The sequence below is a fragment of the Butyricicoccus sp. Marseille-Q5471 genome (assembly GCF_951230135.1).
In the GTDB taxonomy this organism is placed as follows: domain Bacteria; phylum Bacillota; class Clostridia; order Oscillospirales; family Butyricicoccaceae; genus Agathobaculum.
Genome location: NZ_CATNVC010000001.1, coordinates 227,793 through 455,608 on the forward strand (window position 1 = coordinate 227,793; position 227,816 = coordinate 455,608).

Sequence of the window (227,816 nt, forward strand, 5' to 3'; positions counted from 1 at the left end):
GCGTGAGTTGAAATGTGCAACGGATACAAGTACCGCGAATGCGGGAAATAGTCGCACCCTTCACGGGTGCGTGAGTTGAAATAATAGTTACTGCCTGTGATTCCTCACACGCTACTGTCGCACCCTTCACGGGTGCGTGAGTTGAAATCGCGACGAGACGATGAAAACCGGGAACGTCAATGCGTCGCACCCTTCACGGGTGCGTGAGTTGAAATACCTCGTACACTGCCACATGTACGCCGGTCACGCGTCGCACCCTCCATAGGTGCGTGAATTGACACAGATGAGATGCTTCATTTGTTATGCTTTCCTTTGCAAACCCGTTAAATATGCTGCAGCGCGCTTTTTAAAACTTGTCTCTCAACGTATCTGCCTCTTGCATCTCTTTCAGCCCTGCGTAGAACTGTATTTCCAGCTTTTTCTCTGCTCTGCGGTATTGCATTTCATCCAGTGTCCCCTTTTCCTTTATCGCAAGTAATATAGACTTTTGATACGCAAACCAGAACTGCGCATGCGTCTTGCAGGTTATCTTCTGCTTGTCGGTAACTGCAATCAAAATTGGCCTATCATCCATCTTATCCGCCTCCTATGATGCAAACTATGCGATTACTTCCTTTGTCTTGATAGCTTTTATCGTCTTTGAATCATTTTATCTGCGATTCAGGTACAGAAGAACCCGCACACGCAAGTTATATATAGTAAAAAGCCGCGAAAAATCGCGGCTTTTTGTCTTATTCGCTTCTTTTATACCACAAATCATCTGCAGTGTCAACCGTTTTACTTCCCAATCGTTCCCTTTCGCTGCTCCATAACTGCATAATCCTCCCGTGACAAAGGTGCACGCGGCTTGCTTCCGTCCGTAATCCCCGCATCGGCCAGCGCCTTCCACGCCTTTCTCGCGTAATCGCTCGTAGGCAATCCCTCACGCTCTTTTTCATAGCGATCCATGAACGCCTTAAACTGTTCATATGTAAACACGTCGTTTTCCTCCTTTTTTAGTCCGAATCCCGATGCTATTCCACTTGCAACAGCAGCCGCGGCAGACTTTTTATTTGCAAGATAAATCTGCATATCATCGCGATCGTCAATGAAGCACACTTCTAGAAGGGCATGCGACACGCCCAGACGTTTTACCGTGTTCATGACCAATAGCCCATCGTTTCGTTTCACACCACGATTTTTCAGCCCCAGCGCGGCAAGGTTGCTCACGATCGCCTGCTCAACATTGATACTCTGTTCATTTGACTTAACAAGAATCTCGGTTCCCGTTGTGCGGCCGTCGCCGCGCTCATCATCTACGCAGGCATTAAAATGGATTTCGAGCACGTAATTCACTCTGTCCAGCGGAAGCACACCTCCGCTCTTGATATGCTTGTACGCGTCTATGCTCTGGTCAAACAGCACAGCTTCCACAGTTTCATATTTTCGCAGCTCTGTCTGCACCAACTTCGCAAGTTCACGTGTTAAAACAGCTTCCCTGCATCCGCATCCACTTGCACCGGGGTCATATGGCTTCCCGCCATGCCCCGCAATTATAAGTATTTTCACGCTTATTCCTCCTTTGCCGTTACTGCGTCTGGAACGTTCACTTTTGCACTTGTTTTAACCAATTCGGCAATTTTCATCAGGAATTCAGGCATAGGCACACCTACGTCATGCAGATTTTCCAAAATAGAAATTAGTTCATTTGCAATGATCCATACTGCAACGATTACCGCAACAGGCGAGGAAACAGGCAAATCCATTCCCATGAATACAATCACCCAATCAATCACCGCGCCCACAACCACCAGCAGCCACATGCAAACTTTCTTTACAATGCCTTTGATACCTACATTGCTATCAATTTTCATGCCCCGGAACTTCGCGGCAATTAGCCCGGTTCCGTAGTCAAACAGGGAGCAGCCGATCATAATAATGATCGGCCAAAACGCAGCCCCCAGTTTTAAAGCAATCAACCCGGCGAATCCGGTAAACCACAATTTAGCTTCCATCAGCTTATCCATGTTGTCTTTCTCCTTTAATATCCATAAAGTTCTGTTAACGGGTCAATAGATTGTCCATTCTTCCACATTTTGAAGTCAAGGTGCGGTCCCGAACTATTCCCGGTACTTCCAACCAATCCAACTTCCTGCCCGCCCTTCACAATATCACCGACGTTCAGCCCGTCAGCAGAGCCTTCCGACATGTGGTTGTATTGCGTCACGTATCCGTCACCGTGATCGACCTGCACCCATGTGCCGTATCCTCCACCATATCCGCGCTTATTTATTGCTGTCACGATGCCGCTCTTCGCCGCAAATACCGGTTCCCCGGCACTCGCCGCAATGTCAACCGCTTCATGGTTCGTGGATGCTCCCGCCGTGGGTGCGCTTCTGGAACCGTATGGGGAAGAAACCCACACATTTTGACCCGGCGTAACCGGCAATTTCCAATCTCCGCTGGAAGTTGCGGTTTTTTCTGTGTATAACTTAACAAAGAACTCTGCATCCGCTTCCGGATAACCCAGTGCAACGACCGCCGAAAGACGATCCTTTGTTTTTTTGTACTTGCCCAATGTGCGCCAAACGTCGCCGAATTCCCTTTCTGTGAAGCCGGCCTGCTTTGCCTTCTGCCACTTGTTCTGTGCAGCTTCTGGCAAATCTTCAACCGAAAAATTTCTAAATGATGTTGGTATGCGGCCAGATACCAACAAATCGTTTAGAACATCCTTCTGCGGTTTGGTTAAGTCCAAACTTGAAATTACACTTCGCTTGGCATCCGCTTCCTGACGGTTCCCCAATTCGCCGTTTTTACTTTTGCGTTTCACTTCCGCTACATCTTCATAAGCCTTTGTGAAAACTTCATACGGAATATGAGCCTCTTTAAATGCCGCCTGTGCCTTTGGATATACTTTTTCATCCAACACATTAAATGCCTTCACTTCCCCCTTGGATACATAAGTCGGAATACTGCTTTCGTATCCCCCTCCATCCTCCTTTTGCTTTGTACCGGCTACTAAGTAACGGTCAAGTTCCTGCTTTTGACGTGTCGTGAGATCAAGTGACATAATAAATTCACGTGCCTGAGCCGGTTTAGTTTCAACTGTTTTCCCGTTTTCCTTTTTCGGCTCCAATGAATCAATCACGCGCATAGCGTTCATGGTGTCCTTTGGCGCATGCCCAAGCCCCACCAATTCATTGAAATTCATTGTGCTTGTCTCGGAAAGCATCTTGTTTCCGCCTGCCAGGTACGCCTGACCTTCCTTTGTCGCCGTAGAGCCAAAAGCCAGCGCCTTTCCCACGTTCACTGGGTCCATGGAATCAATCAGATATTTCAGCCGCGAATTATCAGCCGTGTATGCTCCCGCTGTTGGCTGTGTCCTTGCCGTGAATCCATTCTCAATATTTGCGCGTAGTTTTGGAATTATATTTAGGTCTTCCGCTGCTTTTCGCGTGCGGGTTGCCTGCGCACCGCCGAACGGCATCAGCACATTTGCCAACGGTTCAAGATAGTCAACATCTTTTCCCGTTGCCAGATTTGCAATAGGCGCGGTCAGTGCCGAAATACCTATATTACCAGTACCAAATCGCGTTGGATCACCTTCCCCAAACAGATTTTTTGCCGTTGTTTCGTCAAGACCAAGTACGGTTCGTGCAATCTGGTCACCCGCAGGCATGTTTGAAAGAGTTTCACCGGCCAATCGTCCGGCGTACTTTGCCGCCTGTTTGCTGATGCTCATTTTCTCGCCGTCATCGGCTTCCTGCTCTGTAATATCGGAATGAACTTCCTGTATCGCATGTACTGGGTCGAATCCAGTTTCGCGGCCGTCTATGAAATTCTTCCGAATTTCATTCATGACCCAAGTCGTTCCGAAGATTTCCATCAGTGCCAAAGCATCTTTTTGCTTTACTTTCTCTTTCAATACTTGATAGGCGTTGTTTACTTCCACTTGAAATGGTGCGAATAACTTTGTAATCTCTGATTTTTGATTTAGCGGAATTTCTCCGATACCACGTCCGGCAATTGCACGCCGTGTCAAATCGTCCGCAAAGTCAACCGCATTATCCAATCCATTTCTCTGTGCCTGACGATATGCCGCAAACCACGACATTTCAGCTACCTTTCTATCACCTATTTCCATCATCCACGAAAGAAACTTTTCAGGTGTTTTCAAAACACTTTCATCAAACTGCCGCACCGCGTGATCCAGATAACGTTCTGTTAAAAATCCGCTCTGTGAAAGAATGTTTTGCATCTTTTTGTCACCTAGTCCAACGCGTGCAGCATCGGCAGCACCTGCCACAAGATCAGCCGGATTTTTAACATATCCCGCAACGTTCGGCAAATTGTATACCTGTGAAACCATAGAAGAGAAATTCCCCATTATCGCGTTTCCCTTAACGCGATTGTTCAGCCAGCGCAGACCCTTCATAGCCTGTCTGCCGATCAAAGTTTTTTGCACGCCGCGATCGAGTGGATTTGTTTTCCCGGCAAGATCATTGGTGTAGTCAGTTAACCATTCAATGAATTTGTTTGCATTTCTGGTATCTGCTGTTCCGTTTTGAATATCCCGTACCGTCACACGCAGGCGTGCAATTTCCGGATCAATATTGATCTTGTACTCTGCTGCCTGAATGTATTTGACCATACCGCCCACTGAATCTTCGGTACTGTCAATGCCCTTTCGCGCCTGCATAAATCCAGCCCACTTACTCTTCGGCTTTGTCCAGTCAGATACACCTACTAGACGCGGGTCAATGTCGGCAGACGTTTGAAAAATGTTTTTGATGGCGGATAGTCCATCGTCCATTTCCTGCCAATGGTGATAATAATCCTTTCTGGCGAAAACTCGCTTGTTACGGAATATCTCGCCTGATTCAATCGCCTTTTGCAGTTGATTGATCTCCTTGTCGTTCGCCTGCACATCCTGCATTAGCCGTTTTAAATCACTGGAATACTCTGCATCCGGTGACGCGAATAACCCGTCTTGTATCGCGCGAACCTTGTTTTGCAGCCCGTCACGCTTTGCTTTCAGCACATTCAGGTCGTGCTTTGCATTTTCCTCTACATTTGGATAGATTTTTGAAAGCGAAGCATTGATCTGCTCTAAGTAACCATCATATACACGCCTGTTGATTTGGTCCATCCGCTGAATATTTTGCCACGAATCCGGAAACTCTCGTTTGAGATCATCCAGCGTATACGCGACCTCCTCAATATGTCCATTCGTCTTGACGCGACGGTATCCCTCGCCATACCACTGCACCGCAGCACTTTCCCGGCTTCCCTGCCGGATTCCAAGCTCCTTTGCAGCTTCATGATACTGGTCAAGCTTATTCTTTACGTTGTGAGCATACCGGCTTTTCGCGTTCATGATTGGTTTCTCGATGTGATTTCGTAACACCTCACGCAATTTTGTGTCCTTACCAGCCACAGAATCAAGCACCCGCGAAAGGTCCTTATTGTATGCGCCGCTGGGGTTGTTTAGTTTCCAGAATTCGCTTTCCGGTAACTTTTCAAATCCGCTTTTGATTCCGGTATCCGGGTCAATTTCATCTACAAGTTCTTTCGCATCCTTCAATTCGCGCGGGTCTGTTTCATCCACATGCCTTGCTGCAACCCTCGCTTTTTCGGCTTCCTCTTCAACATTTAACTTCGGTGCATCGTCTGCGCTCCAAACGCGCTTCCACCGTCCCACTTCCTCTGCATCCGCAGTGTTTTTAATCGGTAAATCCATCGAATTAACCAGATTTTCCGCATTTTTTCCGACAGTTTCCGTATTGTTTTTGACTGCCAAGTCTGATAAAATATCAGTAGCAGAGGATGTTCCGGCGGACGGGTTAGGGGCAGCAGGCGCAAGCTGAGTTGTCACCCGGTTACCGGCTCCTCTGTTTTTCTTGTATTGTTTCAAATACTTTTCCGTATCTACTCCCCACATGTTTTTCATGCGGATAGAGCCACGTTCGTTGGATACGATTTCCGTAATAATGGAATGCCCGTTGATCTGCTTTCCGACTTGAAATGAAACCGCGTTTTTTCCAACCTTGATTTGAAGAATATCGTCAAAATCATTTAGGTATTCGGGAATGCTGTAATAGTCCTGCTTGGAGAGCGGAATATCCCCGGCTTGCTTCGCACTGGTATGCCCTGCAAACGAATGCTTTACATCATCCGCGCCCAACTCCATATACCTTCCGCGAATATCTATTTTCCCGTCTGATGCTTCATAAACCGCATTCGCCAAGCGATCATTGACGCGGCCAAACGCTTTAATAGTTCCTTGATTATCTCCCTTCACCGAAGCGTCAATGAAGTCCTTCATTTCCTCCGTTGTTTTGATAATCGGAAAATCTACACTTTCCACCATGGCCGCTTTTGTGGCTCTGGTGGATTGTTTTTTGCCTGTTTGCAGATATTCTGGCAAATCCGCTTCACCCAAGAACCTGTATTTTCGGGCATCGTCTACCCGCTGAATGGTGTCTCCGTCCAGCTCAACCACTTTACTTTTCCCGGTTGCTGTGTCGATGAACTGCACATCATACGTTCCAGAAGCGTTCTTTCCCTGAATCACGCCGTAATTGTTGCGATCCGCCGCCCAAACGCGATCCCCCGCGCCGAATCCATCCTGCGCAGACGAAGCAACGTCCAAAGTCCTTCCAACATCCTGCGCGTTTTTCGGCTCAAGGTTCAAAGAATCCACTACGCTAGATTTTTGATCTGTAACATTCGGCGGCTGTGTCCAATGCTCCCCGGCCTTTGTGCCCTCTGCAAAGCGCTTCTGCGCACTGGAAAGGGTCTCGCTCGTACTTTCCAGTTTCTTTTCCAGTGCCTTAATTTGTTCATCAATTTTCAAAGCTTCATCAAGCGAATCTGTTTCATTCAGCCTTTTGTAAAGTCCAAACAACTCCGCTTGCTGCGCTTCCCCTTGCCTGAAATTTCTTCGCATTGCCGTAATCATGGGGTTATTCTCCCCGATTTCTGTCAAGGCGTCCAAATCCGCACGGTGCACGCTCTTCGGGTCCATGCTGTTCGCTACCTGCTTCACTTGTGAAAGGCGCTCTGCCGTTTGTTGAGCTTCACGTGCTGCCGCCTGCTGCATCAAGTCTTTTTCGCGCATTCTTGCGAGAGTTGCCGTTCGTTCTGCTGATAAATCGTTTGCCGCTTTTGCAATGCGGTCAACCTCGCTTTGTGCCGCTTCCACCTGTTTTTTCGCGGCTGTCGCATCTTCTAGCAATCCGGCGCGGCGAGTTTCCGGGGTTGTGCTGCGGTACTCGGCATAATACTGACGAAATCCTGCCCTTGCTTCCTCTAATTTCTGCTCAGCGGCAGCACGGGCGGCAGCAATTTGCTTTTCTGCCTGTTCAAACGGGTCTACCGTCTGTGTCTTTTGGGTTGGCACTGTCGTTTTCGCCGCGTCAGATGCCGCAGGCTGGCTTTTAATCGAAAGCGAATCCGTTATCGCGTCAGCCTGTTTTGACGCATCCTGTACGCTCTCTGCCGCCTGTACGGCGGCTTTCGGCGCTTGCGGAAGCGTTCCCTTTTGCAAGGCCGTTCCATATGCTGCAGTTCCGACTTTCCCGGAACCGATTTTTTTAGCCAAATCGTTGAAACTGCCGCCCACAATAAATTCTGTCGGATCTGACAAGGCTTCATTTGCCAAGGAATACACAAGCCCCGCCGCCGCATTTTTGTCAGAAATCGTCTCGCCAATGCTTTTTTCACGGCCGTGCCGCTTCGCAACATTTTTATCATAGGTCGCCTTATCAAGATTGTAAGTAAACTTTGGTTTATTCCCCGTTGCTGCCGCGTCTGCTGCATCCCACGCATTCAGGTACAGGGATTGCAGCGCCTGCAACCCTGTGCCGACAAAGTTCGCCGCCGCGCCCGCAACATCCCCCTTCTTTGCAAGATCGACGTATGTTTCATCCTGTGAAAACATGTCCTGATAAAATGGTTTATTCTCAGCTTGGAATTTTTCCTGTGCGGCCTTGCTCGTTTCTGCAATCGCCTTTTTCTGTGTCATGTCGGTTACACCAGAAATAGCCGCATATGCAGAAGCTGAACTAAGTTTCTTTTTTTCGTTCTCAAGTTGTCGGCCGCGATCCTGTGCGCGGGTGCGCGTGCGCCTGGTCCTATATGTATCATATGCCGCCGCATATGAGGAAGTCGGGCTGGATACCGTTCGAACTGTGCTTGTTGTTTGTCTCGGTGTTCTCTGCTTTTTCGCGGTTCCTGCCCGCCATGCGCTGCCGCCGTAGGCGTTTGCGCCGTATTGTTCATCAATACGCTTCGCGGCGGCGGCGGCTCTTTGTTTCACATAATCGCTTGCCATTTGAAAACCTCCTAGTTAACCTTCTTATAACTGCGTCTACCGGTTATAGGATCAACTATTTCCTTTACATAGCCCTTGTCAATTAACGATTCCACCTCTGGAAATGTCATTCGCCCATAACCCGGTACGATCACCAAATTCTGTTTTTTTACTGCTATACTAGCGGAATTATCTGCAGACTGGAGCGCATCACTTTGCCGTGAATAAGCATCTGTGTTTACGCTGCCCTGATACGTTCTTGACCCACCGGAGGACTTGCCGGCCGCGCTAGCCTGCAGCGCGGCCAATTCAGCCGCCGCCCGTGCATCATCGTATTTATCTCCGATCTGATTACCCCGTTTCAAGGCTTTCAGTTCCTCTTCATACTGCGCACGCGTGATCTTATTTGTTGCCAATTGATCTTCCAATTCCCTGACCTTTAGGTCATAATCGCGCTTATCCGCAGAAATCTGGTAATCTTGATACTGATTTTGCATCGTCTTATTGCCGTTATAGTATCCGGTCAAACCAGCTTCGGAAAGGTTAAAGTTTTTCGAATTCCAGTAATCTTCCCGCTTTGCGTCCTGCTGCCGGTAAAGGTCGTTCAAAAGCGCCTGTGCCGATGAAGCATCCGCATTTGCTTCCGCTGTAGCAATACCGCTATCACGCGCCAACTGTGCATTTTTCAGGGCAAGGCGCAGATCATTCAGTGCGCCTTGTTCCGCTGTATTTATGCTTGTCAGCCTTGTAGATGCCGCATTCTCAGCGTCAAGCGTAGCCTGCCGACCCTGCCCGCTGTATGTGGTTCCGCTGTCTGCCATTTGCTGTTTCAGCGCCTTTTGCGCCTTGTAGCGTTCTAACTCGCTTTGATCGCGCGTTGTCTGGTATTGCTTTGGAACTGCTGACATATCCGCTTCATTTTGTGCACGAAACTGCTCATATTGCTTATTAAATCCCGCAATTTGCGCTTGTTTCTGCGCATTATACATCTGATTGATGTAGTCCGCGCCGGATTGAATATTCTGTCCCGGAATGTACCCGCTTTCGCTTTTCGGAAGATACTGCGAAAAGCGGTCGGTGGTGGAATAATTTAAACCTTCACTCTGAATTTTATTGTTCCGGAATTGCTCATACTGCGCGGCCGAATTGTAATCGCCCTTGCTCACCGCTTCATTGATCTTAGCTTCATAGTCGGTATTTTTGTCATAATACCCACCAAAATTCGACCCGCCGCCAGAACTTCCCGAACTGCTCGCCCCGGACCCCTTGGACGAAGAATTTGTTTTCTGTGCCGCATTGGAAGTTGCTTTTACAACCGATCCAATAATACTAGAAAGAAGCCCCATTTTCGTACCTCCTTAACCGTTCATTTTGTCATATCGCATCAATGCCACCGCAAATTCTGCTCGCGTAATTGGTTCGTTTGGCCGAAATTTGCCGTCCAAATCGCCGCGCATATATCCTTTCGCACGGCAGTATTCAACACCTTCCCGCGCAAAATCCGGAATTGCGCTATCATCCTTAAACGGCGCTGCATCCTGATACTTTGCAATATCCACCTTGTCAGGCGGCGGCAGAATCGGCGCACCAATGCCGGTCTTGCTATCCCTGCCCGCGTCGCCAATGTCTACGGCGCAGTCCTGCAAAAACCGATGCATGCCCGCCTGTGACAACGGACGGCCGGTTTTGGCGATTGCCATATCGTTAACCAGCGCCGCCATGCCTGCAAGAACCGGCGTGCTGCACGATGTGCCAGAAAAGCCGTTAATTAACGTCGGTGCGCAAAACTCTACACCATCCGATACACTAGAAAACGGCGCCGGACGCATTTCTTTTGTGTTTGCCATAAGGTAATACGCGCCTACGCCCCACACATACTTGCACTGGATAATGCGGCTTGCAGTCTTTCCAGAATCATTACCCGCCGCGAAAAACAGGCAGCACTTATCGGCAATTTGCGCAAGCCCTGCATCCAGATCAGGAACATTGCACACCGTATCATTCAGGCTTGCAAACAGCGTGTCTACGCCCTTCGCAATTATCTGTGGCAAAGCGTCGGTCAGCAGCTTATGCTGGCACTTGCCGCCTACATAGTTGGTTGTAACCGTCAGGTGCACGACTTTGCGATCTGGTGCAATCAAGCGATGCACATCATATACCTTACGACCGTGATCGCTATCGTCGTATCCTTCAAACGGTTCTCCCGTGGCGCTTAAACCGCGACTGCCTGTCCACCCTGCGGCGTGCCAAGCAGTCACACCAATGTGATCCAAAAACCTTTTATCATCACTCATTGGTGGTTTCCTCCTTTACTGGAGCTGTCAGTTGGTCATATTCTGCCTGCGTTAGCTTTCCAGCTGCAAGCAGCGCATCCAGTCGCGCTTTTGACCATAGTCTCGGGTAATACAGCTTCGCCATTTCAAACGCTGTCATAGCGTCACCCCCGTCATCAGCGCAATAAAATCAACATCGGCGCGAAGCTTCTCTGTCTCAGATGGTTCCGGTTCTACCGGAGTGACCGGCTCCGGCAGCGGCGTATTGGATAGCGTCACCACGTTACCGACCACCGTGCAGCGTAGATAATCCGCTACGGTGTAAGTGCGCAGCTGTGTCCCTTCGTCCGTCTGAATTTCCATTGTATCGCCGACCCTTACCGGCGTTTGCGCGGTAATCACACAGCCGTCAGATGATACGCGACAAGTGATGCCCAGATATGTTTGATCGTTGGTTGTCAGTTTCATTTTTTACTCCTTAAATACAACAAAACATCCGTACTGCGTACCGTTCACCGTCAACGACACCCAATCACCATTATCCGTAAGAGTTACCATATCAGGGTTAGGTGATTTAGGGTCAATCGTCACTTGCCTAGTCGCATTGTTGTAATGCAAGATTGCAAATTTATTCGGAGTTGATGACCCAGTGTTTGACGTAACGATTATGATCGTATTTTCGGAATCCTTTGTATATCCAGCGGTATTGGATTGCACCGACCGTAAAGCCCATACATCAAACTTGATGGGCTTAAACAATACATTGTCTGATTCCACGATTCCCTGTAAAATCGCCCGCATTACGCCACCCCCCCATAAAGTAGCAATGGGATATTAACCTGCGGCACATCCGTTCCCTTTGTCCGGGCAACAAGGCTGCCGTTTGCCGTGTCAATATATCGTACTAACGCAAGTGCTTCCTCGATGAGCGCATTCGCCGATTCATCTGTTGTGTAATTCGGGCCAATATAAGCACTTTTCATTTCGGCCATCGCCACAGAGCATGACACCGTCTGTGTATACACCGTGCCGGACTGCGTCCAGCCGGATGCCAACAGGGTGACTTCCGCCGAGACTGGTTTCATGGTTTGTAGATTAGCGCGCGCACCGGCAGCAGTCCCAGAACCCGTGCCGCCGTTTTCAATGGCCTGCATATGGTTTGCTGCCGCCTTGCCGTTCCACGTCGTGCGCTCCGTTGCCGTAACGTGCTTTACCGCATCGGCCTGATGCGTTTGCAGATTTTTCTGCACCTCCTGTGCCGCTCCGGCAACGTCCGCACCAACCTGCTCAGCTGTCACACCATGCGGATTTGTCTTATTGGCAATGTGTCCCGGCAACGTAGCAAATGCCTGATACAGCCCGGATTCCGTGCCACTGTACCCGGCTTCCGTCGCCGCCGTGTATGCGGACTTTCCATCCTGCCCAGGCACGCCCTGCGCACCTGCAACGCCTTGCGCACCCGGTACGCCTTGCGGACCCTGCACGCCCTGTTCGCCCTGCGGGCCGCGCGGACCTGTGTCGCCGGTATCGCCCTTTGGGCCCTGTATTCCCTGCAAGCCCTGCGGCCCCTGAGGGCCTTGCAGCTTGCCGAGCGACTTCCAGTCAGAAAGCAATTCCGACCAAATGTAAATACATTCATCGGCCGAAACCATATAGGCATATGCATCCCCACCCGGAATCGCTGCTTTCAGCGCACCAAGCGTTGGATAAATATCTTGTATGGTAAACGACCGACCGTCTGCGCCATCGTTGCCACGATCACCCTGAGGGCCTTGTGGCCCTTGTGCGCCTGTTGGACCCGCCGCGCCGCGCGGGCCAATTTCACCCTGCGGTCCTTCCGGGCCTTGAATACCCGGCACACCCTGTATGCCCTGTGCACCCTGTGCACCTGTCAAGCCCTGCGGACCCTGCACGCCTGCCACGCCCTGCGGACCGCGAATGTTAACCGGCTGCGGCAGGTTTGCAACATCCTGCACCGCCCACTGGATAACGCCATCCGCGCCAACGGTAGGCACGATAACAACGCCGCGTAATCCCTGCGGGCCTTGCACGCCCTGTGCACCTGTGTCGCCTTTATCGCCCTTGTCGCCTTTGTCGCCCTTAACGCCGTGAACAATGGTTTTCGTACCGTCGTCAGTCACTTCACAGTTTGAAAACTGCATGCGTCCGCGCTGCGGAAAGGATTCCCCGTTTTTGTCCATGACGATATGTCCGCTAGATCCTGTCGCCTGCCACACGTTTCCGTCTGCTGAGGTTTCAAGCACCTTGTCACTGTTTACGCGGATAAACTTTACATCATTGGTTCCAAACCGAACGGATTCATTCAGTTCCACTTGCACTGTTTTTCCTGCAGCCGTTCCGATTTCGCCAGCGCCGCCCGAACCCTCTAAAATGGCGGTAACCTGATTGATATAATCCCGCAACTGTCCATGCAGCCGCATTAGCTGTTCGCGCACTTCTTCTTCGTTTGCCGGGTCGGGAAATGCGGTTGTATCCGCAAGCCCGCTTTCCGGGTTAAACTTCATTTTTTCAAACGCCACGTTGATACCTCCTATGACTTAATCTTTTTGGCGCTTCTCCATGTCATGGTAATTCCCGAAATACTCAAATCGCGGTTATCTTCCATGTTCTCAAGTAGAATGCCAAAAAGGAAAACCTTCTTTTTGTTCGGTTTCCTTCGAAACGACTTTGCGAAATTGATAACCTCCCATTGAAACGTATTCCAGAGAAAACCGCCCCACATTTTAGCAGGTACGCGTATATCCTCCGAATCATATTCGCCGTTTGGCTCATTGTCCGTGATGTACTTGAGCCGAATGCGACTTGCCGTATCAGCGCGAACCGTGATCCAACATTCAATTACCGTTTTCAGATAATTGGAAAGCCCAAAATTTCGCAGCGGCATTTGATATACTCCATGAATCGCGCTTTCGAAATCCCGAAAATCATTCTGGAATCGCGCCATACGATTTTCACGCAGAATGTACAATGTTCCATCATCCTCGCAAAATGCCGTCCCGACAATGTTATCAAACCGCCACCACGACAGCCGCAGCGCGTCCGCGTCTGTGTCACCGGAATAGTTGTATGTGGAAACGCTGTAATCCCAAACATACGCCCTCCCGTTCACGCACAGCCAATAGCGTCCGTCAAAGTCGCATGAAATCGACTTTTCAAGGTGCTGTTCCTGCAATAATCCCGGCCGTAACGCATTGCCGTTAATATTCCGGCTCACCGGCTGCACATTGCGTTCATTTTCAATCTGCGTCGATACCAGGGTGTGCACGCCTGCATAGCTGTTGCACCACACGAGCCGGTTTTCAATAAGCTGTACGCTTCCCGGCATGTCACATCCAATATTGGGGTTTATACACACCGTGGAAAACATGCCTTTGCTGTCCGCAAACTCATAGGACAACCCATAAATCGACCGTTCCAGAAATACGCACAGAATATCGTACTGCTCGCCGAATCCATAAATATTGCCGCTGTTGTTGGATACTGTGAAATCGTTGTTCGCAGGAAAATACGCAGGGTCTAATGGTTCCGAAATATAGAACGTGCTCGTACCATTCCCGCCAATCACAACGCGGCTATTATTTTGTCCGCCGTATGTCGCCGCATATTTGCACTTTAAAATGCTGTCTATATCATCCTGAACCGTGCGGTATGCGGTAATCACTACATTGTTCTGCCCCTTCGCGGGTGCGGTCGTAAAGGTAACTTTTCCGTTTTCCCGGTCAACCGTAAATTTCCCGGCATCCTCTGTCATTTCTTCGGTTCCCACCGTTGCGGTTACTTTAGCCGCATCCAACCCCTTGTCCGTCAGTTGGTACACAGTCGCTTCCCCGTCGCCGTTAAACGTATTCGAGAAGCCTGCGCCTATAAGATTGTAGGGGTCTGTCAAATCTCCCTTTGACCCGTCCGGCACACGGTTTATAACCACATTGGGAATTGTCGGTGTAACTGCCGTGCAGGTCTCTCCATCAAACACCACATATTCCGCCCCATTGCGATAATACAGTTTGTTCGCAAACAACAGGAAGGAACCGCCTTGCGCCGTCAGCCCGTCCTTTCGTTCGGTTACTGTCTGTCCATCTCGGCTGATCGTGAACAGTTTCGTTCCCGCATGCACTACAAACTGTCCCTTGTACATCTTCTGGTAAGCTGCAAGCACTTCCGCACCAATCGCGGCCGTGTACCAGGCCTGTCCAAACCGCTTACAAAGCGTCCGGTTTCTGTACCACATATTCAGAACGTTTGGGGACTGGTTATCGCTCAGTTTGTATTCCAGATCGGCTAGGTTTAACCCACCGGACAGCGCTTCGCAGGACCATTCATAAATTGGTTCATCGGTGTAATTCGGCATAGCCAACTTCTGCCCCATGCTTATTCCTCATCCTCTCCCACATAGTACGAGGTAATAACCGCCCGTTCTGCGTCCACACGCGCATTGCTGTACTGCACGTAGAAGTCAGCATGCTTGCTCATGGAATCATCAACGAAGAAGTTTGCTGCCAATCCCAGCGGCAAAATACGGCGATAGAATACCGACTCGTATGGAATTACATCGGTTTTTTCGTTCACATACGGAATTTCTTCAAGTGGCTGCTTTCCGTATGCTTCCCGGTTAATATTGTTCAGTTCGAAATTCTCGGCAAGCAGCAGATTTAAAACGCCGAAAAGATACTGGTCGTAGTCCTTCGTGTTCTTCGTATTTTCATACATCACACTCAGCGCCGTTTGATAAACCTCACCAACCGTATTACCTATTTTCTTTTGATCTGCCATGTTCGACGCTCCTTTCTAAAAGCGAAGCGGGGCGGCGTATTGCCGCCCCGCCAGCCGTTACGACTTTTTGAAGGTCTGTTCCGCTACATCGGATGTAAATTTGTCGTCAGCAAATCCAACCGCGCGAACCGTGATGGAATCACCAGACTTTGCAAGGCCGGTTGTTGCCACACTTGCCGCCGTGATCGCCTTATCAGAGAAACGCGGGTCGCTGCCATCGGTCGTGTATTTGATAATACTCGCGTTCGCGCAAGTAATCGTTACCGGATCAGTGCCGGGTGTCGTGCAAGCAAACGTCGGTGTTGCAAGCTTGTCCGATGCCTTGACCAGCGCATACACGCCGTCGCACTTCGCCGCCATGACAAACGCGTCATAATACTGACGGCCTTCAACCAGCGCACCAGAAATGCCGGGCGGGTCGGTATGTACCTTGCTTTCACTCAGCTTGTACGGGAAAATAACGCTCTGCTTGTGTGTCACGAGGAAATAGCAGTTTACCGGCAGGAAAGATTTCGGCACACGAATTACCTTCATGCCCTGAACCTCGCCGCACTCCCCCTTTGCAAGTGACTTTTCTCCCAGACGGTCAACTCCAAGGAATTCAGGGGACAAGATAATAAACTTGTAAATTTCCGTTGTTACGTAAATCACACGATCACTTTCCGGCACAAGATGGTCATCCAGATACATAGCCGCATTCGCAACTTCTTCCTGAATGTTGGATTTTGTCGGTGCGGCGCTGATTGTGGCAATGTGCGCATTCATTACATACTTGCGCAGCGCGTACTTGTCGGCCGCAGGCCGTACCTCCGTATTAATTTCCTCTCGCAGCCAAAGTGCCGCCTTGTTTTTAATCACCTGATCCGAAGCGTTCCCCTTGTCAACCGTACCTGTGAACGCCTTGTCCTGCGACATGGTAAGCTCCTGAACCTCTTCTCCGATTTCCTCAGGCGTGCCATATCGGTTGCTTCCCCCGCGCTTGTAGTCATTCAATGCCGTTGTCTGAAGCGTGGATACCTTTACCGTTCGCGCTCCCGTAAAGTCAATGTGGTTGCTTGTATTGCCCTTTACAAAACTGCCTGTTGAAAACACACTTTCCAGTGCGGGCGCATATTTTTCATGAAGATTAATGGTAGGCATATGTAGTCCTCTCTTTCGATTTTGTGTATTTGATTTTTATATTCAGGGCTTTTCCCTCGGTTTTATATCCAAGCACCCCCCTTCCCGTTATCAGGAAATAGAAATGCCGTTCAGGCCGTCAAGCACTGGATCGCGGCCGCCGGTCTGTTCCAGCCCGGTTGCCGATCCAATCGCTTTTTGACGCACATGCGCATTCTGTTTCAGCGTCGCATTTTCCGCTTCCAGCTCCTTAACGCGGTGTGTTGCAAATGCCGCAGTCAAGTCCATGCCGCCTTCAACCTGCGACCACACGTCGGCGGGAATATCAGCGGCCGGAATACCCGGAAAGTTTGCCATAAACTGCTGAAACATGCGGTTCTGCTGCTCCTGTGCCTGTTCCTGCTGTGCCTGTGCGGCACGTTCACTTTCGATCTCTGCGCGGAAGCGTCTGCTCTCGGCCAACTCCTGCGCCATTTCCTGCGAAAGCCCGGTTTTCTCCATGATCTGGCGCACTTCGTTCTGCCGTTCCTGTTCGGCCATGGTTTCAATGTACTGGTCAACAGTCATGCCGTAATCACGTGCCTTGCGCTCTACCAGCTGCATGGCCGGATTTTGTGCAAGCTGCTGCTGTACCAGCGTCTGAATCTGATCCGGCGCGGGCGGTTGTGCCGCTGCAATCCGTTCTGCCATCTGTGCGGCCGTCATTTGCACGGTCTCGCCGCCAATCTGCACCGGGAAAGTAGGCTCCGCGCCTGCGGGCGGCTGCTCCTGCTCTCCCGCTTCGTCTTCCGGCTGTTCTACGCCGCCGAACACATCGTCTGTCTCGCCATCGCTCATGCCTGCAAAGATTGCTTCCAACGGATCAGCGTCCGCTCCGAGCGCCGCGTCCGGTGCACCACCCGCCGTGCCCGGATCATCAATCGCCGCCGAATCACCAGCCTGTGCGGTTTCCAGCTCTGCAAATGCTTCACCCTCGGCAAAGAACTGAATACCCATGCATGCGCGAACATCCGCGCCAAGCGTTAAATTCTTGTTTTCCATGTCATTACCTCCATTTCATAGCGCCTGCGCTCTGACGGGCGGGCAAGTTGGATACCTGCCCTAATCACCCGCCGTATCCTTCGGTCGTTTATGGCAAACGCCCGTCACAGCGCAGGCAGTGCGTTTATTTTTACCCCGGCGCTCTGACAAGCGCACCCCGTTCCGCAGCGGTGCGCCTGCCGGAGGTTAAAACCAAGCAGGCTGGCTAAATACCCGCTTGTCAGAACGCCGGTAGTTTTTCTACATGCCGCCGAACACCTGTTCAGCGATTTCTGGGTTTGATTCAAGCTGTGCACGTTCTTCATCGGTAAGCTGTGCCAACACATTTTCAGGATTGACCGCCGAAGCCGCTTGCTGTGCCTGCATCTGCTGCATTTGTAGCATCTGCTCTTCTTTGGCACGCTTCTGCTTCAAATGTGCGATCAAATCACCCTTGTTTGTCAGAATTCCATCGGGCAAAGATTCCAAGAACAAAATAGGATCATCAATGATTTTCTTGTTGAACAGATTGTCCATTGTCTGCATTTGGCTGATTTCCGACCACATTGCAGCGCTGCCAATGTCAACATTCACCCGAAGGTGCATCCCCTTCATTTGTGAAAAGTCAAATTCGGTTATGACCTCTTCTCCATTTTCATTTGAATAGCTGACCTTGCGCCGGCCGTAGTCAGTGGAGAGAATATCAATGATAATCCGCACGTAATCTTCCACGAATTGATAGAACGCCATGCGCTGTAATTCCAGCGGCGCAGCACTTGCCTTTTGCACGGCTACAATAGCACTTGTGTTGTCCGGCTTGATATTGCCCAGCGCCGCGTCACTCGCGCCCATCGTATCCCGTGTATATGCAATCGTCTTGTCAATAAATTCGGCCACTTGTGTTGACATGTTGTGTACGCCGGTTTGAATAAACAGCGCCTTTTCCGGGTTGTCCTTAACGCCGTATGCGGCGGTTGGATCATCGGACAGGCCGTTCGGCAGTTTGCTTTTATCGTAAATAACGGTCGGAAACGCGTTCCGCTGCATGCACGCCATTGCATAGGCGTACATCTTATTGATGAAAATCTGGTTCGGAATCTCCCCCGAAATTGCACCCATGCCGTGAAATTGGTTGCGCACGGTTTCCCATTGCAGGAATGCCACTGGATAAAGCGTGTATTCCGTGTCGCGCTCCGGCATAACAATGCAGTTCTGTGTAGTTTTCAGCGCATGAACTGTCCCGTTTTCCTTCCAAAGCTTTAGCGCAACGGTCACACGCCCCGTGTCCGGCAATCCAACCGATGTTTTATCCTCTTGGTTTACATCGGCCTGAATCTGGCTCAAATCGTCCTCCGGCACACCGTTGCTTCGCGCTTCCTCGCGCACTTCGTCAATGTCGCGTCGGCTGAGCAGCAGTAAATACCGCTGTTTCTGTATGTCCGCCGAATATGGATTGGCCGGAATAATTTCAGTCGTGTCTATGACCTCGCAGCAGACACGGCCTTCGGCGGTCTGCCCGCTGCTTTCGTCCGGATCAAAGAAGAAATATGCTGCCGTATCTCCATGCACAGCCGCATTGCGCAAGAACACGCGGTTTTTATCCTTAATCCTGCACATTTCAAAAATGCGGTCAATTTCATCCGAAAGAATCTTGGTGAATATCGCCGTTTGCTCATTGTTTTCCGATAAAAACGGACGAATGTTTGCCGCGATATTATCGGAAACCACCGTCGAAACAAAATAGCTCACGACGCGGCGCAGAATATTGAACTGCGGCTTTGCAAGCTTCTTCGCCTTAACGCCTTCCCATTGACGGCCGATAAAGAAATTTTCATTTTTCTTGACCTGGTCATACCAGTTCAGTGCGTCATTGCTTTCCACTCCCTTCTGGTACTCCTGCCAAATACCGCGCGGCTCCTTCACAAATCTGCTCATTCGCAACCCTCCTCCGCGCTGCCGTCATAGGCCATAATTTCTGCCAATTCCCGCTTGAATTCATCTTCCGGCATTCCGCTTAGCGTCTGCGATTCCGTCAGATCGGGCGGCTCACGCTCCCGCTTGCGCCGATATGTGCGCCGCGCATCCTGTCTGCTTGCCGCCCTGCTATAACCAAAAGCCAACCAGCCAAAGGCATACCCGGATAGGCATCCAATCAATGTCCACAAACCTTCCATCTTCTCAACCTCCATATTCCCAAAAATCTATACCCGCTTCTTCGTCCGGCTCATACGGCGGCGGAATATATGCCGGTTCCGGTTGTCCGTCCACGAAATAGCGTATTGCGTCCGGCGCATGGGTCAGTTCGTGCGGATTTGTTGCCACATCGTTTACATGCTTTTCGTCATGCACCAATGCGGGCAACGTCCGAATAAGGTTTTTGCACGTCGAGAAAATGCGTAACTTTGCAGCCGGTTTCCCGAATTCATCAATGCAAGGCTGTAACCACGTTTTCAGAGAATACCAGCCCGCAATGCGTGTATTGGATACCTGTTTGAACGGCACACCGCATTCGTCGAACCGCGCCGCAATGCTTACGCCTGTATCCTTTGTCCGGCTCCATAAATCCTTCGGTGCAAAAGTTTCTTCGATTTCTTCGCCGTCCTCGGTCATTTCCAAAATGCGTTTTGCTGCAGCTTCTATGATGAGATCGCTTTCGTACAATTCGCGATACACATACGCGCGTCCCAAAAAATCAACCGCAATCCAGTAACATGCGAGCATGTCTAAACCGTAGTCAATCGCCCGATACCGCCGCCACTCTGGCGGAATTACAAAAGGTTCGAGCACGTGAATTTCGCGTCGGAACTCGCTGAAATACTGTCCTGCCCACACATCCCAGTCACCTTCGCCAAGCGCCCGGCGATCATCCTTTGAAAGCGCCTTCATGCGCTTGTTCTTATAGTCTGGGTCAGTTTGCATGATAAACACGTTGTCGTCAATTTTTGCAGGAATGAAAATCACGTCTGAAACGTGATCCCCTTCATCGTTGAAGGCGGGATACACTCTCAGCGGCTCGCCAACGTCAATGAACCGGCTTTTCACCCAGTAATGTCCCTTTCCACCCGGGTTTGTCGAACTCTTGATCTGCTTTGGGAAATCGTTCGCACCGCGAAGGCGTGACATCATGTAGATATAAGTATCAAAATCAAAGTGCGTCAGCTCATCGAACCGTACAATGTCAAATTCGGCTGACTTAAATTTCATGGCATCCGTAGCGCTGGTTAGAAAGTTAAATTCAATCGTCGATCCGTTTTCAAACGTCCAAACATGATCCGACTTGTTGTACTTTGCAATATCCTGCGGATACAGCGCCAACGCAAGCGCAATTACCGTTCGTTTCAGTTCCGGATAAGTGTTTCGGAATATGATCTGCTTGATGCCTGGGTACGTTATCGCTTTTAGCCATGCATCAATGACCTGCACATAGGTCTTGCCGCCACCTGCCGCACCGCCAAACATTACTTCGTCCGTATCGGCTTCAATGAATGCGAGCTGCTTCTCCGTGATTTCAAAATTTACTTGCATTACTTGACCACCTTCAAACTGACTTCCAGTTTCCCGGACCCGCCAATGTTTTCAGTGGATTCATTTGCTGCCAGTGCCTGCTTGTCATAAAGGACAGAAATAACCTTACTGAGGTCGGATAGGTCTGAAACACTCAGCTTTTTAAACTTGCGGTACAATTCTGTACGCCGTGTTTCGCTGATTTCTTCATCGTTCTCAATCTCATCCAGCAATTCTAAAAATGCGCGTTCGTCTTTTCGTGCCGCCTTCAACCGCCGCACCGTGATTTCCGTTGCATCGTGTATCGCTTCCCAAGACGCATCCACCAAACGCGCTTTATTCTTTCGCTGCTGTGCAACAAAAACTTCGTCGGTCTGCCCTTCGGTTTTCCAGCGTGAAATGGTTTGTTTCGGAATGCCCAGCCTGTCCGCCGTTTCGGATACACCGACACCCGCCGCCAGCATAGCAAGCGCACGCTGCTTGTCATCATCGCTGTGCACTTTCTTTGCCACGTATATTCCTCCTTTGTCCAGTCTTTATAGTTCTAAGGGTAAATAAAAAAAATCGTCCTTTTCGTCTTTTCTATAAATCGGAACATATTCCCCCAATATTTACAAATTTCGCATATTGGTGTATCCTTTATTTAGGAGGTGAAATATGCCACGCAAACAAAGCATTAATGTCACCGTGCAGATTGACAAGGCCACACTGACCGAAGCAATACAGGATGCACAAATAAACGCTGCACCACAGATAGCACCCGAAGTTATCTCTGAATCCATATTGGCCGCAATCGAACAGCATAAAACCAATGAGATGATCTTAGCTGACAAAAACGCTGCCACAAACTATACGCGTGTTATTATTACTGGTATGCTTTGGGTTATCGGTGGTACCGCTGGCCTATTCGCATTAGGTTTTGCTATCATGGTATTCGGTGTTTTTGGGCGCGCCGGAGATTCTCTACCAACAAAAATCACACTGTCTATCCTCTGTGGTGCTCTTACCACAATTCTTGCAACCATTTCATACATTACCTTTGTTACCGCATCCCGTATCCAGAAGGAAAATGATCGTCAGTTTCTAGCTTCCTTTTTAGCCTGTATTGCATCTACTGTTGCATTACTCATTTCAATCCTTCAATATGTAAAATAAAAAGAGACGGCAATCCCGTCTCTTTCCCTCAGTAAATAATTCTACATTTCAACTCATTTTATATTTTATTTGTTAAATAAGGAGTCCCACTATGCAGGAATCCCTTTACTTCTCAGAGCATGACGAGTTTTCCAGAAAAAAGTATGCTGACTTTCTTAAAGATTTAATCTTAAACTGTAATGAATATAAGCGAGATAACGCTTCAGACGCCTATTCCATAGCTATCGATTCTTCTTGGGGAACAGGTAAATCATATTTCTTCAATATGTTCACGAACTATCTTTATGGGATGGAAAGTGAAAAAGATATTATGCCTTCGGACAATCCCGTGCCATTCGTTGTTGTTAATTACAATGCTTGGTCAAATGACTATTGGGATGATTCATTTACCCCCTTTTTACAGGCCATTCTTTCAAATGATCGTTTTATGGGGTGTGATTGCGTTGCAAAAATAAAGCGGATTGCTTCTTCCATTATCAATGCTCTTGACAATCCGATTTCAAAAACCTATAAGGAATATCACAAGAGCAATCCACTCGCAAAATTATCCGTAATGCAAATCCAGCTCAGCAATCTCAAATCCTATTTCTCAAAACTAATTAAGGAACTTGGCGATTCTACGAAGCTAATTGTAATTGTAGATGAATTAGATCGTTGCAAACCATTGTTTGCAATTCAAACTCTGGAAATTGTAAAACACTTTTTGGATATTAAAGACATTGTTTTTGTATTTGCCGTAGATCTTTCTCAGCTTTCTCAATCTATTAAGGCCATATATGGGAGCGGTTTAGATGCAACAGGCTATCTTTGCAAATTTTTTGATTATATTACAAAATTCCCTCAGCCCGACTTGCATTCTCTTATTTCAAAAAATCTTCCTACATTTCATAGCCCCCTGTATAGTGAACCTTCAATCCCAGAACCCCCTAGCACTATAGTAAATTACCTTTTAGACCTCTATCAAGCCTTTGATTTATCCATTCGTGATTTTCAAACAATTTTGCAAAATTACAAAATAATGTATCATAATTTTCTATCTGCCTATGAGCTTATTCAAGCTCATAAGATTTATCTATTCTGCCTAGTCATGAAATATAAATATCCTCTTATCTTCACAGATTTATTTATTAAAAACACAGATTCCCAGAAGCGCTTTGCCGAGTTAGGCTTAGCCGTTAATAATCTCTGCAGTAAGCATCAGAATCCATTAAAAAATTTTGAATTTAATCTTGTATCACGCAAATGTATTGGCGACATGACGGAACAACTCTCAGATTCTTCAATATATATTTCAGACATCAGATTTGATGCGTTAAACAATGAATTGTTATTTCCACACCCAGGTTATGGGATAAACTATGAATACAGAATAAATTCCAAAACTTGGAGTGGATCACTTTTCTACCCGGATTGGAAACACTTGGAAGAAATCAAATCGCTACCTTATGGCCAGTACATTCACCAGCAACTTGAGTGCTTTAACTTTTCAAATAGCCTATCTTCTGATTAAATCATAAAAAAGAGACGGTTTCCCGTCTCTTTTTTCATTCTCCACCCTGCTGCATCCTTACCAGCTTATAAAACGTTGTCTTTTTAATCCCAAGTTCCTGCATTGCACGCGTCGCGGAAATCCCTCCGCGTAACCAAATGCTGTAAATCTCATCCCATCGTTCCGGGTATTCCGCCGCAGGCCGTCCCAAGTGCCGCCCCTGCATCTGCGCGGCGGCGATCCCTTCGGCCTGCCGCTGCCGAATCGTCATGCGCTCCTGCTCGGCAATACTGGAAAGCACTTCAATGAGAATATTATTTACCATATCCATGACCCACCCTTGATCGGACGGCAAATCCGTCATCGTCGTGGGAATGTCGATCACCTTAAGCCGAATGCTGTGTGCCTTGAACCATTCGAGTTCCCGCTTGACCTGCTCCTTGTTTCGTCCCAACCGATCGAGCGATTTCACAACAAGCGTATCGCCCGCGCGAAGCAGCGTATCCCGTAGCGAGCGATAACCCGGCCTGTCGAAATTTTTCCCACTCTCCTTGTCGGTGATAATATCCCGATCATCCAGCACGTGCGCCCGCAGCGCGAAAATCTGTCGATCCAAATTTTGTTCTTTTGAGCTGACTCTCGCATACCCGTATATCTTTTCCATATTGTTACAACTCCAATTGTCAAATCTGTGCATTTGTGCGATGTGGTTGACTTATACCCGTTTTCCGTTCGCAAATACCCCTTTTCTTTTGCGCACGTTCATTTATATTTTTTGTACCTTTGCGAACGCAACAGGCATGAAAATAGCCTGCACATTTGCCGCGCCGCAAAGGTACACCTTTGCGAACATAGCGTTGGCACCACCGATATGGTATATTACAGCATTATCCCGCCGCCCTCTGCAAATATTCGTCATGTAGTTTTCGCGGCCGCTGTTCGTCTGCATACCCAACTTGAAAAGCAATCGGCAGCCATCGCCACCCCTCGAAATACCGTAGGCGAAAAACCGTCCGCATACGGCTGTCGCGGATGTGGTCTATAAAAGCTTCTACTTTGTGAAGCTGCTCCGTGTATTCCGCTTTCGTGCGCCGCAGCTCTTCCGTTCTGCGCCTGATCTCCGCTTCCGGATCATCAGTCAGCGAATACAAACCATAAAGCATACTGTTTTCATCCGCCTTGTCTTGTAGGCTTGCAAGCTGGTTCTCTAACACAATGACTTCATTTTTCAGTTTTAAAAACTGCTCTAGCTCTGATTTTGTCATTGCTCCGCACCTCCTGTTTTGGGACGCATCCCGTCCACTCGTACCGTCTGCAAAATCCCTCGTTTTTTTGAATCCAAGCAATAGAAAGAAGAAAACAGAATCCCCAATGAGAATAATGTCACTCAGCATGGGAACCATCCCTGCTTCTGCGGGAATCTTCTTTCGGCAACTCGGCGTGTCCGGCTTCCCGCTCTGGTATCTGGCATTCCCGGCCGGCACCCCTGTCCCGCACCGTCCCGCAAACTGCGTTTTCTGTTGTCGGAAAGATAGACCTTTTCCTAGCCCATAAAGCGGCCACTCTTTCCGCTGTTTCTTTGTCTATTCCTTTTCCAAGGTTCATCCCGCTTTACCTGTTCATGCGCTTATTCCGCGTCCTATCGCGTTTATCGCAATAGCGTTGATATGCCTTGAAATCTACAATTCGCCCGATCATGTATTCATACCCGCCATATTGATTTTCGTCCCCGGTGCGATAAATCAGTTTTACCCCGGGCGGCACTTCCAACCTTGCATTGTCAGCAATCCACGAGCGCACCGGCTTTTCCGGTTTAATCAGGTTTTTGGAGTGTGACCAGCACCGCGCCCCCTGAGGCTGCTCCTTGTATGTTTTCATGAGATATTCACATGTGTCGCGGAATACATCGTCAGCACCATCCAATCGCCGCGCCGTGAACGCTCCGGCCGTCCAGCACTTATTAAGTGCCGGGAAATCAAGCGGCTGTCCATTCCCATCAAACCCTAAAGCATTTATTATCAGATGCACATGCAGCCGCACGCCGATTCCCTCACGGTCATGCTCTTCAATAACCCATAAGTATTTCAGTTCTTTCCCGTGCCGCCTGTATTCCTTGCGCATGTCGCGAAGGAACTTGTCCAAAAGCCTTTTGAGCATTTCCCGCGTTGGAGGATCACCGGCAACATCCAATCCTAAAAACCAATCTCGCCCGGCCTTAAAGTTAAGGCATACATAACGCATCATCGTAAATACAGCTTGCCTTTTATTGATCTCCCGCTTTGATTCAGCGGTTTTCTTTTTCTTCTTTTCCCGAACCTTCGGCGGATCATTCGGCATAATGCTGTGCGTGTATGTATACCCCTCATACAGCATCCCGGATGCCTGTTCTTTCTTTATTTTCGACATATCCTTACTTTCCTTACTATATTTGCAATGAACAGTCTGTTTGCAAAGCAGGGCGCCTAAATAGCGCCCTGCTTCTTTTTACCCTTAGCTATGTAATCCCCCCGCAACCTGTCCAGCAATACTTCGTCAGCCTGATCTGGCAGCGTGTCGCGTAATTCATGTACTGCATTTGCCATTTCAGATGGATAAACCCCACTTTGCAAAGCTGCTTCCAGCACACTTTCGGTTTCGGTTTTGGGAAACCTTCCAAACGTTTGATAAAACCGAAGATAAACAATTCCTAAATCAAGCACGGCTCTTGTGCTTCACCTCGTATCTCGCGCAAAACCCCAGTTTCCCGCACCGGCGGCACACAAGCCACAAGCTGTTCTTCGATTGACGGATTACCTTGCGATCCTTTTCAAGTTCACGCACACATTCCGCACATATCGTCTTTCTCATTCGCTTTCCGCCCTTTCCTGAGGAGCCATATTTGCAAACCCCAAAACACGCACTTCCTGCCCTTCTTCCGTCTCTATGAAATGTATCAATTCTCTTTCATACATCATGCACGCCAGTCTCCCCACCACGTATTTTTTCAAATTCTCGCGTTGTGCCGAACTACTTTCCCGATCCGCACGCATGGTATAAACTACTCGTTCAATATGTTTCGGCTGATATAGTGCAACAACCTCACAGCGCATTATTCCGCCCAACCTATGTACCATCCACTTTTTCAGTCGAAACCACAAGTTATTCATTTTCTTCCCCTCTCAATCTGACCGGAAGAACCAGCTTAATATTTTTACATTTCGAATCCAGTCCAGAAGCCCTTGTCTGAATGACAATAGGTCCCAGCTCTCCATGAAACCTTAGTTCAATGCGCCGGTTTAAATTTTCCGTCGTGCTTGCGGCCTTCAACGCCTTTAACAGATAACTTCCATTTACGCCGATCCGAAATTCCGGTGCATTGTGCGGAATGGCCTTTTGCACATCGAAAAACTTCTCTGCATCCGGCACCGAATACGCAAATTGCATATCCCCAATTCGAACTGATGTTCTGCCGTCCTCTAACCGATCAACAACCGCCAGTTCCCCGTTCTTTCTTCCGATCGGTGGAAGTGTTGTCCGAATGAGTACAACAAAATCTTCATCGACCGAATCACATACCGCCCATTCTGTCGAAAGAGTATATCCGTCCACCGCCGCTGCTTCTACGCAACAACCGTCTTTATGAAATTGCAGCCGAATATGATCCCGTTCCGGTCTGCTACCGGCTCTCCCTCTAAAATCCCTAGTGGCAGCAATCAGCCGCCGCAGCTCTCGCGCATCCATAACCGCCTTCATCATCGTACCCCTTCCATTTTCATTTGTCCGGGAAGCACGACAACTTCCCCACTTCGTTTTTTCTGTTGCATAGTAATATCCTTCCGCAAATGCCGCGCCTTCTTTTTTAGATCTGGCACCGTCACCTTCTCCACACAATTTCTGTTTATCCCGCCATCACCTCTTCCAACTCTGCCATGGTTCGAATCTCCGCAATGCAGCGCTCCGGCCAATTCGCCCGAACAAGTGCCGTTCCAAATGGCGGCGGAACAGAATTTCCAACTTTACGCACCTGTTCATATTTCGGATATGGTTTTCCCATGTCGTCACGGTCAATAATATAATCTGGTGGAAATCCCTGTGCGTTATAAAGTTCGCGTGGTTCCAGCATCCGCATACCAATATCCACGATCTGATATTTACTTCCTAGTACCTCAATCACGCCGAATCGATCTTTTGTTGTAATCGTGTCAAGTGGCACATTTGCGGACTGTCCTACACCCTGCCCGTAGTATTTAATCAGGAACGCGCGAACCTCTGCAAAATGCCTTCCACCTGCCGTTATCGTCTGTAACGGTGCATCCGCTGGTTGTCCAATATCACATCCTTTGTACTTAGAAATGAATGCGGAAACGACTGCATGTTTTTGCGTGGAAACAACAGTTCCCAGCGGTTTTTCAAGGTCACATACGCGTGGTAGTTGTCCTGTACGCTCTCCGTATCCCACTTCTATCATTGAAGCTGCAGCCAATCCATAACGCGGCGACGTATCAATTGTCATAATCGGCGCATCACATTCCTGCCCGCGCACATCTGCGTTCCCCGTCTCACTGTGATATTGAATCAAGCATGGAGCAACTACACCAAATCCGTTTTTTGCAGTCAATGTTGGAAGTGGTTCTTCTACCGTCTGTCCCCGGAATTGTTCTCCCGTATGGTTTACCTGAACAACCAGCGGTGTTACCAGGCAGCTTTCATTTTTACTTACTACCGTTCGAAGCGGTTCACTGATTCCGCGCGAACGGTCTTGCGCTGATGTTTGACCAATTGACACAATGAACGGCTCCGGATTATCTACAATAAACTTTTGAATCCCTCGCGCAATTCTTCGCATCGTGTTCTCTGCCAGCGGTTTTTTTCGTTCGAATATGGATTGGCAAGGCCTGTCCCATTCGATGCATTCCGCAGCCGTCCGCCAAGGCAGCAGCCTTCCTTCCTGTACCGCTTCACTTTTTGGATCCCCGTGTGTCGCTTCCGGCCAAACAATTCTTTTGCCGTCTCTGCGAAAGAGAATAAATAACCGTCTGCGTGTTGTTGGTGCGCCATAGTCGCACGCCGTCAAAACATTCCACTCGGCTTCATATCCCATACCGCGCATAGCGGAAATAAACTGCCGAAACGTTTTTCCTGATCTTTTTTTGTCTGGCACAAGCTGCTGTTCCTGTACCGGAACACGCTCGCCCGGCGCAGCAAGTGTACCGTCGAGTTTAAGCACGCGGCCTGTTGCTTTGTCTCGCTTTGCAACCAATGGCCCCCATGTCATAAACTCCGGCACATTTTCCATGCTGATAATGCGGGCTTTGACTGTTCCTGCCCAGCGTGCTACAACCCAAGCAAGGCCGCGAATGGACTTTTTAACAGGTGTTCCACCCTTCGCAACGCTGAAATGCGTGCAATCAGGCGAAAAATGCGCCCATCCTACTGATCGCCCTCGCACTGTTTTTTTGGGGTCTACATCGAATATGCTCTCATTGTAATGCTCTGTGCGTGGATGGTTTGCCCTGTGCTGTGCAATGGCGGCCGCATCGTGGTTAATGCCTATATCTACCGGCGTTCCTGTCGCAATCTCAATCCCCGTTGACATGCCGCCACCGCCGCAAAAGCCATCAACAATGATTTCATCGAACAAGCATGTTTGCCCTTTCACATCCATATTCCTTTCAACCCCAAAACCACATATCCTTCTTTGACAAACACCGGATCATCAAGCAAATAGCAAACCTCACGCACAATCTGACGACCCGTATACGTTTCAGGCGGTACGAATTCCTGTAAGTATAATACATCCCCCACATGGTAATCGCGATCATTGAACCGCACTTCAAACGACTTAACGCCCTTTTCAACATCCAAGAAATGTTTGGGCAATATCTTCAAATAGTGGTGCTGCCTACTCATTGTTGTACTCCTCCCGTCCAACGCGTTCTTTTACAAATTCATACTTGTGATACTTCCCAAGCTGGCTTCTCCAAAGCATCTTCCGAAATGTGTCCAACCTAACGCCCAGCATCTGAGCACAGTCCCTTCCGGACCCGAAAGCAAGAACCCGATCTGTTTGCGCATCATAAACCGTAAAATAAAACATGATGCGTCATCCTTTCCAAGCCTTCATTACTTGCTCACAGCAGTATTCCGGTGAATTGTTGTTCACCCAATCAGTAAACAGGTCTCTTTTATATGAATCTCTTGCATATACTTCTTGTGCGAAATTTCGCTCCATAGTCTGAATGTTATAAATAAACATGATCCAATCGTCGTGCTCCGCATTCGAAACGAAAACAACTATAAAAGGGTTTCCTGTATCATGCACCGCAGATATATTGATTTTCCCAATGTTCATTTCGAACCCGCTTCCATACTGATCCGGTTTGCTCCCATATATGTACCGAATCCCCTTGCATGTGCCAAATTCGCGCTTAAACAGCGCCTTTGCATCCTGCATCCCAAACCGCTTTTTCAATTTTCAAACCTCCATAGCTTGCATTTTTGCAGCTGGTCGGGTATAATGACCCTATAAAAACATTTTTCTTGTTCCGGCCGATAGAAAGCCCCACTTTCTATCGGCCGGTTTCCTTTTGTCCTGCGTCAGAATCTTTCTCAGGCGTGGCATGCGCCCGCTTCATTGCCTTCCGAAATTCCTTCCAGTAGCGTTCTTCCAGCTCTCTGCGTTCTGTTCCGGATGTTCGCGAGGAATACTCCCCGTAAGAAAGACCCTCTTTTTTCGCAATAAACGCATCAAACGTCAGCGAACTTACTGGCTGCATCTTTTTTCCCATGCTTGTTTCTCCTGTTCCTGTTGAAATTTTGCACGCTCCACTTGAAAAAGGCGTTCAAACGCTTCTTTTTCCATCCAAGCGGCGAATCTGTCTCTTGTGGGATTACATAGCGGATACCAAATATCCGTACCCGTCCGGCTCCCCTCTACGACAAAATATCCTTCCTTTTGCACCGTTTCATAGTATCGCACCTGTACACGGTCAATCTTTACCGGCGAATACTGCGTTAACCGGCTTACTGGGCGCACTTCCGCGCCGCACCATTGCCGCTTCATTTGCGCATACTGTCGCGGCCGATCTGCACCCCGATCTGAACGGCCTGTTCAATAAGATTCAACGTGCGCTGCACCCGCAAATCAATCTCTCTTTCAGTTCCCAAACCCGAATCACAGGCCTTGGACGCAGGATTCATTCCCTCACTCTCAGTAGTCGCTCTGTCTTCTTTGCACTGATGCTCTTCGCGGGTAATAGAAATCAAAAGTGCTCTTGCGCCTGTGTCATTTGCAAACTGCATTTCTCCTTTTATCGCTTCAAGAACATCTGTTTCATCACAATACGTATAAGCTGACAAAACTTTAGCGATTCCGCGCTCGGTCTTAATTTTTACTTGCATGCCCTTTCCTCCTATGGCTTGTCCCTTTTTTGATCATGGGCGGTATTCCCGCCCCTTTCACCCGCTCTTGCGCAGGTCTTTTTCCCTTTCCTGGCGCTGTATCTGCCGCACGGTTTCCCGCACGGTGCGGTCAAACAGCGCCTGCCGCTGCACAATTTCGTGTGCATCAGCCTTTGCAAAGGCATTGTCTGCAAATTCAATCGCCACGCCGCCTATGCTCATTTTTTCTATAATCATTGGCATCACCTCGGCTTACCCTATGGGGCGATTGCCTGTCCCTATGCCGCCTTATATGTATCGGTCGGACAGTTTTCCTTCCCCTTTCCCTAGCTGGCAGCCGGTTGCGGCGGCTGAACCATCTGCGCACCTTCGATCATGTAGAAGAATTTAATACGTGCGTTTTCATCAAGCTTTTTCAATGCCTGCGCGATTTCCTCCACATCAACACGCGTTTCCTTGTCAACATTCATCTTGCTCACCTCCTCTTTCCAAAATACTTCTATTGCAGTTTCATAATACTCCATAGCAGTACTTATGTCAATACTTTAAAATAAAATATTGCATATGTAGTATTTTAGTGGTATGCTCTTTGTGGGAGGTGAAAGCATGTCAATAAACGATCGTGTGAAGCTGCTTCGTCAGGCACTTCACTTGACTCAAGTCGAATTTGGCTCTCGAATCGCGGTAGCTCAAGGGTATCTAACCAATATCGAAACCGGTAAACGAGAAGTAACCGATAAAATCCAAAAAATAATTTGCGCCGAATTTAACGTAAATGAGCAATGGCTTCGTACCGGTGATGGAGAAATGTTTACCCAAGCCAATACAACAATAATTGATGAACTCGCGAATCAATATGGGCTAGATGAATTAGATAAAAAAATACTGTCCCGGTATCTCGAATTACCCGAACAGTATCGTAAAGTTCTTAAAGAATATCTTATGTGGCTAGTCGAAAACTCTGGTTCATCCGAAACCGACAACAAGCCGCACCCCGTACCCGCTCCCGGCGATCCCATTGAAGAAGAACTGGAATCTTATCGTAAAGAGATGGAAGCGGAGCGTATGGGGTCAACATCGTCTCATTCCGCAGGCTAAGGCGGCGGCAATGCAGCCGGCCGCGCAAATAAAAAAGCCCGTCCCAGTGTCCCACCACCGAAACGGGCTAATGCCTAAGAACGCGCACAACGTCCTTTGAATTATTTTAACATAATTAGGAGGACTTTACAATGCAAAAGGATGCTGCATCATATTTTTATGACAAGTTAAAGAACGATTACTCTTTAAGCCACGAAGAAAAGGAATTATTAATGGAAAGCATGTCCGATTATGTGCATAGCCAATATGATGCGGAACATTTTAGCAATATGTCATTACTTCTTTCTATGTTCTGTGGATCTTTTTCATACGCTCTGCTTCTATTGATAAACCATCAACCATATGCATCAAACATATTTCAACTGATAATCTTTATTATTGCTTCGCTATTATGCGGTGGGATTTGGTTTCTCTGCGTGCATCTATTATTTGATCGTCACGGTTTCATTTCAGAACACAAATTCTTTCGCAAATTTATTTTTATCCTACCTGCGCTTCTGTTTTCGTTTTACTTCTCAATTTATTTCAAGCTATTTCTTAATACCTTTTCATAATCCAATTAAATAAACAGCCGCCCGGTATCCTACCCCCGAGCGGCCAATGCACAACACCAAATCTGGCAAAAGATAGGGCTGCTATGCCCTTTTATTGTAGCATATCATAAAATGAAAGGAAAGTGGTTTTATGCCGTACTGCGCTTATATCCGAAAATCCCGCGCCGATATGGAAGCCGAAACCCACGGCGAAGGGGAAACCTTCGCGCGGCATGAAAAAATATTGCTCAATCTCGCCAAGCAGAAGAAGATTTCTTTAACCGCTATTTATCGTGAAATGGTGTCTGGCGAAACCATTTCCGCCCGTCCTGTCATGCAGCAGCTTCTTGATGAAGTGGACGCTGGTATGTGGGACGGCGTTCTTGTAGTCGAAGTGGAACGCCTTGCACGTGGCGACACATCAGACCAGGGGCGTGTTCAAAAATCCTTCATGTACTCGAACACGCTGATTATAACACCCCTGAAAACCTATGATCCCGCGAATGAATTTGACCAAGAGTATTTTGAATTTGGCTTGTTCATGTCGCGCCGTGAGTATAAAACAATTAACCGCCGCCTGCAAACAGGTCGTGTATCCTCCATCCGAGAAGGCAAGTACCCCGGCAATGTTTGTCCCTATGGCTATGATCGCGAAAAGTTGAAAACAGAAAAAGGGTGGATTCTCGTTCCCAATCCCCAGCAATCCGAAATTGTCCGTTTAATGTTCTCATGGTTTACCGATCCGAACAATCACCTGAGCAGCTCCGCCATAGCGCACAAACTAAATGATATGCAGGTACCCACCAGTAAGGGCGGCGAATGGACTGTTTCAACTGTTTCTCGCATCTTAAAAAACCCTGTCTATGCCGGGTATATCATCTGGGGACGACGTGCATGCGTCAAGCAGATTAAAGGCGGCGAGATAGTCAAAAGCCGTCCATGGGCTGAGAATTACGAAATGTGCAAAGGTCTGCATGAACCTCTGGTCAGTCAAGAAGTATTCGACCTCGCCCAGCGCAGTTTTGCAGAAATGCCCACACGGCCCATACCCGGAAAACGCCCCTTCTGTAACCCCCTGTCCGGCCTAGTAGTGTGCGGCTGTTGCGGCCGTGTCATGCAGCGCCGACCGCATACCAATGGATACCCGGATTCTCTGCTCTGCCCGCAGCCCGGTTGTAAAACCGTCTCTTCCCCTCTCGCCTATATTGAAAACCTTGTCTTGGAATCCTTGGAAAAATGGCTTGAAGATTATAAGATTGACCTAACGCTCTTGCCTGTCAACCATATCGATCAAGAACTCAAAGTCTTAAAAAACAATCTGACCGCGCTGCAATCCGATTTTGCTTTGCTGGATACACAACAGAATCGGCTTTACACCCTCCTCGAACAAGGTGTTTATACCACCGCTATTTTCATCGAGCGCCAGCAGATTATTTCCACCCAGCGCGAAGAACTGCAAAAGAAAATCTCCGTTGCTTCGCAGCAGCTTGCCGATTTTGAGCACCAGCAATCTTCCAAAACGGAATTAGTTCCCCGAATCCGTCATGTTCTCGATGTTTATAAACTGACGGAATCAGCAAAGCAAAGAAACGAACTGCTTTCCTCTGTGCTTGAAAAGGTGGAATATCACAAATCAACCAACCTTCGGCACAGCTCCGACAGCGATTTACGCCTAGTCCTCTTCCCTAAATTCACTTCCTCACGCCCTAATGTATAACCTTCTTGTGCGAACGAACTTGCTCATATGGAAATGATTGGTGCCATCGTCTATCAGCTGACCCGCAATCTCACGCCCGAACAAATCATTGAGGGCGGCTATGATGCCTACTTCGTCGACCATACAACGGGCGTCTATCCGCAGGCCGCTTCCGGCGTACCGTTTTCCACTTCGACCCTCCAGTGTACCGGCGACCCTCTCACCGACCTGTTTGAAGATCTCGCAGCAGATGCTGCGATTGCGTAAGAGCAACCATTTCCCTGCCTGTTTGAAGATTTTACTGAAAATGCATTGACGATTCAAGCCAAATGGTATATATTGAAGATAAGCACATGTCAATTTCATAAGTGGTATCCGGGTGTCTCAACTCCGACGCAGGATTTGGGATGAAAAGGGAAGCAGGTGAAAATCCTGCGCTAAGCCGTAGCTGTAAAGGCGGAGCGGTTTCCAATATGTCACTGAAGAGCAACCCTCTTTGGGAAGACGGAAATCGTGCCGATGCCTGAGCCAGAAGACCTGCCCCGATATGACGCACAAGGAACCTCTCCGGACTTGAGAGGGTGCACGCTACTTTCGTTCAAACGAAATTACAGCCGCACCTCAACGCAGAGGTGCGGCTTCTCTTTACTATCTCTTTTACTATCATCATTTTGTTGCATTTCCTTGCGCACAATGATTTGACGGTGCTGCTTCACCTCGTCAGGCGGGAACGGATTCCAGCATCCCTTCCCGCCTGCTTTTTTGCCGCACCGGCGACATGAAAAAAACAGTCCTCCATGGAGGACTGTTTTTTTATTCGCGCACAATCAGCTGCCGATATTGCCGGTCTGACACGAGAAAGACCGCCTCTAAATCAGCATCCAGCAGCGATTCGCAGGGTGAATCGCTCTCATAGCGGACACAGGTGCCGCAGGAGGAGCTAATCTCCCGTGGCACGGGCGCCAGCCGCGCCGCAACGTTTGCCTGCTGCAGCGCGCGGTGCGAACGCAATGCGGATAAATGGGTATGAAAGGCTGCAAGGTATTGTGACATCGTCATGCCCCCTTTTATTTGGTGAGCGTCAGCTTATAGTCGCTGTTTTGCAGCTCGACCGTGACAGCGTAGCCTTGACTTCTGCCAAACCGCGTGACATTCTCCATCGAGCAGGCATTATCCACAAGCACTTCGAGCGTTTGGGGATTGGTTTTCTTAACTTCCTTCTGCACCATGATAACCGGCATGGGGCAGGCATAACCGCGAGCATCTACCATGTTTTCAGTCCTCCTTCGGTAAGTTTGCAATTGAAATGACGAGCAGCAGTACAAAACCAATGCCAACTGCCAGTTTTCCGTACGCGGTCGGGCCTTCGCCGGACGAAGCCAGGCCGAAATTATGGCACAGCGCCGCGCCGAACAGCATGCCGAGCACCGTCACGGCACTGTCACTGTTGCCTTCACCGGCGAGAATGAGCTGACGCAGCGGACAGCCGCTCAGCAGCACACAGCCCCAGCCCGCCAGCGCCATGCCGAGGAAGTTCCATAGTCCGTCGGTATGCGCAATGCTCTGCCCCGCAAAACCCGGGTGAAAGCTGCCGAGCGCCAGATTGCCGATCAGCACGGTGATAAAAATAGCGACAAAGCCATACAGCAGCTTAAAATCTCCGAACAGCATCACATCGCGCAGTCCGCCGACCATACACAGCCGCGACCGCTGCGCCGCCACGCCGATCAAGATGCCCGCACCCAGTGCCAGATACCAGATCGCGTGCTTTGCGCCCGGGCCTTCGGTGCTCGCCCGCAGCATAGAGGGAGCGAGCAGCAGCAAAAACAGTCCCGCCGTCACGGCTACCGGCAGCACGCCGCCCTCGGCGGACGGCAGCGGATACGCGCGGCGGAACGTAAACCCTCGTTTGAGGAACAGCACACCCACCGCAACGCCTGCGGCAAAGCCGGCAAGGCCGACCAGTGCGTTCCAGTCGCCGCCGCCGATGCGAAGCACCATGCGAAGCGGACAGCCGAGGAACATCAGTGCCCCCAGCATGACGAGCGCACCCAGCACAAACCGCAGCGCGGGCGAAGAGCCGCCCTGTGCGCGCCATTCTCGAAAGCCGCGCGCCGAGAGAAATGCGCCGAGGACGAGTCCGATGATTTCGGGCCGCAGGTACTGCACATTTGCCGCGCCGTGCAGACCAAGTGCACCTGCCGAGTCGCGCAGGAAGCAGGCAATGCACAGTCCCATATTCGCGGGATTGCCGCCCAGCGTCAGCGCAAGCGCCGCAAGGCCGACCATAATGCCGGCAATGACGACGCGCCAATCGATTCTTTTGTTTTCATTCATTGTGATAATTCCTTTATTTGTGATAGAATAGAGTTTGTATGATAGGGAAAGGAGAAACTTGCTTGCAAACGATTTATCTCGATCATGCGGCCACCTCGTTCCCCAAGCCGCACGAAGTTGCCGAAGCCATGACACGCTATGTGGAGACCGTCGGGGCGACCATCAACCGCTCGATTTACGGCGCGGCGCTGGAAGCAGAGCTTACGACGCTTGCTTTGCGCGAGCAGCTCTGCCGCCTGTTCGGACTGGACGACCCATCCTGCGTCATCCTTACTGCGGGCGCGACAATGGCGCTCAATCAGGCAATCAGCGGCTTTCTGCATCCGGGCGACCATGTTCTGGTCAGCGGGATGGAGCACAACGCCGTCATGCGGCCGCTCCTGCGTCTGCCGGACGTGTCCTGCACCCGTGTCCCCTGCGACCGCACGGGCAAGCTGGAACTCTCTGCCCTGCCCGCGCTCGTGCAGCCGAATACACGGCTGTTCGTGCTGTCGCACGCGTCAAACGTCTGCGGCACGCTACAGGATGCGGCTGCGGTGGGTGCGTTTTGCCAGTCGCACGGCATCGCCTTCGTGCTCGATGGGGCGCAGACAGCAGGGCATCTTGACCTTGATTTTGGAGCACTCGGCCTGTCCGCCCTCGCCGTTCCGGGGCACAAGGGTCTGCTCGGCCCGCAGGGCATCGGCGCACTGCTGCTGACGCGGGACTTTGCCGCGCAGCTCACCCCGCTGATTGCGGGCGGCACGGGCAGCGCGTCCGACGCTGAGGACATGCCCCCCTTCCTGCCCGATCGGCTGGAAGCAGGCACGCCCAATCTGCCCGGCATCTACGGCTGGCAGGCTGCGCTGACCGTGCTGGAGCAGCAAGGCATTCGAAACCGCCGCGCACGCGAAACCGCGCTGACCCGTCGCTTTTTGGACGGACTTGCCACCATTCCGGCGGTTTCTCTCGTCGGTACGCGTGATTTAGACGCGCGGGTCGGCGTAATCGCCGTCGATTTTCACCGACTGGACAACGCTGACGCAAGCGATCGGCTTGCCACCGAATACGGCGTACTCACCCGATGCGGTCTGCACTGCGCACCCGCCGCGCACCGAACGCTCGGCACATTTCCGCGCGGCGTGGTTCGCTTTTCGCTCGGATACACCACGACAGAAGCGGAAATCGACGCGGCGCTTGACGCGATTCGCGCCGTCAGCGCAGGCTGATACGCACCCCGTCCCGCGGTGCTTCGACCGTGCCGATGCGCTGCGCACAGGGCACGACCGCCGCAAGCTCATCAAGCAGTGCGTCCGCGTCCCCCGGCGCGACCGCCATCAGCAGGCCGCCCGAGGTCTGCGGATCGTAAAGCAAATCCTGCTTGGCAAGCGCGGTTTCGCCCGGGTCAACATACGGCTCGGCGAACTGCCGGTTGCGGTACATGCCCTCGGGAATCAGTCCCATCTCGGCAAACGAAACGGCCTCCTCCGGCAGGGAAATCTCGTCCACGCGGAGCGTGATGTGCACATCGCTTCCCTGCGCCATCTCGGTCAGATGTCCGAGCAGACCGAAGCCGGTCACATCGGTGCAGGCGTGCACCTCATAGCGCACCATTGCGTCCCGCGCGGCTTTGTTGAGCGTCGTCATCATCCGATACGCAAACTGTTCGCCCTCGTCAGAGAGCATTTCCGCCTTTTTTGCCGTCATCAGCACCCCGATGCCGAGCGGCTTGGTCAGCAGCAGCACGTCCCCCGGTCTCGCTCCGCTGTTTTTCAGCACGCGGTCGGGATGGACAAAGCCGGTGACGCTCAGGCCGTACTTGGGTTCGTCGTCCAGAATGGTGTGTCCACCCGTGATGAGCGCACCCGCTTCGTACACCTTGTCGTAACCGCCGCGCAGCAGCTCGTGCACCGCGCTTTGCGGCATGGAGGCAGGCACAGCCATAATGTTGAGCGCAAGCCGCGGCTCGCCGCCCATCGCATACACATCGGACAGCGCATTGGCCGCGGCAATCTGCCCGAACAGGTACGGATCGTCCGCAATGGGTGGAAAAAAGTCCACCGTCTGTACGAGCGCAAGCTCGTCCGAGATGCGATAAACCGATGCATCGTCGCTCTTGTCAAAACCGACGAGCAAATTGGGATCGTGGTGGACACGCAGTCCCTCGAGCAGCCGGGCCAGCGTGCCTGCGCCGACCTTGGCGCCGCAGCCCGCGCATTTGGCGAGGTTAGTCAGCCGAATTTCCTCTTCCATGTGGTTCACCTCCCCGTGAGCATCAAAATCGCCTCAAGCACGCCGCCGCCCACCGCGAGCGCCTTGTCCGACGCGGTAAAACAATGATCTTTCGCGCAGCGCGGGTCAATATCGCCGCTTTTCATACCCGCGTGAACGGGCGTGGCGTCGGGCAGGATGCCGCGCAGTACACCGTCAATGGTGCACTGCATGGGGGTATCGTCCACCATGCCCGCAATCTCGCCCGCCTTTACCTCGTCCCCAATGCAGCGCACGGGACGAAACAGGCCGTCCGTCGGCGCACGCAGCACGCGCTCGGTCGTGAATCCGCCGATGCTGCCGGGCACGCCGGTGTTGGGTGCGGCGCTCCCGCTCGTCAGCACACGGCCCAGATAATGCCCGCGCTGTGTCTCAATCACGGCATGGCAGTCCACGCCCGCGGTAAACCCCGGGCCGACGCCGATCACGACCGGCGCATCCGAAATTTTCGTGCCCAGATTGCGCTTGGCGAGGATTGCGTCAACCACCGCATCCGGTCGGAGCGCGGCAATGCAGCTACCCTCCGCGTCGGCGAGCACCGGGATGGTGCGGCGGTTCAACGCCGCTGTGATTTTCTGCAAATCGCGTGCTAAAACGCCCTCTACGCCCTCCACCGTCGTTTTTCCGCACCGAATGGCTTCGGAAAAGCACACCGTGCGGCGAATGGCGGTCGGATGCGGCAAATCGGTCATCACCACGTCAAACTGCGCGCGGTGCAGCCGCAGGGCGATCCCGCTGGCCAAATCCCCCGCTCCCCTGATTAAAATAAGCATTCCCATTCCTCCTTTTGCAGCGCTCCGCCAACTGTCGGGCAGTGCAGCAGCCGCGCAAGCGCCTGCGCCTGTATACGGTCAACTGCCGTTTCGATTTGATTGATGAACACACGGTCATGCAGTCCCTCGGCTTTGAGCAGATGCGCCACGATTTCCGGCGTTGCAATGTCCTGTTCGCTGCAGCCTGCTCGCGCGGCATACAGCGCGGGGCGGTGTGCAGCCTCTGCAATCGGTCTGCCCAGACCCGACGCGCCGAGCACCAGTATGGTCTGCCCGCACGCGGGCGGGATAACCGGCTCATGCGCATCGTGCGCCTTGAGCGGCAGACCACGCGAGCCGTCGGCCTCAATGAGCACATAGTCGGCCAGCGTGCACAGCCTTGAAACGGGCAGGCTGGGCGCACTAAGCTTGGCGTGCCGATCCATCGTGCCGATGCAAAGCTGTCGGTGCGTACCAAGCACGGCCGCAATCGCTTGCTCCTCCGCGCCGAGCAGCACGGGGATGTGCGACGGCGGGAAAATGTGTGTGGTCGTCAAAATAAGGACGGTGCCGCGTGCGGCAAGCTCCCGCCCCAATGTGTAAAGCAGGGTGGTCTTTCCGCCGCCGCCAATCAGCGCGGTCGCTCCCCTTTGAATTTTCAGCAGGTCACAGCAGTGCAAAGCGGTCCTTCTTTCCCCTCGTCATTCTTGTACAAGAATAACGCTTTTGCCCCGCAAAGTCAAAGGCAAATTTGTATAGATGCATAACCTTTGCCAAATTCATGCCTTATTACTTGCGCAGCAGCGGGGGATTTGTTATGCTTTAGTCGTTTTGAAACGCGAATGGAGGGAAAACAGCACGCATGAAACACAGAAAAATCATCGGGCGGCTGTGGCTGCTGCTCATCGTGGTCATCGTATCGTCCTTATGTATCGGCCGCTACGCCGTGCCGCTGACCGAGCTCGGGCGCATCCTGTTTGGCCTGCCCTCAGGCGGGGATGCGACGATGACGACTGTCATCCGGAACGTGCGTCTGCCGCGCATCCTGCTCGCAGGACTGATTGGCGCGGCGCTCTCGGCAGCGGGCGTGTGCTTCCAGAGCGTGTTCCAGAACCCCATGGCGTCGCCTGATATTCTGGGCGCGTCCTCGGGTGCGGGACTCGGCGCGGCGCTCGGTCTGCTGTGCGGACTGTCGGCGCGCGGCGTGATGCTCAGCGCGTTTGTCTGCGGCATCGTGACGATTGTCGGGGTTTTTCTCATCGGCGCACGTGCGCAGGGCAAGCAGGTGGTCAACCTGATTCTGGCGGGTATTATGGTCGGTTCGCTGTGTAATGCGGGCATTTCCTATATCAAGCTCGTCGCTGACCCGACCAATCAGCTGCCCGCCATCACCTACTGGCTGATGGGCAGCCTTTCGGGCGTCAAATGGAGCGATTTGCAGTTTTTCGCGCCCTTCATCGCGGTGGGTGCGGTGCCGCTGCTGCTGCTTCGCTGGCGGATCAACATCCTGTCGCTCGGCGACGATGAAGCGCGCACCATGGGAGTTTCGACCGATCGGCTGCGGTGGCTGGTCATCTGCTGTGCCACACTGCTGACGGCGGCCTGTGTTGCGGTCTGCGGTATGATTGGATGGGTCGGCTTGGTCGTGCCCAACCTGTGTCGGCGGCTGGTCGGCAATGATGTGCGGGTGCTGCTGCCGTCCGGCCTGCTGCTCGGCGCAAGCTTTCTGCTGATTGTGGACAACGTTTCCCGTTCTCTGCTCGCAACCGAAATCCCCATCGGCATTCTGACGGCGTTCATCGGCGCACCGTTTTTCCTCTGGATGCTGATGCGAAAGGAGAAACTATGATACAGGTAGAATCGCTTTCGGTCGGCTACGGCGCACGGCAGGTGCTGCACGACATCTCCTTTTCCGCGGCGCAGGGCGAGCTGCTGGCCGTGCTCGGGCCGAACGGCGTAGGCAAAACAACGCTGTTTCGCTGCATGCTGGGACTCAAAGCGCCGACCGGCGGCCGCGTACTGCTTGGCGGCGACGATGTACGGCAGCTCAGCGCACGCGAACTGGCCGACCGCGCGGCCTACATTCCGCAGAGCCATTATCCCGCCTTCCACTACACCGTGTATGATATGGTGCTGATGGGCACGGCGCACGGTCTTTCTCCCTTCGTTTCGCCCGGCCGTGCGCAGCAGAAACAGGCTGAGCAGGCACTGGCACGGCTCGACATAACTGCGCTCGCCGACCGATACTATACCCAGCTTTCGGGCGGGCAGCAGCAGCTGGTGCTCATCGCCCGTGCGCTTGCCCAGCAGGCGCGGATTTTGTTCATGGACGAACCCGCGTCCGGTCTGGACTTCGGCAACCGCATCAAGCTGATGAGGCAGGTGCGGCGGCTGACCGGAGAAGGTTATACCGTCGTTCTCTCCTCCCATGATCCGCAGACTGCGCTGACCTACGCCGACCGGGTGCTCGCGCTCCATTCAGGCGGTGTGCTCGCCTGCGGTACGGCGCGGGAGGTTATCACCGAAGCGACCATGGGTGCGCTGTACGGCGTGCCGTTTGAGCTGCTGGACGGCCGTGTGATTGTGCCAAAGGGGGCGGAATAATGTTCGCTTGGACGCCTGAGCGGTTGCGGTTTCGGGTGGATGCGGCACGTTTCGGCTCATTTTACCGTGAAATCGCGCTGGAAATTGCGGCGCGGGTGCCCGCTTCCACCCATATCTGCGACGCAGGCTGCGGGACGGGCGATTTGGCGCGTGCGCTTGCCGCATCCTTTGCTCAGGTGACGGCGCTCGACCATGATTCGGCGGCGCTCCGCGCCCTGCGCGAGGACTGCCCCCCGAATGTGACGGCGCTCTGCCGTGATGCGCTGACCGACACCCCAAGCGTACGGTATGATGCAATGGTGTTCTGCTTTTTCGGCAGCGTGGCAGAGATTCTTTCGGCCGCCAAGCGTCAGTGCAACGGCACGGTGATTGCGATCAAAAAGCAGGGCGGCGCACACCGTTTTTCGCCGGGCTGTGTACAGGCGCGCCGCGACTCGCTGCAAACACTTGAAAATGAGCTTGCGGCGCGCGGCATTGACTACACCTGCGTGCGCCGCACACTCGACTTGGGGCAGCCCTTTCGCACGCTGGAGGACGCAGTACGGTTTTTCCGCCTGTACCACCGCGGCGGGGATGAATCCACTGTCTCATCCGAGCGGGTGGCGGCGCTGCTGCGGCCGATCGACCATTCGGAATTTCGTTATTACTATCCTGCCGAAACCTCGGTCGGGTTGTTATTTTTCAATTTGGAGGAATAAAAGATGAAAAAACTCAAGCAATTACTGGCACTGACCCTGTGCTTTGCGGCCCTGTCCGGCTGCGGACAGCCTGCCGCATCCCAAACGCAGGACACGCCCCCCGCTGCCTCGCAGACGGCGCAGACCCGCTCGTTCACCGATTCGGTCGGCCGCACGGTTGAGCTGCCCGCCGAGATTTCCAAGGTCGCGGTCACAGGCACGATGGCACAGATCGTCGTGTTTTCGCTCGCACCCGACCGCATGGTCGGCCTGTCCGGCGCATGGGAAGCGCCTGAATATTTCGCCGAGCAGTACCAAAACCTGCCCGTTTTGGGGCAGCTGTACGGCGGCAAGGGCGAAATGAATCTGGAAGAGCTGCTCTCCGCCGCGCCTGACGTGGTGATTGATGTGGGCGAACCCAAGTCCACCATCGTCGAGGATTTGGACGGACTGTCCCAGCAGACCGGCATCCCCTTTGTGCACATCACCGCAACGCTCGAAACCATGCCCGATGCATACCGCAAGCTGGGCGAACTGCTGAATCTGTCCGACGAGGCCGCCGTGCTTGCCGATTACTGCCAGACACAGTATGAGCGTTTTCAGGCGCTGTCGGAAAAGGTGGACAAGAAGCGCGTACTGTATGTGACGGGAGAATCCGGCCTGAACGTCATCGCCAAGGGCTCGTACCACGCCGAGGTGCTTGATTTGCTGACCGACAACGTCGCCGTGGTCGAAGAGCCCTCCTCCAAGGGCACGGGCAACGAGGTGGACGCCGAGCAGATTCTCAAATTCTCGCCCGACGTGATTCTGTTTGCACCCGATGCCCCGTATGCAACGGCAAAGCAGCTCGCTTATGCCTCGGTTCCGGCGATTGCAAACGGTGCGTACTATCAGGTGCCGCACGGACCTTACAACTGGCTGGGCTTCCCGCCCTCGGTGCATCGCTATCTGGGCATGCTGTGGATGGGCACTGTGCTGTATCCCGATCAGGTCGATTATGATTTGTACACCGAATGCGCCAAGTTCTTTGAGCTGTTCTATCACACCGAGCTGACACAGGAGCAGTTTTCCGCGCTGACCGCAAATTCGATTGGACAGCAGGGCTAAGCGATGAAAGAACTGTTTTCCGCGATTCTTTCCCGCCTTGACGCGGGAGAAAACGCGGTGCTCTGCTGCATCCTCGCCTCCTCCGGCTCAACGCCGCGCGGGGCAGGTGCAAAAATGGCCGTCTTTGCCGACGGCACAGCGCTTGGCACGGTCGGCGGCGGCGCGGTCGAGCAGCACGCGGCCGCACAGGCGATGGCGGTGCACGAAAACGGCCGCGGCTGCGTCAAGGGGTACTCGCTCGCGCCCGGTGAGGCGGGTGACATCGGCATGATCTGCGGCGGCAACGTCACCGTGTATTTCCGCCTGTTCGCCCCTGCCGACCGCGCCGAGGTGCAGGGCATTATTGACCAGTGCGGCGTCTCGCGGGACAGCTGGCTCGTTTACGTGCTGCGCGGCGGTGAACTGACCGATTTCACGGTGTGGACCGACGCACCCGCGCGTCCCCTGTCGATTGACGCGTCACTCGTTCGCCCGCTGCTCGGCGCACGGGCAGTCTACCGGAAGGGTGACCCGGCCATCTACGTCGAGCCGCTCGTGCGGTGCGGACGCGCACTGATTTTCGGCGCGGGGCATGTCGCACGGGCGCTCGCCCCTGTTCTGAGCGGCATCGGCCTGCCGGTTCTGGTCTTCGATGACCGTGCACCGCTTGCCGATCCCGCCTTTTTCCCGACCGCCGAGCAGGTGGTGTGCGCCCCCTTCTCCGACCTTTCGCAAACGGTGTCCATCGGTGAGGGTGACGCGGTCATCGTCATGACACCGGGGCATGAAGCCGACTTCGAGGTGCTTGCGCAGGTGCTGTGTACGCCTGCGGACTATGTCGGCTGCATCGGCAGCAGACACAAGGTTGCGCGCACCAAGGAGCGCCTGCGGCAGGCCGGTATTGGGGAGCAGGACATCGCCCGTCTGCACTCCCCGATTGGTCTGAACATCGGCGCGGAGACGCCGGCCGAAATCGCCATCAGCATCGCCGCGGAGCTCATCGCACACCGCGCGGGATACGAGCGCGATATCGGCTGGGCGACGGCCGAATCCTGACTTCCTACGTTTTCAACCCCGTACTGCGGCATACTTCCCCTTGCCTGCCACATACCTTATAAAGAAGGATGGTGAGTGCCGCATGGGAAAGCCGCCGGTGCAGATTATTTGCGACAATGTGTTCCAAAGCGGCACGCCCGAGGAACGTTCCATCCGCCTGACTGACACCTTAGCCGTGCTGATTGACCGGCTTGAGCAGGACGAACAGACCGTTTAAATGGCATACAATCCTTTTCCGACAGGGGGATCTCCCCAAATCGGAGAAGGATTGTTTTGTTTTGGGGAGGAGGCGTTTGATGAAAGCCGCCATTTACTGCCGCCTGTCGGAAGAAGACCGCGGCAAACAGCTTGCAGATGCGGACAGCGAAAGCATTCAGAACCAAAAGACCATGCTGCTGTCCTATGCAATGGAACAGGGGTGGGAGATAGCCGGGATTTACAGCGACGATGATTATGCGGGCGCGGATCGCAGCCGTCCGGCCTTTTGCCGCCTGCTGCGGGATGCCGAAGCGCGACGCTTCGACATTGTGCTCTGCAAAACACAGTCACGCTTCACGCGTGAGCTGGAGCTTGTGGAAAAGTACATTCACGGTCTGTTCCCCATCTGGGGTATTCGCTTCATCAGCATCGTCGACAACGCCGACACTGCGAACAAGGGCAACAAGAAGTCGCGCCAAATCAATGGTCTGGTCAACGAGTGGTATCTTGAGGACATGTCAGACAGCATCAAAAGCGTGCTCGATACCAAACGCAGAAACGGCCGCCATATCGGGTCGTTCGCGCTGTACGGCTACCGCAAGGATCCCGATCGCAAGGGCGGTCTGCTCATCGACGAGCAAGCCGCTGCGGTGGTGCGCGAGGTGTTCACCCTCTTTGCGCAGGGACACGGAAAAACAGCGATTGCCCGTATGCTCAATGAGAGAGGCGTTCCCAACCCTACCGAATACAAACACCGTCAGGGACTGCGCTATCAGCAGCCAAAAAACAGTACGCTGTGGAAATACGCCGCAATTTCTCGTATGCTGACGAATGAAATCTATCTGGGTCACATGGTGCAGGGCAAATACGGCAGCGTATCCTACAAGTCGAAGGTCAACCGCCCACGCCCGCGCGAAGACTGGTTCCGCGTGGAGGACACGCACGAGGCGATCATTGATTTGGCACTTTGGAATCGGGTACAAACCATTCTCAAGCAGAGGACCAAGCCATTTTCGACCGGCGAAATCGGGGTATTTGCGCAAAAAGCGCGCTGCGCGGGCTGCGGCGCTGTGCTGCGTTCTACGCAGAGCAACGGGCGCAGATATCTGAAATGCCCCAATCACGGTGTCTCACCGACGGCGTGCACCGGCGCCTTTATCGCGGTTGACCGACTGGAGCAGGCGGTGCTGTCCGAGCTGTGCCAGCTGATCGACCGGTACTTAGATGCGGCGGCTCTTGCGTGCAAACTTACCCGCAGCGTCCATTCGGATGCGCAGGAGCAGCGTTTGCAGGCGACAAAAGCATCCTGCGAAAAGAAATGTGCTGCATACGCAAAGAATATCACCGCGCTCTATCTTGACAAGGCAAACGGCATCCTCACGGAGCAGGAGTTCATCACCATTTCCGCGCAGCTCCGCCGGGAGCAGGCACAGCTTGTCGGGCGCATCACGGACTGCACCGCAAAGCTTGCGCAGCTGCAGCAGACAGCAAGGACCCCGCGCGACGCGATTGCGCAATATGTTCCCCCTTCGCATCTCAGCCGCACCATGGTAGAGCTTTTGATTGACCACATAGCCGTTGGGCGGCGCGAACCGGGCACCTCGCAGCTCCCCATCACGATTTACTGGAACTTTTAAACCGCTCGATTATTTGTTTTTACACCATCGCAGCAGAGCAGAAGGCGCGCACCACTTATGACAACCTGCTGCGCCTGATTGACGACCCCGATGTGCGTGAACCGATCAAATTCCTGCGCGCACGTGAAATCGTTCACTTCCAACGCTTTGGTGAAGCGCCGCAACCCAAGCGACAGACGGCAAAAAAGGCGCATAAAGCATTTCGCTTTATGCGCCTTTCCTATTGCCGTATCCGATACCCGCAAATCGGCTTTGGCTGCTGCGCTATTTGCAGCTGACTGTCATCGACCACCATCACTACGGTAAAATCGGCGTTCAGTTCTTCATTGACAATCCGCAGAATTTCCGCTTTTGTGTACGGAAACAAGTGCGAATACAGTCCGCTTGCCGTTTGCTCCCGTCCCGGTGTGCGATATCGCTTGCTCCGCGCATCACAATAGCGGCAGCATTCGATTTCTCCTCGTCCGTCCGCTCTGCGGCGCACCTGTAAGTGGATGCTGCGGCATGACCGATTCTGAAAACAGGTCTCCATGCGGTCAAACAGCGTGTCCTGCCCCTGTGCGCCGTGCCCGATGAGAAGCAGCATTCGGTTACCTTCGTTTTGCTGCTTGTATGCTGCAATGAACGTGTCATCTGTGCAGGCGGCGCTTGCCTGCACGCCGCTGAACCGGATGCTCTCATATTGCCGGTCGAGCTCCTTTGCTATGACCTGTACCAACTCCTGTTTCGTGCACGACCGTGTGGTCAGCCTTTTCGGCGCGGCAGCTCCTGTGCCCCGTCGGTTTCGATCCGCATAAAAGCAGTCTGTGATTTGACACACGCCGCGTTCGACCCGCAGCTTAATAAAAATCAACCGACCGTGATTTGTTTTTATCATACCGCGATAAAGTCCCGCCGAAACCGGATAAAGCATCAAAATCGCGCGCCCTCCCGCTTGCGCCTTCGCTTGCTTCATGTTTGTCCCCCTCTCTGTGCCAAGCTACTGAAATCTATGTTGCGGCGGTTTCTTCTATGCGGCAAAAAGCGGCACGAACCCGATTGGAGTCCGTGCCGCTTTGGCATCATTTTTTAATTTAAGCGGCGCGCTTGCCCGTCATCGTTTGCTGAACGATGCTTTCCATCACTTCTCCGGTTAATGCGCTTTCCACATATCCAAATACATTTCCGTCCGCATCAATCATAAAGGTCGTCGGGAATGCACGGATGCCGTAGGTCTGGAACACTTCGCCGCTTTCATCCATGACAACCGGGAAGGAATAATTGTTATCGGACAAAAACTTCGTAATATGCGCCGTGTCGCCCTCTTGCCCCTGATTCGGTCCGGCGACGCCCAGCACCACCAAATCCTCCGCGTTGCCGCCATACTTTTCATAGAGCGCCTGAATTTCCGGCATCTCGCCGCGGCACGGCGGGCACCAGGTCGCCCAAAAGTTGAGAAACACCGTTTTGCCCTTATAGTCGGACAGGGTATGTGTCTCGCCGTTTTGATCAACTAAGGTAAAGTCCGGCGCGACACTCACCTGCACCTCCGGCTCCGCCACAGGCTCTTCCACAGGCTTTTCTGCCTCGGGTTCGGTCACCGCCGGTGTTTCAGCATCCGGCTGCTGCTGACTCTGCGAAACGTCGACAGCATTCCCGCCGGAGCTGGACAGATAATTGGTAAATCCGTTCATAAATCCGGTAAAGGTCATAACACCCATGATAATCAGCAGCGCTGCGCCGATTTTAACGGTATACTGCACCACATTTTTATATTTTTTGAAGAAATCGAGCACCGCACTGGTAAACAGACCGACTGCAAGGAAGGGCAGAATAAAGCCGAGGGTGTACACGCCAATCAGCACCGCACCCTTGGCCATCGAGGCCGACGAGCCTGCCATGAGCATGACGCTGCCCAACACCGGTCCGACGCAGGGCGTCCACGCAAAGCTGAACGTAAAGCCCAGCAGCAGTGCCGGAATCGGCCCCATCGACCAGCGTTCCAGCCGGAACGGCAGACGATGCTCTCGGTCGATTGCCTGCGAACGGCCGAAAAAGCCGAACTGGTACAGACCGAACAGCACCATAACAATGCCGCTGATGCGTGCAAACAAGATTCGATTGGTGCTAAAAAAGCGTCCTAACGCCGTAAATCCAAATCCCAGCAGGAAAAAAGCTGCGCTCACGCCCAGTACAAAGAAGATGGTGTTCACCATCGCCTGCTTGCGCGGATAATGAATGTTGCCCTCTGCGTCCACCTGCTTGCCACCGCCTGCCAGATAGCTGACATACAGCGGCACTAGCGGTAGAATACAAGGGGAAAAGAAGCTCAATAAGCCCTGTAAAAATACGGTCAAGACCGGGATGCTGGTTTCAACTGAAAAACCCATATTCAGATCCTTTCATCGGTAATTGTAATCTTCCATCAAGTAAAGATTTTCTTGTCTATATCGGCAATGGTGATGCCGCGCAGGCGCTCCTTGCAGTCCCGATCGAGCTGCAGATACAGTTCATCCATAATATCTGCCATGCCCGAGGCCACCAGGCACTCCATATCACTGTCACCGCTTCTCCATGCGGCATCTACAAAGCGGGTATCCAGCGCCTGCGCTACCTCGGCAAGGGAAAGCTGCTGCGCATCCCCGCAAAACCGGTAGCCGCCGACACTGCCTTCCTTCGTTTCCACAAAGCCTGCCTTCTTTAGCTTTGCCATGACCTTGCGCACCCGCGCGGGATTGGTGCAAATGTTCTCCGCCAGTGCTTCGCTGGTCAGCACACAGGCCTTGTGATTGAGATAAACCAAGGCGTGCACCGCCACGCTGAACATACTGTCCATGGTTTGTGCTCCTTTCTCAGTCCTTCACAACATCATACGGCCAATCATTGATACCGCCAAAATCATACACATTCCGGTATCCCAGCTCGAGCAGCTTTTCAGAGGCTTCCTTGCTGCGCCGTCCGCTGCGGCAGTACACCAGCAGCGTTGCTTCTTTATCCGGCAGCGCCTCGGGCATTTGATCTACAATGCTCTCGTTGGGCACCAAAACCGCATCGGCAATGTGCCCTTCCTGATATTCCGCTTCCGTACGCACATCGACCACGGTGACTGTCTGCTCATCCATCATCGTTTTGGTTTCCTCTGCGGTGATTTTATGGTAGACGCCCGCTTCCTCTGTCTTTGCGCTGTCCGCGGCCATGTCGTCCGTCGCCATATCGCCGTTGTTCGTGCCGGCGCTGCCCTCCATCGTCTTATCGCTGCCGGCCGACGGATTCGCCTGACAGGCCGTTAACAGCAGCAGAATTGAAAATACCAGCGGAATCATCTTTTTCATACGCTCTACTCCTTATGTAATTATTTTAATTACAGTTTATACTGTTACTATACAGGTTACAGTTGAGTCTGTCAAGCAGTTTTTCACATTTCCGGATTTATTTCTCCTCAAGACGATGTCCTCCACAATAGGCATGTATCCCCATGATGTAAACCACAAGATACAGTATCTTTCCCATTGACTTCACGCTTGGCATTCGGCGAAGCGAAATGGATGGATTAAACGCCTGACTTTCGCGCAGCGGATTGCAGGTGATGCTGTGCCTTTGGATTTCATAAAAAACCACCGTCCACAACACAGAAACTGCGTTGTGGACGGTGGTTTTATTCATTAGTAATTCAGCAGTTTGATTTTGCCCTCTTCAACCATCGAAATAAACAGGAAACCCAGTTCGGGATCGAACTGACGCCCCAGATTACGCCGAATTTCATTGAGTGCATCTTCAACCGGCATTGCGTGCTTATACGAACGGCGGGACACCATCGCATCGAACGAATCGACGATGCAGAGGCACCGCGCACCGATGGGGATGGCTTCCCCCGCGATGCCGCGTGGATAGCCCTTGCCGTCCCATCGCTCATGATGCCCCAGCACGGCTGGAATAACATAATCCAGCGAAGGCAGATGGCGAATCATCTCAATCGAACGCTCCACATGCTGCCGCATGATGGCAAACTCTTCGTCGGTCAGCTTGCCGGCCTTGGTTAGAATGGAATCCGGAATGCCGATTTTACCGATATCATGCAGAAGACCCGCCTGACGGATGATCTCCACATGGTCGCCGTTGAGTCCGTAGGCCTCAGCCAGTGATGCTGCGTACTGCGCCACACAGTTGGAATGGTTGAAGGTATAATGATCCTTCGCATCGATTGCCGCAGTCAGCGCATAAATGGTCGAGGAATACTCCTCTACAATCGTTGCCTTGTCCATTTGCTGCGGCTCATTATCCGCAGAACGGGTGTAGACCATAATGCGATTCTTGCCGTGCTGCTTAGCGCTGAACACCGCAAGGTTTGCATAGGACAGCAGCTGATCCGGGTTTGCCGCCGCGGTCGGATAATTGCAGATGCCGGCCGAGAAAGTCAGGAAGTGACGCGTGCTCTCCTCCTCCCTGCGGATATCCTCCTGCAGGCGGCGGCCGATTCGTTCTGCAATCTCGCGTGCCGCCGTGCTGTCAAAGAACGGCAGCAGTATGGCGAATTCCTTGCCGCCATACCGTGCAATTGTGCCCTTGCTGCCGATTTCGCTCTCCAAAATTCGGCTGAAGGTGATGAGCATCTCATCCCCCTTCCCGGAACCGTACAGCTCGTTATACAGGCGGAAATTATCCAGATTGAACAGAATGACCGAAATCGAGTGCCCACTCGCCTGTTGGAACGCAACCTCCATTTTGTTGTTAAAATAGCGGCGGTTATACAGGCCGGTCAGCGCATCGCACTGTGCATCGCGCTGGATGGTCTCATACAGGTTTGCGTTCTGCATCGCAATCGAGACAATCGACACGGCGGACTCCAGAAACATGGTTTCATCAAAAGAATACGGCTTGCGGTCGTTCTTTTCCGACAGCAGCGTGATACCCACCATCTGTTCATCACAGCGAATGGGCAGAATCAGGCCGATGTTCAGTTCTGCCAGTGCGCGTTTTTCGGTCTCCCACATGGATTTGAAATAGGAGGAGTGCCGGAATTCGCTGTAGGAAATGCTCGATTCATGCTCCCGCAGCCAGAGAATCAGCGGATTATCCTCCCGCAGCGACATTTTGCGGTGTATCGGCGCACTGCCGGCCTCCGACCAGTAGCACTGATCCTCCCGGTGATACAGGCATACATAGGCATGCTCCACATGCACCGCCTCGTGCAGCAGGTCGACATAGGTGTCGATGATTTGATCGAGCTGCAGGGTGCGGTTGACCGCCGTAGAAAACCGGCGCAGGCGATCCTCGCGCTCAATCTGGTCACGCACAAATACCTTGCTCAGCAGCAGATTCAGCACATTGAACACCAAAATCGCAAGCATTGTGCACAGCACGGCCACAATAATCATTTCATATTCGACATAATCCTGCAGTATGGTATCAAACAGGAAGCGAATCGCGCTGTTTGCGCCGACCAGCACCGAGCACACGACGAGAATGGTCATAAAATAGGCTGCGCCCTTGGATGCAATCTGGCTGAGTGCAAAAATACGCTTTTTACAGAACGCATAATAGATGCAAATCGCGTTAATTGCACAGGCGGCGGTATCGAGCGGCAGGGTATTGAGCACCGGCGCGACCGATTGCAGCACAATTACGATAAACATGACCAAAACGCCAATTAAGAACGGGGTAAAATGAACCGACGGCACACCCTGCTTGCGCAGTCCGCGCAGCATAATCCGCCAGACTGAGATGAAAATCAGCACCGCAATCAGAATCGGCACCGCTGCGAGCGGATGGGTGATATAGCTCAAATTCGGCCGCCCTGCTTCCACAGTGATGACCGGCCGCGACATGTACATGTCGTTGTGGTTCATAATCAGCATGAGAATCGTGGCAGCGCCCCAGACGCACTTCATTACCCAGCCGCGCTCGCCCACATAATGGCCCGCCATTAAATAGTAAAGCCATGGAACCAAGATAATACCGCTGACCGATACTTCCCACCAGAAGTTGGGCGAGGGGTACATTTGCAGGCGCAGCATCAGCGAACCGCCCGTCCACATCATGAATGCACCGAGCATCATCATAAACGAGTAGATCGTCTGATTTTTGCGCGCGGTCAGCAGCGTCATAAACAAAAACAGGTTGCACAGCAGCGCCACTGCGGGAATCAGGGAGAAGATGTGCGGATTCATTGTCATTTCCGCTCGCCCCCTCCTGCATCCCCGGCACGCTGCAGGTACAGTAAGTCCACAACGTCCTGCGTGGAGGGATTGATTTTACGAATAGGGCGGCCGTATTTATCCGCATACCGCGCCATCGTGCCGGTTGTCAGCAGTGTAATCTGCATGGGGTCTACGCCAAGCAGGCGCTTGAGATCCTCATAATCATGGTCATAGTGGCGGAAATAGATGCCCATATGCTCTCGCAGGATGCGCTCGGTAACCGGATAGGTCGCCGCGGCATGCTCGTCCATTTCCACATACAGGTGCATAAACGAGCGATTTTCCCCATCGTACTCCTTAAAGGCAAACCAATCATGCACCTCAAGACGCGACATCTCGATGACGCGCCGCACAGCGTTTTCGGTGATGCGGGTAAAGCCTGCGATGTCAATGACCGACGGAATGCGGTCTATGTATTCAAACTGCGGCATATCCAGTCCGTCGCGCTCGTTGCGCAGCCGCAGGCAGCGATACATGTCGCCCACACGGTACCGCACAAACGCCCCGCCCTTGAACACGGTGATAACCAGCTCATAATTCTGTCCCGCGGTCAGCTCGTTCATCAGATACGTCTTGGGCACATAGGTCGAATCATCCATGCCGCGCAGCATTTCCTGCTCGGGAATGAACTCATAGAAGCAGGCGTCCGGGAAAAAGACCAGACCATTCCGGCTCCAGGTTTCCGTGCCGATGCAGGTCGGCTCGGTTCCGCCGTGAATTTCGAGCGGACGGCAGCCCCATGCCTTTTCCAGTTCATCCTTGAACAGCTCGGTATCCGTGCCGACGCACACAAGTGCCTGCAGGTCGAACAAATCGGCCGGGCGGATGGGCGTGCCGTCCCGCGCGGAGCGGTATTTGGCCATTGCGAGGCGATACAGCATTGTCGGCGTGAAGTGAATCAAATTGCGCAGCTTAAACTTGCCGCCGCCGCTGATAAAGTCGTTAAAATTCTTGGTGATTGTATAAATAATGCTGCTCATGCCGAAAAACATATCGATGCCGCGCTGTGCGGCCAGCTTGAAGCCGACCTTGTTCTGCTCGGAAAACGACATGCGCGCCACATCGTTGAGCGGCGGGAAGAACTGCATATCATATTCCGGCTCAATCAGCAGCGGAAACAAGCCGGTCGCATACGGCAGCGGAGCCAGACAATACAGCGTTCTGGCGCTCGGCTTGAGCGTAAACTTCCCCCTTTGCCTCGATGCGGCAAGCAGCATAGCCGCAAGGATGTTGTTCTGGTACACGCCCAGCATTTCCTTGCAGTACGGTGCGACCTTAACCGGGCGGCTGCCGCTCTCCCACGTGGTTTCGAGCCAGACCATCGGCTCGCTCGGCAGCATCTCGACCCGCTTTTGCAGCAGCACATCCGCGTAGTCGTCATAGGTGGTCAGCGGCACGGTTTGACGGAATTCATCAACCGATGCCGGTATTTTCCCACGGAAAATACGCTGTCCCAGTCCGCTGCGGCCAAACAGCTGTATCTGCTCTTCGAGCAAACGGAACTGAATGCCCATATATTGCTCCATCGACAAATCCAGAAAGCTGCAGTACTGCTTCCAGATTTCCTCCGGTTCCATTTTGGAGAGCTTATCTCTAAACCGCAACGGTGATACCCCCATTTCTTTCCGTCTGCTACCGTTTGCCGCGGCAAGCCGCAAGGCTCACACGGGTTGGCAGTAAAAACGGTATTTCTTTTTGATAGTCGCTATAGCCTGCAATATAACGCGGAAACAGCCAGCGATCCTGAATAAATATGTAAACAAAGTTCAGCAGAGAAAACAATATCGCCCCTGTCAGCATCGACGTTGTTCCGGCCAGTCCCCACAGGCCAAGATAAAACATTGCCAGGCACCATCCCCCCGGATGGCGGCACAGCGCATAAACGCCCGCCGAACACACGGCAATGTCAGCAGTTCCGTAGGTATCCCCTGCCGGAAGTGCGAAAAACAGCACATAAACCTCCGCCAACATCCACAGCAGCGCCCACGCGCCGCTCAGCACACGCAGCACGGATATCGCGCCGTGCAGCGGGAGCAGCAGTCCTGCCGTCCCCCCTGCAAGCAGCAGCGCGCCCGCGGCGAACAGCGGTCCGCTCGCACCGCCGGCTGCCTTGCTCAGGTCGGACAGTACAAACAGCACAAACGCCAACGTGCCCGCGGCAAGCCAGCCAATCATTCTGCTGCCCTTTTGCGGAACACGATGCCGATGCTCTTAGGCCCGGAATACACGCCCATCACCGGCCCGACGCCGCCCATGCGAATCGGAATGTCGGGTGAAATCGCGCGAATGCGTTCGGTCAGGAGTTTGGCCTCTTGCTCCATGCGGGACTGGAAGATAATAATCTCCTCCCCCTGAGCATGCTCCTCCTCATAGTGCCTCACCATGAAGTCCATTCCGTCCCGATATCCGCGGCGTGATATGCCCACGTCCTTGACCAATCCATCCCGAAAAACAAGAATCGGGCGAAGTCCCAACGTATCAGCCGCCAGTGCGCGGATTGCGCCGACACGGCCGCCGCGCCGCAAATATTTCAGTGCGTCAAATATAAAATAAATGCCGACGTTCGGTCGAAGCAAATCGAGCTCGGCAATGATTTGCTCCGCGCCCAGTCCACGACCCGCCAGCCGCGCCGCCTGCGCAGCGACGAAATCCAGCCCGTGCGAGGACTGCTCGGAATCATACACATAAATCGGGATTTGGAATCCCTGCTCCTGCAGCAGCTTGCGGGCGGTATCCGCAGTGGCAAAACAGCCGGACATTTTAGCGGTGCAAAGCACGCAGACAATCTCCGTCGCCCCCATCGCGGCCGCCTGCTCGAACCCTTCGATAAATGCGGCAATCGGCGGCTGCGAACTGGTGGGAACTGTTTTTTCGGTCTCCAGCCTGCGGAAAAAAGTTTCGCTGTCGATGTCGCGCAGCGTGCGATACTGCTCGTCCCCCAAGATGACGATGTCGGATACCAGCACAATATCGTTCTCTGCAGCGTATTCCAGCGTCATATCCGAACCGGTATGACAAACTACCACTGTTTTCTTGCATTCTGACATGTCTTTCCCCCAGTCCTTGTGTATCGCGTTTCAACGTTCTACCACCTTTATGATGCGTAAAACGGTTTCATTTCGCCGATTTTATTGCTTTTTCAAAACCCATCTGTAACCTACGTTCAATACTCTTATTTTACCATATTTCACCCTTATATTGCAAGAATCTTTTCCAGTTGCCCCTTGCTATATCACCGCTCACTTTGGTCAATCCGTCCATTTTCAAACCGTATTTTTTTGGTATAATAGGATATAAACGAGAGTTTTAGGGCACTATTTCCACTAAGGAGGATTCCACTATGACACAAATTAAATTAGTGATAACCGGCATGGGCGCTGTCACCCCCGTCGGCTTGGGGGTGGACGCATATTGGAGCGGCCTGACGCACGGGGTCTGCGGCATCGGGCCAATCACCCGATTTGACGCCTCCTCCCTGCCGATACAAATTGCAGCGGAGCTGCGAGATTTTCATGCGGAAAACTACATGCCGCGTCAGCTTGCACGCACCATGGATCCCTTCATGCAGTATGCTTTCATCGCGGCGGATGAGGCACTGCGCGGCAGCGCGCTTTCTATTGAGCGCGAGGCCGACCGCATCGGCCTGGTCATGGGCACGGCGATGGCGGGCGTTACCACGGTCGCATGCACGCAAGCCGCATTTGACGCGGGAAAGCGCGTCGGCCCCCGGTTTGTTCCGATGGCCATCGGCAACATAGCCGCCGCCCAAATCGCCATTGCGCACGGTCTGCACGGCCCCAGCCTGACGGTAGGCACCGCCTGCTCGGCAGGCGGCGACGCGATTTTGACCGCTGCGCTGCTGCTGCAAGCAGGCGAGGCCGATGCCGTGCTTGCGGTCGGCGGGGAAAGCATCCTGTGCCCGGTTGTCGTGTCGGGTCTGGCGCAGGCGGGTGCACTGTCTCGCCGCAACGACGACCCTGAGCATGCTTGCCGTCCGTTTGACGCAATGCGGGATGGGTTCGTCATCGGTGAAGGCGGCGGCGCACTGCTCATCGAAACACTTGAGCATGCTCAGGCACGCGGTGCGCAGATTTACGCAGAACTCGCCGGTTGGGCGAACACCAACGATGCGCACCACGTCACCGCGCCCGACCCGACCGGCGCAGGCGCCGCCGCCTGCATGCGCCGCGCACTGGAGCGAGCGGCTCTGCCCCCTTCTGCCATCGGCTATATCAACGCCCACGGCACCTCGACCCCGCTGGGCGACCGCGCTGAAACCCTTGCGGTCAAGGCGGTATTCGGCGATGACGCGCCGCCGATTTCCTCCACCAAATCCATGACCGGTCATCTGATGGGCGCCGGCGGTCTGACCGAGGTCATCGCCTGCGTGCAGGCACTGCGGGAGGGCATTTTGCCGCCCACGCTGCACCTTGACACCCCTGATCCTGCCTGCGACCTTGACTATGTGCCCAATACCGCACGCAAGGCCGATATTGCCGCCGCCATGTCTAACTCGCTCGGCTTTGGCGGCCAGAATTCCAGCATCATTGTCACCCGCTGCGAAAAGTAAGGAGTCCTTCACTTGCAACTCACCTATGATGTTTCCATGTTTCAGCAAACCTTTGAGACCGAATTCACCTATCTGAACGGTTTTCTGCGCAATGTTTCCCGTTTTGGCAGCCGTCCCGCGCTGCACGACCCACTATCCGGCCGCCGGTGGAGCTACCGCGACCTAAACGCCGAGGCCAACCGCCTGGCGCACGCCCTGCGCGCGGACGGCGTGGGCAAAAACGATGTGGTCCTATTCGCCCTGCTCAACTCACCCGAATTTGTGTTCTGTTACCTTGCCGCGCACAAAATCGGCGCGATTGCCTGCCCGGTCAACTATCGGCAGGGCGAGGGTGAAATCGCCCTGATGCTTGACGACAGCCGCCCCAAGGTGTTTCTGTACGACGCGGAGTTCGCCGCGCTGTCCGAGCAGGCGCTGCGCCTTGCCGCGTACAAGCCCACACGTTCGGTCATGGTCGGCGGCAAGCCGGACGCTTACGACCGCTATACCGCAGATCAGCCCGAAACCGACCCTCCGGTTGACTTTGCACCCCATATTTATGACGAAACCACCCGTCTTTACACCTCCGGTACGACCAACCGCCCCAAAGGCGTACCGATCAACAACGTGAACGAAGTGCTGTCTGCGCACGATGTGATGATGCATTTTCCGCTCGGCCCGACCGACCGCACCATGAACATGACCCCCTGGTTTCATCGCGGCGGCCTGCACTCGGGCGGCCCCTGTCCAACGCTGTACGCAGGCGGCGAGGTCGTTATCCTGCGTGATTTTCACCCCCGCCGCTGCCTTGAGTTGGCAGAGCGGCTCGGCATCACCTTTTTGATTGGCGTGCCGACCATCATCGGCATGCTGGCACGGGCGCAGGAGCATACTCCCGCCGATTTATCGGCGCTGCGCGGCATTGTGACCATGGGCGCACCCTTTGAAAAGGCCGCGTGCGAGCAGTATATGCAGCTGCTGACCCCGAATATTTTCAACGGCTACGGCACGACCGAAACCTTTTGGAACACGTTTCTCCGTCCCTTTGATTTGCCTGATATGGCAGGTTCGGCCGGCCGTTCGTGCACGGATGATGAAGTGCGCGTCGTGCGGCTCTGCGCGGACGGTCATGCCGCCCCCGACGACACCGTCGCGCGTGACGGCGAGGAAATCGGCGAAATTATCATCAAATCCCCTACGAAATCGGCCTACTGCTACTTTAACAACGCGGAAATGACCGCTGAAAAATTCCATCAGGGCTGGCTGTACACAGGCGACGCGGGCACGTGGGACGAAAATGAGTTTATCACCGTTGCCGGACGCAAGGACGACATGATTGTGTCCGCAGGCGAGAATATTTACCCGACGCAAATTGAGGCCGTGCTCAATGAGCATCCCAAGGTGGCGGAGAGCGCCGTTATCGGCCTGCCCGACCGGCTGCGCGGCGAGAGTGTCGCGGCGTATGTTGTGCCTTCGGACGACAGCCTGACCGTGGACGAGCTGAAGGACTACTGCGTGCATCATCCGATGCTGTCCAGCTATAAATGGCCGCGCGTTTACGAGCTCGTGACTGAACTGCCGCACACCGCGACCGGAAAGCTGATGCATTACCGGGTGCGCGACATGGAGGCCGGTAAAATGCTATAATCCAAAGCGCTGTCGATCGGACAGCGCTTTTCTTTGTGTTGGGGCAAGTGTTCTCCTGCCTGCGCATAGGCTTGCATCAGGAGGGATTCTTATGCTCAAACAACCCATCAAACGGTGCGTCGTCTCATCCGCACAGTGGCTCGACCGAAACGGAATCGCGCATCCGGTCACGCACGCCGTCTGCACGCCCGCCGAACCCGAGGACAGCGTGAAAGACGCGCTTTACCGCATCTTCGTGCCTGAGGAGACATCAGAATGATTGCGCTGTATGCCCGCCAGTCGGTCGAGCGCGAGAACAGCGTGAGCATCGAAACGCAGCTGCAATACTGCCGCGCTGCCCTGCGCCCGCCTGAGCATGCTCAGCCGACCGAAACCTACATAGACGAAGGGTGCAGCGGCGGCAACATCAATCGTCCCGCCTTTCAAAAGCTGATGCGCGACATCGAAAACGGCCGCGTGCGCAAGGTCGTGGTGTATAAACTGGATCGTATCAGCCGCTCACTGGTCGACTTTGTCGGCATTTTGCAGACCTTCAAGGCGCACAGCGTTGAATTTATCTCCTCGCAGGAGGCGTTCGACACATCGTCCGTCTACGGTGACCTCATCCTGAAAATCCTGATTGTGTTCGCGGAATTCGAGCGCACCTCCATCATTGGCCGTGTGCGCGACGCCTATGACAAACGCACCGACCTCGGCATTTACATGGGCGGCCGCCGGCAGTACGGCTTTCATCTGGAGGACACCCTGGTCGGCGGGCTGAAAACCAAGAAATACGCGCCAAATCCCGAAGAACTTGCGCACATCCGCTTTCTTTTCGAGCAGTATGCTTGCGAAAACACCACGCTTCGCTCGGTGCAGACCGCGCTGCTTGCGCAGAACATGCGCCCTCTGGACGGCGCAGATTGGACGACCGCCAAGCTGTCCGCGCTGCTGCGCAATCCGGTCTATGTGCGTGCAGACAGCGCAGTTTATGATTACTTTGCACAAAAACACGTGCGCATTGTCGGCGATTTGCCCAGCTTCGACGGGCAGCATGCTGTGCTGCTTTACGGACGCACCACGCACGACGACACGCTGCCCGATTGGTCAGACATGAAGCTTGTACCCGCGCAGCACGAGGGCGTTATCCCATCCGACCTATGGCTTGCCTGTCAGCGGCGGCTGGCGCGCAACCGACAGGTCGGCAGCAGTCTGTCCAACCAGACCAGCTGGCTCGCGGGCAAACTGGTGTGCACCCAGTGCGGCCATGCGCTGACCACCATCAAAAGCCGCCGCGCGGACGGCACGGTGCGGCGGTATTTCCAGTGCATCGGCCGCTCGCACAAAAAGACCTGCCCCGGCATTTCGTGCACGTTATATGCCGATGATCTGGAGGATTTGATTTCCGACTGCATGCTGCAAAAGCTTGGGCAGTTGGGGACCGCTCCACCGCCCAAGACCGACACGCAGGCCTCTGCGCGAAACGAGCTGACGCTCCGCATACGCGCGGTAGAACAGCGGCAAAGCAAGCTATCCCAATCCCTGCTGGACGGAGAATGGAACGCCTCGCTGCTGCGGCTTGCAAACGAGCAGGCTTTCGAATTAGAGCGGGAGCGCGAGGCGCTTGCGCACAAACTATCGGCGCTTACGCAGCCGGAAAGCACCGCGGCCGGTCTTAATTTGGCAGACTGCTGGCGAGCCGCTTCGTTTGCACAGAAAAAGGCGGCTGCCGCCGTGCTGCTCCGCTGCGTGCTGCTCTCCCCCGACGGGGCGCCCGAGTTGGTTTGGACGCTGTAACGCGCTTAACCGAGCCAGTTCGGCGATGCGCTTCGCGTTGTGCAGGACAATCTGGACGCGAAAAACTACTATGCTTTCAATCCCGCCTTTGACACCCGCCGCCCCTCCCGCGGCTGCTCGACCACGATTCTCGACAGTTTGACCACTGCCGCACAGCAGGCCGAAGAAACCGCCCCAATCCCCGAATAATTCACTCCTATTTCCGCTTTGCGCGAAAAAGCCTCCCCTTTCGGGGAGGCTTTTTTCATGCACAGATTACGGACGCTGCTTGACCTCAGCCGCGAGGATTTCATCCTTACGGGCAAACAGCTCATCGCTCCACAAAGCAGATTCCAGTTTGTCTGCGCCCACGCGGTCAATCGCCGCGCCCAGACGCTCCTTCTGGTACGCATTGTCCTTAAACCACAGCATGGTCTTCTCAAGAATGGGGAAAATCTCTTCCCGCGTGATCAGACGCGACAGCGGCGTGCCGACCCGGGTATGCTTGCCCCACGTGCCGCCGACAAAGATTTGATACCGCACATTTTCCTCATGCGCGACCGCGCCGAAGGGGCACTTATCGCCACACACGCCGCAGGTTTTGCAGATTTCCGGATCAATCGCGAGCTTGCCGTCGGTCAGCTTTGCCGCCTTCATCGGGCAGCGCTTCTCAATCTGGCAAACCTTACAGCCGCGGCATTTCTCTTCATCAAACACCGGTGCGCGGTGTCCCTCAATGCCGAAATCATTCAGGCTGGGCTTCATGCAGCTGTTCGGACAGCCGCCAACTGCAATCTTAAACTTATGCGGCAGCTTGACTGCATCCCAACCAAGATAGTATTTTTCATGCAGCTCTTTGCCGAGCGCCTGCGTATCGTAGTTACCATAAATGCAGGTCGTGCCCTTGCAGGCCGCCACCGGACGAACCTTCGCCCCGGTGCCGCCAAAATACAGACCGTGCGCCTCAGCATAGGCGACAGCTTCGTCGATTTTATCATACGAAATGCCGACGATTTCCGCGGTGAGACGGGTGGTAAACGCAATTTTGCCGTTACCAAAGCGGTCTGCAATCTCTGCCACCGTTTTCAAATCGTCCGCCGTGAATACGCTGCCTGCCGGAACAATGCGGCCGGAAAACTGCTCCGTACCGCGGTTTTGCAGAAAACCCATCGCCTTGACACGAGCGATGTCGTTTGGATGAATTGCCATTTTTCTTACTCCTCCTATGCACTATGCGCAGTCACGCCTGCTTCTTTGCACAGCGTGCTGTAGAAATTCTGTGCGTCATCCACATCCTCAAATGCGGCGAGCGGCACGGTAATCGCATCTTTTTCTGCGGTCAGAATAAATAAATGGGACGCTGTTCGTTCGACATGTACAATGCGGTCGAACGGAAAGCGAGTCTCACCCTCCTTGTCGGTCAGGCGAAGGCCGTCTGTCAGCAAATCGATCTGCTTGTCTCCGCATGCGTTATTTTCGACCTGCTCCAGCGCAAGATTCACCTGCTTGTCCAAGCTCGATTTGGCCTGCGACGGTACGTAGACCACGAAGAGCGCGGCTACAATGACGAAAAGCGCCATGCCCGCAAGCGTCACACCGCCGCGCATGAAACCGACAATAACACCAAGCGCGAGCACAGCGGCTGCCCCGCCGACCTGCAGCGCACGCACGCGGCGGCGATAGGCGGGGTCACGTTTTGCAAGAAACAGGTTAAACGCCACATAATCATCCGGCGTAATGGTATAATGCATCTGCATAAAGCTCCTTCTCAGGCGTTGTCGTTGCGGTTTTCCATGGATACGATGCCGGGCACAGCCGCCAGCGACTGTGTAAACTGCGACTGCGCAAACTCATAATTCTTCGCGGGAAAGTTCGCGCGGAAGCTGATGATATATGTATTGTGCGAAGTGCGTCCAAAGGACAAATCGACCAGCGAGGCAAAGTGGCGATCCGCCAATTCGTCAACCGCGACCAGAACCTCGGACATATGCTCGCATTCCAGCTGAATATCCAGTTCAGGACGCTTGCCGTAGCGAACCGCGTGCTGAATGCTGTCGAACGCGATGAGTGTCAGAAAAATCGCAATGCCGCCGAGCAGCGTCAGCCAGTAATACCCCATGCCGGCCGCAAGACCCAGGCAGGCGACCGACCACAGGCTCGCCGCTGTTGTCAGGCCGCGCACGGAAAAGCCTTCCTTCATAATCGTGCCCGCACCCAGAAAGCCGACGCCCGAAATGACCTGCGCACCCAAACGCGCGGGGTCGGGGCCGGTGCCGAACATGGTGTTGGTATCATAATACAGCAAAGAGCCGGTAATCATCACCACACACGCGCCGAGCGCCACCAGCATATGCGTGCGCAGACCGGCCGGATGTGCCGTGCGGGCACGCTGTCCGCCGACAAAAAAACCCACCGCCATTGCCGCAAGCAGGCGCAGTGTAATATCAACCAGTGTGATTTGTCCCATGCTGTTTTGTCTCCTCTACAACGTTTCAAAATCGCTCTGCGAAAACCTTTGCACCAGTATAACATATTTGCCCCCGACGCACAAGATACTGTGTCTTGCATTTCTACGATGTATCCGTTAGAATAGCAGTAGAACTCAGCCTAAGGCTGGAAGGAAGTGCAAATTTATGCTCATTACCGCTCACTCCGGATGTGACGGCACGCCCGATAACTCGCTCGATTACGTTCGGTACGCGCTCGAACTCGGCCCGGACGCCTTCGAAATCGACGTGCACCGCCGCGCCGACAGCGTCCTCGTTATCAACCATGATGTGGATACCACCGGTGCCTATCCCGGATGCCCCACGCTACACGAGGTCTGCGCGCTTGCCGCAGCGTATCCGCACATCGGTCTGAACTATGACCTAAAGGATGCCGGACTGGAAGAAGCCGTGTGCGCGCTGCATGCGTCACTCTGCCCGGATAATGGGATTTATCTTTCGGGAACAGTATCACCCGCTATCCTGAAAAATAACCGTTCCGCGCTCGGACACGCCGTCCCCCTGCTCAATGCGGAGGAGGTTGTCGACCGATTTTACCCGCGTATGCTGGAGGGGGAATACCGTGCCTGCGGTGAAGAGGCTGCCAAAGCCTGCATCGCCTGCGGTGTCAGCGTGCTCAACGTGTTTTACTGGTGCTGTCCGGATGAATTCCTGTCCGCGCTGCGCGAGCACGGTGTGAACGCTTCGGTCTGGACGATTGAGTCCGCAAACGAAGCGCCGCATTTCTTTGCACGGGACGTGTTCAATATTACGACCCGCCGCCCCAAGGAGCTGCTCGCACTGCGCGCATAAGAAAGAGCAAAGAGGAAGCCGTTCGGCCTCCTCTTTTTTCATTTTAATAAAATTCCTTGATGTAGTCCAGCACCTGCTGCCGGTCGCCCTTGAAGGGGCCGGGGGTCTCCATCTTGAGCGAGACCAGTGCGGTCGCATACTGCAGCGCTTCGCCGACCGGCGCATGCAGACGCTCAACCAGATAGCCGGCAAAGGTCGTATCGCCGCGGCCGGAGCGGCCAACCAGACTGCGCGCCTTGACCGGACTGGTGTAAAAGTCCTTACCGTCGTAAACCAGCATCTCGGTGTTATGCGAAATCATGATTTCCTTCGCGCCGTAGGAATACAGCACCTTGGCAGCTTCAAAGCGGTCGGACAGACCGGTCAAAATCTCAGCCTCAGCCGCGTCGGTCTTGAGGTAAGTAATGTACGGGAACACGTCCTTCTTTTCGGCATAATCGAAGAACTGCATCGAGCCATCGGGCATGACCGTGCGCAGCAGGCATTGCACGTCGACCGCAACTGCGCCCTTTTCGCTTGCCTTACGAATCAGCTCCGCGCCGAAATCACCGACCATCAGGCCTGCGAAGTGGTAAATCGAGGTATCGATGTCGGGCAGCTCGTCAAAGGTAAACGGCTCGCACTGACCCAGCGCACGGCATTCGCGGCGCTCTTTATCGGCTGTAAAGTATTTATTGTGGATAGAGGTTGTCCGCGGCGCATCCTTACTGAACACATCCGCGCCCGAGCCTGCAAAAATTTGCTCCGCATCTGCGTCCGCGCTGCTCAGCTTGGTGAAAATCGCCGTTTCCGCGCCGCTGCGCGCTGCCGCCCAGCCGGACTGCACGACTGCGCCGCCGATTTCCCGCTCTTCATTTTCTTGATAATCGATGTTGATATCCAGCGAGATCGGTCCGACGACCAACGTGTCATAGTGTTTGCCCATTCCATATCTCTCCTGTCAAATAATATGGCAACATGATACCAGCAGTGTCCTGCGGGTTTTTCGCCCCAACCGCACGACATGCGCTGCTGATGGTATCATTGTAAAACAGTCGCCTTGCGGCTATTATACCATAAAATTCAAACTTTACAAGGCTGTTTTTTGGGCAATATATGTAAAAAGGCGGTGCTTTCGCACCGCCTTTTTACTTTTGAAAGCCCTTACAGAGCTGATTTGAAGTTTTTGAGCAGTTTTTGCGCATTATCGTTGTCCATAATCAAAATGACAACGTTTCCGACGTTCTCTACCAGAACATTTTCATCGCTTACGCCAACGCAAATCCACTTGTACGGATCGCAGGTTTCGCGAATGGTCTTTTTAACCGCTTCCATGTCCGTGCCGTCCTTCATGCGGGCGACAACGACCGAGTGCGCATATGAGGTAATCATGCCCTCAGACGCAAGGCCTGCTTCAATCGGCAGGTCGTTCGAACCGAGGAAGTAGCTGAGCTGGTAGGACATTCCGTCCGCGCCCATGCCCTTGTAAAGCGGCGTGCGGTTGGTGGGGCCGTTGGTCTCAACACCCTCATACACCTTATCGAGCAGCGCGGACAGCGCTGCGTCCGCCTCAATCTGATCGCCCGGCTGCGTGCTGTTTTCATCCGCCTTGTAGCCCCATTCGGATTCGCCGTACTTTTTCATGAACAAATCATAGTGCTCATTATAGCGGGAAGCATAAATGCTCTCAATCTGCGGATCGAAGGTGTAGGCCGTGCCGTCGATGGTAATTTCCGTCCAAGCGTGCACCGATTCGTTGCCCTTGGGCGAAACGCCCGTGCCCGCGATTGCCTTTGCGTCAAAGCCAACCTGACGCGCCAGATAGGTGAAGCCCGAGGCCCAAGAATAGCAGTTGCCCTTGCCGTTTGTCAGCATATTGGTGGCCTGCTCAATCTGCCAGCCGGGAATCGTCGTATCGACCGTGCCGATGCCGAGATAGCCGAAGTGCTCCTTGGCGTAATCGTACATGGCGCGCAGCTTTTCCATCTGCGTCATCTCGGACTTTACCACCTTCGTCGCAACCGCGGTCAGCAGCGTGTCCAGCTTTTCCGAGCCGGTGGTAAAGCGGCCGTCCTGATTCAGTTCAATTCCGTCCACCGTCGTGCTTTTGTCAAACTGCTTGCTGTCGTTTACATGGAACAGCTCACCAAGAACGTTGTGCCAGCCGGGTGCCAGCGTGGTCGTCTCCTTATCAAAGGTTGTCCAACGTTCAAAGTTGTCCGTCATTTCATATTTGTGGTCGGTCGTTGCTTCAATCATCGCAAGATATGCCCAGTGCGAACTCGGCACATCCGGCATGATGCGGATACCGTCACCGGTTGCAGCCATCGAGGCGTCGCCCTGACGGCCGAGCACGCGGTTAAGCAGCGTCACTGCTTCGGCGCGGGTGATAAATGCATCGGGCTTAAACGTGCCGTCTGCATAGCCGCCGACCCAGCCGTTGCCCAGCGCGACCTGAATGGCGTCATACGCCCAGTGTGCGCGGGTCACATCGGAAAAGCTCTCAGTTGAAGCAATGTCCTTATGCGGAAAACGCGACAAAATCGTGGCAAATTCGGCGCGGGTAATCGGTGCGTCCGGCTGGAACGTGCCGTCGGCATAGCCCGAAAGCAGCGAGAAGCCGGTCATCTGGCTGATTGCTTCGGCATACCATGCGGAAGCCTCCACGTCGGAGAACAGGTAATCGCCACCTGCATTTTTTTCCGCAAGCAGACCGGCAATCAGCTTGCATGCTTCGGCGCGCGTAATCGTCGCATCGGGACGGAAGGTGCCGTCGGCATAGCCATCCATGTACTGCATATGGTCGGTCGTGTTGAAGGCCGGTGTTTTCGGGTTGCTTGTATCAAGTTCCGCGGCGCACGCCGATACCGGCAGCGCAGTGGCGGCCATCAGTGCGGCGAGTGCCGCGCTGGTGAGTCTTGTTTTCATGGAATGTTATTCCCCTTTCAGATTCTCTTGCTCATTTGGACGGACCTCATCCGCCATTTGTTCCGTATCTTCAGGAGAAATTTCTTCCGCAGCATCAGAACTCTCGTGCTCCTGCCCAACGACAACCGGGATCAGCGAAGCGGCCAGCTTGCCCTTGCCGCGTGTTTTGACATAGAAAAAGCCGATAATCGAAAAAACCACGGCGCCGACAAAGTTCACCAACAAATCCTTCATCGTATCAATTAGGCCGATATCGATATAGCCGCCAGGGAACTGCATCCAGTCCTGCCCGTTGACAACCACGCTTTGAATCGGCTCATGCACCACGGTGTTCAGTCCGCTCGGATTGAGCAGCACGGAGTTGACCGTGGTCACAAGGAAGTCCTTCTGCATATCGGTGGCGAAGAACTGATCCATGCCAAATTCAAAAAACTCCCACAGCACACCAACCGTCATCGAAAAGCAAAATGCCACGATTGCCAAAAACAGCGGGGATAGTTTAAAGGAAAACCGCTCGCTGCGGTTGCACAAATCGACCAATGCAAAGCCGACCGCCGCGACGAGGAAGCCGTTGATGGTGTGCAGCATGGTATCCCACCCGGGGATAATGGTATAAAACGAATTAATTTCACCCAGAATTTCAGCCGCAAAAATGAAGCAGTAGATGATGGCCTCCATCAGCGGCGGGATGTCGATGGACAGGTGCTTTTCCATCAGCATCGGCACACAGAACAGCACGAGCGACAGCACGCATACGAACACATTTTCATATCGATGCATGAAGGCCGAGCGAATCATCGTCATTAAAATAAAGAAGGACAACACGCCGCGAATGGTCAGGCGACGGCGAGTGTGCATCGACCAACGTTCTTTGGGTTGTCCGGATGTTTGTTTTTTTGACATAAGTATTCCTTTCCCTACACGTTTTTACTAATAGTTTTATTATAGCATTCCCCGGAATAAAAGAAAAGAGACGAGTGTTCTCGTCTCCCTTCCATTTATTCGGCCTGCATCGGCGGAGACTGCTGGCCGACAATCGGTACCAGCCGCACCGCAAGCAACGCGGAAACCACACACTTGACCACATCCACCCCGATGGTCGGCAGAAAGCAGGTCAGGAACAGCGGCCATACACCAATCGGGTCGTGCAGGTAAAACGATTTGACGGCGTAAAACCATGCCACACCGAGTGCGTAAACGCAAGCCATATTGACCAGACCCGCGGCAAGATAAACACCAAATCCGCTTTTTTTGGCGTGCCGCACGACCGTTCCCGCCGCAAACGCGCCCAGTACAAAGCCGAGGATACAGCCAAAGGTCGGCTCAAAGATATACTGCGGGCCGCCGCCTTTGGTGAAGATTGGCAGCCCGAGCAGTCCCAACACGATATACGCCGCACAGGCGATCGTGCCGTATCTTCGCCCAAGCAGCAGCGCCGCCAGATTGGCGAACAGGAATTGCAGCGTGAACGGCCATACCGGAATGGGCACGCGCAGAAATGCACCCACCGCAATCAGCGCGGTAAACAGGGCGCACAGCACCAGCATACGGGTGGAAATCGGCTTTTTCATGGCTTGCAGTCCTCGCTTTCGCTTGTCTGGTGACAGTTTACCATAACCTCCCGGAATCGTCAACCGGAATTATATTTCCGGTTAACGTCGCTTGAATATCTTGACAAACGCACAAAAGCGCCATACAATAGAAAAGTACATGCGGGTGTAGTTCATCGGTAGAACGGCAGCTTCCCAAGCTGCATAGGTGGGTTCGACTCCCATCATCCGCTCCAAAGAGAAAGCACCGCTCAAGCGGTGCTTTTTGTTTTATACAGCGTCCTCTGTCCCTGCGATTGATTAGAGCAGGAACACGGCCAAAACGATGACGCCCAATATGATTCGATACCAGCCAAAAACCTTGAAATCGTGCTTTTTGATATAGCTCATCAGGAACTTGATGACCAGCACCGATACAACGAACGCCACCACCATGCCAAGAATCAATGTCATAAACTCCGCTCCCGTAAAGTGAAAGCCGAATTTCAGCATTTTCAGTGCGCTCAGTCCAAACATGACCGGCACCGCCAAAAAGAACGTGAATTCCGCCGCGGCCACGCGCGATACGCCGATGAGCAGCGCACCGATGATGGTCGCACCCGAACGTGAGGTGCCCGGAATGATCGACAGCACCTGAAACATACCGATTGCCAGCGCGGTCTGATAGGTAATATCGGACAATCGCGTCACACGCGCGGTGCGCGTCTTGTTCCAATCCTCAATCAAAATAAAGGCAATGCCGTACAAAATCAGCATCGCGGCAATCACAACCGGCGTATGCAGATGCGCCTCAATATAATCGTCAAACAAAATCGTCACAATCGCGCCCGGAATGCAGGCAACCACGACCTTAAACCAGAGCGAAAAAATATCCTTCCGCACCACCGGCTTTGCCTTGTCATGAAACTGGAACGGGAACATCCGCTTCCAGAACATCACAACCACGGCCAGAATCGCGCCTAGCTGTATGACCACGAAAAACATATCCTTAAACGCGTCGCTCATGTTCATGTGGAGAAATTCATCCACGAGCAGCATGTGTCCGGTGCTGCTGATTGGGAGCCATTCGGTAATACCCTCTACAATGCCGAGAAAAATTACCTTTAAAATTTCGATAAAATTCATTGTCTGCTATCCTCTCTGTCCTAACTGATATCGCTCTCTGCGCTTTCATCGCCGCAATCAATGAAAAGACATAATCTGATTAAAACACGAATTGCACCGGAAATCAACCGCTATCCGCGCAAGTCTCGCCGCCCGCCCTCCCATCGTTTCACCTATTGAAACGGATTGTCTACCTTTTCCTTGTGTTTTTCCGTTTCCTATGTTAGTATTTAGTTAGATAAATTAATTGAAAGGCGGCGCGACGACATGCCCGGTTCGGAACAAATCAATTCTTTTCTGGTCGATATGTTCGGCCGCGTCAACAAAATAGAGGAACGTGCCATGGCCGCCGGTCTGGGCAACTCCATCTCCATCACCGAAATTCACATTATTGAGAAGATTGGTGATATGGAGCCAATCCGCATGAGCGAGGTTGCCAAATCCATCGGCGTGACGCTCGCGACGCTGACCGTCGCCTGCGACAAGCTGGAGACTAAGGACCTGGTCTGCCGCACGCGCGACAAGACCGACCGGCGCGTTGTCAACATCACGCTGACCGACAAGGGACGCGCGGCCTACGAATACCACAAGGCGTTTCACGAGCGGATGATTGAGTCCATCATCGAAACGCTCACCCCCGAGCAGACCGCGATTCTGGGGAAGAGTCTGGAAACGCTGCAGGACTTCTTCCTTCAGCAGGAAACGTAATAACACCGCTCCGCCGACCCCGGCGGAGCGTTCTTTTGGAGGAACCCAATGAGCAACCTGATTTTTTGCCTGCAGGCCACTGTGCCGATTTTTGCAGTCATCCTGCTGGGCTATCTGCTTCGGCGGCGCGGCTTCTTTCCGGGCGAAACCGCCGCCGCGATTGATCGATTGGTCTTTAAGGTGCTGCTGCCTGTGCTGCTGTTTCGCGACATCGCGGCAGGACGCATCACCGAGCAGTTCAATCTGCGTTTTTTCCTCTTCTGCGCCGGCGCGACGACGGTATGCTTCTTCGCAAGCTGGCTGTTTGCCGCCAAAACGCTGCCCGACAAACACATGGTCGGCGCGTTCACACAGGGCGCGTTCCGCAGTTCACAGGCCGTGCTGGGTGTGGCCTTTGTGCAGAATCTGTACGGCGAAGCAGGCTTTGTGCCGCTGATGATTGTTGCGACCGTGCCGCTGTACAATATTTACTCTGTCCTTGTGCTCTCGGTCACCGCGCCGCGGGAAACGCAGTCGCATGGTGTGGTTTCGCGCACGCTGGGCAATATCATCACCAACCCGATCATCCTCGGCATTTTGGCCGGACTCCCCTTTTCTCTGCTCGGCATCGAGCTGCCGACCATCGCCGCCCGCACCATCGACAGTCTGGCCGTCTGCGGCACGCCGCTTGCCCTGCTGAGCATTGGCGCAGGTTTCGAGGGCGCAAAGGCCATCCAAAAGTTGAAGCCGACCTGCATGGCGACGCTCATTAAGCTGATTGTGATGCCCGCCGTCTTTCTGCCGCTCGGCTGGATGCTGGGTTTTCGCGGGCAGGCCGCCGTCGCCCTGCTGATTCTGTTCGGCGCGCCGAGTACGGTCAGCGGCTACATCATGGCCAAAAACATGGACGGCGATTACCGGCTTTCCTCCTCAATTATCGTGCTGTCGACCGCGCTGTCCGCCTTCACACTGACCCTTGCGCTCTATCTGATGCGCGTGACCGGAATGATATAAAAACAGCCTCCCGATGTATTCGGGAGGCTGTTTGAGTTTTTCGTCAGCAACTACCGTTTTCCGAGCAGAACTCAACCTTTTTGCCTTCGAGAATCAGGTTGGTCGTGCGTACTGCGCACATCTTGCCGCACATCGAACAGGTGTGGCGCTCGGTCGGCGGAACCTGATTGTAGAAGCGCTCCGCCTTCTCGGGATCGAGCGCAAGCGCGAACTGCGCCGGCCAGTCGAGCTTGTGACGGGCGTCAGCCATCGCATTATCACGATCGCGCGCACCCGGCAGTCCGAGCGCGATGTCGGCCGCGTGCGCCGCAATCTTGGAGGCGACGATGCCCTCGCGCACGTCGTCCAAATCGGGCAGACGCAGATGCTCTGCCGGCGTCACATAGCACAGGAAGTTTGCACCGGCCTGCGCCGCGATTGCGCCGCCGATGGCCGAAGTGATGTGATCGTAGCCGGGTGCGATATCGGTCACGAGGGGGCCGAGCACGTAGAACGGTGCACCGTGGCAAATGCGCTTCTGCATGACCATGTTGGCCGTAATTTCGTTCATTGCCATGTGTCCCGGGCCTTCGACCATGACCTGCACATCCTTATCCCACGCGCGGCGGGTGAGGTTGCCCAGCTCGATCAGCTCGGTAATCTGGCCTGCGTCGGACGCATCGTCGATGCAGCCGGGGCGCAGCGCGTCGCCGAGCGAGATGGTCACATCGTAGCGGCGCAGAATTTCGAGTACGTCGTCATAAAACTCAAAGAAGGGGTTTTCGTTGCCCGTCATCTGCATCCATGCAAACAGCAGCGAGCCGCCGCGGGACACGATGTTCATCTTGCGTCCCTCGCGCATGAAGGTCTCTACCGCGCGGCGGTTGATACCCGCGTGAATGGTCATAAAGTCCACGCCTTCCTTGGCGTGCGCCTCGACCACCTTGAGGAAATCCGCGGCGGTGATTTCAAGCAAATCCTTTTCCAGATAGCCGATTGCATCATACATCGGCACAGTGCCAATCATCGCAGAGGAATATTCAATCAATTTATTACGGAAAGTATTCGTCTTGCCGTAGTTGGACAAATCCATAATGGACTCTGCACCCATATCGATGGCCATTTTGACCTTGCCCATTTCCATCTCGTAATCCTTGCAGTCGCCAGAAATACCGAGGTTTACATTGATTTTCACGCGTGTGCCGTCGCCGACTGCCTCAGCCGACAGGCTTTTGTGGTTGATATTCGCCGGAATCGCAATCGTGCCCTTGGCAACGCGCTCCATAATATATGCAGTGGTGCGGCCTTCCTTCTTGGCGACGGTCTCCATCTCCGGGGTCACAATGCCGCGCTTGGCGGCATCCATCTGAGTCGCGTAGTTTCTCATTGTACTGCTCCTTTATACATATAAATAGTCGGCCATAACAGGCTGTAAACCTTGTTGCTCAATGGCCTGATAGACTTCATCGACCGTGCGGCCGTCCGAAATTTCAAACTGTGCATCGCCCTTGTCCGCGTTGTCCTCGCTGTGCTCGCCGATGCCGGTCGATACGCCCGCGGAAATCTTGGTCGCGGCAATACCGATCACGTTGTCGCGGAAGCCCGCACGCTCACGCGTGGAAATCGTAATGGACGCAAAGGGCATGAAAATGCGGTACGCGCAAATCACCTGCAAGAGCTGCGGCTCGTGCACGTCCTTGGGGTTAATCTTGTCGTTGTTGATAATTGGGCGCAGGCGCGGACAGGAAAAGGCGATTTCCGCGTGCGGATACTTCCGCTGCAGCAGATAAGCGTGCAGGCCGGTCGCAAATGCGTCGCGGCGGAAGTCGGACAGCCCCAAAAGCGCCGCAAAGCCAACGCCGCGAATGCCGCCCTGCAGCGCACGCTCCTGCGCGTTCAGCCGATAGGGGAAAATCCGCTTGTGCCCGCCCAGATGCAGGGTTTCGTACTTATCCGAATCGTAGGTCTCCTGAAACACGGTCACATAATCCACGCCGCACTCGTGCAGATAGGCGTATTCATCGACGTTGAGCGGATAAATCTCCACGCCGATGACACGGAAATACTTGCGTGCCAGCCGCACCGCTTCGCCGATATAGGAAACAGGCGACATGGAACGGCTCTCGCCGGTCAGCAGCAGCAGCTCCTGCAGGCCGCTCGCCGCGATGGCCTTCAGCTCCCGCTCGATTTCGTCCATGTCGAGCTTCGCGCGGCGAATCTTGTTGTGACAGTTGAAGCCGCAGTAAATGCAGTAGTTTTCACAGTAATTTGCAATGTAAAGCGGCGTGAACATCTGTACCGAGTTGCCGAAGTGCTTGCGCGTCTCTGCCTGTGCGCGGCTCGCCATCTGCTCCAAAAAGGGAAAAGCGGCTTGTGACAGCAGCGCTGCAAAATCCTCGGGCGAGAGCACGTCCCTGCCCAGGGCACGGCGCACGTCGGCGGCGGTGTAGCGGTCAAATTCTTCGGCGTTCATGCGGGAAATGACCTCGTCCTGCACTTCCGAGCCGATGTCGTCCATGCCGGTCTGATACTCCATGTGGCTGGTCTCGCGGGTGATGTACCGCGCGCCGATTACTTCATCTTTCATCGTAGCAGCGCCCCCTCAGTCCTGCAAAAAGCCGGTCAGCGGCGAGGACGCGGATGCGGTTTCCCGCACCCGGCCAAGTCCGGAGAGATACGCCGCGCGGCCCGCTTCAATTGCCTTTTTAAACGCCTCTGCCATCGCGGGAATGTCGCCCGCGGTGGCGATGGCGGTGTTTGCCATGACGGCAGCCGCGCCCATCTCCATCGCTTCGCACGCCTGTGAGGGTCGGCCGATGCCTGCGTCGACAATAATCGGCAGGTCGATTTCGTTGATGAGAATCTGGATGAACTCCCGCGTTGCCAGTCCCTTGTTGGTGCCGATCGGCGCGCCGAGCGGCATGACACAGGCCGCGCCCGCGTTGACCAGATCGCGTGCGACGTTCAGGTCGGGATACATATACGGCATGACCACGAAGCCTTCGTCCGCCAGAATTTCGGTTGCGTGAATGGTCTCCTGATTGTCCGGCAGCAGGTATTTGGAGTCGCGCATGATTTCAATCTTGACAAAATCGCCGCAGCCGCATTCGCGCGACAGGCGGGCGATGCGCACCGCTTCCTCCGCATTGCGCGCGCCCGAGGTGTTGGGCAGCAGCGTCACGCCCTCCGGAATGTAGTCGAGGATATTGGCTGTGCCGCCTTCATTGGCGCGGCGCAGGGCGAGCGTGATGATCTGCGCGTCTGCGTGCTGCACCGCCGCATTGATCAAATCGAGCGAATACTTGCCCGAGCCGAGGATGAAACGGGAGGAAAATTCGTGCCCGCCGAGAATGAGCTTGTCTTGCATGTTGGGAACAGTCCTTTCTATGTTTAGGCAGCACCGAAGCTGCAATTGAGCGGTGTCGCCTTAAGGGTTTCGCTTGCCTAAAATAAGCCGCAGCGCGGTGGTCGCCTGATGCGCAGCGCAGAGTGCAACGCGCGGGGCCATCAGCCCCAGTCCGCTGGCCACGTCGCTCTCGCCGTCACCGCAGACATACAGGTTGGCAAACCGGCGGCGCGTCATAATATCGTTCGGCGAGCCGTCGCCCGCCATGCCGCTGCCCGAAACAATGGGCATGTCCGGACAGGCGTTCAGCAGCGTTTCAATCAGCATTGCCTTTTGATCGGCACGGTCAAAGGCTTCGCAAACCAAATCACATCCCTCAAACAGCCGCACGGCGTTGGCAGGAATGACACGTTCTGTATACGCTTCGTAATATAAGTACGGATTGATTGCTTCCAGTTGTTCCTGTAACGCAACCGTTTTGGGAATACCCAAATCCCTCATCGTGTAATGCTGACGGTTTAAATTGGTCACATCGACCACGTCAAAATCGACGAGCACCAGCTTGCCCACGCCGAGCCGCGCCAGATGCACCGCGATATTCGACCCCAGACCGCCCAGCCCCGCGATGCCGACACAGGCGTTGTCGAGCTTGTGCTGGATGTCCGCACCGTGCCGTTCAACGAGCGCGGCGTGCAGTTCTTCCCGTGTCAGCATCAGCCGCCACCCACAAAGCACACGATTTCAATCGCATCGTCCTCGCACAGTGCTTCCTGCCTGAACGACGCGCGCGGCACAATCTGTCCGTTCTTCTCCACCGCGACGCGCTGCGGGTCATGGCCGAGCGATTCGAGCAGCGCCAGCACGGTTTCCAGGCCGTTTCGCGGCTGTTCCCGTCCGTTTACTTTCATTTCCATTCCTCTTTTCGCAACAAAAAAACTCCGGTTTCACCAAAATCGGTAAAACCGGAGCATACAAAATCACGTAAATTCAAGATGCGACAGCTTCCCTACGATGGTGCTAACCAACAGGTTCAAAGGGTTAGGCTCTCGCCCTCTCAGCCGTTCATCGCGGCACCCCTGCTTGCGACTTCAGTATACGCCAGCACGTTCCCCCTTGTCAAGCCCCATTTAAACGGTTATAATAAAAGAAACATATGTTCGCAAAGGAGGGTGTGCAATGGATCGAACGATTTTGCACTGTGACTGCAACTCATTTTTCGCCTCGGTCGAGACTGCGCTGCGCCCGGAGCTTGCGGCAGGGCCGATGGCGGTCTGCGGCGATCCTGAAAGCCGCCACGGCATCATTCTGGCCAAAAACGAGAAGGCCAAGGCCTTCGGCGTGCAGACAGCCGAAACCATCTGGCAGGCCAAGCGAAAATGCCCGGAGCTGACGCTCGTGCGACCGCACCGCGAGGAATACGTCAAGTTTTCGCGCCGCTGCAACGAGCTTTACCTGCAATACACCGATTTGGTCGACCCGTTCGGCATTGACGAATCCTTTCTGGATGTGACCGGCTCGCTGCACCTGTTCGGCACGGGCGAGCAGATTGCAAATGAACTGCGGCAGCGCATGAAGACGGAAATCGGGCTGAGCATCTCGGTCGGCGTGTCCTGGAACCGCGCGTTTGCAAAGCTCGGCAGCGATTATAAAAAGCCGGATGCCACCACCCTGTTCACCCGTGAAAACTACCGCGAGCTGGTCTGGCCGCTGCCGGCGAATACGCTGCTCTTTGTCGGCCCGCGCGTGGCCAAGCGGCTCGGCGACCTCGGCGTACACACCATCGGTGAACTGGCCGCCTGCGACGCGGCGTTCGTCCACAGCGTGTTCGGCAAAGCCGGAGACACCGTGCTGCGCTACGCCCGCGGCGAGGACAACGAGCGCGTGCATTCGTTTTATGAGGAGCACGCCCCGAAATCGGTCGGCAACGGCATGACCTTCCCCCGCAATCTGCTGGGTGAGGAGGAATTTCGCATGGGTCTGACCGCGCTGTGCGACAATGTCGGGCGGCGGCTGCGGGCGCACCACCTGAAATGCCAGACCGTACAGCTGCTCATCCGCGATCCGGATTTTAAGAACCGCTCGCGTCAGGTGACGCTGCCCCGCCCGACCGACTCGACGCGCGTACTGCTCGACACCTCGATGAAACTGCTGCGCGCGCACTGGCGGCCGGACAAAGCCGTGCGCATGTTGACGGTGACGGCCGCAAACCTGCTGCCGGCGGACGAGGCGGGCGAGCAGCTTTCGCTGTTCGACGGTGCGGGCAGCGTGCAGAAAATCGAGAAGCACGAAAAACTGGATCGCGCGATGGACGCACTGCGTCAGCGCTTCGGACAGGATGCGGTGCTCTACGGCCACACGGTCAAAAAGCAGCACAAAAAGGGAGAGAATGAACCGCCCGACGGAACATGACTTGAAAAGCGCGGAAAAAACAGGTAGAATAAGAGCAAACGGAATAGGGAGAGGACTGTATGAAAAGAAAACTCTGCACCCTGCTGACAGCGCTTTTGCTGATTGTGCCCGCCTTTGCGGCCGGACAGCATGTTTCGGTGGATTCGATTGGTCTTTCGGTGGATGTACCCGAAGATTTCGGCGTGTTTACACAGGAAATGGACCCCTCCGCACCCCAGCTTGCCCAGTTCGGCTTTACTTACGATGCTTGCATGCAGACGCTCAAGGACAACAACATCGTGCTGCAGGCGATTGCGCCCGATCAGAGCTATTCGGTCGTTGTCAACGTATTTGAGGACTCGCGCACGCGCGGGGAGGTCGAATATCTCCAGCTTTCCGACGAAGAACTGACCAAAATGGCCGAAAATCTGGTCGCTGCCTACGAAAAGAACGGTGTATCCTGCAAACCGATTACGCTTTACACCGAAAATCCCGCGGCGAAGTTTATGCGCATTGAGCTGACCGGCTCTACCGGCGATACCACCACTCCGCCCGTCATACAGTATGCGACAGTCGTCGGCGGTCGAGGAGTGCATTTCACACTCCTTGAGCCGAAAAGCGGCGCGTTTACCGACGAAATGGAGCAGACGCTGCTCTCCGTTGTGCGGAGCGCGGCCTTCCGCGCCGATGCAAGCGTTGCGACCGAGACCGACTTTACGCCCCTGATTGTGATTGTTTTCGCGATTGTGCTGCTCGGCGTGTTCCTCCGCCGCAAACGGCGTAAGGCTGCCGCCAAGCCGAAGGAATAATGAAAAACCGCCGCACAGCTGTGCGGCGGTTTTTCTGTTTAACTGCGCCAGGCGTCACCCAACAGGCGCACCGCCTGCGCGATCTGTCCTTCGGTCAGACCCGCATAGCCGAGCACGAGCGTTGCACGCGGCGGCTTTGCCGGCGGGGTAAAATAACCCGACAAGCCATACACCCGCACGCCTTGTGCCCGGGCGCGCTCGATGAGCGTTTGTTCGTTCATGCCGTTTTCCACCGTCAGCAAAATATGCAGTCCTGCTTCCGCGCCCGCAACCGTATACGGTACGCCCGACAATTCCTTTGCAAGCGCCGCAAGCAGTGCGTCACGCCGCTGCTGATACACCTTTCGGCTGCGGCTGATATGGCGCTCAAAGCCGCCTGTGCGCATAAACTCCGCTAGCGTATGCTGCTCAAAGCTGGGCACGGTGGACGAATAGAGCGAAAACCGCTCCCGATACTGCGCCATCAGCCGGTCGGGCAGCACCAGATAACCGATGCGCAGCGAAGGTGCAAGGCTTTTTGCAAAGGTGTTGACGTATATCACGCGGTCAGCATGGTCAAGCTCTTTGAGAGCGGGAATTGGGCGGGAGGAATAGCGGAACTCACTGTCATAATCGTCCTCAATAATGTATCGATTCTCGGCTTCGGCAGCCCAGCGCAGCAGCTCCATGCGCCGTGCGGCAGGCATGACCAGACCGAGCGGAAAATGGTGCGACGGCGTCAGATAGACCGCCGAGGCGTCACTTTTCCGCAGCGCATCGGCACGCAGACCGTCCCCGTCGAGCGGCAGCGGCCGCACGGTCGCACCGTTGTTGCCGAAAATCTGATACAGCTTGCGGTAGCCCGGATTTTCGAGCGCATAGACCCGCCCGCGCCCGAGCAGCTCAATGACCAGATGAATCAGGTATTCCGAACCCGCGCCGATCAGAATTCGCTCCGCTGACACATCAATTCCGCGAAAATCATACAAATACCGCCGAATTTGCTCCCGCAGCTCGGCAGCGCCCTGCGGGACGGCAGCACGCAGCAAACGCTCGGAATACTCGCTCAGCACGCTGCGGGACAGCCGCGCCCACGTGGAAAACGGAAAGCAGTCCGTATCGACGATGTTGGTGCGAAAGTCAAAAACGCAGTCGTCTGCCGCACGCGAAACGGGCTGCTGCTCCGATTTTGCAGGCGGCTTGGGCGCAGCAGGGGCGGACAGGCGCTGCACAAAATAGCCCCGCCGCGGCTCAGAAACGATGTATCCCTCGGCAAGCAACTGGCCGTAGGCGGTTTCCACCGTAATCTGGCTGACACGCAGGTGCGCCGCAAACTGCCGCTTGCTCGGCAGCCGATCCCCGCCGGCAAGCACGCCGGAAACGATGTCCCCCCGCACGGCGCGGTACAGCTGCTCATACAGCGGCACCGGCGCTTTCGCGTCCAAATGATAGGTAAGCATAAAAATCCCCTCCGCACTGGCATTGTTACTTTCACAATACCAATCCAAAGGGGCAATGTCAAGCCTATAATCCTTCCCACTGAAAGCGTGCCATCTCCACATGACCGTCAGCCGTGAACGCAATCCCGTCCGCTTCGAGCATGGCACGCTGCACATCGCCGCCGCCAAACGCAAACGCCGGCGAGGTTCGTCCGTCCTTAGTCACCACTCGATAGCATGGAATGCCATCGGGATCGGGATTGGCATGCAGGGCGTAGCCCACCACCCGCGCCCAGCGCGGATTGCCCGCGAGCGCCGCAACCTGCCCATAGGTCGCCACATATCCGCGAGGAATTTTTCTCACGACTTCGTAAATTTTCTCAAAAGCACCAGACATATGCGTCCCTCCCCTGTTTCACTTAATTTTATCAGGTCAACATGCCAATTTCTATACCTATGTGGCAAGAAAAAAAATGTATATTTTTAACACGCTAAATTATTGCACTATTCTGCAAAATACTATATAATAATTAGGCACAAAAGCATGTATGTAAGCTCTTCAACACTTTTTCCTTATATTTGGAAAGTGAGTGGGGAAGAAATGTAAGGAGGACAAAATAAAAATGGCACTTACAAACAACTACCTCAAGGGCGTGTACGAAACCGTACTCAAGCGCAACCCCAACGAACCCGAGTTTCAGCAGGCTGTGCTGGAAGTACTCGAAAGCTTCGAGCCTGTCGTAGAACAGCGCCCCGAGCTTGAGGAAAAGGGCATCATCGACCGCATCGTCGAGCCGGAGCGTATGGTTATGTTCCGTGTTCCGTGGGTGGACGACAACGGCAAGGTACAGGTCAACCGCGGTTTCCGCGTGCAGTATAACTCCGCAATCGGCCCCTACAAGGGCGGTCTGCGCTTCCATCCTTCGGTTTGCGCATCGGTCATCAAGTTCCTCGGCTTCGAGCAGTGCTTCAAGAACAGCCTGACCGGCCTGCCCATGGGCGGCGGCAAGGGCGGCTCCGACTTCGACCCCAAGGGCAAGTCTGACGCTGAAATCATGCGCTTCTGCCAGTCCTTTATCACCGAGCTGCAGCGCCACATCGGCCAGTTCACCGACGTACCGGCAGGCGACATCGGCGTTGGCGGCCGCGAAATCGGCTACATGTACGGCCAGTACAAGCGCCTGAACAACGAAGCTGTCGGCGTGCTGACCGGCAAGGGTCTTTCCTTCGGCGGCTCGCTGGCGCGCACCGAAGCCACCGGCTACGGTCTGTGCTACTACACCAAGGAAATGCTCGCATACAAGGGCACTTCTTTCGAAGGCAAGACGGTTGTCATCTCCGGTTCGGGCAACGTTGCAATCTATGCTGCGCAGAAGGCGACCGAGCTTGGCGCTAAGGTCGTGACTATGTCCGACTCCGCCGGCTTCATCTACGATCCCAACGGCATCAACCTCGACGTCATGAAGGACATCAAGGAAGTTCGCCGCGCACGCATCAAGGAATACGCCGATCTGGTTCCGGGCAGCACCTACACCGCAGGCGCACGTCCCTGGAACACCGTGTGCGACATCGCACTGCCCTGCGCAACCCAGAACGAGCTGGACGAGAACGACGCGAAGGCACTGATCGCAAACGGCTGCAAGTTTGTTGCCGAAGGTGCTAACATGCCCTCCACGCCGGAAGCTGTTGCACAGTTCCAGGCAAACGGTGTGTTCTTTGGCCCTGCTAAGGCTGCAAACGCCGGCGGCGTTGCAACCTCTGGTCTGGAAATGAGCCAGAACTCGCTGCGCCTGAGCTGGTCCTTCGAAGAAGTTGACGAGCGCCTGCACGACATCATGGTCAACATCTTCAAGTGCTGCGTAGAGTCTGCCGAGAAGTACGGCCACAAGGACAACCTTGTGATGGGTGCAAACATTGGCGGCTTCGAGAAGATCGCTGACGCAATGCTGGCACAGGGTATCGTATAAGTTTCCCCTTTTGCCCGCTTGAGCGCTTTAAGAGCATCGGAATTTCGATTCCGATGCTCTTTTTTGCTGCATATTAAAAACAGGATGCCGACCAAAGTCTGCATCCTGTTTTTGCGTGTCATTACCAGTTAAAATAGTAAGAGAAGGGATTCTGATCATCGCCATACTGGGAATAGCCGCCCTCACCCTGCGAAGGGGTCTGCTGCTGCTGTTCCTGCTGCTGCGACTGTGCGCTCTCGTCGGACAAGTCATGCTCGTCGGTCAGGGTGATGCTCATATCCAGGAATTTGCCGGTAGACATACGGTACACCTTGATTTTCAGTGTGTCGCCCGCCTGCTTTTCTTCCTTAATGGTGTTGATTTCATCCATGGTGGTAATCTGCTGGCCATCGACCTCAGTAATGATGTCGCCCGCCATCAGACCCTGCTGCGCTGCGGCAGCGCGTTCATCAACCGAGTAGACATAAACACCCTGCGGCACGTTGTTATACTGTGCCTTCTGCTCGGAAATGTTCTGTCCCGTGATACCAATCGACGGACGGCCTGCAATGTAGCCGGTTGCAATCAGCTGGTCGACGATTTCCTTAGCCGTATTCATCGGAATTGCGAAGCCAAGGCCTTCATAATAGCTGATACCGAGCTTCGCCGAAGTGATGCCGACGACCTGACCGTACTTGTTAATCAGCGCACCGCCCGAGTTGCCGGGGTTGATGGATGCGTCGGTCTGAATCAGCGTCATAACGCGGTCATCAATCGTAATGTCGCGGTTGATTGCCGAAATACGGCCGCCGGTGATGGTGTTGGCCAGCTCCAGACCGCCGGGAGAACCGATGGCATATGCATACTCACCGGGTTCCAGCTCGTCGGAATCGCCGAACTCCGCCGCTGTCAGCTTGATATTGGTGTCAATCTTCAGCACGGCAAGGTCGGTTTTGGCATCCGTGCCCTTGACCGTAGCTTCGATTTTGGTGCCGTCGGACATCTGCACGGCAACTGCCTGCGCGCCCTCAACGACGTGGTTGTTGGTGATGATGTAGCCATCCGCACTCATGATAACGCCCGAGCCGGTGCCACCGCCGTCCAGCGAGGTGGAAATGACGCTGACGATGGAGGGATTGACCTTTTTATAGATTTCCTCGCCTGCCAGACCGTTAACCACATCGTAATTATCGGGATCGTAATCCGGCTTCTGCGCGATCTGCACGGTCGGCATATTGCCTGCCTGCGTTGCGGAGCTTGTGTTGTCCGGCGAATTGCCACCTGCGACCACATGGCCAAGCATTGCGCCGCCCGCAAACAGCAGGCACGCTGCCGCAACCGAGCACAGCGCAATGACCGGGCCGTTGGCGCGTTTTTTCTTCTTCGGCGGCTGCTGCGGCGGAGTCTGATCAGCGTAGGGCGGCTGCTGCGGCTGTTCATTCTCCTGCGGCGGCGTTTGATATACCGGATGCTGCACCGGCGTCTGATGCGGGGTATGCGGTTCCTCTGCGGCCATCGGCGTCTGTTCCGCCTGCGCTGCCGGCGCCTCGGTGTACGGAGCTGCCGGCTCAGGGGATTCCGGCTGCGCCGGCTCTGCGTCGTACGCCTGCGGTACGGCAGGCTCCTGATTTACTGTCTGTGCGTCCTGCGGCACGGTCGGCTCCGTGTAAGGCGGCTGCGGCTGCTGGTTCTCGCTATGCTCATCGCCGCGCGGTGCGGACGCGAATTCGTTGTTGTTATCCATAATCCTGACCTCCTGCTTGGTTTATGGCTTTATTGTACAAGGTCATTGTGGTGTTTTATTGAAAACAATGTGAACGGTTTTTGAACATTATCGTTATGCCTTCGGTAAATTCGCAGCGGGTACGAGCGGCAGGGTGAACTCAAACTCAGTCTCGCCGCCGTCCGAGCGCACCGAAATTTCGCCGCCATGCAGGTTAATAATGTTCTTGACGATATACAGACCCAGTCCCGCGCCGGTTTTGTCCATCGAGCGTGAACGGTCAGCCTTGTAAAAGCGGTCAAAGATATGCGGCAAATCCTCCGCGGAGATTCCTGTGCCCGTGTTGGTAATGGAGAACGCGCAGAAGGTTTCCTCGGGATGCGCGCGCAGCGTAAGCCGGCCGCCGTCCTCGGTGAATTTGACCGCGTTGTCTACCAGATTGTAAACCGCGCGGAACACATGATCACGGTCGCCCATCACGAGCAGGCGCTCGGTCAGCTCGCAGTCGACTTCGATATGCCGCGCTTCAATTTTCTGCTCAAACGAGAGGATAATTTGCGTTGTCATCTCGGAGAAATCAAAAGGCGCAGGGTTGAGCAGCAGTTCGCCCGACTGGATTTTCGCCGCATCCAGCATACGATTGACCATACGGGACAGGCGGCGCGTTTCCTCCGCAATGATGCGCAGGTACTTATCGTGCTGCTCGGGCGGAATCGTGCCGTCGACCATGCCGTCGACAAAGCCGCCGATGGTCGTCATCGGGGTTTTGAATTCATGGCTCACGTTGCCGATAAAGCCGCGCGTCAATTCCTCAAGCTGGTCGAGATCGCGCGCCATATTGTTAAAGGATACCGCCAGCTCGTCAATTTCAATACAGTGGTTATCCTCCGGCACGCGCACGTCGAAATTGCCTGCGGCAAACTCCTTCGCGGCGCCTGCAATCGTCTTGAGCGGACGGGTCATGTGGCGCGAAATGATGAATGAAATAATCAGCGCACAGGTCAGTGTGACCATAATAATCAGCAGCAGCGTCTGCGTCGAATGACGAATCACGCCTGCCACCACCGTGTCCTGCGTGGAGACAAACACCATGGCGCTCAGGTTGCCCGCATCATCCTTCACGCCTGCGCCCACACCATAGGTGGAAGCCTCGGCGAACACGCCCATTGAGCCTACTTCGGCGTAGGTTCCGGTCATGCGCACCTGCCGGGCGGCCGGTTCTGCGATCTGATAGCCGGGATTGTCTGCAATCGTGCCGTCGGTCAGCACAATCATGCGTACTTTGCCCTCTGCATCCGCCACCAGAATGGTGATTTCATCCTCCTCGGCAATGCGGGCCAGGGACAGGCGGTAAATCTGCTGCACATCTTCCAAGCCGTTGTCAAACATGAGCTTGGTCTGCGCGGCGATGCTGGACACCGTTGTGCGCAGCTCTGTCTGCTTGGAGGACAGCGCGTAGCTGCTCATTTGATAATAAAACGCACCGCCTGCCAGCGCAAACGCCATCAGAATCAGCAAAAAATGTGCAATATAGTTATTGAAGAAAAAGGTGTGTCTACCCATGGATTACTCCTTGGTCTCAAACTTGTAGCCAACACCCCAGACCGTCTTGAGCTCCCACTTATCCGAAACGCCCTCCAGCTTTTCGCGCAGGCGCTTGACATGTACGTCAACCGTACGGGTGTCGCCGAAGTAATCAAAGCCCCATACATCGTCCAGCAGCTGTGCGCGGGTGAATACGCGGTTGGGGCTGGACGCGAGAAAATACAGCAGCTCAATTTCCTTGGGCGGTGCGTCCACGCGCTTGCCGCCAATGATCAGGTCATAGGCCTGCTTGTCGATGGTCAGATTGTCGAACGAAATCTTCTCCGCCGTTTCCTCCGGCGTCATGCGGCGGAACACCGCACGCACGCGGGCAATGACCTCGCGCATATCGAGCGGCTTTACGATATAATCGTCCGCACCCATTTCCAGACCGCCGACGCGATCCATCGTTTCACCCTTGGCGGTCAGCATAATAATCGGCACATCGCTGTCCGCACGGATTTCCTTGCACACAGCCCAGCCGTCCATCACAGGCATCATTACATCGAGCAGCAGCATGTCGGGCTTTTCACTTTTCCAGCAGCGAATGCCCTCTACACCGTTTGCAGCCTCGATTACGGCGTAACCCTCGCGCTCCAGATACAGGCGCAGCAGTTCCCGGATATTTTCTTCGTCCTCAACGATCAAAATCTTTTTCGCCATAGAATCCTTCTCCATTTCATGATATGTCTTTATTATACCGCCATTTTATGGCGATTGCATTAACAATCTGTGAAAAACATAGGAATGACGCCCACGCATACGGCGCGGGCGCCAAGGAATGAAGAGATGTTGTCAGTTTGAAGCGCAGGGGTTTGGAAGAACCTTATGTTATTATTATAATATCACTTCAATGTTTTAAGGTCAATGTCCAATATCGTACGAATAACACTTTTGCTGCCACTTGCCGATAACTGCACCTAAAATGCGCAAAAAAGCCGTTCTCCTGTTGGGGGAACGGCTTTTTAGTACAAAATAAACTTACTTCAGGTTGAAGAAAGCGTCGCGGCCCAGGTACTGTGCAACTTCGTCGAGTTCTTCCTCGATGCGGAGCAGCTGATTGTACTTGGCAACACGGTCGGTACGGCTCGGCGCACCGGTCTTGATCTGGCCGGCGTTGAGCGCAACAGCGATGTCGGCAATGGTGGAATCCTCGGTCTCGCCCGAACGGTGCGAAACAACAGCGGTATAGCCAGCGCGGTTTGCCATCTGGATGGCGTCGAGGGTCTCGGTCAGAGAGCCGATCTGGTTTACCTTGATCAGGATGGAGTTTGCAACGCCCATGTCGATGCCCTTCTTCAGGCGGGTCACGTTGGTTACAAACAGGTCATCGCCAACCAGCTGAATCTTGTCGCCCAGCGTCTTGGTCAGCATCTCCCAGCCTTCCCAGTCCTCTTCGGCCATGCCGTCTTCCAGAGAGATGATCGGGTACTTCTCAACAAAGCCCTTCCACATCTTGACCAGCTGCTGCTGAGTCATCTTCTTGCCGGACTTGGGCTGGATATAGCACTTCTCTTCGTCGTTCCACCACTCGGAGGAAGCAGCGTCGATTGCAATCATGAAGTCCTCGCCGGGCTTGTAGCCTGCGTCTTCAATTGCCTGCACGATAACCTTGAGCGCGTCCTCGTCCTTCTTCAGGTTGGGAGCGTAGCCGCCCTCGTCGCCCACGCCTGCAGCGGGGGTGCCGTTTGCCTTCAGGGTGCCCTTCAGGGTGTGGAACACTTCTGCACAGCGGCGCAGTGCCTCACGGAAGGAGGGAGCGGAAACCGGCATAATCATGAATTCCTGAATCTCAACGTTGTTGGTCGCATGTGCGCCGCCGTTGAGGATGTTCATCATAGGCATCGGCAGAGTCTTGGCATTGCAGCCGCCGATGTAGTTGTACAGCGGCATGGACAGTGCTTCAGAAGCAGCGCGGGCAACAGCCAGCGATACGCCGAGGATTGCGTTTGCGCCGAACTTGGTCTTGTTCGGGGTGCCGTCCGCGTCGATCATAGCCTTGTCGATCGCCTGCTGGTCGAGTGCGTTCATGCCGATAACCGTCTCAGCGATTTCGCCGTTAACAGCGTCAACCGCCTTGAGAACGCCCTTGCCCATGTAACGGCTCTTGTCGCCATCACGCAGCTCGCAAGCCTCAAAAATGCCGGTGGATGCACCGGACGGAACGGCAGCGCGGCCCATATATGCGCCGGTGTCGCCTTCAACATAAACTTCAACCTCAACGGTCGGATTGCCGCGGGAGTCCATAATCTCACGGCCGAGTACATCAACGATTTCAATGTAGCCCTTCATAAAACTTTTCTCCTTACATTTATATAAATTTTGGGGTACGCAATATTATTTGACAAGCAGGCTGTGGCCGGTCATTTCAACCGGCTGCTTCAGACCCATCATGTCGAGCAGTGTGGGTGCGAGGTCGGCCAGTACGCCGCCCTCCATCAGCTTGCCTTCGTGGCCGATCATCACGAGCGGCACGAGATTGGTCGTGTGCGCGGTGAACGGCGTAACGCCGTCCTCGTCGTACATCTGGTCAACGTTGCCGTGGTCGGCGGTGAGCAGTGCCTGACCGCCCATCTCACGGATGGCGGCGACAACCTGTCCCACACCGTCGTCGACAGCTTCGATGGCCTTAACCGCCGCGTCAAACACGCCGGTGTGGCCGACCATATCGCAGTTTGCGAAGTTGAGGACAATCATATCATACTTGCCCGACTTGATGCGCTTGACGCACTCAGCCGTGACAGCAGGCTCGCTCATCTCCGGCTGCAGGTCATAGGTTGCGACCCGCGGGCTGGGGATGAGGGCACGTTCCTCGTTCTTATATTCCTTTTCAACGCCGCCGTTAAAGAAGAAGGTCACATGCGCGTACTTCTCGGTCTCGGCAATGCGAAGCTGGGTCAGTCCCTGGTCAGAGATATACTCGCCAAAGGTATTGGACAGCGTCTGCGGTTTGAACGCCACTTCAACGCCGGCAATCGTCGCATCGTACTGCGTCATGCAGACATAGTGGACGTTATGGCGCTTGCGTTCAAAGCCGTCAAACTTATGATCCACAAAAGCACGGGTGATTTCACGCGCGCGGTCGGGACGGAAGTTTGCGAAGATGATCGCGTCGTTATCCTGCACGGTTGCGCCCTCGGTCACGATGACCGGCTCGACGAATTCATCCGTCACGCCTGCATCGTAGGATGCCTGCATGGCGTCATGTGCGGATGCGGCATGCATGCCCACGCCCTCAGCGATGGCACGGTACGCCTTTTCGACGCGCTCCCAGCGGTTATCGCGGTCCATTGCGTAATAGCGACCCTCGACCGTGGCAATGCAGCCAACGCCCATCAGGTCAATTTTATTCTGCAGGCGGTCGATATAGCCGATGCCCGACTCGGGCGCGGTGTCACGGCCGTCCATAAAGCAGTGGAAGCAGACCTTCTTGAGGCCCTTGCGCTTGGCAAGCTCGAGCAGTGCAATCATATGATCGATATGCGAATGCACGCCGCCGTCAGACAGCAGGCCGAAAATGTGCAGCGTAGAGCCGAACCAGAGGCACTGGTCGACCGCCTTGCACAGCGCGGCGTTGTCAAAGAAATCACCGTCCTTGATGGACTTGGTGATGCGGGTCAGCTCCTGATAAACGATGCGGCCTGCACCCATGTTGGTGTGACCGACCTCAGAGTTGCCCATCTGTCCGTCGGGCAGGCCGACATCCAGACCGGATGCACCGATGTAAACCATCGGATTCTCTGCAAAAATCTTGTTCAGGTTCGGTGTGTTGGCAGCGCCGATGGCATTGCCCTTCTTCTCATCGCGGTGGCCGTAGCCATCCATGATAATCAGCGCGGTCGGCTTTTTCGGGCCCAAATCAGCCGTCTTCTTCGCCGCTGCGGTCTTCTTTGCGGCAGGCTTTCTGCCGGCAGAGGCACGCTTCGGCTTCTCCGCCTTGTCAGCGGTTTTTGCGGCCTTTTTCGCCGGTGCTTTTTTAGCGGCAGCCGGCTTGGCCGACTCTGCCTTCAGTTCCAGCTGCATCGCCGGCTCAGCCTTGGATGCGGTCGCTTCCTTTTTCACCTCGGCAGCCGCGGCGGCCGCCTTCTTGATAACGGATTCCACTTTGATTCACCGTCTCTTTCTTCGTAAGCGACGTTCCGGAGAACGCCGCGGGGTTGCGCGGCCGTCTTGCCCTGACGGTACGAAAGGGGAACAATCGATATCCCGATGTCCCCCTCCGCAGCACGGTTTTGGGCAGACCCTTACCGTTTTATTATCTTATTGGTTTGCTGCTTCGACGATAGCTGCAAAGTCCGCGGACTTCAGAGACGCGCCGCCGATCAGGCCGCCGTCTACGTCGGGCTGTGCAAGCAACTCAGCCGCATTCTTGGCGTTCATCGAACCGCCGTACTGCACGGTGATGCCACGGGCAGCACGTGCGCCGTACTTCTCACGCAGGCAGTCGCGGATTGCAGCGCAAACTTCGTTTGCCTGCTCAGAGGTTGCGGTCTTGCCGGTGCCGATAGCCCAGATGGGCTCGTAAGCAATGACAACCTTCTTGATTTCTTCAACCGCAACGCCCTGCAGCGCAATCTTGATCTGCTTGCGGATGACTTCCATGGTCACGTCCTGCTCGCGCTCGGTCAGGCTCTCGCCAACGCACAGGATCGGGCGCAGACCGTTCTCCAGAGCAACCAGAACCTTCTTGTTGCAAGCCTCGTCGGTCTCGTTAAAGTACTGGCGACGCTCGGAGTGACCGATAATCACGTACTTGACGCCCAGCTCCTTGAGCATGTCAGCCGAGATTTCGCCGGTGAATGCGCCGGACTTCTCGTAGTGCATGTTCTCAGCGCCGATGGCAATCTTGGAGCCCTTGGCAGCCTTAACAGCCATCTGAATATCGGTGAACGGTACGCAAAGCACCATCTCGCACCACTTAGTCTTGGAGAGAAGCGGCTTCATCTCTTCGATGAGGGCCTTAGCCTCTGCGGGCGTTTTGTTCATCTTCCAGTTGCCGGCGATGATGGTCTTACGATATCTGCGATTCATGGTTTGTACCCCTTTCAATACTTCAAGACGATTCTAGTGTCGTCCTCATTTATATGTATTATACGGAGCGCCGTGCGCTCCGGTATAAAGCGAAATTACTTATCCTGCAGGCAGGCGATGCCGGGCAGCTCCAGGCCTTCCAGGAATTCCAGCGAAGCGCCGCCGCCGGTGGAGATGTGGGTCATCTTGTCGGCAAAGCCGAGCTTCTCAACAGCCGCAGCAGAGTCGCCGCCGCCGATGATGGAAACTGCCTTGCTCTCTGCAATCGCCTTGGCGACTGCCTTGGTGCCAACCGCGAACGCGTCAAACTCGAACACGCCCATCGGGCCGTTCCAAACAACCGTGCCTGCGTCGGCAACAGCGTTCGAGAAAAGCTCTACGGTCTTGGGGCCGATGTCCAGACCCATCATGTTTTCGGGCAGCTTGCCTGCCTCATAAACCACGGGCTCTGCATCCGCGCCGAAGTGATCGCCGCAGACGGTGTCGAGCGGAAGCAGCAGCTTTACGCCCTTGTCGGCAGCCTTCTTAATCAGGCCAAGCGCCAGATCAAGTTTATCCTCCTCGCACAGCGAGGTGCCGATCGAACCGCCCTGCGCCTTGGAGAAGGTGTAGGCCATGCCGCCGCCGATGATGACGGTGTCGCACTTGTCGATCAGGTTGTTGATGACATTAATCTTGTCGGAGACCTTTGCGCCGCCCAGAATGGCAACGAACGGACGAGCCGGGTCAGACAGTGCCTTGCCCATGATGGAGATTTCCTTGTTAATCAGGAAACCGCAGGCAGCCGGCAGATAATCCGCAATGCCGGCAGTCGAAGCATGCGCACGGTGTGCGGTGCCGAATGCGTCATTTACGTAGACTTCAGCCAAATCGGCCATTGCCTTGGCAAGCGCGGGATCGTTCTTCTCCTCGCCCTTTTCAAAGCGAACGTTTTCCAGCAGAACCGCTTCGCCGGGCTTGACAGCCGCAGCCAGCTTCTTTGCGTCCTCGCCGACAACGTCCTTTGCGAGCTTGACCTCGATGCCGAGCAGCTCAGACAGACGCTCTGCAACCGGAGCCAGCGAATACTTCATGTTGAACTCACCCTTCGGACGACCGAGGTGCGAGCAGAGGATGACGGCCGCGTTATGGCCGAGCAGATACTTGATGGTCTCGAGCGAAGCGACGATACGCTTATCGTCGGTGATGCGACCGTTTTCGTCCTGCGGAACGTTGAAATCGCAGCGAACGATGACCTTTTTGCCGTTTACGTCGATGTCCTCGACGCTCTTCTTGTTGTACTGCATATATACATCTCCTTCAAGATATAAATGGTAGCAAACGAATGCGGGACCCTGCCGATCCCATGGTAAGAATTCCATTTCCAAGACAAAATTATACTCGTTTTTCCCCTTCTAGGCAAGTAAAATTCGCAAAAACATCATCAAAAAGTTTTCTTTTAGCGGTTTTTCACGGATTGCGCCAGAAACTTGTGAAAGTTTTAACCATTTTGCCCAATGTGCTTAAGAGCGGGGTTGTCCGTAAAATGCGACTGCCAATGCCTGCGGCCCGGTGTTGGTTATCACCGATACGCCGATTGGGCAGCGCTGCACGCCCATGAAACCCAATTCGGTAAACAGGCGCTTTTCCAGTTCGTCAATCCGCTCGGACGGCACCTCGCCATAGAGCAGAATTGCGGTTTGTTTTTCCGGCTGCACGACGCGTGCGGACACCTTTTTGATGATGCCGGACACCAGCGCCTTTTCGCCGCGCACCTTATCGCAGACCTGTACTTCGCCGGCATACACATGGCTGATGGGTTTCAGGCCGAGCGCTTCGCCGACAAAGGCCGCGCCGCCCGAAATACGGCCGGATTTTTTCAGGTGCTTGAGGCTGTACACGCCGAGATAACACTCCACACGGCGCAGGCGGCTTTCCACCACGCTGAGGATTGCATCAAAGCTGTCGCCCGCATCGCGCAGCTCGGCGGCAAGCACCACGATATGGCCGTAAATGTAGGTATAGGTTTCGGAATCAATCAGTTCAATGCGCATGCTTTCGCCGTATTCTTCATAAAACATGCTGCGCGCCATGCAGGCGGACTGATAAGTACCCGAACCGCCGCCGTTGATCAGCACGCCCAGCACGTGGGTGCACCCGCGGTCGAACGCGCGGCGGTAGCAATCCAGGAACTGCGCGGGCGTGACCTGCGTGGTCATCGGGATTTCGCTACTCTCGCCGAGCAGCTTCCAGTATTCCTCGGGCGTGATGTCGTAATATTCACGAAAGGTGCGCCCCTCGTGCGTAATCATAATCGGCAGAATCTCAATGCCGCGCGCTTCCACATGCGCCTGCGGGATATCTGCCGCGGAATCGGTGAAAATATGTATTTTTTCCATATCCTTCTCCTTATTCTTGCGGGAACGGTCCGGCCATCTCCAGATTCTGAAATCCGGTCTGCCGCAGTGCTTCGTATGCAATCACCGCGACCGAGTTGGACAGATTCAGGCTGCGTGCCCCATCGCGCATCGGGATGCGGATGCAGCGCTCGGGATGGTCCACCAGCAGCGATTCCGGCAGACCGCGCGTTTCCTTGCCAAAGAGCAGGAAATCGCCGTCGCGGAATGCAACCTCATGATAGGCATGAGGTGCTTTTGTTGTTGCATAGAAATAGCGGCCATCGGGGTTTTTGGCGAAGAAATCATCCAAATCCGCGTAATGCCGCACATCGAGCAGATGCCAGTAATCCAGTCCCGCCCGCTTCATTTTTTTATCGTCCAGCGCAAAGCCCAGTGGCTCTACCAAATGCAGTACACATCCGGTCGCCGCGCAGGTGCGCGAGATGTTGCCGGTATTCTGAGGAATCTCCGGCTCGACCAATACAATATGAATCATGAAAATCTCTCTTTTCATAGAAGTACAAGTTTATTCTATGCGATTGACGCGGTTTTTGCAAGCATTTCGCGTATTTTTTGCAAAAAGAATCCCCCAATTCTTAAAAATTGGGGGATTCTTTCCACTTGGTTATAATTTTTTCCGAAACCTGCACCGAATCAGCAGCGCAATCGTCCGGTTATACACCATCCGAGAAAAATTCTCTGGTTTCACGTACATTATCGGCAATTGCGTTTTTCAGCGCGTCAACCGACTCAAACTGCATCTCGGGACGCAGAAATTTATGCAGCTCAACATGAATCAGCTTGCCGTACAGGTCACCCGAAAAGTCGAGCAGATGCGGCTCAATGGTCGGCGCGCCCCCGTCAAGGAAGGTTGGCTTGACGCCGATATTGGTCGCCGCGATATAGGCCTTGTCGTCCACGAGCACGCGCGTCGCATACACCCCATAGGGCGGCAGCGCCATCTCGGTCGGCAGACGCAGGTTGACCGTCGGCACCTTGAGCACGCTCGTGCCGACCTTGCGGCCATGCTCGACCACGCCGGTCACCGTGTACGGGTGGCCGAGGAACCGAGCCGCGCCTTCCATATCGCCCTGCGAAATCAGCTGGCGGATATAAGTGGAGGACACGACGACACCGTCGACCTTAATATCATCAATACAGTCGTAGCCGATGCCGGCCTTTCTGCATTCTTCCGCCATGCCGTCTGCATTGCCCAGTCCCTTATAGCCGAAGCGGTTGTTGCGGCCGGATACAATCCAACCTGCATGGAACTCGCCGATCAGCAGCTCATGAATGAAATCACGCCAATCCATATTGCGCATGCGCTCGTCAAAATGGCCGAAAATGACCTCGTCCACCCCACCGAGCTTTTTAATTTCTTCCCGGCGGTAGGAGTTGGCCGTAATAAGCGGCACCTGACGCCCCAGCACAATAGAGTCCGGGTGCACATCAAAGGTGAATACCGCGCTTGTGCCGCCGATTTGCTTTGCGCGCTGCACCGCCCGCTCCATCAGCGCACGGTGGCCGAGGTGTACACCGTCAAAATAACCGAGCGCAATCGCACGCGGCTTTGTATTTTCCTGCAAAGGGAATCCTCCCCTTTATCCTATTTAAAATTCTTATAGACAAACAGACCAAGACCGCCGATGTCGAGTGCCCGCACCTGTCCGAGCATCAGAAAACGCCCTGCGTGGTAGACACGGCAAAGCGCGCCCTCGGTTTCCGGCATGCCCGATGCCTGACGCGGAAAAATCACCGCGCCGCGGGATGCGCGCTCCGCGCCCTCCTCGGTCAGCTCTACCGCAGGATGGTCGAGGAACAGGCTGTCGGTCGGCAGTAAAAGCTGCTGTCCGATGCCTTCCGCCATCGCCTGCTCGACCTGCTCGAAGCCGACGCACTGCGCAAGCGGATAGGCGCCCGAACGGGTGCGAACCAGGCTGTGCATACACGCCAGCGTGCGCAGATGCTCCCCAAGGTCGTTTATCAGCGTGCGCACATAGGTGCCCTTGCTGACCAGACACCGAAGCGTGCCCTTCTGCGCGTCCTCGTCATAGTCGAGCAGCTCAATTTCGTGTACGGTAATTTCACGCGAAGGGCGCTCGACCTCCCGCCCTTTTCGCGCAAGATCGTACAGCTTCTGACCGCCCACCTTAACGGCAGAGTACATAGGCGGCAGCTGCTGCTGAACGCCCTGAAAATGCAAAATCGCACGCTCCACCGCGATGCGGGAGGCATAATTGCCGCTCATCTGCAGGGTCTGCCCCGTCACATCCTGTGTGTCGGTCGAGTAGCCGAGGGTGAAGCCTGCAACATACTCCTTGTCCTGCGCGGCGGCAAAATCAGCCGCCTTGGTCGCGCCGCCGATGAACACGGGCAGCACGCCAGTCGCCAGCGGGTCAAGCGTGCCGCCGTGGCCGATTTTCCGCGTTTTGAGAATGCCGCGCAGCTTCGCCACCACATCGTGCGAGGTAAAGCCCTGCGGCTTATTCATCAGCAGAATGCCGGAAAGCTCATTTGTTGGCATGATACTGCTCCGTTGCAGCTGCAAGCAGCTGGTTTTTCGCCTCATCAAGGCTGCAGTCGAAGCTTGCGCCCGCCGCGCGGATGTGTCCGCCGCCGCCCACCTTTTTGCAGATGGCCGAAGCGTCCATTTCCTTGGTCGTGCGTGCGGATGCCTTGACTGTGCCGTCGGCGTTCTCGGTCAGCGTCAGGCCGATCTGCACGCCCTCGATTTGCCGCGTGAGCGACGCGATCGAGTCCAGATCGTCCATATCCGCGCCTGTTTTATCGATGTCCGCCCGCCGCAGCAAGGCTAGCGCAATCGCACCGTCTTCATAGAACTCCATCGTATCAAACACGATGCGCTCCATCTCAAACCGCGGACGCGACTTGGTTTCAAACAGCGCACGGTTGATTTCGCCGCCGTCGATGCCCGCCGAAAGGCAGGCCGCCGCGACCGCATGGGTGTGCGCGGTCGTATTGGAATACTTGAAACACCCTGTGTCGGTCGAAACGCCGACATAGATGCATTCGGCGATTTCATTGGTCAGCTTAACACCCATCGCCATCAGCACATCATAGATCACTTCGGCACAGCCGCCCGCATCGGTGCGAACCAGGTTTTTCTTGCCGAAAAGCGGGTTGGAACGGTGGTGATCGATGACCAAATCGATTTTCCCCTCATACTGCACGGCATTGTCCGAAAACAGCTTGTATTCGGCAATGTCAGTCGTGACAATATACTGCGGGTTGAAATCTTCCGGTGGATAACAGGGTGTAATCAGCGTGGCATAACGCTTGGTGATATCCGGGTTCTCCAGAATATAAGCGCGTTTGCCGAGCTGGCGCAGGCCGCGGCACAGCGCACCGGCGCAGCCGGTGGTGTCGCCGTCCGGTCGGCGGTGGGTCAGAATCAGAATGCTGTTTGCAGCGAGAAGCTCGGCGGCGGCGCCTGCAACGTCAACCGTCATTCTTCCGATCCTCCCATTTTACCATCCCGATCCAGTTCATGCAGCACTTCAGAGATGTGCGCGCCGTGAGTGATTGAGGTATCGAGTGTAAAAATGAGTTCCGGTGCGTAGCGCAGCTGGACCTTGTGTCCGACTTCGCGGCGCAGGTAACCGGATGCGGATTTGAGGCCCTTCATGACCTCATTGGCCTGCTCCTCGCTGCCGAGCACCGAGATAAACGCCTTTGCGTAGCGCAGGTCGCCCGCGACCTCACAGTGCACGACGGACACCAGTCCGTTCTGCACACGCGGGTCCTTTACCGTGCGGATTGCCTCCGCCAGAGCCTTCATGACCTCTTCCGAGATGCGGTCAATTCGATTAGATGCCATAATAAAATTCCTCCTTTTTACGAGGATATCGGTTTTATGAAACAGGAAACCGCCGCAATGCAGCGATTTCCTGTCTAAAACGATTTACTGCTTGATTTCTTCCATGATGAAGCACTCAATGATATCGTTTTCCTTGATGTCATTATAGTTTTCGATGCTCATGCCGCATTCATACCCGGAAGCAACTTCCTTCTGGTCATCCTTAAAGCGCTTGAGGGTGTTGAGTTGGCCTTCGTGGAAGACGATGCCGTCACGCACCACACGCACCTGCGCGTTGCGCTGAATCTTGCCATCCTGCACATAGCAGCCGGCGATTGCACCTGCGCCGGTGATTTTGAACACCTGACGCACCTCGGCATGGCCGAGTACGACTTCCTTGAACTTGGGCTCGAGCATGCCCTTCATGGCCTGCTCCATTTCCTCGATGCAGTCATAGATGATGCGGTACATGCGCATATCGACGCCCTGCATTTCGGCGGACACCGCCGCCGCGCGGTCAGGACGGACATTGAAGCCAACGATAATCGCGCCGGAAGCGGATGCCAGCATAACGTCCGACTCGTTAATCGCGCCGACTGCACCGTGAATCACGCGCACGCGCACTTCTTCGTTGGACAGCTTTTCGAGCGACGAACGCACGGCTTCAACCGAACCCTGCACATCGGCCTTGACGATGATGCTCAGTTCCTTCATTTCGCCCTGCTGAATGGAATCGAAGAGGTTGTCGAGCGTGACCTTGTGGTACGCCTTGTTGCGCTCTTCCTTTTCCTTATCGCGGCGCTGCTCAACCAGCTCACGCGCCATCTTCTCGTCGTCAACGGCGTAGAACTCGTCGCCCGCGTTCGGAACATCGGCCAGACCGATGATTTCGACCGGAACAGACGGGCCGGCTTCTTGAATGCGCTCGCCGTCGTCGTTGGTCATGGCACGAACGCGGCCAACCGCGGTACCCGCGATGACAACGTCGCCCGCGTGCAGCGTACCGTTCTGAATCAGGATGGTCGCAACCGGGCCGCGGCCCTTGTCGAGCTTTGCCTCGATAACCGTACCCTTGGCCTGACGGTTCGGGTTTGCGTGCAAGTCAGCCATTTCGGCGGTCAGCAGCACCATCTCGAGCAGGTTTTCAATGCCCTGACCGTACTTTGCCGAAATGTTGCAGACGATGGTCTCGCCGCCCCACTCTTCGGGCACCAGTTCGTACTCGGTCAGCTGCTGCAGCACGCGCTCGGGGTTCGCGCCTTCCTTGTCAATCTTATTCACCGCAACGATGATCGGCACATTTGCCGCCTTCGCGTGGTTAATTGCCTCAATGGTCTGCGGCATGATGCCGTCGTCCGCTGCAACGACCAGAATGGCAATATCGGTAACCTGCGCGCCGCGGGCACGCATCGACGTAAACGCAGCGTGACCCGGGGTGTCCAGGAAGGTAATCGGCTTGTCGTTAATTGCAACGCGGTATGCGCCGATGTGCTGCGTGATGCCGCCGGCCTCGCCCTCGGTCACCTTGGTCTTGCGGATTGCGTCGAGCAGCGAAGTCTTGCCGTGGTCAACGTGACCCATGACGACGACGACCGGATCGCGCGAAACGAGATCCTCTGCCTTATCCTCATGCTCATCGAACAGGCGCTCTTCAATCGTAACGTGGACTTCCTTCTCCACCTTGCAGCCCATTTCCTCCGCGATAATCGCGGCAGTCTCGTAATCGATGACCTCGGAAATCGACGCCATAACGCCCAGCTTAATCAGACCCTTGATCACGTCCGCCGCCGTGCGCTTCATGCGGGAAGCCAACTCGCCAACAGAAATCTCTTCCGGAATCATAACCTTGAGCGGAATCTTCTTGAGAGCTGCCATCTGCTGCTGACGCTGCAGGCGACGCATCTTCTCCTGCTCCTCCTGACGGCGCTTGTTGCCGAAGGGACGGTTGCGCTGATCAGCCTTCTTGGTCAGCTTCTGCTTGGTCGAGGTGCCCATCTTGTCGGCCTTCTGCGGCACGAGATTGTCGATGCGCTCATCGTACTTGGCGAGGTTTACATCGCCGCCGCCGCGCGTGTCGATGCGGTGAACCTGCTTTACCTTGGTCTGCTGTGCCGCAGCAGCGTCGCCGGGTTTGCCCTCGGCGGACTTGTTTTCAGCCGGTTTGCCCTCAGTCGGCTTGCCCTGCACAGACTCGGCCGGCTTTGCGGCAGGCTTCTCCTGCGTCTGCTGCGGCGCGGTCGTCTGCTGCTGGGACTTCATGACGGCCTCAATGTCGGCCACCTGATTGTGCTGCGTCAGGTACTCAAACAGCACGGAAAGCTCCTGATCGCCCAATACCTGCATATGGTTCTTAGGCGCGGTGCAATACTCGGTTAAAATTTCGGTGATTTCCTTGGTGCTTACGTTAAAGTCCTTCGCGAACTCGTGCACCCGATACTTGTTATCAATTGCCATTGGCGCTCACCTCCGTAGTGATTCATTTGGTTTGTGGTTTATCTGCGCCGCCTGTGCGTCCGGCATCGGACGCCGCGGATTGTTTCTTTTTGCCCTTGCGCGACTGGATGCGCGTATTTTTAGCGGAGAGCTGCTCGGCAGCCTCAGCGTACTGCGGATCAATCTCCGCCAAACGCTTTGCAACGCTCGCCGCAAGGCCGATATCGCCCAGTGCGCACACTGCGCAGCCTTCACGACCGAGCGCACCGCCCAGTGCCGCGCGATCCTGCGGCAGCGTGATGCAGGGAATATTGGCTCGCTCTGCGCTCAGCGCCGCTTTTTTTGCGGTTGAGCCGCCCGCGTCGCACGCGACGAGCACGCATCTGGCCTTGCCCATCTCGCACAGCTCGCGCGCCATGTCGTCGCCCAGCGCAAGCTTGCCTGCGCGTTTGGCCAGACCTAACGTGCCAAGCACCGGATCATTTGCCATCTGCCTGTTCCTCCATTTGCGCTTCGAGCGCGTCATATACCTCTTCCGGCACGGCAACGCTCAGTGCGCGCTCAATTGCACGGCTCTTTCGCGCCTTTTTAAGGCACTCCGGCTTGCCGCACAGATACGCGCCGCGTCCCGGCGCTTTGCCCTTGAAATCCAGCGAGAGCACACCCTCGGGCGACCGCACAACGCGGATCAGCTCACGCTTGGGGAACATTTCACGGCAGCCGAGACATTGCCGCATGGGGATTTTCTTCTGTACCATATTCTGCCGCTCCCCCCGTTTCTTATTCGCCCTGTGACTCGGGCGCGATGTCGATCTTGCAGCCGGTCAGCTTTGCGGCCAGACGGGCATTCTGCCCTTCCTTGCCGATAGCGAGCGACAGCTGATCGTCCGGCACGAGCACGCGGCAGGACTTTCCGTCCGCCTGCACGGTGGCGGAAACGACGTCTGCGGGAGCAAGCGCGGCGGAAACGAAGGCTGCGGTGTCATCCGACCATTTGATAATGTCAATCTTCTCGCCGCCCAGCTCGTTGCCGATGTTGCCGACACGCGCGCCGCGGGTACCGACACATGCGCCGATCGGATCGACGTTCTCATCGTGGGACATCACAGCGATCTTGGTGCGGTTGCCGGCTTCACGCGCGATCGACTTTACCTCAACCACGCCGGAGTGAATTTCAGGCACTTCAAGCTCAAACAGGCGCTTGACCAGACCCGGATGCGTGCGCGAGGTGATAACCTGCGGACCGCGCGTACCGCGGCGCACCTCAATCAGGTACACCTTGATGCGCTGGCCTTCAAAAAGCTCCTCGTCGCGCACCTGCTCACTCGATGCGAGAACGGCCTCGGTCTTTTCGCCCGCCGAAGTCACATCCAGATAAGCGTTGCCCGTGCGGGGGTCGATACGAGAAATCAGAGCGGTCAGGATTTCATGCTCCTTAGACTCAAACTCGGACAAAACCATGCCGCGCTCGGCCTCACGGATGCCCTGAATGATAACCTGCTTTGCCGTCTGCGCTGCGATGCGGCCGAACGACTTGGTCGGGATGTCGATGTCGATGATGTCGCCCAGCATGGCGGTCGCCTTGATTTCACGCGCTTCTTCAAGGGAAATTTCCTCGTAGGGCTCGTAAATATCCTCCGCCTTGACCACCGTTTTGCGCACATACATGTGGATGGTTTTTCTTGCACGGTCGGGGTCGACATAGACATTGTCGGTCATGCCGTCGTTGTCGCGCTTGTAGGCGGTAATCAGCGCCTGTCCGACACGCTCGAGCATATAATCGACCGGGATGCCCTTTTCTTTCTCGAGCTGCTCCAGGGCGTCAAAAAATTCTGCGTTCACCATTTTTTCTAAGTCAACTCCTTATTAAATCGTCACCGCGAGTCGCACCGCGGCAATGTCCTTGGGTTCGTAAACCGTTTGCTTGCCGGCGACTTCAAGCGTTACGCTGCCCTGATCATACGCAATCAGCGTACCTTCTGCCTGCTTGCAGCCGTTTTGGGGCTTGTAAAAGCCAATTTCGACCGTATGGCCGAGAAAGGCCGTAAAATGCTCGGGGCGCTTTAGTCTGCGCGAAAGTCCGGCCGAGGACACGCAGAGCGTGTAGGACGGCATAGCGTCGAACTCCTTCGCATCAAGCATGGGATCGAGCGCGCGCGAAACCTGCTCGCACTGGTCGATATTCACGCCCTCCGGATGGTCGACGGTCACGGTCAGCATATACTGGCCGCCCTCTTTTTCAAATTCCACGTCCCAGAGCGAAACGCCCGCCTGTTCACACAGCGGCCGCACCAGCTCTTCCACGCGGGCAACAATCTGCTTTGCCTGCAAAGCCGTACCTCCTTATTTTGCCCAAGCAATAGTGAAGGAGTGGCTTTCGCCACTCCTTACGATTACTTATCTTACTGAATGCTGTTAGTATATCACCATTTGAAAAGAATTGCAAGGCTTTTTGCACATAAAGTTCATTCCGCTGCAATCTCTGTCGTTTTAAACGCCGCTGCGCACGCATAAAAAGCAGAAAAAAGGTTATCCAGTAAGCACGCTACTGGATAACCTTTTTGGATTCATCTTACTTTACCAGCTCGATGATCGCCATTTCGGCTGCGTCGCCGCGGCGGGGGCCGGTCTTGATGATGCGGGTGTAACCGCCGTTGCGGTCAGCATAGGACGGGGCGATGTCGGAAAACAGCTTTGCGACAACCTCTTCCTTAGTGATGAACGCCATTGCCTGACGGCGGGTGGCAAGGGTATTCTTCTTGCCCAGCGTAATCATCTTCTCAGCGAGCGGGCCGACTTCCTTCGCGCGGGCAACGGTCGTTTCAACACGGCCGTTCTCGAGCAGGAAGGTTACCATAGCGCGCAGCATCGCCATGCGGTGGTCGGTAGGACGACCGAGCTTGCGATTGTTAGCCATTGCGTTAAACCTCCAAAATAAAAGTCAAGCGGCGGCGCGGCTTCGTGCCGCCACAAATGTGCTTGATACGGTGCAGGATTACTCCTCCGTCTTGGCAAGGCCGAGGCCCATAGCCTCCAGCTTGCCGATGACTTCCTCGAGCGACTTGCGGCCGAGGTTACGCACCTTCATCATGTCCTCTTCCGAGGTATTAATCAGATCCTCAACCGTGTTGATGCCAGCGCGCTTGAGGCAGTTGAACGAACGCACCGAGAAGTCAAGCTCCTCAATGGTCATTTCAAGCACCTTATCGTGCTGCGCTTCAGCCTTTTCAACTACGGTAGACTTGGAGCCGATCTCCTCAGAGAGATCAACGAACAGATCGAGGTGGTCGCGCAGAACCTTCGCGCCGAGCGAAACAGCGTCGCGGGCGGTGATAGTGCTGTCGGTCCAAACCTCAAGCGTGAGCTTATCATAGTCGGTCAGGTCACGGACACGGGTGTTCTCCACCGTGTAGTTGACCTTGTAGACCGGCGTGTAGATCGAATCCACCGGAATGACGCCGATAGAGGTCTGATGCTGCTTGTTCTTCTCAGCCGGAACATAGCCGCGGCCGGAAGTCAGCGTGATCTCCATGGACAGGCGCGCATCGCTCATGAGCGTGGCAATGTGCAGGTCGGGGTTGACAATTTCAACCTCGCCGTCGGCGTGGATATCGCCAGCCTTAACCACACCTTCGCCGGCAGCCTCGATGTAGACCGTCTTAGGGCCGTCACAGTGCAGCTTGGCGATGATGCCCTTTACATTGAGAACGATTTCCGTTACGTCTTCCTTGACGCCCGGAATCGTGGAAAACTCATGCTGTACGCCCGCGATCTTAATGCTCGACGCAGCCGTACCCGGCAGCGAGGAGAGCAGAATGCGGCGCAGGGAGTTGCCCAGCGTGGTGCCATATCCGCGCTCGAGAGGCTCTACAACAAATTTGCCGTAAGAACCATCCTCAGCGAGCTGCTCGCAGTCAATGCGCGGCTTTTCGATTTCGATCATAGGGTACCCTCCTTCACGTTGGTTAAAAACTCTTTGCGGATCAGGCGGCGCACAAGGCGCCGCAGCCAATCCAAAAACGAGGGTTTATTATTTCGAGTACAACTCGACGATGAGATGCTCGGATACATCATAGTCGATGTCATCACGTGCGGGCATCGCAACAATCTTGCCCTCGAAGGAGTCCTTAGCCTTATCGATCCACTTGGGGCACGCCTTCTTGCCGTTTTCCTCAAGCAGGGTCTTGAACTTGGTAGTAGAGCGGGACTTCTCGCAAACAGCAATCACGTCGCCCGGCTTTACCTGGAAGGACGGAATGTTCACGCGCTGGCCGTTAACGGTGAAGTGCGCGTGGTTAACCAGCTGACGAGCTTCGCGGCGGGTGTTGCCGAAGCCCATGCGGAATACCACGTTGTCCAGACGGCGCTCCAGCTCCTGGAGCAGCGTCTCGCCGGTGATACCCTGCTTACGCTCAGCCTTCTCGTAGTAAGCATGGAACTGCTTCTCGAGCACGCCGTAGATAAACTTAACCTTCTGCTTCTCAGCCAGCTGCAGGCCGTACTCGGACTGCTTGCGGCGAGAAACCTTGGGCTGACGCTTGGTGGACTTGGAGTAACCAAGTACCGCGGGGGAAAGGCCCAGCGTCTTGCAACGCTTCAGAACGGGCTGTGTATTCTTAGCCATGTTTGGTTTCCTCCTCTATTAGACTCTTCTTCTCTTGGGCGGGCGGCAGCCGTTGTGCGGGATCGGGGTTACGTCCTTGATCATGGTAACCTCGAGGCCAGCGGCCTGCAGTGCACGGATCGCAGCTTCACGGCCGGAACCGGGGCCCTTAACGTACACTTCAACCGACTTCAGGCCGTGCTCCATCGCAGCGGCAGCAGCGGTCTCAGCAGCGGTCTGCGCGGCAAACGGGGTGGACTTACGCGAGCCGCGGAAGCCCATCTCACCGGCAGAAGCCCAGGAGAGTGCGTTACCATTGGTATCGGTAATGGTAACGATGGTGTTATTGAAAGAGGAACGGATATGCGCGGCACCCTTTTCAATGTTTTTACGCTCGCGACGGCGCGTACGGGTCGCGCCCTTCTTCTGTACCTTAGCCATAATTCAGTTCCCCTCCTTACTTCTTCTTGTTCGCAATGGTCTTCTTGACGCCCTTGCGGGTACGCGCATTGGTCTTGGTGCGCTGACCGCGAACCGGCAGGCCGCGACGGTGGCGCAGGCCGCGATAGCAGCCGATTTCAACCAGGCGCTTGATATTCAGGCCGATTTCACGGCGCAGGTCACCCTCGACATTGTAGTCGCGCTCGATGACTTCACGCAGCTTAGCAGCATCTTCTTCGGTCAGATCCTTGACGCGGGTATCAGGGCTGATACCGGTCTTAGCCAGGATTTCGTTGGACGTCTTGCGGCCAATGCCGTAGACGTAGGTCAGGCCGATCTCCACGCGCTTCTCGCGGGGAAGGTCAACACCGGCAATACGTGCCATACTAAAATAACCTCCGATTGTTTCACACTGAGGCGTCTTTGCAAACACAGTATAGGAGCCGCCTCCGCCCCTGCAGCGCCGCGCGTCAGCACGTGCTTGTCGTGTTCACTCTCATCAATATTGGTGCGGCGCAAAGCGCCGTTTCCAAACAATTTTTCCGGGGCTCTGCCTCGGAAAAATACCCCGACCCCGCGCTGGCGCGGATTCCAGGGGTATCGAAAAAAGTTTTAAAGGAACTTTTTTCGTATCTAGGGGGCTTGGAGCCCCCTGGAAGCCCGAAGGGCTTTTAGCCCTGCTTCTGCTTGTGCTTCGGGTTCTGGCAGATAACCATAACCTTGCCCTTACGGCGGATGATCTTGCACTTCTCGCAGATCGGCTTGACGGACGGTCTTACCTTCATGACATTTTACCTCCATTATTAATGATGGGGATGGGACGCGGAACCTCTTCCGCGACCGCTGGCGCTCGGGTCACATACGCGCCTCCGCTCGCTTTTCTCTTACTTGCTTCTCCAAGTAATACGACCGCGAGTCAGGTCGTAGGGCGACATTTGAACAGTGACCTTGTCGCCGGGAAGAATGCGGATAAAATTCATACGGAGCTTGCCCGAAATATGAGCCAGAATCTTATGGCCGTTGGGCAGCTCTACCTGGAACATGGCGTTGGGCAGCGCCTCTATAACGGTACCTTCCAGTTCAATTGCGTCATCTTTTGCCATAGTTACCCTCCTCGGTCAATTTGAGTCGTCGTCTCCCGTCCAAAGGGCGAGAGCTTTGCGAATATCGCTGTTGGTCAGGCGGCCGGTTTCGAGCAGCTTTTGTTTGGTGCGCTCGTCACTCGTGCCTTGATGGCTGACATGCCGCCGCCGCTTTTTCTTGGGGTTTTCCGCGCGGCGCGCACGGCCGTTGGCCAGAAAAAGGAATTCCCCCTCCTCTTTCACGACCAGGAGCAGCAGCCCCTTGTCGCGTCCGGACAGCGATAACACAATGTCAGCTGCATGAGACTCCATCAGAGCACCTCACCATCGATGTTTGTCAGGATTTCGGGCTCGCCATCGGTGATGGCAACGGAATTCTCATAGTGTGCGGACAGTTTCCCATCCTTTGTTTTGACAGTCCAGCCATCCGGCAGAACCTTGATGTCATACACACCCACGTTGACCATGGGCTCAATTGCAAGGGTCATTCCGCGCTGCAGACGGATGCCGTGACCGGGGCGGCCGAAATTCGGCACCTCGGGCGCTTCGTGAAGCGCCGAACCTACGCCGTGACCGACGTAAGCACGCACAACCGAAAAACCGTTTTCTTCGACGTAGCTTTGCACCGCCGCTGAAATATCGGAAACGCGGTTCCCCTCCCGGGCGAGTTTGATACCCTCATAGAAGCTCTGCCGGGTTACCTCGATCAGACGCATGGCCTCTTCGGAAACCGCCCCGCAGGGGATGGTCGCCGCGCAGTCGCCGTGGAAGCCGTCAATAAACGCGCCCACGTCAACCTTGACGATATCGCCCTCTTGGACCACACGGGTCGGAGAAGGAATACCGTGAATGACCTCATCGTTGACCGACACACAGGCGCTGGCCGGGAAGCCGCCGTAACCGAGGAACGAGGGCTTTGCGCCCTGATCCTCGATCGTCTTGCGGACAATCCGGTCGATCTCGCCCGTAGTAACTCCGGGACGGACTGCATCAGCCGCTGCCTTCCGCGCCATGGCGGTGATGCGGCAGGCCAAACGCATCCGTTCGAGCTCTTGTTCGGATTTAATGTGAATCATACCTTACAGCTCCAATGCCTGGACGGCAAACTGCACGGTCTGATGAATGCCCTGCGTACCGTCGATGCTCTTGAGCTTGCCCTGATCACCGTAGTAACCCTTGAGCGGCTCAGTCTGTGCATGGAAGGTCTTGAGGCGGTCGCGCACCACGTCAATCGCGTCATCCTTGCGGATAACGAGCTCGTCGCCGCACACATCGCACACGCCTTCCTTTTTCGGCGGCATGTTCTGGACATGATAGGTCGCGCCGCACTTCAGGCAGACGCGACGGCCGGTCATGCGGCCCTCGATGACCTCATCGGGCACCTCGAGAGACAGCGCGCAGTCGATCTTGGCAATACGATCGAGTGCTTCGGCCTGCGGGATGGTGCGCGGGAAGCCGTCCAGGATGAAGCCGTTCTGGCAGTCGGACTGCGCAATGCGCTCCTCCAGCATGCCGATGACGACCTCGTCCGGCACAAGCTTGCCGGCGTCCATATATTGCTTGGCCTCGCGGCCGAGCTTGGTTTCGTTCTTCACTGCTTCGCGCAGGATGTTGCCGGTAGATACCGACGGCACGCCCATCTTGTCGATGAGATATGCCGCCAGCGTACCCTTACCGGCGCCCGGCGCGCCGAGTAAAATCAAATTCACGCAAATGCCTCCAGTATTATTCCAAGAAGCCCTTGTGATGACGCATCATCATCTGCGCTTCCATCTGCTTCACTGTGTCAAGTGCAACGCCGACTACGATGATAATCGAAGTGCCGCCCAGAGCCACATTAGAGAGGTTCGGGGCAACCGCACCGACGATCAACGGCAGAATCGCAACCACGCCAAGGAAAATCGCACCGACGAAGGTAACCTTGCCGAGCGCCTTGGTGATGAAGTCCGAAGTCGGCTTGCCGGGACGGAATCCCGGAATAAAGCCGCCGTTCTTCTTGAGGTTGTTGGAAATCTCAATCGGGTTGAACTGGATGGATGCGTAGAAATATGCAAAACCAATGATCAGCAGTGCGTACAGCACGATGTAAAACGGGCTGGTCTGCTTGAAGAGGTTGAGCATGTGATAGCCGAACGAACCGGTTTCCGGCGTCCAGAACATCGAAATGGTCTGGGGCAGGGACAGGATCGAAGAGGCAAAGATGATCGGCATAACGCCGGAAGCGTTTACCTTAATCGGCAGGTGGGTCGACTGTCCGCCGTACATCTTGCGGCCAACCACGCGCTTGGCGTACTGAACCGGAATGCGGCGCTCCGCGTTCGACATGAACACGATGAAGGCGACCAGCGCCAGCGCGATGATGATCATCAGGATGCCGGCAACAATATTCATGCCGCCGAGCTGGAACAGATTGACCATGGTGTGCATCAGCTGCGGGCCGCGCGATACGATACCTGCGAACAGGATGATCGAGATGCCGTTGCCAATGCCGTTCTGGGTGATATGCTCACCCAGCCACATGATCAGTGCCGTGCCGGCCGTGAAGGTCAGCACGATTGCCACTGCTGCCAGAACACCGGTGTTGCTCAGGAAGCCCTGGTTGCGGAGCAGTGCGTAGTAAGAGAAGCCCTGCAGCAGACCGAGCAGGACCGCCAGATAGCGGGTCCAGGAAGCGATCTTCTTGCGGCCTTCCTCGCCGCCGTCCTTTACCATGCGCTCGAGAGCGGGAATGGCAACGGTCAGCAGCTGCAGGATGATGGACGCATTGATGTAGGGCGTGATCGACATGGCAAAGATGGTAGCGCCCGAAAGGCCGCCGCCGGTGAACATGTCGATAAAATTCAGTGCCGAACCCTGTACCGCGGCGGACTCAAAGTAAGCCTGCAGCAGACCGGTGTTGATGAACGGCACGGGAATGCAGGAGCCGAAGCGAAAAATCAGCAGGATAAACAAAGTATACAGCAGTTTCTTTCGCAAATCGGGGAGAGACCAGGCGTTTTTAAGGGTTTGGAACACCTTAAATCACCTCGGCCTTTCCGCCTGCAGCTTCAATCTTCTCCTTTGCGGACGCGGAGAAAGCAGCGGCCTTAACCGTCAGCTTCTTGCTCAGCGAGCCGTTGCCGAGAATCTTGACGCCGTCGAGAGCATTCTTGATGATGCCGGCCTCACGCAGGGTTTCTGCGGTGATTTCGGTGCCATCTTCAAACTTCTCCAGAGCGGAAACATTGACCGGGGCATACGTGGTGCCAAAAATATTGTGGAAGCCGCGCTTAGGCAGACGGCGAGCCAGCGGCATCTGACCGCCTTCAAAGCCGGGACGGACACCGCCGCCGGAACGGGCCCACTGGCCCTTGTGACCGCGACCTGCGGTCTTGCCGTTGCCGGAACCGGCGCCGCGACCCTTACGGTAGGCCGGCTTGGTAGCGCCTGCGGACGGCTGTAAATCGTGAAGCTTCATCGTCGGTTACGCCTCCTCTACAACTTCGAGCAGGTAACCGATCTGATGCACCTTGCCGCGCGTCTGCGCGTTGTCGGGCTGAACGGTTACATCGTTAATCTTCTTAAGCCCCAAAGAATGAGCGGTCGCAATATGCTTATCCAAGCGGCCGACCAGGCTCTTTTTCAGGGTAATCGTCATGTTAGCCATCTAAATTACCCTCCTTTAAAGCTCTTCCACGGACTTGCCGCGAACGGCAGCAACCTGAGCTGCATCGCGCAGGGACTTCAGGCCTTCCATGGTTGCGGTAACAACGTTCTGCGGGTTATTCGAGCGCAGGCACTTGGTACGAATGTCCTTGATGCCGGCAGCTTCAACAACCGCACGAACCGCGCCGCCGGCGATAACGCCGGTACCGGGAGCGGCAGGCTTCAGGAGCACGCGACCAGCGCCGAACGAGCCAATAACCTCGTGCGGAATCGTGGTGCCCTTGAGCGAGATCTTAACGAGGTTCTTCTTGGCGTCCTCGATGCCCTTGCGGATAGCGTCCGGAACTTCGGAAGCCTTACCCAGGCCGAAGCCAACGGTACCCTTGCCGTCGCCGACAACTACCAGAGCCGCAAACTTAAAGATACGGCCGCCCTTTACGGTCTTGGCGACACGGTTGAGAGCTACGATGTTTTCAGAAAACTCGTCCTCTCGCTTGTCGTTTCTATCAAACTTAGCCATGTTTTACCTCCTCCCGACTTAAAACTGCAGGCCGCCCTCGCGGGCGCCCTCTGCGAGTTCCTTCACGCGTCCGTGATACAGATAGCCGCCACGGTCAAATACGACATTCTCAATGCCCTTGGCCTTGCAGCGCTCAGCAACGAGCTGACCGACCTTCTTGGCCGCGTCCTTGTTGCCGCCGTACTCGGTGAAGTCCTTCTCGGCAGTCGAGGCGGAGACTAAGGTTACACCGGCGACATCGTCGATAACCTGTGCGTAGATGTTCTTTGCCGAACGGTAAACGTCCAGACGGGGGCACTCAGCAGTGCCGGAGATCTTAGCGCGAACGCGCTTGTGGCGCTGCAGACGCGCCTTGTTGGAATCCTTCTTAGAAATCATTTAAGCACACTCTCCTTTCCTTACTTCTTCTTAGAGCCGGTCTTGCCTTCCTTGCGGCGGACAAATTCGTTCACATAGCGAATACCCTTGCCCTTGTACGGCTCGGGCGGACGCTTCTCGCGAACTTCCGCTGCGAACTGGCCGACCTTCTGCTTGTCAGGACCGGAGATGATAATCTTGTTCGGACCCGGGACGTCGATTGTAATACCCTCGATTTCGCTCATCGTAACCTGATGCGAGAAGCCGAGGTTCATAACCAGATCCTTGCCCTGCTTTGCAACACGGTAGCCGACGCCTACAACGTCAAGCTCCTTCTTGTAGCCTTCGCTCACGCCGACAACCATATTGTTGATGAGGCTGCGCGTCAAGCCGTGCAGCGCACGGTTCTGCTTCTCATCATTGGGACGGGTGACGTGGATTTCATTGTTCTCCACAGCAATCATCATGTTGGGGTGGATTTCCTGGGTCAGAGTTGCCTTTGCACCGGAAACGGTCACAACATTGCCGTCAATCTTGACTTCAACGCCAGCCGGTACGGTAATCGGCATTCTACCAATTCTTGACATATTTTATACCTCCCCTTACCAGACAAATGCGAGGACTTCGCCGCCGACGTTCAGCTCACGAGCCTTTTTGTCAGTCATGACGCCTCTGGAAGTGGAAACAATGGCAATACCAAGGCCACGGAGCACCTTCGGCAGCTCCTGTGTGCCGGCGTATACACGCAGGCCGGGCTTGGACACGCGCTTGAGGCCGGTGATCGCCTTCTGGCGGCCATCGACATACTTCAGCACGATGCGGATGATGCCCTGCACGTTGCCTTCGACAACCTCAAAAGACTTGATATAGCCTTCGTCGAGCAGGATCTGGGCAATTGCCTTCTTCATTTTGGAAGCCGGTACGTCAACAGTTGCGTGACGAGCGGTTCCAGCGTTGCGGATACGAGTCAGCATATCCGCGATGGGATCGGTGATCTGCATATTTTATGCTCTCCTTTTAAGAAGTTTGGGGGTAGTGCAGCAATCGGGGCGGGTTAGTCCTGCGATTGACCTGTTTGCCTCCCACTTTTCTTTACACTGCTCCGTGGCCCTTCCACAGGCAGCGGCTGGAAAAATCTGTTTGGGAGCGAGCTCCCTTATAACAGCCGTTTAGCCCGCACAAGGCGGGCAACGACTAATTATACCATGTTTAAGAGCGGCCTGACAAGCTACAAAGTGCATATTTCTTACCGAAAATCCACTTTTGTTCCCGTCAAAACGCTCTGAAAAGTAACGATTTAAAACGTTACCAAGCTACTCGGGTAATTAGGGAAATTACCAGGAAGCCTTGCGTACGCCCGGGATCTGGCCCTTGTAAGCCAGCTCACGGAAGCAGATACGGCAGATGCCGAAGTCGCGCAGGTATGCGTGCGGACGGCCGCAAATCTTGCAGCGGTTGTAAGCACGCGTCGAGAACTTCGGAGACTTCTGCTGCTTGAGTACCATTGCCTTCTTAGCCATTTAGAATTCTCCTCCTTACTTCTCGAACGGAGCGCCCATCAGAGAGAGCAGCTCCTTCGCTTCTTCGTCAGTGTTTGCAGTGGTGCAGATAACGATATCCATACCGCGAATCTTATCGATCTGATCGTAAGCAATCTCGGGGAAAATCAGCTGCTCCTTGAGGCCCAGGGCGAAGTTGCCGCGGCCGTCAAATGCATTGCCGTTGATGCCGCGGAAGTCGCGGACGCGGGGCAGTGCAACGTTGAACAGGCGATCCAGGAACTCCCACATACGGTCATGGCGCAGGGTAACCTTAACACCAACCGGCATGCCTTCACGAAGCTTAAAGTTCGCAACGGACTTGCGCGCAGTAGTGATAATCGGCTTCTGGCCGGTGATTGCAGTGATGTCGCGGACGACAGACTCAACTACCTTGGCATTGCCGTTGGCTTCCTTGCCGCAACCGACGTTTACAACGATCTTGTCGATCGTCGGAATCTGCATCGTGCTCTTGTACTCAAACTTCTTCATCAGAGCAGGAGCAACTTCAGCAGTGTACTTTGCCTTCATATTCGGGGTCATTTATTGCATCCTCCTCTTCTTAAAGTGTCTCGCCGCAATGCTTGCAGACAACAACCTTGGAGCCGTTGTCAAGCAGCTTGGCAGCGTAGCGGGTGGGCTTGTCGCACTTGGGGCAAACCTTCATCACCTTGCAGGAGCGCAGTGCGCCCTCGCGGGTGATGATGCCGCCGGTCTCACCCTGACGGCGGGGCTTGGTGTGGCACTTAATCATGTTAACGCCTTCGATCACAACCATGCCCTTCTTGGGGTTAACGGACAGAACCTTGCCGCGCTTGCCCTTTTCCTTACCGGAAAGAACGACTGCGGTGTCGCCCGTCTTTACATGCAAATTATTCATTGTATGGCGACCTCCTTACAGTACTTCGGGAGCCAGCGACAGGATCTTCATGAAATCCTTATCGCGCAGCTCGCGCGCCACGGGCCCAAAAATACGGGTACCCTTGGGGTTCTTATCTTCCTTGATGATAACTGCAGCGTTCTCGTCGAAGCGGATGTAGCTACCATCCGCACGGCGCAGACCCTTGACGGTGCGGACGATGACAGCCTTAACTACGTCGCCCTTCTTAACACCGCCGCCCGGGGTGCACTTACGCACCGAGCAGACGATGATGTCGCCGATGTTGCCGTACTTGCGGGTGGAGCCGCCGAGAACACGAATACATTTCAGTTCCTTCGCGCCGCTGTTGTCAGCCGCACGCAGAAAAGTTTCCTGCTGAACCATGTGCTCTCCTCCTTACTTCGCCTTCTCGATGACTTCAACCAGACGCCAGCGCTTATCCTTGGACAGCGGACGGGTTTCCATCACCTTTACCTTATCACCGATCTTGCACTCGTTATTTTCGTCGTGCGCCTTCAGCTTATAGGTACGCTTGATAACCTTCTTATACAGAGGATGCTGTACGCTATCCTCAATCGCGACGACAATGGTCTTGTCCATCTTGTCGGAGACAACCTTGCCTACGCGAGTCTTGCGCAATGCTCTTTCGCTCAACTTCGCTTACCTCCCTTATGCCTTAGCCGCGAGCTGCTTCTCGCGGAGAACGGTGTTGACACGCGCGATATCGCGCTTGACTTCAGTGATCTTGTTCGTATTGTCAAGCTGATTGGTGGCGTGCTGGAGACGAAGATTGAACAGGTCCTTCTTCAGATCGCCAAGCTTTACGAGAAGCTCTTCAGCAGACAGTTCTCTGATCTCAGTTGCCTTCATCATTCTTCACCGCCATTCTTACGCATAACGAACTTGGTTTTGCAGGGCAGCTTGTGGCTGGCCAGACGCATCGCCTCACGAGCGGTTTCTTCGGAAACGCCGGCGATTTCAAACAGGACACGGCCGGGCTTGACGACCGCAACCCAATACTCGGGCGAGCCCTTACCGGAACCCATTCGGGTTTCAGCAGGCTTCTCGGTGACCGGCTTATCGGGGAAAATCTTGATCCATACCTGACCGCCACGCTTGGTGTAACGGGTCATAGCGATACGGGCAGCCTCGATCTGGTTCGAGGTAATCCAGCAGGGCTCAGTAGCCTGCAGGCCGAATTCGCCGTTGGATACGAAGTTGCCGCGCAGGGCCTTGCCCTTGAGGCGGCCACGATGCACGCGACGATATTTAACTCTCTTAGGGAGCAGCATTAGCGGTTGCCTCCTTCCTGACGGGGCGCACGACGATCGCCGTTACCACGGTTGTTGAAACCGCCTTCACGACGGCCGCCACGACGGTCATCACGGCCGCCACGGCGCTCGCGGCGCTCAAATGCGGGCTTGGGAGCCTCAATGCTGCGTCCCAGACGGGGACCGCCGGTGAGAACCTCGCCCTTGTAGATCCATACCTTAACGCCGATTTTACCATAGGTGGTGTTAGCTTCGGCAAAGCCATAGTCGATGTCCGCACGCAGGGTCTGCAGCGGAATCGTGCCTTCGTGGTAGTGCTCGGTGCGGGCGATTTCCGCGCCGCCCAGACGGCCGGAGCAGCAGGTCTTGATGCCCTTGGCGCCCATGCGCATTGCACGGCCCATAGACTGCTTCATGGCACGACGGAAGCCGATGCGCTTCTCGAGCTGGGAAGCAATGTTCTCAGCAACCAGAGTCGCGTTGGTGTCCGGGTTCTTGATCTCGATAATCGAGCACTTAACCTTCTTGCCGTACTTCTTCGTCAGCTCAGCTTCGAGCTTCTGAATGTCCTCGCCGCCGCGGCCGACAACCATGCCGGGACGTGCGCACTGGATCATGATCTTGATCTCGTCGTTCTTACGCTCGATCTCGATCGCCGGAACACCGGCATCGTACAGCTTCTTCTTCAGTTCCTTACGGATATTGTAGTCTTCCACGAGGAGGTCGCCGAACTGTGCGTCCTTAGCGAACCAACGGGAATCCCAATTCTTGATTACACCGACACGAAGACCGTTCGGATTAACTTTCTGGCCCATTGATTAACCTCCCTTATTCTTTCTCGCCAAGAACCAGCGTAATATGCGAGGTTCTCTTGAGGATTCTGAACGCACGACCCTGTGCACGCGGCATAACGCGCTTCATAACAGGTCCGGGTCCAACGTGCACCATCTTGACGTACAGCTTATCGGTGTTCATGCCGTGATTGTTCTCAGCATTTGCAACCGCACTCTTGAGGAGCTTTTCCATTACCTCAGAGGTAGCCTTGGGGGTGTTCATGATGATGGCCATCGCAGTGCCCGCATCCTTGCCGCGGATCAGGTCGCAAATCAGCTTGACCTTACGCGGCGTCATGCGAACGTTTCTTACAATCGCTTTTGCTTCCATTTTTTCATTTCCTCCTTACTTACCGTTATTGGAGGTTCTGCTGCCCGCGTGACCACGATAGGTACGGGTGGGAGCAAACTCGCCCAGCTTGTGACCAACCATGTCCTCGGTCACGTATACCGGAACATGCTTGCGGCCGTCGTGCACCGCGAAGGTGTGACCGACGAAATCAGGGAAAATCGTGGAAGCGCGGGACCAGGTCTTAACAACCTTCTTCTCGCCCGCTTCGTTCATAGCAACGACTCTTTTGATAAGCTCAGGAGCCACAAAAGGGCCCTTCTTTATGCTTCTGCCCATATTACGTTAACTCCTTTCTTACTTGCCGTTACGACGACGGACAATCTGCTTATCCGTACGATGATTCTTCTTACGGGTCTTGTAACCCATAGCCGGCTTGCCCCAGGGGGTAACAGGCGAGGGACGACCGATCGGGCTCTTGCCCTCACCACCGCCGTGCGGGTGATCGCACGGGTTCATGACAGAACCGCGGACGGTCGGGCGGATGCCCATGTGACGGGTACGGCCAGCCTTACCCAGCTGAACATTGGAGTGGTCGGAGTTACCGACAACACCGATGGTCGCCTTGCACTCAAGGCGGATAAAGCGAACTTCGCCGGAGGGCAGGCGAACCTGCGCCTTGCCGTTTTCCTTCGCCATCAGCTGAGCTGCAACGCCAGCCGAACGAACCAGCTGAGCGCCCTTACCGGGGTACAGCTCGATGTTATGGATCATGGTACCGACCGGGATGAACTCTACCGGCAGGCAGTTGCCGGGCTTGATGTCAGCTTCCTTAGAGGAAACGACCTTATCGCCGATGTTCAGGCCTTCCGGAGCCAGGATATAGGCCTTAACGCCGTCCTCGTACTGAACGAGAGCGATGTTGGCCGAACGGTTCGGATCATATTCAAGCGTCAGCACGGTAGCCGGCATGTCCAGCTTCTGACGCTTGAAGTCAATGATACGGTACTTCTGCTTGTTGCCGCCGCCGTGGTGGCGAACGGTGATGCGGCCATAGCTGTTACGGCCGGCATTCTTTTTCACCTTCTCGAGAAGGCTCTTCTCGGGCTTCACCTTGGACAGTCCCTTATAGGACAGAACGCTCATGTTTCTGCGCGAGGGTGTCGTCGGGTTGAAAGTCTTAATAGCCATTGAAAGTTTCAACTCCTTGTAATCTGTTCATTATCGGGGTGTCTTCCCCATAAATGCCCCGCTTATGATAGGCGGAAGCGGTTGATCAGCCCTCGGGCTTAGATCATGTTTTCGAAGAGCTCGATCTTCTTGGAGTCGGCGGTCAGGGTAACGACAGCCTTCTTCACATCCGGGCGCTTGCCAACGTGAACGCCCATGCGCTTCCACTTGCCGGGAAGCTTAATGGTGTTTACCTTGGAAACCTTAACGCCGAAGATCTCTTCGACAGCCTTCTTGATTTCAATCTTGTTGGCGTCGCGTGCTACTTCGAACGTGTACTTGTTGTCCTGGATGCCTTCCATAGAACGCTCGGTGATAACCGGCTTCTTGATAATGTCGTAAACGAACTTCATTATGCGTACACCTCCTGGAGCTTTTCAACAGCCGCCTTGTCAATGATGAACTTGTCGGCGTTGAGGATATCGTATACGTTCAGGGTGCTCGCGATGGTCGTGCGCACGCCGGGGATGTTGGCGGCAGACTTAACGACGTTTACGCGAACTTCAGGGGTGACGACCAGGCTCTTGCGGGTTGCCTCGATATCAGCGAGGAACTTTGCAAAGGTCTTGGTCTTGATTTCGCCCATGTCCAGACCGTCCACTACGATGATTTCGTTTGCAGCAGCCTTTGCAGACAGTGCAGACATCATCGCCAGGCGACGGGTCTTCTTGTTGAGCGTGTAACGGTAGGAGCGCGGCTTGGGGCCGAGCGCGATACCGCCGTGGGTCCACTGCGGAGAGCGGATGGAGCCCTGACGAGCACGGCCGGTGCCCTTCTGGCGCCACGGCTTGATGCCGCCGCCGCGAACCTCAGCACGGGTCAGGGTAGACTGCGTGCCCTGGCGACGGTTGGCCAGAATGTTCTTAACCACCGCGTGCATAACAGAAACGTTGGGCTCGATGCCGAAAACGGCAGCGTTGAGCTCCATTTCGCCGGTCTGCTGACCAGCCATGTTGTAAACCTTAACTGTAGGCATTGATTACTCCTCCTCCCCTTACTTTCTAGCCGAAGCCTTCTGCGGGTTCTTGCTGACGCCAGCCTCGCCCTTGACCAGCTTGTTGTTCTTAACGGTGTTCTTCAGCACAACGATGCCGCCCTTGGGGCCGGGAACCGCGCCGCAAACAGCGATCAGGTTCAGTTCAGCGTCAACCTTGACAACGTCCAGGTTCTGTACGGTAACCTGCTCGTTGCCCATGTGACCGGGCATCATTTTGCCCTTCATGATCTTAGACGGGTCAGAGCACGCGCCCATGGAACCCTGATGACGGTGCATCGGGCCGGCGCCGTGGCTCATGGGGCCGCGGTGAGCGTTGAAGCGCTTGATAACGCCTGCATAGCCCTTACCCTTGGAAGTACCGGTTACGTCTACGAAGTCGCCTTCAACGAACATATCGGCAGTGATGACGTCGCCCATCTGGAAACCGGAGCAGTCTTCAAAGCGGAATTCCTTGAGGTACTTCTTCAGAGCCTCGCCAGCCTTCTTCAGGTGGCCCAGCTCAGGCTTGGTCAGCTTGCGCTCCTTGATGTCGGCAAAACCGAACTGGACAGCGTTGTAGCCTTCCTTTTCCTCGGTCTTGATCTGAGTGACGACACAGGGGCCGGCCTCGATGACGGTGCAGGGGATGACCTTACCGTCGGCGTTGAAGATCTGGGTCATACCGACCTTCTTGCCGATGATTGCTTTGTTCAGCATTGTGTTTTTCCTCCTTAAAGGTTATTGGTTGACGGCGTTTAGCCGGCAACTTGACCTCGCCGCGCTGTATGCGGCAGGGCTTTCAAATCACCGGTGGGTTAATCCAAGCGATTTGTTGACAAAAATTTTAGAGCTTGACTTCAAATTCAACGCCAGCCGGCAGATCCAGCGTGGTCAGAGCCTCGATGGTAGCCTGGTTGGGGTTGATAATGTCGATCAGGCGCTTGTGGGTGCGGCGCTCGAACTGCTCGCGGGCGTCCTTGTACTTGTGGACAGCGCGCAGGATGGTGATGATCTCGCGCTCGGTCGGCAGCGGGATCGGGCCGGACACCTTAGCGCCGTTGCGCTTTGCGGTTTCGATGATCTTCTCAGCGGACTGGTCGATCAGCTCGTGGTCGTAAGCCTTCAGACGAATTCTGATTTTCTGTGCATTTGCCATTTTGGTTTTCCTCCTCGTATGTTCGCCATACATTAAATAATGTGGTGACTCGTTACGGAGAGAAACTGCAACCCCGCCGTGTGTATCACGTTCGGGCATGAAAATAACCGGGCACACTGGTAGTGTAACGATCCGGTCACAAGAAAACGTAAGTGGTTCAAGCCATCGGCTGATCGGCAAAAAGCTGCCGAAAGTCCCGAATTTACGCAGGAACATTGCGTTTGTGCCTCCGAGCTTGCGCTCCTTGGCTGATAGCAGTTGTCTCAACCGCCCGATTGTCGGACCTACTCCGCCGAAGTTACCTGTCTCAGACAGCAATCTCCGGCATCATCGCGTTTTGCCCCGCTTTCGCAGGTGCTTATTTAGATTACTACATTGTTTTTACAAAGTCAAGCGATTTCTCAATTTTTCTTCATTTTTTCATAAAATGCGCCGTCTACCCTGCGGCAGACGGCGCATTTGTCAATTATGCTCAACAATCAGCAGCCAGATGTTGGCGCTGCTGTCAGGCACAAGTCCTGTATTGTCGTACAGCGAGACGGTAAATCCCGCTTTTTTCAGCTGTTCAACGGTTGTATTCTCATTTTCGTTTTTAATAATATAAAATGAATACGGATCGCCCGCCACCGAGCTGTCTGCCGCAACCGAAGGCAGTGTTGCCGAGCCGACCGCCAGATAGCAGCCCGCAACCGACATTCCCTGAATTTCCTGCGGCAAAATGATTTTTTGCACGTTCTCGGCTGCCGCTACGCCAACGCCGGCGCCGCGCGGCTGTGATGCGTCATCTCCCGCCGCAGCGACCGGGGGCATGCCGGACTGTATCACCGTTGCGTTTTCCGCTGGCGCACCTTCTGTATTTGCCGGTTCTGTGCCCGCCGTTTCGGATTCGCCCGAATCCTCTTCGACCGACCGGCTCATAACCGCACCCTCTGTTCCGTCTGCCGCGTACAGCATCGGCATTTCCGGCGCAGCACTCGCATCGGCCGATGCCGTCATATCCGCGCTGCCCTTGCCAAGCGACAATCCATCCGTGCCGAAAAATGTACCGATACCGCCGCCCAATGCCACCACGACAACGACAGCTGCCGCCGCGACCATGGTGAAAACCGGCATGCGCCGCACAGGCTTCTCCGGTTGGATGACCGTCAGTCTTCCCTGGCCTTCGACCCGCTTGATAATGCTCTCGTGCAGGCCCGCAGGCAGTTCCACCTCCGCCGAGAACAGTTCGTGCATTTTTTTGAGATCCTCCAACAGCGCGGCGCACGAGGGACAGCCTGCCAGATGCGCGTCAAGCGCGGTGCGTTCATCGTCGGTCAACGTACCGTCAACACAATTGGAGCAAAGCTGCTCAAAATGTTCGCAGTCACTCATGCTTCCTCGCCTCCCTTCGGATTTTTAGACGAGGCGTGCAGCAAAAGGTTCCCTCGTTTGATTAAAATCTCGCGCAGCGCAAGACGTGCACGCGACAGCCGCGATTTGACCGTGCCTTCCGATATTTCAAGCGCTTCGGCAATCTCGGTATAGCTCAGCCCAGACACATCGCGCAGCAGCACGATCCTGCGGTGCTCTTCCGATACCAAGTCGAGCGCGGCGGTCAGCTCCCGTCCCAGTTCCGTGTTCTCGAGATGCTGCTCCGGCGTGGGTGCCGCATCCGGAATCGCGCGCTCATGCTCATCCTCGCCCTCGGTCAGCGACTGCGTCTGCGGTGCGGCATTCTTATGGCGCGCATGATCCACGCACAGATTCATCGTGATGCGGAATAGCCAGGTGGAAAAGCCGCTGTCGCCGCGGAAGCTGTCCATTGCGCGCCATGCGCGCAGAAATGCTTCCTGCGTGATGTCTGCAGCATCCTCGGGCACTCCCGTCGAGCGCAGAGCAAGCGCGTAGACGCGTTTTTCATACCGCGTTACCAGCTCCTCAAACGCGGCCATTTCGCCGCGGCGCGCGCGGGACAGCAGTGTCTTTTCTTCAGACATGCATGCCCTCCTTTCAAATGGTGTCCCGGGTCAGTCCTCGACCGCCCGCTTCAATTCGTCAATCAGCACATACAGTTCTTCCAGCCGTTCCAACGCACAGATGCGCTGTTTAAAGCTTTTCAAACCGCTTGTACGTTTTAAGTAGCAGTTAACGTGCCGTCTGGCCTCAAGCATGGCAATATGCTCGCCCTTTTGCGCGGCAGCCAGCTCAATCTGCCGCACCGCTGTGTCCATCCGCTCGGCAAAGGGCGGCAGCGGCGGCACGATGCCGGTTTCGAGCAGTACGTTCGCCCGCTCAAACAGCCACGGATCGCCCAGGCTGCCGCGGCCGATCATGACCAAATCCGCGCCGGTATGCTCCAGAATGCGCGGCACATCCTCCGGTTCAAATACATCGCCGTTTGCGATAACCGGAATCGAGACCGCCTCCCGCACTTCGCGGATAGCATCCCAGTCCGCCTTGCCGCTGTACTGCTGCGCCCGCGTGCGGCCGTGCACGGTGACTGCGTCTGCTCCGGCCGCTTCCGCCATCCTTGCAAACGCAACACAGTTGATGCTCTTTTCATCCCAGCCCTTGCGGAATTTGACGGTCACAGGAACATCAACCGCCGCCTTGACCGCTTCGATAATACGCGCGGCGAGATCGGGATCGCGCATGAGCGCCGAGCCGTCCCCATTGTTCACAATCTTGGGTGCGGGGCAGCCCATATTAATGTCAATCAGTTCACAGCCCGAAACTGCCGCGGCGATCTTTGCGCCTTCGGCCATGCTTTCCGGGTCATGACCGAACACCTGCGCCGCCGCGGGATGCTCATTCGGCGCAAGCTCAAGCAGACGAGGTGTTTTCTTGTCCTGATAGGTGAGCGCGCGGGTCGAGACCATCTCCGTATAGGTCAGCGCCGCGCCGTGCTCGCGGCAAATCTGCCGAAAGGCCAGGTCGGTCACGCCGGCCATCGGCGCGAGCACAAGCCGCCCGGGCAGTGAAACGGTTCCGATTTGCATAGCGCCCTCCCCGCTTGTATAATTTCACGCATTTTATTTTAGCACACTTCACTATCCAATGCAAATATAAATCCGATGACAAAAAAACCGCCGCAAATGCGACGGTTTTCAAAATAATGCGAGGAATTTCGCACTAAAAAAATAGCCAAAAGAAATGAGTGCGGTATTCCACACCGCGATGCCGAGCGCTGACCAGCCGATAAACCACTTCACCGGCATGCGCAGCAGACCCGCCGGAATGGACACAATCGTCCGCAATACCGGAATGACGCGGCAAAGCGCAAGCCCCCGTCCATGCTGCAGGCCGATGTAATAATGACATCGATCGACGAATGACATAAACTTTTCGCTTCTGCCAAACAGCTTGTGCATAATCGGTTCACCGCCCATGTAGCACAGGCCGTAAATCACCAGACTGCCGAGCAGACCAAACACAATCGAAAGCACGAGCGTCAGCAGCAGCGACAGCTCGCTCTGCGCAATCAGCACGCCGATGCACGGCATGATGATACCCGCCGGAAAGCCGGGCAGATTCATATATTCGAAAAAGATGACTGCGCAAATCAGAAGCAGTCCATATTGATGAAATAGCGCAAAGAATTGGTCGGCTGTCACGCAGGTGCCTCTTTTCCTAATTGTCTTCCCCACTGCAAGACCGCAATGGTGCGGTGTTGCCTTTATTAAATAGTATAACAAGCGGCCCACGCCGAAACAAGTGGCGCGGGCCGCAATTGACAATTTATTTACAAAATCCAGATTGCGCTTATCCACGCAATGCTGGCCAAACCAATGCCGAGCAGAAATGCTCCCGCCATCTGCCAAATACCGTACCTGCGCTTGATCGGACGCACTGCGCCGAGCAGATATCGATCCGCGATGCGGCAGGCTTCGCGCACGACTTCTCTCTGCGGCATCGAATGATCGCGCACCAGAAAAATCGCCTGTTCAAACAGCGCACGGTTATCCGGCTGCACCACAATCACACGGCGGGTCACGCCTTTTACCATCTTCAAATCACTCCCTTTTGACGGGAGTATGCCCGAAATGCAGACAGTTTAGTCAGCAGCTTCCAGTTTTTCAATGCGCAGAACAAGAGCGGTTCGGTCGTCGTCATGACCGCGTCCCTTGGACTCGGTAACCAGCTTGGCCGCCAGCTCCTTAGGACTATCACCCGCGTGCTTGAGCAGCAGCTCACGCAGCCACTGATCGTCACTGCCGTCGGACACACCGTCAGACAGCATGATGTACAAATCGCCGTGTCCAAAGCGCAACGGCAGTGAATCCGCCTGTGTCGGTTCCTCATTCAGACCGATGGGCAGCGTGCGGCAGTCAAAGCGCGACCAGGTGCCGCCCATGCGCAGATAGGTCGGCGCCGCGCCGCATTTCAGGCTTTCCGCCTTGCCTGAAAACAGGTCGACGGTCAGCGCGTCGAGCGTGACAAACCGTTTGCCGCCCGCGCGCAGCGAAAAGGCAGGCGCGACCGCCTTGAGCGCGTCCATCAGCGTGATGCCCGCGCGCAGAAAACGCTCAAAGGAGCTGATAATGGTGCGGCTGTCCTGCGCTGCGGCAGCGCCCGTGCCCATACCGTCGGACAACAGCAGACAGGCCGTCCCTGTATCGGTCAGAAAATAGCAGCCGCTGTCGCCCGAGACGGATGAACCGTCCTTCTGCTGCCGCGCCACGCCCACAACCGCGCGGAAGGGCGCACGTTCACGCAGCACAAGCCGCAGGCCGAGGTCGTCATCCGTTTTCTGCGGCGCAGTCAATCCGACACCCAGCAGTGCGCCCAAACCGGCCGAGAAGCCGCTTCCCTGCTTCAAAATATCGTCAATGCCCTCGCCGAACAGTTCAATTACAAGCCGTCCTCCGCCGTCCCGGAAGACGCTGACCTTATCGATCCAACCGAATGCAGCCGCATACCGTCGCACCTGCTTTTCGCGCATGGGCTGGGCGGAGAAGTCCTGTGTCGCCTCGGCTCCAATTTGTCGAAGGATATCGGTGATTCCTGCGTACTGGCGGGCAAGCAGGGTCTTGTTTTCCTCTTCCTGTCGCCGAAGAGACTGGCGCTCACGCAGCGCATACAACGCGCTGTTGATTGCGCGCATCAGCTCAGGCAGATGCACGCAGCGCGAGGCAAAATGATAAGGAAAGTCCGAAAGCTCGGCTCTGCCGCGCTCCAGCATAGGCTGTGTCACATCGTTAAAGGCCGACAGCGTTGTCACATAGTCCCGCTGCCAGCACTGCGAGCACAGCACACACTTTTTGCACACACGGTCGCTGGCGCGATCAAAAACCGCGCTGACATTTTCATCTCCCGTGGCTTTTCCGGTGGTGGCTCCGGTCAGCATCGCAAGATAGAGTTCATAAAATGCCTGTGCCGCCTCACTGGCGCACTTGCCCGCAGACGCACGCACACGTTGGTGCGCCGCTTCGCCCATCAGCGTTTCGGGCAGCAGTGTCTGCCGGAGTGCATTCCAGACAAACGGCGGCAGCGCGATAAAAATGCCGACAGCCGCAATCAGCTCGAGAATCATGGGCACAAAGAGCACATTATCCGCGCCCAGCATCGAAGCGCACAGTCCGGCCGCACCGGCGGTCAGCGCAAACCACAGCCGACCCTGATCGCGAAACAGGCCCGCCACCAGTGCGCACAGGCCGTAGCAGCAAGTAAACAGCGCACCCTGTCCGGCCGCCATGTCCATCGCCGCGCCAAACGCGACACCGGCTGCCGCGCCTGTCGTCGCGCCTCCTAAGTAAGCCGATGCAAGCACCAGCAGCAGTGCCGCGATACGCGCGGGCGTAAAGAGCGTGAACACATCGAGATCGGCCAGTGCGAGTAGCACGGTCGCTGTCAGCGCCAGCAGTGTCGCCGGCCGCTTCCAGTCGCTTTCCTCACGGGGCGGCGAAAGTGCGATGCCATAGGCGACACAGGACGCGAAGGTCAACGCCTGCGCACCGACGAACGTCAGCACGGTCGGTACGGTGAGCGCCTCTCCCATCGGCAGGAACACAAAGGTGCACGCCGCGCCGGCAAGGGTCGCAACCGTCGGTGCGAACCAGAATTTCTCCACACACTTCAGTCCGCCGAAGATACTGATGACGCACAGCACGAGCACTGCCGCGGCCGCATACACTGCGCCGCGTGCGCTGCCCTGCAGCAGCATCGCTCCACAGAATACACCGCCAATTGCCGAAAGACCCGCTCCCCTCGACATAAGCGCGGCCGCCATGGCCAGTCCGAAGGGAGCATAACCGCCGAACACCGTCCCGCGTGCGAGCACCGCACACAGCACAAACCGCTGCACGCCGCGCACGACAATCTGCAATCGCTCCTTAGTCAGCGCCTGTGCGACTGCTGCGGCGGCTCGGCCGACCGCCTGCGGCGCTGTTTTTTTGATTTTCTGCTTTTCCATGATTGTTATGCCTCCCTTTGCTTTTCCAGTATATCCCACGAAAGGCGCGGGGGTTGACGGAAAATAGAAAGGGAAATGGCAATTTGCCGATTCGGGACATATTTTTTTAGCAACCGGCATAGAATGCACCGGCGCCCCGCCGGCTTAAGGTTGCAACGGTGTCCTTCGGCTCACCGTCTGCGTACAGCTTGGCGGGGTTTACATTATAATAGAAATCAGAAACAAGGGGTAAGCGACCACGCGGAACATTGCAAAGCCGTTTGAGGAAGCGTCTGCTTGCCGAATCATACTAAAAATGTTAGATAGCTTGCGCATCGACCGGGCTTTGATGCTCCTTCCGATACTGCTTGGGTGAAATACCGACACGCTTGACGAACAGATTGATCAGGCTGCCGCCAGATGCATATCCAACCTCGTAGGCAATTTCGGAAACTGTCTTTGTGGTGCGCGCAAGCAGAATCTTCGTCCGCTCCACGCGCGTGTTGATTACGTATTCCACCGGGGAAAATCCCGTTTGCCGCTTGAAGCAGTGCGAAAAATACGACGGACTCAGATTCGTTACGCCGGCCAATTCTTCCAATGTGATTGCTTTGCCCATGTTGGAACGGATGTATTGAATCGCATCATCAATCGGGCTGCTCGCTGCGCGCTCCTGTGTCGTGGGAGTGAGCAGCAGGTCAAACAGGCGGTAAATGCGCATCGAGCTTTCAAACGGCGTTTCAAGATTACCGCGTTCATAGAAATCGACCATATCATAAAGCAGCTTACCAATCAGCATATTGGTGTCACGCCCAATGAGCCAGCCTTGCATCTTCGTAATGTACCTGCAAATTTCGTGGGCATTTGCACCGTCAAAATGCATGTACACAAACTCAAGGCCGTCCTCGGCCTGATAAAAGTGTGGCTCAACGCAGTCGAGCAGGACGACATCGCCGCGGTGAGCCTGCCGCTGTTCTCCGCGGTACTCGATATGAAAAATCCCGCTGCGGACAAATACCACAAGCAGCGGGGGATAGGATTTGCGCCGCATGAAATAGTTTCGGTTACAGTAATAATGCCCACACCAGGTAGGATAAAAAAATAGCTCCTTTGCGGCATCCGGCGGCGTAAAAGAAAAGCAGGTAGACTGCGGTAAGATGCCGGGGTCGACACTTTTCATAGATTCTTCTCTCCTTTTTCAAATCCAACATATAAAAGCAATATCGATGAATAATATAGCAAGACGCCCTATTTACCGCTTTCTATCATTATCCTATAATAAAGCCACAGAAAAGGAAATGGTGAAGAATTACAAAATAATTTCCATCTATTTGTTCTTTTCTGTGTATTACAGGATTTGTGAAACAGCTCCTGCAATTAAAACATAATAAGTGCATTGAAGAAAGAGTGTGAACAACATGTTGATTGGCGAAAAGAAAATCGAACGTCCCTTCCGCTGGGGTATTGTCGGCGGCGGCCGCACAAGCGGCGTAGGTTACAAGCACCGTTTGGGCGCGATGCGCGATAACACGTCCTTTGTTTTGAAGGCGGCAGCCTTCGATCTGGACTTTCAGCGCTGCGTAGACTTCGGCAAGAACCTGTGCATGGACGAAGATCGCCTCTACCCCGACTACAAAGCCATGTTTGAAGCGGAAGCAAAGCGCGAGGACGGCATCGAAGCGGTCGATATCGCAACGCCGAATTTCCAGCATTTCGAGGTTTGCAAGGCCGCTCTTGAAGCCGGACTGCATGTGATCTGTGAAAAGCCGCTCTTTTTTGAGATTGAGCAAGGCGAGGAAATCAAGCGAATCTCCGAAAAGACCGGCAAGATTGTCTGCGTTACTTACGGTTTCTCCGGCTTTGATTTGCTGACCCAGATGCGCCACATGATTCTCTCGGGCGACATCGGCGAGGTCACCATGGTCGACCTGCGCTATGCGCACGGCTTCGGCTGCGACCCGACCGGCGACACGCAGGCCGAGGGACAGAAGTGGCGCGTCGATCCCAAGAAATCCGGCCCGTCCTTCGTGCTGGGCGACCTGTCCACCCATACCTTTTATATATCTGAGCTGGTTTGCCCGCAGCTGAAGCTCAAGCAGGTGCTGTGCGACCGCCAGAGCTTCATCCGCTCCCGCGCACCGCTTGAGGACAACGCCTATGTGCTGATGCGCTATGAAAGCGGCGCAGTCGGCCGTATGTGGGCATCGGCTGTCAACGCAGGCGACATGTCGAGCCAGCACATCCGCATCGTCGGCACCAAGGCTTCGCTCGAGTGGAACGATATGCATCCGGATGAGCTGCACTATGAGGTGCAGGGCAAGCCCGCGCAGACCTTGGTGCGCGCGATGGACTACCTGTCCGATGACGCACTGGAGTACGAGCGGCTCGGGGCGCTGCACTACACCGGCCTGATTGACTCCTGGTCGAACCTTTACAACCGCTTCGCAGTCGCGATGGACGCGAAAAACCGCGGCGACGAGCAAACGCGGCGCAATCTGGTTTATCCCGATTTGGAGCACGGCATCAAGGGCATCCGCTGGGTGACCAAATGCGTCGAATCCGCCGACAAGGGCGGCGTCTGGGTCGACTTCGAGTAAAACAAGTCCATTTGTGCCGCCCGCTCACCGCGTGGCGCACTTCTCACCATACAGGAGGAATCAATATGAAACTTGCTATTTGCACCGATGTGTTCGCTGACCTGTCCTATACAGACATGCTGGACAAGGTAAAATCGCTCGGCATCGATGCGGTCGAGATGACCGCGGGCGGCTGGGGCGCGCGCCGACACTGCAACACCGCTGAGCTGCTGGCCGACGAAGGCAAGCGCAACGCCTTTTTGCATGAGCTTACGCAGCGCGGCATGCGCATTTCCGCACTCAATACCTCTTGCAACCCGCTCTGGCCGAGCGCAACCGGCGAGGAATACAAAAAGTCCATGTACGCCTGCGCCGAGCTCGCGGGCAAGCTGGGCGTCAAGAAGCTGGTCGCAATGGCAGGTCTGCCCGCAGGCAGTGAGAACGACACCACGCCCAACTGGATTACTTCGACCGTGTCGTGGCCGGATTTTATGGCTCCGGCCTACGAGTACCAGTGGAACGTGACAATCACGTTTTGGAACGAATTCATTGCGCACTGCAAAAAGTGCGGTGTGGAGCAGATTGCGATTGAGGAATTCCCGGGCACGATGGTCTGGTCGGCCGAGACATTGCTCAAGCTGCGCGAGGCGACCGATCCGATGCTCGGCATCAACCTTGACCCGTCCCACATGATGGTGCTGGGCGCCGATCCGATCGCAGCCGCCCGTGCACTGAAGGGCTGCATTTTCCATGTGCACGGCAAGGATGCGCGCATCGAGCGCGGTCTTGCCGACACAAACGGTCTTTTGGAGCCGCGTCCCGTAACGGAATCTGCCGAACGCGTCTGGAACTATGTAGCCGTCGGCTGCGGCAAGGATTTGCAGTGGTGGAAGGAGTTCTTCTCTGTTGTGCACATGATGGGCTACGACGGCGACGTTTCCCTCGAAATGGAAGACCTGACCATGTCGGTCGACGCAGGTGTGCTCACCTCAATCGACGCACTCCGGCAAACCATCAGCCTATAACAGCATACCTCTATTCTCCTCACTCTTCATCCGCTGTGCAGGACGAACGCAGGATAACAAGAGCGCATATTGCTACGTTTTTCTCCCTCAAAGGCAAAATCGACCGGTAAGCAAGCTAATGAATATGAATCGAGCAGTCCTTTTGCACGCGGATGCTGCTGATCATTCTGGCTGTGTCGCTGAGCGGCCTCGGCATGATTTGCTCCATGATTGCCAACACCATTGAATGCCGGCAGCGGCGCACCGGTCTGCGTACGGCAGGCGCAATTCAGCCGACTACGACCTCACGGACAGGGCATCTCAGCCGCCGCCATCAGCTTTATTAGGATGACATCGGGCACGACCTGCTTTAGCGCGAACAGCGGCAAGCCATAAAACGCTGCACGGATAACACCTGCATGCCGGAAGACGGCGAGCTTGCGGACTGATGTGCCAATCGATAATATAGCCATTTACTTCCTTTCCCTCGACACGCACAGGTGCTCGTGCGCTATGATAGAGACACATTCCTTTCGGTCCACCGAACCACACTCAAATTTTGTATTGCCTATAATTCTTCAAACACTTTTTTGTCTGCGAGTGCAAAATAAAAACGGCATCCACTTTCGTGGATGCCGTTTTCGTTGGCGAAAGTTAACAGGCTCGAACCGCTGCGGCTATGCGATTCTGCAACATGGTCACTTCCACTAATATCCGCCGTTGTGCCCCAGCCGATTGTAAAGAGTCACCACCAATTCATTCTGGCCGTTGATAAACACCAATTCTTGAATACCTGCCGCTTGCATCGCTTTGATAAGTTCTATAGAAATGCGTTTATACGACCTTTATTGAGAATTTTCATCGAAGGATGCCCCACCATCCGTTTATCCTCGTGTATATGATATAGGAGGAAGCTCTGTGGACCAGATCCATATACCCTGATGCTCTGCCACCGTAAACAGAGCGCGCACAGCCGACTGCATCTAATTGCACCACTCAGCCACTTTCTTTTGTAAATTCCATATATCGCACATACGAACAACTTACAACCCTTGACACTCACTCAAATCGAAAAGCAATACGACCCCGCTGTTCTGACGTAGAAAGCGGGACAACGTATCGCGCAGTTTGGACAGGCGGCCACCATGTACTACCTTTTCAATATGAAAAATACACGAAACCTGTCAGGTGCTTATTGGATGCTTAGGTTCCAAAAAAACAAGGGTGTTCCCATGAACGGGAACGCCCTTTTTCAATACTTGTTTTTTGACAGGATGAAGAATACCTTATAGTGCTTCATCGTCCACCCATTTAGAACTTATCCGAGCCTAATACTCTGTAGGAATCGTACTATCTTCACATGCACCCTCGGGCAAAAATCGCTGCGCCAACGATGCCTTTTTCCATCGATTCCTTGGAATAAACAAAGTCAAAGCCGTAGGACATCACGTCTCTTCCTGCTTTCCCATGTACCGCCCTTTCGAATGCTGCACGCGGAAAATCCTGCATCTCCATTACTCCGCCGCCAATAATTAGGGCATTGGGATTGAAAATGGTGGCCATGACCGCATAAATATGCGCACAAGCATCAACAAACTCTAACAGCGGTTTTTCGCACTGATGGAAGGCAAATAAATTCCGAATATCGGTATCCGGATAATATTGCTTCCGAATCACTCGCAGCCGCCCGTAAAAGAATAAAATTGAAGGAAAAAGACTTTATACGCTTGTTGAATAAGTTTAGGAAGTTGGGGATTTCGCCTATTCCACTAACGCCTAATAGCATTGCATCAGTAACCTTCTGTCCCACGGTAATCCCTGTAACCTGTTGCACCAACGCATAGGTCGATACGGACTTGTAGCGAGGTGACTCCCATTAGGCACTCCACTAAGGCTGCTGATTTTGCAGATTGAATGGAATCATTCATATGCAGATGCCCGGGAGCGTGAGTATTTTTTATAGGGTTCTGGTGCTGAATCGGTGGGGTACGTGTACCTTATATGCGGTACCGCTCGAACAGATCGGACGTGCGGCCGCATTACCAGGATGTCCGCTTAGTGCTAATGAGATTCGTCAGAGAATTGATCAAGCAACATAACCGAGCGAAGGCTGAAGGGATCAAGTGATTGATGAATGACAGATCACTAGGACATCGCAGAAGCAAGCGGCTGATATTCCATTATTTCAATGTAACACCGAGTATGATGAGCAACGATTGGCAGAACTGCTCAGGAATGTACCGGAGATGTCACCGGCCTTCGTCAGTGCCCTTGATAATCAGTTAAAACACTGCCGCTGATGATTTGGGAAAGCACTCTTGATGCCTCGAACGTGGTCAACATCCGATTGCCTGTAAAGCCGAAGCCGTTGTCTGGTGAGAATGCAGTTGTACTGCATGCGCCAATGGCACGTTGCTTAACAGATCAGTTCCGTGATGATATGCTGCGGATGCTTACATGCTGATTGCAACGAATGGTGTCTCGGCATTTGCAGGGCGAAGAACTACCGCCCAATCGATGTGAAAAACCCTCCCAGATGATGGAGGAAAAATGTCTGGATTTATATGATGGATTGTGGAACAGACTTCTGAAGCGTGCGGCGCTTGTTTTTTTTGATTGAGCGACTCGCAGGGCGCGGCGCAAGTGCAGTGCTGATTCACTTTTAAATTGCCGGCATGCGCAGCTGCAGCGCGCATACCGACGGATATGTATTCTATTCGGAGTGTGAAGACGCGCCCTGCGGACGTACGTTTGTGCAGACCGGGCTGTGCTGCACAGTAGCATAAGCTTTAGCCGCCTTGCGAAAAGTCGGCTGCTGGGCAAAAACTATAAGGCCGCGATTTTCTCGAGCAGCTCAAGCTTCAGACCTGCCTTGACCAGGATCGCATTCACCTTTTCGAATGCTTCCGGCTGCAACTGCGGTTTATTGTCGTCGTACTTTTTTATTAGGCGCACCGACTCTGCATCGATGCTGTCCTCAAAATAAGACGCGCTCTTTGCGTTGCGTGAGCCAATGCGCGGCAGATACAAATCCATAAAGTGATCAAGCGTATAGTCCGTGGTGAGAAAACTGCCGCTGTGACCGACTTCCTGAATTTCCTCCATATCGAGGGTTTCTGCATTTACCTCAAACGGCGTGAAGGAGAACTTCACCTGCCGAATGATTTCAAAGTCACAAATCATTTTATCAAAAGAAGTCGCGTTCACACTGGCGACAACGCCGCCGGCTTCCATCACCAGATTGATGCCGTGGCGGTATGCAGAATAGAAGGTAAGCATAGATTCATAGCCTGCCTGCGCATTGACGACAGGCGCATCGGTTTGGCTTCCGCCGCCGCGGGAAGGGAGTCCGTAGAAGCGTCCCATCGCCGCGCCAAAGCCCTGCATGATGGTGCCCTCGGGCGCACTGCAGGCAAAAAGCACTTCGCGCATATCGGCGGCGGTGGATTGAGTGCCAAACAAAACCGGGGTGCCGGGACGAATCATCTGTGCGAGCGCGATGCCGGCAAGATTTTCTGCTGTGCCGCTGGCAAGTGTGCCTGCCATCGGCAAGGGACCGGTTGCGCCGAGCATGGCGGCGGGACAAAGGATGACCGGCTGACCATATCTTGCAAGTGTTATTAGATTGTCAAGCATTTTGTCGTCGAGCGAGAGCGGCGAATTGGTGTTAATCAGTGCAATCATGTGGGGATTGTTCGCCATACCCTCCGGACCGCCAAACAGTGCGCAGCCAACCTCCATCATTGCTTCCACGGTTTCCTTTTTGCCGGTGGACAGCAAAATCGCCTTATCGGAATGGGTTAATGTAGCATAAAGCATGCTAAGCGGTGCGGTATCCTCCGGAATGTCGCTCGGCTGCACCAAAATACCGCCGTTGATATCATATACTTCGCTTGCGTCAACGAGCTTTAAAGCCTTTACATAGTCCTCCATCGTACCGGGGCGCTGCGTGCCATCACGCTCGGCAATAAAGGCGCAGCCGTAGGTGGGGGAAGGATGCACGCAATCCCCGCCAATCTGCATGTTATGCTTTGGGTTACGTGCATAAAGGGTAAATGAAGAAGGCGCCATCTTGACCCAGTGCATCACCTGGTCTTCGGTAAAAAATGCGATATCATCTTCAACGCGAATCCCATGGGCGATTAAAATGCCACGCGCTTCCTTGTTATGAAACTTGATTCCGACCTCGTGAAGAATTTTCATTGCTGCGTCGTGAATCAGCTGCTCTTTGGACATAGTAACTTCCTCCTAAGCTTTGGTTTGCGTTGCCCAATCAGCGATTTCTGATGCCGAGCTTGAGCTCATCACGCAGATAACGGATGCTCTGGAGACAGGCGTCAAGCTCGCGGGTACGTGCCTCCTCAATTGGCTCATCCATGCTTTTAAAGGCGATCTCATTTTCCAATATGATGCGATCCATCGGGGATTTTTCGCGGATTTGACGAACCATTAACGGGCAGTCCATCGAGCCTTGTCCGTGCGGCGCACCGATGTCATGCACACCTAGCGGATCGACCACGATGATATCATCACTGAAGTGGCAGCAAAAGGCGCGGGGCAGCATCTTTTCCATTGCATCATGCGGATTCTCGATTACCTGCAGCGGATTCATGGTGTCCACGCAGGTACCAATGAGCGGATGACACAGCTTGTCAACCAGCCACAGAATTTCATCAGCGAATGTATCGGTGTGGTTTTCGATGGCAATCTGCATGCCAAATTCCTCGATCATCGGAATGGCAGCGCGAAACAACTCGTATTTTTCCGCCATCTGGCGCATGACCTCGGGATGCATACACGAACCGTAAAGCTTGGCCGGACGCTTGATATCCAGGCTGAATTTGACGAGTTCCGCCCCCAGTGCATGACCAATCTGCAGCGCTTCAGGCACGGTGCAGTTGACGCGCGAATCGCTTCCTGCATCAAAGGACGAGTTGAATTCTAAAAACAGATTGCGCTCTGCGGCGTATTTCCGCACCTTTTCCAGAAGCTCCGCACTGGGATGGGTGGTGCCCAAATCCACCTTGGTAATCTGCAGGCCGTCCAGCTCCTGCTCAACAGCGAAATCCATTACCTGAAAAATATCCATCGTCTGCTCGAAGAAATAGTCCTTGCCAAACCCCCAGCTTTCTCCAAGACCGAAAAAGTGAAGTGTGTAAGTATGCATGCCCAGTCTCAGCGGTCGTTCGATTGTATGTTTCATGATAATTCTCCTCTAATCATTGGATAACGCAAATTCTATACGTTTTGGTCTGCTGGCTGTGTTGCAGCCGTAGCGGTTTCTGCCGCTTCCCGCAGTTCCTCCTGATAGGTCTTATCGTATTTCTCGCGGTTGAACAGCATTTTCATTGCAGATATAACAACAAATATGGTAATAATCGCCGCGGGGAATCCGCATACAACGATGACGGAGTTAAGCGCATTATAACCGCCGACATAGAGCAGGATAAAGGTCAGCACGCCCATAAAAATGCCGACTGCGGCGTTGAATGCCTTGGGAACGCGGGTCTTGGATGCGTCAAGCTCTGTCTTTTTCATAAAGAGCATTGGCAGCGAATAGGCGATTGAGTCCGCGAAGGTGATAAACGTGATCATCGCAAGTACGATGAAGAACCAACGCAGGAAGGCACCGCCGGGCAGTGCGTCAAGGAAGGCAAAGGTTGCAATGCCGTCGCCGAACTGCTGCATCAGTGCGTAGAGATTGCTTCCCTCCAAAATCTGAAGCATAGCGGTGCCGCCAAACAAAACATACCAACCGCCGGTGACCACGGCCGGCAGCACACAGTTGACCAAAACGAACTGGCGCAGTGTGCGGCCATAGGCGATGGACACATAAAACAACGCCTGCAGCAAGCCCGGAACCAGATTCCAGGAGTAGTAGAACATCGTATTGTTGTTTTGCCAGCCGGTCTGATAAATGGTGTCGCCAAAGGAAATCATCGGAACGAAATCCGAAACGAAACGGCCAAGCGATTCAAATCCCAGCGTCAGGATGCGATTGGCGCCAATCGGTCCGAACAGAAGGACAAACGCCATAATCGCAAAATAGCAGATTGCGTTGACATTGCTCAGCTTGCCCATTAGCTTATGTACACCCGAGCAAGCAAAAAGCACGGTTGCAACGGTATAGAAAATCACGATATACGGTTCAAAATGCGGTGTTTCGCTCATGCCGGATACAGTGGCAATGCCGGAATTGAGTTGAATGACCGCAAGACCCATGTTGGTACCGCAATTAATCATGCAAATGATAACGAACACATTGATGATCTTGCCAATGCCGCCGTGGCACTTATCACCCAGCAGCGGATAGAGCGTGGAACTGGCCTTGAGTGTCTGGTTGCCGTTATAGTACACAAGCGCAATCATCAGTGCTACGCAGCAGATGAGGAAAAACGGTGGCAAGCCGTAGTGCTGGAAGCAGTACTCCAGTGTGGGAATGATTGCTTCGCGCGTGCCTCCCTCCACGCCCAGAAAGGCCGGCGGATTCATGAACAGGTTGACAGGACCGGATACGCCGTAAAAGCAGATGCCAACCGCGATTGTGCCGGTGAGGGTCAGCGTGAACCATGTGCCGGTCTTAATACTGGGCTTTGCATTCTTGCCGCCCAGCTTGATGTTGCCAAATTTGCTGAATACGATAAAAAGGCACAGCGCTGTCACCAGTAGAACACAGAGTACATAGACCCATTTGAAATGCGCCATAATCCAAGTGAGTGCACTGTTTAGTGCTTGATCGAACTGATTTGGGATGAATGCACCTACAACGACCAACAGTAGCAGGCAGATTGCGCCCGGGATGAGAACCTGCAAATCTATCTGTTTCCAAATAGATTGCTTGGGGGTATTCCGCTTATCATCCATTGTGATGTCTCCTTCTCCGCATTTTTTGGAAGCTTTGGGTTGCTGCTCGTTTGGGTTTTGCGTTACTGCGCTGTTCGTTCATCCACTTTTTCATATATGTCCCCCTTTGCTTTTTGTACATTGCAAACGCGTTTGCTAATATACAAAGCAAACGGCGTGCCAGTTCGGTGAAAATAACAAATAGCAAAGGAAACAAAGCGAAAATTGGCACCTGATACAAAAACGAGTTGGACATTCTGGGGAAAGTGTATAGATGAAAAACGCATTACTTGAGTAGATGCAATCAAAAAGAAAAAGCAGCTATTCCGATAGAGGAGCAGCTGCTTTTTCGTTTTAAAAAATGGATCATTTGCGCAAAAATATTTTGCGTTTAAAATCGTTAAAGGCAAAATATTTTTGCGGTAAAGGTTAGGCAAGGGAATTACCCGGTGCGGAAAGATCAATGTCATGCCGCTTGATGTAGTATTGCAAATTTTGGCGGCTGAGTCCTAAGCTGCGCGCAGCTTCTGTGATATTTCCGTCATGTTCCCGCAGCGTGCGGCGAATGATGCGGCATTCATATTCCTTCACCGCATCCTGCAGCGAGGGGAAACTCTCCGAAATCGTAAGAGCGTCGGCAACGCTGGTGTCTGCACAGATATACTCGGGCAGATAATCCGGGGAGATGGTGGAAACCGTATCCGGCAGAATAATCATGGAATGTTCGATTGCATGCTGCAGTTCGCGTACATTGCCGGGCCAGTTGTAGGAATAAAACTGTTCCAGGGTGTCCTTGTCGATATCATACACACCGCGCTCTAATTTTTGATTATACCGCATGATAAAATGCTTCGCCAACAGAGAAATATCCTCTCGACGTTCCCGCAGCGGCGGAATGGTGATATTGACCACACCCAGGCGATAAAACACATCGCGCCGCAGCCGCTTTTCTGCAATTGCCTGCATGGGCGGAATATTGGTGTTGGACAAAATCCGAACGTCCACGCGAAGCTCTGCCGACCCGCCAACCCGGCGGACGATGCCATCCTGCAAAACACGCAGCAGCTTGGACTGCAAACCCATGTTCATCGAGTTGATTTCGTCCAGCAGCAGGGTGCCGCCGTTTGCCTGCTCAAACAAGCCGGAGCGACGCTCCGCACCGGTATAAGCCCCCTTTTCTGTGCCGAACAGCAGACTTTCGAGCAGATTTTCCGGAATAGCGGCGCAGTTAATCGCCAGAAAGGGGCCGTTTGCACGACGGCTGGCATTATGAATGCTTTGTGCGAAAAGCTCCTTGCCAGTGCCTGTTTCGCCGTAGATCATAACGGAGGCGTCGGTCTTGGCGACTTGCATGCATTTCGCCACCGTGCTGCGCATGGTAGGACTGCGACAGATGATATCATTGAAATGATACGGTGCAGAAAGTGCGCTTTTCTTTTCATGGTGTACCGGTTTTACGGTTTCTCGCTCCAACAGTTTTTCCTGCAGCTCGATGATTTTCTGGTGCAGATTTTCAATGGTGCCGAGGTCGTTCATCAGATTGAATGCGCCCAGAATTTGACCGTTTTGCATAATTGGATAGTTGTTCGAAACGATATCAATATGCTTGCCGTCAATCGTACCGTAATGCTGACGCAGGTTGAGCAGAGGTTTCCTGTCCCGTATGACACGGGGAAGTGCCATTTCGCTGCCGTCGAGCATGGAATACACCTCGGTCACACTTTTGCCCCGAATATCCTTCGTAACAAGTGAATCGAGCTTCACTGCAGCATCATTAAGCAGCCAAATCCGGCCGGCTGCGTCGCACAGTACAACAGCATCGCTGATCTGATTGATTACGTTCATCAGCATATCATGGCAGGCATCATTGGTCGCATCACGAAACACAACCAACCTTGTACCCACCGGGAGATCGGGCAGCACCGGCGTGGGGCAGCGCTGCAGATACTCTCCGAATGCAATTTCAGAATAGGCTGTTGCGACACACTCGCCGCAGATATTCGGCGCGATATTTTTAAGCCTGAGACCTTCCAGCTCGCCTTTGCCATGCAGCAAATAATCGGCTGCCGAGTTGAAATACCGAATTTCGCTATCACTTTCGATTAGAACCGCACCGATCCCACAGTCGGACAGAAGCGTCAGAGCCTGCTGATAATCCATCATGATTTCCTTGCCTTTCCTCCTACAATATAGTTGCGGTTTAAGGTACGGCAGCCAGCCATGTCCTTTTTCATCTCAAAGCTGCAGCTGTTAGAATGAGAGAATAAATGGCCTGACGCTAGTTTCCAAGGGCTAACACGCCCGTTATGGAGTCCGTCAGACGCCTCTCTCATTCACAGCATTCGATTTACATAGATTGTACCGCCGTGATTCCGGCGCGTTCGTGTTACCGAGGAGATTGAACAAGCAATGAGTAAAAGCGGGGTGCCATATTCAATCAAGGGAGGACTATTATAAACTCTGCCGGAATCGATGTCTCCTAGGGAAACAGCAAAATGGCGGCGCTGCGATCAATGGATGAAGCTGCGTTGCTCCCCAAGACCTGCCTGCATACCACAGTCGGGCTGGAGCAGATGGCGTATGTCATTCTCGCGCTTGACGAAGATGCGCGGGTCGTCATGGAAGCGACAGGACGCTGCCACGAGCCGGTTGCGGCAGCCTTGCACGAATACGGAGCCCATGTCATCGTTTTGAATCCGCTGTACATCAAGCAGAGCGGTGCTGATTCCATTCGCAAGGTAAATACAGATGCTGCAAATTGCCAAGTATGGGCTTGACAACTGGAGCGACCTGCGGGAATATACTCCTACGGAGGAACATGCCGACGGCCACCAGAAATGGGTAGACTTTGTCATGACTTTTTGGCACTGTGACTGTATCAATTGTATCAGTGCAAAAGCATTTGTGGAACGCTACCAGAAGTGGTGCAAGCGCAAGAGTTATCATTTTCGAGAGACAAAGGCGCTTGACCTGTATGCCGCTAGCTGCGGTCACTTCGCAACCTTTCGAAAAAATTCCAACACCAAACTCTTGCTTACAACCGCCACACAGCAGCTCATGACCGCTAAAGCAACACTGGTTGCCATGCGGACGGGAATGCTCCGTCTAGCAAAGTTGCTTCCTAAGTATCACACGGTGCTTGCCATGTATGGCGTCGGTGAAATCACGGCGGCGCAACTCTTGGCGGAGATTGGTGATGTGCGCCGTTATCCGCGTCGCAGCTCCTTGATAGCTTTTGCAGGCGTTGATCCGGCGGTGAACCAGTCCGGCAAGCACCAGACGCATTGCAACCCCACAACAAAGCGTGGCTCTCCGCATCTGCGGAAAACACTGTATCAGGGGTGGTCTGCATCTATCTGAAAAATCTCCTGCCGATGAGCCTGCGTACCCACTCATGGACAAAAAACGCTCCGATGGCTAACCCTACTTCGTGTATATGACAGCGGCACAGAACAAATTTTTACGAATCTACAATGCCCGTGTAAAGGAGTGCTTTGCCGCGCAAGAAAACGCCGCCCCCAAGCATGATCTGACAACCTATCCTGTAACCTCCGGCCGGGAACCCACCTTCTGTCCCGGTCTATTTTGTCGTACCTTTTTTACTCTCACAAATTTGTGAGAGCCTGTTTTTTAGGGGCTTGTTTTTTGTTTGCAGACTCTTTAAGCAGGTACAAGAGAGAAAACTCCATTGCCGCTCAAACATTTTTATGGGATACATCGTAAACGATACATACTAAAACTACCGCGCACAGTCATACGATACAATTATGGATTGTATTCATTATAGATGAATTTTCATCCCATATCAAGGCCGCTTTTTACTATAGTCCAAGCAAGAAAAGTCTCTTCGGTAAAATGTGTGGGTAACGAAAAGTTAATAAAGCTTCAGGGCTCAGGGAGATAGAGTACAATAAAGGGGACAATTTCAAAAGGCATGAAAAAGCCATTGGAACTCCTTTACAATGAATGGTGTCTAGACACTCAAAAAAGGAGAGAAACCCAATGGCTAATCAACAGAATAACACAGGGCTGACAGAATTGCTGCTACAATGTATGAGCACACCCGGACCCATGCTGAGCATGCTAGAGTGGCTTTGTGCCCAACTCATGGAGGCGGAGGTTTCATCGCTGGCCGGAGCGGACAAGAATATATGCACGCTTCTACTCGCAAGGATTACCGGTGTGGCTATCGCCCACGCCGGCTGGATACCCGGATGGGCACGATGTATCTCATGGTGCCCAAGCTGCGTGGACAAGGCTACATCCCATTCTTTGTAACGGAACGCAAACGCAGTGAGACAGCACTGATCCAAGTGATCCAAGAGGCTTTTGTTCAGGGCGTTTCTACGAGAAAGATGGAAAAGCTGGCGAAAAGCTTGGGGATTGAAAGTATCTCCCGAAGCCAGGTCAGTGAGATGACAAAGGGGCTGATTTCCGCTATTCGGGAGAGTTTCCCAGGGCTTCATGGCAGCGGTGCAAGGTCCATTTCATGCGCAATATTCTGGTTCATGTACCGCATAAGGAGAAGTCTTCCTTTGCTGCCCAGCTTAAGAAAATTTGGCTTGCCCCCTCTTGCGAGCTGGCAAGGAAGCGGGCTGCGGATTTAGTGGAGCGATATAAAAATCGATTCCCAAAAGCAATTGAAGCCCTTGAAAATGGCTTAGCGGATTCTCTGGTGTTCTATGGATTTCCGGAACTAGATGCTCGTAAAATCTCATCCACCAATATGCTGGAACGGCTCAACAAGGAGATTCCCGCAGAACAAGCGTAATTGGTATTTTCCCTAATACAAATTCCTATATCAGGCTGGTGACCACATATCTCATGGAATATGCGGAGGATTGGTCTGTCTCCAGATCGTACATCAACCCAAGTCCATTCAGACACCGTTGCTTGCTGCGGCTTAATTCATAGGTCAGGAGTCCAAAATTGCGAACTTAGGTTGACACTATCCACATCTCCATGTGGTCAAAATCAAAGGGCAGGCAAGACCAGATATGCCCATAATTGGGGCACGCCTTGCAGAATACGAGAAATTTTGGCATGTCCACATAGCCGCGCAGATACTCAGCGACGGGTACGCTGGCCTCTATTTCTTTTACGAATATTCAAACGCTTTCATATTGCGCTCTCTTTCCCGAGGCGTGTCCAGACACAATCCTCGCGCAGATTCAAAAATCAGGCGTCAGGCACTGGGAAGCTGATAGGAAATGCGTTCATGGCCACGCCCTTCATGGTTGGGTATTAGCGGAAGTTCACACTGCAGAACACATGTCAGAGGAGCGCGGCCTGTACCGGCCGTCAAAGCGCCAGATGGAAAAGGCGGGCATCCTGACGGGCCCGGCTCTTCATGGAATCCGCTAGCCCGGTGGCGTTTTCTAGTGTCCACGTCACCTTGATGGCCCGAATTGTAATCCCATTTGTGCCACCGGAGGATGCTGCCGTTGGATACGTCCCGTCCCACGCAGCGCCGGGCGTTAGAAACCACCTTAATCTGCACGTTGAACCCGGGGACACAGCGCAGCGTCATACTAAGCACCAACATTAGAGTGAACTACAGAAAATCGGTGACGGAATAGAAGGGAATGTATCTCAGCTTTGCATAAAGCATCACTTCCAATCGCCGGATACGCCATCATTCCGAACAGTAAGATTCACGGCGGTATGATGGCCCAAGGGAACAAGTCCCTTGTTTTCCACCTCCACCGGATGACGGAAGAGCGGCCCATCCACAACCAATGTATGGTACTCTCCGTTTTCACCGCACAAGTCCACGCCAAAAGGGCGCATTTTCTCCAGCAGGGCGCAAGTCAAGGGTTGCCCCAGAAATGAATTCGGCAGTGCAGAGGTTTGAATACACTTGACAAGGCAGCGGTAGCCAAGGTCAATCACCTCCTGCACATTTTCTTCCCGGTCACGCTTCCAGAGCGGCAGTACAGCCTTCATGCCTACCGCGGAACATCGTGCCTCATCCCAGCGGCGGTGATCTTCTATATCAATATCTCCAAAGACGCAAGCCTCCGCGCCCATCGCTTTCGCCTTGCGCAGATGAGCTTCCATATCCTCGCCATAGGTCGCTCCCGCCACATTGCAGCGCATGAGTGGAATGCCCAGCGCATAGGAAACCGCCGTAAGCATAGCCGGGTCCATCCCATGAACCCAAGATCTGCCTGCCTCCTCACGGAATGCCACCAAAAGCGCCAGTGGCTCATGTCCTCCTGCCACCATGTGATGGAGGGCCAATATACTGTCTTTACCTCCGCTGTATGACATGACAAATTTCATATTAGCCTCCTGTAGAGTAGAAGCCGCCCGCGTTAGCGCCAAGATTATAGGTGCAGACCCTGCAGGTCATATCACCGTCCTTGAGCTGACAGCGAGAGCAGCCATAGTCTGGAATCCACTCGTTTACCTTGTACATCCAGCCGCTACGCTTGCCGCAGTCAAATTCATACAGGCTGTTGATATTTCAATGTAAGCAAGTGATACATGGTTGTGTTTTGATGCTTACAGGTGCGCCGGAGCACACGAAAAACGCTCTTTCCCTCAAAACAGGTGACGGTGTGGGTTGTAAAACCCAGCCGCCCTCCGGCATCAACTCCGCCTTTGCGGAATCAAGCGAGCCGATAGCCCCCTGCGGGTTCTGCACGGTTTTCAGCATATACTCCGCTGATTTTGCAATATAATCCTGCAGTTCATCGCCGATATAATCAGGCTCAGCGCCAGTATGAGTACCGGCAGCAAAGTCATGACTTTGCGCTTCTCGTATGTTTCACGGTGCTCCCTCTAGATTTTTACGGCGGTTCTCTGCCATTTGATTTGCTATCCTCCGAAAACGCTCTGTAACGTAGTCATAACCACCCACACTATGCGGAATGAGGCATGCGCTGCAATCTTTGACGCCCTTCTCGGTATAGCTGAAATTGCCGCCGCAAGCATCGTCCAGCATATATAGTGGACAGTAGCAGAACAGGCAGTTGAAGCTGTCCGGATTTACTCCGGCGTGACAGGGGTAATATTTGCAATCTCTATTGCAAAAGTAAGCGTAAGAGTTTTCCTTATTCATGCGTTATTCCCCTCAATCGTTTTGGTATCCTCAGTCCGGCCGCTTCCAGCGCGCGCGGCCAGTTGCCAAAGCGCAAACGGATATACTGGCGGTAGACACAGTAAATTTCATTCTACTTAGGCGCGCAGCCAAGCTCTGCGACGGCAGCAGTCAGAAATGCAAGAAGCTCGCTGTTTGAGAAACTCTGATAGACGACTTCGCCATGAGGATTTGTGCCGTCGTAGATTTTCCACAGCTCCGGCGTACAGTAGTCAAATGTGTTCCCGTCGCGAGGGAGTGCTTTCAGCAATTTTGCGCAGGCGGCCAGGTGTTCCCTATGCACCCAGATTTCTTCTTGTGTCACATTTTCGCCTCCCGATTACAAAAAGGGCTTCCTCCATCTCGGAAGAAGCCCTTTTGCTGTGTTTCAAGACTTCCCCAGTCGGGAATCGCTTGCTTCTTTGTTTGCCGGCTATACGGCAGGGGGAAGCCCGCGACGGAATCGCACCGTCTTGCAATTCTCTTTACTTCTTGCCGTTTTCCATGTAGCGCATGAGTATTGTTCGCCACCTGCGCGCAAGTCGCAGGGCCCTGCGGCATCAGCGTGTTATCCGAGCCATTGAGCAGTCCCGCGTTGACGCACCAGTCCATGGCGGGCAGCGCGTAGGCGGAAATGGCCTCGTAATCCGCGAACTCCCGGATAGCCATACCGCCCTGCGTGGTGTCGTACTTCTTATACTGCGCGTAGCGGTACAGAATCGCCGCAAGCTGCTCGCGGGTGATGGAAGCGTTGGGGGCAAAGATTGTGCACCAGTACCCTTCGCGATGCCGTTGGCGTTTGCTCAGATAACCGCATTCATGTAATACTGTTCCGCTTGCACGTCTGTGAAGCTGCTCGTGCCGGTAACTGTGGGGCTGCCCTCCATCCGGTAGAGCGCCGTTACCAGCATGGCGCGGGTCATGGCAGTATCGAGAGAGAAGGCACTTACCATTTGATTTTTTCCTTGCCGTTTCCCATATCATACAGCGCGGACTCTAACCCGCCAATTCCTTCTTTGACGCGGCATAGTCGATTATTAATGATTGCGTATCCATTGTCGTATCGGGAAATGCTCATCTCATATTCCCATGCAGAACCAAAGTACAATCTCAGTTCATGCGCACCGTATAACTGATAATTCTTGGGCGTATTGATTCGCTCACGCGGGATATACGTATAGCTTCCAACGATCTCCTGTATGCCGACAATATCATCCGAATCATCAAATATAATGTATTCATAACCGTTATCATCCAATGTAATCCGGTCGGGCACACTGCTTCCGTATATCTCTTCACGAGTTACCACGTGAAGTGTCGGGAGATAAATATACGCAAGAACCGCGCATAATAAAACAGCAGCTCCGATAGCAAAGCGTGTTCTTTTTCTCATCTTGGCACCTCCTCACTTTAGGTACTGGCGGCAGACTGAAAATATATGAAGCCATCATCAAAGGCTGCCCCTAAAGCATAGTAAAATAGAGTTAAGTCTACACTTTCACGCTTCCCTCAAGTGGAAACAGCAATATATCGATTGTCGGATGTGTCCTGAAAGTACTTGGTGATTGTCATCCAATGCCATGCATATCTATATTCATCTACATACTTTGCAACCCATGATTTATTGCTACACAATACAGGAAGATTATTGGTGAGCGCGTCCTGTATCTGTCGTGGTAAAGTGAATTTGTAACACGTCCACCTAACAGATATAATGATTGTTAGGAAGGAAGTGCCGCCGTGGAACGGATTACGAATGAAACGAGAAAAAAGTCCTCCGAGAACATATTCAGGATGGCGGACCCTGGAAAGCCTTGCAGCTGAGTACGGCGTAGCCAAGGCCACAGTTTCCAATTGGGTACACACATATCGCGAACAAATGACACCGAGAAATCTCCATTAGAACTCATGGAGGAGGTCCGTAGACTTCGTCAGGAGAAGGCTGAGCTGGAAAAGGAGAATCTGTTCATAAAAAAGCAGCGGCATTCTTTGCGAAGGGGTTCGATTAGTGGCATATCGGTTCATTAATAAGCCTCAAAAAGAGTTCGGGCTCAGATGGCTGCTTGTCCGAATAGGCATCTGCCCTAATGGATACTACAACTACCTCAGACGAGCAAAAGCAGACTATCAGCACCAAAAGGCAATAGCCTGCCAAAATATCAAATCCATTTACCACGAATTAAGCGGTATTATTTGGCACCGTTCCATGAAAGTGTTTTTGGAAAGAAGGGGGCATTTTCTTAAGCAAGCCAACCGTTCACAAGTATATGAACAGAGAATTGCATCTCCAATGCGTATGCCGACGGAAAAGACCTGACTACAAAAAGTCACATGCCCACGAGGTGTTTCCAAATCTCCTTCAGCAGAATTTCCTTGTAGAAAAGCCAAATCATGTCTGGTGTACGGATTTCACTTATCTCTATATCACGAACGGAACAATTCGCTATAGCTGCACCATCATCGATTCGTATGACCGAAGTGTAGTTTCCAGTGTTAATAATCAATGGATAGCATCAGATCTTGCAATTTCTGCCGTGACCTCGGTATTCGGCAAAGCATGAGTCATGCCGGATGCCCTTATGACAATGCGCCCATGGAACGATACTACATTTATCAATACAACTTTAACACGATTCCTGAGCTGGATCATGCTGTTTCGGAATTTGCCTACAACTGGTACAACCAGATTCGCCCCCACGCTTATAACGACTACCGAACCCCCTTTGAAAAGAGGTTCTCGTTGAAATAATTAGGTGGTGGTGTTACAAAAATACTTGACCACGACAAGACTGTGTTAATGTCCAGAAAGTCAGCAATCTGTTTTCTGATGTGCGGCATCCGTCAGAAGTTAAGCACTTCGACCGTGCAATTCTGCAATGCAGAAAAATCATCCAGAATATCAAATATGATGTATTTCCCCTCACTGAAGCAACACGGCCGTATAACGCCGATGAGTGATGATAACATTCATCGGCAAATCTTATTGAAACATCGCACCGGATGATACATCCTTGTTTTTCCTGCGCGCTGCGGCTGGACACCACGTGTTTGAATGAGTATAGCAGCCAACACCCCCATGCAAACTCGACGCCGTGTCTGCATTTACCGTTACTTCGCCCCCGTTTTATAGATTTGTACCTGACACGCCGCCCCCCTCGTTCTCGCTTGGCACCAATGTCTGCTGTATTGATATATGGCAGACATTTATCATGCATTAATACCACAAGGGATGTACCCATTCAAAAAGCATGCTTTTGCTCTACGATTCAATCATCCCGTACTTTGTTTTGATGCGATCCAGTTTCTCCAACAGTGCCGGACCTGCAACCCACAGGAAAAACACTGTTGAAATCGCATGAATCAAATCCATTGGCACACCGACAGTACAGGCTGTAATAATCATGCCCCAGGTGATATGCGCCTGGGTTTGGAATACGGTATAAGTATTCATAATAAAACCATAGATAAAAAATACGGAGAGTCCGCCGAAGGTGCACAGCGCGGCACGATTTCGCCGCAGAATGCCCTTTCGGAACAGTACGCCAGCGAGAAAACCGATGATGCCCATTGCAAACATCTGAAACGGCGTATACGGTCCTTGGCCGAAAAACACATTGGACGCAAGCATGCTCACCGCGCCGACCAGGAATCCCGATTCTCCGCCAAAGGCCACCGCCGCGATGATTACGATCGCCGCGACCGGCTTGAACTGTGGCACAAAAAAGAAGGCCGCACGGCCGGCCACCGCGATGGCGCACAGCGTTGCAATGACGACGATTTCACGAGCCTGCGGCTTTCTGCGCTCAAACACGAGGAAGAACGGCAGCATGGTTTCCAACACGATCAGCAGCGAAATAAAGTAGTACTTTCGGTTGCCCAGATAAAACGTCCCGACATACAGCGTCAGCGGAATCAGCAGCAGAATCATGACGGCCGCTGCGACTGTGCGCGGGCTGAGCCTGCGTTTTCCGCGTGCAGCCTGCAGCGTCTCAGGCGGCAGGTCAGCGCGCCGTGTCAGCAGCGCCGCACCGCTGACGGCGCACAGTACCGTCGCCAGCAGTCCGATTGCATACCCCCAACTGTTGGGCAGCAGCACGAGGCCGCTCGCCGCCATATCATTTCCTACTGGAACGGGCATGCCCCGAACAATCCAATAGGTCATGATGAGCGCCAGCGCAACCAGTCCATACCCCAGCGCCCTGCGCCATTTCGGGACAGGCTTTTCCGCCCGCGCCTGCTCGGCCTGCGCACTTTTTTTGCGGTAAAGCGGCGTCGGCGCGAAATCAGGCTCGTCCACCTTGCCGCCGCAGGCGTGTATCACATCCTCCGCCGTCACAGCGCCGGGCAGAAGACCGCGCGCCATGCGGTTGGCAGCCGTCGTATAGAAGCTGTTGCCTGAGAAAAACGCCTGCGGAGTACCTTCCGTAACGATTGTCCCGTCAAAAAACATGGCGCATCGGTCAGCATATCTGGCGCAGAACTCCACATCGTGGCTGACCATGATGATTGTAACGCCCGAAGTCTGCAGCCGCTTCAAAATGCGCGCCAGCTTTTCTTTGAAATGCCCGTCCAGCCCCTTGGTCGGCTCGTCGAGCAGCAGTAGCCTCGGCTCGAGCAGCAGCACTTTGGCCAGCGCTGCGCGCTGCTGCTCGCCCCCTGAAAGATCATACGGGTGCTGCCCGAGTAGCGGTCCGAGTTCACATAATTCGGTTACATCGGCAATTTTACGCGCACGCTCAGCTTTTGAAAGACTGCGATCGGACAACATTTCATACAGGTCAAGCTCAACTGTTTTTTTGACGAACATCGCCTGCGGGTTCTGTGGCAGCACGCCGAGCAGACCGCCGAATTTCTCACGGTCGGAAATTTCGGTGATTTTGCGCCCGTCCAGCCGTACCTCGCCCCGATAAGGCTCGTGCACGCCGGACAGCAGCGACAGCGTGGTCGTTTTTCCCGTTCCGTTGCCGCCGACGACTGCGTAAAACGCGCCCCGCGGCACGGTCAGGCAAACGCCCTTGACCACGTCAGACGCGTTTTTTTCGTAGCGGAACCATACGTCGGACAGCTCCGCCATCGGCGTAGTGTCGGGCGTGGTGTCCGCTCGTTCCGGAACCTGTTCGACCGTGTTGTGCTGTGCGTGCGCAGTGAGCCAGTCCCGCCCGTCCCGCACGGTGATTGGACACTCGAGCGTGCTGTTCACCCCCGCGTAGATGCGCATCGGTGTGGGCATGGCGAGGAACATATCGTGTCCGCGCGCTTTGAGCGCCGTGCCGACCGCGCGCGGCGCACCGTCCGCAATGACCGCGCCCTCGTCCATGACGATTACGCGGTCGGACAGCGGCAGCGCATCCTCCAACCGGTGCTCGGTGAGCAGTACCGTCGTGCCGAGCTCGCGGTTAATTCTGCCGACTGTCGCAAGGAAATCCGCCGCCGCAATCGGGTCTAGCTGGCTGGTCGGCTCATCCAGAATCAGCACGCTCGGCTGCATGGCCATAACGGCTGCAAGATTCAAAAGCTGCTTCTGCCCCCCGGACAGCTCGTTTACATTCTGATAAAACCAGGTCTGAATGCCGAAAAAGCTGGCCATTTCCGCTACGCGCAGGCGGATAGTCGGCGTGTCCAAGCCCATGCTTTCCAGTCCAAATGCCAGTTCATGCCACACCTTGTCGGTCACAATCTGATTATCCGGACTTTGCAGCACAAAGCCGATGCGCTCGGCCTGTGCGCGCTGATCGAGCGCATCGAGCGGCGTGTCGTCAAAAAATATGCCGCCCGTTTTGCTGCCGTGCGGCGCAAGCACACTTTTTAGCTGCCGCAGCAGCGTCGTCTTGCCGCAGCCCGACTTGCCGCAGACGGTTACGAACTGTCCCTTATCAATCTGAAGCGTTACATCTCGCAGAGCGGGCCGGGTCTGTTCGGGATAAGTAAAGGTAAGATTCGTTATGCGATAGGCTGACTGCAACGTTTCCCCCATCCTCTCATCAATGTATCTTGCTGCACGGCGATTGCCTGTTCGCGAACGCTCCGGCAATCAGCACGCAGTTCATGCACCAGAAATTCCGGTGCAATTCGGTCGAGCACGGTCGTAATCTGCGGATCGTGCCAGGGTTCATGCCGGTCAATCTGCATGACCTGCCCATAGCTGGCCGAGTAACGTGCGTAGTAGTCATCCGACAGATTCTCCGGCAACCAGCCGGTATGGTTTTGCAGAAACTCGCCGGAAAGCGACTGATGCAGATGCACGCCGCGGACTGCCCGAGACAGATTTCCGTGTGCGTCGAGCATTGCATGGAGATACCGAACGCCATCGGCTTCGGTTCGCAGCCGCGGATTGCAGCACATCAAATGTCCGAAATCCAGCATGATGCCCTTATTTTCATACTCAACTCGGTCGAGCAGCCGGCAGGTCATTTCAGAATCGGTAAAGGTCAGTCCCGGCCACCACTGGTTCTCCATCAGAAAAGTGAAGTTCTCCCGCCGTCCGTCCAGCAGCAGATTGATGACCTCGGCAGCGGCGTCGATTACCTCGGCGTCGGTGTGCAGCCAGTCAAAGGTAAACCCTTCGTCGACCGACACGTCCGACACATGATAGACTACGTATTCCGCGCCCAACGCCGCCGCACGATCCAAATCGGCCGCGTAGTAATCAAGCAGCCTCTGACGAGTGGAACCGCCGTAAAACTCCTGCCAGACCGAATCGCTCCCGAATTTGCGGCGAAGCGCATCCTTGTCCTCCCGCCAAAAGTCCAACCAATCGGGATAAAAAGTCAGATGATAGCCGATGCAGGCGGACGCGGACACCGTATCCGGAATATCCGTACCGCCCCAGATTGCTTCGATGCCGTCGCACCGCGCATTCCGGCAGGCAGCCTGTATATCCGAATACTGGGCAAGCGTCTCGCTGTCGAGCGGCAGGCTCATCACCTGTTTCATGCAGTCCCCTCCCCGGCATTGCCCCGTTTTATATCAGTCATTTGCCGCGCTGATAAACGCTTCCATTTGTAATCGTCCGCAAGGTCTATGATGAGCGGCGTCAGGCAAAGCCCAATATATGCCGCCATCCCCGAGACCGACCATGCATCCCACGGCGCGATGCGGAAGGTCGGAAAATACCGATAGCCAAACCCGCCTGCGAGCGCCATCATCAGGATATAGCCGCCTAGTCCGCCGATTGTCCAGAGTGCAGCTCGATCGCGCTCGTCAAAGCGGTAAATCGAAAAGGCTGTGCGGCCCGGCAGGCCGTAGCCGCGGCTTTTCATGCTGTCCGCCGTTTCAATCGCGTTTTCGAGCGCCCAGGTAATCATGATGGACAGGATTTTCACCCCGTGCTTTGCGCGCGAGAACAGCGACCCGTTGGACACATCCCGTCCGACACATTTCTGGGCGTTCGATACCGTCTTGAGCTGCTGCTGAAATTTCGGAACAAATCGCAGCACCATGGATAAAATCAGCGACATCGCCGGGATGATCCGTCCAAACAGATAGACGAATTTATCCGAGGTGATGATTTTGTTGTAGCAGGATAACCAGCACAGCACCGCAATCAGCATGGTGGATGCCGCAAAGCCGTACAAAATGGATTCCAGCGTCAGCGGGTTTCCGGTCGGCAGATAAAGCAGCATGGTCGCGCCCTCATGGTTGAAGGCCGGATTAACCAGCGCGGTCAACAGCAGCATGGGCACCATGTACAGCAGGTTGATGCACACCGCACGCCTGCCGCCGAGATAAGCCGACCACGCAAAAGCGCCGATCAGCGAAATGAGCAGTGCTGCCGGATGCATGAAAACCATGGTAAACAGCAGCACCAGCGCAAAATACAGAAAATTTACCGCCGGATGGTAGCTTGAAAACGCGTCCCGCATCATTCACCGCCCGTCGAATAATAGCCGCCTACGTCAACGCCGAGATCGCAGGTGTACACCCACTCGACCTTGTCGCCTTCCTTGAGCTGATAGCGCGACCAGCCGTAATTTGGGAACCAGTCGTTCACCTTGTACATCCAGCCGGACAACTCACCGCAGTCGAATTCGTAGAGGTTGTTGATGCCTTCGATATACGCCGAATTGTAAATCGGAGTGTTTTCAAATTCCATATGGATTTTAGCCTTCTTCATTTCACGCTGCAGCAGATTGAACACGCTTTCGCCCTCATAGAAGGTCACCGATGCTTCGGCGAAAATCACGCCGTCCGGCGGAACCAACTCAACCTTGTCGACATTCAACCAGTCCATATGGTTTAAAATTGTGTCGCACCGCACGGACAGGGTGCATGTCTTGGCCACATCCGAAACCTTCACGTTCTGCGGCTCAACCGGAACCGGTTTGCCCTCGGGCACGGGATCCGTCAGGTATTGATCCTTGCCGGTCGATGCATCAATCACCATTCCCTGACTTGCCGAATAGCTTTGCGAGCCCTGTTCGACCCCGGGTGATGATCCCCCCGCGATTTCCACCGCGGCCTCGAGCTTTTCCTGCACGGTCATGCCGCCCTCGCTGCCGCCCGGACGCGATTCTATCCCGTCGGACGCCGCGTCAGCCTGCCCCTCACTCGGTTTTGCAGGCGCCGCAGCTTCCTGCTCCGAACCGACCTGTGCGTCCTGTTCTTTTTTCTGCTCGGTCTGCTCGCTGTCGTCCGTCTGCACCTTGGACGCCCATTCTTCGCGTTGTGCCTGCTGCGCCGCATCATGCGCATCGCGCGCGGCCTGCCGCTCCGCCGCTGTGTCCTGTGCTCCGGTTGCGACCGACGGCTGCTGCACGCTCCACCCCTGCAGACCAGGCGCACCGCCGCCGTACCAAAATGCGGCTGTCAGCACGACAAGGACGGCCGCACCTACGATTAGCTGTCTTTTATATAGTTTCAGCTTCTGTCCGATTTTGGAAAGCTTCTCTTTCATATGCGCTCGCCCTTTCCCTCCTGATTATAGCAGCTTGGCCTGCCCAAGCATATTGAACAGCATCTGAGCGATTTCCCCGCGCTTGATCGCGGTCTTGGGTCGAATGTCCAAATCGCTCTGATCCAAAATACCGGCCTGATAGCAGAATGCCAGCGAAGGACGTGCCCAGGCATCACTCGTCACATAATCCGAAAACTGCGCCAGCATGTCGCGCACTGCCGCGTCGTCCATCTGGTTGTCCATGCCGCACAGCTTTGCCGCGCGGGCAACCATTGCCGCTGCTTCCTGCCGCGTAATCGTGCCTTCGGGTTCAAAGGTTGTATCACTTGTGCCGTTTACAATGCCGTAGGTATTCGCCGTGCCGACGTAGCCTGCATACCAACTGCCCGCGGCAACATCGGCAAACTTACCGCTCTCCTTGGGCAACAAGCCAAGCGCCTTGACCGTGATGGTTGCAAATTCGGCGCGGGTCATGCCGGCGTCCGGCGCGAATGTACCGTCGCCCTTGCCATTGATAATCTGACGGGACGCAAGTGCCTCGATTGCGGAGATATTCTTGCTGAAAATAATATCAGAAAAGGTCACGCCAGGCGCGGAAACCGGCACGGACTTCACATCGGCGTGCTTACCCTCCAGACCTTCGCCTGCTGCAGACCCTGCGGCCGTGTCGGCAACCATAATCGCATCGCTCATGCGGTACAGGCTGTTTTTACCCTGTGCGGCACGCTGCGCGGCAACCAGACCGTAAAATCCCTGCTCCGTCGCCATCTGATTGGAGCCGGAACCGGTGGCCGTGTGCAGGAAGCCTTCCCCCTGCTTGTAGAAGGTCAGCAAATTATCCAGCACGGTTTTGCCGTTTTTGACAAAGCGGGCATCGTCCAGCGAAACACCCAGTTCGGTCAGCGCAACCAGAATCTGCACGGTGCTTTCAGAATTGACCGTGCCCCATGAGCTGAAGCCGCCCGAAGCATCCTGCTGCTTCGACATACAGGCAAGCGCCTGATTTGTCGCGGTCTTGACCGCTGCCTGATCCTGATACTTTGCCAGTGCCTGCAGCGCCATACCCGTGATGTCAGGATCGGATACGCCGTCTCCCGAGGAAGCCGCGCTCGTTCCGCCGAACAGCGACCATCCGCCGTCAGCAAGCTTGCAATCCAAAATGCGGTCGACGTACATCTGACGCGTAGCCTGCGTTGCGGCCTGCACGTTGACCGGCATCGGATAATCGCGCGAATCAAGCGCAATCAGCGCCCAAATCGGGCCGTTCAGCCCCTGCCAGATCGTCTTGTCGTAATCACCCAGCGCCTTGGTCAAATCATAGCCTGCGACATTTCGCGCATCCTTGCCGATGGACGACAAGGCGACAATCAGCCGGGAGTATTCGGTATACTTTTTATCATGCAGCACGCCGCCGCACGCCTTGACATATGCCTCGACTGTTGCGTAATAGTCCTGATAATAGCGCTCCGGAATCGTATAGCCGCTGCGTGCCAAGCCGATGACCGCCCACTCGCCGCCGATTGAACCCACCTGCGGGTTGGCGACGGTTTTATACATGTAGGACGCCGTGTCATTGACCGCGGATGACAATGCTTCGCTTGTCGCCGCAAACGCACCCGTTATCGAGCTGAGCAGCATTGCGACTACCGTAATCAGTGTTAATGTTGTTTTCCTGAACTGTTTCATCCTAAAATTCCTCCTTTTGTTGCGTTACTCTCAATAAGCAATTGAATGACTCTTTCGATACTGTGCGGCCGCCGCGTGCCGCTGTGCCTCGCTCAGCGGCGACAGGCCGGCAAGCGCCAGCGCCGCACCCCATGAACCGCAGTGACGCCACAGGCCAAACGCGACGGTGTGCGGCACCTCCAAGCGGAGCGGCGTGCGCTGCAGCTGCGCGTATAGCCGGCGCATCACATCCAGCCACAATGCCACCTTGGTAGCATCGGCACGCTGCTGCGGAAACCCATTCTCCCAATCTTGCTGCATGCAAACCGCAAGGTAGCTCTCAATCTGAGGGAACGACGCATCGCGAAACCGCGCCTGCAGCGCCTTGATCGCCTCGCCCGCACGGCGGTGATACAGCAGCCCTGCCTCCTGATCGGCAAGCAGAAGGTATGTCGGTTCCGCAGCGTCTTGCGTCAACCCTCGAATATAGCTGTGCGCGCGCGACCGATAACGCTCACTCTGCCGTTTGGTCGGAAACGCTGTTTCGTTTGCATTCTGCCAATTGCCGAACCGCTTGCACAAGTAGGCTGCATATACCTTGTGCACCTCATCCTGCTGTGCGTGTTTTTTTCTGCTGGCCTGCGCATGTCGGCTGCGCAAAATGTCCAACAGCTCCCAGTCGGTAAAGCTTTCATACACCTGAGCACCAATTTCGCTGCCAGGCGCGAGCATTTCCCATACCGCAGCATCGCATACCGTTAAATTCGCACCGTTTTCTCTTGCATACCGATCCATTCTCTGAATCAGGCTGCGGCAGCCGGCTAACTCCTGAGCGGTCAGCACCTTTTGGCTCTTTCCCGGCTCACGCTTCCTCCACCTGCTCTCCGCACGCACCGGATTTTGCGCCCATGCACATTGAGCCTGCCGCTCACATTGTTTACCTGCAGTTTTCATCATCATCCCCCTTGCAGCAAAAGCAGCTTAAAACCGCATTCACGGGGACATTGATCGTTTTTCCCAAGGCCGACTCGCTCAAAATGATAAAAAGGTGCGGATAAACCGCACCTTTGAAATGAAATCGTCTGTACGGGCGCACGTGTAAAACGCCGCCCTACCGAAACAATTCCCTCTGCTAAATGCTGCTTACCACATATAAAATCGAGCGATGCCATTCGGACACACCTTCAAACAGGCATGACAAACCGAACAATGCACCCCTCCATTTCACAATTGCGTGTTGTAAATGGTAGCAGCCTCCAGCAGGTATTCTGACTTGCGCAGTAACGCTCTTCTCCGCCTTCTCACGATACGACCCCGCACCGCAATGGATATGGAGATGAGCTGCACGCATACAGCAGCACGACTGTTCAGGATTCTCACCTGATTCCCTCTTAGCTTGACGCTCCGCAGCCAGTGCGGTAGCGAGAAGAACTGTTAGCCGGTAAATTGTTTTGCAATGAACTATAAAGTTTTAAAAATAAAAGCCCCGTCCGGTGCATCCGAACGGGGCTGAAAACGCAAACCCTGAATTCCATGAAAAGAATCCCATTTCACTTGCGCCCTGTTTCCCGGCCCGGAAAGCATGGAACTTTTTTCGGCAGGTCTCCTGACTTATGGCTCATCCTCCGAAGCGCCTTCTCAGCCTTGCGGCCAATGGCATTCTGCTTCTTCGTCACCAATCACAGTAAAGGCAGCTGCGCGGGATTCTCACCCGCTTCCCATTTTCAGACATGCCGCTTGCGCGGCTGTCCACCGAAAAAACTCTTATTTACTTTATTATCATAGCATAGCGTTTCCCATTTTTCAACTGCAATTAATCCAAATCGACCTTGAATCTTTTATGTCTTTTAACCGAAACTCGTCTTATATTTATGCCGTCAGCCGCTGTGACAGCGCATCAATCAGACACGCCGACTCTGCACGCGTTGTATTGTCCAATGGATCAAAGCGGCTGTTCTCCTTACCGTGAATCACACCAAGCCCGCTCAACACTGCGACAGCGTTCTGCGCATAATCGGAGATCTCCGTGCCGTCCACAAAGGTTGTTTTCTGACCTGCATCATCCGTTTGCAATCCCTTGTATTCGGCATACCGCAGCGCCATGACCGCCATATCCTGACGAATCATCGGCGCGTCCGGTGCAAAACGCGTTTCGCTTTCGCCGGCAGCAATCTGATGCTGTACCGCCCATGCGACACAATCCGCATACCAGTCACTCGACCGTACATCGGCAAATGCTGTTTTTTCACCGGGCAGGCTGTCCCCGCTCAATCGGAACAGTAATGCTGTGAACTCAGCGCGCGTGATTTTTTTGTCGGGCGCAAAGGTTGTATAAGTATCCCCACAGGCAATGTCCCGCTGCGTCAGCGCGTCAATCGCCGTCTTGGCCCAGTGCCCGTTTGGCACATCGGAAAAGATAATCTGCCGGCTCTGATCATACCGAACGGCAAACGCACCCAACGTATCCGTAGTCACCACAACGCCTTTGCTCTCTGGCTGATACGCCGCATCAGTGACCGACTGCAGGCTTCCGTCTTCGCACAGCGCATCGACGGTCAACTTGGCGGGATTTTCTCGTGCGTTCGGCGTATAGGGCAATGTCAGCACGGCACTGCCGCTCAGCGCGGAAACGTCCACACCGTCCGTCAGCAGGCTCACTTCATAAACCGGATGTTCGGCGATCTGCGCGGCGCTTACCAGACCGAACCCCGTCCCGCGCTCCATCACCAACTGTGTGGTTGCTGCATTTCTTTCCTTTGCTGCCATCAGCGCCGCGTGATTCAAGGTAATGGAACCCACGGTATCAGCCTGCACATGCAGACTGGTGTCACTGCCGCACAGAATTGGCAGCGTGTCCTGCAGCAACGTGAAAATCAGCTTGTCCGCGCCTGCCGTGTCGGTCACCTTCACATAGAGGTTCTTAATCGTTTTCTGCTGCAGCAGGTCAATCTGAGCGGCGGACAGTGCGGCGACTGCCGTTGTGCCAATCCGGGTTCCCTTGAGCTCCATCGTCTTATCATAGTATTGCTCATTTGTGTTCCACTGCTCCGACCCCTGCTCTTTGGTATAATCGTCTGTATAATGGAATACAATCTCATCCCCGTTGGACAGCTTCTGCTCAGCCACTCCGTTTTGGGGGTGCACACCGTTTAGGGTATACATCCAGCCGGAATTTCTGCCGTTTGTAAACTCAGACAGCCGGACGCCGTTCGAAGTAATGCTGTCGATGTAATTCCCGCTCGGATTTGTCCATGACACGCCGTTTTTACGCAGTGCCTTTTCAAACACATCCCGAACTGTCGCATCCGCATCCACCGTATAGTCCGCTTTGCCAATCCAAGTCATGAGACCGCCGTCCCGAAGCGTATGCGTACCGCTCTGTTCTCCGTGTGCGTCGTCGCCCAGCAGCGAGAAGGATACTGTGATTGTGTCTCCCGATTGGCTGGCCGTGCCTGCATACACACTGACGGACATCACGGCAAAATGGTTGTCATAAAGCACGGTGACATCCTTCGTGCCTGTCGTGATACTGTCGAACCCGCGGAAGATCACATCCTTCGGTGACAGCTCACGCACGCTTCCGTCACTGTATACCGCAGTGAGCCCCATGTTTTTTGTGTCCAGTACATCGCCTTGATGATAGCTTGTTGTGTAACCGGATACTTGAAGCACCGATAGGTGCACCTTGTCGCCGAAGCCCGGCATCGCGCCCGCCTGCACCCAGTTTCCACTGCTGTTCAGCCCGGTGTTCAGTAGTCGGCAGGCCGTGCCATCAGCCAGCTGTGCAGCCGTCACCGCCTTGGCAAGCGTGTCCGCATCCGCACCGGTGGGATTGTCGCTTCGGCCATAGCCGCTGGATTTGGTATCCACCTCATCCACACCGCCGATGCCCGCCGATGCGGCTGAGTCCAGATAATAGTTATTTGCAATGATATTATAGCGATCCAGCGACTTCATTCCGCCGACAATACCGCCGACATATGCACCCGAACCCGTCACATCCAGCGTGCCGGCAAACAGGTTGTTCTGGAGATAGCCGATGCCGTTGGCCCAGCACTGCTTGCACGCGGGTTCTGCGCCCAGAATGCCGCCTACATAATCCTGTCCTGTGATTTTTCCGGTCACCAGACAGTTTTCCACCGTCACGCAAGGCGTATTAGGCGCTGATGCCGCGGCATATCCACCGCCGATGATGCCGCCCGCATAATTGCCGGATGCGGTGACCGTGCCGTAAAACGCGCTATCCCGCACGCTGCACGAACCCATGGCCTGCCCTTTTCCGCCAATTAATCCACCGACAAAATCCTTTCCATAAACCTCTGCATAGCTGACGCAATTGTCCAGCGAGCCGTTGAAAGCGCCGCCGAACGAGCCAATCTGGCTTTGCTCACCGTCATAACCGATTACGACGCCCTCTTCAATCACACTGTTGCTGATGTGCACCACGTTTGCACCCGAAGCATAGCCGCCGATTAGACCCGAACCCAGCGTGCTCGAACCGGACTTCAGCGTGACGCGGTCTATGTCAATTGTGGTGGGATATCCCGCGCTGGTATAGGCCCAGTAGTTGCCGGTCGGGCCATAATCCACGATATAGTGATTGACCAGACCATGACCCGCGATTTTCTTGCCGAAAATATTCAGATTGCGAACCGCCGCGCCGCGCACACAACCCAGCAAAGGCAGTCCGCCCTCGGGTATGGTCAGCGTATGGCCATCGCCGTCAATCAATCCGGAAAACGGTGACTTTCCGCTCCCGTTTTTGCCCGGCATTGCGCCAATCGGCACCCAGTCCGCAGGCAGGGTGATGTCCGCCGTCATCTTGAAACAATAATTATTGAATGGAATCCCCTGTTCAGTGGCCAACTTGCTGAGCGTCGTCAACGCCGCCGCGTCCGCCAGCTGAAAAGGGTTTTCCGCTGTGTCCGCACCCGGCCAATTCCCGCCAATCGCCGACGCCCCCTGAAACCGAAGCACTGCGACGTCCGACTGCCGCTTTGCGGTATAAATCGCCCCGGTTTCGCCCGTAACTGTGTTTGTAACCTCGCAATAGTACGAGATTTTGGCTTCTCCGTCAGGCGCCGCCGGTTGGTAACTCGCACCCGTTCCTCCCTCGACCGCGGTATAGCGCGCACCATCCGAACTGCTGTACCACTGATAGGTCAGCGTGCCGCCGTCGCTCGCCTTGGCGCCCACGTTGAGCGCGGTGACCGTACTCGTCCGCGCAAGATATACCGCGCTTTGTGGCTGTGTGGATATTTCCGGCGGCTGCGCCGCTGTCGCGCTGACCGTCACCACGACCGTGGGACTTTTTACTTCATCGCGCTTACCGTCCACGGTGCAGACGGCCATGCAGAAATATCCCGTGGTGCCGTTTTCTGTAGTGGGCAGTGTGTAAGTCTGCAGATTGGTGCCTTCCGACACAACCGGAACATATGCGTTTTTACCGCTCCAACGATACCACTGATAGGTGCACTCCGTCTGCTTCGGTTCGACCTGTGCGCGTAGCGTAACTGCCCGATCCCCGCTTTTATACCGGTAGCCCCCCCGCACTCACCGCGCCTCCGTCCGCTGTTGTCAGCGTTACCGCCAACGCGGATGCCGCTTCCGCAGCCTGCTCTGTGATTGAAGGCGATGCGGCGGGCTGCACATCCGTCAGCGCATATGCAGAGGGCTGCAGCATCCCGCAACCAAGCAGCAACGCCAACAGAAGCGAACCGGCTCTTTTCCAACTTTTCTGATGCTTCATTTTGATGCATCCTCCCTTTCATACCAAAAGAAACGGGATGTCCGGCTGTCTTTGACATCCCGTTTCTAAGCTGGGCCTATTCCCTTACGGCTCTCATCCGTTCTTTTTGCTCCTGCGGTAGCGACGGATGCCGCCGGCTGTAATCAGCGCCGCGATAATCAGCGCCATCAGAATCACCAGCAGCGGGTTATCCTGAACCGTCTGCTTGACGATTTCAAATACCGTCATTTCTGTCTGCGGCTCATTCTTGTCCTCCTCCGGCTGGGTATCCAAGCCTTCCAATCCGCTGCCCGACTGAGAGCCGCCCTGTGCCGCGCCCTCATTGGCATTTGACTGTGCGTCAGGCTGGGTGATTTCCTGTTCCGCCATCGCCTGTACCGGGCGCGGATATATCACGGACGATGTGCTCTGATCGGTTTTATCGGTCGTATGCTGCTGACTTGTGGAAGCATTCTCCTCTGTTTTGTTGCCGGTATTGCCTGCAGAATTGTGGTCACCGATACCCGCAGAGCCTTCGCCTGCATTGCCGGTTCCGGTTCCGGTTTCACCTGTACCGGTGCCGGTGCCCGCACCCGTCCCATTTCCGGTGCCTGTACCGGTTCCGTTGCCTGAACCGTTACCTCCACTCGGCTTGTCCGGCTTCGACGAAGGCTTCTTGGTTTCGCTGACCTGCTCAAACACCGCTGTCACGACCGCGTTTTCGGAACGCGTGGTGAGGGACATGGTTTTAGTAATGTCGTCCGTATCGCCATTTGCATACTTTACCGTCACACTGCTCAGCTTCCACGATGTTGTGGTCGTGCTGCCGTCCGCATTTTCTGTTATTTTGATTTCGCTGCTTGGTGTGGCTTCTACCTTTACCATCGTACCGGAGGGCTGATAGACCGAAGCTTCGCTCTCATTATTTCCAATCAGCTTTGCTGTACCTCCTTCGGCATTCTTTTCCAGTGCCGTACGGTAGTACGAAGGTGCGCCTAGCTTGGGCAGGCCGTCGGCTAACGTCCACAGCTCGCGGTGCTCGCCCTCGCCGCCGTCCAGCAGATACGAAACCTCACCGTTTGCAAACGCCGCGGCAGGCTTTATCGCGCAGGCCGACGCCGGCTCAAACCCTGTCAGCGAATTGTTATTCACCTTGCCGATGCCCTGCAGGCCCGCGTCAGCAGTCTCTGCTTCCCCGCCGGCAGTTGGATCTGCAAAATAGTTGTTGGAAATAAACACGTTGGTATTTACGGTTGGATAGAATCCGACAATGCCGCCCATCGTGCCATCGGACGCAATCGAATCGCCTGCCCAGAAGCAGTTCTGTATGTATCCTAAGCCGTTTGACGGGGGGGAGGACGGACCCTCCGCGCCCAAAATGCCACCGACGTACTCCGAACCGCTCATTGCAGCCGTACTGCCGCAGTCTATAATCTGAACGCAGGGAGAGGAGGGAGCCGAGCTGGCGATATAACCGCTGCCGACAATGCCGCCCGCATAATTTCCGCTCGCGGTGACCGTACCGCCGGAATAGCACTGCTGAACGACGAACGGCCCCATTGACTGCCCCTTACTACCTGCGATACCACCGACCTTATCCACGCCGTAGACATCCGCATAGCTCACACAGCCGGTAATATAGCCGTTAATATCACCCGAAATCGCACCTATGTTGCTTTCCTGCTTGTCGTAGCCGATAACAACTCCCGACTCAACCGTACAGTTGGTAATATAGACCACATCGCTACCTGAAGCATATCCGCCCAGGAAACCCGACCGGCGTACCTGCGAGCCGGATTTAATGGTACAGCCCTCAATCTTGACCACATAGGGGCGTTTTTTGTCCACCGCATAGGTTTCAATCAGACCCGCGCCGTCAATCTGCTCGCCGTAAATATTCAAATTGGTGATTTCAGCCGCGCTGACCTGTCCGAACAGCGGTCTGTTTCCTGCGGGAAGCGTCATTGTGTAACCATTTCCCTTGATGTACGCCATAAACTTGCTGCTGGTCTTGCCGATTGGCTCCCAATCCTCAGGCAGCGTAATGTCTTGCGTCAGTTCAAAATAGTACGTCTCATAAGTTGTACCGCTGTTAACGCTGTCGCGCAGCGCGATCAGCAGTTCCAGATCCTCAACGCCCATTGGCTGATCCGGTGTACCGCCTTCAATCGCTGGCTTATCCCCATCCCAGTGCACATAAAGCGTCATATTTTCGCTGACCACCGTATCAAAGCCCCACTTACGTCCGGTTTTCGGTGCAGTATACCAGCCGCGCAGCGTAAATTCTTCACCATTTGCGGCCATCTCCTTGGTCACCGTATACCCCTGATCCTGCGGCGCTCGCATTGTTTCGCCCTTAGGTACCGTAATCTTGATTCGCTCCGCCTGCTGCGCATCCTTGGACATACGACCGCCATTTGCATCAAAAATCACCTGATAAGTACCCTCCGGCGTCCAGCCAGCGTAAAGGGTAACGTCTCCAGTGATGACAGTACTGAAGTCATAGGCGATCAGGCAGTCCGCATCGGCATACCAATCGACAAACACATAGCCTTCACGTACCGGAGTCGTCTGCGGACGTGTAACCACAGTCGTATTGTTTCCGTTTGCATCCTTGGTCGGCGCGACAAACACCTCTCGTCCGGACGGATTTTCCCACGCGCCCTCGCCTGCGTCGAAGGTTGCAATATAGCCAATCTGCCAACCTGCATAAAGTTCTACATTCGCCTGAATGGCAGTTGTCGGATTATAGGACTGCGTGCACTGCGCATCCAAATACCAGCCTGTAAATCCACGCGCGCTCCAGACCGGCATTTCAAAGGTCTGTGTGCTGAGACGCGCATCGGCCGTGACCGCCAGTGTCCGTTCGGTTTTTCCGTCAGACCAGCTGCCGCCGTTACCCTTCAGGGTAACGGTATACTGCACGGCCGGGTCGGCGCTCGCCTGTATAAAGTCCGCCCCCACATACAGACCGTGCTCTGGCATGGACAGTGTAATGGTACATACATTTTCGCTTTCGGTCATTATGTGCGGGCAATCAACGCCCGACTTGTTACGCAGGGTATAGGACCCCACAATTTTGCCTTGTTCCGGCACAATGCGGAAGGATACCTGTGCGCCAACTTCAAAATACTGCGGTGCCGATGTATCCTCTGCAAAAAGTACGCTGCCGCCCTCTTCGGTTGCATCCGAAATGCGGTAAACCGCCGGTTGGGCAGCGATTGCAAAGGTCGGAACCGGGTCGCCCTGTGCCCAGATGCCGCTGCTTGCCGCAGAATCATCCCGCGTGTTGAGCAGATAGGGCAGTTCCATGCCCGAAAATGCCGCTTGATCCAGCGCCTGCATGCGATCTGCATTAGTCGGTGCGGTTCCGGCAATCACTGCCGCACTTAAATAGTATCCGCCCGAACCCTCAGCAATGTTCTTGCCCTGCAGTGCACCCGCCGCCGTGCCGGATACATCACCCGTGCTAAAGCACGCATACATCAAATAATCCGCTGCATTGTAAGCAGCACCCAGAATACCGCCTGCCGCTGCGCCGCCGGCGATGTCGCCGATATTATAGCAGTCGTGGACGGTAACACCCTCCTTGACGGGTGCGCTGCTGGAGATAAATGCACCGATATTGCCTGCAATGCCGCCAACCGATCCCGCTTTGGCAGTCACCGAGCCGGTGTTGTAGCAGCGGTCAAAGTTTTCACCGTAACCGAAGCCAACGCCGCCGAACACACCGCCGGTCACCACGCTCGAGCTGCTTGCCGTACTGACTATGGCGCCGGTATTATAACAGCCGCTGACCAGTGAATCGGCAGATGCCGCCCGTCCTAAATCACCTGCAACACCGCCGACATAGTTTCCGCCGCCTGTCACAGCTCCACTGTTCCAGCAGTCTCGCATCTGAATCACGCCGCTGTCCAACCCGCCAATCACACCGCCGGTATAGTCGCCCGCACCCGTGATAACGCCCGTGTTGGAGCAGCCGCTTACGTCCGCACCTGCATAGGGATTTCCGATCACGCCCGCGGTGTACCGCTTGCCGCCTGTGACCGCGCCGCTGTTCGAGCAGCCCATCACCTTGGTATTGTCCATGGTCAGTCCGGCAATGCCGCCGACAAAGTCTACCGCTGCCGTGCCCCTAACCGTGCCTTTATTTTTACAGTTTGACAAAACCGAGGCTTCGCCTACGTAACCCGCGATGCCGCCGACGTTACCCGCTGCGGTCACATCGCCCAGATTGACACAGTTAGCCAGCGCCGAGCCGTCGCCCAAATAGCCGACCAGACCGCCGATATACTGCTTGCTCTGAACGCTTCCGTTCACCTTGAGATTGAAAATTTTAGCAGCGCCGGTATAGCCGAAAAGCCCCTGATACTGTTCCGAAGCGTGAATTTCATAGCCGCTTACCATGTGCTCGCCGCCGCGGAACGTGCCCCGGAACGGGGTATTTTCCGTGCCGATCGGCACCCAGTCACCGCCCTTGACGAGGATGTCGGCGGTTAGGCTGATTTTCTTGTTCGTAAAATTGACCGCCGGAATCGGCACTCCCTCTGCGTCTACCGCCGTTCCATTGACCAGAGAGGCCAGTCCGCACAACTCCATTTCCGTTGAGAGTTCAAAAGTCTCTTTTTCCGAATCCGCAGTATACCAAGCAATGTCACCGACCATCTTCGTTCCTTATAATCCTATACACAGCCATCGCCCCCTGTATTGTGATACTACGAGTACTTTGGGGATGAAGTGAATCTTACAAATATGTATGCCTAAATAACAACAGCCCCCGGCCAAACGGTCGGGGGTATCTTTGCGTCTGGGGTCAGATTTGGACACCAGAGTTAAACGCAACCAGTGGAGTGCACTATATATCATTGGTGTATCATCTGGTCTTCCAATAATACATCCCAACAATCTGGAAACCCAATCCTAATTCGCTGAACGAATTGGTGTCGATAAAATAAATCTTTCAGTTCTGCTATAAACTGATGGCGTTCGCTGTTAGTCGGAAGCAGCTTATAAATAGCGAATACATATGCAAACGCACTTCGATCGTTGACCTTGGATTTTGTCGCCGCATCAAATTTAACGGGAAATGGCAAACGTCGATTATAGAATCTTCCGCCGTGTGCGCTTATATTCCGAGCGATTACAGCACATTGCAGCCAGTTTTCGACGTACTTCCTATGTACAGAGTAATATGTGTCTGTGTAGCCGTGGCGGGCGGCATTTGTGGGGCCATTTACGTTATTAGAAAAAACATAGAAGATAGCCGTATGCGCCGGATTAATCTTTCGGTTGCAAATCTAGCACACCAACGCGGTATTTCGTTAGGGGAAGCTAGAGCGATTATTGAACACGAAAAAACTAAGGCCGTCCATTGTATGGGCGGTCTTTTTATGTGTCCGTATCGTTCTTTGCCGGTCGGTGCGCACGAATATAGATTTCAAGCAGATCAAATACCACTCCAACCGGAAGCATCATTGTCTCTTTTGCTCCCAGCCCATTTACTGCTCCGGGTCTGAGGTAGTGTGCTTTGCTCAGTTTTTCGTTCTTTTTTTGAAGTTCAGCAAGGCCGAGATCGGTTTCATCCTCTACAATTTCGCGCTTGTACCCGTTTGTAATGGCGCTGATTACGCCTTGCCGCATGGCAATCACATCGTACGGTGCAGTCTTTACTCGCAGCATCCCCTCGTCGGGCACTTCGCTTTTATCATGTCCTTCGTAGCGTCTGGAAAGTTCGCCCTGTTCTGCAAGAATGCAAAACACGCGGCACAAATCAACAAATCCATCCGCCGTGTTTTCATACACGACATCGCTCGGATTTTTATCACCGAACACCTCCTGCCTGCGAACATCGCATATCCGTTAAATAACAGATGATATTCTTTGCCACACACTTTAACCCTTACATCATTCATATTTTCCTCCAGAAAGCATTACAGCTGAAGAAGCTGACTACGCCATAGCAAACCTTGAATAAGGCTGCGCGATGACAAAAATCCCGCCCCGGCGTAGCAGGCCGAGACGGGATTACATAGGGTACTGAAAATTGCAACATCCTCAGTACCCCTATTTTACCATACTCAATTGTGGAAAGAAAGGGGTTATTTTTATGCCCAGAAAGAAAAACGAAGGGAAAAAGCTACATACCGCAACCTATTGGTTTGAGGGTAAGCGATATTATGTCAGGTCATCCGTCAGCCAGCGTGATGCAGACAAGAGAGCAGCGAAGGCGCTGCAGGAGCGCGAGGACGGGACTGCCGTCATAAAGGATGATATTAGGGTGACGGACTACGCCTTGCAATGGGCGAAGACATATAAATCCACAACCGTGTCCGAAACTGTGTATAAGTCCTATGTTGCAAGAATCAACAACCATATCATTCCCGCGATTGGTTCATTACGGGTGCGCGATGTTCGCCCTACAAATCTGCAAGACATCATGAACAGTCAAGCCGGAATGTCAAAAACGCATTGCGACAAATTAATCGTAACAATCAAATCAATATTTCGGCAAGCTGTAAAAGATAGTATCATTCGCCGCAATCCATCAGAAGACGTTAGCAGTCCAATGGCATCCGATGGAACTCATCGCAGCATAACGGACGTAGAACGCACCAGCTTGCTGCGCGTTGCATCATCGCACCGTTTTGGCTTAGCGATAAAAATAATGCTCTACGTTGGTCTACGCCCGCAAGAGGCGGTAGCGTTGAAGTGGTCTGACATCGACCGAGTAAACCAACGCGTAATGGTGCGAAAGGCGTTGAAGAAAGACGGGACCATTGGAGACCCAAAATCCGAATCCGGAAACCGGGATATTCCGATACCACCAGCGCTTTGGGAGTCGCTTCACTTCCCCGATAATCTGGACGAATATATATTGTTAAATACGCATGGCACGCGATATGCTCACACAGCAATAAAGCGTGCGTGGGATTCGTTTCGATTTGACATGGATATTGATCTCGGAGCAGAGGTTCAGAAGGATGATTTCGGAAATACGGTTTATGCAAAAAGAAAGCCGGTCGTGGTAAAGCATGCTATTACGCAAGACCTTGAGCTTTACTGTCTGCGGCACACGTACTGCACCGACCTAGAAGCTGCCGGCGTTCCAATCAATGTAGCGAAGTATTTGATGGGACACTCGTCGATTACCCTGACAGCAAAAATTTATACCCACATGCGGGAAGATACTCTATCGGATGCCGCCGACAAAATCGCGAAAATAGGTGCAACAGTAGGTGCAACAGTAGGTGCAACAGTAGAAGGTACAAAAGGGGTCAAAACAGTACAAAAGTTCGATGAAACCGATTACTCGGAAAATATAAAAATGGCAACTATATAAATAGAAAAGTCCCAATAATCAAGCAATTAAGCCGATTATCGGGACAATTCTTTTGGTGGAAGTTAACGGGCTCGAACCGCTGACCCTCTGCTTGTAAGGCAGATGCTCTCCCAGCTGAGCTAAACTTCCATTGGTGACCCGTGGGGGAATCGAACCCCCGTTACCGCCGTGAAAGGGCGGTGTCTTGACCGCTTGACCAACGGGCCGGAACTGGTAGCGGTAACTGGACTTGAACCAGTGACCTTCCGGGTATGAACCGGACGCTCTAGCCAACTAAGCTATACCGCCATTCGTTTCTGGGCGTCGTCCGTTCGCCGGCGACATGTATTATTATACGACAGGGTTTGCGTAATGTCAAGGAAAATCATTAAAAAATTTAAGAAATTTTATTCAAAACTTTTTCATAGAAATTCTCATCCCAAACATGTGTTTTCCGCAGTTCTTCGGCACTTTTCATGAAATATTGGTCTTCCACATATTCCCCGCGATCCGGCACCGGGTCGTCGAATGTACAATCAATATAGAAAGTGTGCCCATTCAGCCGTACGGCATTCCACCCATGATCCATTTTTTCCGAAGCAATATAAACCGCATCCAACCCCGCTGCTTCACACAGCATGACATAGGCACGGCCGTAACCCGCACAAACCGCTTTATGGTCCAAAAGTGCGCCGTCCGCCGCAAAGGGCGCGGTCGCGCCATCCTGCCGGTCTCCTTCGGCTGTTTGACTGTCGTAAACACACAGTCGAATCAGCGCGTCATGCAGCGCACGCAGCTTCTCTACGTCGTCCATACCGCTCCTAATCTGCTCTGCCGCGATCTGCTGTGCATATTCCCATGCCTGACGCTGCCGCGCCGGACGCGACACCTCCACGCGCAGCTCAGCCGTGCCGTTGGAGCGTGTTGTACTATGTACCGAAAACGCATAGGGATAAATAGACTCAAGTGCGGAATAGACCTCGTTTAAATCTACGTCCTCGGCGCGGAAGGTCACCGTGTCCTTTCCCTCGCGCACAGCGGCCTCCAGCTGTATCGCAGCGTCAAACGGGTTTTGCACACGAGAAGCCGACAGGCGCGGATACATCCAATACAACGCGCCGCCGCCCAGAATCGCCAGTATGGCCAACGTCCGCAGTATGCGTCTCATAGGCTCCTCCCTCCCGAAGACAACAAAGCGGACGACCAGTCCGGCGTCCGCTTTTGATTTTCACGATAGAATTACATCAGCTTGACAGTATAGTATACCGCCGTGATGAACAAATATGCCGCTGCAGCGCCGACACAGACCAAGTAAGCCGAAGCGCCGCCAAAAGCAGCCGCTGCAACCAGCACAGTCATAACAATCGGGGTTGCCGTGAGCATGATATACGCATTCTTGCTCAACTGCAGCTCTGCCTTGCGGCCGAATAGCTCGATTTTACCCTTTTTCGCGCGAATGGCTGACACCGCAGCCAGTTCAAGCACCACCATAACCGCCATTACTGCGACCGCCACATAGGCAACTGCACGCATATTCGACGAAATCAGCGCACGATGTACCACCCAAGAAAGTGCTGCCGCTGCGCCGCAGTTAATCGAAACCACGAAAAATTCCGGTGCGTAGGAATGATAAATCAGATAATACACCGCCAGTGCCGGCAGGATTACGTAAAACGCCTTGATCGGCGCAGTGCCGATAAAATTAATGATCGACAGCATGAGCACCATCACCACGCTGACAATCAGCACATTGCGGCCGCTGAGCACGCGGTTCTGTGCACTGCGCTTACCGCTGCGCTCCTGCATCATCAGATACAAGCTCCACAGTACGCCGAGCACACCCACTACAATCAGCGCCTTGCAAACCATCATGCCGACGGCCCAGGTGCTGCCATAGCCAATCAGGCGCTGGAGCACCATCAGCATCAGCACGCCAAGCAGGCAGATGCTGAATACACTGAGCACCTTGTTTGTAATATATTCTTCCTGGCTGATCGGCTTGCTCTTGACATTGCTTTTCGCCAATTTCCTTCAACTCCCTCTACTCTTTACATGTTGCCGCCGGCATACATCACCGCGGCCAGCGCCGCAATGGGCGCGGTTTCACAGCGCAGGATGCGCGGGCCAAGCGAAACGCTTTTCAGCCCTGCCTGCGCGGCAGCTTCGGCTTCCCGGGGGTCAAAACCGCCCTCAGGGCCGATCAGCATGGAAACTGTTTGCCCGACGCCGCCCACAAGAGCGTCACGCAGACCGGTCTCCCGCTCATTTTCGTAAAAGAACAATGCGGTTTCACACTGTGCCGCCTGTTCGATGGCTTCTGCGACCGTTGCCACAGGTGCAACGCGCGGTAATATGCCGCGGCCGCACTGTTTGGCGGCTTCATCGGCAATCTTCTGCCAACGGACAACCTTTTTTTCCGTTTTATCCGGTCGCGACACGCAGTTTTTGGACAGATAGGGCACGATTTCGTGCACGCCCAGTTCGACCGCCTTCTGCACAATCAGTTCCATCTTGTCGCCCTTGGGCAGCGCCATATAAAGCGTCACTCTGGTGTTGGGTTCGGCCATGCTGCGCATTTGCTCCAGCACACGGCATACAACCTCGCCCTCATCAATGGTCTCAATCACGCAGCTGTAGTCGACGCCCGCCCCATCGCAAAGCGTGACGCACTCACCCTCGCGCAGCCGCAGCACCCGGCCGGCATGGTGCGCATCCTCCCCGCGCAGGGTCAGCTTTCCATTCTCTGGAACGCCGGTTACAAAAAATCTAGGCATAGCAACTCCTTGATAACCTTTTCTATTCTAGCAAAAAACCACGGCTTTGGCAAGTGTACATTCAGTGGACACACTTTTTCGCGGTAAAAGCGCTCCAATCGTCACTTTTTTCATATTTCTCAATACCGAACCCATGTTCTTCCAAGCTTGTCCGCACCTCATCCGCACGCTCATTGAGAATTCCCGAGCAAATCAGCATACCGCCTGCACACAGTTTTTCGGCAAACATCGGCGCCATGCCGATAATCACATCGGCCACAATGTTGGCAACGATGATGTCATATCCCTCACCCAGACGGCCTGCAAGCGCAGGTTCGCGCAGCACGTCGCCGCAGAAGCCTTCCCCGATAGAAACCGCGTTCTTTTCCGCATTTTCCTGTGCGGTTTTCAGGCAGTTTTCGTCAATATCGACGACCGCTTCCACCTTTGCGCCCAGCATTGCGGCCGCGATGGCCAGAATGCCCGAGCCGGTTCCCATATCAAGCAGGCGGTCGCCCGGCTGCACGTTATCCTCGAGCGCTGCCATGCAAAGCTGCGTCGTGTCATGGCTGCCCGTACCGAAACTCGATGCCGGATCGATTTCCAGAATGCGGCGGCCCTGCGCGTCGTCCACCGACTCCCACGAGGGTTTGATGAGAAAGGTCTTGCCAACCGGAAAGGGCTTAAAATACTGTTTCCAGCCCCATTCCCAATCCTCCTGACGGGTAAGCGCAGTCTCGGTCACCAGACGGCCCCAGGCGCTTTTCTCGTCACGCGCCTTGAGATTTTCGAGTGCCGCGCGCACGTCCGCAAGCTGCTTTGCGCCCGCAGCATCATCGGACAGGTAAATTTTCAGGCAAGTCTCCTGCGCGCGCTTTTCGCGCACGAGATCCTCATCTACATAGTCCCAATAAATCTCGGTGTCCTGCAGAAATTCCTCAAAATCGGCTGCATCCTCGAGCACATAGCCTTCCACACCGTTGTCTTCCAGCAAAGCGGCGACCGGCTCTACGCCGGCCGTCGTCGTATAAATCGTGACTTCCTTCCAGTCCATACTGTTCCTCCCCTAATACGCCCGAGTTACAGACGAATCAGACCGTATTTTTGTTCCCAATAATGCAGCATTTCCTCTTCCTGCTCCCACGTGCCGTCATACAGCGCCAATCCCGGGAACACGCGCAGTCCCTGCTCAAGCAGCTCGGGTGACTCCGCGCACAGGCAGACCGGACGAGAAATCAGATAGCGGCATTCCTCGAGCGCGACCACATCCTCCTCGGTTTCGAGCACAAGCTTGAGTGCACCGGTTTCCTCCTCCGCATCAAGCAGCGACTCGCCCAGGCGGTGACCGCATTCGATTTCATCCGAAATGTCAACCGTCGGCGCGATGAAGTGCGCGTTGTTGCCGTCGGGTGCGAGAATGAAATCATCGTGATCCCGCGCTACCGTGCGGCCGCCTCGATGCGCTTTGAGCGCGTCCAGCAGCTGCCGCTCGTCATCATGGTCGACCGGAAGATACAGCTCGGTATTATATAAGGTAGTATCCGTGCGCAGCCACGCCGAATGAATGGCTACACCGACCGACAAACGCGCATACGGCGCAACACGGTCGAGTGCCTCGGTCAGCGAGTCGGGATCGGGCGCGGTCAGCACCACGGTCGACACGCCGATGCGCTGCAGCACGCCGACAGCAGCCACCAATTCGGTGCCGTCCTCCAAGCGTGCCTCATCATCGTGCACGTTCAGTTCGGCAATCACCGTGCGTCCAGACAAATCGCCCAGTGCAAGCACGGCCGCACGCAGCGCGAAAAAGGTTTCCGCACCGCGCAGATAGTAAAACGCCGCCGCCTCATGCAGTTGCTTGCGAAACGCCTCTTTGCACAGGCTGATGTAGTGCACGGTGCGCGGCCGCTCACCCTCTTCCGCCACAGGCGGGCAGTCGAGCGCAAGGCCGACCGGCAGCGGATCCAGCTGCTCGACCCACGCGGCGCAGGTCTCACCGTCCGGTGCGAGTGCGCCGGCAAACCGGCTTTGCTCCTCCCGATAAAGCGGGATTGCATCCTCACTTGTCAGTATGATTTGTTGGGAATGTCGCAAAGGAATATCTTCCATATTCTCCTCCAGAATAAATGGTGGTTACTTGGCTGTCCACGAACCATCCGCCGCCACGGTGTATCGCTGCGGCTTGGCTGCGGCCAGCTTACAAAGCTCAATCGCGGTATGCAGCTGATTGTCGACCATATAGGTCTGACCGTCGAGCGTTCGCATCGCGCCATCCAATGCCTGCAGCATTTCAGGCGAGGCATTGAGCGTCTGCTCCATCTCATAGCTTGCCAAAAAAGCAGAAACGGCATCCAGTGCCGCGCCATCGAATACGCGGCTGGACGTGTCCATCAGGCCGAGCAGCGCAAGGCGCTCGGTCATCGCGTACACATCGTCCGACGTATCGCCGAAGCGCAGCGTCTTGCTCGTATCCAGCGGGGTGAGAGTCGCGGCATTGACCGAAACCACACGGTTGTCCACCATCAGATTGGGTGTAAGTCCGATGCCTTCGTATTTGCCGGTTTTGGGCAGCTCCATTTCAAGAGTCGTAATGACGAGTTTATCGCCGTTGACCAAATCGATGTGAAACTGTCCCTGCCCCTTTCCATAGGTCGTTTCGCCCAAGAGCGTGGCCGTTCCGGTGTCCTTCAGACTGCCCGCAAGCAGTTCGGCCGCCGAAGCCGTGCCCTTGTCAACCAGCACGACAATTTTATTGAGCGGCAGGCCGCCGCCCGTTGAAAACGTCTGCTCCAGTCCGCCCATGTCCTCGCGCCAGCGCACGCCGGCAAGAGAAGTGTCCTTCTTTTCGACCATTTTGTTCGCCATTTTGAGCGCAACATCAATCACACCGCCGCCGTTGCCGCGCAAATCGAGCACAACCGCCCGTGTGTTCTTGGCAGGCAGTGCATCCCACAGCTGTTCGAACATTTTCCAATCGTTTTCCGAACCCATAGCGCTGACCTTGATATATTCTACGCCATCGGCCACGGTTTTACCCGAAACATAGATGTTGTTGACCGTCCGGCGGGTGCAGGTCACATTGATATCACGCCCCTGCCGGCGCACCGTCAGGGTGATGGACGCGCCCGCTTCTCCGCGCAGCTTGGCTGCGATTTCAGTCGTCGTGAGCGACAGCGCATCCGCACCGTCAACCTTGACGACCAAATCTCCGACCTTCAGGCCGGCCTCGTCCGCCGCGGAATACGGGATGACCTCGCCGATCAGCACGCCGCTCGCAGTCTGTTCGAGTCCCACGCCGATGCCGACGTATCCCTCGAGTGTTGAAAAGCCCTTGGAGTATTCCTCTGCCGACAGATACATCGAGTGTGTATCGAGCGTCGAGAGCAGGTCATTGAGAACATGATACATCTCCTCGGGATGCTCTTCAAGGTATTTATTGATATAATTTTGCAGTACATAAGGATTATTTTCGGTCTTAAGGCCAAAGGTGTCGATTAACGCCCACACGCCGTCGAACCAGGTTTCGCTCTCGCCCTGCGCGGTGATTGCACCGGCGGGCGTGAGCAGCAGCGCACCCGACAGAACGGCCGCCACAAATCTCCGAACCCATTGATTGCGGGATTTTTTCTTGCGCATCTTACATTTTCTCCGGTGCGTCCACGCCAATGATGGTCAGCACGTTTTGAATCGTCTGCTTAGCGGCCATGCACAGCGCCAGACGGGCGTTGCGCACCGGCTCGTCCGCATCCTTGATGCGGCAGGCGTTGTAGAAACGGTGGAACAGCTGCGCGAGCGCCACACCGTACTTGTTCAGACGCGACGGGTCGCGGGACACGGCTGCCTGCACGATTTCTTCGGGCAGCAGCGCGATGGACTTAATGAGTGCACGCTCATCCGTGCCGCTGAGCACCGAAAGATCGGTTTGCGCCGCGTCAGGCAGGGCGAAGCCAGCTTCCTCGATATTACGCAGCACCGAGCAGATACGCGCATGCGCGTACTGAATATAATAGAGCGGGTTATCCGAATCCTGCTTAATCGCAAGGTCAAGATCGAACTCCATCTGGGTTTCCGCCGCGCGGGAGTTGAAGAAGAAGCGCGCTGCGTCCACCGGAATTTCGTCGAGCAGATCGGTCAGCGTCAGGCTCTTGCCCGTGCGCTTGGACATACGGACGACTTCGCCGCCCTGCATCATGCGAACGAGCTGCATCAGCACGACCTCAAGCCGCTCCGAACCGTTTACGCCGATTGCATCGAGTGCCTTCTGCAGGCGGGCGACATGGCCGTGATGATCCGCGCCCCAGATGTTGATTACACGGTCAAAGCCGCGGATGCTGAACTTATTGAAATGGTAGGCAATATCCGCCGCAAAGTAGGTGTAAAATCCGTTCGCACGGCGCAGAACATCGTCCTTGTCGCAGCCGAAGTCGGTCGAGCGCAGCCAGAGCGCGCCGTCCTCGGTTTCATAGGTGGCACCCTTCTCAGTCAGCAGGTTGACGGCCGCCTCGACCGCGCCCGACTCATGCAGGGTGGATTCCTTGAACCACACATCATATTCGATCTTATAGCGTGCCAAATCGCGCTTCATGCGGGCGATGTTGGTCGGCAGACCGTAGCCCTCGATGATGGCAAAACGCTCCTCCGGCGTTTTTTCCATCAGACTGTCGCCGTACTGCTCCACCAAATCGTGTGCAAGCACGCGGATGTCGTCACCCTGATACCAAGAGGCATCAAATTCGATTGCGTCCTCACCGCGAATTTCCTGGATATAGCGACCCTCAACCGAGTGGGCAAATTTGTCCACCTGATTGCCCGCGTCGTTGATATAGAACTCACGGGTGACCTCGTTGCCCGACCAGTCGAGCACCTCTGCCAGACAATCGCCCAACACGCCGCCGCGCGCATTGCCCATGTGCATCGGGCCGGTGGGGTTGGCGGAAACGAACTCTACCATGATTTTTTCCGGGTGCTTCGACGTGGTACGGCCGTAGTTTTTGCCCATTTCAAGCACATTTTTCACTGCACCCTCATACCAGCTCTGGTTCAGGGTGAAATTCATAAAGCCGGGGCCTGCAATATCGACCGAAGCAAAGCAGCTGCCGTCCAGCTCGAGATTGCTCACAATCGCCTCGGCAATTTTGCGGGGTGCAAGGCGCAGGGGCTTGGCGCACTGCATGGCAAAGGTGCACGCCCAGTCGCCGTTGGTAGCGTCCTTCGGGGTCTCAACCGCAACGGCGGGAATTTCCCCCTCCGGCAGCTCGCCTGCCGCAACTGCTTTTTTGTATGCCGCTTCTACCACGCGGGTGGCTTCATCGCGCGCGAATTCATATGCGTTCATCAGTTCACTCTCCGTGTTTCTTTTTTATTCCGATTCTATTTGAAATGCTTACATAGGTTCGGGTGCTACCACCATTTCGAAATGATGTTCTCCCATGACGCAGTTGTCAACCTCTATCGTATAATCGATAATCAGCTCGCCGCCCTCGTCCCCGACCGTGTTGTACACGCGGGAGGTGTGGGTCGCAATGGTCATCGCAGAGCCGACCGGCGTCTGATACAGGCCGACATGGCGCTCATCCTCGGCAAAAAGCATCTGTGAAGGGTAAGTGCCTGTGCGAATCAGCGACACACTTTTGCCATCCAGCTTGAGCGTGGTGCGTGTGCCGTCGAGTCCTGTCAGCTCGCTTTCCTCATAGATGATATAATATTTTCCGCCGCGTTCATACAGCACCGCCGCGGTGACCAAATCAATCTGTTCCTCGTCGCACTCAACAAACTGCTGCGCCGAATTGATCGACAGCCAAACGTCTTTTTTCATGTATTTTTCGTACTCCTTGGGCATTAATATGCACTGATTTCGACCAGACCCGCCTGATCGGCCACATCTTCCTGTAAAAACAGGCTGGCAAGCTGCGCAAAGCTCGTCGGGTCGTCGGACACGAAATACCGTGTGCCGCCCGGTCCCTCCGCGGGATTGACCGCTGTTTTGAGCGTCTCCGCCGCAATCGCGCCCGAGTCGATCAACGTCACGCCATCGCCCATAAAATCACCGATGACCTCGCGCAGCAGCGGATAATGCGTGCAGCCGAGAATCAGGGTGTCCACGCCCTTGTCGCGCAGTGGCGTCAGATACTCGCGTACCACGGTCTCAATGACCACATCGCCGCGCTTGACCCGTCCGTTTTCGACCAGCGGCACAAACAGCGGGCAAACCTGCGCTGACACTTCGAATGCCGGGTCTGCCTTATGCAGACGGCGTTCGTACACGCCCGAACGTATGGTAGCCGCCGTGCCGATAACGCCGATTTTGCCGTTTTTTGTCGTCCGCACGGCGCGTTCGGCCGCGGGTTCGACCACGCCGAACATCGGCACAGGCACTTCCGCGTTCACCAAATCGAGCGCCACAGCGGAAACCGTGTTGCAGGCGACCAAAATCGCTTTTAAATCGTGTCCAAGCAGAAATTTCACGTCCTGCCGGGTATACTTAATGATGGTATCCCGCCCGCGCGTACCGTAGGGCACGCGGCCGGTGTCGCCAAAGTAAATGATGGTTTCATTCGGCATGATCTCATGCATACGACGCACGGCGGTCAGCCCGCCGAGGCCGGAATCGAACACGCCGATTGCGCGGTTATCCATTATGCTCCTCCAGACCGAGGGAAATCAGGCGGTCGAGCAGCGCGGTGTAGCCAATGCCTTCATAATCAAAGAGCTTGGGATACATGCTGATCGAGGTGAAGCCCGGAATAGCGTTGAGCTCGTTGAATACGATTTCACCGTCCTGATAGGTACAGAAGAAGTCAACACGGCTCAGTCCGCGGCAGCCGAGCGCCGCATAGACACGCAGCGCATTTCGCCGCACGGTCTCAATCTGCTCTTCCGTGATGTGCGCCGGGATGTACAGTTTGGAGCTTTCGTCGTTATACTTGGCGTCAAAGGTGTAAAAATCCTGCGTCGGCGCGATTTCACCGACGGTGGATGCGATCGCGTCACTGTTGCCGAGTACCGCGCATTCGACTTCGTGTCCGTCAATGAACTCCTCGACGAGCACCTTTGCGTCATATTGAAATGCCTCTCGCAGGCCGGCGACCAATTCGGTCATATCGCACGCCTTGGCCACGCCGACCGACGAGCCGGACGAGCAGGGCTTAACGAACACCGGAAACGCACCGATTTGATCGGCTGCCGCCTGCGCGATGGCTTCGGCGTTCTTTTCAAAGTCGGGGCGCAGCGCGAGATAATACCGCGCCTGCCGCACACCGGCTTCATCGACCAAAACCTTGGCAATGGATTTATCCATTGTGTTGGCGCTCGCCGCTACGCCGCAGCCGACGTACGGGATACCGGCCAGCTCGAGCAGACCCTGCACCGTGCCGTCCTCTCCGCCGACGCCGTGCAGCACGGGGAACACGCAGTCAAGCCGAACGTTTTCCACCGCGTTGTCCCGCAAGAGGAGCAGGCCGTGCGTGCCGCGGTCGGGCGACAGCACAGCGGGCACGAGCGTCTGCTCATTTACCCACGCGCCGGATTCAATACGCGCCGCGTCATAATTGGGATAATAGAACCAGCGGCCGTCCTCAGTAATGCCAACCGCCAGAATATCATACTTTTCTTTATCGAGATTTCGCAAAACGGAGGCCGCCGAAAGCTGCGAGATTGTATGCTCGCTCGACACACCGCCGAATAAAACCGCCAATTTCATGAGTTCTCCCTTCCCACAAAGCAACTGCATTTGCGCATTGCTATACGCATAACATTATACGCCTTTTCCCTTTTAAATACAATGCGTTCCGGTGCTTTTACGCGCATCGTTTTCACTAAATTTACAATTCGTCTCCGCCTTTTTTTGCAATACCTGTTGACAGGCTATATTATACCGCATATAATATTGTCAGAAACAAAGAAAGAGGTGGCAGCAATGTCTTATCCCATCGCCTCCTCCCTGCTCGACGGCATCGTGCTCGCCGTCGTCGAACGGGAAAGCACTTACGGCTACCGCATCACACAGGATGTACAGCAGGTGATTGAAATTTCCGAATCCACCCTGTACCCCGTCCTGCGGCGGCTGCTCAAGGAAGGGTATTTAACAACCTATGACGAGGCTTTCGCCGGGCGCAACCGGCGTTACTACCGCATCACAGAGCACGGCCGCACGCGACTGCTTCAGCATCGGACTGACTGGCAGGCCTACCGCGACGGCATCGACAAGATTTTTTTCGGAGGGCAAGTATCATGAACAGAAACGAATATCTTGCGGCGCTGTGGGGGGCGCTGTCCGGTCTGCCGGACGAGGAGCGCGCGAGCGCCCTGCGCTATTACGAGGAGTACCTCGACGATGCCGGTCCGGAAAACGAGGCGCGCGCCATCGAAGAACTCGGCTCTCCTCAACGCGTTGCCGCGCAGATTCTGGCGGATTATCGTGAACTGACCACAGTGCCCGGCGCGAAAAACGCATCACAGGGCGAAAACGGCAGCGCCTCTTCGGGTCAAACCACACCCAAACGCGGTTGGCGCGGCATCAATCCGTGGCTGCTGCTCGTGTTGGTGCTGCTCGCCATTCCGATCGGCGTCCCGCTCGCCGCAGGTGTGGCCGGCGTGATTGTCTCGCTGCTTGCAGCGGCGGTCTGCATCGTGCTCGGCGTGGTGGTGGTCGCGGTTGCCTTGCCGCTGTGTCTGCTGCTGGGCGGCGGTGCACTGATTGTATTTTCCTTTTTCGTCTGGTGGAATCCGCCCTCGGCAGTTGTCACGCTTGGCTGCGGCCTTGCCTGCCTTGCGCTCGGCGTGCTTTCCGCCCTGCTGATGTTCAAGCTGTGCACCCTGTTTATCCCCCCTATTTTCCGCGGCTTTGTCGCCATCCTGCGCTGGCCGTTTGATCGGATTCGAGGTGTAAAACGATGAAAAAACTTGTTATTTTCTGTCTGATTGTACTTGCGCTCGGCGGCGGCCTTTGTTTTGGCGGCATTATCGCAGGCGGTGAACTGTACGGGTCATACTATAACGGCTCGCTGCATTCCGTACGCGAATCGGTTGACGATGCGGGTAAATTCATCCGTGACAACCTGCACTACCGCGAATGGACGGACGCAGACGGCAGCTATCACGCCGGTTGGTACGAGGATGACTTCGGCGCAGATGCCGTCACCTCTTCCACCCCGATTACCGGCTCGCTTGACGACAAAACCCGCAAATTGGAATTTAATCTGAGCGCCGGCAGCTTTCGCATCGCGCAGTCAGACGATTTCGGCGTAGCATCCGGCCGCGTCACCACCAACGTGATGGACGGCGACACCTGGGAGCTGAGCATCCGCGGCAACGGCCAGGGGGATGAAGTGCTCATCACGCTGCCGACCGAAGCCTTCGAGGAGATCGAAATTAATCTCGGCGGCGGCGCACTCGAAATCGACACCGCGCTTTCGGCAGAATCCATTGAACTGACCGCCGGCGCCGGCAAAATCAGCGCAAACGAAACACTTGATGCACGCGACCTCGACCTGACCGCGGGCGCAGGTACCATCAGCGCCTCACTGGCCGGTACCGCGGCAGATTACTCGCTCAGCGCCAAGGCTTCTATGGGCGGCGTGACCCTCAACGGCACCGAAATCACCGGCGGCATGTTTGGCACGCACCGCACCGAGCAAAACGGCGGCCTGCGCGAACTCGACCTCTCCGTCGGCGCGGGACAGATTGCATTGTTTACCGAAGAATAACTTGACTGTACACCACAAAACCCGTATGATAAGAAAGAGGAGTCTTTATTATGAATGACAAGAAACTTTACCGCAGTGAAACCAACCGTATGCTTTGCGGCGTATGCGGCGGCGTCGGTGAGTATTTCAGCATTGATCCAACCCTTGTCCGCTTGGCGTGGGTGCTGCTGTGCTTCCTCGGCTCGGCCGGTCTTTGGGTCTATATCATCGCTGCGATTATCATTCCGACGCAGAGCGCGGTTTAATCACGAAAACGAGAGGATGTATCCCCTATGAGCGAACAAAAGCAGCCGTTGAACGAAGAAATCGAAGAATTGGACGCAGTGCCGGAAGAGGAAACCGCCGTGGCGCTCTCCGAAACCGACATGACAACCGATTCTGACGAAGAAACCGAAACCGCCGAGGAAGAGCCCGAACCCGAACCGCTCTTTACCAACAAAATTTTTGGTCTTCCCCGCATGTGCTTCCACGGTCTTGCATTCGGTGTCGCGGGCGGCTATATCCTGTCCGGCATTATCGGCCTGATTTTCGGAAAAACCCCCAGTGCGACGACGATGGCAATCATCTGCGCGGCCGTGGGTTATTTCATCGCAAACCGCTCTTTCAAAAAAAAGAAAGCGGCGCTCGAGCAGGAACAAGCCGAGCAACAAAAATAAAGATAAAAACGGGGGACGGCTTTGCGCCGTCCCTCTTTGTTTCGCGTGGTATGTTGTGCTATAATGAACGTATACAAGGAGGGTTTTGCCGATGAAAACCGCTGTTGTTTATTTTTCGCTCGGCGGCTCGACGCGCTCGTACGCCCGCGCCGAGGCTGACGCCCGACAGGCTGCACTGTTCGAGGTTCGTCCCGCTCAGAAATACAATCCCATTACCGCATTTGTCCGCGGCTGTCCCGCCGCGCGGGCGCAGAAAAGCGTGCCGCTGATCGGACCGCTGCCCAATCTGTCTGAATATGACCGCGTTGTGCTGATGGCGCCGGTCTGGGCGGGCTTCCCCGCGCCGCCGTTCAACAGCATGGTCGAGCTGCTGCCGCGCGGGACGACGGTCGAAATTTTGTTGGTCTCATCGAGCGGCGACTCTTCCGCCTGTGCGGACAAGGTGCGTGAGCAGATTCAAAACGCAGGCTGCACGCTGGCAGCTCAGCGCGACATACGGGTCATGCGCCGATGAATTACGCTTACATGCTTCGTTGTGCCGACGACACCTTTTACTGCGGCTGGACCAACGATTTGACCGCCAGACTCGCCGCGCACAATAGCGGGCGGGGCGCCAAATACACGCGCGGACGCGGTCCGGTCGTGCTGGCGCACAGCGAGGTGTTCGACACGCAAAGCGAGGCCATGCAGCGCGAAGCCGCCCTCAAAAAGCTGCCGCGTCCCGCCAAGCAGGCCCTTGCCGACGGCGGACGGGACGGTGAACTGCTGACCGTTTACGATGCGGACGGCCGCCCCTGCGGCGACTGCCCGCGCACCACGGTGCACGCCCAAGGCCTGCGGCATCACGTTTGCCACCTGTGGGTCTGCGGCACTTGGAACGGGCAGCGCGGTCTCTGGCTGCAGCAACGGCAGCATGACCGTCCGCTTTACCCCGGCTGGTATGATTTGACCTCGACCGGGCACATCGACCCGGGAGAAACGCCCGAGGCAGGCGTGCTGCGCGAAGCGCGTGAGGAGATCGGCCTTACTCTTGCGCCCGCTGATTTGATTGCCGCCGGTGCGCACGTGCAACAGTATGACCGCGGCGAAGCACAGGGCTTTGACGATGAGCTGGCCTTCGCCTTTGTCTGCCGCAGGGACGGCGCGCCGCCCTTTGCCCCCGGCTCCGAAGTCGCAGGGATGGCCTTTGTCACGCTTGCGGACTTTGCACGCGCGCATGAAGAAGTGTTCGATTTGCCGGCCCGCCTGCCGGACGGCACGCCGCTTATCGTTCCGCACGATCATCTATGCTGCCTGCACCAAAGCGAATGGGAGGCTGTACAGGCTCTTTTGTGCGAAACATTTCCGGAATAAACAAAAAACAAGCTGTTGCATTGCAACAGCTTGTTTTTTTGTTACCGATTCATAGCCCCGACCGCGATACATGCGGCAAGACTGACGGCGGCGGCGACCGCACAAAACGCCGAGCGTTTGCGGCACGCCTTTGCCTTGGGATCATCCTGCGGGTCTCCGGACTCGCTGCGGCCCGCGATCATGCCATACTGCACCTGCTGCAGCGCGGTCAGCGCGGCGAACAGGACAAACGCGGCAAGCAGTGCCAATTGCAGGAGTTTCATCAGTGAATCAAGTTCAGTACCAGAGCCGCGATGACGAAGATCACGCCGACAACCGAGGTCAGACGGGCGAAGACCTTATCAGCCGCGGTGGCCTTGCCTGCGCCGAAGAAGGTTTCAGCACCGCCGGAAACTGCACCCAGACCCTGCTGTGCGCCGCTCTGCAGCAGCACCACTACGATCAGGAACAAGCTCGCGACGATCATTACGACGGACAGTGCGATTTGTGCGGTAGTCATTTGACAATTCCTCCAATGGTTTCTATCCGCGTCATGCGCGGTTTATAAGCGTATAAAGTATGATATCATAGTCGTTCTGTGATTTCAAGTGTTTTCGAGCATATTTTACAGCCATTCCGCAAGCAGATCCTTGAGCGGCCCGCCCATTCTGTTGGTATAAACCTTGCGTGCATTCAAGTCAACGACCGCCAGCCGCACCGATGACCAACCATGCGCAGGTGCGCGATAGCTGCACTCCGATGTAAGCTTTTTGATTTTTTTCTGTACCGATTTATCCGGGTCGGCACACGCCAGTATCATCGAAATAATGGAGAATTCATGCGCCGCATCAGGCGTTACCAGCTCGCTTTGCAGCGTTTTCACGTAATCCCACCATTGCTCGAGCTGCGCCTCATTCAATTCCGGCTCGGCGAACAAAACGCGGTATTCATGCGCATGGGTGGACGAACCGGTTCCCATGATGCCGAGCAGCTTGCGCTCCTCATCAATCCCAAACGTACCGTAAAGTGCTGCCATACGCCCTTTAACATCCACATTCTGCGACAGAACGAAGCCTTTCTGCATACTTTGCGCCATTCGATCGCGCAGGCCGATGAATTCGGTCGAGAAATCCATATGTACCCCCCTTACAGGTCGCGCGGGTAGTCGCCCGCGTCCGTCATCGCTGCGACAGCCGCCATAACGACCGGCTTGTCCTCCCGATAGGTCACGCCGAACCAGCGCGCATCGGTGGTCAGCACCTTAGCCGAGGCGCGTCCCGCTTCAATCAGCTCATCGACCGCAAACGGCAGATAATATTCACCCTTCATCGGGTTTTGCGGCAGCTTTGCGGCAAAAAAGCGTCGTAGCCCCTCATCAAGCAGCGGCAGGAAGGAGGGCGTAAAGCCCCATAGATTCATCGAAACCGGCGTGCCCTCGGCAATCTCCCCCGCCGGCGCGTCGCCGTCCGCGGCGTACACAATTCGGCCGTCCGCCGCACGCGAAATGGCGGTGCGCTCGACAATGCTGGTCAAAAATCCGTTTTCATCGGCCGTACACACGCCGCGCGACACCGTGCCGTTTTCGGTCAGCGTGTTTTCCACGCGGTAACCGACCATGCAGTAGCGGTACTTTTCATCATCTGCCGCGTTCAGCAGATATTCATACATTTTGCGGAAGGCGTCCGCTCCGTAGAAATCATCCGCATTGATGACCGCAACCGGACATCCCGCCGCCAGTTCCTTGGCACACCAGACCGCGTGCGCCGTGCCGAGCGGCTTTTCCCGTCCGGCCGGGGCGGTCAAGCCCTCGGGCAGACTGTCCAGCGTCTGGTAAGCGTAATCGACCTGCATGAAGCGGCGCGCCTTCGCACCGATTGCCTGCTCAAACGCGTCCCGCAGCTCAGGTCGAATGATAAAAATCACACGCTCAAAGCCCGCGCGGTGCGCATCAAATATCGAATAATCCAGGATAATCTGGCCGCCCGGGCCGATGGGATCAATCTGTTTGAGGCCGCCGTAGCGCGAGCCCATTCCCGCCGCCATGATGACCAAAACCGGTTTCTGCATAAAAAATTCCTCTTTTTCTGGAAATATGTGTACAAATTATGTCAATGAGTTACACAAGATATACTTTATTATACTAGGGCGTATCAGAAAACACAAGATGTTTCACATACGCCACTTGTTTTTTGTAGGAAAACATGAAAATATCGGGGGCGTCCGTGCAAAGATTGCAAAGAGTCGGGAAAACTGATAAAATAGATGCGTTAAAAAAATGTCATAATAATCAAATAAACCGCAGGAAAAATTAAAGTGAGGTATACGATTCGATGCGTAAAACGAAAATTATCTGCACACTTGGTCCCGCGACCGAAGGACCCGTTCTTGCTGAGCTGATGAAGGCCGGCATGAACGTAGCCCGCCTGAATTTCAGCCATGGCTCGCATGAGGAGCACAAGTCGCGCATGGACGCGGTCAAGGCCACCCGCAAGGAGCTCGGCCTGCCGATCGGCATCATGCTGGACACCAAGGGCCCCGAAATCCGCATCAAGACTTTCAAGGAAGGCCGCATCGCCGTTGAGGAAGGCCAGTCCTTCATTCTGACTACCCGCGACGTTGAGGGTGACTCCTCCATCGTTTCCATCACCTACGAAGGCCTGCCGTCTGACGTATCCGCCGGCACCCGCCTGCTGATCGACGACGGTCTGGTCGCGTTCGACGTGGTTGAGATCAAGGACGGCACCGACATTGTCTGCCGCGCGCTCAACAACGGCCCTCTTTCCAACCGCAAGTCGGTCAACGTACCCGGCATCAAGCTGAACATGCCCTTCGTTTCCGAAAAGGATCGTTCTGACATCGAGTTCGGCCTGACGCAGGACATCGATTTTATCGCCGCTTCCTTCACCCGCACCGCGCAGGATATCCGCGACATCAAGGCTATCCTCAAGGCACACGGCAAGGAAGACGTCGAAATCATCGCCAAGATTGAGAACATGGAAGGCGTTAACAACGTGCAGGAGATTCTGGACGAAGCCAACGGCGTCATGGTTGCCCGCGGCGATCTGGGCGTTGAAGTTCCGTTTGAGGAGCTGCCGGAAATCCAGAAGAGCCTCATCAAGACCTGCATTTCGCGCGGCAAGCGCGTTGTTACCGCGACCCAGATGCTCGAATCGATGGCACACAACCCGCGTCCGACCCGCGCTGAGGTTTCCGACGTAGCAAACGCTGTTTATGACGGCACCTCCGCTATCATGCTGTCCGGCGAAACCTCGGTCGGCAAGTATCCGGTCGAAACCGTGCGCACGATGAGCATGATCGCTGAGAACGCAGAGCGCACCATTCACTACGATCGCCGCCGCACCACCCGTCTGGAGTTCCAGAACATGGACGTCATCGGCGACAATAAGACCAACGCAATTGCGCATGCAACCTGCACCACCACCCATGATTTGGGCGCGAAGTGCATCGTTGCCTTCACCGAGTCGGGCTCGACTGCCCGCGCGGTATCCTCCTTCCGCCCCGGCGCACCCGTCATCGGTGCAACGCCGTGCGACAAGACCTTTAACCGCCTGACCATGTCTTGGGGCGTTACCCCGGCGCTGGTTGGCCGTCCGACCTCGGGCACTGAGCTGTTTGAGCAGTCGGTTCGCGCAGCTGTCAACACCGTCGGCGCTGCCGCGGGCGACATCATCACCGTTACCGCCGGCATGCCGGTCGGTCAGGTGAACTACACCAACACCCTTCGTGTTCTTGAACTGACACAGCAGATTCTGGAGCACGGCTTCCGCGACTGATATGTCGTTTAAACGCATGCAGCGAATGCTGGTGCGCCTGCTGTCGGTGCTGGTACTCGTAGCGATCTTGTTTTGTCTCGGTCTCTATGCGTACCGCACCTTCTTCGGCTATAATTATGACAACACGCTGTCGGGCAAGGATCTGGCTGCGGGCGTCAAAGCCGATGAGGGCATCACCAACATCGCATTGTTCGGCCTTGATACGCGCGAAGGTGACACGAGCAGCCACTCTGACTGCATGATGATTGTCTCCGTAGACAATACGCGGGGTAAAATCAAGCTGATTTCGCTGATGCGGGACAGCCTTGTAAGCATTGACGGCTACGGTGAAGCCAAGCTCAACGCCGCCTACTTCAACGGCGGCCCCGAGCTTGCCATCAAGACCATCAATCAGACCTTTGACACCGACATCACCGAGTACGTTACGGTCGATTTCGAACAGCTGGTCGATATCATCAATCAGCTTGGCGGTATCGAGATTGACGTGCAAACCGCTGAGGTTGCCGAGCTCAACCGTGTCATCCGTGACTACGGCATCGAACAGAACAAGACCTTCGCCAGTGTTGAAGGCGCAGGCAAGCAAAAGCTTGACGGCGTGCAGGCGCTGTGCTACGGCCGCATCCGTAAGGGCGGCACGGGAGACGACTGGAGCCGCGTGGAGCGGCAGGGCATCGTGATAAGCGCGCTGTTCTCCAGCGTGCAGAATCGCTCGGCTGCCGAGCTGCTCGGCCTGATGCAGACGCTGCTGCCTTATGTGACGACCTCGCTCTCGCCGACCGAGCTTGCGCCGCTTGTAGTTGGTGCGCTCAAAAACGGCGTACCCACACTTGAGCATACCCGTGTTCCGCTGGACGGTCAGTGGAATTACTATGGGTCTTCGAGCGAATACATTCTTTATGATACCGACGCTGCCGCGGAAACCATTCACGCCTATGTGTATGACGACGTGTTCCCCGGTGCTTCCAAGCCGTCTGCCACCTCAGAGGGGACGGATGGCGCATCCGAACCGCTCGGCGGCGTTGACTTTACCGAGGAGCCGACTGACGGCCCACCGTCCTCCACGTCGCAGGAGCAGACCGCCGACCCCGCGTCACTCGCGGAATCAGGCGGCAGCTATGATCCCGCAACCGGCGACTACCAAGATTCAGACGGAGATTATTACCGTCTGGACGGCAGCGGCAACAAGGTGTACTACGATCAGGACGCCTATCGCGCAAAACTGAATCAGTAATTTGGAAAGGCTGGACATGCGTCCGGCCTTTTCTCCCAAAGGAGGAGCAGTAATATGTATGAAAAGCGCGTCCTGCCAAACGGCGTACGCCTGATTTCCGAACGGATCGGTCAAGTGCGCACCGCCTCAATCGGTATTTGGATTGGCAACGGCAGCCGCTATGAGCCTGCCGCCCTCGGCGGAATTTCGCACTTTATCGAGCACATGATTTTCAAGGGAACGGAAAAACGCTCCGCCCGCCACCTCGCCATTGCGATGGATGCGCTTGGCGGTCAGTTCAACGCCTTTACCGACAAGGAATGCACCTGCTATTATATGAAGCTGCTCGATACCCGGATTAAGACCGGCGTTTCAATTCTTGCGGATATGTTCATGAACTCCCGCTTCGCGCAGGAGGACATCGAGCTTGAGCGCGGCGTCGTGCTTGAGGAAATCGACATGTATGAGGACACGCCCGACGATGTGGCGATTGAAAAGCTGTTTGAGCGCTGCTACGCAGGTTCTGCACTGGGCCGCCCGATTCTCGGCACGCCCGAAACGCTGCAGACCATCAACTCGGAAGCAATGCATGCCTATGTCAGTGAGTTTTACCGCCCCCATGACACGGTCGTGGCGATTTCGGGCAGCTTTACCGAGGACGATCTGGATTATATTGCAGATTTGTTCTCCGCCATGACGGGTGAGGGACACAACGCGCCGACCCTCGCGCGCTACACGCCGAGCCTTGTGCTGCGTGAAAAGGAGATTGAACAGAATCACCTCTGTCTCTCCTTTCCCGGCGTACCGCTGCTGAGTGAACAACGCTTTCAAATGAATCTGCTTGGCTCGATTTTAGGCGGCGGCATGTCGTCCCGCTTGTTCCAGACCGTGCGCGAGCAGAACGGTCTGTGCTACTCGATTTATTCGTTCGGCACCTCTCATCTGGACACCGGCCTGCTGTCCGTGTACGCAGGCGTCGGGCCGGACTCCGAGCGCCGTGCGCTCGAGCTCATCATCCGCGTGCTGCGCGACTTCTGCGAAAACGGCCCTGATGCGGACGAGCTTGCACGCTGCCGTGAGCAGGTCAAGACCACCCTGCTGATGGGGCTGGAAAGCACCGGTACGCGCATGATGTCCATCGGTAAGAGCGAGCTGATGCGCGGCACGGTCGATCCGATCGAAACCGTGCTTGCCCACTACGATGCGGTCACGGCGGCGGATATTCTGGCGCTTGCCCGGCAGACGTTCGACTTTACCAAGGCTTCGCTCTCGGTCGTCGGTCAACCCGACACGGCGGACAGCTACAAAACGCTTCTTCTTTAATATGTTTGCCTTTGTGCAGTTAAAAAGACCGTGGAACAGATTCCACGGTCTTTTTCGATACAGTTTGGGTGACAATCGGCGCTGCGTCCGACTGTTCCTCCGGCTTGTCCTGCGGTGTACGCCCATCCTCGAGCATTTTGCGGTGTTCCTCGCGGCTGACACGCACAATTTCGGTCGGCGGCGCTTTATGTTCACCGTCCCGCGCTTCGCCGACACGCGTGCCGAGGTGCTCCTTGAGCCCGTTTGCCTTGTTGTCCCGCTTGGCGGAAACTGCAATGACCATCCGGTCGCCGTCCGCACCGGTCAGATAACCGTCCTCATAAAAGCGGCCGATGGTGCGGTCAAGTGCCTCATCAATATGGGTGAAGGGCGGCAGTTCCTCATCAAGCTCCGCCGCAAGCGCCTCGGACTGATCGTCCGCCGAGCGCACCTCAATCACCTGATCGAAGCGGTTGAGCGTGTACTCCACCGAGGTCTCCGTATCGACGCTGACATAGGAATAGGGATCGTAGACCGCGTAAACGCTGACCGTCGCCATCGAGCACAGCACGGCCACGCAGGCCGCCCATGCGACCGTGCGCCGCAGACGCTTGGGGCGGTGCAGATTGAGATCAACCTGCTGACCGAGCACGTATTTCCGGTTGGCCACACGGTAAACCGTGCCGTCCTGTGCCAGCACGGCGGCTTTGGCACCGCGCAGCTCAACGATCACAGCTCGCATCGCTCCAACTCCTTTCTGATTCCCTGTAAATACTCCGACAGCATTGGATAATCGCCCGACAGCAGCAGTGCTGCCGCAATCAGATAACGTCGGTGCCGCTCAATTACCTTTTTCGGCACACCGCTGCTTTTGACCAGCTGCCCGATCGGCAGCTGTTTGGTTTTCTTCATTTCATCGAGCAGCCCCGGCGTGCGGAGCAGCACGGCCGCCGCCTTGGCGCAGGCCGTGCGGGTTTTGTCCGCACGCGGCGAGCAGTCAGCAAGATCGTAAAAGGTGAAGCCGTAGTCTGCAAAGAGGGCGTTTGCCGCCTCGATTTCACCCGCGGCGCTCAGCGCCTGCGGCTGCGCCGCCTGTTCGGCAACGGCAAGCTGCAGGGACGTATCGCCCTCGTCCGGGTCGATTGTTCCGTCAAACGCCTGCGGCGCAAGCTGTATCTCACAGGAAAACCGACGCTGCCCGCGATGATAATCGGTCAGTCGGCGGCTGATGACGGTCGCAGCAAAGGGCAGAAAGCCGCCGTTCGCCGGATTGTAGGCCTGCACCGCCTCGTAAAATGCCATCAGTGCGATGGAAAACTCATCGTCGCTCCGGTCGACGAATCGGCCGCAGTTTTTGCCTGCGCATCGCAGAATGAACTGCTGCTGCGCGGTGATAAACCGCTCCAGATATGCATTGTCGTCCGCCGCACGCACGGCCTGCTGATTGACAAGCACCACGCCGATTCACCTCCCCATTCCTTGTTGGGTTTATTTTATCGGCGCAGTGTGTTTAGTTTGTGTAAAGTACGTTTTGGTTGCGTGACCGCTTTATTGTGTTTTTGTGACGTTCTGGAAGCGCGTCAGCATGGTCGCGACCTCGGCGCGGGTGGCTGTGCCGCCGGGATTCAGCGTGGTCGCGCTGCTGCCTGTCAAAATGCCCTTGGAAACGCACCATGAGACCGCATCCGCCGCGTAGGACGAAATCTGTCCCGCGTCGGTATAGGTGGACAGGTCGGCGCTCTCCGCATCCGCACCTGCATAGCGGTACAGCATGGCGGCAAGCTGCTCCCGCGTGACGCTCTGGTCGGGCGAGAATACCCCGCTCGACGTGCCGCTGATGACACCCTTATCATTCGCCCACTGGACGGCCTGCGCGTAGTAGGCGGTGGACTCCACATCGCCAAAGGCTGAGCCGGCCTGCGCAGTCTCGCCGCTCATACGATACAGTACGGTTGCAAGCATGCCGCGCGTCATCGCGCCGTTAGGGGCAAAGGTGGTTGTGTCCGTGCCGTTCATCAGTCCGCTGCGGGTGACCTGCTCCACCGCCTGATAGTACCAGTCGGTGGGTTTTACATCCTGAAAGCCGCTCTGCGCACCGGTTTGCTGATTGCCGCCCGTGCCAAGCGCCGCCTCAGCTGTACCGACCGACTCGCCGTCCACCAGCACGGTGTAGGTCTCGCCCTCGGTGAGCGCATCAGAGGAGTAGATGACATTCGCCATCGGGCCGAGCGCGGTCGCGGTGTAAAGCGTTTTGCCGCTGCTGTTCTGCACGGTAATCACGCTGCCCGCGGTGATACCGAGTGCGCTCGTCTGGCTCATGCCGCCACCTGCGCCGTCCGGTTTTGTGCCCGTCGCACCGTCGGGGCGCTCTCCCTTATTGGGGCGGGTGAACGTGCCGTCTGTGTTCTCGGGCGGGGTCATCTGCTGTCCGTCCATGCCGGTCGGTGCGGTGGGCTGTTCACCGGTTGTGCCGGTCGGACGTGTACCGCCGCCGCCCATCATTGCGGCTGTGCCGACCATCACATAAGGCTGGCTGCCGCCGGTCGGTGTCATGCCTGCGCCGAAGAGCGTGCCACCGTCAAGCGTAAAGGACCCGTCATAATCAATTGCAATGTCGCCGCCGTTATTTGCGCCATACACCTCAACCGTGCCGCCGTACATATTGATATCATGGTTGGAATCGAGCGCGTCCGCGCCCGCGTCCACATAAAGGTTGCCGCCGTAAAGGTTGATTTCATACAGGTCGGAGCGCTCGCCGATATCGCTGTTGGCCGCATTCAGGCCGTCGTCGGACGCGACTACGTCAAGATCGCCGCCGTATACGGTGACCGTAGTGCCCTCCAGACCCTCATAGCTTGCGGTGATCTGAATGCGCGGGGTCGTGGTCGAGGATACGCCCTGCTGGCCGACCGTCAGCGCATCGTCGGCATGCAGCGCGTCGTCTCCGGTTGCGATGGTAAACTCGCCGCCTGTCACAGCCAGCGTGTTCGCGTGCAGCGCGTCATCCGCCGTGTCGAGGTCGAAGCTGCCGCCCGATACAGCCAGCGTGCCGCCCGCCTTCAGACCCTTGCACGACTCTGCTTCTTCGGCAAGCGTGGTCTTGTGACCGCTGTTGGTCGTCACGTCAAACGTGCCACCCGTGACCGTCAGGTCACCGTCGGCCTGCACGCCGTCGCAGGCAGCGGTCAGCGCGAGCGTGCCGCCCGAAATGGTGACGTTGCCCGCCGACACTGTGTCCGTTTCGTCCGGTGACGCCTTGACCGCGTCTCCCTGTGCGTTAACAGTCAGCTTGCCGCCTGCGATTTTTAAATCGTTGTCGCAGGACAGGCCGTCGTCCGCAGCGTCAATGTTCAGCGTCAGCTCATCGACCGTGATGCTCGATTCTGCCGCGCCCTTGATGCCGTTTTTGAAGTTGCCGTCGACCGTCAGCGCGCCTGCGCCACTGAGCGACAGACTGCCGCCGGTTTTGACCTTGATGGCCGCATTTTCGTCATTCGCCGCAGCCGAGTCGGCGACTGTGTTCTTCGTGCCGGATGCCGCTACCAGATTGGCCTCCGCGCCCTTGTTGACCGTAATCGCCGAGGTGGCGGTCGAGGTCAGCGTCAGGCCGCTGAGCACCAGCGTCACGTCCTCCACGTCCTTTTTGACGGTGATTGTGCCATCACTGCACGAGCCGGAAAAGACATAGGTGCCAGCGGCGGTGATTGCGACGGCTGTTCCGTCGATTTCAAAGCCGTTATACTTGCCCGAGCCGCTTGCCGCGCTCGAGGTAAAGGAAATCATGGTTGCGTTGTCGGTCGTGTAGCTGGTCGCCGCGCAGGCGACGGTCGGCAGCAGGCCTGCCGCAACCGCAGCGACCAACAGACCGGATAATACTCGTTTCATGTTGCTCCTCCTTATAATGTTTCGCGCAGCGTCGGCACCTTGCCGCAGACAATGTCCAGATTGCCGTTGCGGCAGCGAACCGCGTCCAGCAGCTCCTTCTCAATCTCCGACGATTTGAGCGTGATGTGATAATGCAGATTGTACAGGCTGCCCATATTGGTCGTGCGCACCGAAATCAGCTCGGCATGGCGGGTGTACTGCTCAAACAAATCGTCGAACAGGCCGGTATAATCAAGGTTTTCGGGGATGGTGATTTTCAGTTCCTTTTCCTCGCAGGGCTTGACGCCGAAGGACAGCAGGCTGTACAGCAGCAGCAGCGCGCACACGGCCACGCCTACAATGACAGCCACGCCCACATATCCCATACCGGTCGCAAGGCCGAGGGTCATGGTCAGGAAAATGCAGGTGATGTCCCGCGCCGTGCCTGCCGCCGAGCGGAAGCGCACCAGACTGAACGCACCCGCGACCGCAACGCCCGCGCCGAGGTTTCCGTTGACTAACAGAATAATCGACTGCACCAGAATGGGCAGCAGCGCTAGTGTAATCGCCATGGACTGGGTGGAATGGTTTTTGAACATGTAAACCGCCGCGACCAATGCGCCGAGGGCGAGTGAGACGACGGTGCAGATGAGAAATCCTTGCGCGGTCAGTCCCGCGGACAGGATAGAGCCAAATAAAATGTCAGGCACAGGTGATTTCCTCCTTTTGTTTCTGCGCCAGCGAACGCTGGTACGCAAGGCCGTATTTCGAAAAGCTGACGGGAAAAATCCGAAGCTCCGACAGCGCGCGGGCAAGCCACAGCGGGGTGGTGCCGGGGATTTTAATCTCCATCAGGCAGGTGCCGGGTTCGAGCAGCTGCTCCCCCCATGCGCCCGCCTTCAGGTCAAGCCGATCCTGCCGCCAGCGGATGTTCGCATCAAAAGTGACGCGCAGATCGGGCTGATACTGGTCAAACAGCGCAAGCCTGTCATAAAAGATACACATTGCGGGCTGCAGTTCGCCATAAAACTGCTTGATCCAGTCAATCTCGCGGATAATCTGGCTGTCCGTGGGCGGCAGCTCGCTTCCGCAAAGATAGCCGACCGCCTCGTCATAGGCCATGGCCGCGCGGCGCTTGTAAACCACGCCCGCGAATTTCTTTTTGATTTCGGCAAAGGCTTCGGTATCCTCTCCCGGCGTTTTGTAGCAGCGCAGCCGCAGCTTCTCCTTATATGCCGGTTTGTCCAGTGACCGACGCACCAGCTTAAAGTCCGGCGTATCAAAATAAATGTTGCCGATGGTCGATTCCGCGAAACGGTCGCGCACCATGCGGTCCGCCAACACCTCGCCGAGCGCATCATACTGCGCCTGCGTCAAGAGATATTTCTTTTCGTATCGCCTGAATACGTCCTGATATGTACTCATGGGGGTTCGCCTCCTGTTTGTTTTGCTCTTTGCTATATCATTCGGCGCGCCGCTTCGAAATTTTGGGGTGCTGCTGAAAATTTCTGAAATTATTTTTTTGCAAACAAAAAAAGAGCCGCCCTTTTGGGCAGCTCTTCGCTGTTTGTTTATTTGTCCACGACCGGAATCGGCGTTTCGTCTTTTTCATCGAGATGCGCTAAGTAATGCTTAGTCTCCTTCGCAATCACACCGGACAGCAGCAGCACCGCGACCAGGTTCGGAATCGCCATCAACGCGTTGAGGATGTCGGCAATTGTCCAAACAAGGTCAAGCGCCAGCACCGGACCGACAACCACGATTGCAATGAAGATAACCTTATACGGCAGGATTGCCTTCTTGCCGAACAGATACTCTGCGCAGCGCTCGCCGTAGTACGACCAGCCGAGGATGGTGGAATACGCAAAGGTAATGATACCGATGACCAGAATCAGCGGTCCGAACACCGGAATCTGCGAGAACGCCGCCGTCGTCATCTGGCCGCCGTTTTGAATCATATCCATATTGATGTCCGGGTTTTTCATAATGGTCGTAACAAGCACCAGACCGGTCATCAGGCACACGACAACCGTATCCCAGAACGTGCCGGTTGCGGAGACGAGCGCCTGCCGAACGGGATTGCGGGTTTGCGCGGCGCTTGCGACCAGCGGCGCCGAGCCCATGCCGGATTCATTGGAAAACAGGCCGCGTGCCACGCCGTACTGCATAGCCATCATGATGCCGCGGCCGACCAGACCGCCTGCGACCGAGCCGGGCGTGAACGCCAGCGTCAGAATCGCCTTGACGGCGGGCAGGATAAAGTCCCAGTTAAGGCATAGGATAATGACACAGCCCAGCACATAGAACACCGCCATAAAGGGCACCAGCTTTTCGCAGACGGTTGCAATGGACTTGATGCCGCCGATAATGACAACCGCTGTGATGAGGCCGAACACAATGCCGATAGCGATAGACGGAATGGTGAAATTCGGCGTATTGCTCTGAATCACCTCAGCGATCGCGTTGATTTGCGTGCCGCAGCCGATGCCAAACGAGGCCAGCACGGCGAACAGCGCAAAAATCACACCAAGCCATTTCATATTCAGGCCGCGCTCCAGCGCGTACATCGCGCCGCCCTGCATGCGGCCGTCCTTCGTCTGCACGCGGTACTTGACCGCAATCAGGCTTTCCGCGTACTTGGTGGCAATGCCGAATACGCCCGTCAGCCAACACCAGAGCACCGCGCCCGGACCGCCGATGAACACAGCCGTGCCCACGCCGATGATATTGCCCGTACCGATGGTCGACGCCAGCGCGGTGGTCAATGCCTGAAACTGGCTGACATCGCCCGGCGAATCCGGATCCTTCGTGACCGATAGTTTGATGCCAGTCAATGTTTTGCGCTGAATGAAGCCGGTGCGGAATGTCATGAACAAGTGAGTGCCCAGAAGCAGCACAATCATCGGCAGCCCCCAGATCCAGGTGTCGATTCGACCCATCAGCTCAGAAAATGCTTCCATTTACGTCTCCCCTTTTTGTTTGTGAAATATTAAAAGGGAGTGAAGCCACGGCTTCCCTCCCTAAAAAACAACACAAATATGCGCGTGCCGCAACGCCGCGCCGGTCTCTCGTGTTATGAGAGTCTGCGTGTTTCGTGCGCCCCATTGCACCCGAACCGCAATTTTAGATTATTATACCGTATCACCCAATTAAATGCAAGAACTTCTTTGTCTCCCTGCATTTTCTTTTCTCCGAAAAAACTTTGAAAGAAAATTATAAATAGTTGTTGACAACACTGTCGAACCGTGGTATTCTAATTAGGCAGTCAACTGAGACCGCAAAACGCGCCAGTAGCTCAGCTGGATAGAGTGTTTGGCTACGAACCAAAAGGTCGGGGGTTCGAATCCCTTCTGGCGTACCAAATTAAACCGTTGTTTCATCCGAAATGACGGTTTTTTTGTATTTATTTTGAGTTTCACTTTGATCCAGTCTCCAATTTTATGACCATTCCGCGGCTGCCGCAATGTGCTCATGTTAATCAGCAACGTGCTCTTGGCACGTAAAAGAAAAGGGCAGGTGCTTTTCCCATGAAAGCGCCTGTCTTTTTCTTTTGGATTTCTCCGCACTATAATATGCATCCTGATGTATGAGCTATCAATCCTCGCCGACATTTACCCAGATGTTTCCATTGGCATTTGATTTCAGGCACGCATCCACAAATTCGATGCCGCGCACCCCATCCTCCACCGTCGGATAGCGCAAAGTGCCTGCATCGCCGCCTGACTTTTTCGCAATCAGATTCGCACAATAGCCGTGATAGATGTTTCCAAACGCCTCATAGAAACCTTCAATATGCCCCGACGGCAGGCGGCAGAGCTCCTTCGCGGAGGGATAGAGGTAGTCGCGGTTGTTGGTGTAAATCTGCGGCGGCTGATTGATGCGCGTGACGCGCAGCTCCCATGGCTTCAGGTGCGTCCACTCAATCGATCCTTTTTCGCCGAAAACCCGGACGGTCAGCTCGGTTTCGTGCCCCATCGCTACCTGCGAGGTCCAAATGAGGCCCGGCACGCCGCCGTCGAACTCAACGAGCATCTGCGCGTTCGTTTCCAGCGGCACATCTGCGGGAATGCGGTCAAACCGCGCGATAACGCGCTTTGGGTGCATGCCGGTCATCTTGGAAATCAGACATTCCACATGCGTGCCAATGTCCGCACAGCAACCGGATTCGCCCGACCTCTTGGGATCATGCCGCCATGTTGCCTGCTCCGAATGTTCGGAAATCAGCGAAACCGCCAGCCATTCTTGCGGGTATTCGCCTTGAATTGTGGTGATTTTCCCAATTTCGCCCGCATCAATCATCTCGCGCGCCTGTCGAATCATTGCATAACCGGTATAGGTGTAGGTCACGCCGAATTGCAGATCTTTTTCCTTCGCAAGCGCAGCCAGCTCGCGTCCCTGCGCTGCATTCAGTGCAAGCGGCTTGTCACAAACGACGTGGATTCCCTTTTCAAGGAAGTATTTTGCAATGGGGTAATGGGTGTCGTTGGGCGTGACGATTGTCACAAAATCAATGCCGTCCTCGCGTGCGGATTCCGCATCCGCCATTTCGGTATAGCTGTGATATACCCGCGACAGGTCTGCCACGTTCCATTTCTCCGCGCACGACAGGTTTTGCTCGCTCTTGCGCGTAAAGCACCCTGCCACGAGCACCGCCAAATCGTCCATGAGCGCACCGTGCCGGTGCACATCACCAATGAATGCACCGTTACCGCCGCCCACCATGCCAAATTTCAATTTCATCGTCTTTTCCTCCTGCCGAAATTCTCAGATCCAATTCTTTATATCAATAAGAGACTCGACAAAATGCCGAGTCTCTTATTTAATATAAGCCGTCAATGCATAATTGTCACGATCAAATTTATGCGAGGATTTCGGAAAGCTTGACCGAACGCCCTTCCTGATAGGACTTGGCCGCTGCCATGGCGATTGCAACCGGCATCAGGCCGTCCTTGCTGCCAACCGGAACCGCCGTATCATGCAGGATGGCGTCGCAGAAATCCTTCGCCTCCTGAATAAACGCATTATTGTAACGCTCAAGGAAGAACCAGGTCGGCTTTGCAACTTCCACTCCCTCATTCGTAGAAATCATCGCGGTATCATCCAAATCGTTAGCAACCTGTACGCAACCCTTGTCGCAATGTACTTCCGTGCGCTGGTCATAACCATAGTGCGAGGCACGGCTGTTGTCGATAACGCCAATTGCGCCATTCTCAAATTTGAGCATGATAATTGCGGTATCCACATCGTTGTACTTGTCATATCCCTGACCCGACAGCGCTGCGCCGTATGCGCACACCTCCGTTACCTCGGAGCATGACAGGTATCTGACCATGTCAAAATCATGAATGGTCATATCCATAAAGATCCCGCCGGAGGTTGCAATATACTCCATCGGCTGATGATCGGGGTCACGAGAACACACCTTGATGATGTGGGGCTGTCCCAGCTTGCCGGAAGCGACAACGTCATGCACCTTCTTATGATTATGGTCAAAGCGGCGAACAAAACCGACCTGCAGCTTTACGCCGGCATCCTCAACTGCCCGAATCGCCTTGCGAATCTCATTTAAATCGGTGTGAACCGGCTTTTCGCAGAAAACATGCTTGCCCGCTGCTGCCGCGCGCTGAATCATTTCCGCGTGTGCATCAGTAGAGGTGCAGACGAACACCGCCTCAATCTCCGGATTTTCGAAAATATCCTGCGGGTCTTTCGAGTATTTGGTAATGCCCAGGCCTTGGGCAAATGCAACTGCATCCTCATTCAGAAACGGATCCGCAATTGCCACCACTTCTGCTTCCGGCACGGACTGCACCAGATTGGTGATATGCAGGCGGCCGATGCGGCCCGCACCCAAAACACCGATTTTCACTTTCTTTGCCATGATAAGTATCCTCCTCAATAATCGTTAATGATGTAAAAATGCCGCGCACTTCTTTGCGCCCATGCAGATAACGTCCTCCGCGTCCATCTCCCAGTATGCCGGGCGGAACAGCTCAAGGCAGGCCGGACCGTGATAGCCGACCTCCATGACCTTTTTTGAAATTGCAGCAACCGGAATGCAGCCTTCCCCCGGCATGATGCGGTGACAGTGATCCAATACGCGCAGCGGAAGGTCTTCGCAGTCATTGATGTGATAAACGAACAGCTTATCCTGCGGAATCTGCGCAATATACTCCAAATCCGCGCACTTATCGTGCATATAGAAGTTGATGCAGTCCACCGTCAGTCCGACGCTCGCGCGGTCAACCGCCTGTACAATCTCAAGTGCCTGCCGAATGGAGTTGCAGCACCAACGGCGGTCGCCAATCGGCTCAAACGCGCAGCGCACACCGTACGGCTCTGCGATGTCCGCCAGTCGGTTGAGCACCTTGACCGAGTCCTCAAACACTTCCTGCTCGGTTTTGCGATCCATGTCCGGCCCCATGGTCGGAACAACAATCATGTACGGATTGCCGATTGCCTGCGCAACCTCGCACCCGAAGGTAAAGAGCTCCACCAATTCGTTCCACTGCTCGGGCGTGTTGAAATTAATGTTCTCGATTGAGTTAAACGCAAATGGTTTCAGATGGCTTTTGTCGAAAAAGGCCTTTAAATCATCAATTGTGTGCGTCTTAAAATACTCCTGAAGCATGTCCAGCCGCAGTTCAATGAAATCGTAGCCATACTTTTCGCACAGAATTAAGTCTCGCTCCACGCTGGAGTTTTCCTTGCAGGTAGCTTCGTTAAATCCTAACTTTAACATATGTAGCAACTCCTTTTTACCGCTTGCGGTACACCCTTTTTACAAGTGAATACCGCATTGCTTTTTGAAACAAGCGCAGCCGCGGCCGAATTTCGGTCGCGGTGCGCCATCGGTACTATGTAAAACGTCCCGTCCGGCGTGGTTATGCTCCAAAGACGAGTGGAGAGAAGAGTGCATACAATCCAATGATTAAAACTACCACAAGAACGGATGCAAACTTTGCGTATTTCCACGGAGTCATATCAACCTCCGGGTGGTAGTGCGACTCAACCACAGGGGACGGAGCAACCTTTGCGGATACGTACATGATAATCATATCCACCACAAAGCAGAAGAAGAGCACATACAGGGAGTGAAGCGGTGCCGGCGTCAAGGTGTTCAGCCCGATTGCATACAGAACAAAGTGCGCGACCAGCATGGTCCAGCAGCCCTTTGAAGGCACGCGCATCTTCGTAACGCCATAAATCGCCATGACGAACAGCGGTGTCAGGATATATCCCATGGACTCGTTGAGGAACGCCTGAATGCCCTGTCCAAAGAACATAATAAACGGCGAGATGACGATTGCGATGATTGCAACGATTGTACCGAACGTCTTTGATGCCTTTACAACCGTCTCGTCGTCCGCCTCAGGCTTTGCCCAGGTGTAGATATCCATTGCGAAAATCGTGGAAGCGGAGTTCAGCACCGAGTTAAAGGACGACAAAATCGCACCGAACATCACCGCAGCAAAGAATCCCAGAATCGGTTTCGGGATAACCGTCAGCAGCAGCTGCGGATACGCCAAGTCCTGTGTGCCCAGTGTATTGCCAAACACCAGAAATGCAATGATGCCCGGAACGACCGTGAAAATTGGGGTGAAGCATTTGAGCACCGCAGTCCACAGAGTGCCCTTCTGCGCTTCCGCCATGTTCTTTGCGCCAAAGGCTCTCTGAATAATGGATTGGTTGGTCGCCCAATACTGGGTGTCGTTAATAATCAGTCCGGTAAAAATCATCGGCCACGGAATCCACGGCGCCTGTGCATCAATCGGAGCAATCGCATTTAATTTTTCAGAAGCATGGAAGAAAATATTGATTCCTTCAAAGAAGCTGCCATTTCCCAGATAGGCAAAGGACAGCAGCGGAGCCAGCAGGCCGCAGCCAAGCATCAAGCCGACGCCGTTGATGGTATCCGAAACTGCTACTGCACGCAGACCGCCGAAAATCGCGTAAATCGAGCCGACAATACCAATCGCAACGCAGCAAATCGCCACCGCTGCAAATCTGGAAATGCCGAACATCGTTGAAATGCCAAACAGCTGCTCCAGAACGACCGAGCCCGCGTACAGGACCAGCGGGAGCATGGCCACAACATAGTAAACCATAAAACCGACTGCCGCCAAGTGCTTAACCGACTTGCCGAACCGCATGCCCATAAACTGCGGAATGGTTGTAATGCCGTTCCCCATAAAGTGAGGCAGAAAGACCAGTGCAAACAGAACAAGTGCAAAGCCCGCGATCAGCTCCCAGCCGAAAACGCCAATCGTCGCCGTATAGCTCTGACCATTCTGCCCGACCAACTGTTCCGCCGAAATGTTGGTCATCAGCAGTGAACCGCAAATCACAATGCCGGGCAGCCCTCTGCCGGCCAGAAAGTAGCCTTCCTTTGTTGTCGTGTCTTCCCCTTTTGTTTTCACATAAGAAATCAGCGCTACCAAAGCGGTAAACGCCACAAATGTGATCAACATGAATGTGTTCATTGACTTCTCCTTTACCCTTTTGAACTTTTTTCTCTTTGTAATATCAAGTATAATGAGAGCCAACGGACAACGAAATTGTATATTTTTTTCAAAACCTTGTCTTTTTTTCGTTTTTTGGGACGGCATCAAAAAAACACACAGCTCCGGCAGCATGTCTGCTGTCAGAGCTGTGTGTTCTTAAAAGGAGAATCTACTTGCTTTTTCGATATTCTATCGGTCCTACTCCAAGGTTTTTCTTGAAAACGCGGCAAAAATAAGGATAGTCGGAAAATCCGGCATCCTCGGAAATCTGCTTACTTGTCTGCGCCGTGGCGCGAAGCCGGGCACAGACCCGTTCCAGACGGAGCGATAGCAGATACGCCGAAAAACCGATTCCCATTTCCTGCTTAAATACGGTACTAAAGTATGCAGGCGACAGACCTGCCTGTTCTGCCGCGTCATTTAATCCAATCGGCTCGTAAAAATGCTGCTGCAGGTATTTTACCGCCATGCACATCTGTGCGCTGAGATGCGCCGGAATCTCTCGCACGGGATTGGCGCTCCAATGCGTAATATACTCCTCTGCGCAGCCCAAATAATCCGAAAACTGCTTCATTTGGCTGTACTGGTTTTCCGTTCGGTGCATTTCGGCGATATGATCGCACTGTCTCAGCCACGAAAGCACTTCGCCGGCACAGACACGGTTTGCTTTCATCGCCTCCAGTGTTTTGGCGTACAGCTCCCTAAGCTGCTCGTCCTGCCTGTTTTCTTTCAGTCTGGGCAATTCTTTGATGAATAATCGGGCTTCTTCCGGCAAAACCGATGATAGTTTTTCCTCCTGCCCATAGCGCCAGCATCCGCTCCCGTAAAAACTATGCTGCAACGTTTCATTGGCCTGCCGCAGCGCCTGTGCAATGGCTTCATTCCCTTCGCATACGGCACTTGCTGCGATTGCGAGCTCCAAATTAAGATATTGTTTGGCAATGCGGTCTATCATCAGCTCCATTCGGTTCACCTTATCAATGCTTTGCGCCATGGATGCAACATCACCCAAATCAACGAGCAGCGCCATTGTGTTTTCGCGCAGCAGCAAAACATCCGCCGCTTCGTTCTCCAACCGTTGCTCACACAGCAGCAGCAGCTCATGCATTTGCTCCCGATCCGCTCCAGACGGCTGCAGCAGTACCGCGGTCAGCCTGTGGTACGTTCCGTGCAGCTTTGCCTGTGCCATATACTGTTCGCACGCGGCAGGCGCCATATCGCCGCTCAGGATTCGTTCGAGCAGCTCACGCCGTATGACATCAATGCCGCTGCGCGCCAGCGTATTGATATTATGGCGCTGATCGGCTTCCCGATGGCGTGCCTGTATTTGCTCGGCCAGTTTTTTGAGCCGATCTTCCATTGTGGTGTCATTTAAGTAGTTTTTCAGAAGATAGTCGTCCGCGCCCTCCTGCAATGCACTTTTTACAAATTCAAAATCGTCGTGGCAGCTGAGCACGTTGATTACGCCGTCATATTGATCCCGGCGTAGCCGCTGAATCAATTGGATGCCGTTCATCCGCGGCATGCTGATATCCGTGAGAATCAGGTCAGGGTCTGTCTCCTTTACAATTTCGAGCGCTTCTTCGCCATCTCTCGCAATTCCAACAATCGTAAACCCATGGTCTTCCCAATGTATCACATCTTTCAGATACATTCGGACAATCATATCGTCATCAACGATTAGCGTCCGGTACATATCAGTCCCCTCCTACATCCTGCGCCGTCAGCAATTCTCCTCCAAACAGCACGTCCTCCATGGTTTGTCCGCTCTTCATGGACTCTATTGCAAGTTTAATGGCCTGATACCCGATTTCGTAGCCATCCTGTGCCACCATCGCATCCATGGTACCGTTTTGGAGTATCTCAATCGCATCGGCTCTGGTGTCCACCGCAACTACCTTGGCAGTCCACCCCTTTTCCGTCAATGCCTCCACCGCGCCGCACCCAATCACAACATTCTGACAAAAAATCGCATCCACCGGTTCTGTCAGTTTCTGCACGGCTTGGTATCCGTTCTCTTCGCTCAGTTCATAATACTGCACATCACGAATCCGAATCCCATCCTTGAGCTCATCCCGCATTGCCTGATACCGCTCAATGATGCTGGATTGGTTTTCCGGACCAAACAACATAAATAGCGAAGCATCCTCCCCCAGCTGCTCATTTAAATACTGCGCCACCATTTTGCCAAAGAGGTAATTATCCGACCCGATATAGGGCAAATCGGTATCCATCGCCCGGGTATCCACTGTCAGAAGCTGAATATCCCGTTCCTCCGCTTGCTGCACAAACCAGTTTGTATTATAGGAATTACAGGGTGCTACCATTAATAAATCGATGTCACTGTTCAGCATATCCGAAATTAGATTTTGCTGCTCCTCTGCTTCCTGCTCCCCCTTGGGATACAGCAGTATCAAATCCACACCATAATCCGCTGCCGCCTGTTCCATGCCGGACTTCATATCCAACCAATACGGACTGTTCAGCGCCTTCAGAACGACGCCGACCGAATATTCGGGTTGTTCTCTGTGCATTTCAATGCTGCTGCAGCCGCATAAAAGCAGCAGCAGCGGGATGCATAGTCTCCTTGCCCAGTTCATTCCGCGTCATCCCCCTTCTTGGTGCTGTACTCCTGCTCATTTCGGCTGATGGGCAAATAGAATTCCACGGTCGTGCTAACTTTCAGCTCACTGTGAATGGCAAAACCCGCGGCATCCCCATAGTAAAGTCTGAGCCTTTGCTCCACATTTTTCAGACCGATTCCGGTAAACCGATGCTTATCTTCTTCCCCATGAGACGGCTCGTCCGGTTCTGCCAAATAGCCTTGGCCATTATCCTGTATGGAAATATGCAGTTTCTCCTGTTCCAACCAGGACCTCACTTTGATTTGGTTATCATTTCGCTTGGGATCTATTCCGTGGAACACCGCATTCTCTACCATCGGCTGCAATAGCAGGCACGGCACATAGCAATCTTCTGTTTCAGGCGCAATGGAAAACTGCGTTTCAAAGCAGTCAAAATAGCGGAAAGCCTGCAGCGACAGATAATTCTGCACCAGCTGCACCTCTTCCTTCAGCGGAATAAACGCGCCCTTTCTCTGCGCGCTTGCTTCGAGCAGTGCAATAAAATCACCCAAAAGCGCGGCGAGCTTATCGTTTTTTTGAAGCGTTGCCGCAAAGCGAATGGAATTGAGCGTATTGTACATAAAATGCGGGCGAATTTGATATTGCAGCGCGTTGATTTCCGCCTCTCTTTTTTGTGTGCGTTCTGTTACCACCTGCTCCATCATTTCATCCATGCGGGAAACCATCTCGTTAAAATGCGCCCGCATCACGCCGAATTCATCCACAGATCGTTCCTCAACCCGTGCTGTAAAATCTCCTCCGCCCACATGATCGATTGCGTCGGTCAGCTCTTTGATTGGGCGATACAGCCTTTGCACCAAGATTGCCGCGGTAAAAATGAGCCCCATCAAGACCAACAGCGCAATCAGCACTAAGTAAATCAACTTTTCTCGAACAGCAGTCGTCAGGCCCTTCAAATCGCTCTGGCACAGAATGCGGTAACCGGAAAACGGCGCTTCTACGCTTGTATACAAAAGCCCGTCCGTCCCGGTCTTTGCGTTCATACGATCCTGCTGCTGTGTGCCTAGCTCCCGAACCGTGTGACCAATCCGATTGAGATCGGCCGCGGAGCAAATGGTTCCGTCCGGTTCCAGGAGCAAATACTCTTCGCCCGCTGTATTATTCAGATAATCAAGCAGAGAATAATAAATCTGCCGCTCTTCTACCGTCAAGCACACAACGCCCAGTTGTTCTCCCGCCTCATTTTTGACCGGTTGCGTGTATGCAAATACCCGCCCGGGGGACGTGCCCATGCGACTGATACGGCAGAGCGGCGTGAAGGGATTACGCACTTCCTCCCCGAAAAAGGAGATGCTTTCATCCTCTGCGTCCCGAACCGCATAATAGTCCCGAGAACTGAAAATCTTGCCGGATTCCGGCAAATATAAGTAAAATGTGCTTCCAAAACGATAAAAAGACAGGATATCCGAAAGCTTTTGCGCCACTTCCGTGCCTTCCGCATAGGAGCGATTTCCATTCATATAACGCCCGATACAGCTGATTAATTCCTCCTCACTCCCGGCGTGCTGCACCTGCTGATACATTTCCTGCATCACATCATCAAAGTTCCTGATTTGTAGCGTCATCTTTTCGTCCAGTGACTTGACGTAATTCTGTTCAATGCTTGACTTGGAAGTGGAATAGCTCTCTAACGCGAACACAAACATGCCAACAACCGCAACAATTAATATTGCAGTCATCATCCGAAACCGGAATCCACGCCTCATAATCCATTCCCCTTTCAATGTCATTCTATGTAATAATTTTATCTGGTTTTTATTTTTTGTCCATAAGAATGTTGCTTTTTTTCGTTTTTGCAAGCTGTAAAATAAAATGCTATGCAAAGCCGGGGAACAGCGCATTTACGATGTGCAGGGGGAAACTTTATATATTTCACTTGCTGAAAAGGGTAATCCCGTGATATACTGTCGAAAAAACAGCCGTTTCCGACCGAGAGGTATCCATGGTTCAAAAAGCTAATCCAACGCCGCGTCCTCGCTCTCCTTACGCGCGATTTTATCCGGAATATCGTTTTTTTGCCATACTGCTTGCACTGATTGTCGCCTATGCCTTTGTTCTGGATTCCCCGGCCGCCATCGGTCAAGGGCTGCTGCGCATCCTTACCTCCCGCAGCTTGCTCATTACCGACTATATGCTGGTCGGCGGTGCCGGTGCGATGCTGGTCAATGGCGCTTTGGTCGGCGCCGCCGCCCTGTGTTTGGTTTTTTTCATCGGCGTTAAGCCCAACGGCGCAACGATTATGGCGCTGTGGATGAGTGTGGGGTTTGGCTTCTTTGGCAAAAACCTATTGAATATGCTGCCGCTGACCGCCGGCGTATGGCTTTACGCCAAGGTGCAGAAAGCACCCTTCATCAATTACTCGCTCGCAGCGCTGCTCGTTGCCACGCTCAGTCCGGTCGTTTCCGAGCTGGCTTTCGGGTTCGACCCGCTGCATCCGTACATCGGCATTGCCTTTGGCATGATACTCGGCGTGTTTGCGGGTTTTATCTTCCCGATGCTGTCCGCCTTTACCGTTCGCGTGCACGATGGCTACAACCTGTACAACATGGGGTTTGCGGGCGGATTATTGGCTATGTTTCTGGTCGCGGGACTGCAGGCATTCGATATTACGATCGAAACGTCCAACCTGTGGGGCGAGGGTCATAATTTTGAAATGGCGGCCCTGCTCTATGCTCTGTGTGCCGCTTTGATTGCCGGTGGATTCGTTCTCGGACGCGGCAAAAACCATGCGGACAACTTTAAGCGGATTATTCGTTCTTCGGGACGATTGGTGTCCGACTATTATACGCTTTATGGCGAAACCAGTTATATTAACATGGGCATTCTGGGTATCTTTGCTACCACGATGGCCTTGCTGCTCGGATTCAGCATCAACGGGCCTACCATGGGCGGCATTCTGACCATCGTGGCCTTCGGCTGTTTCGGCAACCACCTCCGCAACGTGCTGCCCATCATGGCAGGCGCAATTCTGGCGGCGTGTGTCAATGTTTCCGACCCCACCGCGCCGGGCAATGCACTGGCCGTGCTGTTCTCCGCCGGGCTTGCGCCGATTTCCGGTCAATTCGGTGTTGTTTGGGGCATCATAGCAGGATTTGTTCATGTAGGACTGGTTCTGCACACCGGATACATGAGCAATGGCCTGAATCTATACAACAACGGCTTTGCCGCGGGATTTGTTGCCCTGATTCTGGTTCCGATTATCACATCGCTGAAGAAAATTCCCAATGAGTAAACCGGCGGCAGACAAGCCGTCACCCCCATTTATCGCAAAAGGAAGAAAGCAAGATGAAGCACGAATTTGAGAAAAACATGCGCATTATGACCGATTTGTTGATTTATTGTCACGAGTTGGGCGCTGCCGATTATCACATTGATATGGGACGGGAGAGCGACGGCTATCACTGCTGCATTGCCTGCAGGCTGGCCGGTATCCCCGACAAGGTACTTTCCGAACTGGAGCGGGCGCTGAATATCCCCCGTCAAAAAGAAATTGAGCAGAATTTCTGGGGACTTTCCGGCGAAGTCGCAACCGATACTGAGCTGACCTTGGTCGGGATGATGATTGACGAGGCCACAGTGACGTACGAAAACGATTCTTTGGTGATACGGTGCATGCGATCGGTCGGCGGATAAAACAACAGGGAGGGGTGATGATTTCGCCCCTCCCTGTTTCTATTTGATCTCCCGCAAACGACCGTGTTACCGCTTGCTCAGCGCACGGATAACCTCATCCAGATGCTGATTGGTTTGGTCGACCTCCCAACGCAGGTCGCCGGCCGACAGGCGCTCTGCGCCGTGACCGAGAATGATCATCTGCTCCAACGCGTCCGAGGTCGCCACCCGTACGCGGTGTGTGCGAGACAAATCATAGGATGTCTGCTCAATATACATATCTGCGGTTTCCGCTTCCTTGGTGTACACCACATCCAAATTGAATTGTTTTTCCACCGAGCCCGTGCCGCCCTTTACCTTATAAGCATCAAACACCACAATGACGCGGCATTTCCGCACGCTCTGAAAATTGCTCATCAGGTTGAGAAGCGCGGCGCGGGCGGCATTCAAATCGGTCGCTGCAATGGTTTTCAGCTCATCCCATGCAAAAATGATGTTGTAGCCGTCAACAAGCAGATAATCGTCCCGCCGGATACGTGTCAGCGGAAGCGGATCGGCCTCCACAAGCGGCTTCCTGCTTTGCTGAAAGGCCTCCAAACCGCGGTTTTTGACCGGGCCATAGGTGCGCTCGAATAGCGCCTGCAGCTCCTGCTCCGCTTCGCGCCCCATGGCAGGCGCGGCGGATGTCCGCACCGGGGCGGGCACGTCCTGCTCCGGCTCACGCTCCAAACGCAGACCCGCGTCGACATGGGCGTGCGCCTTCACCTCGTCCCACTTGACCGTGTAACCCGCGCCATGCGAACAGAACACCGAATCCGGCGGGTTTTCCGTGTCGCGTGCGGCATCATATCCGCACGCTGCAATCACTTCGTCCGCATTATGGCAGGGCTGATAACCGCCCAATGTGCAGGACAGCCTGCCCAATCCCTTGGTGTAGGCCGCCACCTCCGTCCAATAGTTGCGCATCGCCGAAACCGGCGCAAAGCCGGTTAGCACGGTGAGGTCACTTGCGGGTTGGGGGGTATCAAATGTGCCGTTCATGCGCTGAATATCGGTCATTGCGCGGCCGACTGCGTCGGCAGGCAGCTCGAGTCGGAAGGCGTAGTACGGTTCCAGCAGCATACTTTCGGCCTGCATCAGTCCCTGCCGCACGGCGCGGTAGGTCGCCTGACGGAAATCGCCGCCCTCGGTGTGCTTGACATGCGCCCGTCCGGCGAGCAGCGTGAGTTTCACATCGGTAATCGGCGCGCCAATCAGCACACCGGGATGCTCCCGCTCCTCCAAATGGGTCAGCACAAGCCGCTGCCAGTTGAGGTCGAGATTGTCCACACTGCACGCGCTGTCAAGGCACAGACCGCTGCCGCGCTCACCCGGCTCGAGCAGCAAATGCACCTCGGCATAGTGACGCAGCGGCTCAAAATGGCCAATACCGATGACCGTATTTGCAATGGTTTCCTTATAAACGATGTTGCCCTCGTCGAATGACACGGCAATGCCGAACCGCTCCGCAATCAAGCGCGTGAGGATTTCAAGCTGCACCTCGCCCATCAATTGCAGGTGGATTTCACCCAGCGCCTCGTTCCAGACGATGTGCAGCTGGGGGTCTTCCTCCTCCAGCTGACGCAGATTTTGCAGCATGACATGTGCGTCGCATCCTTCGGGCAGCCGCATGCGGTAGGTCAGCACAGGCGTGAGCACGGGCGGCAGCGACGCCGATTCCGCTCCCAATCCTACACCGGGCACGGTGTGCGTCAGTCCGGTCACCGCGCAGACCGTTCCGGCCTCTGCCCTCTCGACGGTCCGGAACTTCGCACCCGAATAAATACGAATTTGGTTGACCTTTTCCTGCCAGCCGCCGTCCGCTTCACCGGACAGCTGATCCTTGACCGAAAGCGTCCCGCCCGTCACCTTGAGATAGGTCAGGCGGTTGCCCTGCGGGTCACGGGCGATTTTAAAGACCCGCGCCGCAAACGCTGCGCCGTACGAGGGCGAGCGCGCATAGCGGGACAGGCCCTCCAAGAACTCGTCCACACCCGAAAGCCCCAGCGCCGATCCGAAAAAGCACGGGAACACTCGCCGTTCAGCAACGAGTGCGGCGATATCCGACGCTTCAATCGTTCCGCCTTCTAAATGCCGTTCAAGCAGCGCCTCGTCGCACAGGGCAAGGCTCTCCTGCAGCGTGTCGACGTCGACGCCAAAATCGATGCAGCCGTCTCCCAGACGTGCCCGCAGTTCTCCGAGTAGCGCGGCACGGTCGGCGCCCGCCAAATCCATTTTATTGATAAAGACAAAGGTCGGAATGCCATGCTGTGCAAGCAGCCGCCACAGCGTCTGCGTATGTCCCTGCACGCCGTCCGTACCGCTGACCACTAAAACCGCGCAGTCGAGCACCTGCAGGGTGCGCTCCATCTCGGCTGAGAAATCCACGTGGCCGGGCGTGTCGAGCAGCGTCACCGTGGTGTCCTGCAGCTGAAACACCGCCTGCTTGGAGAAAATCGTAATGCCGCGCTCCCGCTCCAAATCACCGGTATCCAGAAACGCGTCCCGATGGTCGACGCGGCCGAGCTTTTTCAGTGCACCCGCGCGGTACAGCATCGCTTCCGACAGCGTGGTCTTGCCCGCGTCCACATGGGCCAATATTCCGATTGCAAGTCTTTTCATGATCGTATTCCATGCCGTTCTCAGTTTATTCAGTGCTTTCATTCTACCACAGTCCGCATGAAAATACCAGAAATCCGCACCGCCGCCCGCTGCGCAGCATAAGATAGAAACGAGGTGGTAACTCTTGGGTATCCGAATTTTTATCGATCAGGGGCACAACCCGAGCGGTCCGAACACCGGTGCGGAAGGCAACGGTCTGCGCGAGCAGGATATAACCTACATTGTCGGCGTTTATCTGGCCGACATGCTGCGTGCCGACCCGCGTTTTGATGTGCGGCTCAGCCGCAACTCCCCCACCGAGATTCTCGGCACGAGCAACACGACCAGCCTTGCCGCCCGCGTCAATGCAGCCAACAGCTGGCCCGCCGATTATTTTATCAGCATTCACTGTAACGCCAACACCAATCCAGCGATTAACGGAACCGAAGTATACGTCTACCGTGAAAATACGCAATCCTACTGGCTGGCACAGCATGTGCTGCGCGGCGTGGTCGAGCGCGTGGGCACGCGAGATAACGGTGTACGGCTCAATCCAGGTCTGTACGTGCTGCGAAAAACAAATATGCCATCCATCTTAGTGGAACTGGCCTATCTGACCAACACGTCTGACGCGGAAAAGCTGCGCGATGATCCCTACGGCTTTGCACAAGGCATTTATAACGGACTGCTCAGTTATTTTGGCTTCATGCCCCTCTAATAGACAAAACCCCTCCATTTGGAGGGGTTTTGTTTGCTTGGTTTTATACGCCCGAATAGGCCGAGAATCCGCCGTCAATCGGAATGCATACGCCGGTAATGAAGCTCGCCGCTCGGTTGTTGAGCAGGAAAAGCACCGCACCCACCAGTTCCTCCAACTCGCCGAAGCGACCCATCGGCGTACCGTTTAGAATTTTCTTGGTACGCGGGGTAGGCGTGCCGTCCTCGTTAAAGAGCAGCCCGCGGTTCTGGTTGCCGACGAAGAAGCCGGGCGCAATCGCGTTGACGCGGATGCCGCTGCCCGCAAAGTAGGTCGCAAGCCACTCGGTGAAGTTTACAACTGCCGCCTTCGCGCCCGAATAAGCCGGAATCTTGGTCAGCGGCGTGTAGGCGTTCATCGATGCGATATTGAGGATGTTGCCGCCCTCGCGCTCGAGCATATCGGCCGCAAATACCTGCGTCGGCAACAGCGTGCCGAGGAAGTTGAGCGCGAAGACGAATTCAACACCCGCCTTATCCAGATCGAAAAAGGTCTTGCAGTTTTCAATCTCTTTGACCTCATGGTGAAATTCGTTGTCGGTTGTTGCGCGCGGATTATTGCCGCCCGCACCATTGATCAGCACATCGCACAGGCCGAGATCAGCCTTGACCCGCTCGTGCACGTTTTCCAAATCGGCACGCTCGAGGACATTTGCCTTGTAGGCCCGCGCCGTGCCGCCTGCCGCGTTAATTTTGTCGGCAACGGCCTGCGCCGCCGCATCGTTCAGGTCGAGCAGGGCAATTTTTCCGCCTGCCGCGGCCAGCTTTTCGGCAAACATGCCGCAAATTGCGCCGCCCGCGCCTGTGATGACGCAGACCTTACCGGTCAAATCGGTATTCAGAACGTTGTTTTCCATCATGATAGTATCCCCTTTCATCATTCAGCGTGCGTTTTTTTCACAGGCCTCGAACAGCCCGTTGAGATAAGTAGCGCCCAGTGCGCGGTCGTACAAGCCGTAGCCGGGTTTGCCTGTCTCGCCCCAAATCATGCGGCCGTGGTCGGGACGGACATAGCCGTCAAATCCGGTTTCGACCAGTGCGCGAACAATCTCATACATATCGAGGCTGCCGCAGCACGACAGATGCGCGCGCTCCTCAAAGGAATCGTCCTCCATGATTTTGACATTGCGCATGTGCATAAACCCAATGCGGTTCATGGCCGAATACTTGCGCGTCAGCTTGACGACATCGTTAAACTTGGCACAGCCAAGCGAGCCGGTGCACAGGCACAGCGCGTTGGCCGGTGAATCATAGAGCGCAAGCATACGGTCAAGGTTTGGCTCGCAGGTGATGATGCGCGGCAGGCCAAAAATCGGATACGGGGGATCATCGGGGTGGATTGCCATGACCACGCCGCACTCCTCAGCAACCGGAATGACCTTGTTGAGGAACGTTTCGAGATTTTTCCACAGCCCTTCCTCACCCAGCTCACCGTAAGCGCGAATCAGCTCGCGCACCTCGTCCTTCGAGTAGCTCGAATCCCAGCCGGGCAGGTTGATGTCGTCGGTCAGCGGGTCAAGACCGCGCATCTGCTCCCAGTACATGACAAGGCTGGTCGAGCCGTCCGCTGCCTTTTTGTCAAGCTGGGTGCGCGTCCAGTCGAACACGGGCATGAAATTGTAGGTGACACACTTAATGCCGTATTTGGCGCAGCGGCGAATGTTCTCACAGTACACATCGAGCAGCCGGTCACAGTCGCCGCGGCCGAGCTTGATGTCCTCATGCACTGGAATGGATTCGACTACGTCGAAAATTAAACCGTGCGCGTCACAGTCGGCCTTCATTTTTGCAAGGCTCTCCTCGGGCCAGACCTCGCCCGGCTTGACATCATAAACGGCGGAAACAATCGAGCGCATGCCCGGGATTTGGCTGATGTACTCCAGCGAAACCGGATCGGATTCGCCGTACCAACGGAAGGATAATTTCATAAAATGCCTCCTATTTTTTGATTAGCTTGACGGATGACGGCGGTACGTTCTCATTTGTCAGCGGGTTCTCTTAACTTGCCTTAAGTATAGCAGTCCATCCCGTTCATTCTCTCGGTGTATCCTGCTTCAAACCTAGTGAAAATTGCGATTAAATTTTAAAGTGCACAAGTCCCAAGCGCCCGCATTATTGATGTTGCACAAGGTTTTACCGCATAAAAAAAGAGACGCTGCCCACAGCAAGGGGCAGCGTCTCTTTTTTATCCTTCAACCGGTCATGCGCCAAGTACGGCGGCAATCTCATCGCGCGCGGTCAGCAGCATTGCACTGAGCTCGCGCACGCGTTCATTTGACATACGCGACAGCGGCGCCGAAATCGACAGCGCATAAGCCGCACGTCCCGAATAGTCCGGGATAGCAGCTGCAACACAGCGCACGCCCAGTTCATTTTCCTCATTATCCATCGAAACGCCCTCACGCCGAATCGCCGCGATTTCCCGCAGAAACGCCTGCTCGCTCACGATTGTGTGCTCGGTATAGGCATGCACATCGCTCGCCTGCCAGACCGCGCGCACCTCCTCATCCGACAGGGTGGCCAGGATCGCCTTGCCTACGCCGGTGCAGTACAGCGGCCGGCGCATGCCGATGCGAGAAAACATGCGAATCGCGCTATGCACGCTGTCCACCTTATGCACGTAGACAATTTCGTTCTGCTCACGCATGACGAGATGGACGGTCTCACCCGTCTCGCGGCTCAGCCGCTCCATCGGCACACGGGCACGCTCGACAACGTCAAGGTTGTCTACAATATATCCCGACAGCTCGCACAGCCGCATCCCCGGATAGTACACACTGGTCACGCTGTCGTGCTGTACATAGCCGCGCGACGCCATCGCACCCAGCAGCCGGTGCACCGTTGACTTATGCAAACCGGTTTGGACGCACAGCGCGGCAATCGTCATGCCACCGCGGCTGCGGCACAGTAGTTCAAGCAAATCAAACGCCCGATCGAGCGACTGCACAGAGGAATTTTCCGCCATTTTCCCGCACCTCGTTTTGTATTATGAAACTTTGTTCCATTTTAATTCATTTTACCCAAATTTGCAAGCGCAACTTTGCACAGTTTCTTTTTTAATTCCTCTTGCTTTTTATATGCATCTCGATATAATGAAAGCATAAATCAGTTTTGTGAAACATTGTTCCGTAATATGAAACATGAAAAGGAGTGCCCTGATGAACGAGATTGAAAAGCGCGTACAACAGATTGGCGTAGTGCCGGTCATTAAGCTCACCCACCCGGAGAGAGACGCGGCTCCGCTGGCAAAGGCGCTGACCGAGGGCGGCGTACCGGTTGCAGAGGTCACCTTCCGTGCGGCAGGCGCAGCCATCGCCATCAAGGCGATGTGCGAGACCTGTCCCGATATGCTGGTCGGCGCGGGCACTGTACTGACGACCGCGCAGGTCGACGAAGCGATTTCCGCCGGTTCACAGTTCATCGTCACCCCCGGCATGGACGCCGACCTGGTGCGCTACTGCCAGCAGAAGCAGATCGCCATCTTCCCCGGCTGCACCACACCGACCGACTACCACACCGCCTACAAGCTCGGTCTTGAGGTGCTCAAGTTCTTCCCTGCCGAGCAGTCGGGCGGACTTGCCAAGATCAAGGCCATGAGTGCGCCGTTTCCGATGTTCAAGGTCATGCCGACCGGCGGCATCAGCCTGAAAAACCTCGGCGAATACGCCAAGAACTCTGTCATTGCGGCGTGCGGCGGCTCGTACATGGTTACTGCCGAACTGATTGAGGGTCAGCAGTGGGACGAAATCACCGCACTCTGCCGGCAGTCGGTTGCAATCGTCAAGGAGGCGCGCAATGGCTGAGTTTGCGCTCGCACATATCGGCATCAATGCGGAAAACGAAGCGGAAGCACGCAAAGCGGCTGAGCTGTTCGGCACACTGTTCGGCTTTCCTGTCAAGGATGGAAACAGCTCCTTGTTCGCGGGTTCCGGCATTGAGGTTATGAAGACGCCTTACCTCGGCAAAAACGGACACATTGCCATCGGCACGCCCGATGTCGCGGCTGCACAGGCGGAGCTCGAGGCACGCGGCTTTTCGTTCCGCGCCGACTCTGCGAAATTCCTGCCCGACGGTACGCTCAACGCAATTTATTTGGAACAGGAAATCTGTGGCTTTGCCGTCCATCTGGTCGGCCGAAAAGCCTGATTACAGGAGGATATAATTATGAAAGTTGTCACCTTCGGAGAACTGATGCTTCGGCTCGCTCCCAACGGCTATTACCGCTTTTTCCAGGACGACCAGCTGCAGGCCACCTTTGGCGGCGGCGAGGCAAACGTTGCCGTTTCGCTCGCAAATTACGGGATGGACGCTTCCTTTGTCACCAAACTTCCTGCGCACGCCATCGGACAGGCGGCGGTCAACTCGCTGCGCAAGTACGGCGTTGACACCTCCGATATTGTCCGCGGCGGCGACCGCGTCGGCATCTACTTCCTGGAAAAGGGCGCTTCGCAGCGCGGCTCGGTCTGCATCTATGACCGTGCGCACTCGGCCATTCAGGAGGCGCAGCCCTCTGATTTTGACTGGGATGCGATTTTCGACGGCGCAGACTGGTTCCATTTCACCGGCATCACGCCGGCACTCGGTGAAAACATGGTGGAAACCTGCAAGCAGGCCTGCATCGCGGCGAAAAAGCACGGTGTGAAAATCTCCTGCGACCTCAATTACCGCGGTAAGCTCTGGACCCGCGAGCAGGCTCGTGCCGCAATGACCGAGCTGTGCCAGTATGTTGACGTTTGCATTTCCAATGAAGAGGACGCCAAGGATGTGTTCGGCATTGAAGCGGAAAACACCGACATTTACGGCGGCAAGCTTGACCACAACGCTTACAAATCCGTTGCAAAGCAGCTGTCAGAGCAGTTTGGCTTTGAAAAAGTCGCCATTACCCTGCGCACCTCGCTCTCAGCCACTGACAACGACTGGGCAGCTATGCTGTACGACGGCGAAAACTACTGTTTCTCCAAGGAATATCATCTGCACATCGTCGACCGCGTCGGCGGCGGCGATTCCTTCGGCGGCGGCCTGATTTACGCGCTGCTGTCCGGCAAGGACACACAGTCCGCTGTGGAGTTTGCTGTTGCAGCCTCCGCGCTCAAGCACTCGATTGAGGGTGACTATAACCTCGTTTCCGTATCCGAGGTGGAAAAACTCGCCGGCGGCGACGGCTCGGGCCGTGTGCAGCGCTAATTTCCCTTTTTACACGCCATGCTTAACGGTTCGCCTAAGCCGTTGTGTATGAATAGAATACCTTCCTTTTTCTCTCAAAAAGAAACGCCTGCGAAAGCAGGCGTTTTTTTGTTTTCTGAGCAAAATCGACACATTTTTCCCTTGCGTGTCAATGCAAAACCCGATATAATAATACATATCCTACTAAGTTCCAAGGATTATGCACCTTTTTTGTACAATAACCAAAACTACTCTTTAATAGGAGCGAACAGCACATGCTCAACGGCAGTGCACGGTTTTCTGCCACTATGCTTTGCGAAAATCATCTACCGCCTCATAGAAATGAATGGGCGATAACTGAAATCGATTGAACTCCTCCACCAGCATACTAATTTCCCGGAAATCGCTTGACAACCGGTGCACGACATTGCCATCAGAGGATTCAATGCCGTACAGGCTCGGAAGCTCACCCTCGTCACATATGATATGATACGATTTTTGTGTCATTTACTTATCTCCCTTATCGTTTTTTCCCTTTACAATGCTTATTTTTGTGATAAAAGTGACGTCACCGGGTATTTCTTATTTTAGTTTTTTGTTACTGTATTGTCAATGTGCTTATGGGTTTTTCAATGTATTTTAAAGTAAGTTTTCCATTTATGGAAAGGATGGGATGAAAATATCAATTGCAGACAAGCTGTCCTATCTTCGGCAGCGCGATCACCTCACCGCAGAACAGATTGCAAACCGCGCTAAAGTTCCGCTCAGCACCTTGAACAAGCTGCTGACAGGTGTGACCAAAAACCCCTCGGTTTATACCATGGCGCAGCTTGCCAAACTGTTTGATGTACCGATTCTGTATTTTTTGGAAGAGGATACACCGGTTGATTGCGATATTAGGCTATACTCTGCCAGCAAAGCCATATGCTGTGCAAGCGAATGCGAGTTTCAAATGATCCAGCGGTTTCGTGCACTTCCGCCCAATGAGCAGAACACAATTGTCGCAATTCTGAACGAATTGTACTCAAAACTGCCCTATCATCCGTCAAAGGGCAATGAGCGGCTGCTGCTCTGCTACTCGGCAGCCGTCGCCGGGCAGTACGGCAGGGATGCTGATGAAATTGACTATTTTCATATCCGCGCCACGCTTCCGCCCAGTTTAATAAAAGCCGATTACGCAGTGAAAGTGCTCGGCCGTTCACTTGAGCCGATTTATCCGCCCGGCACGCTGCTTGCCGTCTGCAAGCAGACAGCCAAGCATGATCAGCTTGGCATTTTTGTTTATAACAACGAGGGCATTGTCAGCCGCTATTATCAAAAAGGTGATCTCACGAAGTTGATCGCTCCCTCGCGTGATATTCCGAGCATTATTGTGGGTGAAAATGACTCGCTGCGCTGTGTCGGCACAGTGCTTGGTGCAATTCGCTCATACCATCGTCTGTAAAATGTATGCTGCCTTCTTTTGCTGCGCATGCTAAGCGCATCAATGGAGGTGTTTTTTATGAGCAATCAAAACAGCGGTGATATCCCGCTCGGACTGGGCATGGCGCTTGCGCAGAATCAGGATGCCATGACGCATTTCGCCAGTCTGTCCGCTATGCAGCGGCAGGCAATCATCGAGGCTGCGCATCACATTTCATCCAAGCAGCAGATGCAGTCTCTTGTCAGCGAGCTCGCCGCAGGCAGCACCATCGGTTGACCGCAAAAGGGAGACACACCGCTCGGTGTGCCTCCCTTTTTTATCGCTTATTATAGATGAAACCGCCGTACAAACTCCTGTTTGAAGGTCTGCCAATGAAATAGCAGCATCGCTGCAAGCAGCGCAACGGACAAACCGGCGCAAATTAACGAAGGCAGCACAACGCGCACCTTGTCAAATCCGACCAATACCGCGGGCACAATGCCCAGCACACCGACCAGTCCGAACTGCCCCGCATAGGCATGCACCGGCAGTTTCAGCGCAACCGCCAGCACGAGCATGCACAGCAGTGCCACAAGGCACACGCACGGCAGTACAAAATCAATCGACCAACCGCGCCAGACCGTCCATTTGTCCCATATAATAGAAAGAATCGGGATGAGTACCGCCTGCCACGCGATGTTTTGCATAATATCTCGGCGGTTGACCACGCCAACCACGGCGGCAAGCCAAACGCAGGCACAGCCGACCACGACAAACGCCGACCACCAGATACGTGTCGATACCGCCATGTTCACCAGAATGCTGATCGCGCTGACGATGATTGCAATGAGGGCAATCAGGCGCAGCACAAAGCCGCCGCTGAAGCGCGGATGCTCAAGCGCGGGAAAGAGTTCGGTTTCCGGGGCGGGCTCGCCGGTCAGCTCTCCGCCGCACAGCGGGCACTGTGACTTATTTCCTGCAACCCTTACGTTGCAATAGGGGCATCGCTGCATGGCGCATCCTCCTTGTGGAATTCATTGCTTCGGATTTCAAGGTCAACGCCGGCGGCAGACAGGCGCGTGAAGAAATTGCGTTGGATATCAGGCGACTCAAACACCGAGGTAAAGCCGAAATGCAGGCTGCTGCCGAAGGTGCAGGTGCATAGCTGCGTTGCGCCGGTTGACATGAACACGCCAAAGCCGCGCACGAACGGGTGCAGCTTTTCCGGCAAGCGAAACTTGCCAACGTTGGACAGCGCCACTGTCTCGCCCAAATCGGACAGACTGCCGGAGATGCGCAGTACTAAATTTTTCAGTGCCAGCGGGATGGGACGCAGCAGCGGATGGTGCTCAAGCGACGCCATTTTATTCATGCGTGCGGCCAATCGCTCGGGCGTCAGCTCACGCTTAAACGCGGCGGCCGTCTGCTCAATGATATCCTCCAGCGCACCGCTGCGCTGTCTGAAATCGTAAGACACGCGAATGGTGCTGAAAAAGTTGCGCGCCGAATCCGACGGAAAGAATCCGCGCAAATCCACCGGCACGGTCAGCACCACCAGACGTTTTTCATCCCGCACATACATTTCGTCATGAATCGCCAGAAACATGAGCGCCGCCATGTACACCGTCAGGGTTGTGTTGTACTGATGCGCAAGGTCGAGCAGCTGCCGCACATCCGCTACACCCTCCAGGATGGTCAGACCTCCATCCGGCCGCTTGGCGCCGCGCAGACGGTGTGCCCGACGTACGCCCCCCGCCTTGCCCTTGGAGTGTGCCTGATAGTATTTCTGGAAGCTGTCCTCCCGCTTGTGGGAAAGCGGCGGCTGCGGAGCGGCAATCGGCCCCGCTTCCGGATGCAGCAGCGTTAAATACGCGGCCATCAGCGCCGTAAAGAACGCAATTGCACCCGCACCGTCAGCCAGTACGTGAAACACATCAATATTGACCTTGCTCCGCCAGTAGGTAACCTCGAACAAAAGCGATTTGCTGCCGAAATACAGCGGCGTGCAGGGCGGCTGATGCTCGGGCGCGACGCGCGGGGACAGCGTGGTCTGCTCCAGATAGTACCAAAAGATACCACGGCGCATGACCATGCACATGTGAGGATAATATCGCAGCGTCTCGTCGAGCGCACGCTGCAGCAGGTCGGGTTCGACCGACTCCGTCAGCTCGCAGGACAGGCGAAACACACCGGAATCCGCACCATGTGAAGTCGGCGGAAAGATTTTTGCGGCATTGTCGAGCCGAGACCAGCTTAGGGTTCGCTTATTTCTTTCTCGTTTGTTTTTTTGCATGTGGCAGCTTCTCCATTCAGGAAATGGTCTATCATATCAAAGGTGTGCCGCACCAGCTTGAAGCGGGGCGACAACGAAAAATATCCGTGCAGCGCGTCCGGCATACGGAACAGCATAACTTCATTGCCCGCGTCCCGCAGGGCATAGGCATAGGCCTCGCCCTCGTCCCGCAGGGGATCGAATTCGGCGGTAATCACCAGCGTGCGCGGCTGGCACGTCAAATCATCCGCCAGCAGCGGCGCAAAATAGGGACTCTGCATGTTCTGCGGGTCGCCGCCCGCGTACAGCTCCATATAGTCGCGTACACGCTTGGAGGTCAGCAGATAATTATTCCCGTTTTCCCGCACCGACGCAAAGGGCGACGTATCCGAATGGTCATTATAGGTTGCAGGATAAATCAGAATCTGCTGCGCAATCTCAAATTCGCCCCGTTCACGCGCCATCAGTGACACTGCGGCCGAAAGGTTGCCGCCAGCCGAATCGCCAATCAGCGTAATCTGGTTTGACTGCACGCCGAACAGCTCCGGATGCTGATAGACTGCGCGCGCAGCGGCATAGCAGTCCTCCACCCCGACCGGGAACACATACTCCGGCGCAAGAGCATATTCGACCGAAGCGACACGGCAGCCGGTTCGCCGCGCAAGCGTGCGGCACACACTGTCATAGGTGTCCACGCTTTCGAGCACCCATCCGCCGCCGTGGAAAAACAGCAGCAGACGATCGTCCGCCTGCTCCTTGGGACTGTAAATGCGCACGCGAATCTCATGACCATCGCGTTCGATTTTCTGATCCCACAGCTGATAAAGCGGCGAAAGCGGGGTCGTCAATCCGCTGAGCGCACGCTGTGCGCGATAGGTTTTCCCCACCTCCAGCGCATTTGCCGGATAGGACAGCGCACGCAGGGCGATACGCATCGCCGTGTTAATCGCCATCGGCAAATCCTCCGTTTCTATCGGGATGTTTGTGATAGTATGCCACGAGGGCGGACACCATACAATGCATGACCGCTAGCGACATCTTCCGTACCCCATTTTCTTTTTCTTATTATAGCACGGCTTTGGCTTCTGCGCAAAACACTGGCGCATTTTACATAAATTTAAACTTTTCTTTCTGCCCCCCTCTTGACGGCGGACATATTTTTTCCCATAATGGTTACATGGAATCGTTTATAATATAAATAGTATGAGGAGATTTATCAATATGGTCAACCTGGAAGAATTAAGAGCCAAAAAAGGCTTTATCTGCGATATGGACGGTGTCATCTATCACGGCAACCGTCTGCTCCCGGGCGTAAAGGAATTTGTCGAGTGGCTGCAGAGCGAGGGCAAAAGTTTTCTATTTTTGACCAACTCGTCCGAGCGCTCGCCGCTTGAGCTGCAGCAGAAGCTTGCACGCATGGGACTTGAGGTCGGTGAAGAGCATTTCTATACCTCCGCACTGGCAACGGCAAAGTTTGTCGCAAACCAGCAGCCCGGCTGCTCGGCTTATGTCATCGGCGCACCCGGTTTGGTCGGCGCGCTGTATGAGGCAGGCGTTGTCATGAATGACGTCGACCCCGACTACGTCATCTGCGGCGAAACCTCCAACTACAACTATCAGACCATCCTCAAGGCGGTCAGCCTCGTGCAAAAGGGCGCACGCCTGATTGCGACCAACTCCGACCTGACCGGCCCTGCTGAGGACGGTATCATTCCAGCCTGCCGTGCGCTTGTCGCGCCGATTGAACTGGCGACGGGTAAGACCGCTTACTATGTCGGCAAGCCGAACCCGCTGATGATGCGCACCGGCCTGCGCATGCTCGGCGTGCATTCGCACGAAGCCGTCATGGTCGGTGACCGCATGGATACCGACATCGTCGCGGGCATGGAGACCGGTCTGGACACCGTGCTCGTCTTGTCCGGCTGCACAACTCCGGCGGATATCGAAAACTACGCTTACCGTCCGCGTTACGTGCTCAACGGCGTCGGTGACATTCAGGGCTAAAACCGAAAACGCAAAAATCTGCCGCACGATTGTGCGGCAGATTTTTTATTGGTTTATGTGACTTTCACCCCACGTCCTGACCGAGCACCTCGGCGCGCAGCGCCTCTGCGACCTCCCGTTTGCTGGGTTTACGTCGGTCAATTTGTGAAATATACAGATACTTCCGAATGACAAACAGCAGGCCGACCGCCATCACCGCAATCAGATTTTCAAGCGGCGCGGTATGCTCCACAATCATCTGTCGCGCCACTGCCAGCAGCATCACGTCGACCACGGAGTCAATCGTGTAGCTGGTAATCATCTTAATCAGCTCGATGCCGATGATAATTAAGCAGGCATCGCTGAGCCGTACCTGCAGGTAATCGGGCGCATCAAAGAGCAGCTTAAAGTCGGTGTTCAGCAGCATGCCGACACCTGCAATGAGGCAGGCAAACAGGATGATAATTCCGAGTCCGATTTCGATTGCCGTTGCGGCACTGGATATTTTGTCGCGCAATACTGAATTCATTGGGCTCTCCTTTTCCTTTATCCCCTCAAACGCAAATCGCCCGCAGTCTGTCATCAGCTGCGGGCGATTCGAATGCGGGGAGAAAATGATGCGTTTTGTGTCAATCAGGAATCAGCCGATGCCGCCGAACACGATACCGCAGATGAATACGACCATCGTCAGAATACAGAAGCCGTATTTATAAAGCGGATAGTACCATCCGCCGATACGGTTTTTCCGTCCCATCGAGACCGCATCCTCAACCGCCTTCTTGCCCCAGACCCATGCGAACATGATGCCGGCAAGACCTGCGCCGAGCGGGCAGATGTAAATCGAAACGAAGTCCATCCAGCCGGACACGATGCCTTGGATGCAGAGCGCAACCACAACACCGATAATACCGATGATAGCAACCGCCTTGGCACGGCTGAAGTGCAGATTATCCTGCAATGTCGCAATAGGTGCTTCAAACAGGTTGACAAGCGAAGTCAGGCCCGCGAACAGAACCGCAACGAAGAACACGATCATAACAACATAGCCGCCGGGCATTGCTGCAAACAGGTTGGGCAGATAGATGAACATCAGGCCGGGGCCGCCGTCGAACGTCGTCGCGCCCGATGCCGCCATCGCCGGAACGATGGTAAGCGCCGCCAAAAAGGCCGCCAAGGTGTCAAACAAGGCAACCTTCCATGCCGAACTGACGATATCCTCGTTATCCGGCAGGTAAGAGCCGTAAATGACCGTGCCGTTGCCCGCAAGCGACAGCGAGAAGAACGACTGTCCCAGCGCGTAGACCCACATCATGGGGTCCTTAAGCACCTTGGGGTCGATGGTGAACATGTACTTATAGCCTTCCGAAGCGCCCGGCTGCATGGCAACGTAGACCGCAAGACCGAGGAACAGCAGGAAGAACAGCGGGATCATAATCTTGTTGGCTTTTTCAATGCCGCCCGCAACGCCCATCACCATGATGGCGAAGCAGACAATCAGCGCAATAATCAGCCACAGGTTGTTGCCAAAGGATGATGCCGTCGACTCAAACGCCGCAGCATAACCGGAGATGTCAGTCACATCCGTGCCGTGTGCAAAGGCAGAGCCGGTGAATGCGCCAAACACATACTTGAAAATCCAGCCGACGACAACCGAGTAGCCGATTGCAAGCATCAGCGCGCCCACCATCGGGATACCGCCGATGATTGCACCGATTTTGCTCTTACCGCGTGAGCCGGCAGCCTTTTCAAACGCACCGATTGGGCCGCTGCGCGCGGCACGACCGAAGCTCATTTCACCAATGACGCCGGAGAAGCCGATTAGAATATCAAAAATCAGATATGCAACCAGAAACGCGCCGCCATACTTGGCCACGCGGCTTGGGAATAGCCAGATATTTCCCATGCCGACCGCCGAGCCGATACAGGCGAGAATAAACCCCCATTTGGATTTCCAAGAATCGCGTTCTACGGTTGCTTCCTTAGAATTCGTCATAATTACACCCCTTTTATCTCTTATCTGCCTTGAAAAAGAAGTGCCCGCGGAACTTTTCACTTTTCCGCGGGCACTTGTCTTACCTATCTTTCCTGCGCTCTTTCTACGCGGCGCGGGTTACGCAAGATTGTCTTTCTCTGCACTTAGTCCTGATTCGGGTACGGCTCAAGGAAGGCATGGAAGTGACGCATCGGCAGGTTGTGACCCCAAGTGATGCGAATGTTGGGGATGTTCTCACGATCCTCGTACAGCGCCTTAACAGCGGCGATGACGTAATCCAGATGCTCCCGGCTCAGCTGGCTGCGGTTGATTGCGAAACGAACCACGTTTGCCACCTCAGCCTGCTGCTCAGGGGTCTTCAGGTCATACTCCATCGAGTAGTCGCCCAACTCGGAGGTGCGGATGCCGTAACGGCGAATCAGCTCAATGCTGAAGCCTTGACCCGCGAACTTCTCATGACCGCGCTTGCCGTCAAAGAATTCATCCATGTTGATGTAAACCGCATGGCCGCCTGCCGGAAGCACAACGCCCTTAACGCCGGCGTTATAGAAGCCTTCCGCCAAATAATCGCACTGCTTCACGCGCTCGTCGAGGTAGTTGAAGTTGCAGCTCTCATACATGCCGCAAGCCAGTGCCATGATGTCACGGCCGGACATGCCGCCGTAGGAATCGTTGCCGTAGCAGGAAATCTGCTTGACCTTGAGCAGCACGCCAACGTCGGTCTTGATGCTGCCGTCCTCATTAAAGTCGGAGAACTTCTTCCAGAACAGGCCCTTGTCGCGGAATGCGAGCATGCCGCCCATGTTGGAGTGACCGTCCTTCTTTGCGGACATGGTGAAGCCGTCGCAGTAGGAGAACATCTCGGTTGCGATTTCGCTGATGTCCTTATCGGCATAGCCTTCTTCATTGGTCTTGATGTAGTAAGCGTTTTCCGCCCAGCGAGCGGTATCAAGAATGTACGGAATATCGTACTTATGTGCAATTTCACTGGTCGCGCGCAGGTTTGCCATCGAAACGGCCTGGCCGCAGACCGGGTTGTTCGTAATGCAGGTGAAAATCAGCGGGATATTCTCCGGGCCGACCGCGTCAATCAGCTGCTGCAGCTTCTCAAGGTCCATGTTGCCCTTGAAGGGATTGACCGCATACTTGCCGCCTTCCGGTACTTCATAAAGCAGCTTCTTATTATAAAGGTTACGCGGAACCGAACCCATCTGCTTGATGTTGCCCTCGGTGGTGTCGAAATGGCCGTTAGACGGGATGGTAAACACCTTGCCGGGGTGACGGGTTGCCAGAATCTTCTTGACAATCTCCATCAGTACGGACTCTGCCGCACGGCCCTGCTGGATAATAAAGGTGTTCGGGCGCTCCATCTGCGCCGCGCCGCCGTTAAACAGACCGCCTTCGTATTCGCAAAGGTAGAGCTCATCCATCATCTTGTCGATATCGGTGCAGTCGGTGCGAACCAGATCGATCGACTTTTTCCAGTTTTTCTGTGCGCCGCGCTCAAAGATATCGCGGAATGTATCAAGCAGCACGTAATAACCGGTATTGCGGCCGTAGGCTTCGTCACCCAGGAACATTGCCGACCACTGACGATCCGTCATCGCGGTCGTACCGGAGTCAGACAGCATATCCACGGTCAGCATGCCGGCCGGGAATGCGAATTCGTTGTAATGGGTGGCCTTCAGCGCGCGCTCACGCTGCTCGAGCGTAACGTTCGGCACGTTCTTGACAACATAAGAAAAATGGCGCGGTGCGGGAACGTTCAGCGGGTACTTTTCAGACATAATAATTTACCTCCATTATGTGGCTTGAAAGCCTTCTCTTTTTGGAGGTACCCCGGTCATCACAGCCGATTTCCCAATTTCGGCTGCAACTAGCGGACAGCACCTTGTGATGGATTTGCTCTTGCTGCGCGGAAGTGTTTTACTTCTGCGCAATGACCTCGATCTCGACCAGCGCATCCTTGGGCAGGCGCGCGACCTCGACCGCCGAACGAGCCGGATAGCTGCCTTCTCCAAAGAAGGTTGCGTACACCTCGTTCATTGCTGCGAAATTGTTCATATCGCTTAGAAAGACTGTGGTTTTGACGATGCGGTCCATGCCCACACCAGCCTCGGCCAAAATCGCCTTGACATTGCTCAGCGACTGCTCGGTCTGCGCTGCAATCCCCTCCGGGAATGTACCGGTTGCGGGATTGATCGGCAGCTGACCCGAGGTAAATACCAGTCCGTCTGCGGCAACTGCCTGCGCATACGGCCCAATCGCCGCCGGGGCGAGATCCGTGCTGATGATTTGTTTCATCCTGTCCTCCTCCTTTTCTCTGTGAGATAAATTTATCACCATTAAAAACTTCTGTCAAGGGTAATTTGTGCATTTTGTGCAAATGCTGTGTTTTGTTTTCTGCTTTTATGTATTATATCTATGTCATCCGCCATTTTGAACGATAATACTTTATTTTAATTGTAATAATTTATTCTTATCTTTTTTGACAAAAGGATAGTAAATACGGTATACTATTTATATAGTAAAACCATCTGCCAAATGACCATTTACTGTGCTAATAAAGACGAGGTGAGTGCATTGACCAATCCACTGTTGTCCCACTATATTAAACTGACCGAGTTCCTCGGCCACGCACTCGGCCCCGATTACGAGGTCGCGCTGCACGATTTGACCGATAAAAACCGCTCAATTATTGCGATTGCCAACAGTCATGTCAGCGGCCGTCAGGTTGGCGCACCGCTGACCAACGTCGCCCTCAAAATTCTGATGGACAAAAGCTATGAAGAGTCCGACTACCGCCTGCACTACCGCGGCGTATCGGCCGAGGGCAAAACTTTGCGCTCTTCCACGCTGTTCATTAAACACGGCGGCCAGTTAATCGGTATGCTGTGCATCAACTTTGATGACAGCCGCTATCAGGCGGTCGGCGAGGAGATTCTGCGCCTGTGCCACCCTGACAGCTTTGTGGAGACCAATTTCCAGCTGATTGACGATCAAGTGCGTGAAACCCCGCCCACGCTCTCCCCTGCTGAAAGCTTTCATAACTCCATCGACGCGGTCGCGAGCGACGCAGTCAACCGTGCGCTGTCCATTCTCGGCGTAACAGCCGACCGACTCACGCCGGAGGAGCGCGTGCAGATTATCGAGCAGCTCGAAGCGGGCGGTATCTTTCTGCTCAAGGGCGCTGTTAAGGACGTGGCCGATGCGCTGCAATGCTCGCAAGCAAGCGTTTACCGCTATTTATCCCAGGTTAAAAAAGACGAACAAGGCTGACCCTCAGCCCACACCTATGAAAAGGAACGCTCCGCGTTCCTTTTCTATCTGTAATACGCGCAATATGCGCAGGAGGTTTATTTTACATGCTGATTCCGCTTACCGTATCCGAAATTCCCGCCTTTACCGCCGCTTGCGCGCATGAACGTGTGTTTGGCTCCAAAGCGCTGACCGCGCTGCGCGCCTATGGACTGGGCGACCCGCGCGCGAAATTCTACTTATGCCGCAAGGGAAATGAGACCGCAGCCGCCCTGTATCTGGAGAATGGGGTACTCGTCATCTCGTCCGACGATCGTGCGGAGCCCGCCCCCATCGCCGAACTGGTGAAAAACGAGGGCGTGCGTGAGGTGGACACTAACTGGGCGCAGTGTCAGGCGCTGCAAAACCTGCTCGGCGGCACGACGGAAAGCTCGTATTATATGGTATACCGCGGCCCGCAGATTACAGACGATTTTCCCACTGTCGAGCCGGGCGAGCTGCGTGAGGTGTTTTCCGTGTTGCAGCAGAGCCACGACTATTACCGCACGCATCTGGAGTTTGAGCACTGGTCGACCGATCTGGGGCAGCGGGTGAACAAGGGACTGGCAGAACTGTATCAGCTGCGGTGCGACGGTCAGGTCGTTGCCACGGGCTGCATCACCTCAGAGGACGACACGTGCGGCGTTCTTGGCGCGGTAGCCGTCCTCCCCGCATACCGCAGACGGGGACTCGGCACCGAAATGAGCCGTTTTCTCGTGCGGCGCATCATGGAAAAGGGCAAAACGCCCCGTCTGATCTCAGGATACGATGAAGTGGCCGAACTATACCGCCGCATCGGTTTTGCGCCGTGCGGACGGTGGGGGGAGCTCTATCTTACTCTCTAAGGAGGATGCTGCCCCTCCACCTCAATTTACATAAATAGTATCAAAAGGAGAATAGGGCTATGCGCTATATAGATTTGAGAAGCGATACCGTCACGCAGCCGACGCAGGCGATGCGCGACGCGATGTATCACGCGGTCGTGGGCGACGACGTGTTTGACGATGACCCCACCGTGCGCGAACTGGAGGTGTTTGCCGCCAAGCTGTTCGGCAAGGAGGACGCGCTGTTCGTCACCTCGGGCACGCAAGGCAACGCCTGCGCGGTCATGGCGTGGACAAGGCGCGGCGAATGCATCGTGATTGACCCCCATTCCCACATTGCCGACCACGAGGCCGGTTCCTATGCACAGCTTGCGGGGGTTTCGCTGCGTTTTCCCCAGAGTGAAAACGGCGTGATGAACCCGGAATCGGTGTGCGCCTGCATTACCGATGACGCAGATTTGCAGGTTGCCCGCACCGGACTTGTCGTACTGGAAAACGCGCACTCGTCAGGCGCGGTCGTGCCGCTCGACAACATGCGGGCGGTCTACGAAGCGGCGCATGAAAAAGGCGTGCCTGTTCATCTTGACGGCGCGCGGCTGTACAACGCAGCGGCCACTCTGGGCGTGCGCGACATCCGCGAAATGACCTGCTATGGCGACACGGTGATGTGCTGCCTGTCCAAGGGGCTGTGCGCGCCGGTCGGCTCGATTCTGGCGGGGCCGAAGGATGTGATTCGGCGCGCGAAGAAAATCCGAAAGCTGCTCGGCGGCGGCATGCGGCAGGCAGGCTTTCTCGCGGCGGCGGGCAAGCTTGCGCTGACCGAAATGACCGAACGCGTGGCGGAGGATCACGAAAATGCCCGGTATCTCGGCGCACGGCTTGCGGAAATTGACGGTGTGCACGTCTTTACCAACCGCATCCAGATTGATATGGTCTTCTTTTCCGCCGACTGGGATACCGAAAAGGCCGCACGCTATCCCGCGTGGATGCACGCGCACGGCATACAGGTCACCGGCCTGATGGACGGTGAATACCGTATGGTCACCCATCGCGATGTATCGCGAGCGGACTGTGACACGGTTGCGGCGTGCGTTCGGCAGTTCGCTGCGGAGGAATAGTATGCAGTACCTTCGCCGTCTGCTCCGGCTGACGCTGGGCATGCTGGTCAGCGCGGTCGGAATTGTGATGATGCTCCAGGCAAACATCGGGCTTGAGCCGTGGAGCGTGCTGCAGCAGGGCATGTCGCAGACGCTCGGCATCTCGTACGGCACGGCCTCGGTCATCGTGGGCGGTGCTGCCATTCTGGCGGCGGCGCTGTGCGGGGAACGCTTCGGCTTCGGCACAATCATCAACATTGTCTTTTGCGCCGTGTTTATCGACGGCTTGCTTTGGCTCGGCTGGATTCCGCAGATGAACAGTCTTCCGTCCGGCCTGCTGATGCTTTGCGGCGGTCTGGAGCTGCTTGTGATTGGCACGTGGCTGTATTTGCGTGCCGCCCTCGGCGCAGGCCCGCGAGACGCGCTGATGGTCGCACTGGCACGCAAGACCCACCGTTCGGTCGGCCTTTGCCGCGCTTTCGTCGAGGTTTTTGTTATTGTAATCGGGTTTTGGCTCGGCGGTCAGGTCGGCGTGGGCACGCTGGTCTCTGCGGTCGGTCTTGGCTCGCTGTTTAATTTGAATTTTCATTTGCTCGGCTTCCGCGCGGCCGAACTCCATCAGGAAAGCATGAGCGAAACCTTAAAAGCGCTCCGAAAGGGCTCCGTCTGACCGGCGGAGTCTTTTTTCTGCCCGCAAAGCGGTTTCGGATTGATTTTTGGTTGCGAGCCGCCCTTCTGTTGGGTATACTGAACCCAGACGCATGTGAAAGGATTTTTGACATGATCACGAATTTTCTCATTACCGGCGCACGCGGCGCGGGAAAATCGACGCTCGTCCGCCGTATCGAGCAGGCAATCCATCTGCCCTGCGCGGGATTTCGCACCCTGCCGCAGGAACACTACGACTGCGGCAACACCTACAATCTGACCGATTTAACCACCGGCGAGACCGCTCCCATTTCTACATGGGACGGACAAGCCTTCCGACCGGTTGAGGCAACCTTTCTCGATCTCGGCGTGCGCTGTTTGAACGAAGCACGCACCGGCTCGTCCCCACTGCTGATACTGGATGAGCTCGGACGGTTTGAAAGGCGATGCACGCCGTTTCTCCGCTCAGTCGAAACGGTGCTGGACAGCGATAAAACCGTGCTTGCCGTGCTGAAAAAAGAGCCGATTGACTTCATTGACCGCATCCGCGCCCGCGCAGACTGCCGTGTGTTTGACCTCGACTCGCTCTGCCGTGACGCGATTTTTCCTGAACTTGCGGCTCTGGTGTCGTTTTCTGTTGAAAAAAACGCGAAATAATGATATGATTTTTGAAAATGATTTATGAGCAGGAAGAGTGGTAACTATGGAACTTTTAAAAGAGCGCATCCGTACCGACGGCGTAATTAAACCGGGAAATGTCCTGAAAGTGGACAGTTTTCTCAACCATCAGATGGATATTGCCTTATTCAATGAAATCGGCAAGGAATTTGCCCGCCGTTTTGCCGATGTCAAAATTGATAAGATTCTGACCATCGAGGCATCCGGCATCGGCATCGCGGCGATTGTGGCGCAGTATTTCGATGTGCCGGTGGTATTTGCCAAAAAGTCGCAGAGCATCAATCTAGACGGCACCATGCTCAGCGCGCCGGTCGAATCCTTCACCCACAAGCGCAAGTATGATGTGATTGTTGCCAGCCGATTTCTCCGTCCGGAGGAAAGCGTCCTAATCATTGATGATTTTCTTGCGAACGGCTGCGCGGCACTGGGTCTGTGCCAAATCGTCGAAGCGGCGCACGCATCGGTTGCGGGCATCGGCATCGTGATTGAAAAAGGCTTTCAGACCGGCGGCAGCATGCTGCGCGACCGCGGCCTGCGCGTAGAATCGCTGGCCATTATTGAAAGCATGGACGACGAAACGCAGACCATCGAGTTCCGCTGAGCCATGTCCGAGCTTCACTATCACGTGACGCTGCGCCTGTTTCGGGACGAAAAAGGGTTCGGACCCGGCCCGATGCGCCTGCTGCGGGGGATTGAGCGCACCGGCTCGCTGCAGCGGTCTGCCGAGCAAATGGGTATGGCGTATTCCAAGGCGTGGAAAATGCTGCGTGCGCTCGAGGCAGAATGGGGTTTTGCCATGACCGAAAAGCACGCGGGCGGCGCGGGCGGCGGCGGCTCGTCGCTCACGCCGGCGTGTCTTGATTTGCTTTCGCGGTATGAGCGCATGCTCGCCGCGGT

The 227,816-nt window shown here is 54.7% G+C and carries 235 protein-coding genes, 5 tRNA genes, 4 pseudogenes, 1 CRISPR repeat array and 4 riboswitches (2 of these 249 cut by a window edge); of the genes and pseudogenes, 61 read left to right on the top strand and 183 right to left on the bottom strand.

Annotated elements, in window-relative coordinates:
* Positions 1–281: a CRISPR direct-repeat array (repeat unit 32 nt; unit sequence GTCGCACCCTTCACGGGTGCGTGAGTTGAAAT) (it extends 4,982 nt beyond the left edge of the window).
* 65 nt (positions 282–346) lie between these two features.
* The 18 genes from QOX26_RS01155 to QOX26_RS01240 all read right to left on the bottom strand — a co-directional run bounded on the left by QOX26_RS01155 (position 347) and on the right by QOX26_RS01240 (position 21,512).
* A complete protein-coding gene (locus tag QOX26_RS01155; RefSeq protein WP_283673049.1) occupies positions 347–574 on the bottom strand; it encodes a hypothetical protein in 228 nt (75 codons plus the stop codon).
* A 203-nt stretch (positions 575–777) separates the two neighbouring features.
* On the bottom strand, positions 778–1,548 hold the full coding sequence (locus QOX26_RS01160) for an N-acetylmuramoyl-L-alanine amidase (RefSeq protein WP_283673050.1): 771 nt from the start codon (positions 1,546–1,548) through the stop codon (positions 778–780).
* Positions 1,549–1,550: 2 nt separating this feature from the next.
* On the bottom strand, positions 1,551–2,006 hold the full coding sequence (locus QOX26_RS01165) for a phage holin family protein (protein ID WP_283673051.1): 456 nt from the start codon (positions 2,004–2,006) through the stop codon (positions 1,551–1,553).
* Between the two features lie 14 nt (positions 2,007–2,020).
* Positions 2,021–8,314: a peptidoglycan DD-metalloendopeptidase family protein gene (locus tag QOX26_RS01170; protein WP_283673052.1), complete on the bottom strand. Its 6,294-nt coding sequence runs from the start codon at positions 8,312–8,314 to the stop codon at positions 2,021–2,023.
* A gap of 11 nt (positions 8,315–8,325) precedes the next feature.
* Positions 8,326–9,639, bottom strand: coding sequence for a hypothetical protein (locus QOX26_RS01175; protein ID WP_283673053.1), 1,314 nt, complete (start codon positions 9,637–9,639; stop codon positions 8,326–8,328).
* 12 nt (positions 9,640–9,651) lie between these two features.
* Positions 9,652–10,587 carry an S-layer homology domain-containing protein gene (locus QOX26_RS01180; protein WP_283673054.1) on the bottom strand — a complete coding sequence of 312 codons (936 nt, stop codon included), beginning with the start codon at positions 10,585–10,587 and terminating at the stop codon, positions 9,652–9,654.
* Complete coding sequence (locus QOX26_RS01185) at positions 10,580–10,726, bottom strand: XkdX family protein (protein WP_283673055.1); 147 nt, start codon at positions 10,724–10,726, stop codon at positions 10,580–10,582. The genes QOX26_RS01180 and QOX26_RS01185 overlap by 8 nt, the downstream gene beginning before the upstream one ends.
* Entirely contained in the window at positions 10,723–11,034 is a 312-nt protein-coding gene (locus QOX26_RS01190; RefSeq protein ID WP_283673056.1) for a hypothetical protein, read from the bottom strand. Before QOX26_RS01190 ends, QOX26_RS01185 begins: the two co-directional genes overlap by 4 nt.
* A 3-nt stretch (positions 11,035–11,037) precedes the next feature.
* Positions 11,038–11,367, bottom strand: a complete 330-nt coding sequence (locus tag QOX26_RS01195) for a hypothetical protein (RefSeq protein ID WP_283673057.1) — start codon at positions 11,365–11,367, stop codon at positions 11,038–11,040.
* The gene (locus QOX26_RS01200) at positions 11,367–13,106 is read right to left on the bottom strand and encodes a hypothetical protein (protein ID WP_283673058.1); all 1,740 of its coding nucleotides are present in this window, start codon (positions 13,104–13,106) and stop codon (positions 11,367–11,369) included. Before QOX26_RS01200 ends, QOX26_RS01195 begins: the two co-directional genes overlap by 1 nt.
* 11 nt (positions 13,107–13,117) lie before the next feature.
* Positions 13,118–14,953, bottom strand: coding sequence for a hypothetical protein (locus tag QOX26_RS01205; protein WP_283673059.1), 1,836 nt, complete (start codon positions 14,951–14,953; stop codon positions 13,118–13,120).
* A gap of 2 nt (positions 14,954–14,955) precedes the next feature.
* A complete protein-coding gene (locus QOX26_RS01210; protein WP_283673060.1) occupies positions 14,956–15,357 on the bottom strand; it encodes a hypothetical protein in 402 nt (133 codons plus the stop codon).
* Between the two features lie 57 nt (positions 15,358–15,414).
* Positions 15,415–16,497 (bottom strand): chitobiase/beta-hexosaminidase C-terminal domain-containing protein, encoded by a 1,083-nt coding sequence (locus tag QOX26_RS01215; RefSeq protein ID WP_283673061.1) that lies wholly within the window; start codon positions 16,495–16,497, stop codon positions 15,415–15,417.
* 90 nt (positions 16,498–16,587) lie between these two features.
* Positions 16,588–17,517, bottom strand: a complete 930-nt coding sequence (locus QOX26_RS01220) for a hypothetical protein (protein WP_283673062.1) — start codon at positions 17,515–17,517, stop codon at positions 16,588–16,590.
* Positions 17,518–17,757: 240 nt separating this feature from the next.
* On the bottom strand, positions 17,758–19,431 hold the full coding sequence (locus QOX26_RS01225; RefSeq protein ID WP_283673063.1) for a hypothetical protein: 1,674 nt from the start codon (positions 19,429–19,431) through the stop codon (positions 17,758–17,760).
* The gene (locus tag QOX26_RS01230; protein ID WP_283673064.1) at positions 19,428–19,670 is read right to left on the bottom strand and encodes a hypothetical protein; all 243 of its coding nucleotides are present in this window, start codon (positions 19,668–19,670) and stop codon (positions 19,428–19,430) included. The genes QOX26_RS01225 and QOX26_RS01230 overlap by 4 nt, the downstream gene beginning before the upstream one ends.
* A gap of 4 nt (positions 19,671–19,674) precedes the next feature.
* Positions 19,675–21,021, bottom strand: a complete 1,347-nt coding sequence (locus QOX26_RS01235) for a terminase large subunit domain-containing protein (protein WP_283673065.1) — start codon at positions 21,019–21,021, stop codon at positions 19,675–19,677.
* Positions 21,021–21,512: a helix-turn-helix domain-containing protein gene (locus QOX26_RS01240; protein WP_283673066.1), complete on the bottom strand. Its 492-nt coding sequence runs from the start codon at positions 21,510–21,512 to the stop codon at positions 21,021–21,023. The genes QOX26_RS01235 and QOX26_RS01240 overlap by 1 nt, the downstream gene beginning before the upstream one ends.
* Before the next feature lie 145 nt (positions 21,513–21,657).
* On the opposite strand from QOX26_RS01240, the gene QOX26_RS01245 reads away from it, so the two are divergent.
* On the top strand, positions 21,658–22,155 hold the full coding sequence (locus QOX26_RS01245; protein WP_283673067.1) for a hypothetical protein: 498 nt from the start codon (positions 21,658–21,660) through the stop codon (positions 22,153–22,155).
* Between the two features lie 91 nt (positions 22,156–22,246).
* Positions 22,247–23,665 carry a KAP family P-loop NTPase fold protein gene (locus QOX26_RS01250; protein ID WP_283673068.1) on the top strand — a complete coding sequence of 473 codons (1,419 nt, stop codon included), beginning with the start codon at positions 22,247–22,249 and terminating at the stop codon, positions 23,663–23,665.
* A 34-nt stretch (positions 23,666–23,699) separates the two neighbouring features.
* On the opposite strand, the gene QOX26_RS01255 is transcribed toward QOX26_RS01250, so the two are convergent.
* The 13 genes from QOX26_RS01255 to QOX26_RS01315 form a co-directional block, all read right to left on the bottom strand.
* Positions 23,700–24,341, bottom strand: coding sequence for a recombinase family protein (locus tag QOX26_RS01255; protein ID WP_331488459.1), 642 nt, complete (start codon positions 24,339–24,341; stop codon positions 23,700–23,702).
* Between the two features lie 190 nt (positions 24,342–24,531).
* Positions 24,532–24,909 (bottom strand): hypothetical protein, encoded by a 378-nt coding sequence (locus QOX26_RS01260; protein ID WP_283673070.1) that lies wholly within the window; start codon positions 24,907–24,909, stop codon positions 24,532–24,534.
* Positions 24,910–25,255: 346 nt separating this feature from the next.
* Positions 25,256–26,050 carry a rolling circle replication-associated protein gene (locus QOX26_RS01265; RefSeq protein WP_283673071.1) on the bottom strand — a complete coding sequence of 265 codons (795 nt, stop codon included), beginning with the start codon at positions 26,048–26,050 and terminating at the stop codon, positions 25,256–25,258.
* 56 nt (positions 26,051–26,106) lie between these two features.
* On the bottom strand, positions 26,107–26,343 hold the full coding sequence (locus QOX26_RS01270; RefSeq protein ID WP_283673072.1) for a hypothetical protein: 237 nt from the start codon (positions 26,341–26,343) through the stop codon (positions 26,107–26,109).
* A 144-nt stretch (positions 26,344–26,487) separates the two neighbouring features.
* Positions 26,488–26,790 carry a hypothetical protein gene (locus tag QOX26_RS01275; RefSeq protein ID WP_283673073.1) on the bottom strand — a complete coding sequence of 101 codons (303 nt, stop codon included), beginning with the start codon at positions 26,788–26,790 and terminating at the stop codon, positions 26,488–26,490.
* Positions 26,783–27,514 carry a hypothetical protein gene (locus tag QOX26_RS01280; RefSeq protein WP_283673074.1) on the bottom strand — a complete coding sequence of 244 codons (732 nt, stop codon included), beginning with the start codon at positions 27,512–27,514 and terminating at the stop codon, positions 26,783–26,785. The genes QOX26_RS01275 and QOX26_RS01280 overlap by 8 nt, the downstream gene beginning before the upstream one ends.
* A 7-nt stretch (positions 27,515–27,521) precedes the next feature.
* The gene (locus QOX26_RS01285; protein ID WP_283673075.1) at positions 27,522–29,264 is read right to left on the bottom strand and encodes a DNA cytosine methyltransferase; all 1,743 of its coding nucleotides are present in this window, start codon (positions 29,262–29,264) and stop codon (positions 27,522–27,524) included.
* A gap of 14 nt (positions 29,265–29,278) precedes the next feature.
* Positions 29,279–29,533 (bottom strand): DUF3850 domain-containing protein, encoded by a 255-nt coding sequence (locus tag QOX26_RS01290; RefSeq protein WP_283673076.1) that lies wholly within the window; start codon positions 29,531–29,533, stop codon positions 29,279–29,281.
* 193 nt (positions 29,534–29,726) lie between these two features.
* On the bottom strand, positions 29,727–30,095 hold the full coding sequence (locus tag QOX26_RS01295) for a hypothetical protein (RefSeq protein ID WP_283673077.1): 369 nt from the start codon (positions 30,093–30,095) through the stop codon (positions 29,727–29,729).
* A 97-nt stretch (positions 30,096–30,192) separates the two neighbouring features.
* Positions 30,193–30,411 (bottom strand): hypothetical protein, encoded by a 219-nt coding sequence (locus tag QOX26_RS01300; RefSeq protein ID WP_283673078.1) that lies wholly within the window; start codon positions 30,409–30,411, stop codon positions 30,193–30,195.
* 271 nt (positions 30,412–30,682) lie between these two features.
* Positions 30,683–31,024, bottom strand: a complete 342-nt coding sequence (locus QOX26_RS01305; RefSeq protein WP_283673079.1) for a hypothetical protein — start codon at positions 31,022–31,024, stop codon at positions 30,683–30,685.
* 57 nt (positions 31,025–31,081) lie between these two features.
* Positions 31,082–31,261, bottom strand: a complete 180-nt coding sequence (locus tag QOX26_RS01310; protein ID WP_283673080.1) for a hypothetical protein — start codon at positions 31,259–31,261, stop codon at positions 31,082–31,084.
* 89 nt (positions 31,262–31,350) lie between these two features.
* Complete coding sequence (locus QOX26_RS01315) at positions 31,351–31,494, bottom strand: hypothetical protein (RefSeq protein ID WP_283673081.1); 144 nt, start codon at positions 31,492–31,494, stop codon at positions 31,351–31,353.
* Positions 31,495–31,630: 136 nt separating this feature from the next.
* Between QOX26_RS01315 and QOX26_RS01320 the strand changes: the two genes are divergently transcribed.
* The 3 genes and pseudogenes from QOX26_RS01320 to QOX26_RS01330 form a co-directional block, all read left to right on the top strand.
* Complete coding sequence (locus QOX26_RS01320) at positions 31,631–32,122, top strand: helix-turn-helix domain-containing protein (protein WP_283673082.1); 492 nt, start codon at positions 31,631–31,633, stop codon at positions 32,120–32,122.
* Between the two features lie 684 nt (positions 32,123–32,806).
* Positions 32,807–34,372, top strand: a complete 1,566-nt coding sequence (locus tag QOX26_RS01325) for a recombinase family protein (protein WP_283673083.1) — start codon at positions 32,807–32,809, stop codon at positions 34,370–34,372.
* A 15-nt stretch (positions 34,373–34,387) separates the two neighbouring features.
* Positions 34,388–34,603 (top strand): annotated as a pseudogene (locus tag QOX26_RS01330) (manganese catalase family protein); the annotation flags it as partial.
* A 108-nt stretch (positions 34,604–34,711) separates the two neighbouring features.
* Positions 34,712–34,910, top strand: a riboswitch (cobalamin riboswitch).
* Between the two features lie 254 nt (positions 34,911–35,164).
* On the opposite strand, the gene QOX26_RS01335 reads toward QOX26_RS01330, so the two are convergent.
* The 3 genes from QOX26_RS01335 to yedE are packed head-to-tail and all read right to left on the bottom strand — an operon-like array spanning position 35,165 to position 36,688.
* Positions 35,165–35,404: a DUF3343 domain-containing protein gene (locus QOX26_RS01335; protein WP_283673084.1), complete on the bottom strand. Its 240-nt coding sequence runs from the start codon at positions 35,402–35,404 to the stop codon at positions 35,165–35,167.
* 14 nt (positions 35,405–35,418) lie between these two features.
* Complete coding sequence (locus QOX26_RS01340) at positions 35,419–35,622, bottom strand: sulfurtransferase TusA family protein (RefSeq protein ID WP_283673085.1); 204 nt, start codon at positions 35,620–35,622, stop codon at positions 35,419–35,421.
* Positions 35,623–35,626: 4 nt separating this feature from the next.
* Complete coding sequence (gene yedE / locus QOX26_RS01345) at positions 35,627–36,688, bottom strand: YedE family putative selenium transporter (RefSeq protein ID WP_283673086.1); 1,062 nt, start codon at positions 36,686–36,688, stop codon at positions 35,627–35,629.
* A gap of 62 nt (positions 36,689–36,750) precedes the next feature.
* Between yedE and QOX26_RS01350 the strand changes: the two genes are divergently transcribed.
* On the top strand, positions 36,751–37,896 hold the full coding sequence (locus QOX26_RS01350) for an aminotransferase class V-fold PLP-dependent enzyme (RefSeq protein ID WP_283673087.1): 1,146 nt from the start codon (positions 36,751–36,753) through the stop codon (positions 37,894–37,896).
* Here QOX26_RS01350 and selD read toward each other — a convergent pair.
* The 3 genes from selD to yqeC are packed head-to-tail and all read right to left on the bottom strand — an operon-like array spanning position 37,883 to position 40,370.
* The gene (gene selD, locus QOX26_RS01355) at positions 37,883–38,920 is read right to left on the bottom strand and encodes a selenide, water dikinase SelD (protein ID WP_283673088.1); all 1,038 of its coding nucleotides are present in this window, start codon (positions 38,918–38,920) and stop codon (positions 37,883–37,885) included. The two genes, QOX26_RS01350 and selD, sit on opposite strands and share 14 nt — an antisense overlap.
* 5 nt (positions 38,921–38,925) lie before the next feature.
* Positions 38,926–39,711 (bottom strand): selenium-dependent molybdenum cofactor biosynthesis protein YqeB, encoded by a 786-nt coding sequence (gene yqeB / locus QOX26_RS01360; protein ID WP_283673089.1) that lies wholly within the window; start codon positions 39,709–39,711, stop codon positions 38,926–38,928.
* Positions 39,699–40,370 carry a selenium cofactor biosynthesis protein YqeC gene (gene yqeC, locus QOX26_RS01365; protein ID WP_283673090.1) on the bottom strand — a complete coding sequence of 224 codons (672 nt, stop codon included), beginning with the start codon at positions 40,368–40,370 and terminating at the stop codon, positions 39,699–39,701. Before yqeC ends, yqeB begins: the two co-directional genes overlap by 13 nt.
* A gap of 182 nt (positions 40,371–40,552) precedes the next feature.
* Here yqeC and QOX26_RS01370 point away from each other — a divergent pair, with 182 nt between their 5' ends.
* The 8 genes and pseudogenes from QOX26_RS01370 to QOX26_RS01405 all read left to right on the top strand — a co-directional run.
* The gene (locus QOX26_RS01370) at positions 40,553–41,539 is read left to right on the top strand and encodes a FecCD family ABC transporter permease (RefSeq protein ID WP_283673091.1); all 987 of its coding nucleotides are present in this window, start codon (positions 40,553–40,555) and stop codon (positions 41,537–41,539) included.
* Positions 41,536–42,294, top strand: a complete 759-nt coding sequence (locus tag QOX26_RS01375; protein ID WP_283673092.1) for an ABC transporter ATP-binding protein — start codon at positions 41,536–41,538, stop codon at positions 42,292–42,294. The genes QOX26_RS01370 and QOX26_RS01375 overlap by 4 nt, the downstream gene beginning before the upstream one ends.
* Positions 42,294–42,992, top strand: a complete 699-nt coding sequence (locus tag QOX26_RS01380) for a class I SAM-dependent methyltransferase (protein WP_283673093.1) — start codon at positions 42,294–42,296, stop codon at positions 42,990–42,992. Before QOX26_RS01375 ends, QOX26_RS01380 begins: the two co-directional genes overlap by 1 nt.
* Before the next feature lie 3 nt (positions 42,993–42,995).
* Positions 42,996–44,078, top strand: coding sequence for an ABC transporter substrate-binding protein (locus QOX26_RS01385; protein WP_283673094.1), 1,083 nt, complete (start codon positions 42,996–42,998; stop codon positions 44,076–44,078).
* A gap of 3 nt (positions 44,079–44,081) precedes the next feature.
* The gene (locus QOX26_RS01390; RefSeq protein ID WP_283673095.1) at positions 44,082–45,113 is read left to right on the top strand and encodes an XdhC family protein; all 1,032 of its coding nucleotides are present in this window, start codon (positions 44,082–44,084) and stop codon (positions 45,111–45,113) included.
* 82 nt (positions 45,114–45,195) lie between these two features.
* Positions 45,196–45,330 carry a hypothetical protein gene (locus QOX26_RS01395; protein ID WP_283673096.1) on the top strand — a complete coding sequence of 45 codons (135 nt, stop codon included), beginning with the start codon at positions 45,196–45,198 and terminating at the stop codon, positions 45,328–45,330.
* Positions 45,331–45,409: 79 nt separating this feature from the next.
* Complete coding sequence (locus tag QOX26_RS01400) at positions 45,410–46,948, top strand: recombinase family protein (protein ID WP_283673097.1); 1,539 nt, start codon at positions 45,410–45,412, stop codon at positions 46,946–46,948.
* A gap of 26 nt (positions 46,949–46,974) precedes the next feature.
* Positions 46,975–47,226 (top strand): annotated as a pseudogene (locus QOX26_RS01405) (manganese catalase family protein); the annotation flags it as partial.
* Here the strand turns inward: QOX26_RS01405 and QOX26_RS01410 are convergent.
* The 9 genes from QOX26_RS01410 to QOX26_RS01450 all read right to left on the bottom strand — a co-directional run bounded on the left by QOX26_RS01410 (position 47,169) and on the right by QOX26_RS01450 (position 56,171).
* A complete protein-coding gene (locus QOX26_RS01410) occupies positions 47,169–47,903 on the bottom strand; it encodes a hypothetical protein (RefSeq protein WP_283673098.1) in 735 nt (244 codons plus the stop codon). The pseudogene QOX26_RS01405 and the gene QOX26_RS01410 sit on opposite strands and share 58 nt — an antisense overlap.
* Positions 47,904–48,021: 118 nt before the next feature.
* Positions 48,022–49,317, bottom strand: coding sequence for a cytochrome c biogenesis protein/redoxin (locus QOX26_RS01415; protein ID WP_283673099.1), 1,296 nt, complete (start codon positions 49,315–49,317; stop codon positions 48,022–48,024).
* Between the two features lie 35 nt (positions 49,318–49,352).
* Positions 49,353–49,763 carry an RrF2 family transcriptional regulator gene (locus tag QOX26_RS01420; protein ID WP_283673100.1) on the bottom strand — a complete coding sequence of 137 codons (411 nt, stop codon included), beginning with the start codon at positions 49,761–49,763 and terminating at the stop codon, positions 49,353–49,355.
* A 16-nt stretch (positions 49,764–49,779) separates the two neighbouring features.
* Positions 49,780–50,259, bottom strand: a complete 480-nt coding sequence (locus QOX26_RS01425) for a rhodanese-like domain-containing protein (RefSeq protein WP_283673101.1) — start codon at positions 50,257–50,259, stop codon at positions 49,780–49,782.
* Between the two features lie 97 nt (positions 50,260–50,356).
* Positions 50,357–50,590 carry a hypothetical protein gene (locus QOX26_RS01430; protein WP_283673102.1) on the bottom strand — a complete coding sequence of 78 codons (234 nt, stop codon included), beginning with the start codon at positions 50,588–50,590 and terminating at the stop codon, positions 50,357–50,359.
* Positions 50,590–53,100 (bottom strand): HD domain-containing phosphohydrolase, encoded by a 2,511-nt coding sequence (locus QOX26_RS01435; RefSeq protein ID WP_283673103.1) that lies wholly within the window; start codon positions 53,098–53,100, stop codon positions 50,590–50,592. The genes QOX26_RS01430 and QOX26_RS01435 overlap by 1 nt, the downstream gene beginning before the upstream one ends.
* A complete protein-coding gene (locus QOX26_RS01440; RefSeq protein ID WP_283673104.1) occupies positions 53,097–54,728 on the bottom strand; it encodes a GH3 family domain-containing protein in 1,632 nt (543 codons plus the stop codon). Before QOX26_RS01440 ends, QOX26_RS01435 begins: the two co-directional genes overlap by 4 nt.
* 28 nt (positions 54,729–54,756) lie before the next feature.
* Positions 54,757–55,299 (bottom strand): hypothetical protein, encoded by a 543-nt coding sequence (locus QOX26_RS01445; protein ID WP_283673105.1) that lies wholly within the window; start codon positions 55,297–55,299, stop codon positions 54,757–54,759.
* The gene (locus tag QOX26_RS01450) at positions 55,296–56,171 is read right to left on the bottom strand and encodes a DegV family protein (RefSeq protein WP_283673106.1); all 876 of its coding nucleotides are present in this window, start codon (positions 56,169–56,171) and stop codon (positions 55,296–55,298) included. The genes QOX26_RS01445 and QOX26_RS01450 overlap by 4 nt, the downstream gene beginning before the upstream one ends.
* A gap of 293 nt (positions 56,172–56,464) precedes the next feature.
* On the opposite strand from QOX26_RS01450, the gene fabF reads away from it, so the two are divergent.
* The 5 genes from fabF (at position 56,465) to QOX26_RS01475 (ending at position 61,285) form a co-directional block, all read left to right on the top strand.
* Entirely contained in the window at positions 56,465–57,694 is a 1,230-nt protein-coding gene (gene fabF / locus QOX26_RS01455; RefSeq protein WP_283673107.1) for a beta-ketoacyl-ACP synthase II, read from the top strand.
* 12 nt (positions 57,695–57,706) lie between these two features.
* Complete coding sequence (locus QOX26_RS01460) at positions 57,707–59,320, top strand: class I adenylate-forming enzyme family protein (protein ID WP_283673108.1); 1,614 nt, start codon at positions 57,707–57,709, stop codon at positions 59,318–59,320.
* A gap of 91 nt (positions 59,321–59,411) precedes the next feature.
* Positions 59,412–59,579, top strand: coding sequence for a hypothetical protein (locus QOX26_RS01465; protein ID WP_283673109.1), 168 nt, complete (start codon positions 59,412–59,414; stop codon positions 59,577–59,579).
* Positions 59,576–61,096, top strand: coding sequence for a recombinase family protein (locus tag QOX26_RS01470; RefSeq protein WP_283673110.1), 1,521 nt, complete (start codon positions 59,576–59,578; stop codon positions 61,094–61,096). Before QOX26_RS01465 ends, QOX26_RS01470 begins: the two co-directional genes overlap by 4 nt.
* 39 nt (positions 61,097–61,135) lie before the next feature.
* Positions 61,136–61,285 (top strand): hypothetical protein, encoded by a 150-nt coding sequence (locus QOX26_RS01475; RefSeq protein WP_283673111.1) that lies wholly within the window; start codon positions 61,136–61,138, stop codon positions 61,283–61,285.
* A gap of 66 nt (positions 61,286–61,351) precedes the next feature.
* On the opposite strand, the gene QOX26_RS01480 is transcribed toward QOX26_RS01475, so the two are convergent.
* Genes QOX26_RS01480 through QOX26_RS01490 form a run of 3 tightly spaced genes read right to left on the bottom strand, consistent with a single transcriptional unit; the run spans position 61,352 to position 63,542 of the window.
* Positions 61,352–62,284: a (4Fe-4S)-binding protein gene (locus QOX26_RS01480; protein WP_283673112.1), complete on the bottom strand. Its 933-nt coding sequence runs from the start codon at positions 62,282–62,284 to the stop codon at positions 61,352–61,354.
* Positions 62,285–62,298: 14 nt separating this feature from the next.
* Complete coding sequence (locus tag QOX26_RS01485; RefSeq protein ID WP_283673113.1) at positions 62,299–62,832, bottom strand: YcxB family protein; 534 nt, start codon at positions 62,830–62,832, stop codon at positions 62,299–62,301.
* 11 nt (positions 62,833–62,843) lie between these two features.
* Positions 62,844–63,542, bottom strand: coding sequence for an MgtC/SapB family protein (locus QOX26_RS01490; protein WP_283673114.1), 699 nt, complete (start codon positions 63,540–63,542; stop codon positions 62,844–62,846).
* Positions 63,543–63,708: 166 nt separating this feature from the next.
* Between QOX26_RS01490 and QOX26_RS01495 the strand changes: the two genes are divergently transcribed.
* Entirely contained in the window at positions 63,709–64,374 is a 666-nt protein-coding gene (locus QOX26_RS01495) for a glycerophosphodiester phosphodiesterase (protein ID WP_283673115.1), read from the top strand.
* Between the two features lie 43 nt (positions 64,375–64,417).
* Here QOX26_RS01495 and QOX26_RS01500 read toward each other — a convergent pair whose 3' ends face one another.
* From QOX26_RS01500 to QOX26_RS01515, 4 genes are all read right to left on the bottom strand, one after another.
* On the bottom strand, positions 64,418–65,299 hold the full coding sequence (locus tag QOX26_RS01500) for a PfkB family carbohydrate kinase (protein WP_283673116.1): 882 nt from the start codon (positions 65,297–65,299) through the stop codon (positions 64,418–64,420).
* A gap of 218 nt (positions 65,300–65,517) precedes the next feature.
* The gene (locus QOX26_RS01505; protein ID WP_283673117.1) at positions 65,518–67,281 is read right to left on the bottom strand and encodes an S-layer homology domain-containing protein; all 1,764 of its coding nucleotides are present in this window, start codon (positions 67,279–67,281) and stop codon (positions 65,518–65,520) included.
* A 6-nt stretch (positions 67,282–67,287) separates the two neighbouring features.
* Entirely contained in the window at positions 67,288–68,184 is an 897-nt protein-coding gene (locus QOX26_RS01510; protein WP_283673118.1) for a hypothetical protein, read from the bottom strand.
* Between the two features lie 95 nt (positions 68,185–68,279).
* Entirely contained in the window at positions 68,280–68,852 is a 573-nt protein-coding gene (locus tag QOX26_RS01515; RefSeq protein ID WP_283673119.1) for a biotin transporter BioY, read from the bottom strand.
* 141 nt (positions 68,853–68,993) lie between these two features.
* Here QOX26_RS01515 and QOX26_RS01520 point away from each other — a divergent pair.
* Positions 68,994–69,067 (top strand) — tRNA-Gly (locus QOX26_RS01520).
* A 64-nt stretch (positions 69,068–69,131) separates the two neighbouring features.
* On the opposite strand, the gene QOX26_RS01525 is transcribed toward QOX26_RS01520, so the two are convergent.
* Positions 69,132–69,956, bottom strand: a complete 825-nt coding sequence (locus tag QOX26_RS01525) for an undecaprenyl-diphosphate phosphatase (RefSeq protein ID WP_283673120.1) — start codon at positions 69,954–69,956, stop codon at positions 69,132–69,134.
* A 246-nt stretch (positions 69,957–70,202) separates the two neighbouring features.
* On the opposite strand from QOX26_RS01525, the gene QOX26_RS01530 reads away from it, so the two are divergent.
* Entirely contained in the window at positions 70,203–70,643 is a 441-nt protein-coding gene (locus QOX26_RS01530; RefSeq protein ID WP_283673121.1) for a MarR family winged helix-turn-helix transcriptional regulator, read from the top strand.
* A 48-nt stretch (positions 70,644–70,691) separates the two neighbouring features.
* Positions 70,692–71,636, top strand: a complete 945-nt coding sequence (locus tag QOX26_RS01535) for an AEC family transporter (RefSeq protein WP_283673122.1) — start codon at positions 70,692–70,694, stop codon at positions 71,634–71,636.
* Between the two features lie 43 nt (positions 71,637–71,679).
* On the opposite strand, the gene thiC is transcribed toward QOX26_RS01535, so the two are convergent.
* The 5 genes from thiC to thiS form a co-directional block, all read right to left on the bottom strand.
* Positions 71,680–73,002 (bottom strand): phosphomethylpyrimidine synthase ThiC, encoded by a 1,323-nt coding sequence (gene thiC, locus QOX26_RS01540; protein ID WP_283673123.1) that lies wholly within the window; start codon positions 73,000–73,002, stop codon positions 71,680–71,682.
* Positions 73,003–73,014: 12 nt separating this feature from the next.
* Positions 73,015–74,151, bottom strand: coding sequence for a 2-iminoacetate synthase ThiH (gene thiH / locus QOX26_RS01545; RefSeq protein ID WP_442870200.1), 1,137 nt, complete (start codon positions 74,149–74,151; stop codon positions 73,015–73,017).
* A 66-nt stretch (positions 74,152–74,217) separates the two neighbouring features.
* Positions 74,218–74,982 carry a thiazole synthase gene (locus QOX26_RS01550; RefSeq protein ID WP_283673125.1) on the bottom strand — a complete coding sequence of 255 codons (765 nt, stop codon included), beginning with the start codon at positions 74,980–74,982 and terminating at the stop codon, positions 74,218–74,220.
* Positions 74,983–75,042: 60 nt separating this feature from the next.
* Positions 75,043–75,675 (bottom strand): sulfur carrier protein ThiS adenylyltransferase ThiF, encoded by a 633-nt coding sequence (gene thiF, locus QOX26_RS01555; protein ID WP_283673126.1) that lies wholly within the window; start codon positions 75,673–75,675, stop codon positions 75,043–75,045.
* A complete protein-coding gene (gene thiS / locus QOX26_RS01560) occupies positions 75,675–75,875 on the bottom strand; it encodes a sulfur carrier protein ThiS (RefSeq protein ID WP_283673127.1) in 201 nt (66 codons plus the stop codon). Before thiS ends, thiF begins: the two co-directional genes overlap by 1 nt.
* 71 nt (positions 75,876–75,946) lie before the next feature.
* A riboswitch (TPP riboswitch) is annotated at positions 75,947–76,049 on the bottom strand.
* A gap of 88 nt (positions 76,050–76,137) precedes the next feature.
* On the opposite strand from thiS, the gene QOX26_RS01565 reads away from it, so the two are divergent.
* Positions 76,138–77,370: a DNA polymerase Y family protein gene (locus QOX26_RS01565; RefSeq protein ID WP_283673128.1), complete on the top strand. Its 1,233-nt coding sequence runs from the start codon at positions 76,138–76,140 to the stop codon at positions 77,368–77,370.
* 59 nt (positions 77,371–77,429) lie between these two features.
* On the top strand, positions 77,430–78,158 hold the full coding sequence (locus tag QOX26_RS01570; RefSeq protein WP_283673129.1) for a hypothetical protein: 729 nt from the start codon (positions 77,430–77,432) through the stop codon (positions 78,156–78,158).
* A gap of 38 nt (positions 78,159–78,196) precedes the next feature.
* Here QOX26_RS01570 and pdxR read toward each other — a convergent pair whose 3' ends face one another.
* Complete coding sequence (pdxR, locus tag QOX26_RS01575; RefSeq protein ID WP_283673130.1) at positions 78,197–79,597, bottom strand: MocR-like pyridoxine biosynthesis transcription factor PdxR; 1,401 nt, start codon at positions 79,595–79,597, stop codon at positions 78,197–78,199.
* Positions 79,598–79,661: 64 nt separating this feature from the next.
* Complete coding sequence (locus QOX26_RS01580; RefSeq protein ID WP_283673131.1) at positions 79,662–79,973, bottom strand: MGMT family protein; 312 nt, start codon at positions 79,971–79,973, stop codon at positions 79,662–79,664.
* Positions 79,974–80,199: 226 nt separating this feature from the next.
* On the opposite strand from QOX26_RS01580, the gene gdhA reads away from it, so the two are divergent.
* A complete protein-coding gene (gene gdhA / locus QOX26_RS01585) occupies positions 80,200–81,543 on the top strand; it encodes an NADP-specific glutamate dehydrogenase (protein ID WP_283673132.1) in 1,344 nt (447 codons plus the stop codon).
* A 121-nt stretch (positions 81,544–81,664) separates the two neighbouring features.
* Here the strand turns inward: gdhA and QOX26_RS01590 are convergent, their stop codons facing one another.
* The 57 genes from QOX26_RS01590 to QOX26_RS01870 all read right to left on the bottom strand — a co-directional run bounded on the left by QOX26_RS01590 (position 81,665) and on the right by QOX26_RS01870 (position 124,859).
* Positions 81,665–83,266: a S1C family serine protease gene (locus QOX26_RS01590; RefSeq protein WP_283673133.1), complete on the bottom strand. Its 1,602-nt coding sequence runs from the start codon at positions 83,264–83,266 to the stop codon at positions 81,665–81,667.
* A gap of 93 nt (positions 83,267–83,359) precedes the next feature.
* On the bottom strand, positions 83,360–84,808 hold the full coding sequence (locus QOX26_RS01595; protein ID WP_283673134.1) for a sensor histidine kinase: 1,449 nt from the start codon (positions 84,806–84,808) through the stop codon (positions 83,360–83,362).
* A gap of 3 nt (positions 84,809–84,811) precedes the next feature.
* Positions 84,812–85,492, bottom strand: coding sequence for a response regulator transcription factor (locus QOX26_RS01600; RefSeq protein ID WP_283673135.1), 681 nt, complete (start codon positions 85,490–85,492; stop codon positions 84,812–84,814).
* Between the two features lie 318 nt (positions 85,493–85,810).
* Positions 85,811–87,121, bottom strand: coding sequence for a phosphopyruvate hydratase (eno, locus tag QOX26_RS01605; protein ID WP_283673136.1), 1,311 nt, complete (start codon positions 87,119–87,121; stop codon positions 85,811–85,813).
* Between the two features lie 45 nt (positions 87,122–87,166).
* Positions 87,167–88,852 carry a 2,3-bisphosphoglycerate-independent phosphoglycerate mutase gene (gpmI, locus tag QOX26_RS01610; RefSeq protein WP_283673306.1) on the bottom strand — a complete coding sequence of 562 codons (1,686 nt, stop codon included), beginning with the start codon at positions 88,850–88,852 and terminating at the stop codon, positions 87,167–87,169.
* Positions 88,853–89,089: 237 nt separating this feature from the next.
* The gene (gene tpiA, locus QOX26_RS01615) at positions 89,090–89,860 is read right to left on the bottom strand and encodes a triose-phosphate isomerase (RefSeq protein ID WP_283673137.1); all 771 of its coding nucleotides are present in this window, start codon (positions 89,858–89,860) and stop codon (positions 89,090–89,092) included.
* 95 nt (positions 89,861–89,955) lie between these two features.
* A complete protein-coding gene (locus QOX26_RS01620) occupies positions 89,956–91,146 on the bottom strand; it encodes a phosphoglycerate kinase (RefSeq protein WP_283673138.1) in 1,191 nt (396 codons plus the stop codon).
* 216 nt (positions 91,147–91,362) lie between these two features.
* The gene (locus tag QOX26_RS01625; protein WP_283673139.1) at positions 91,363–92,238 is read right to left on the bottom strand and encodes a DegV family protein; all 876 of its coding nucleotides are present in this window, start codon (positions 92,236–92,238) and stop codon (positions 91,363–91,365) included.
* A 10-nt stretch (positions 92,239–92,248) separates the two neighbouring features.
* Positions 92,249–92,752, bottom strand: a complete 504-nt coding sequence (gene trmL, locus QOX26_RS01630) for a tRNA (uridine(34)/cytosine(34)/5-carboxymethylaminomethyluridine(34)-2'-O)-methyltransferase TrmL (RefSeq protein WP_283673140.1) — start codon at positions 92,750–92,752, stop codon at positions 92,249–92,251.
* Positions 92,753–92,912: 160 nt separating this feature from the next.
* A complete protein-coding gene (gene ribF / locus QOX26_RS01635) occupies positions 92,913–93,824 on the bottom strand; it encodes a riboflavin biosynthesis protein RibF (RefSeq protein WP_283673141.1) in 912 nt (303 codons plus the stop codon).
* Positions 93,825–93,844: 20 nt separating this feature from the next.
* The gene (gene truB / locus QOX26_RS01640; RefSeq protein WP_283673142.1) at positions 93,845–94,762 is read right to left on the bottom strand and encodes a tRNA pseudouridine(55) synthase TruB; all 918 of its coding nucleotides are present in this window, start codon (positions 94,760–94,762) and stop codon (positions 93,845–93,847) included.
* Entirely contained in the window at positions 94,749–95,708 is a 960-nt protein-coding gene (locus tag QOX26_RS01645) for a DHH family phosphoesterase (RefSeq protein ID WP_283673143.1), read from the bottom strand. Before QOX26_RS01645 ends, truB begins: the two co-directional genes overlap by 14 nt.
* On the bottom strand, positions 95,705–96,076 hold the full coding sequence (gene rbfA, locus QOX26_RS01650; RefSeq protein ID WP_283673144.1) for a 30S ribosome-binding factor RbfA: 372 nt from the start codon (positions 96,074–96,076) through the stop codon (positions 95,705–95,707). Before rbfA ends, QOX26_RS01645 begins: the two co-directional genes overlap by 4 nt.
* Before the next feature lie 84 nt (positions 96,077–96,160).
* Complete coding sequence (infB, locus tag QOX26_RS01655; RefSeq protein WP_283673145.1) at positions 96,161–98,509, bottom strand: translation initiation factor IF-2; 2,349 nt, start codon at positions 98,507–98,509, stop codon at positions 96,161–96,163.
* A gap of 22 nt (positions 98,510–98,531) precedes the next feature.
* Entirely contained in the window at positions 98,532–98,978 is a 447-nt protein-coding gene (locus QOX26_RS01660; RefSeq protein ID WP_283673146.1) for a L7Ae/L30e/S12e/Gadd45 family ribosomal protein, read from the bottom strand.
* The gene (gene rnpM / locus QOX26_RS01665; protein ID WP_283673147.1) at positions 98,968–99,246 is read right to left on the bottom strand and encodes an RNase P modulator RnpM; all 279 of its coding nucleotides are present in this window, start codon (positions 99,244–99,246) and stop codon (positions 98,968–98,970) included. The genes QOX26_RS01660 and rnpM overlap by 11 nt, the downstream gene beginning before the upstream one ends.
* A 22-nt stretch (positions 99,247–99,268) precedes the next feature.
* On the bottom strand, positions 99,269–100,333 hold the full coding sequence (nusA, locus tag QOX26_RS01670) for a transcription termination factor NusA (protein ID WP_283673148.1): 1,065 nt from the start codon (positions 100,331–100,333) through the stop codon (positions 99,269–99,271).
* Between the two features lie 21 nt (positions 100,334–100,354).
* Positions 100,355–100,819: a ribosome maturation factor RimP gene (rimP, locus tag QOX26_RS01675; RefSeq protein ID WP_283673149.1), complete on the bottom strand. Its 465-nt coding sequence runs from the start codon at positions 100,817–100,819 to the stop codon at positions 100,355–100,357.
* 241 nt (positions 100,820–101,060) lie between these two features.
* Positions 101,061–101,405, bottom strand: coding sequence for a 50S ribosomal protein L17 (rplQ, locus tag QOX26_RS01680; RefSeq protein WP_283673150.1), 345 nt, complete (start codon positions 101,403–101,405; stop codon positions 101,061–101,063).
* A 78-nt stretch (positions 101,406–101,483) separates the two neighbouring features.
* Entirely contained in the window at positions 101,484–102,431 is a 948-nt protein-coding gene (locus QOX26_RS01685) for a DNA-directed RNA polymerase subunit alpha (RefSeq protein ID WP_283673151.1), read from the bottom strand.
* Between the two features lie 87 nt (positions 102,432–102,518).
* Complete coding sequence (gene rpsD / locus QOX26_RS01690; protein ID WP_283673152.1) at positions 102,519–103,112, bottom strand: 30S ribosomal protein S4; 594 nt, start codon at positions 103,110–103,112, stop codon at positions 102,519–102,521.
* A gap of 18 nt (positions 103,113–103,130) precedes the next feature.
* Positions 103,131–103,532: a 30S ribosomal protein S11 gene (gene rpsK / locus QOX26_RS01695; protein ID WP_283673153.1), complete on the bottom strand. Its 402-nt coding sequence runs from the start codon at positions 103,530–103,532 to the stop codon at positions 103,131–103,133.
* 16 nt (positions 103,533–103,548) lie between these two features.
* Positions 103,549–103,917 carry a 30S ribosomal protein S13 gene (rpsM, locus tag QOX26_RS01700; protein WP_283673307.1) on the bottom strand — a complete coding sequence of 123 codons (369 nt, stop codon included), beginning with the start codon at positions 103,915–103,917 and terminating at the stop codon, positions 103,549–103,551.
* A gap of 286 nt (positions 103,918–104,203) precedes the next feature.
* Positions 104,204–104,317: a 50S ribosomal protein L36 gene (gene rpmJ / locus QOX26_RS01705; RefSeq protein ID WP_031472205.1), complete on the bottom strand. Its 114-nt coding sequence runs from the start codon at positions 104,315–104,317 to the stop codon at positions 104,204–104,206.
* 99 nt (positions 104,318–104,416) lie between these two features.
* A complete protein-coding gene (gene infA / locus QOX26_RS01710) occupies positions 104,417–104,635 on the bottom strand; it encodes a translation initiation factor IF-1 (RefSeq protein ID WP_283673154.1) in 219 nt (72 codons plus the stop codon).
* Between the two features lie 15 nt (positions 104,636–104,650).
* Positions 104,651–104,926 (bottom strand): KOW domain-containing RNA-binding protein, encoded by a 276-nt coding sequence (locus QOX26_RS01715; protein WP_283673155.1) that lies wholly within the window; start codon positions 104,924–104,926, stop codon positions 104,651–104,653.
* A complete protein-coding gene (map, locus tag QOX26_RS01720; protein ID WP_283673156.1) occupies positions 104,926–105,690 on the bottom strand; it encodes a type I methionyl aminopeptidase in 765 nt (254 codons plus the stop codon). The genes QOX26_RS01715 and map overlap by 1 nt, the downstream gene beginning before the upstream one ends.
* Before the next feature lie 3 nt (positions 105,691–105,693).
* Entirely contained in the window at positions 105,694–106,323 is a 630-nt protein-coding gene (locus QOX26_RS01725) for an adenylate kinase (protein WP_283673157.1), read from the bottom strand.
* Positions 106,324–106,339: 16 nt separating this feature from the next.
* Positions 106,340–107,629 (bottom strand): preprotein translocase subunit SecY, encoded by a 1,290-nt coding sequence (gene secY / locus QOX26_RS01730; protein WP_283673158.1) that lies wholly within the window; start codon positions 107,627–107,629, stop codon positions 106,340–106,342.
* Position 107,630: 1 nt separating this feature from the next.
* Positions 107,631–108,071, bottom strand: coding sequence for a 50S ribosomal protein L15 (gene rplO / locus QOX26_RS01735; RefSeq protein WP_283673159.1), 441 nt, complete (start codon positions 108,069–108,071; stop codon positions 107,631–107,633).
* A 6-nt stretch (positions 108,072–108,077) separates the two neighbouring features.
* Positions 108,078–108,260, bottom strand: a complete 183-nt coding sequence (rpmD, locus tag QOX26_RS01740) for a 50S ribosomal protein L30 (protein WP_283673160.1) — start codon at positions 108,258–108,260, stop codon at positions 108,078–108,080.
* 15 nt (positions 108,261–108,275) lie between these two features.
* A complete protein-coding gene (gene rpsE, locus QOX26_RS01745; RefSeq protein ID WP_283673161.1) occupies positions 108,276–108,779 on the bottom strand; it encodes a 30S ribosomal protein S5 in 504 nt (167 codons plus the stop codon).
* An 18-nt stretch (positions 108,780–108,797) separates the two neighbouring features.
* Entirely contained in the window at positions 108,798–109,157 is a 360-nt protein-coding gene (gene rplR / locus QOX26_RS01750) for a 50S ribosomal protein L18 (protein ID WP_283673162.1), read from the bottom strand.
* 20 nt (positions 109,158–109,177) lie between these two features.
* Positions 109,178–109,723, bottom strand: a complete 546-nt coding sequence (gene rplF, locus QOX26_RS01755) for a 50S ribosomal protein L6 (protein ID WP_283673163.1) — start codon at positions 109,721–109,723, stop codon at positions 109,178–109,180.
* 15 nt (positions 109,724–109,738) lie between these two features.
* Positions 109,739–110,137, bottom strand: a complete 399-nt coding sequence (gene rpsH / locus QOX26_RS01760; RefSeq protein WP_283673164.1) for a 30S ribosomal protein S8 — start codon at positions 110,135–110,137, stop codon at positions 109,739–109,741.
* 333 nt (positions 110,138–110,470) lie between these two features.
* Positions 110,471–110,656: a type Z 30S ribosomal protein S14 gene (locus QOX26_RS01765; RefSeq protein ID WP_283673165.1), complete on the bottom strand. Its 186-nt coding sequence runs from the start codon at positions 110,654–110,656 to the stop codon at positions 110,471–110,473.
* Positions 110,657–110,671: 15 nt separating this feature from the next.
* Complete coding sequence (rplE, locus tag QOX26_RS01770; protein WP_283673166.1) at positions 110,672–111,217, bottom strand: 50S ribosomal protein L5; 546 nt, start codon at positions 111,215–111,217, stop codon at positions 110,672–110,674.
* 19 nt (positions 111,218–111,236) lie between these two features.
* A complete protein-coding gene (gene rplX / locus QOX26_RS01775; protein ID WP_283673167.1) occupies positions 111,237–111,554 on the bottom strand; it encodes a 50S ribosomal protein L24 in 318 nt (105 codons plus the stop codon).
* A 15-nt stretch (positions 111,555–111,569) separates the two neighbouring features.
* On the bottom strand, positions 111,570–111,938 hold the full coding sequence (gene rplN, locus QOX26_RS01780; RefSeq protein ID WP_283673168.1) for a 50S ribosomal protein L14: 369 nt from the start codon (positions 111,936–111,938) through the stop codon (positions 111,570–111,572).
* A gap of 12 nt (positions 111,939–111,950) precedes the next feature.
* Positions 111,951–112,208 carry a 30S ribosomal protein S17 gene (gene rpsQ / locus QOX26_RS01785; protein ID WP_283673169.1) on the bottom strand — a complete coding sequence of 86 codons (258 nt, stop codon included), beginning with the start codon at positions 112,206–112,208 and terminating at the stop codon, positions 111,951–111,953.
* Between the two features lie 15 nt (positions 112,209–112,223).
* Positions 112,224–112,424: a 50S ribosomal protein L29 gene (gene rpmC, locus QOX26_RS01790; protein ID WP_283673308.1), complete on the bottom strand. Its 201-nt coding sequence runs from the start codon at positions 112,422–112,424 to the stop codon at positions 112,224–112,226.
* Positions 112,424–112,846, bottom strand: a complete 423-nt coding sequence (rplP, locus tag QOX26_RS01795; protein WP_283673170.1) for a 50S ribosomal protein L16 — start codon at positions 112,844–112,846, stop codon at positions 112,424–112,426. Before rplP ends, rpmC begins: the two co-directional genes overlap by 1 nt.
* Entirely contained in the window at positions 112,846–113,640 is a 795-nt protein-coding gene (gene rpsC / locus QOX26_RS01800) for a 30S ribosomal protein S3 (RefSeq protein WP_283673171.1), read from the bottom strand. Before rpsC ends, rplP begins: the two co-directional genes overlap by 1 nt.
* Positions 113,641–113,653: 13 nt before the next feature.
* Positions 113,654–113,989, bottom strand: a complete 336-nt coding sequence (rplV, locus tag QOX26_RS01805) for a 50S ribosomal protein L22 (protein ID WP_283673172.1) — start codon at positions 113,987–113,989, stop codon at positions 113,654–113,656.
* A 15-nt stretch (positions 113,990–114,004) separates the two neighbouring features.
* The gene (gene rpsS / locus QOX26_RS01810) at positions 114,005–114,286 is read right to left on the bottom strand and encodes a 30S ribosomal protein S19 (RefSeq protein WP_283673173.1); all 282 of its coding nucleotides are present in this window, start codon (positions 114,284–114,286) and stop codon (positions 114,005–114,007) included.
* Between the two features lie 18 nt (positions 114,287–114,304).
* Positions 114,305–115,138 carry a 50S ribosomal protein L2 gene (gene rplB / locus QOX26_RS01815; RefSeq protein WP_283673174.1) on the bottom strand — a complete coding sequence of 278 codons (834 nt, stop codon included), beginning with the start codon at positions 115,136–115,138 and terminating at the stop codon, positions 114,305–114,307.
* Positions 115,139–115,236: 98 nt separating this feature from the next.
* Positions 115,237–115,530, bottom strand: a complete 294-nt coding sequence (gene rplW, locus QOX26_RS01820; RefSeq protein WP_283673175.1) for a 50S ribosomal protein L23 — start codon at positions 115,528–115,530, stop codon at positions 115,237–115,239.
* Entirely contained in the window at positions 115,530–116,153 is a 624-nt protein-coding gene (rplD, locus tag QOX26_RS01825) for a 50S ribosomal protein L4 (protein WP_283673176.1), read from the bottom strand. Before rplD ends, rplW begins: the two co-directional genes overlap by 1 nt.
* Before the next feature lie 18 nt (positions 116,154–116,171).
* Positions 116,172–116,867, bottom strand: coding sequence for a 50S ribosomal protein L3 (rplC, locus tag QOX26_RS01830; RefSeq protein WP_283673309.1), 696 nt, complete (start codon positions 116,865–116,867; stop codon positions 116,172–116,174).
* 130 nt (positions 116,868–116,997) lie between these two features.
* On the bottom strand, positions 116,998–117,309 hold the full coding sequence (gene rpsJ, locus QOX26_RS01835; RefSeq protein WP_283673177.1) for a 30S ribosomal protein S10: 312 nt from the start codon (positions 117,307–117,309) through the stop codon (positions 116,998–117,000).
* A gap of 462 nt (positions 117,310–117,771) precedes the next feature.
* Positions 117,772–118,680 carry an anti-sigma factor family protein gene (locus QOX26_RS01840; protein WP_283673178.1) on the bottom strand — a complete coding sequence of 303 codons (909 nt, stop codon included), beginning with the start codon at positions 118,678–118,680 and terminating at the stop codon, positions 117,772–117,774.
* Positions 118,677–119,285: an RNA polymerase sigma factor gene (locus tag QOX26_RS01845; RefSeq protein WP_283673179.1), complete on the bottom strand. Its 609-nt coding sequence runs from the start codon at positions 119,283–119,285 to the stop codon at positions 118,677–118,679. Before QOX26_RS01845 ends, QOX26_RS01840 begins: the two co-directional genes overlap by 4 nt.
* 30 nt (positions 119,286–119,315) lie before the next feature.
* Positions 119,316–120,287: a tRNA dihydrouridine synthase DusB gene (dusB, locus tag QOX26_RS01850; protein WP_283673180.1), complete on the bottom strand. Its 972-nt coding sequence runs from the start codon at positions 120,285–120,287 to the stop codon at positions 119,316–119,318.
* Positions 120,288–120,395: 108 nt separating this feature from the next.
* Positions 120,396–120,902, bottom strand: a complete 507-nt coding sequence (locus QOX26_RS01855) for a DedA family protein (protein WP_283673181.1) — start codon at positions 120,900–120,902, stop codon at positions 120,396–120,398.
* Between the two features lie 128 nt (positions 120,903–121,030).
* On the bottom strand, positions 121,031–121,300 hold the full coding sequence (locus QOX26_RS01860; protein ID WP_283673182.1) for a translation initiation factor 2: 270 nt from the start codon (positions 121,298–121,300) through the stop codon (positions 121,031–121,033).
* Between the two features lie 42 nt (positions 121,301–121,342).
* A complete protein-coding gene (locus QOX26_RS01865; RefSeq protein ID WP_283673183.1) occupies positions 121,343–123,700 on the bottom strand; it encodes a SpoIIE family protein phosphatase in 2,358 nt (785 codons plus the stop codon).
* A 298-nt stretch (positions 123,701–123,998) separates the two neighbouring features.
* Complete coding sequence (locus QOX26_RS01870; RefSeq protein WP_283673184.1) at positions 123,999–124,859, bottom strand: helix-turn-helix domain-containing protein; 861 nt, start codon at positions 124,857–124,859, stop codon at positions 123,999–124,001.
* Positions 124,860–125,097: 238 nt separating this feature from the next.
* On the opposite strand from QOX26_RS01870, the gene QOX26_RS01875 reads away from it, so the two are divergent.
* The 3 genes from QOX26_RS01875 to QOX26_RS01885 all read left to right on the top strand — a co-directional run bounded on the left by QOX26_RS01875 (position 125,098) and on the right by QOX26_RS01885 (position 127,606).
* Positions 125,098–126,276, top strand: a complete 1,179-nt coding sequence (locus QOX26_RS01875) for a Gfo/Idh/MocA family protein (RefSeq protein WP_283673310.1) — start codon at positions 125,098–125,100, stop codon at positions 126,274–126,276.
* Between the two features lie 65 nt (positions 126,277–126,341).
* Positions 126,342–127,280: a sugar phosphate isomerase/epimerase family protein gene (locus tag QOX26_RS01880; RefSeq protein ID WP_283673185.1), complete on the top strand. Its 939-nt coding sequence runs from the start codon at positions 126,342–126,344 to the stop codon at positions 127,278–127,280.
* 152 nt (positions 127,281–127,432) lie between these two features.
* Positions 127,433–127,606, top strand: coding sequence for a hypothetical protein (locus QOX26_RS01885; RefSeq protein WP_283673186.1), 174 nt, complete (start codon positions 127,433–127,435; stop codon positions 127,604–127,606).
* On the opposite strand, the gene QOX26_RS01890 is transcribed toward QOX26_RS01885, so the two are convergent.
* The 7 genes from QOX26_RS01890 to QOX26_RS01920 form a co-directional block, all read right to left on the bottom strand.
* Complete coding sequence (locus QOX26_RS01890) at positions 127,565–127,732, bottom strand: hypothetical protein (protein WP_283673187.1); 168 nt, start codon at positions 127,730–127,732, stop codon at positions 127,565–127,567. The two genes, QOX26_RS01885 and QOX26_RS01890, sit on opposite strands and share 42 nt — an antisense overlap.
* Before the next feature lie 883 nt (positions 127,733–128,615).
* A complete protein-coding gene (locus tag QOX26_RS01895; RefSeq protein ID WP_283673188.1) occupies positions 128,616–128,936 on the bottom strand; it encodes an ROK family protein in 321 nt (106 codons plus the stop codon).
* A gap of 1,149 nt (positions 128,937–130,085) precedes the next feature.
* Complete coding sequence (locus QOX26_RS01900; RefSeq protein WP_283673189.1) at positions 130,086–131,495, bottom strand: trimethylamine methyltransferase family protein; 1,410 nt, start codon at positions 131,493–131,495, stop codon at positions 130,086–130,088.
* Positions 131,496–131,532: 37 nt separating this feature from the next.
* On the bottom strand, positions 131,533–132,462 hold the full coding sequence (locus tag QOX26_RS01905; RefSeq protein WP_283673190.1) for a sugar phosphate isomerase/epimerase family protein: 930 nt from the start codon (positions 132,460–132,462) through the stop codon (positions 131,533–131,535).
* Between the two features lie 35 nt (positions 132,463–132,497).
* A complete protein-coding gene (locus QOX26_RS01910; RefSeq protein WP_283673191.1) occupies positions 132,498–134,123 on the bottom strand; it encodes a BCCT family transporter in 1,626 nt (541 codons plus the stop codon).
* 62 nt (positions 134,124–134,185) lie between these two features.
* Complete coding sequence (locus tag QOX26_RS01915; protein WP_283673192.1) at positions 134,186–134,572, bottom strand: hypothetical protein; 387 nt, start codon at positions 134,570–134,572, stop codon at positions 134,186–134,188.
* Positions 134,532–136,265 carry a sigma-54 interaction domain-containing protein gene (locus tag QOX26_RS01920; RefSeq protein WP_283673193.1) on the bottom strand — a complete coding sequence of 578 codons (1,734 nt, stop codon included), beginning with the start codon at positions 136,263–136,265 and terminating at the stop codon, positions 134,532–134,534. Before QOX26_RS01920 ends, QOX26_RS01915 begins: the two co-directional genes overlap by 41 nt.
* A gap of 332 nt (positions 136,266–136,597) precedes the next feature.
* Here QOX26_RS01920 and QOX26_RS01925 point away from each other — a divergent pair, with 332 nt between their 5' ends.
* The 3 genes and pseudogenes from QOX26_RS01925 (at position 136,598) to QOX26_RS01935 (ending at position 139,016) form a co-directional block, all read left to right on the top strand.
* A complete protein-coding gene (locus QOX26_RS01925; protein WP_283673194.1) occupies positions 136,598–136,879 on the top strand; it encodes an IS110 family transposase in 282 nt (93 codons plus the stop codon).
* Positions 136,851–137,462: an IS110 family transposase gene (locus tag QOX26_RS01930; RefSeq protein ID WP_283673195.1), complete on the top strand. Its 612-nt coding sequence runs from the start codon at positions 136,851–136,853 to the stop codon at positions 137,460–137,462. Before QOX26_RS01925 ends, QOX26_RS01930 begins: the two co-directional genes overlap by 29 nt.
* Before the next feature lie 642 nt (positions 137,463–138,104).
* Positions 138,105–139,016: pseudogene (locus tag QOX26_RS01935) on the top strand (transposase).
* Between the two features lie 696 nt (positions 139,017–139,712).
* Here QOX26_RS01935 and QOX26_RS01940 read toward each other — a convergent pair.
* The 6 genes from QOX26_RS01940 to QOX26_RS01965 all read right to left on the bottom strand — a co-directional run bounded on the left by QOX26_RS01940 (position 139,713) and on the right by QOX26_RS01965 (position 142,579).
* The gene (locus QOX26_RS01940) at positions 139,713–140,387 is read right to left on the bottom strand and encodes a diphthine--ammonia ligase (protein WP_283673196.1); all 675 of its coding nucleotides are present in this window, start codon (positions 140,385–140,387) and stop codon (positions 139,713–139,715) included.
* A gap of 1 nt (position 140,388) precedes the next feature.
* On the bottom strand, positions 140,389–140,568 hold the full coding sequence (locus tag QOX26_RS01945) for a DUF4430 domain-containing protein (protein WP_331488461.1): 180 nt from the start codon (positions 140,566–140,568) through the stop codon (positions 140,389–140,391).
* 306 nt (positions 140,569–140,874) lie between these two features.
* On the bottom strand, positions 140,875–141,168 hold the full coding sequence (locus QOX26_RS01950; protein WP_283673197.1) for a cysteine-rich small domain-containing protein: 294 nt from the start codon (positions 141,166–141,168) through the stop codon (positions 140,875–140,877).
* Between the two features lie 112 nt (positions 141,169–141,280).
* Complete coding sequence (locus tag QOX26_RS01955; protein ID WP_283673198.1) at positions 141,281–141,511, bottom strand: hypothetical protein; 231 nt, start codon at positions 141,509–141,511, stop codon at positions 141,281–141,283.
* The gene (locus QOX26_RS01960; protein WP_283673199.1) at positions 141,508–142,170 is read right to left on the bottom strand and encodes an S-layer homology domain-containing protein; all 663 of its coding nucleotides are present in this window, start codon (positions 142,168–142,170) and stop codon (positions 141,508–141,510) included. Before QOX26_RS01960 ends, QOX26_RS01955 begins: the two co-directional genes overlap by 4 nt.
* Positions 142,133–142,579 carry a hypothetical protein gene (locus QOX26_RS01965; RefSeq protein ID WP_283673200.1) on the bottom strand — a complete coding sequence of 149 codons (447 nt, stop codon included), beginning with the start codon at positions 142,577–142,579 and terminating at the stop codon, positions 142,133–142,135. The genes QOX26_RS01960 and QOX26_RS01965 overlap by 38 nt, the downstream gene beginning before the upstream one ends.
* Positions 142,580–142,973: 394 nt before the next feature.
* On the opposite strand from QOX26_RS01965, the pseudogene QOX26_RS01970 reads away from it, so the two are divergent.
* Positions 142,974–143,935: pseudogene (locus QOX26_RS01970) on the top strand (IS3 family transposase).
* 510 nt (positions 143,936–144,445) lie between these two features.
* On the opposite strand, the gene QOX26_RS14320 reads toward QOX26_RS01970, so the two are convergent.
* The 10 genes from QOX26_RS14320 to QOX26_RS02025 form a co-directional block, all read right to left on the bottom strand.
* A complete protein-coding gene (locus QOX26_RS14320) occupies positions 144,446–147,160 on the bottom strand; it encodes an energy-coupling factor transporter ATPase (protein WP_331488460.1) in 2,715 nt (904 codons plus the stop codon).
* Positions 147,127–148,119, bottom strand: a complete 993-nt coding sequence (locus QOX26_RS01985; RefSeq protein ID WP_283673201.1) for a TIM barrel protein — start codon at positions 148,117–148,119, stop codon at positions 147,127–147,129. The genes QOX26_RS14320 and QOX26_RS01985 overlap by 34 nt, the downstream gene beginning before the upstream one ends.
* The gene (locus tag QOX26_RS01990) at positions 148,116–149,048 is read right to left on the bottom strand and encodes an energy-coupling factor transporter transmembrane component T (protein WP_283673202.1); all 933 of its coding nucleotides are present in this window, start codon (positions 149,046–149,048) and stop codon (positions 148,116–148,118) included. The genes QOX26_RS01985 and QOX26_RS01990 overlap by 4 nt, the downstream gene beginning before the upstream one ends.
* Complete coding sequence (locus tag QOX26_RS01995; RefSeq protein WP_283673203.1) at positions 149,048–150,079, bottom strand: DUF4430 domain-containing protein; 1,032 nt, start codon at positions 150,077–150,079, stop codon at positions 149,048–149,050. Before QOX26_RS01995 ends, QOX26_RS01990 begins: the two co-directional genes overlap by 1 nt.
* A 24-nt stretch (positions 150,080–150,103) precedes the next feature.
* Positions 150,104–151,765 (bottom strand): S-layer homology domain-containing protein, encoded by a 1,662-nt coding sequence (locus QOX26_RS02000; RefSeq protein WP_283673204.1) that lies wholly within the window; start codon positions 151,763–151,765, stop codon positions 150,104–150,106.
* 30 nt (positions 151,766–151,795) lie between these two features.
* Complete coding sequence (locus tag QOX26_RS02005) at positions 151,796–152,698, bottom strand: hypothetical protein (protein WP_283673205.1); 903 nt, start codon at positions 152,696–152,698, stop codon at positions 151,796–151,798.
* 287 nt (positions 152,699–152,985) lie between these two features.
* A riboswitch (cobalamin riboswitch) is annotated at positions 152,986–153,195 on the bottom strand.
* 128 nt (positions 153,196–153,323) lie between these two features.
* A riboswitch (cobalamin riboswitch) is annotated at positions 153,324–153,516 on the bottom strand.
* A gap of 97 nt (positions 153,517–153,613) precedes the next feature.
* A complete protein-coding gene (locus QOX26_RS02010) occupies positions 153,614–157,297 on the bottom strand; it encodes an S-layer homology domain-containing protein (RefSeq protein ID WP_283673206.1) in 3,684 nt (1,227 codons plus the stop codon).
* On the bottom strand, positions 157,275–157,493 hold the full coding sequence (locus tag QOX26_RS02015) for a hypothetical protein (RefSeq protein ID WP_283673207.1): 219 nt from the start codon (positions 157,491–157,493) through the stop codon (positions 157,275–157,277). The genes QOX26_RS02010 and QOX26_RS02015 overlap by 23 nt, the downstream gene beginning before the upstream one ends.
* A 93-nt stretch (positions 157,494–157,586) precedes the next feature.
* Positions 157,587–162,071: an InlB B-repeat-containing protein gene (locus tag QOX26_RS02020; protein WP_283673208.1), complete on the bottom strand. Its 4,485-nt coding sequence runs from the start codon at positions 162,069–162,071 to the stop codon at positions 157,587–157,589.
* Between the two features lie 789 nt (positions 162,072–162,860).
* Complete coding sequence (locus QOX26_RS02025; protein ID WP_283673209.1) at positions 162,861–163,304, bottom strand: hypothetical protein; 444 nt, start codon at positions 163,302–163,304, stop codon at positions 162,861–162,863.
* A 274-nt stretch (positions 163,305–163,578) separates the two neighbouring features.
* Between QOX26_RS02025 and QOX26_RS02030 the strand changes: the two genes are divergently transcribed.
* Positions 163,579–164,811, top strand: coding sequence for a tyrosine-type recombinase/integrase (locus QOX26_RS02030; protein WP_283673210.1), 1,233 nt, complete (start codon positions 163,579–163,581; stop codon positions 164,809–164,811).
* 53 nt (positions 164,812–164,864) lie between these two features.
* Here QOX26_RS02030 and QOX26_RS02035 read toward each other — a convergent pair.
* The 13 genes from QOX26_RS02035 to QOX26_RS02095 all read right to left on the bottom strand — a co-directional run bounded on the left by QOX26_RS02035 (position 164,865) and on the right by QOX26_RS02095 (position 175,242).
* Positions 164,865–164,940 (bottom strand) — tRNA-Val (locus QOX26_RS02035).
* A 2-nt stretch (positions 164,941–164,942) separates the two neighbouring features.
* Positions 164,943–165,017: transfer RNA gene (locus tag QOX26_RS02040), tRNA-Glu, on the bottom strand.
* Between the two features lie 5 nt (positions 165,018–165,022).
* Positions 165,023–165,099: transfer RNA gene (locus QOX26_RS02045), tRNA-Met, on the bottom strand.
* An 88-nt stretch (positions 165,100–165,187) separates the two neighbouring features.
* On the bottom strand, positions 165,188–165,958 hold the full coding sequence (locus tag QOX26_RS02050) for a transglutaminase domain-containing protein (protein ID WP_283673211.1): 771 nt from the start codon (positions 165,956–165,958) through the stop codon (positions 165,188–165,190).
* Between the two features lie 71 nt (positions 165,959–166,029).
* On the bottom strand, positions 166,030–166,815 hold the full coding sequence (locus QOX26_RS02055) for a hypothetical protein (protein ID WP_283673212.1): 786 nt from the start codon (positions 166,813–166,815) through the stop codon (positions 166,030–166,032).
* 23 nt (positions 166,816–166,838) lie between these two features.
* Complete coding sequence (locus QOX26_RS02060; protein WP_283673213.1) at positions 166,839–167,564, bottom strand: 16S rRNA (uracil(1498)-N(3))-methyltransferase; 726 nt, start codon at positions 167,562–167,564, stop codon at positions 166,839–166,841.
* A 61-nt stretch (positions 167,565–167,625) separates the two neighbouring features.
* Positions 167,626–168,597, bottom strand: coding sequence for a 50S ribosomal protein L11 methyltransferase (prmA, locus tag QOX26_RS02065; RefSeq protein WP_283673214.1), 972 nt, complete (start codon positions 168,595–168,597; stop codon positions 167,626–167,628).
* Between the two features lie 26 nt (positions 168,598–168,623).
* Positions 168,624–169,652 carry a hypothetical protein gene (locus tag QOX26_RS02070; protein ID WP_283673215.1) on the bottom strand — a complete coding sequence of 343 codons (1,029 nt, stop codon included), beginning with the start codon at positions 169,650–169,652 and terminating at the stop codon, positions 168,624–168,626.
* 24 nt (positions 169,653–169,676) lie between these two features.
* Positions 169,677–171,179: a S41 family peptidase gene (locus QOX26_RS02075; protein ID WP_283673216.1), complete on the bottom strand. Its 1,503-nt coding sequence runs from the start codon at positions 171,177–171,179 to the stop codon at positions 169,677–169,679.
* A gap of 1 nt (position 171,180) precedes the next feature.
* A complete protein-coding gene (gene argS / locus QOX26_RS02080) occupies positions 171,181–172,878 on the bottom strand; it encodes an arginine--tRNA ligase (protein WP_283673217.1) in 1,698 nt (565 codons plus the stop codon).
* 48 nt (positions 172,879–172,926) lie between these two features.
* Positions 172,927–173,358: a DUF1934 domain-containing protein gene (locus QOX26_RS02085; RefSeq protein WP_283673218.1), complete on the bottom strand. Its 432-nt coding sequence runs from the start codon at positions 173,356–173,358 to the stop codon at positions 172,927–172,929.
* 23 nt (positions 173,359–173,381) lie between these two features.
* A complete protein-coding gene (gene murI / locus QOX26_RS02090) occupies positions 173,382–174,179 on the bottom strand; it encodes a glutamate racemase (RefSeq protein WP_283673219.1) in 798 nt (265 codons plus the stop codon).
* Complete coding sequence (locus tag QOX26_RS02095) at positions 174,172–175,242, bottom strand: D-alanine--D-alanine ligase family protein (RefSeq protein ID WP_283673220.1); 1,071 nt, start codon at positions 175,240–175,242, stop codon at positions 174,172–174,174. Before QOX26_RS02095 ends, murI begins: the two co-directional genes overlap by 8 nt.
* 216 nt (positions 175,243–175,458) lie before the next feature.
* On the opposite strand from QOX26_RS02095, the gene QOX26_RS02100 reads away from it, so the two are divergent.
* The 7 genes from QOX26_RS02100 to QOX26_RS02130 all read left to right on the top strand — a co-directional run bounded on the left by QOX26_RS02100 (position 175,459) and on the right by QOX26_RS02130 (position 179,256).
* Positions 175,459–175,776, top strand: a complete 318-nt coding sequence (locus tag QOX26_RS02100) for a PadR family transcriptional regulator (RefSeq protein WP_283673221.1) — start codon at positions 175,459–175,461, stop codon at positions 175,774–175,776.
* On the top strand, positions 175,773–176,438 hold the full coding sequence (locus QOX26_RS02105; RefSeq protein ID WP_283673222.1) for a DUF1700 domain-containing protein: 666 nt from the start codon (positions 175,773–175,775) through the stop codon (positions 176,436–176,438). Before QOX26_RS02100 ends, QOX26_RS02105 begins: the two co-directional genes overlap by 4 nt.
* Positions 176,435–177,247, top strand: coding sequence for a DUF4097 family beta strand repeat-containing protein (locus tag QOX26_RS02110; RefSeq protein WP_283673223.1), 813 nt, complete (start codon positions 176,435–176,437; stop codon positions 177,245–177,247). Before QOX26_RS02105 ends, QOX26_RS02110 begins: the two co-directional genes overlap by 4 nt.
* A 50-nt stretch (positions 177,248–177,297) precedes the next feature.
* Positions 177,298–177,492 (top strand): PspC domain-containing protein, encoded by a 195-nt coding sequence (locus tag QOX26_RS02115; protein ID WP_283673224.1) that lies wholly within the window; start codon positions 177,298–177,300, stop codon positions 177,490–177,492.
* 27 nt (positions 177,493–177,519) lie between these two features.
* Entirely contained in the window at positions 177,520–177,903 is a 384-nt protein-coding gene (locus tag QOX26_RS02120; RefSeq protein WP_283673225.1) for a hypothetical protein, read from the top strand.
* A gap of 91 nt (positions 177,904–177,994) precedes the next feature.
* Complete coding sequence (locus QOX26_RS02125) at positions 177,995–178,417, top strand: flavodoxin (protein WP_283673226.1); 423 nt, start codon at positions 177,995–177,997, stop codon at positions 178,415–178,417.
* Entirely contained in the window at positions 178,414–179,256 is an 843-nt protein-coding gene (locus QOX26_RS02130; protein WP_283673227.1) for a GIY-YIG nuclease family protein, read from the top strand. The genes QOX26_RS02125 and QOX26_RS02130 overlap by 4 nt, the downstream gene beginning before the upstream one ends.
* Before the next feature lie 41 nt (positions 179,257–179,297).
* Here the strand turns inward: QOX26_RS02130 and QOX26_RS02135 are convergent, their stop codons facing one another.
* From QOX26_RS02135 to QOX26_RS02150, 4 genes are all read right to left on the bottom strand, one after another.
* Positions 179,298–179,519, bottom strand: a complete 222-nt coding sequence (locus tag QOX26_RS02135; protein ID WP_283673228.1) for a hypothetical protein — start codon at positions 179,517–179,519, stop codon at positions 179,298–179,300.
* The gene (secG, locus tag QOX26_RS02140) at positions 179,519–179,755 is read right to left on the bottom strand and encodes a preprotein translocase subunit SecG (protein ID WP_283673229.1); all 237 of its coding nucleotides are present in this window, start codon (positions 179,753–179,755) and stop codon (positions 179,519–179,521) included. The genes QOX26_RS02135 and secG overlap by 1 nt, the downstream gene beginning before the upstream one ends.
* 105 nt (positions 179,756–179,860) lie before the next feature.
* A complete protein-coding gene (locus QOX26_RS02145) occupies positions 179,861–180,370 on the bottom strand; it encodes a hypothetical protein (protein ID WP_283673230.1) in 510 nt (169 codons plus the stop codon).
* Positions 180,371–180,381: 11 nt separating this feature from the next.
* Positions 180,382–181,302 carry a sugar phosphate nucleotidyltransferase gene (locus QOX26_RS02150; protein WP_283673231.1) on the bottom strand — a complete coding sequence of 307 codons (921 nt, stop codon included), beginning with the start codon at positions 181,300–181,302 and terminating at the stop codon, positions 180,382–180,384.
* Positions 181,303–181,565: 263 nt separating this feature from the next.
* Here QOX26_RS02150 and pyk point away from each other — a divergent pair, with 263 nt between their 5' ends.
* Genes pyk through QOX26_RS02165 form a run of 3 tightly spaced genes read left to right on the top strand, consistent with a single transcriptional unit; the run spans position 181,566 to position 185,562 of the window.
* Entirely contained in the window at positions 181,566–183,029 is a 1,464-nt protein-coding gene (gene pyk, locus QOX26_RS02155; RefSeq protein ID WP_283673232.1) for a pyruvate kinase, read from the top strand.
* Between the two features lie 16 nt (positions 183,030–183,045).
* Entirely contained in the window at positions 183,046–184,260 is a 1,215-nt protein-coding gene (locus QOX26_RS02160) for an LCP family protein (protein WP_283673233.1), read from the top strand.
* Positions 184,261–184,314: 54 nt separating this feature from the next.
* A complete protein-coding gene (locus QOX26_RS02165; protein WP_283673234.1) occupies positions 184,315–185,562 on the top strand; it encodes a M16 family metallopeptidase in 1,248 nt (415 codons plus the stop codon).
* Between the two features lie 19 nt (positions 185,563–185,581).
* Here QOX26_RS02165 and QOX26_RS02170 read toward each other — a convergent pair whose 3' ends face one another.
* From QOX26_RS02170 to QOX26_RS02195, 6 genes are all read right to left on the bottom strand, one after another.
* Positions 185,582–186,283, bottom strand: a complete 702-nt coding sequence (locus QOX26_RS02170; protein ID WP_283673235.1) for an anti-sigma-I factor RsgI family protein — start codon at positions 186,281–186,283, stop codon at positions 185,582–185,584.
* Positions 186,271–186,999, bottom strand: a complete 729-nt coding sequence (locus QOX26_RS02175; protein WP_283673236.1) for a sigma factor — start codon at positions 186,997–186,999, stop codon at positions 186,271–186,273. Before QOX26_RS02175 ends, QOX26_RS02170 begins: the two co-directional genes overlap by 13 nt.
* Positions 187,000–187,089: 90 nt before the next feature.
* The gene (locus tag QOX26_RS02180; RefSeq protein ID WP_283673237.1) at positions 187,090–189,426 is read right to left on the bottom strand and encodes a carbohydrate-binding domain-containing protein; all 2,337 of its coding nucleotides are present in this window, start codon (positions 189,424–189,426) and stop codon (positions 187,090–187,092) included.
* Between the two features lie 11 nt (positions 189,427–189,437).
* Complete coding sequence (locus QOX26_RS02185; RefSeq protein ID WP_283673238.1) at positions 189,438–190,115, bottom strand: DUF4956 domain-containing protein; 678 nt, start codon at positions 190,113–190,115, stop codon at positions 189,438–189,440.
* Positions 190,108–190,830 carry a polyphosphate polymerase domain-containing protein gene (locus QOX26_RS02190; RefSeq protein WP_283673239.1) on the bottom strand — a complete coding sequence of 241 codons (723 nt, stop codon included), beginning with the start codon at positions 190,828–190,830 and terminating at the stop codon, positions 190,108–190,110. Before QOX26_RS02190 ends, QOX26_RS02185 begins: the two co-directional genes overlap by 8 nt.
* Before the next feature lie 146 nt (positions 190,831–190,976).
* Positions 190,977–192,365, bottom strand: coding sequence for an alanine/glycine:cation symporter family protein (locus tag QOX26_RS02195; RefSeq protein ID WP_283673240.1), 1,389 nt, complete (start codon positions 192,363–192,365; stop codon positions 190,977–190,979).
* A 324-nt stretch (positions 192,366–192,689) separates the two neighbouring features.
* On the opposite strand from QOX26_RS02195, the gene QOX26_RS02200 reads away from it, so the two are divergent.
* A tRNA-Arg gene (locus QOX26_RS02200) sits at positions 192,690–192,766 on the top strand.
* Positions 192,767–192,999: 233 nt separating this feature from the next.
* On the opposite strand, the gene QOX26_RS02205 is transcribed toward QOX26_RS02200, so the two are convergent.
* The 7 genes from QOX26_RS02205 to QOX26_RS02235 form a co-directional block, all read right to left on the bottom strand.
* Positions 193,000–194,145, bottom strand: coding sequence for a Gfo/Idh/MocA family protein (locus tag QOX26_RS02205; RefSeq protein ID WP_283673241.1), 1,146 nt, complete (start codon positions 194,143–194,145; stop codon positions 193,000–193,002).
* A 118-nt stretch (positions 194,146–194,263) separates the two neighbouring features.
* On the bottom strand, positions 194,264–195,286 hold the full coding sequence (gene iolG, locus QOX26_RS02210; protein WP_283673242.1) for an inositol 2-dehydrogenase: 1,023 nt from the start codon (positions 195,284–195,286) through the stop codon (positions 194,264–194,266).
* Between the two features lie 24 nt (positions 195,287–195,310).
* The gene (locus tag QOX26_RS02215) at positions 195,311–196,147 is read right to left on the bottom strand and encodes a sugar phosphate isomerase/epimerase family protein (RefSeq protein WP_283673243.1); all 837 of its coding nucleotides are present in this window, start codon (positions 196,145–196,147) and stop codon (positions 195,311–195,313) included.
* A gap of 142 nt (positions 196,148–196,289) precedes the next feature.
* Positions 196,290–197,888: a solute:sodium symporter family transporter gene (locus tag QOX26_RS02220; protein ID WP_283673244.1), complete on the bottom strand. Its 1,599-nt coding sequence runs from the start codon at positions 197,886–197,888 to the stop codon at positions 196,290–196,292.
* Between the two features lie 190 nt (positions 197,889–198,078).
* Complete coding sequence (locus QOX26_RS02225) at positions 198,079–199,605, bottom strand: response regulator transcription factor (protein ID WP_283673245.1); 1,527 nt, start codon at positions 199,603–199,605, stop codon at positions 198,079–198,081.
* A 1-nt stretch (position 199,606) separates the two neighbouring features.
* On the bottom strand, positions 199,607–200,509 hold the full coding sequence (locus QOX26_RS02230; RefSeq protein WP_283673246.1) for a substrate-binding domain-containing protein: 903 nt from the start codon (positions 200,507–200,509) through the stop codon (positions 199,607–199,609).
* Positions 200,506–202,260, bottom strand: coding sequence for a cache domain-containing sensor histidine kinase (locus QOX26_RS02235; protein ID WP_283673247.1), 1,755 nt, complete (start codon positions 202,258–202,260; stop codon positions 200,506–200,508). The genes QOX26_RS02230 and QOX26_RS02235 overlap by 4 nt, the downstream gene beginning before the upstream one ends.
* A 236-nt stretch (positions 202,261–202,496) precedes the next feature.
* Here QOX26_RS02235 and QOX26_RS02240 point away from each other — a divergent pair, with 236 nt between their 5' ends.
* Positions 202,497–203,786 carry a DUF1576 domain-containing protein gene (locus QOX26_RS02240; protein ID WP_283673248.1) on the top strand — a complete coding sequence of 430 codons (1,290 nt, stop codon included), beginning with the start codon at positions 202,497–202,499 and terminating at the stop codon, positions 203,784–203,786.
* A 53-nt stretch (positions 203,787–203,839) separates the two neighbouring features.
* Positions 203,840–204,187, top strand: coding sequence for a hypothetical protein (locus QOX26_RS02245; protein ID WP_283673249.1), 348 nt, complete (start codon positions 203,840–203,842; stop codon positions 204,185–204,187).
* Between the two features lie 66 nt (positions 204,188–204,253).
* Here QOX26_RS02245 and QOX26_RS02250 read toward each other — a convergent pair whose 3' ends face one another.
* A complete protein-coding gene (locus QOX26_RS02250; RefSeq protein WP_283673250.1) occupies positions 204,254–206,827 on the bottom strand; it encodes a translation factor GTPase family protein in 2,574 nt (857 codons plus the stop codon).
* 124 nt (positions 206,828–206,951) lie between these two features.
* Here QOX26_RS02250 and QOX26_RS02255 point away from each other — a divergent pair, with 124 nt between their 5' ends.
* Positions 206,952–207,524: an N-acetylmuramoyl-L-alanine amidase family protein gene (locus QOX26_RS02255; protein ID WP_283673251.1), complete on the top strand. Its 573-nt coding sequence runs from the start codon at positions 206,952–206,954 to the stop codon at positions 207,522–207,524.
* Between the two features lie 43 nt (positions 207,525–207,567).
* On the opposite strand, the gene QOX26_RS02260 is transcribed toward QOX26_RS02255, so the two are convergent.
* The 3 genes from QOX26_RS02260 to QOX26_RS02270 all read right to left on the bottom strand — a co-directional run bounded on the left by QOX26_RS02260 (position 207,568) and on the right by QOX26_RS02270 (position 210,527).
* On the bottom strand, positions 207,568–208,419 hold the full coding sequence (locus QOX26_RS02260) for an SDR family oxidoreductase (protein ID WP_283673313.1): 852 nt from the start codon (positions 208,417–208,419) through the stop codon (positions 207,568–207,570).
* A gap of 24 nt (positions 208,420–208,443) precedes the next feature.
* On the bottom strand, positions 208,444–209,490 hold the full coding sequence (gene uxuA, locus QOX26_RS02265) for a mannonate dehydratase (protein ID WP_283673252.1): 1,047 nt from the start codon (positions 209,488–209,490) through the stop codon (positions 208,444–208,446).
* A 272-nt stretch (positions 209,491–209,762) separates the two neighbouring features.
* Positions 209,763–210,527 carry an IclR family transcriptional regulator gene (locus tag QOX26_RS02270; RefSeq protein WP_283673253.1) on the bottom strand — a complete coding sequence of 255 codons (765 nt, stop codon included), beginning with the start codon at positions 210,525–210,527 and terminating at the stop codon, positions 209,763–209,765.
* A gap of 193 nt (positions 210,528–210,720) precedes the next feature.
* Here QOX26_RS02270 and eda point away from each other — a divergent pair, with 193 nt between their 5' ends.
* From eda to QOX26_RS02285, 3 genes are read left to right on the top strand one after another with little or no spacing between them, the layout of a single operon-like run.
* Positions 210,721–211,365: a bifunctional 4-hydroxy-2-oxoglutarate aldolase/2-dehydro-3-deoxy-phosphogluconate aldolase gene (gene eda / locus QOX26_RS02275; protein ID WP_283673254.1), complete on the top strand. Its 645-nt coding sequence runs from the start codon at positions 210,721–210,723 to the stop codon at positions 211,363–211,365.
* Positions 211,358–211,708: a VOC family protein gene (locus QOX26_RS02280; RefSeq protein WP_283673255.1), complete on the top strand. Its 351-nt coding sequence runs from the start codon at positions 211,358–211,360 to the stop codon at positions 211,706–211,708. The genes eda and QOX26_RS02280 overlap by 8 nt, the downstream gene beginning before the upstream one ends.
* Positions 211,709–211,726: 18 nt before the next feature.
* Positions 211,727–212,746: a sugar kinase gene (locus QOX26_RS02285; protein ID WP_283673256.1), complete on the top strand. Its 1,020-nt coding sequence runs from the start codon at positions 211,727–211,729 to the stop codon at positions 212,744–212,746.
* Between the two features lie 285 nt (positions 212,747–213,031).
* Here the strand turns inward: QOX26_RS02285 and QOX26_RS02290 are convergent, their stop codons facing one another.
* A complete protein-coding gene (locus QOX26_RS02290; protein WP_283673257.1) occupies positions 213,032–213,232 on the bottom strand; it encodes a hypothetical protein in 201 nt (66 codons plus the stop codon).
* A gap of 166 nt (positions 213,233–213,398) precedes the next feature.
* On the opposite strand from QOX26_RS02290, the gene QOX26_RS02295 reads away from it, so the two are divergent.
* Complete coding sequence (locus tag QOX26_RS02295) at positions 213,399–214,169, top strand: S24 family peptidase (protein WP_283673258.1); 771 nt, start codon at positions 213,399–213,401, stop codon at positions 214,167–214,169.
* A gap of 57 nt (positions 214,170–214,226) precedes the next feature.
* Positions 214,227–214,424: a YdeI/OmpD-associated family protein gene (locus QOX26_RS02300; RefSeq protein ID WP_283673259.1), complete on the top strand. Its 198-nt coding sequence runs from the start codon at positions 214,227–214,229 to the stop codon at positions 214,422–214,424.
* Positions 214,425–214,474: 50 nt separating this feature from the next.
* On the opposite strand, the gene QOX26_RS02305 is transcribed toward QOX26_RS02300, so the two are convergent.
* From QOX26_RS02305 to QOX26_RS02315, 3 genes are read right to left on the bottom strand one after another with little or no spacing between them, the layout of a single operon-like run.
* Positions 214,475–215,140, bottom strand: a complete 666-nt coding sequence (locus tag QOX26_RS02305) for a DUF6320 domain-containing protein (RefSeq protein WP_283673260.1) — start codon at positions 215,138–215,140, stop codon at positions 214,475–214,477.
* Positions 215,113–216,420, bottom strand: coding sequence for a hypothetical protein (locus QOX26_RS02310; RefSeq protein WP_283673261.1), 1,308 nt, complete (start codon positions 216,418–216,420; stop codon positions 215,113–215,115). The genes QOX26_RS02305 and QOX26_RS02310 overlap by 28 nt, the downstream gene beginning before the upstream one ends.
* Complete coding sequence (locus QOX26_RS02315; protein WP_283673262.1) at positions 216,381–217,352, bottom strand: alpha/beta hydrolase; 972 nt, start codon at positions 217,350–217,352, stop codon at positions 216,381–216,383. Before QOX26_RS02315 ends, QOX26_RS02310 begins: the two co-directional genes overlap by 40 nt.
* A gap of 268 nt (positions 217,353–217,620) precedes the next feature.
* On the opposite strand from QOX26_RS02315, the gene QOX26_RS02320 reads away from it, so the two are divergent.
* Entirely contained in the window at positions 217,621–218,403 is a 783-nt protein-coding gene (locus tag QOX26_RS02320; RefSeq protein ID WP_283673263.1) for an HAD-IIA family hydrolase, read from the top strand.
* Positions 218,404–218,467: 64 nt separating this feature from the next.
* On the opposite strand, the gene QOX26_RS02325 is transcribed toward QOX26_RS02320, so the two are convergent.
* The 4 genes from QOX26_RS02325 to QOX26_RS02340 form a co-directional block, all read right to left on the bottom strand.
* Entirely contained in the window at positions 218,468–218,911 is a 444-nt protein-coding gene (locus QOX26_RS02325; protein WP_283673264.1) for a phosphate-starvation-inducible PsiE family protein, read from the bottom strand.
* Positions 218,912–219,022: 111 nt separating this feature from the next.
* Positions 219,023–220,375 carry a sodium-dependent transporter gene (locus QOX26_RS02330; protein WP_283673265.1) on the bottom strand — a complete coding sequence of 451 codons (1,353 nt, stop codon included), beginning with the start codon at positions 220,373–220,375 and terminating at the stop codon, positions 219,023–219,025.
* Positions 220,376–220,518: 143 nt separating this feature from the next.
* Positions 220,519–222,162, bottom strand: coding sequence for a tryptophanase (locus tag QOX26_RS02335; protein WP_283673266.1), 1,644 nt, complete (start codon positions 222,160–222,162; stop codon positions 220,519–220,521).
* 139 nt (positions 222,163–222,301) lie between these two features.
* Entirely contained in the window at positions 222,302–222,679 is a 378-nt protein-coding gene (locus QOX26_RS02340; RefSeq protein WP_283673267.1) for a RidA family protein, read from the bottom strand.
* Positions 222,680–222,958: 279 nt separating this feature from the next.
* Here QOX26_RS02340 and QOX26_RS02345 point away from each other — a divergent pair, with 279 nt between their 5' ends.
* The 7 genes from QOX26_RS02345 to QOX26_RS02375 form a co-directional block, all read left to right on the top strand.
* Entirely contained in the window at positions 222,959–223,654 is a 696-nt protein-coding gene (locus QOX26_RS02345) for a helix-turn-helix transcriptional regulator (RefSeq protein WP_283673268.1), read from the top strand.
* A gap of 86 nt (positions 223,655–223,740) precedes the next feature.
* Positions 223,741–224,517, top strand: a complete 777-nt coding sequence (locus tag QOX26_RS02350; protein WP_283673269.1) for a GNAT family N-acetyltransferase — start codon at positions 223,741–223,743, stop codon at positions 224,515–224,517.
* Positions 224,518–224,576: 59 nt separating this feature from the next.
* Positions 224,577–225,614: a threonine aldolase family protein gene (locus QOX26_RS02355; RefSeq protein WP_283673270.1), complete on the top strand. Its 1,038-nt coding sequence runs from the start codon at positions 224,577–224,579 to the stop codon at positions 225,612–225,614.
* 1 nt (position 225,615) lies between these two features.
* Positions 225,616–226,263, top strand: coding sequence for a YczE/YyaS/YitT family protein (locus QOX26_RS02360; RefSeq protein ID WP_283673271.1), 648 nt, complete (start codon positions 225,616–225,618; stop codon positions 226,261–226,263).
* A gap of 110 nt (positions 226,264–226,373) precedes the next feature.
* Positions 226,374–226,898, top strand: a complete 525-nt coding sequence (locus QOX26_RS02365) for a nucleoside-triphosphatase (protein ID WP_283673272.1) — start codon at positions 226,374–226,376, stop codon at positions 226,896–226,898.
* Positions 226,899–226,944: 46 nt separating this feature from the next.
* Positions 226,945–227,520 carry a xanthine phosphoribosyltransferase gene (locus QOX26_RS02370; protein ID WP_283673273.1) on the top strand — a complete coding sequence of 192 codons (576 nt, stop codon included), beginning with the start codon at positions 226,945–226,947 and terminating at the stop codon, positions 227,518–227,520.
* Between the two features lie 3 nt (positions 227,521–227,523).
* Positions 227,524–227,816: the 5' portion of a winged helix-turn-helix domain-containing protein gene (locus QOX26_RS02375; RefSeq protein WP_283673274.1), read on the top strand. Its footprint extends 49 nt past the window's final position; only the first 293 of its 342 coding nucleotides appear in the window; its start codon is at positions 227,524–227,526; its stop codon lies beyond the right edge, outside the window.

Excerpts from the sequence above, each read along its gene's own strand:
- QOX26_RS01390 (WP_283673095.1), top strand. The coding sequence starts at position 44,082 with ATGAAAGAACTGTTTTCCGCGATTCTTTCCCGCCTTGACGCGGGAGAA.
- QOX26_RS02120 (WP_283673225.1), top strand. The coding sequence starts at position 177,520 with ATGAGCGAACAAAAGCAGCCGTTGAACGAAGAAATCGAAGAATTGGAC.
- eda (WP_283673254.1), top strand. The coding sequence starts at position 210,721 with ATGAACGAGATTGAAAAGCGCGTACAACAGATTGGCGTAGTGCCGGTC.
- QOX26_RS01495 (WP_283673115.1), top strand. The coding sequence starts at position 63,709 with ATGCTCATTACCGCTCACTCCGGATGTGACGGCACGCCCGATAACTCG.
- QOX26_RS01470 (WP_283673110.1), top strand. The coding sequence starts at position 59,576 with ATGATTGCGCTGTATGCCCGCCAGTCGGTCGAGCGCGAGAACAGCGTG.
- QOX26_RS01335 (WP_283673084.1), bottom strand. The coding sequence starts at position 35,404 with ATGTCACAATACCTTGCAGCCTTTCATACCCATTTATCCGCATTGCGT.
- QOX26_RS02190 (WP_283673239.1), bottom strand. The coding sequence starts at position 190,830 with ATGAGTACATATCAGGACGTATTCAGGCGATACGAAAAGAAATATCTC.
- QOX26_RS01915 (WP_283673192.1), bottom strand. The coding sequence starts at position 134,572 with ATGACATTGATCTTTCCGCACCGGGTAATTCCCTTGCCTAACCTTTAC.
- QOX26_RS02075 (WP_283673216.1), bottom strand. The coding sequence starts at position 171,179 with ATGCGCAAGAAAAAATCCCGCAATCAATGGGTTCGGAGATTTGTGGCG.
- QOX26_RS01380 (WP_283673093.1), top strand. The coding sequence starts at position 42,294 with ATGTTCGCTTGGACGCCTGAGCGGTTGCGGTTTCGGGTGGATGCGGCA.
- rplF (WP_283673163.1), bottom strand. The coding sequence starts at position 109,723 with ATGTCAAGAATTGGTAGAATGCCGATTACCGTACCGGCTGGCGTTGAA.
- QOX26_RS02050 (WP_283673211.1), bottom strand. The coding sequence starts at position 165,958 with ATGAGACGCATACTGCGGACGTTGGCCATACTGGCGATTCTGGGCGGC.
- QOX26_RS01290 (WP_283673076.1), bottom strand. The coding sequence starts at position 29,533 with ATGAGTAGGCAGCACCACTATTTGAAGATATTGCCCAAACATTTCTTG.
- gdhA (WP_283673132.1), top strand. The coding sequence starts at position 80,200 with ATGGCACTTACAAACAACTACCTCAAGGGCGTGTACGAAACCGTACTC.
- QOX26_RS02085 (WP_283673218.1), bottom strand. The coding sequence starts at position 173,358 with ATGAAAAAAGACGTTTGGCTGTCGATCAATTCGGCGCAGCAGTTTGTT.
- QOX26_RS01265 (WP_283673071.1), bottom strand. The coding sequence starts at position 26,050 with ATGTCGAAAATAAAGAAAGAACAGGCATCCGGGATGCTGTATGAGGGG.
- QOX26_RS01420 (WP_283673100.1), bottom strand. The coding sequence starts at position 49,763 with ATGGACAGTATGTTCAGCGTGGCGGTGCACGCCTTGGTTTATCTCAAT.
- QOX26_RS01255 (WP_331488459.1), bottom strand. The coding sequence starts at position 24,341 with ATGCACAGATTTGACAATTGGAGTTGTAACAATATGGAAAAGATATAC.
- QOX26_RS02340 (WP_283673267.1), bottom strand. The coding sequence starts at position 222,679 with ATGAAACAAATCATCAGCACGGATCTCGCCCCGGCGGCGATTGGGCCG.
- QOX26_RS01250 (WP_283673068.1), top strand. The coding sequence starts at position 22,247 with ATGCAGGAATCCCTTTACTTCTCAGAGCATGACGAGTTTTCCAGAAAA.
- QOX26_RS02315 (WP_283673262.1), bottom strand. The coding sequence starts at position 217,352 with ATGGCGATTAACACGGCGATGCGTATCGCCCTGCGTGCGCTGTCCTAT.
- rplN (WP_283673168.1), bottom strand. The coding sequence starts at position 111,938 with ATGGTTCAGCAGGAAACTTTTCTGCGTGCGGCTGACAACAGCGGCGCG.
- QOX26_RS02115 (WP_283673224.1), top strand. The coding sequence starts at position 177,298 with ATGAATGACAAGAAACTTTACCGCAGTGAAACCAACCGTATGCTTTGC.
- QOX26_RS01300 (WP_283673078.1), bottom strand. The coding sequence starts at position 30,411 with ATGGGAAAAAAGATGCAGCCAGTAAGTTCGCTGACGTTTGATGCGTTT.
- QOX26_RS02325 (WP_283673264.1), bottom strand. The coding sequence starts at position 218,911 with ATGAATTCAGTATTGCGCGACAAAATATCCAGTGCCGCAACGGCAATC.
- QOX26_RS01910 (WP_283673191.1), bottom strand. The coding sequence starts at position 134,123 with ATGGATGATAAGCGGAATACCCCCAAGCAATCTATTTGGAAACAGATA.
- rplP (WP_283673170.1), bottom strand. The coding sequence starts at position 112,846 with ATGCTGCTCCCTAAGAGAGTTAAATATCGTCGCGTGCATCGTGGCCGC.
- thiH (WP_442870200.1), bottom strand. The coding sequence starts at position 74,151 with ATGGAGTATCAGACCGGCATGGACGACATCGGCTCGGAAGTGCAGGAC.
- prmA (WP_283673214.1), bottom strand. The coding sequence starts at position 168,597 with ATGGACTGGAAGGAAGTCACGATTTATACGACGACGGCCGGCGTAGAG.
- QOX26_RS01190 (WP_283673056.1), bottom strand. The coding sequence starts at position 11,034 with ATGAAACTGACAACCAACGATCAAACATATCTGGGCATCACTTGTCGC.
- QOX26_RS02270 (WP_283673253.1), bottom strand. The coding sequence starts at position 210,527 with ATGGCGGAAAATTCCTCTGTGCAGTCGCTCGATCGGGCGTTTGATTTG.
- QOX26_RS01920 (WP_283673193.1), bottom strand. The coding sequence starts at position 136,265 with ATGATGGATTATCAGCAGGCTCTGACGCTTCTGTCCGACTGTGGGATC.
- QOX26_RS01450 (WP_283673106.1), bottom strand. The coding sequence starts at position 56,171 with ATGTCAGAATGCAAGAAAACAGTGGTAGTTTGTCATACCGGTTCGGAT.
- rpmJ (WP_031472205.1), bottom strand. The coding sequence starts at position 104,317 with ATGAAGGTAAGACCGTCCGTCAAGCCGATCTGCGAGAAGTGCAAGATC.
- QOX26_RS02290 (WP_283673257.1), bottom strand. The coding sequence starts at position 213,232 with ATGACACAAAAATCGTATCATATCATATGTGACGAGGGTGAGCTTCCG.
- dusB (WP_283673180.1), bottom strand. The coding sequence starts at position 120,287 with ATGCAAATCGGAACCGTTTCACTGCCCGGGCGGCTTGTGCTCGCGCCG.
- rplV (WP_283673172.1), bottom strand. The coding sequence starts at position 113,989 with ATGGAAGCAAAAGCGATTGTAAGAAACGTTCGCATGACGCCGCGTAAG.
- QOX26_RS14320 (WP_331488460.1), bottom strand. The coding sequence starts at position 147,160 with ATGGGGGAAACGTTGCAGTCAGCCTATCGCATAACGAATCTTACCTTT.
- QOX26_RS02310 (WP_283673261.1), bottom strand. The coding sequence starts at position 216,420 with ATGCAAAAAAACAAACGAGAAAGAAATAAGCGAACCCTAAGCTGGTCT.
- QOX26_RS01385 (WP_283673094.1), top strand. The coding sequence starts at position 42,996 with ATGAAAAAACTCAAGCAATTACTGGCACTGACCCTGTGCTTTGCGGCC.
- QOX26_RS01375 (WP_283673092.1), top strand. The coding sequence starts at position 41,536 with ATGATACAGGTAGAATCGCTTTCGGTCGGCTACGGCGCACGGCAGGTG.
- QOX26_RS02125 (WP_283673226.1), top strand. The coding sequence starts at position 177,995 with ATGAAAACCGCTGTTGTTTATTTTTCGCTCGGCGGCTCGACGCGCTCG.
- rpsH (WP_283673164.1), bottom strand. The coding sequence starts at position 110,137 with ATGCAGATCACCGATCCCATCGCGGATATGCTGACTCGTATCCGCAAC.
- QOX26_RS01165 (WP_283673051.1), bottom strand. The coding sequence starts at position 2,006 with ATGGATAAGCTGATGGAAGCTAAATTGTGGTTTACCGGATTCGCCGGG.
- QOX26_RS02330 (WP_283673265.1), bottom strand. The coding sequence starts at position 220,375 with ATGACGAATTCTAAGGAAGCAACCGTAGAACGCGATTCTTGGAAATCC.
- QOX26_RS01620 (WP_283673138.1), bottom strand. The coding sequence starts at position 91,146 with ATGCAGTACAACAAGAAGAGCGTCGAGGACATCGACGTAAACGGCAAA.
- QOX26_RS02195 (WP_283673240.1), bottom strand. The coding sequence starts at position 192,365 with ATGGAAGCATTTTCTGAGCTGATGGGTCGAATCGACACCTGGATCTGG.
- QOX26_RS01930 (WP_283673195.1), top strand. The coding sequence starts at position 136,851 with ATGCTGCAAATTGCCAAGTATGGGCTTGACAACTGGAGCGACCTGCGG.
- QOX26_RS02160 (WP_283673233.1), top strand. The coding sequence starts at position 183,046 with ATGCAGCGAATGCTGGTGCGCCTGCTGTCGGTGCTGGTACTCGTAGCG.
- QOX26_RS01505 (WP_283673117.1), bottom strand. The coding sequence starts at position 67,281 with ATGAAAACAAGACTCACCAGCGCGGCACTCGCCGCACTGATGGCCGCC.
- QOX26_RS02005 (WP_283673205.1), bottom strand. The coding sequence starts at position 152,698 with ATGAAAACTGCAGGTAAACAATGTGAGCGGCAGGCTCAATGTGCATGG.
- QOX26_RS01645 (WP_283673143.1), bottom strand. The coding sequence starts at position 95,708 with ATGACGGTTGACGTTGCAGGCGCCGCCGCCGAGCTTCTCGCTGCAAAC.
- QOX26_RS01985 (WP_283673201.1), bottom strand. The coding sequence starts at position 148,119 with ATGAAACAGGTGATGAGCCTGCCGCTCGACAGCGAGACGCTTGCCCAG.
- QOX26_RS01600 (WP_283673135.1), bottom strand. The coding sequence starts at position 85,492 with ATGGCGAAAAAGATTTTGATCGTTGAGGACGAAGAAAATATCCGGGAA.
- QOX26_RS01235 (WP_283673065.1), bottom strand. The coding sequence starts at position 21,021 with ATGCAAGTAAATTTTGAAATCACGGAGAAGCAGCTCGCATTCATTGAA.
- secG (WP_283673229.1), bottom strand. The coding sequence starts at position 179,755 with ATGACTACCGCACAAATCGCACTGTCCGTCGTAATGATCGTCGCGAGC.
- rpsM (WP_283673307.1), bottom strand. The coding sequence starts at position 103,917 with ATGGCACGTATTGCCGGTGTTGACCTTCCCCGCGAGAAGCGCGTGGAG.
- QOX26_RS01900 (WP_283673189.1), bottom strand. The coding sequence starts at position 131,495 with ATGTCCAAAGAGCAGCTGATTCACGACGCAGCAATGAAAATTCTTCAC.
- rpsC (WP_283673171.1), bottom strand. The coding sequence starts at position 113,640 with ATGGGCCAGAAAGTTAATCCGAACGGTCTTCGTGTCGGTGTAATCAAG.
- QOX26_RS02335 (WP_283673266.1), bottom strand. The coding sequence starts at position 222,162 with ATGTCTGAAAAGTACCCGCTGAACGTTCCCGCACCGCGCCATTTTTCT.
- QOX26_RS01195 (WP_283673057.1), bottom strand. The coding sequence starts at position 11,367 with ATGCGGGCGATTTTACAGGGAATCGTGGAATCAGACAATGTATTGTTT.
- QOX26_RS02095 (WP_283673220.1), bottom strand. The coding sequence starts at position 175,242 with ATGAAATTGGCGGTTTTATTCGGCGGTGTGTCGAGCGAGCATACAATC.
- argS (WP_283673217.1), bottom strand. The coding sequence starts at position 172,878 with ATGAACGCATATGAATTCGCGCGCGATGAAGCCACCCGCGTGGTAGAA.
- QOX26_RS01245 (WP_283673067.1), top strand. The coding sequence starts at position 21,658 with ATGCCACGCAAACAAAGCATTAATGTCACCGTGCAGATTGACAAGGCC.
- QOX26_RS01530 (WP_283673121.1), top strand. The coding sequence starts at position 70,203 with ATGCCCGGTTCGGAACAAATCAATTCTTTTCTGGTCGATATGTTCGGC.
- QOX26_RS02135 (WP_283673228.1), bottom strand. The coding sequence starts at position 179,519 with ATGAAACTCCTGCAATTGGCACTGCTTGCCGCGTTTGTCCTGTTCGCC.
- thiC (WP_283673123.1), bottom strand. The coding sequence starts at position 73,002 with ATGAGAAACTACGCGACTCAGATGGATGCCGCCAAGCGCGGCATTGTG.
- QOX26_RS01940 (WP_283673196.1), bottom strand. The coding sequence starts at position 140,387 with ATGAAATTTGTCATGTCATACAGCGGAGGTAAAGACAGTATATTGGCC.
- infB (WP_283673145.1), bottom strand. The coding sequence starts at position 98,509 with ATGGCAATTGATAACAAGTATCGGGTGCACGAGTTCGCGAAGGACTTT.
- QOX26_RS02110 (WP_283673223.1), top strand. The coding sequence starts at position 176,435 with ATGAAAAAACTTGTTATTTTCTGTCTGATTGTACTTGCGCTCGGCGGC.
- QOX26_RS01925 (WP_283673194.1), top strand. The coding sequence starts at position 136,598 with ATGGCGGCGCTGCGATCAATGGATGAAGCTGCGTTGCTCCCCAAGACC.
- QOX26_RS01155 (WP_283673049.1), bottom strand. The coding sequence starts at position 574 with ATGGATGATAGGCCAATTTTGATTGCAGTTACCGACAAGCAGAAGATA.
- QOX26_RS01685 (WP_283673151.1), bottom strand. The coding sequence starts at position 102,431 with ATGATCGAAATCGAAAAGCCGCGCATTGACTGCGAGCAGCTCGCTGAG.
- QOX26_RS01430 (WP_283673102.1), bottom strand. The coding sequence starts at position 50,590 with ATGAATAAAACCACCGTCCACAACGCAGTTTCTGTGTTGTGGACGGTG.
- QOX26_RS01870 (WP_283673184.1), bottom strand. The coding sequence starts at position 124,859 with ATGAAAAGTGTCGACCCCGGCATCTTACCGCAGTCTACCTGCTTTTCT.
- QOX26_RS01990 (WP_283673202.1), bottom strand. The coding sequence starts at position 149,048 with ATGCGGGACGCGTTTTCAAGCTACCATCCGGCGGTAAATTTTCTGTAT.
- QOX26_RS01305 (WP_283673079.1), bottom strand. The coding sequence starts at position 31,024 with ATGCAAGTAAAAATTAAGACCGAGCGCGGAATCGCTAAAGTTTTGTCA.
- QOX26_RS02295 (WP_283673258.1), top strand. The coding sequence starts at position 213,399 with ATGAAAATATCAATTGCAGACAAGCTGTCCTATCTTCGGCAGCGCGAT.
- rplE (WP_283673166.1), bottom strand. The coding sequence starts at position 111,217 with ATGACCCCGAATATGAAGGCAAAGTACACTGCTGAAGTTGCTCCTGCT.
- QOX26_RS01715 (WP_283673155.1), bottom strand. The coding sequence starts at position 104,926 with ATGGAGTCTCATGCAGCTGACATTGTGTTATCGCTGTCCGGACGCGAC.
- QOX26_RS02365 (WP_283673272.1), top strand. The coding sequence starts at position 226,374 with ATGATCACGAATTTTCTCATTACCGGCGCACGCGGCGCGGGAAAATCG.
- QOX26_RS01885 (WP_283673186.1), top strand. The coding sequence starts at position 127,433 with ATGCTGCTGATCATTCTGGCTGTGTCGCTGAGCGGCCTCGGCATGATT.
- rbfA (WP_283673144.1), bottom strand. The coding sequence starts at position 96,076 with ATGGCATCTAATCGAATTGACCGCATCTCGGAAGAGGTCATGAAGGCT.
- rpsJ (WP_283673177.1), bottom strand. The coding sequence starts at position 117,309 with ATGGCAAATGCACAGAAAATCAGAATTCGTCTGAAGGCTTACGACCAC.
- rplB (WP_283673174.1), bottom strand. The coding sequence starts at position 115,138 with ATGGCTATTAAGACTTTCAACCCGACGACACCCTCGCGCAGAAACATG.
- QOX26_RS01890 (WP_283673187.1), bottom strand. The coding sequence starts at position 127,732 with ATGGCTATATTATCGATTGGCACATCAGTCCGCAAGCTCGCCGTCTTC.
- QOX26_RS01875 (WP_283673310.1), top strand. The coding sequence starts at position 125,098 with ATGTTGATTGGCGAAAAGAAAATCGAACGTCCCTTCCGCTGGGGTATT.
- QOX26_RS02250 (WP_283673250.1), bottom strand. The coding sequence starts at position 206,827 with ATGAAAAGACTTGCAATCGGAATATTGGCCCATGTGGACGCGGGCAAG.
- QOX26_RS01180 (WP_283673054.1), bottom strand. The coding sequence starts at position 10,587 with ATGAGTGATGATAAAAGGTTTTTGGATCACATTGGTGTGACTGCTTGG.
- QOX26_RS01590 (WP_283673133.1), bottom strand. The coding sequence starts at position 83,266 with ATGGATAACAACAACGAATTCGCGTCCGCACCGCGCGGCGATGAGCAT.
- QOX26_RS01500 (WP_283673116.1), bottom strand. The coding sequence starts at position 65,299 with ATGGGCAAACACTATGACACGTTGGTCGTCGGACCGATCTCGCTGGAT.
- QOX26_RS01310 (WP_283673080.1), bottom strand. The coding sequence starts at position 31,261 with ATGATTATAGAAAAAATGAGCATAGGCGGCGTGGCGATTGAATTTGCA.
- QOX26_RS01480 (WP_283673112.1), bottom strand. The coding sequence starts at position 62,284 with ATGGCAATTCATCCAAACGACATCGCTCGTGTCAAGGCGATGGGTTTT.
- QOX26_RS01570 (WP_283673129.1), top strand. The coding sequence starts at position 77,430 with ATGAAAAGAAAACTCTGCACCCTGCTGACAGCGCTTTTGCTGATTGTG.
- rpsE (WP_283673161.1), bottom strand. The coding sequence starts at position 108,779 with ATGGCTAAGTTTGATAGAAACGACAAGCGAGAGGACGAGTTTTCTGAA.
- QOX26_RS02215 (WP_283673243.1), bottom strand. The coding sequence starts at position 196,147 with ATGTTAAAGTTAGGATTTAACGAAGCTACCTGCAAGGAAAACTCCAGC.
- QOX26_RS02350 (WP_283673269.1), top strand. The coding sequence starts at position 223,741 with ATGCTGATTCCGCTTACCGTATCCGAAATTCCCGCCTTTACCGCCGCT.
- QOX26_RS01205 (WP_283673059.1), bottom strand. The coding sequence starts at position 14,953 with ATGGGGCAGAAGTTGGCTATGCCGAATTACACCGATGAACCAATTTAT.
- QOX26_RS02100 (WP_283673221.1), top strand. The coding sequence starts at position 175,459 with ATGTCTTATCCCATCGCCTCCTCCCTGCTCGACGGCATCGTGCTCGCC.
- QOX26_RS01525 (WP_283673120.1), bottom strand. The coding sequence starts at position 69,956 with ATGAATTTTATCGAAATTTTAAAGGTAATTTTTCTCGGCATTGTAGAG.
- QOX26_RS01465 (WP_283673109.1), top strand. The coding sequence starts at position 59,412 with ATGCTCAAACAACCCATCAAACGGTGCGTCGTCTCATCCGCACAGTGG.
- QOX26_RS01325 (WP_283673083.1), top strand. The coding sequence starts at position 32,807 with ATGCCGTACTGCGCTTATATCCGAAAATCCCGCGCCGATATGGAAGCC.
- rpmC (WP_283673308.1), bottom strand. The coding sequence starts at position 112,424 with ATGAAGGCAACTGAGATCAGAGAACTGTCTGCTGAAGAGCTTCTCGTA.
- QOX26_RS02285 (WP_283673256.1), top strand. The coding sequence starts at position 211,727 with ATGAAAGTTGTCACCTTCGGAGAACTGATGCTTCGGCTCGCTCCCAAC.
- QOX26_RS01950 (WP_283673197.1), bottom strand. The coding sequence starts at position 141,168 with ATGAATAAGGAAAACTCTTACGCTTACTTTTGCAATAGAGATTGCAAA.
- QOX26_RS01765 (WP_283673165.1), bottom strand. The coding sequence starts at position 110,656 with ATGGCTAAGAAGGCAATGGTACTCAAGCAGCAGAAGTCTCCGAAGTTC.
- QOX26_RS02150 (WP_283673231.1), bottom strand. The coding sequence starts at position 181,302 with ATGCAGAAACCGGTTTTGGTCATCATGGCGGCGGGAATGGGCTCGCGC.
- QOX26_RS01845 (WP_283673179.1), bottom strand. The coding sequence starts at position 119,285 with ATGTCTGAAGAAAAGACACTGCTGTCCCGCGCGCGCCGCGGCGAAATG.
- QOX26_RS01220 (WP_283673062.1), bottom strand. The coding sequence starts at position 17,517 with ATGGAAAACAAGAATTTAACGCTTGGCGCGGATGTTCGCGCATGCATG.
- QOX26_RS01580 (WP_283673131.1), bottom strand. The coding sequence starts at position 79,973 with ATGTCTGGTGCTTTTGAGAAAATTTACGAAGTCGTGAGAAAAATTCCT.
- QOX26_RS01660 (WP_283673146.1), bottom strand. The coding sequence starts at position 98,978 with ATGGCAAATGATCCGGTGCTTGGCACGTTAGGTCTGGCCAAACGCGCA.
- truB (WP_283673142.1), bottom strand. The coding sequence starts at position 94,762 with ATGCCAACAAATGAGCTTTCCGGCATTCTGCTGATGAATAAGCCGCAG.
- QOX26_RS01595 (WP_283673134.1), bottom strand. The coding sequence starts at position 84,808 with ATGGGTAGACACACCTTTTTCTTCAATAACTATATTGCACATTTTTTG.
- QOX26_RS02320 (WP_283673263.1), top strand. The coding sequence starts at position 217,621 with ATGGTCAACCTGGAAGAATTAAGAGCCAAAAAAGGCTTTATCTGCGAT.
- QOX26_RS01550 (WP_283673125.1), bottom strand. The coding sequence starts at position 74,982 with ATGCAAGACAAGCTCATTCTCGGCGGGCACGAATTTTCCTCCCGTTTC.
- QOX26_RS01410 (WP_283673098.1), bottom strand. The coding sequence starts at position 47,903 with ATGAAGCAAGCGAAGGCGCAAGCGGGAGGGCGCGCGATTTTGATGCTT.
- rpsS (WP_283673173.1), bottom strand. The coding sequence starts at position 114,286 with ATGGGCAGAAGCATAAAGAAGGGCCCTTTTGTGGCTCCTGAGCTTATC.
- QOX26_RS01230 (WP_283673064.1), bottom strand. The coding sequence starts at position 19,670 with ATGGAAGGTTTGTGGACATTGATTGGATGCCTATCCGGGTATGCCTTT.
- QOX26_RS01445 (WP_283673105.1), bottom strand. The coding sequence starts at position 55,299 with ATGATTGGCTGGCTTGCCGCGGGCACGTTGGCGTTTGTGCTGTTTGTA.
- trmL (WP_283673140.1), bottom strand. The coding sequence starts at position 92,752 with ATGAAAAGAGAGATTTTCATGATTCATATTGTATTGGTCGAGCCGGAG.
- nusA (WP_283673148.1), bottom strand. The coding sequence starts at position 100,333 with ATGGTGAACGCAGAATTTTTTGACGCCCTGGAGCAGCTCGAGAAAGAA.
- QOX26_RS02260 (WP_283673313.1), bottom strand. The coding sequence starts at position 208,419 with ATGGAAAACAACGTTCTGAATACCGATTTGACCGGTAAGGTCTGCGTC.
- QOX26_RS02280 (WP_283673255.1), top strand. The coding sequence starts at position 211,358 with ATGGCTGAGTTTGCGCTCGCACATATCGGCATCAATGCGGAAAACGAA.
- rplQ (WP_283673150.1), bottom strand. The coding sequence starts at position 101,405 with ATGGCTAACAATCGCAAGCTCGGTCGTCCTACCGACCACCGCATGGCG.
- QOX26_RS01315 (WP_283673081.1), bottom strand. The coding sequence starts at position 31,494 with ATGAATGTTGACAAGGAAACGCGTGTTGATGTGGAGGAAATCGCGCAG.
- QOX26_RS02105 (WP_283673222.1), top strand. The coding sequence starts at position 175,773 with ATGAACAGAAACGAATATCTTGCGGCGCTGTGGGGGGCGCTGTCCGGT.
- pyk (WP_283673232.1), top strand. The coding sequence starts at position 181,566 with ATGCGTAAAACGAAAATTATCTGCACACTTGGTCCCGCGACCGAAGGA.
- QOX26_RS01260 (WP_283673070.1), bottom strand. The coding sequence starts at position 24,909 with ATGACAAAATCAGAGCTAGAGCAGTTTTTAAAACTGAAAAATGAAGTC.
- selD (WP_283673088.1), bottom strand. The coding sequence starts at position 38,920 with ATGGAAGAGGAAATTCGGCTGACTAACCTCGCCAAATGCGCGGGCTGC.
- QOX26_RS02370 (WP_283673273.1), top strand. The coding sequence starts at position 226,945 with ATGGAACTTTTAAAAGAGCGCATCCGTACCGACGGCGTAATTAAACCG.
- QOX26_RS01485 (WP_283673113.1), bottom strand. The coding sequence starts at position 62,832 with ATGCAGATGCATTATACCATTACGCCGGATGATTATGTGGCGTTTAAC.
- yqeB (WP_283673089.1), bottom strand. The coding sequence starts at position 39,711 with ATGCTTATTTTAATCAGGGGAGCGGGGGATTTGGCCAGCGGGATCGCC.
- yedE (WP_283673086.1), bottom strand. The coding sequence starts at position 36,688 with ATGAATGAAAACAAAAGAATCGATTGGCGCGTCGTCATTGCCGGCATT.
- QOX26_RS02360 (WP_283673271.1), top strand. The coding sequence starts at position 225,616 with ATGCAGTACCTTCGCCGTCTGCTCCGGCTGACGCTGGGCATGCTGGTC.
- thiS (WP_283673127.1), bottom strand. The coding sequence starts at position 75,875 with ATGGAAATGAAAGTAAACGGACGGGAACAGCCGCGAAACGGCCTGGAA.
- QOX26_RS01185 (WP_283673055.1), bottom strand. The coding sequence starts at position 10,726 with ATGACAGCGTTTGAAATGGCGAAGCTGTATTACCCGAGACTATGGTCA.
- QOX26_RS02145 (WP_283673230.1), bottom strand. The coding sequence starts at position 180,370 with ATGGATTTCTCGACCGAATTCATCGGCCTGCGCGATCGAATGGCGCAA.
- pdxR (WP_283673130.1), bottom strand. The coding sequence starts at position 79,597 with ATGCTTACCTATCATTTGGACGCGAAAGCGCCGGTGCCGCTGTATGAG.
- QOX26_RS01995 (WP_283673203.1), bottom strand. The coding sequence starts at position 150,079 with ATGAAAGAGAAGCTTTCCAAAATCGGACAGAAGCTGAAACTATATAAA.
- QOX26_RS01880 (WP_283673185.1), top strand. The coding sequence starts at position 126,342 with ATGAAACTTGCTATTTGCACCGATGTGTTCGCTGACCTGTCCTATACA.
- QOX26_RS01840 (WP_283673178.1), bottom strand. The coding sequence starts at position 118,680 with ATGAGTGACTGCGAACATTTTGAGCAGCTTTGCTCCAATTGTGTTGAC.
- QOX26_RS02000 (WP_283673204.1), bottom strand. The coding sequence starts at position 151,765 with ATGAAACAGTTCAGGAAAACAACATTAACACTGATTACGGTAGTCGCA.
- QOX26_RS02015 (WP_283673207.1), bottom strand. The coding sequence starts at position 157,493 with ATGAAGCATCAGAAAAGTTGGAAAAGAGCCGGTTCGCTTCTGTTGGCG.
- QOX26_RS01425 (WP_283673101.1), bottom strand. The coding sequence starts at position 50,259 with ATGAAAAAGATGATTCCGCTGGTATTTTCAATTCTGCTGCTGTTAACG.
- QOX26_RS01565 (WP_283673128.1), top strand. The coding sequence starts at position 76,138 with ATGGATCGAACGATTTTGCACTGTGACTGCAACTCATTTTTCGCCTCG.
- QOX26_RS01490 (WP_283673114.1), bottom strand. The coding sequence starts at position 63,542 with ATGGGACAAATCACACTGGTTGATATTACACTGCGCCTGCTTGCGGCA.
- thiF (WP_283673126.1), bottom strand. The coding sequence starts at position 75,675 with ATGCTGACACGGGAAGAACTGCACGCCGCGCTCGTTGAACGGCACGGT.
- QOX26_RS02030 (WP_283673210.1), top strand. The coding sequence starts at position 163,579 with ATGCCCAGAAAGAAAAACGAAGGGAAAAAGCTACATACCGCAACCTAT.
- QOX26_RS02170 (WP_283673235.1), bottom strand. The coding sequence starts at position 186,283 with ATGCGAGCTGTGATCGTTGAGCTGCGCGGTGCCAAAGCCGCCGTGCTG.
- QOX26_RS02060 (WP_283673213.1), bottom strand. The coding sequence starts at position 167,564 with ATGCCTAGATTTTTTGTAACCGGCGTTCCAGAGAATGGAAAGCTGACC.
- QOX26_RS01170 (WP_283673052.1), bottom strand. The coding sequence starts at position 8,314 with ATGGCAAGCGATTATGTGAAACAAAGAGCCGCCGCCGCCGCGAAGCGT.
- QOX26_RS01210 (WP_283673060.1), bottom strand. The coding sequence starts at position 15,357 with ATGGCAGATCAAAAGAAAATAGGTAATACGGTTGGTGAGGTTTATCAA.
- QOX26_RS01625 (WP_283673139.1), bottom strand. The coding sequence starts at position 92,238 with ATGGAAAAAATACATATTTTCACCGATTCCGCGGCAGATATCCCGCAG.
- QOX26_RS01435 (WP_283673103.1), bottom strand. The coding sequence starts at position 53,100 with ATGACAATGAATCCGCACATCTTCTCCCTGATTCCCGCAGTGGCGCTG.
- rplX (WP_283673167.1), bottom strand. The coding sequence starts at position 111,554 with ATGAATAATTTGCATGTAAAGACGGGCGACACCGCAGTCGTTCTTTCC.
- rplW (WP_283673175.1), bottom strand. The coding sequence starts at position 115,530 with ATGAAGTTCGTTTACGACATTATCAAGAAGCCGGTTATCACCGAGCGT.
- rplO (WP_283673159.1), bottom strand. The coding sequence starts at position 108,071 with ATGAAGCTTCACGATTTACAGCCGTCCGCAGGCGCTACCAAGCCGGCC.
- QOX26_RS01905 (WP_283673190.1), bottom strand. The coding sequence starts at position 132,462 with ATGAAACATACAATCGAACGACCGCTGAGACTGGGCATGCATACTTAC.
- tpiA (WP_283673137.1), bottom strand. The coding sequence starts at position 89,860 with ATGAATCGCAGATATCGTAAGACCATCATCGCCGGCAACTGGAAGATG.
- QOX26_RS02020 (WP_283673208.1), bottom strand. The coding sequence starts at position 162,071 with ATGGAGTTGTGCGGACTGGCCTCTCTGGTCAATGGAACGGCGGTAGAC.
- QOX26_RS02205 (WP_283673241.1), bottom strand. The coding sequence starts at position 194,145 with ATGAAATTGAAATTTGGCATGGTGGGCGGCGGTAACGGTGCATTCATT.
- QOX26_RS02180 (WP_283673237.1), bottom strand. The coding sequence starts at position 189,426 with ATGAAACGAGTATTATCCGGTCTGTTGGTCGCTGCGGTTGCGGCAGGC.
- QOX26_RS02240 (WP_283673248.1), top strand. The coding sequence starts at position 202,497 with ATGGTTCAAAAAGCTAATCCAACGCCGCGTCCTCGCTCTCCTTACGCG.
- iolG (WP_283673242.1), bottom strand. The coding sequence starts at position 195,286 with ATGGCAAAGAAAGTGAAAATCGGTGTTTTGGGTGCGGGCCGCATCGGC.
- QOX26_RS02225 (WP_283673245.1), bottom strand. The coding sequence starts at position 199,605 with ATGTACCGGACGCTAATCGTTGATGACGATATGATTGTCCGAATGTAT.
- QOX26_RS02220 (WP_283673244.1), bottom strand. The coding sequence starts at position 197,888 with ATGAACACATTCATGTTGATCACATTTGTGGCGTTTACCGCTTTGGTA.
- QOX26_RS01415 (WP_283673099.1), bottom strand. The coding sequence starts at position 49,317 with ATGGGTTTTTCAGTTGAAACCAGCATCCCGGTCTTGACCGTATTTTTA.
- eno (WP_283673136.1), bottom strand. The coding sequence starts at position 87,121 with ATGAAGGGCTACATTGAAATCGTTGATGTACTCGGCCGTGAGATTATG.
- QOX26_RS01535 (WP_283673122.1), top strand. The coding sequence starts at position 70,692 with ATGAGCAACCTGATTTTTTGCCTGCAGGCCACTGTGCCGATTTTTGCA.
- uxuA (WP_283673252.1), bottom strand. The coding sequence starts at position 209,490 with ATGAAATTATCCTTCCGTTGGTACGGCGAATCCGATCCGGTTTCGCTG.
- QOX26_RS02300 (WP_283673259.1), top strand. The coding sequence starts at position 214,227 with ATGAGCAATCAAAACAGCGGTGATATCCCGCTCGGACTGGGCATGGCG.
- QOX26_RS02165 (WP_283673234.1), top strand. The coding sequence starts at position 184,315 with ATGTATGAAAAGCGCGTCCTGCCAAACGGCGTACGCCTGATTTCCGAA.
- QOX26_RS01510 (WP_283673118.1), bottom strand. The coding sequence starts at position 68,184 with ATGTCAAAAAAACAAACATCCGGACAACCCAAAGAACGTTGGTCGATG.
- rplD (WP_283673176.1), bottom strand. The coding sequence starts at position 116,153 with ATGCCTACAGTTAAGGTTTACAACATGGCTGGTCAGCAGACCGGCGAA.
- rnpM (WP_283673147.1), bottom strand. The coding sequence starts at position 99,246 with ATGGTACAGAAGAAAATCCCCATGCGGCAATGTCTCGGCTGCCGTGAA.
- QOX26_RS02130 (WP_283673227.1), top strand. The coding sequence starts at position 178,414 with ATGAATTACGCTTACATGCTTCGTTGTGCCGACGACACCTTTTACTGC.
- QOX26_RS01400 (WP_283673097.1), top strand. The coding sequence starts at position 45,410 with ATGAAAGCCGCCATTTACTGCCGCCTGTCGGAAGAAGACCGCGGCAAA.
- QOX26_RS02305 (WP_283673260.1), bottom strand. The coding sequence starts at position 215,140 with ATGCAGCGATGCCCCTATTGCAACGTAAGGGTTGCAGGAAATAAGTCA.
- fabF (WP_283673107.1), top strand. The coding sequence starts at position 56,465 with ATGACACAAATTAAATTAGTGATAACCGGCATGGGCGCTGTCACCCCC.
- QOX26_RS01340 (WP_283673085.1), bottom strand. The coding sequence starts at position 35,622 with ATGGTAGATGCTCGCGGTTATGCCTGCCCCATGCCGGTTATCATGGTG.
- QOX26_RS01175 (WP_283673053.1), bottom strand. The coding sequence starts at position 9,639 with ATGGGGCTTCTTTCTAGTATTATTGGATCGGTTGTAAAAGCAACTTCC.
- murI (WP_283673219.1), bottom strand. The coding sequence starts at position 174,179 with ATGGATAACCGCGCAATCGGCGTGTTCGATTCCGGCCTCGGCGGGCTG.
- QOX26_RS02230 (WP_283673246.1), bottom strand. The coding sequence starts at position 200,509 with ATGAACTGGGCAAGGAGACTATGCATCCCGCTGCTGCTGCTTTTATGC.
- QOX26_RS01515 (WP_283673119.1), bottom strand. The coding sequence starts at position 68,852 with ATGAAAAAGCCGATTTCCACCCGTATGCTGGTGCTGTGCGCCCTGTTT.
- QOX26_RS01965 (WP_283673200.1), bottom strand. The coding sequence starts at position 142,579 with ATGAGAAAAAGAACACGCTTTGCTATCGGAGCTGCTGTTTTATTATGC.
- QOX26_RS01320 (WP_283673082.1), top strand. The coding sequence starts at position 31,631 with ATGTCAATAAACGATCGTGTGAAGCTGCTTCGTCAGGCACTTCACTTG.
- gpmI (WP_283673306.1), bottom strand. The coding sequence starts at position 88,852 with ATGCAGCTGGAACTGAAGGCAGAGTCGGCCAAGCCGGCTGCCGCTAAA.
- rplR (WP_283673162.1), bottom strand. The coding sequence starts at position 109,157 with ATGATTTCTAAGAAGGATTCCAACAAGGCGCGTCTGCAGCGCCACAAG.
- infA (WP_283673154.1), bottom strand. The coding sequence starts at position 104,635 with ATGGCAAAAGATGACGCAATTGAACTGGAAGGTACCGTTATAGAGGCG.
- QOX26_RS01395 (WP_283673096.1), top strand. The coding sequence starts at position 45,196 with ATGGGAAAGCCGCCGGTGCAGATTATTTGCGACAATGTGTTCCAAAGC.
- QOX26_RS01865 (WP_283673183.1), bottom strand. The coding sequence starts at position 123,700 with ATGGAAAAGCAGAAAATCAAAAAAACAGCGCCGCAGGCGGTCGGCCGA.
- QOX26_RS01225 (WP_283673063.1), bottom strand. The coding sequence starts at position 19,431 with ATGAGCAGATTTGTGAAGGAGCCGCGCGGTATTTGGCAGGAGTACCAG.
- QOX26_RS01275 (WP_283673073.1), bottom strand. The coding sequence starts at position 26,790 with ATGAATAACTTGTGGTTTCGACTGAAAAAGTGGATGGTACATAGGTTG.
- QOX26_RS02070 (WP_283673215.1), bottom strand. The coding sequence starts at position 169,652 with ATGGAAGATATTCCTTTGCGACATTCCCAACAAATCATACTGACAAGT.
- QOX26_RS01370 (WP_283673091.1), top strand. The coding sequence starts at position 40,553 with ATGAAACACAGAAAAATCATCGGGCGGCTGTGGCTGCTGCTCATCGTG.
- map (WP_283673156.1), bottom strand. The coding sequence starts at position 105,690 with ATGATTCACATTAAATCCGAACAAGAGCTCGAACGGATGCGTTTGGCC.
- QOX26_RS02355 (WP_283673270.1), top strand. The coding sequence starts at position 224,577 with ATGCGCTATATAGATTTGAGAAGCGATACCGTCACGCAGCCGACGCAG.
- rpsD (WP_283673152.1), bottom strand. The coding sequence starts at position 103,112 with ATGGCTAAGAATACACAGCCCGTTCTGAAGCGTTGCAAGACGCTGGGC.
- QOX26_RS02245 (WP_283673249.1), top strand. The coding sequence starts at position 203,840 with ATGAAGCACGAATTTGAGAAAAACATGCGCATTATGACCGATTTGTTG.
- QOX26_RS02235 (WP_283673247.1), bottom strand. The coding sequence starts at position 202,260 with ATGAGGCGTGGATTCCGGTTTCGGATGATGACTGCAATATTAATTGTT.
- QOX26_RS01960 (WP_283673199.1), bottom strand. The coding sequence starts at position 142,170 with ATGATATGGGAAACGGCAAGGAAAAAATCAAATGGTAAGTGCCTTCTC.
- QOX26_RS01215 (WP_283673061.1), bottom strand. The coding sequence starts at position 16,497 with ATGCCTACCATTAATCTTCATGAAAAATATGCGCCCGCACTGGAAAGT.
- rpsK (WP_283673153.1), bottom strand. The coding sequence starts at position 103,532 with ATGGCTAAGGTACAGAAGAAGGGCGCGACCCGTACGCGCCGTCGCGAG.
- rpmD (WP_283673160.1), bottom strand. The coding sequence starts at position 108,260 with ATGGCTAACATGACGATTACCCTGAAAAAGAGCCTGGTCGGCCGCTTG.